Genomic DNA, 226,954 nt, shown 5'->3' on the forward strand with positions numbered 1-226,954 from the left:
AAACAATTTCCTGTTCTTGGCCCGCAAACTTCTCGGCCTCAAGACGACGACCGCGGGCGTCGGTGTTCGAAGTGCGCTCGGGCATGTGGATTTCGATTCTCGCGTCGTCAAGGTGGGCGCCTTTCCCATCTCCGTCGATTCTGCCGAACTCGAGCGCCAGTCGAAAAGCGATTCGGTCCTGCGTCGCGCGCGCGAATTGAAGGAAGAGCTGGGAAATCCCGAGAAAATCTTGCTGGGAGTCGACCGGCTGGACTACACCAAGGGTATCGACCTGCGGCTTCAAGCCTTGAAGGAACTCCTCGACGAGGATCGTCTGGATCCGGAGAAGTACACGATGGTGCAGCTCGCGACGCCCAGTCGTGAACGCGTGCAGCACTATATCGACCTGCGTAGCGTCATCGAAGAGCAGGTGGGCCGCATCAACGGTGACCACAGTCAGATCGGCCGCCCCGTCGTTCACTACCTGTATCAGCCGGTCGACCGTGAAGAACTGATCGCACTGTTCGTCGCTGCCGACGTCATGCTCGTGACGCCGATGCGCGACGGGATGAATCTGGTGGCCAAGGAGTACGTGGCCTGTCGTGGCGACCTCGGAGGTGCTCTCGTTCTCAGCGAGTTCACCGGTGCCGCAATGGAATTACGACAGTCATACCTGGTCAACCCGCACGATTTGGACGGCGTGAAGAATACGATCCTGACCGCGGTTCATCAGGATCCGAAGGAAGGCCGTCGACGTATGGCTGCGCTGCATCGACAGGTCATGACACACGATGTGCATCAGTGGGCCGAGTCGTTCCTGACTGCGCTTGCCCCAGCTGGACCGCTTCCGGACGATCAGTTCCTCACGGAGCGTGAGTCGAACTTTGCGCGCAACAACTGACCCTCACGGGCTTGCGTCAGTGCGCTCGGAGACTCGAGCTAGGATTGGTTTCAGTTCATCGTCAAGCAGCGGCTGCGAACTGATCTCCTCGACATAGCCGTGCAATGCTGCATCGGCCCAGAAAGACAGGCCGACCATGCCCCTCACGATGAAGTACTCCGAAACCTACAACGACGCTCTCATTGCGCTCGCTGCCGCTACTCATCGGCCGGCCAACGTGGTGAACCTGTTCGGCGAGTACGCCATTCGTGTTGACCTCGAATACAACCGGTTCCTTCTGGCGACCAATACCGCGGCTGGACTCTCCGATCGACCCGACAACGGAGAATCATGGCTGGTGCGGTTCTTCCAATCCGAGAACACCGACACTCCGGATCGCCTCCTCGCGGAGGCGTCGCATCAATGGTTGGTCGATGCTTTGGACGCCGCGCTCGAACAGATCGCAGCGGCAGGGAACAAAATCTCCGCCGACGCGGACTTCGGCGACCCTACCCGCACCGAAACTCCATCCTGAACGGCATCGTCTCGAGCAGCACCACTAGTCCCCCTCGGCGGTCAACTGGCTGATTCGAGCCGCTAAGACTGCATTCTCGGCCTCGAGGGACAGAATCAGACGAATACCGACGAGATTGACTCCGTCGTCGATCAGCGCGGTGATTCGTCCGAGCGTCTCCAGGTCGGCCTCGCTGTACCGGCGCGTACCGCCATCGGTACGGGTTGGTGTGAGCAAGCCCCTTCGCTCGTAAAGGCGCAGCGTCTGAGGTCCTACCCCGGACAGTTCAGACATCACTGAGATCCCGTACACGCCGCGCAGCGCCCGGGTCTGGGATTCCGACGTCACTGGAACCTCCTAGTTCGGTGTCGGCTGTCTCAATCGGCGTCACCCGACCTTAGCACCATCACGCAGTGAATCTGACGCCCAGGACATAGATTCAAGCGTGTCCAGGACCACTGACAACAAGAATCGTCGAGCAGAAAGGGCGTGAAATGGCAGATCAAAGCCGATTTCGACAAGATTGAACAATGCGCTTTCCTTCGCCCGCGAATCGAAGTAGCCTTGCCAATTATCTACATCGGCTGATATAGATTTTGTAGCACCCGAAAGCGCCATAACTGGAGCTCGAAGGCGCAGAACACCCAGACGTCGGAGTCGGTGGTTCAGCCGACTCCCTCACGGCACACTCTTCACCGGGAGCAAGATGACGACGATCGACATCCCGCCCACACAGGGCGAGAGCACCACCGGCATCGGAATCACTGTCGCAAGTGCGACTTTGACAACCGAAGAGGTCAAGCGCCGAATCGCGATGATGTACGGCGACCCGGTGACAGAGGAGCCAGTAGCACTCGCGCACTGAACCTGACCGACACGCGATCCGATTGACGATGGCGCGAGACCGCCCCACTGGAGGGCGATCCCCATCAAGACGAGAGGAAAACATATGTCCGAGTTCACCGTACCGGGACTGAGCAGCGCAGACGGTTCGTCCGTCGCCGATATTCTGCAGGAACGCCTCAGCGCCTACAACGATCTTCACCTCACGCTCAAGCACGTTCACTGGAACGTCGTGGGCCCCAACTTCATCGGCGTGCACGAGATGATCGACCCCCAGGTGGAGTTGGTTCGCGGCTACGCCGACGATGTGGCCGAACGTATCGCGGCACTGGGTAACTCGCCCAAGGGCACCGCGGGAGCAATCGAGCGCGATCGAACGTGGGACGACTACTCCGTCGGCCGCGACGACGCTCGTGCGCACCTCGCTGCGCTCGACCTCGTCTACACCGGGATCATCACCGACAGTCGCACCGCAATCGACAGCGTCGGCAAGATCGATCCGATCACCGAGGACATGTTGATCGGCCAGACGGCGCAGTTGGAAAAGTTCCAGTGGTTCGTTCGTGCTCACCTCGAGAACTCGGGTGGCAGCCTCGTACACGAAGGCGCGTCCACCGAGCAGGATGCCGCAAATGAGGCGCGTCAGAACTGACGCACCGTCCGCGGTTTCGGCCGATCGGGGGTCGGCCGAAATCGCACTCCCCACAACAGGAAAGGGCAAGAGCATGTCTGCGGACTCGCGCGGCACGTCGACACAAACACGTCGCGAGTATCAGATGTTCGTGTTGCAGCAGCGTTTGTTGTTCGGATCGATCGTGGCAGGCACCGCCCTCGGAGTTCTCGCGATCACCTACTTCTGAAATATCAGGGGCCGCAACCGTCGAAGACAGGACAGAAACGACACAATCATGAGTTCGAGCACTCTCCGCTCGATCGTTCGTAGCGATCGATTTGCGGCAAGCAGTTCTTCTCTTCTGCTCGTGGACAGCGATTTTCGTATCCAGGGCGCAAACGACGAATACCTTGCCGTATCCGGTCGCAGCCTCGATCAATTGCACCGAGTGGAAGTGTTCGAAGCCTTCCCCGACAATCCCGACGACTCGTTTGCCGATGGAATCTTCTCGTTGACAGCGTCATTCGAGCGCACGATGCGGTCCCGAACTCGGGACACACTGCCGACTCAGCGTTACGACGTGCGCGACGAGCGCGGGAGCGGGATGTTTGTCACCCGATATTGGAATACGGTGAATTCCGCCGTCACCGATGATGACGGCAGGGTCATCGGTGTGCTTCATCGTGTATACGAGGTTCAACGACCGCTGGCTCAGCAGTCCAGTTCGGCGTCAGACGTCCTCACCCGCCTTCGCGCGGAAAATGACGAACTGAGAAGAGCTTTGGATTCTCGGCCCTTGATCGAGCAGGCCAAGGGATTACTGATGGCCGAGCGTGAGTGCTCGGCCGACCAAGCCTTCGACTTTCTGGTCCAGATGTCGCAGGAATGGAACGTCAAGGTGCGCGACATCGCCGGTGGTCTTGTCGCCGCAGCAGAACGACGTGCCGTGGATCAAAAGAATTCCTGACGACCGGGATTCAAAAGTTGTACGGCTGGGTAATGACCGACCAGAGGTACCCCCGAAATCTTCCCCCTCGAGGGAGGAGCCTCGAAGGTCCCGCCGGTTCAGGCCGGCGGGACCGAGCTTTGCCTTAACACCCGACCTGGATCCGCGATCCGAGTCGAGTTCGTCACGCAGCGAAGGGAACGTCCATGTTCATGCGCTCCTACACATCTCCCAGGCCCCTTGCCGACGAGTGGGATTGGCAACTGTCCGGCACCTGCCGCGACACCGACCCCGCTCTGTTCTACGACGACACGAACGAGCGCGGCTCCAGGCGAGCGAAGCGCGAGAGTTCGGCGAAGCTGGTGTGCGCCAGATGCCCTGTCGTGCAGAGATGCCTGGTGCACGCCATCCAGACCGGGGAACCCCACGGTATCTGGGGCGGCATGACGGCGACCGAGCGAGAATCGTTGCGCAAAGCTCGAACTGAACCACTGATCAGTGCCGCGACGAGCTCACGAGAGTAGACAGGAACCTCAGGGCCTGGCCTCGTGGTGCCGCAAACCGTGCGTGCGGCGTCGCTCCTTCATCTCGGCTTCGAAGAGGTGCGGCACTCCGCCTGCCAGCTTGTCGCGCACCACTTTCTCGCATTCACGAAAAAACGACCAGTAGTTCTCGTCGAACTCTTCGACCAACTGGAAAGTCCAGCGCCCCTCGACCACGTTCCGGCCCATCAACTCGCCCTCGACCTGATCGGCCAGGTCGTCGTTGCCGCTGGATCGCAGTAGCTCGACGACCTCGTCGAGCATCAGATCGGCATGCCCTATCAGCTGATGGAAGTCGTACAGAGCACCGCGTGCCCGTTCCACCGTTTCAAGGGCGTTCGACAGCACTCCTGCCGCCTTCACCTCGTCATCAGTGACACCTTCCGGTCGTATGTGTACGGGGATCTGTCTTTCCGAATGGGTGTCCATGAAGCGGCTGTACCCGAACGACGCGAAAATGAAAGATGAGGATTCGGTACGTCCGCACCACAGGTGATGTGTCTCACAATTCATCCTCTAGTTCGGGTAAAGAGGGTTAGTTCGCCGGGCGAAGGGTAATCCAAGGCCATGAATACTTCCGGGGTAGAGATGGCTGGCACGCACGGCCGGTACCGGTCCTTGCCTCGGTCCGCCGGAATTACGCCACATCTACCTACAGGAAGCCCCTTGATCCCTCTGTCGAGTCCGACCGAAACCGAACTAACTCACGACTCCATCGCCTCGCTCCGCGTCCGCGCGTCGTACTCTCAACTTCCCACTCTGCGCGGAATCACCCGAACGGTTGCCAACAACACCGGACTCGATGTCGACGGAACAGCCGACCTTGCTCTGGCGATGGACGAAGTCGCGAGCATCCTCATCGGCCACGCGATACCGTCCAGCGACTTGACCTGCCGATTCGACACCGTCGGCCGCACACTTCGGACCGTCGTGTCCGTGATCGCGCACTCCGAGATACCCGACAAGTCGCACAGCTTCGGATGGTTCGTTCTCGAAGCGCTGGTCGATTCCGTCCGCTTGGAACAGTCGGAAATCGACGCGGACGGTCACATCACCCTGACGATGACGCTTGAAAAGGGCTTGCCCCAGGAGCGTGCGTGACCGCTGTCCCACCGGACAAGAAGGACCAGTACGAAACAGCTGTCGAACTGTTCGTCTCGATGGCCTCGCTTCCGCCGAATGATCCCAGCCGAGAAAAGATCACCACCTCGATCATCGAACTGTGCCTACCCCTGGCCACACACGTCGCTCGCCGGTACCAGGGGCGTGGCCAGCCTTTCGAGGACTTGGAGCAAGTTGCTCGCGTCGGGCTCATACAGGCCGTGCAGCGATTCGACGTCGACAAAGGATCGGATTTCCTCTCGTTCGCCGTCCCGACCGTCATGGGTGAGGTTCGCAAGCATTTTCGCGATCACGGCTGGTCCGTGCGAGTGCCTCGTAGCCTTCAGGAACGGCACCTTGCCCTCAACCGGGCGCTCACGACTTTGTCCCAGACGCTCGGCCGTGCACCGACAGTCGCGGAACTCGCCAAGGAACTCGACATCGAACCGGACGAGGTCGAACAAGGTTTGACCGCCGGTAATTCGTACCGAACCACACCGCTCGACACCGCTTCCGCCGGCGACGGGAGTGGTCTGACTCTGATAGACACTTTGGGACAGTACGACGAAGCGATCAGTCGGATCGACAATCACGAAACCCTGCGGCCCGCGCTCCTGGCACTACCGGAGCGCGAGCGCACGATCGTCGTTCTCAGATTCTTCGGCCATCTCACCCAATCCCAGATTGCCGAAAAGGTCGGCATCTCTCAGATGCATGTATCCAGAATCCTCACTCAGTCACTGAAGCAGCTACGCACCGAGATGGGTGAAATCTTCTGAAGGTACGTCTCGAGGATCAGATGTATTCCTGTGCAAGACGTTCCAGCTCGTCTCGATCGATGAGGCCGGGCTGGCCGATGTCCAGGGCCTCGAGATACTTGTTGGCGAGGCGGTAATCGTGCCCCCACCGGCCGTGCTCGCCATCCTGCTCGGTGCGCTGCACACTGGAACCGGGCGGAACCTCGTCCCGCAAACCGTTGGTCTCCGCGCCGATCAGTGTGTCGAGCTTGGTCGAGATGGCCGTGAGTGCATCGCGGTCGTTCATCTGATTCCCTTCGTCCGGTGACGCTGATCTTCCACCATACCGAAGCGTCGAGCCAAAAACATTGCACCGCTTAATATTCGACCTCTCACCTGGACCGATTCACGCCCTCGAGCTACACTGAACGGTACCGAGGTTGAGAATACAGCCGGGGTTGAAGCCACTGGCGCTCGGTTCGCATCAAGGCTCTGGATCAGGTGAGCATTTCCTGCGCACATCTGTACTGTTCATTTCCATTGAGCTCTAAAGCTTTCCACGCCTGGACGCATTAACTTTCCGCGCCGCCAGATCGGTCGTCAGCCTTTCGATGAAAGCACACAGACCGGATCTGCCATGAATCTGAATGAACTCGACCACACACCGATCGATTCCATCGATCCCTCAACACAATTGGGGCCGATCGTGGAAACGCATGGTTTCGCGGCCTGGCGGATAGCGCCCTCGACAGTCCTGATCCAGGTCGAGGTCGACCTCGACAAACTCTCCGCCCCAGCACTACGAGAACTTCTCAACTCGTACGCTGCGGAGTGGTCTCGCGTCATTCTGGACTTGTCCAACTCATTGTTCGTCGGTGCGGTCTGCCTCGAACTGTTCGCCGAGCTGAACTCCCGTTCGCGAGCCCACGACTTCCAGTGGGCCGCGATCGGGTCACACCCGCTTCGACGCTTGCTTCGCGCGGCGCGGGCAGAAGAGGAATTCCCGGTCACCAACTCTGTCGAGGGAGCAATGCGCGCGCTCGACGAAGCAGAGAAGTCACTCGAAGCCTCCTGACACGACGGCTGCACCGGCGTCGAGCGCCGGGCGCTCGCAGCGACTAAGGTTCGTCGGGCTGTCCGACGAGCTGAGAGAGACCGAGAATGACAATCGCCAAGCGCCTCGATGCCTTGCAACAGAAGCATCCGGCCCTGGGGTTCCCGATAGCGGTCCTCTACAAGTTCCTCGACGATCAAGGTGTTTATCTAGCCGCGCTGATCGCTTACTACGGCTTCGTCTCGCTCTTTCCTCTTCTTCTGTTGCTCTCGACCATTCTCGGCTTCGTGCTGTCGGGCAACCCTGAGCTTCAGCAACAGATCTTGGACTCCGCGCTGCATCAGTTTCCGGTGATCGGTGACGACCTGGGCAATGCGCAACAGATCGGCGGCGGTGTCACGGGTCTGGTGATCGGAATCGTCGGTGGTCTCTACGGTGGCCTCGGTGTCGCTCTGGCTTGCCAGAACGCGATGAACACGGTGTGGTCGGTGCCCCGAAACATGCGACCGGATCCCATCCGCGGGCGTCTCCAAGGGCTACTACTCCTCGGCACGATCGGTCTCGCGATCTTGGGGACCACCGCTGTCTCCAACATCGGCGGTGCGCTTCATCTGGGCGGTTCGTTCAGCTTCCTACTGACCCTTGCGGTAGTCGTCTTGAATGCGGGCATCTTCATCGTCGCTTTCCGGCTCACCTGCGCCCGCCCGCTCTCGGTAGCCGATGTGGCACCTGGAGCGATCGCCGCTGCTGTTCTCTGGCAAGCACTTCAGTCCTTCGGTGCCCTCTATGTGACCTCTGTGGTGCGGGGTGCCTCCACCACCAATGGCGTCTTTGCCATCGTTCTGGGTTTGTTGGCCTTCTTGTTCCTCGCTGCAGCCTCGATCGTCATGTGTGCGGAAATCAACGTCGTGCGAGTCGACAAACTCCATCCGCGGGCGTTGTTGGCTCCGTTCACCGACAACACCGAACTCATCGAAGGCGATCGGCGCACCTTCGCCGATCAAGCAAAAGCACAACGCGCGGTTCCCCACGAGAACATCCATGTGACGTTCGACGGGCACACCAAACCCGACGATTCGGACTGATCTCGACCCCGATCGAGTTGGGTATTTGGTCCCCTCCTCGGTATCGGGGTGGCATTCTGCGCCGCGAATCCAGATTTAACACAGGTGTTGTCATTTCGCGCTGCATCGAAGGGACGAATACATCACAGCAGGTAAACGCGCATAGTTGAACAATCACCTGCTTCCGACGTGGTCCCGGAACGGGACAAAGCCGTCAAATACTGCAACTCGCCATGCATGTAATTGGAGACAGAAAAAGAAGAGCATGGCAGGATCAGGTGTGAGACCGGACTCTCGATGGGAGGGCTCGGCTCGATGGATCCAGGAGAATTTGGTTATGGCTCAGGGCAGTGTCAAGTGGTTCAACGGTGAAAAGGGCTTCGGATTCATCGAGCAGGAAGGTGGCGGACCGGATGTGTTCGTTCACTACTCGGAGATCCAGGGCAGCGGCTACAAGTCCCTCGACGAGGGCCAGAAGGTCGAGTTCGAGATCGGACAGGGCCAGAAGGGCCCCCAGGCTCAGAACGTTCGCGCCATCTGAGTTCGATCCCAGTCTGACTTCAGACTGAAAAGGCTGGACGCTGCACCGCATGGTGCCGGCATCCAGCCTTTTCTTGGTTTCCGGGTCGTCTTGGTTCACGGGTCGGGCTTGTTCCCAATTGGCACCGGTTACGTCGCTCGCGCCCGCTTCTTCTTGTGGGAGCTGTCGCAGAACGGCGCGATGCCGGTCCGCCCACATCGACACAATGCAACCGTAGAGCGCTTGTTCTCTATCGGAGTGCCGTCTTCACTGAGCAACTCGAAGTCACCACGCACCAGCAGCGGGCCGTCCGTGCAGGCGGTTATGGTGGTGTTGTTACCGGGAACACTCGGTGTTTCGGCAGATGACGATTCGGGAAACGCGGTCATATGTCCTCTTCAGTTCTCGATTCGGCCACTGGTGTGCCCACTTCCATGCCTGTTCCACAGGCCCGCGGCCCATTGAGCGCCACTCTCGTTTCCATTCTGCGCTCCTCGGCCGATCCGAGGGAGATTACGGCTGCCGCTGACGCGTACGAGGATGCACAGTCCACCGACCTCACCTACGACATTCTTCGTGACGACGACGCTCAGCTGACCCTGACGGTCCTCTACGAGCTTCATTTGCAGGGAATCGAGAACGTCTCGGACAAATGGGAGTGGAATCCGGACCTGCTCGCGGTGCGGTCTCGGCTCGAAGAGCGTTTCGAGTCCGCCATCGCGCAACTCGTGGGGACAGTGGAGTCGTCTGGCGACGTCGTGGCCGACCTCTGGTCGATGACCGCCCCCAGTGCAGGCCCAGGTCTTGCGTCCTTCATGGCGAAAGATGCAACGATCGATCAGTTCTCGGAGGTGCTGATTCACCGTTCGCTCAATCAGCTCCGCGAGGCGGATGTGCACACCCTCGGAATTTCGCGCCTCTCCGGTGCCGTCAAGGCCGCCCTCGTCGAAGTGCAGAGCGACGAGTACGGAGGCGGCCGCGCAGAGCGAATGCATTCGCGTCTTTTTGCCGACACCATGCGGGCTGTGGGTCTTTCGGACCGCTACGGCCACTACATCGATTCTGTTCCCGCGGTAACGTTGGCGTCGTTGAATGCTCTCTCGCTCTTCGGTTTTCATCGCCGCCATCTCGGAACGCTGGTCGGGCACCTGTGCGCTGTCGAGACCACGTCTGCGCTGCCGAGCAAACGATACAGCGCAGGACTGCGCCGACTCGGATTCAGTTCGGGCGCGACACTGTTCTACGACGAGCACGTGGAAGCGGATTCCGTTCACGAACAGATCGCCGTTCGGGACCTTGCCGGCGGTCTCGCTTCTTCGCAGCCGCACCGCACTGATGACATCTTGTTCGGCGCCGCAGCGTGCCTGGCGTTCGACGATCTTCTCGGCGATCACCTCACATCGAGTTGGGAGAAGGGCAAGACTTCGTTGCGCGAATGATCACGAGTTGTTCGATTTCCTGACCGGTGGTGATCAACCCTCGTGCCTCGAGCATGGTGCGCCTCTCGCGCATCACGGGCCCGAAGGGAACGTACTTCCGGGCTGAAATCTCTACGGCCATACCGTGTTCTTCGAGTATCGCCTCGGTCTTGTCGACCCCACACAGCACCGATTGCAGGAGAAGCAGTGTGCCGCCCGGGACGAGCACCTCGTGCACGGTGGCTGCGATCCTGTCGATGAGGGCGCGTCCGTCCTTTCCTGCGTCCCAAGCACGTTCGATTCCAGCGGTAGGGAGATCATCTGCAAGAGCAGGGACGTACGGCGGGTTGGAGATCACCAGATCGAAGAGTTCGCCGTGCACCGCCTCGGTGAGGTCGCCACGACGGGAGTCGATCGAGGTTCCGTTGAGGATCCCGTTGAGACGAGCATTGGCACACGCGCGGCGAGATATGTCGACCGCGACGACGTGGCCTGCGCCTGCCGCGGATGCCGCGACAGCGAGGGCGCCGGTCCCCGTGCACAGATCCAGCACCCGACTGCGAGCGGTGAGGCGCTCGAACAGCAGCGCATCCGCCAGTAACGACGTGTCGTGTTGCGGTGGATACACACCAGGTAAACGCAGGATCATCATCGGCTCCTCTTTTTCAGGCGACATCGCACATCGCTGCGTGCGGCTACCCAGGAACCTCGGATTTCATGCAACATCGAAGCAAAGACCGCCTGGAACGGTTACATCGCCGCACTTTGCGGAGTAGACCTGAATCATGACAGGCAATGCGGACACCCCACAGGGAGCCGCGGCGTTTGCTTCCGCAGCAGATTCGCTCGACACCCTCGCCGAAGCGATTGCCGGACTCCGGTCCACTCTGAACACGGACGCGCATCTCGACTCCATGCTCCAACGTCTGGCCGAGACGGCGGTCAAAGCGCTGCCGGATGCCGATGCTGTCAGCGTGACGGTGCTGTCCGCCGATGGCCCACGAACTGCTGCATCTACCGCGGACTACCTTTCCGCGATAGACGATGCCCAGCATTCCGCCGATCGTGGTCCGTGCGTTGACGCCGCGCGCACCATGTCGTCGGTTCGGTCGAAGGTGGGTGATCACGACGACAAATGGCCGGAATTCACCGCCGAGGCCCGGAAACAAGGTGTCCGGTCCTACTTGTCCGTGCCGCTCACCATGGGCGAAGGAAGCACCGAACTTCTCGGCGCGTTCAACGTCTACGGATTCGCCTCGACAGAGTTCAAGCCCTTCGACGAAGAGTTGATGAAATTGTTCACCGCCGGTGCGGGCGCGGCGATCGCAGATTCACGACGCTGGCGTCAGGCACACGAGCACATCGAACAGTTGCACTGCGCCATGGAATCTCGTGCCGAGATCGAACAAGCCAAGGGCGTGCTGATCGCCATCCACGGCATCGACGCCGACGAAGCATTCAGCCGACTCGTTCAGCAATCGCAGCACACCAACGTGAAACTGCACGAGGTGGCCCGGATGCTCGTCGATTCGGTGCGCCACCGCCGGTTCTGAAGATTCTTCGGTGCAAAACCCCGTTTTGCACCCGAAAGCACAGTCGCAAAACCCCGTCTTGTACCCCGCCGGCACATCTCTCAAACGTATCCAGAGATGTTTCACCGAAACAGTTTTCGACCTGCACGGCTGCTGGCGGTCGCGCGGCGGCACCCGTCCGAAATGTGGTTATCTGTTGAGAACCGGGACGAAAGAAGACCCGACCGTACCAGGGTGAGGAAAGGATCGTCACTGTGCCAATCGACCAGGTTCTTGTCGTAGTTCCCGCCCACAACGAAGCCGAAGACCTCCCCAATTGCCTTCGTGCACTCGCAACAGCGGCGTCGGCTTGCGTTGTCCCCGTCCGAGTGGTTGCCGTCCTCGACAACTGTTCGGACGGAACCGCGGGGGTCATCCCCGACGGGGTGGAAGTACTCCGCGTCGAGCATCAGAACGTCGGCCGTTCGCGAGCGACGGGTTTCTCTGCGTTCGGCTCGGATTTGGGGGCCTCAGCGTGGTTCGCCACGACCGATGCCGATTCGGTGGTCGGCCCCACCTGGATTGCGCGCCAATTGGAGTATGCGCGTACTGCGGACGTCGTCGCGGGCACCGTTCGCATCGCAGACTGGGAAGGCCATCCGCACTCCGTTCGCGAACGGTACGAACGTATGTACCACGCACATCCCTATGGTCGACACGGTCACGTCCACGGTGCCAACCTCGGTGTCCGCGCCGATATGTACTGGGACGTCGGAGGATTCTGCGATCTCGAAGAAGACGAGGATGTCGATCTCGTCCGGCGGTTGAGCGAGGCCGGTGCCTGTATCGCGTGGGCAGAGGACATTGCGGTCACCACGTCTGCGCGTCTCGACGGCCGAACTCCGGGCGGCTTTGCCGGACATATCCGTAACCTGGGTGGTACGACCGCCGATAACGAAGAAGCGGAGCTGGCACGATGAAACGACTACACACACTCCTGGACGCAGGTGGACTGTACTTGCCGCTGCCCGGCGGCGGCGCGACGGCCGCACGGTGGACCTCCCTGGCAGAGCTCACACGGGAGAATGTGGTTCTCGGCCGGATGGCTGAGGCTCACACCGATGCCGTCGCGATACTCACCGAACTCGACGGACCGGATCCCGAACCCGGGCAGCTGTGGGGAGTGTGGGCGGCCGAGCCACCCCAACCTGTGGTGAATGCGTCTGAGCACGTGGGGATCTGGACGCTCACCGGTCGCAAGTTGTGGTGTTCCGGCGCCAACACCTGCACGCATGCACTGATCACCGCCTTGGTCGACGGTGTCCCCTCCCTCTTCGCGGTCGAGCTCGGACTACCTGGGGTGCATCCCGTTCCCGATTCGTGGAAGGCCGTCGGTATGGCCGAAAGCGACTCCAGCGCGGTCGACTTCGACATGGTTCCGGCCATACCGGTCGGGACGGCAGGCGACTATCTGAGCCGCCCGGGGTTCTGGCACGGCGCGATCGGCGTGGCTGCATGCTGGTACGGCGGCGCCTGCGGCGTCGCTGATCCGTTGTACGACAAGGCTGCAAGCAGCGAAGACCCCTACGTACTCGCACACCTCGGTGCGGTCGATGCAGCGCTCGCCGCAGCGCGCAACGCGCTCGCAGTCGCGGCGGCCGAGATCGATGCGGATCCCTTCGACGAAAATGCCGAGGCCATGCAGCGGGCACTCCGTGTGCGCGCAATTGTCGAGCGCGCCGCTACCGAGACCCTGGATCGGGTGGGACGCGCTCTCGGCGCCGCACCGCTCTGCATGGACGCCGCGCACGCCGCACGGGTAGCCGATCTCACCGTCTACTTGCGGCAGAGTCACGCCGAGAAGGATCTCGCCGAGCTGGGCCGGATTGCAGCCAAGGGGAAACGGCCGTGGTGAACTCGAAACTGTTCGCGCAGAAACCTGTCGACGACGGCGGCACTCCCGAATCGACATGGCGGGAGTGGGGAAGAAGTTTTCCGGAACTGGATCTCACCGGATGCTCACGATTGATCATCGTCGCTCCCCATCCCGACGACGAAATACTCGGTCTGGGCGGAACCGCTCTTCTGGCAATACTTTCCGGCATCAGTATTCAGGTCGTATCTGTCACCGACGGCGGAGCTTCGCATCCCGATTCACCGACCGTGACTCAGCCCGAGATGGAACGCCGTCGACGGTCCGAGTCGGATCGGGCAGCGCGTGTCCTCGGAATTCCCACACCGGTTAGATTGAGCATCCCGGACGGAAAGATCGGCGAGAACCGACAGGAGTTGACCGACCGCCTCAGCTCGATTCTCGGTGATTCCTCGGCGGATACCTGGTGCGCCTCCACGTGGCGCGGGGACGGCCACCCGGACCACGAAGCCACCGGAGACGCGGCGGCGAGGGCGTGCGCGGACACTGGATCGCGATTGATCGAGTATCCCATCTGGGCGTGGCATTGGGCCGCGCCGGATCATGCGGCAGTCCCGTGGGAAAGAGCACGAAAGGTGACCTTGCCCTCCGACGTTCAGGCTGCGAAATCTGCTGCCACCAATGAGTTCACTTCACAGATCGCTCCGCTTTCCGATCATCCCGCGGATGCACCCATCCTCCCCCGCCACGCGATGGAACGATTACTGAGGCCGTACGAGACGGTGTTCGTATGAGCGATCGTGAACTCCCCGCGGATTACTTCGCCAAGATGTATGCCGCACAGTCCGACCCATGGGATTTCGAATCCCGCTGGTACGAGCAGCGGAAGTACGCACTCAGTGTCGCTATGCTCCCGAAACCTCGATACCGTCGCGCATTCGAACCGGGGTGCTCGATCGGGGTTCTCACCGAGAAGTTGTCCGAGCGCTGCGACAGCGTTCTCGCCACCGACATCGTCCCGACCGCACTCGAGAGCGCTCGTGCGAGGCTTACCGGACATGACGCCGAATTTCGGCTCTGGGCCTTGGGTGACGACTGGTCCGAAGAAACCTTCGACCTCGTCGTCATCAGCGAAGTCGGCTACTACCTGACCTTCGAAAAGCTCATCGAGGCAATGCTGCAGGTCGTCGAGCATCTCGAGCCTGGCGGAACGCTGCTGTGCGCCCATTGGCGTCACGTCGTGCCGGAGTATCCGCAAAACGGTGACGCCGTTCATTCGGCTGTGCGCCAGACCCCGGGGTTGGCGCAGTTCGCGTCGTACCAGGACGAGGACGTGCTGATCGATGTCTTCGTGAAGGGTCCGCCGTCACCACCGTCGGTAGCTCGTTCCGAAGGTCTGATCTAGTAGACCTGTGCGCGGTTGAGGAGTGTGGGGACTCCTCAACCGCGCACGGGGGTCAGTCTCGCTGCTCCAACGCGAGGTCCGTATCCGACTGCAGTTCACCGACTTCGGACTTCAGGATCCGCATCGACCTGCCGAGGCCCCGGGCCGCGTCGGGCAGCTTCTTCGAACCGAACAGCACCACGAGCACTACTGCGACGATCGCCCAGTGAGTCGGGCTGAGCGCGCCCATCAGGCGGGTTCCTTGCCGTCGGGGTACACCGCATCGACCTCTACCTCGACGAGCCAACCGGCAACGGGCAGTCCGGCAACCTCGAGGGCGAATCGGGTGGGCCGGGCGCTGTTTCGCTCGATCGGAGCGATCGGCTCGGCCGTGCCCATCGGCACCAACTCGGTGTCACCCGTGTCGAGATTGGTGTTGGCGAAGAACTGCCGGTACGCGCGATTCCATCCTGTGTAGTCGGCCTTGTCCGATCCCGGCGCGTTGTCGAGGAAGACGCGCATCGTCACGACGTCTTCGAGACTCAATCCCTGAGCTTCGAGGTTGTCGCGGATCTTCTTGAGTACATTGATGCCCTGCGCCTCGGTGACGGTGACACCGGTCGGCAGAACACCGCCGGAGAACTGACCGTCGATGTACGACTCCGGCGAACCTTCCGGCGCCGCCTTGTTTCCTGCCGACGGACCGATGCCGCTGGTCTTGTAGATTGCGGTGTCGCCGCCGATCGCGACGCCCTGAGCGATCATCGGGTTTGCCTGCCCCGCTTCGAGAATCGATTTCGAGACGAACGAACTCGATGTGGTCTCGGCGTCCGCCTCGTCAGACGAGCAGGCAGTGGCGAAGCCCAGTAGCGTGGTGGCGGCGAATGCCGCTGCAAGGACCTTGGTGCTGCGAGATTTCATGATTAGACCTCCAGAAAAAGTGATGGGAAACGAAGCACGTCAGGCAGTTTGCGCAACACGCTGATGCAGGTGGGTCACGACGTCCTGCGCGGACGTGAAGGCCCCGTGCTGCCAGGCGATGGCGTTGGAGAGGTGATCGCCGGCGAAGTAGATCCGGTCGACGGGTTCGAGCAGCTTGGTGTACTCGGGAGTTGCCATGCCGCCGTGGGAATCTCCCGCGCCGGCCCATGATGCCCAGGCGGATTCCGAATACTTGGTGCGACGCCAGCTTCCGGAGAAGGACGACGAGATGTCGCGAGTGTATTTGTCGCCGTGGATTTCTGCGCCTTCGGCGATGGCCTTTGCCAGCCGCTGACGGTGGGTGAGCGATTCGAAAGCCTGTTGACGCTTACCCGAGCTGTAGTACGCGACGACGACGCCGCGGTCGGAGTTGTAGCGATCGTAGGGGAACATGATCTGGGAGATGTCGCGGTCGGTGTTGGACGCGCCACCGTAGATGCGGTCCTCGGTCTCCCACCACCGACGCGAGTATTCGATACCGAGCTTGCCCGACGACGACGGCTTGGCTGCATCCAACGCGAGCAGGATGTCGGAGGGCAGATTGTTGTTCAGCCGCTTGATCAAGTGCGGCGGGATCGTGCAGATTGCGTAGTCGGCGGTGATCGACTTGGATTTGCCGTCGACGACGTAGTCGACGGTGACGCCTTCCGGCACGTTCTTCATGCCGCTGACCTCGGCGCCGAACTCGATGTTGTCCATCCCGATCGCGTCCTGGAACTTGTAGTAGATCCGGTCCATGCCACCGACGGGGGTCATCATCGTCATGGCCTGGTCGTAACCGAACTCGAAGGAGAATGCACGCCCGATGCCGCCCTGGATGACATCGCTCATCCCGAATGGTTCGATCTCGGTTCCGAAGTTGAGGCCGGCGCCCGGCTCCGCGGAGTGCCCTCGACGCGAGGATCCGACATAGCGGCCGTCGCTGGAGAGATCGCCGAAGTCGGTGAGGAAGGACGAGAGTGCTTCTTTGTCTTCCTTGCTCAAGACCTGGTCGAGAGCGCCCTGATTGGTGGCCTTCTGCAGCAGCTCGGACATGTATCCGTAGGTGTCGGCTTTGGCTGCTCGGTAGGTGATCGACTGATTCGCCAGCGGCTTGTTGCCGGTGTAGTTGACGAAGGTGTTCGCATTCTGGTTTCCGAACATCTGCAGTTCGACGCCCAGTTCGCGGCAGTAGTCGATGGTGTTGTGATTTTGCGGAATACGCGTCGCACCGAGGTTGTAGAAGTGCCCCTCGGAGAACGAACAGGTCTGTGTCTCACCGTTCAGGTCGGTTTCTTCGGTGCCGTTGCGGATCGACCACACCCGACCACCCGGGCGGTTGCGTGCTTCGAGGACGGTGACCTTGTATCCGGCCTTCTGCAGTTCGTAGGCAGAGCACAGCCCGGACGGTCCGCCGCCGAGGATCACGACGGAGTGATTTCCCTTGACCTTTCCGATCAGGTCACCCGCAGCAGGTGCCTGAAATCGCCTCGGCGTCGACGCCACTGCCGGCGCCAGGCCGATGGACGACATAGCACCGAGTGCCAGGCCGGCGCCGCCGGTGATTCCCAGGCTGCGCATGAAAGATCTACGTGTGTATGGCATTCGAGCTCCCCAGTGTGCTCCCGGTGACCCGGGTGGTTGGTGTTGAACACAGACTTCAGGAGCGTTGGGTCCGGAACTTGACGCGCAGGAAACAGTCGGTGGGGACCGAGTGAGAAACGTGCGAGCGTTCGCATCTTGCTCTCTCACCCGAGTGCGATCAGCGGAAGCATGCCCGCAATATCGGCGTTACAGAACCGGACTAGCGTGACGCGACATGTCCGCTCTCACCGAAGCCATCGCGCGGTCCTTCACCACGCGCGAGAAGCAGCCCCCGGCGCGATCACCGCTGCGGGCGTTGGGCCGTCGGCAACTCTCGGGCGCCGAAGTGCTGGCCCAGTCGGTGGCAACCACTGCCCCTGCTGTGTCGATGGTCGTTCTGCCCGTCACCATGCTGACACACGGCCGATTGTTGAGCGGGATGATCACCATCATCGCGGCCACCGTGCTGGTGACGCTCATAGCCTTCTGCGTTTCGCAGTTCACTCGCCGAATGGCTGCGTCGGGCGGATTGCACAGCTTCGTCTTTCGTGGCCTGGGCACCCGGGCAGCATTGACCACCGGCATCGCCATGCTGGTCAAGTACGTCGGCAGCGCGGTGATGACGCTCTATCACGGCGGACAGGCCGCAATCGCATTGCTCGGCTTCGCGGGTGTGCACGTGGACAAGACTTTTCACGTCATCGCGCTCTATCTGGGGATAGCCTTGCTGATTCTCGGCGCTCTCGTGCGAAGTGTCAGATTTGCCGCGCTCGCGATCCTCGTCGTCGAAAGCTGTTCACTTCTGTTCATCGTCGGGCTCATGATCCTGGGCGGTTCCGGAAGTCAACAAGCACAGATCGTTCCACCCACCTCCGGCCACGGGTTGTTACTCACCGCCCTGGCTGCCGTATTCGCTCTCGCCGGATTCGAGAGCGCGGCCTTCTTCGGCCCCGAGGCCCGTCGTCCGCTGGTAACCGTCACCCGCACAGTCCTTCTCACTCCGATCATCTGTGGATCGCTCTTCATCTTCGCGGGCTGGGCCGCTTGGTCCGGGCGCAGTGACACCCTCGTCAACGCCTATCTCCACGGAACGGCGACGGGCGTGAGCCCCGGTGTCGTGATCGCGCTCAACGTCGGTCTGGGGTGCTCGTGGCTGGCGTCATCGATGGCGTCGTCCAATGCTGCGTCACGCCTGGTCTATTCGTTCGGTGTCGAGCGCCTACTCCCCCGCCGGTTCGCCTCGGTTCACAGTGCCTTCCGTACGCCCTACTTCGCATTGACTACCGTGGTCTGCACCGTCCTGCTGGGCGGCGGAACCTTTGCCGTTCTCGGGCGCGGAGAAATCTTCGACGACGTTCGACTGACTGTTCGCGGCGCCGTCATCGTGGCCTATGCACTGACGGCTATCGCATCCGTTGTCTTCCTGACACGGATCGGCGAGCACACTCCCGGCGTTCTCGCGGCCGCGTCGTGTGGCAGTGGTGCCGGAGCGATAGTCCTCGGTTACCTGGTTTATGCCAACACGATCGACCACGCGTACGTTGCACCGATCGCCGTGCTCGTGATCCTGACTTCGGGCACACTCTGGCAGTTCTACCTGCGACGCCGAAGCCCCAAAAGTCTGCTGCACGTCGGAGCTTTCGACAGTCCCGAAACCGAGGACGTACTACCAGGAGCTGGGGTGTTCGCCACCGACGCAGCCGGAAACATCGTGCTGGTGGGCGAGCCGACTGCCGGCGCCCGCTGATGGTGGGCCGACCACGCGACCTCGGTGGGCACGAACCCCGAGCGGTTCAGCGCGCCCTTGCCCTCCTCGAGTCGGCGGCCAGGCTCGGATCGGGAGCCACCGCCAAGGACATTGCCGCCCTGGCCGACATCCCACCTGCCACTGCGTATCGGTTACTCAACATCCTTGTCGCCGACGGTTACCTGGTTCGGATCGCCGACCTCTCCGGCTTCGCACTAGGCCGACGCACCCGTGAATTAGCCGGGGCTGCCGCCGAACCCACACCCATCGACAATTCGGTGCTCCTCGAAGAACTCCGCGAACAGCTACGGTTCGGCGTCTACCTCGCGTCGTTTGCAGAAAACAGAATTCGGCTCGTCGATCGCGATCCCGACCACGAACTCAGTGGTGAACGGACACTGGTCACAGCCGTTCACGCGTCGGCTATCGGGAAGCTGCTCCTCGCCAACCGACCCGAATTGGCCGAGGCCCCACTGCGAAAGGTCACCGCACACACCATCACTGACGGCGACGCGTTGGAACTCGAGCTCTCGCGGATCCGGCGCGGTGAGGCCGCCCGTGAGGTCGACGAGATTCGTGTCGGACGCTCCGCCGTCGCCGTCCCGATCCACGACGCGGAAAGGTGTGTCGTCGGCGCCTTGGCTGCGATAGGTCCGACCGGCAGACTTTCCGTCGACGACGCAGACCTGGTGGCACTGCTGCGGGAGTACGCGGAACGCATCGTTGCACCGTCGATGTCGAAGGCAAGCTGAAAGTCAGAGGCCGAACACACGTTTGGCAAAGCCGAGATGCTCGTCGGCCCAGCCGATGACGCCGAGCGTGGAATCGAGATTCTGCGGCGGAGTGCGCACCAAGGTGTCGCGTCGGACGAGTCGGTCGAAATCGATCTGAGCGCGGTCGAACTGGACCCCTGCCGTGACCATGATGTTCGCCAGTTCTTGCGCCATCACCCCGTACGCGACTGTCGTGGGATGAACGCCGTCGAGCGAGAAGAGGCCGCCCGAAGCGCGGCCGCCGCGACCGTCGGCGGAGAGGAACAGCGAGTCCGGCACGGGTTGCAAGTCGGTCAGCGCCTTGGGAAGGGGGTACGGCGTCCACCATGACGGCCGCGCATTGACGTCGGTGACGTAGCGCCGTGAGGCCACGCGCTCGAGCAACCCGGCAATATCGCAGAGGTACCAGTCCTTCCCCACCCGACGGGCATTCGCGACGGCTTGCTCGATTCCGTCGTTGTACACGTCGATTGCGGTATCGACGGCCCACGCCTGCGCGCCGGTGATGTGTTGATCGCGCTGTGGGTCGAAGTCTGTGTCGCGCACCCACGGTCGCGCGTAGTACGGGAAATAGCGGGATCCGATTTCGATCTTGCCGCCGAGCCCGTGGGCGATCGGTGCGATGGTCACGTGTGGGACGGTGCAGAGGATGACGTGCTGGGCGTTGATCTTGCGGATCGCGGCGAGCACCTCGGCATACTCCGACGCGAAGTGCTCAGGCCGCCACACCGTGTAGTCGCGCTTGCCGCCCGGATCACGGAAGTTGTTGCCGCTCCACTCGACTCGGAGTTCGGTGACGGTGCGGAGCGCGTTGTTGGCACCGAGGAAGACGATCAGAGTTTCGATGCCTTCCTTGCCCAACTCCGCTGCTGCGTCGAACGCGGTCATACGCTTCTCGGCGTCGGAGCCTCGCGGCAGAACTCGCAGTGCGGCGCGCTCGCCGTTGTTCTCGACGATCTGGCTGATCAAATCGTCGTGCGGTTGGTGAAGAGCATCCTCGCAGCCCTGCGCCGTCTTGGTCAGAGCGTCACGAAGATCCCACCCGTACACCGAGAGGTTGTGGTTGATTGTCGAGAATGTCGGCGCTTCGCTGCCCGGTCCGCGTTCCCAATAGTCCTCTACCTGATCCATGAACGCGCGCGCAGCAAAGAGTGCGAGCGGCACCTCCCAGAGGTCGAGCCGTGGGCCGAAGCGCTCCTCGAGGGTGCGGAGCAACAGTTCGATGTTGAGCGGAAGCCCGCCCGGGCCGCCGTAACGGGGAAAGCGGAACTGGTCGAGCCGGCCCAGCTGGTGAGCAATGATCGCCGGATACGACAGATCGGTATTGAAGATCGCCCCGCTCTGGAATCCCTGAGACAGCGAATCGCCGATGACCACCAACCGGTGGGGAGCATCTCCCCCTGGCGGAACTACCGGAATCCCCACTGTGGGATCGAACTGCGGAACCCTTGGTCCGCCGGCGGCCGCGGCCACGACGTCGTCGGGAGTATCGGATGGAAGTTCCATGCCCACTCACCTCCAGAAAAGTCCAGCTGGTCAGCTTATCAGTGGTGGCTTACGCCGATCGGCATTGTCCTGCTCCGATTGCTTCTCGATCGACCTGACAACCTCGTCGGCCCACTGTTGATTTCGCCCGTCGAATTCCGCGCGGTCCCGACGCGCGATACCCCGCCCCACCAGGATGGCAATCGGAATGGAACACACGACCCATACGAGTAGTACGCCTCCGACAATCCACCACATAACCAGTAATTGTGCCCGATTCGACGACTGTTGTGCTCCAGGTCGAAACATCTGTCCGAATCGTGGCGGTCAATCCAGGTGAGCGCGCAGGTCAGAAACGATCTGCGTCGACGGTTTCACGGGCTTTGCGAACCTGATTCCAACCACGAGCGGCGATGCCGAAGGCAACAAGCGACATCAGATCCGAGACCGTCAGACCGTGTTCTCTGTTCAACGACCACAAGACCTGACCTTCCAGCGGTCCATTGAAGAACAGCCACGCCACCCCTGCACAGACGGTCACAACAACACTGGCTTTGGACGGCTTCATCAAACACACGGTGCTGGTCACGAACAACAAGTTCATGAAAACCAGACCGTAGAAAATTCCGATCATGCGACTCCCCCCGAAGTTCGTTCGTTCAGCCGCGGTTGAAGTTCAGGTACGCCTTCGACGGTGTCGGGCCGCGCTGGCCCTGGTATTTGGATCCGGCCTCGGAGCTTCCGTAGGGGAACTCTGCAGCGCTCGAGAGCTTGAGCAGGCAGAGCTGTCCGATCTTCATTCCCGGCCAGAGCGTGATCGGCAGGTTTGCGACATTGGACAGCTCCAGTGTGATGTGGCCGCTGAAACCCGGGTCGATGAAACCGGCGGTGGAGTGCGTCAAAAGGCCCAGGCGCCCGAGGCTCGACTTACCTTCGAGACGGCCCGCGAGGTCGTTCGGCAGTGAGCACACTTCGAGAGTCGAACCGAGAACGAACTCGCCGGGATGAAGCACAAACGGCTCGCCCTCTGCCGGTTCGACCAGGCTGGTCAACTCGTCCTGGCGAAGTGCCGGGTCGATGTGCGTGTACCGCGTGTTGTTGAAAACCCGAAACAGACCGTCGAGGCGCACGTCGACGCTCGACGGTTGCACCATAGAGTCGTCAAAAGGGTCGATACCCAGACGTCCAACGGAGATTTCGGCACGGATGTCACGATCGGAGAGCAGCACAGGTAGAGGTTACCGGTTCTGCGGGCAGTGCCGACCCATCGCCGGGGCGATCACACTGTGGTTACCGAACACGATGCGCGGGTTCTGGACTCCCACGGGAGAGCCCAGCCCCACCTGTCTCAAGTTCTCCACCCCGAAAGGCGTTCCTGCGCACAACTTTTGGACAAATCATCTACCGAAGGCGCCGACTTCGACACGCCTGTGTTGATCAATGGCGGCCGGGGACACCGCCGCTTGAAAGCTCGTCTGATAATGTTCGGAAAGCACGTTGATCGGCGGTGAAAACACGTCCGGTCGGCTGCGACGCCGATGTAGTTCAATGGTAGAACATCAGCTTCCCAAGCTGAATACGCGGGTTCGATTCCCGTCATCGGCTCCACAGATTCTCCGCAGTTCAGAGCCCTTTTTGGGGCAGTCGGACTTCGCTTGTTTGGGACCCAATCCTGTGACAGGTAGACGGCAGGTACACAACCCCCTCCATTCAGTGATCAGTCAATGTGAATCCACCGAAAATGGGGGTGCTAGAGGACCGCGTCTCGGAATTCTGCAGTTCATCGATGCCGTCCGACTGGTCGTGCCCCGGCCTGAATCGGTGTCCATTGCGCGCACTGTCAGGAGAGTGCTGTCGACCTCGAAGCCGATGGTCGCCGGTACCTCGGTTCGTTTGCCGTCCATCAGTGATTCGAGCGCGACTACCAACAAATGGGGTTGGAAACTGCCTCCGCTCGGACTCCGCCCGCTTATCAGTTGAATATTGCAAAAACGATCTGCCGTAGCGCACCCATACGCCGAGGACCACAACTCACGCAAGAATGCAGATCTTCTCACAATCACAACTGTGAAAATACCCAAGTCCGTCAAAAATCACCTTCGAAAAGCATCAAGTACGTATTCTTCCTCAGTACCGGGCAGCCCTAACCGTAAGTCCCAATGCACGACCATCGCTCTGCACGGATCCGGAGAGCCGGATAAAGCTCGAAGAAATACCCCAGTTTCGAGGACTGTCACATTAGCGTCGTGCTACCTTCCCGACGATCTTTAGAAACCGGCAGATTGGCCCCAATTCGATAGAAGGCCGTAAGTGTCCAGAGTCGAAACCTTATTCCCCGCAAGCATCGCAGCGCCTTCCCTGGTTATGACGTTCGGAGCTACGGCTTCTCACGCAACTCCCAAACCGGGCAACTTTGGCGCAGGTGCTTCTGGTGGACCTTGGTTGGTGGACTACAACTCCTCGAATCGCCTCGGATATATCAGGACAGTCACCTCATTCGGTCCAGGCTCGCCCGCTTACATTGCAGGTCCCAATTTCGATAGCAGGACATCTGCCCTGTATGCAGTAGCGAATCTTGCCGGGCCCTAGACGGAGCGAGGAGGTGAATTCAAATGGATAACGTCCTCTTTGCTATCGTCAACGTGATCGTGGCGATGGCGAACGGTTCCACGATCCCCTTCTCATTAGAAGGCGCAGGGCCACTAACCGCTCCCGACTTGTAGAGAAGATCGGCCGACCGCATGTGGATAACATTTTCAGCTCTGCCTGAAACCTGCATATCAGAAGATGCGTGGATCGTGCGGTGGTCACAAACACAAGCTCCCCTACCTGGCCAGGAAGGGGAGCTTATGTTTGACAGGTCCCAAATAGTCGGTCGAGGCCGCCCCGAATAGGATCTGCAACCGAATGTCACAGCGCCGACTGGTTTGATCACGCGAGTGTGCACCGTGAGCAGAATTCACACAGAGGTCGATTAATGTGCATCTGCTGAATCAGCCTTCTCAGCTCCGTTTGATCGAATACGTCTGCTGGCTCGAGTGCCCTTGCCACGTTGAGGCAAGCCACCAATCTCGGACGCGGGCGGGAACTGTCTCTTGATCTTGACCACGGTGGACCTGTACCTAGTTGGCACAGACCACTTTAGGACGTCGACCAGGTAGCCGGTGGAAGCGCTTCGGTCTTCGGCCCGATCACGGGCGGCCGCACTATTTGGTGAGAATCGGTCGGTCGCCTCTTGAAATGTAGTCGGCGAATCGTTCAATTCCTGCTTGTGAGAAGCTCCCTCGGCCTGCGCGTTTCAGTGCGGCTTCGACGAATGGGAGCGGTTTCCTGCGGTATGTGCGGTAGATGCTGTCGAGTACTGGTTGCAGTGCCCGGCGTGCGAGGTCTGCTGTTTCCGGGTCTGAACCCCCGAACTTCACTGTCACATTCGGCATTGATACCCCTGTTGGTCGAGTGTCCGATTCCCTGGCCGGAAGCGTACGTATCGGGATCGCGAATCAGTACAGAAACACCAAAACGAGGCGCTAAGTCCCTACTTGCGGTGGATGCAATTCCGTCTTTGGGTTGACGAAAAACAGCCCGACCGCGGCGTGCGGTCCGGCTTCTGTTCTACGACTCCGGGTTACGCCCCGAAGCCGAGGCCGCGGGTTTCGTCTGTTCACGTTGGGTGGCGAATTGCCGATGCTGACGGGTGTTTCGGTCAACGCGTACGTGAACTCTCCATCGACAACGTCCATGCAGAATGACCCCCGCGACATAGTTGCCGTCTTCGATGAGGTGGCCGAATTCATTGAGGCGATAACTACCGGCCACCCGAAGGTGCCCCGTCCCGTGGTCAACCACCTAGATCGGCGGTTCCACGGTTCCGCAGAAGCTCAATGCCTGTGCGCAACGCCCCGGGATCTGGAAGTCGTAGCCGGTCTGCATCCAAGCTGTTCCATCAGCCTCTGCGATGAATGCCCCGATGGGTAGCGCTCGGAGACCCACGTCATCGGTGCCAGATTCCGCGATCTCATTGCCAACATGCTCCACGACGTTCTATGGTTCATTACATGAGTAATGAACCAGTGAACACCGGGCGTCGATCATCGTGATCGACGACGGACGACCACTGTTCCAGCAGATCGCCGAGCAGATCGAAGGCTCGATCATCGACGGCTCCCTGCCGGAAGACGGGCAGGTGCCCTCAACCAACGAACTGGCGGCGTTCCACCGAATCAATCCGGCGACGGCAGCCAAGGGCCTCAATCAGCTCGTAGGCGAGGGGATCCTCTACAAGAAACGGGGAATCGGAATGTTCGTCACGGTCGGCGCCCGCGACGCACTCAGGTTCAGACGCCGAGAAGCGTTCGCGCGCCAATACATCGAGCCGCTGGTCGCGGAGGCCGACCGGCTCCAGATTTCCCTCGGCGAACTCAAATCCATGCTGGACGACAGGAAGGCGGACCGATGAACGCAAGCACGACAACGACCGAGCCCCGAGTCAGGCGTTTCGACGAAACTGAACTTGTCGCCTCGATGCGCTCCGTGGACAGAAAGTACGGGGATGTCGACGCGCTCGCGGACGTCTCGTTCGAGATCAGCCGCAACAAGATCTACGGTCTGCTCGGCCGTAACGGCGCAGGCAAGACGACGATCATGCAGATACTGACCGGGCAGGACCTGCACACCCGCGGCGACGTCGAGGTATTCGGCGCTGCCCCTTTCGAAAATGCCGACGTCCTGGCAAACGTGTGCTTCGTCAAGGAAAGCCAGACGTACCCCGAAGACCTCAAGGTCAAGCACGTACTCGTCGCCGCCGGCCATCTACTCCCGAATTGGGACCACGCGTTCGCCGAGACACTGCTCGACGACTTCCAACTTCCCCTGTGCCGCAAGGTGAAGAAGCTCTCGCGCGGCATGCGGTCAGCGTTGGGAGTGATCATCGGACTTGCCTCCCGTGCACCGCTCACGCTATTCGACGAGCCGTATCTCGGTCTCGATGCCGTTGCACGCCAACTGTTCTACGATCGCCTGCTTGCGGACTACGCCGAACATCCTCGCACTGTGGTGCTTTCGACTCACCTGATCGACGAGGTAGCCAATCTACTCGAGCACGTGATTGTCGTCGACGGCGGCCGGATTGTCGTCGACGCAGACGCGGATGCACTGCGTAGCCGCGCCGTGGTGGTATCCGGTCCCATTGATGCGGTGGATGCCGTTGCTGCGTCCGGCAGGGTCCTGCGCCGGGAGACACTGGGCGCCCACAGCCGAATCATGTTGCAGGCCGATGTGACAGAGACCGAGCGAAACCGACTGCGGGAGGCTGGAGTCCAAGTGGAACCGGCATCTTTGCAGGAACTTGTCATCGCGACTTCGACGCAGCGCAAGGAGATCACCGTATGAGTATCGCAACGACAGAGCCACGGACGGTCCCGAAGACGCCCGCTCGGTCCAGGATCGGTGCCGTCCTACAACTGCACACGGTCGCGTGGCCGTTGCTGATCGCCTGGCCGGTGGGCATCCTGTTGATCTCGTTCCTGATCAGCTTCACTATCTACGCGATCGTCGGGAACGAGGAGGGTGAAGGATTCACCGGCAGTGTGTTCTCGGTCTACGGTTTCGTGCTGGCGTTCTACCTCCAGTCGATGACGCAGACGTTCCCATTCGCGCTCGGACTGAGCGTGACCCGCCGCGAGTTCTTCACTGCCACCACGGTTATGGCGCTGGCACAGTCCGCAGTCTTCGCAATCGCGCTGCAACTGCTGTCCGTGCTGGAGTCCGCCACCAACGGCTGGGGTGTGCACATGCGCATGTTCGGCATCGCACGCTATTTCACCGACAACACCGCCGTACAGTTGCTCGCACTGTTCGCGACGCTGCTGCTGACCAGTTCGATCGCAATGCTGGCAGGTGCTATCTACCAGCGGTGGAGGATCACCGGTCTACTCGCCTCCCTCACCGGGCTTTTCGGCTTGCTCGGCCTGTCAGCGATCGCGATCACCTGGGCTGGGTGGTGGCCGGCGATCGGTTCGTGGTTTGTCGATACTCCCCGACTGGTACCGATGGCGCTACTCCCTCTGGCCCTTGCCATCGCGTGCATCGCCGGAGCCTGGGCGACGTTGCGTCGAGCAACGCCGTGACCGCGCAATCATGTGCGACGCCACATGTCGCGTCGTCTCGAAGTGCTCGTCGGATCAAACCCGTCTAGACAGCTCGTCCCCCTCCCTGAGTCAGGAAAGGGGGACGAACGTCGCAACAGGGTGCTATCTCGTCCCCGATTTGGTCCGCTCTACTGCCGAGCCACCCGCTCGACAAAACTCGAAGCCCGCAGCACCAGTTCATCTTTCCGGTTCTGGCGCGCAGCGGCGGCATCGTAGCCGGCATACGGGAGCGGGGGGTCGTTACGAACATTGGACGAGCACTGGAAGTCTCGGCAGATCAGTGTTCCGACCGTGCTGCCACGTCGACCGGCGGGCCCGGCCAACTTGGCGCCGTAGAAGACGACCTCGTTGGGGAGTCGCGTGTCGCGGCACCAGGAGCACTGGGCGCGCGATCGCGGAGTGGCCTCGGCTTGAACGAGCAAGACTCCGATGGTCTCCCCGTCGAGTGTCGGGACGATCGCGTAGGCGCGTCGGCCCATTTTCGGATCTCGCCAGCCCAGGTAGTCGAGAGCGTCGAAGTCGATGGTGCCGAAGCCGTCCGGCAGGGTGAGATCGGACTTCTCCTTACGACTCGCGTTGACGAGGCTGGAACGAATAGATGTATCGGTCAAAATGATCATGGGTGTATACCAATCGTGGCTCGGTGAAGGTGGGTACAGCTCATGGCCCGATCAGCACCAAGTGCTGTCGGGTCCGAAATGCGCTATCTGTCGCCGGCGAAGACGACGCCGACAACCCCCTCACGCCCATGGGGCGTCACCGTGTACGTATCCACACCGCGATGGTAGCTACAGGCCTGCGTTACAGGCCACTCGATTTATCAGTCACGCCATACCGCCGTGAACTCGTACCAAGGTCCGCCGAGGTGAGTTGCGGAGAAATCATCGAACCCCGATGGTGGGCCGCTGGGCGAGTACACCCACCCACTCGAGGTGATGAACATGCTGTCGTTGTCGATGAAGTAGACCTCATCCGGCCGCACGACATGGGCACTACTGATATCGAACTGGCCGATCTCGAGCTCTTCCACGGTCGATTCAGGCTGCTCCAAAAGACCAATCGCGATGGTCTCGAACTCTCCGCTCTTGTCGAGGAAAGTTGCCGGCGGCATCAACAACACCAGAGCTACTGCAGCGATGACGGCGATCGGGGAGGACAGAATCCACCACGACCACCGCCGGTCCTGGCCAAGGGCATAGAGGGTGCGGATCGCCCACACCAGACCGACCACGATCAAGATGAGCAGAGCCGCGGCGCTGACGAGGAAGGGATCCAACCATCTGTACTCCCCGAACGGCGAAGGCCACCAACCGTAATGCCGGCAGACCAACGCAATGAGCGGAACAACGGTGAATGCCAAAAGAATCGGCCCCGGTGGCTTGGACGACTCCGGAGGGTCAGCTACCAACCATTCACCCAGCGACTTCGGCCTTCTCATCACCCCACCGTATCTGCAGGTCACGGCAAAACTCAGCTACACGGCGAATACCTTTGCAGTACACGCACTCTCGTTCCACTCACAACAACCAACGCAGCGATCGGCACTCTCGCCGCAACCGACACAGATGGACAAACCTCACAATTCGCAGATTCAACGTGCCGATCATGCGACAATCGGACGGTGAACGAGACCGCGAGTGGAGTTTCGCACCCGCACCGACCGCGACTGCCGAGCGTCGGCGTCCTACTCTCCGCCGCCCTCCTGTGGTCCACTCCCCTCGCCGCTGCCGCGCCCACCGAACCTGGGCCGGCCAGTTGCATATCATTCGGAACCGCCCAACTGCCACCAGGTGCGCCCTCCGGTGGAGGTCGAGTCGGGTTGGCAAACCTACCGACATTCACCGGTTCAACCGCCCCCAGCTCGGTCCAGATCCGCACGCCAACTACGCAATTCAATCGTTTCTGGGACTTCGCGCTAGTCGACCACGACTTACTCGCTCGGCCGCGAGAGCCAGGCGCATCAACGGCTCAACCGTGGCGTTTCGTGCCGATGCCCGAGTGCCTGCGTGGACGACTGGTCGGGATATCACTGGACGACGACGAACTCGTCGCGGTCGACGACAACGGCTGGATCTACACGATGGACAACGCATCCCAGGATCCGCTGGTGTGGAATTGGACCTCGGCATGGGGCGCACCGCTGTGGAGCGGTCCCGGCCGACAACTCCCCGGAGACCACCCGAACGGGTGGGCACTGAGCGTCTCGTCGCCTTGGGACAACCAAACTTTCACCGACGTCGCAGGACGGATTCACTTCGTCGGACTCGCCAAGATGACGATGATCCCCACGTTGACCGGGGACGGCAGCCGGATAACCTACGCGGACCCGTGGCTGCCCAACGACGACAGCTACGAGATCGGCGGCCCGCTCGGCGGGCGATTCCAGGCGGACTCGCTGTCGGCGGCCGGATCAACCACTTTCGTGATGAACAAGTACGGCGACATATACACCCGCACATTTGATTTCGATTCTTCGGGATCGGACTCGATCTTCTTCCGCTACAGCTGGGAAGATCAGTCGGACAAGCCGTCGGCACCCAACCTCGTGGCCGAAACACTCGACCGCAGCACCGCCGCGATCCGACTTCCGGCCCCAGACTGGGTGCACCAGCCCAAAATTCCCGGTGAAGTCACATCCGCGATCAGTGTGCACTCACTCGGTCCCGGCCCGAACCGGCGGGAGTTGCGCGTCGAGGGTCTCCGCGGCGCCGAATCCGGCTTCTGGCACAAGGATCTCGTCGGGGATGCCTGGGAGTTCACGCCGACCGGCGCGTCCCTCCTCGGCACACTGATCGAAAACGCGCCGACAGACCGGTCGACGGATACCCTGTCCCCCGCTGCCCCCTGGCACTTGTCCACGACCCTGCCCGCCCGCGACGGTGCCATCGACGGTCAGGCTCTGATCGACATCGGGTTTCCGTACTCTGTGGTGGATCCGCGTCTGCTCGACGCGATCGGCCAGCACGCACAACCGTCCGGATACCGACTGGACGTGGACCATTTCGACCCGGTCGCCACCACGCGGACCGCGACCGTGACTGCACCGGATGGCACGGTTCTTCCGGTCGTCCTGCACACCGCCGACGGACTACGGATGGCTCCCCGCGCATCCGGCCTCGATGCCGATCCGCGCCACCTCGTCGGGGCAATCGAGATCCCGTCGGACGCGTACGCGGATCGGGCATCGAACCCCGCTCTGGACGCGTTCGTGCAGGACTGGATGCGCGGAAACCCCATTGCCGCGATCACGCTCAGCGCCACCGACCACGACTTGGTGATCCGCTAGCCGAAACCATCGCCGTCCACCGTGTCGCCTCGATTAGGCTCAGCAGATGGTCGACACCACACCCGACGTGCCGATATCACCCGTCGACGCTGCGAGCTTCCAGCTCGGTGTGCACGTCCAGCCCTACCTGGTCACTATTGCCGGACTGCTCGCTCCTGGTGGCTTCGTCGATCGAGACGGTCGACCTGATCTAATGCGACTTCACCGCACCCTCGCCGCTCACATCGCGCAGGAGCCGTTACTGCGGCAGCGACCGATCATGCGGAACGGGTCATGGTGGTGGACGGAAAACGACATCGACTTCGACCTCCATCTCTCGCTTGACGAACGCGGGCCTACAGAACCCGACTTCGAATCCGTCTGTGGTCGACTCGTGATGCAACCCCTCGACACCACCCGACCGTTGTGGCACATCGCCTTCGTTCCTGCAGCTCGACCGGGTCTGTGCGGCATTGTGATCCGAGTGCATCACGCGGTTCTCGACGGCGCCAGAGCCAGCGACCTTTTCGAGCGCTTGTTCGCCTCACCTGATTCGAAAAGTACCGACCCGGGCGCTCCCGTGGCGAACATCCCTCCGAAGGCCGCCGGTTCCCTCGACCTCCTCCGATTTCGAATCGGTACTTTCCTGCACCGGCCAATCCGATCACGGGTGTTGCTGGGCGCCATTGGTCCCACGAGATCGATCTCGTCCGTCAACGTCCGCACCTCTCTGATCGAGCATGCCGCGCAGCAAGCGGGAGGCACTTTGAACGATGCCTATCTCGTTGCGGTGGGCGGCGGACTGCGATTCATCCTCCAAGAATGCGGCGAGCCCATCCCCAAGTCGATTGCGGTATCGGTACCCGTCGCAGTCACAGCGATCGGTAGCGCACGCAATGCCGTCGGGTTCATGATCATCGACCTTCCACTTCGTGAAACCGACCCACAACGCACAGTCGCGATCGTCGCGAAGCAAACCGCTGCGGCCAAACCTTTCGCACGCGCTGCGGGAACAACCTTTCGGTCACCGCGTATCGCCGGCGTTTTCGACAAGCTCGCAAAGCGGCAGCACATGATCGGTGCAGTCGTGTCCAACGTCCATGGACCGCGCGGCCCGCTCACGCTCGACGGGGCAGCGCTAGTCGAACTCTGGCCTCTGGGCCCGTTGGCGGGCAATGTCCGCGTCGGCTTCACCGCAGCGTCCTACAACGACACATTCTGGATCGGAATCCAGGCCGATGCCGAGCATCTCCCACCTGCAAGCAAGATCGCCCGAGCCGTCGAACGGACTCTCGACGAAATAGCCGGCACTGCACACTGACTGGATCTACTGCCACTATCCGATGCACCTCGCCGCTTGGGCAACGGATACTGTCGAGACGTCTCGACAACATCTCCACTGATTCGAGCCTGCAAGCCGGTGTCGTCACGACACGATCGTCACGAGGAAGGCGAAAGATGTTCACACCTGCAGAATTCGGCAAGGTCTCGGTACTGGTTCCTGAGAACGGTGGTGCCGTCCCCTACGGGAACACCGTGGTAGTGCACGGATCTGAAAGCACGCTCGTGATCGACCCTTCGCTCTCCCTCGACCGCGATCCCGTCGGCGCAGACCTCGTATTCGTCAGCCACGGGCACGAGGACCACATCGCCGGACTACGCCATTTCGACACCCCGGCCTATGCGCACCATCTCGACGCACCCGCAGTCGCATCCCTCGACACGATGCTCACCAATTACGGCCTTCCTCCGAACGAACGAGTCGAGGTCCAGCAGTCGATCGCTACGCAATACGGCATACCCCCGACCCACGAGAACGTGTCGGGGATCGCGGGCGGCCACGTCTTCGACCTCGGCGACCGCACTGCGACAGTCATTCATTTGCCAGGGCACACCCGCGGACACTGCGGGGTCCTCGTCGAACCCGACGGCTTCTTCTACGTCGCCGACATCGACCTCACCTCCTTCGGCCCGATGTACGGCGACCTGGGTAGCAGCGTCAACGACTTCCTCGACTCCATCGACCACGTCGCAACGATCGACGCACGCTGGTACGGAACATTCCATCAGAAGGGCGTGGTCGAGGGCAGCGACGAGTTCCGTCGCCGGTTGTCCGCATACCGCGACAAATTACTGAGCCGCGAAGACCGTCTCATCCAATTCCTCGGCGAACCAAAACTCTTGGAAGACATAGTCGCTCATCGACTCGTCTACCGCCCCCACGTATCGGCCCCGTACGTCGACGCCGTCGAACGACGGACAGCTCAGCTACACCTCGAACGACTCATCGCATCCGGTGCCGTCACAGTCGACGAAGACAAGGTGTTTCGCCGGACCCTCTGACATCCCTGGCGAACTGATCGCGCCATTTCGGATACTTCCGAAAATCGGACCGAAGTTCACCGAAAAAATCTGGCACTCGAGGTTGCAGAGTGCCAGTTTGGCTGGTTATCATGTTCTCGCACAGTAAGTTCGGTCGCCGTCGAGGTGACGGTGACCTTTCTTAGACGATACGGGAGGTGTGTTGCTGTGCTTCGTTTCGATCCTTTCACCGACATCGACGCGATCACCAAGTCCCTGCTTGCCACCGGAACCGGCAGCAGCCGAAGTCCACGCTTCATGCCGATGGACCTCTACAAGATCGATGACCACTACGTCCTTCACGCCGATCTTCCCGGCGTCGACCCAGGATCAGTGGACGTACAGGTAGACGGCTCGACCCTCACCCTGACCGCGCACCGCAGCGCCATTTCCGAAGAGGGAGTGACGTGGCTGGCCGGTGAGCGTTTCACAGGAACATACAGAAGGCAGCTGTCCATCAGCGAGGACATCGATTCCGAACGGATCGTCGCCTCATACGACAACGGCGTGTTGACCGTGACCTTGCCGATCGCAGAGAAGGCGAAACCGCGGCGGATCGAAATCTCGTCGGGGCCGCCGTCCCGCACCGCAAACTCCGAGGTGAAAACCCAAGGACAGATCGAAGCCTGACCTGAACGGCTTGGCACGAAATCGACTGTACGAGAGCCTTTCATCCAGGAGGTCCACTATGCCCGCGCCAATCATGGCCCCCGCCGCAGCTCTGGCTGAACCGGTCGTCTGGAACGAAGACCCGCAGCGGCAAGGCTGGTGGAAGCGCATCCTCGCGGCCACCCCGCCCGAGAACCCCACCAACGAAGAATTTCAACCCTGACAAAACCAGACCGTGTTCGCCGAATACGGTCACCCACAAATGAATTGATGCCTTCCGTCCGTCCACCGAGGCGGACGGAAGGCATTTACAGGCGCTCTACACACGTTCAGCTCGATGAAGCATTCCGGCCGAACCGAAGAGCCATCACCTGCAGCAGGTCAGGAACCGCCCGAAATGGGCGAAGCAGGACGAAACACTCACACAACAAGGACGAAGCTCGCCGCCACCCTGCCAACCGTGACTCGTACGGTTGAAATGTAGACGTCAGTGACTGCGCTGACGCTTACCGACCTCGTCGGTCCCCTGAATTGTGTGGCCGTCGAGGTCGTCTCATGTCTATACCCAAACTGAAAGTGGTCAGCCCTCAACCCTCGTCGGAGGAGATGCCGTCGCCAGACCCTCCAGAAGGATTGCCAGACCGCGCTCGAGTTCGTCCTGCCCGTCGTAGTGAGCCATGATCGTAGCCATCGACCGCAGTCTCGGAAACTCGGCAAGCGCAAGCCGATGCAGACCGAGCCGCAAGAGGTCGTCCGTCTCCTCGGGATTTTCGACTATTTCCTGAAGCTCGTTGAGAATGTGCCCGTTGAGGAAGCCGAACACTGCTCGGTAGATGTGTAATGCGTCTTCAGGAGTGAAACCGGCCCGTATCAGCAGTTCGAGAATCGCTTCGACGTAGCGCAACGTCCCGGGAGGACGCAATCCGAGCGGGGTGGACAGCGGCCGAGTGACCAGCAAAGGAACCACGTTGGGGTGCGCGAGCGCGAGGCGGCGATACCCGTACGCAACTGCGTGCAGCTGCCCCCTCCAGTCGCGATCGGACGGGTCGACGACCAGTTGTTCGAGCACGGTCTCGACGACCCCGTCCAGCAGGGCCGCCTTGTTGGCCGCGTACCTGTAGAGAGTCATCGGATTTCTGTCGAGCGCTTTGCCCAGTCGGCGCATGGAGAGGCCGTCGGCACCTTCCTCGTCGATGATCGCCAACGCCGTCGAGAGTACGAGCGCCCTGGTGAGGGGCTCCTCGCGGTCCGCGGCGGGAATCAAACCCTTAGTGCGATCTGGCGAGTGTCCGGTCATCCACAAAACATACATCGTATGCCTACGCGTTGACAGAACAGTACGGCTGGTTTACTATTCGGATACGCCCTATGCATACAACGTATACACACATCGTATACCCGGAATGTCCGGATTTACGTGGGCGCTCATCGATACGTCCCGGCGCCGGAGTCGGCGCGGACGTACGGACTCACTTTCGTCGCATGAGTCCCTTCTTCAAAGGATCGAAGATGAACAGAACATGACAGCACCCACCGCAACACGACGCTCGCGGTTCTTTCAATTCTCGGGTATTGCAACGATTTCCGTTTTCTCCGTCGGCATTCTCGTCTTGCCGGCCGGCACTGCCGGCGCGGAAGCGACTGCTGTCGGACTCGGCACCGCTGAGCCCTTTGCAGTCCTTGCCGGAGCAGGAATCACCAACACCGGACCGACAACCCTCGGCGGCGATATCGGCACGTATCCGACTCCAACCATCACCGGTGTATCGGACCTGACGATTACCGGCACCAATCATGGTGGCGACGCGGTATCGCAGGGAGCGAAACCCGACGTGTTGACTGCCTACAACACTCTTGCCGGTCAGGGACCCACACAACCGACGGGAGCCGACTTGACCGGTCGGACACTGGTTTCGGGTGTCTACAACTCCGGTTCGTCGATCGCATTGTCGGGAACCGTCACCCTCGACGCGCAAGGTGACCCCGATGCAGTCTTCGTCTTCCAAGCGGGATCAACGCTGATCACATCGTCGTCCAGCACCGTTGCACTGATCAACGGAACGCAGGCGTGCAATGTTTTCTGGCAGGTTGGAAGTTCCGCCACCCTGGGTACAAACTCCGTCTTCCGAGGAAACCTGTTGGCGCTGACAGACATTACTGCAACAACCGAGGCAACCGTCGAGGGTCGACTGTTGGCGATCAATGGCGCGGTCACTCTCGATACGAACACCGTTACGATCCCGACCTGTGCGCCTCCTGTCACGACCACGACTCCGACCACTACGACGACTACGGTCCCGCCTGACACCGCGACGACTACCACCACGACTGTGGTCCCGCCGGTGGTGACTACAACCACGACGGTCGTCCCGCCGGAGGTGACTACAACCACGACGGTCGTCCCGCCGGAGGTGACTACAACCACGACTGGTACACCGGTGGAAGCGACGACCACCACACCAGGGCCGAACGGCACGACTACAACCACTGTGGACGTACCGCCGATCATCACGACCAGCCGAAACATTCCGTCCATACCCGAGATTCCCGGTCTCCCACCACTGCCGGGAATACCTCCCACCGTTCCGGGGACGGTAACCGTCCCGTCTCGGGTGCCGACGACGTCAGCTTCTCGAACGGGTGCCCCGACCACTCAACCGGTAGGCCCGGGATCCCCGAATGTTCGAGCCCCTCAGGTGCAGCAGGTACCACGAGGGTCGGTCGACACCGGTGACGGAAGCACACAATCCCAACGCGGCGGACAGTCCAGTGGAGGGTGGATCGCCCTGCTCGTCGGCTTCTTCAGCGTCGTGGCTATGTCGGCCCTCGTCATCCGTCGGACGAGTCGATAGATGAAAGACGAAAACTCCGTGATGGCTCCGCGAACTCGCCGAGCCATCACGGCTCTCGCCCTTACTGTTTCAGTACTCGTAACGGTGGTCGGATGCGCCGGTGGACAATCCGACAGCGGAAATTCACAACCAATCTCGTCGCCTCGACAAGACACCACATCCGCGCCGCGCGCCACTGACTCTGCACTGCCCGAAAGGGCGCCGGTAACTGCTGACCACCGCCCCGCGCGCCTCGAAATCCCGTCCATCGGCGTCGACACCGACATCATCGATCTCGGACTCGATACCGATGGAGCGCTCGAGGTCCCACCGGATGGGAAGGACGCAGGGTGGTACACCGGCGCTCCCGCCCCCGGTGAGGTCGGACCGGCAATCATCGCCGGCCACGTCGACTGGCAAGGCACCGACGGGGTCTTCTTCGATCTGCGGAATCTCGAAACAGGAGCCGACATCATCGTCACCCGCGAAGACGGAAGTCGCGCAGTGTTCACCGCTACCAGTGTCGAACACTTCCCCAAAGAGGACTTTCCCACCGACGTCGTATATGGCGACATCGACCACCCCGGACTCCGGATCATCACGTGCGGTGGATCCTTCGACGAAACCGCACGCAGTTACAACGACAACATCATCGCATTCGCAGACCTGGCCTAACCGCCTGAGACGCCGCAGCACACCACTTCGAAAGTCCGCACGAACCGTTGGAGAGCAATGACCGTATTCCACTTTCCCGTGCTCGAGAAGTTTCGATGACAGACACCGACGACATTCGAGCGAGCGCCGAAGCAGGTGTCGACGCTCCTGCATGGCGGGATCGGAAGCGTTACTGGTGGCCGTTGGGATTGCTGATCCCGCTGAGTCCCTTCCTGTCCTGGCTGCTGGTCGAATATTTGCACCTCGGCCTGTTCTGGGCGACCGGTGCCTGGATCCTGATTCTCGTCATCCCGATCGTCGACGTCGCAGTCGGCGCAGATGGCCGCAGCCCACCGGACAACGTGATCGCGGCATTGCAGGACGACCGCTACTACCGATGGTGTACCTACCTGTTCGTGCCACTTCAATACGCTGGCCTCGTCTTCGCCGCATGGTGTTGGGCGCACGCCCCGATGGCAACCGGAGAGAAGATCGCACTGGCGATGACCGTCGGCGTCGTTGCAGGCGTCGGTATCAATGCCGCACACGAACTAGGCCACAAGAGCAGCCGCCTCGAGCGGCGGTTGGCGAAAATTGTGCTCGCTCAATCGTTCTACGGGCACTTCTACATCGAGCACAATCACGGTCACCACGTCAACGTTGCGACGCCGCGCGATCCCGCCAGTGCTCGTTTCGGGGAATCGTTCTGGATATTCTTGCCCCGCAGCATATTCGGAGGTCTGAAATCGGGCTGGCGGATCGAATCAGCACGCCTGCGCCGGCAGGGTTCACCCGCACTGTCGCCTCGAAACAACATCGTGCAGGCATGGTCGCTGAGCGCCGCACTGTTCGGGACGTTGATCACCTTATTCGGTTGGCAGATACTGCCCTGGCTGCTCCTGCAAGCCTTGGCCGGGATCACGTTCCTCGAGGCCGCAAACTACCTCGAACACTACGGATTGCTCCGTGCGCGAAGACAAGACGGCAGCTTTGTCAAAGCCCGGCCCGAAGACAGTTGGAACAGTGATCATCTCCTGTCCAATTTGTTCCTGTACCAATTACAACGACACAGTGACCATCACGCGAATCCGCGTCTGCGCTACCAATCTCTGCGCAGCGCTCCAACCGCTCCGCAACTCCCTGCCGGATACGCGGTGATGATCGTCTGCGCTGCCGTACCACCACTGTGGCGGCGGATGATGGATCACCGTGTCCTCGGCTACTACAACGGCAACGTCGAGCTCATTCACACCAAGGCGACGATATGAATGACAATGCCCGAGACGACGACCACAGCGACGGGCACTACACGGCCACCGGGCCGACCAAACACGCCAGAGCTGCGTACCAGCCGGCGCGCACCCGGCTCAGACGAGCCGCACCGAGCCTAGACGTCGTCGCTGCCGCGGAGTACCTGTTGACCCAGCCCGACGCATACCTCTATCGCCGCCGATACCTCGACCTGATCACTCAAACCCCCGGGCCCGACGGAACATCGATCACCGACTACGCCGCAGCTGAACGCTACCTACTTGTCACCGCTACCGCGCACCGCAGAACTCATAGTGAGGTTCGTCCATTGCCGGCACCCGGCGATTTCTGTGAAGTGGTCACCGCAGTGTTTGATGCCAGAGAGTGACAACAGCCTGACGAATTCGGGAGCGCAGCATTTGTCATTTGCCATCACAGCTTTGATTCGCGCTCGCCAATGTCATCGAGGATCAAGAACTCGATCTTCGCTCGCTCCCCGTCCGCATCGAAGTCGTTGTCGCGGTCTGAGACACGCGTGATCAGTTCCGTCAGTGCCGCATGGATCGTCGTGTACAGAAATGCACGCGGGTCGGGCACCCCCATCACGTCGTCAGTGTTCATCTGTACCTGCGCCGTAGCGGTACGCCTGCCCAGAAATACACGCGGAAGCCGGATCCCGGTCGGATCGGTCACCACGGAGATGTCGCCACCAACGACAACAAACAGATCGAAGTCGTACTGCATCGCGATACCCCTCAGCCGGTGTCTGAGCCGAGTCAACTCCTCGATGAAGTCAAGCGGCACCGACGGTCCACCGAATACTGTCCTGAACGTGACCCCGCGAGTCATCGATCTGCCCCCTTTACGAATCATCCATTTCAGGATCGAGGGCCATACCCTCTGTGTCCCCCACGCCAAGTGCTCGGGCATATCGACCGGCATACCGCTCCAGTGCGACTGCTGAATCGGCCTCACCTTCCCATTGATCCGGAATCGCGGTGCCGTCACACGTTGTTCGCGACACTTGCGCCTCGGAGAACTCGACAGCGGTCCGGGTGAAGGAACACCGCACAAAACTCGTGGCCGCCGAGAATCGTGCGCCGCCGAAAGTGCACTCCACGAATGAGGTATCGGCGAACTGCGCACCAGTCAGGTCTGTGTCGTCGAATGCGCATCGTTCGAACACAGTATTGGGCACGGAGCGGAGCCCGCGTGCTTTGGCTCCAGTGAAATCGCAATCGACGACCCTCGGTCCGAGCGCCAGACGAGAGAGCGTCGCACCCCGGAAACTGCACCGTTCGAATCGGCGATTGAAACGGGGCTGTCCGGTCAGTGCCACGAAATCGAAACGGCAGTCGAATAATTCGGATTCGAAGACGGAGATCGGACCCCGAGCGAAACTCAGATCAATCCGTTCCAACGTGAGATACCGGATGTCCAATCCAGCGCTACCCGCTGTCAGGCCACGCACATCGATCAGCCCGTCATCGGTCTCCGCCCATGGGGAGACGAGAGTGTGGGGCGGCTTGACGATCCGCGACTGATCGAGCAGCTGCGCCCGTAAATTATCGACGCCCTCATCTGACCAACGTCGACGTAGGGAGGTGATCGCGGACCGGTTCACGGGCTCAATAGTATCGGCAAGATCCCCATTGATTGGCCGTGGCTGCCCGAGAAGCGAACCACCACACATCAGTACTTCGGTAGGAATCACTTCTCGGAGCGCGCAAAACAGCCGGACCGTGAAATGCACGGCCCGGCTGCAGCGCTCACGCGCACGAAGTGGAACTCGGAGTCAACTGGGGTACTGAAACCGGTCGTGTACGAGCCGTTGACTCATCCCCGGATCAGTATCGAATTATCAACTCTCACAAGTTGATCACGTCGCCCACAAGGATCTGATCGGGATTGACGATCTGCGGATTCATGTCCCACACCTGCTGCCAGGTGAGACCTCGTTCTGTCGCGAGGTCGAACAATGTATCACCGGCTGCAACGACTACCTCTGAGCCGGGCGCTGGAGTCTCCGACTCCGGAATGCTTTCTACCGGTGCAGATTCGGATGTCTCAGAGTAGACAACGGGAGCAGGCGCCGGTTCCGGTGCAAATTCGGGTGCTACGTCCTGTGCCGGCGCGGGCGCGGGAGCAATACTCGACCCGGTATCGCACGCCCCGATCGAACTCAGGAAGGACATGGGATCGACGGCGCCTCCACTGTGAATGCGGAGATGCAGATGTGGGCCGGTGGAGCTACCGGTGTTACCCGTTGCCCCGATCTCGTCGCCTACCTCGACGTGTTGCCCCACACCGACCCATGTTTCGGAGAGGTGGCCCATCTGAATCTGCTCGCCACTGTCCGCTTCCAACTGGATGTACGTTCCATATCCACCCGGATCATTGGGTCCGGCAACAGAAATCGTGCCCGATGTGGGCGCGTGGAGCGCGGTGCCGACGTTGACAGCGAAGTCGACTCCGTCATGTCCCGCGTGGTAACCCTGCGAAAGTGATCCGCTTACCGGCCACTCCCAATTGCAACTCGCCGACCAGCCCTGCGCACCGGCGGTACCTGCATTGGCTACTGCTCCGGCCCCCACAAGGGCGCCCAGTCCCGCAGTTACGGCGATGAATCGTTTTGTGCTGGAAGGCTTGTGTTTTCTGTGCTTACTCATGTTTTCCTTGACTGATGTGCTCGGAGCAGGTGCAGGCTCTACCCGCAGACAGCACTCAATACGTGCTGAGCTACTCGGTGTATCGCACCAAGACTCCGTTGGAGTGAGATGTTCGGATCGCGCCATGGAGAGAGGTACGGTGACCGCTCTCGAACGCGAGCGCGCGCATAGACCCGCAGGTCTGCATCTCCTGGTGACAGCACAGGAGATACGGGTTCTACATCGAGGCAGTGCCTGAATCGATCGTTGATCGAGGACTACGAATGCCGGAACAAACCGAAGGCTTCTCATTCGAAGATCGACAGGGTGGGTGTCTACCCGGATGGTCGGAAAGGGGGTGGAACATGGAGATCCTTGCGTTGCGGATGAGGAATCACCTCATACGCTGTCGCTTCACGACGCTCCACACCACGGTTGAATTACCTGGGTACATACCTGTTTTTGCGCATTCGACCCGACCGGTCGATATCAGGCGCGCCTTCGGTAGATGGCATCTGTTCGAACAATCGCCAGTGCCCCATGTCACTTCTGGAGACGATACCGCGTCTTGGTCACCTGGCGCGTCAGCGTTACCGAGATGGGACATACAGGTGGCATCGCTCCTACAAGCCGAACGGGAGACCAGTGCACGTTCCCGGCATCGGAAACGCGTGCTGATCTCCCGTTCGGCGATCTGTTGCCTAGTGGATCTACTGCTGAGTCGAAGCTACTTTCTCGGCTGCGTGGTGAGCGGCAATGTATCCGTAAACCAGCCCCTGGCCGATCGTTGCACCGGCGCCCGGGTAGGTGTGACCGAATGCGTTGGCCGCAGTATTGCCGATCGCATACAGGCCGTCGATCACGCTGCCGTCCTCACGAAGCACGCGTGCATGCTCGTCCGCCTGCACACCGCCGCAGGTGCCGAGGTCGCTGAGCGTCATCTTCACCGCGTAGAGGGCACTCGTGTCGAGCTTCCTCAAGTTCGGGTTCGGGGACACTGTCGGGTCGCCGTAGTACCGATCGTATGCACTTCCGCCGCGACCAAATTCCGCATCGCTACCGGCAGCAGCGGCCTCGTTGAACTTCTCGAAGGACTCGGCAAAAGCCTCCTCGGGAAGACCGACCTTGCGGGCAAGTTCGACCGGACTGCTCGCCTTGTGCGCGATGCCGGAGTCGAAGAATGCCTGCGGAAGCGGCTGACGAGGGAAGATACCGCCTGCGAACACGTAGCTGTTGCGGTACTCCTGGTCGAAAACAAACCACATCGACTCGGCCGGATCTCCGGCCTTTTCCCGTTCGAGCACGCGCTGGCCGAACGACATGTAGTCCGTCGCCTCGTTCACGAATCGACGACCGGTCTGGTCGACGATGAACGAGCCTGGCAGCGCACGCTCTGCGAGCATCACCATCGGCGGGCGGCCCTTGATGCTTGCCACCGCCGGGAACCACCACGACTGATCCATCGATCCGATACCTGCGCCGAGCTCTTGTGCTGCCTCGATCGCTTCGCCGGTGTTGCCCTCTGCGCCCAGGCTCTCGTGCTCACCGAGGCTCTCCGACTGGTACTTGTGGCGCCACTCCATGTTGTGGTCGAACCCGCCGGCTGCCAGAACGACACCACGCCGAGCCGTCACCGTCACTTCACGTCCGTCTTGCACTACAACTGCACCCGTTACGCGGCCATCTTCGGTGATGAGCCGAACCAACGACGTTTCCGTCCACACCGGGATACCGGCCTGGACCACACCTGCGAACAGGCCGGCGGCGAGCGCCTGACCGCCTGCGATGTATTCACGCTTGAGTACGTACTTGCCGTAAACGCCCTGCGCCAGGCGGCGGATGATGCGAGGGAAAGCCTTGCTCGGCTTCTTCACCATCAGGTTCATCCACTTGTAGTCCGCACCTGTCACCGGCATCGGCAGTCCGGCTTCCATCAAACCGGGCCGCAGGCGACCGCGTTCCGCGCCGAGTACCGACGCGTCGAACGGCAGGCACTCGCAGGTACGTCCGGCGGCGCTACCTCCCGGCAGTTCGGGGTGGTAATCGGAGTATTCCTTGGCCCAGAAGAACTTCATGGGCGTCGTGCGGTAAAGCATGTCGACGGTGGCCGCACCGTTGTCGACGAATGCCTCCCCACGTTGGGCAGGGGCAGTATCACCGACCACCGAACGCACGTATGTCTTCGCGCGCTCGACGGTGTCGCCCGCACCGGCTTTCGCCAAGATCGGGTTGGCAGGCATCCAGAACGCTCCACCGGACCGCGCCGTCGAACCGCCAACGTACTGCGTCTTCTCCACGATCAGCGTGGACAAGCCGAGCTCGTTCGCGGTGAGGGCGGCAGCCATGCCGGTACCGGACCCGATCACCAGTAGATCGACAACGATGTCCTTGGCTTGTGTCGCGGGGGGTGCCTGATTCTTCGCCATTGAACAAATCCCTTCACGTGGTTATCGACGTAGAACGCTAAGGCAGTCGCGGCGCAGAAGGTTCCGGATGCCCAGTCAGCGGGACATTGCGAGTGGATTGGCGAAGAACGGCTCCTGCCACGGGTCGGGCGTTGTGCCCGCCCCAGCAGAATCGCGGCTTGCCTTCTTCGATGTCTACGCTGCTCACGTGAGGACAAATCCCAGCTTCGGCATCGTCGACGAAACGCTCGGCGCCCTTGTACGCGGCATGCTTCCCCGCCTACGCCACGTCTTCGAGCAGCACCAGGCTCTTCACCGTCTGGCCGTCGAAGCGATTGTCAACGTCTGACAGACTCGTGCGGTTTGCATTTCATGGACGGGTACTGGCCGGCAGTTCGCTTCAACGGCGACGATGGCGTCGTCGAGGTGACTGTCGAATCCTGACCGCGATCCTCGTCTCGGGCTGTCGGCTGATGTTCCTCGGCACTGATGAAGAATAATCATCTACATGAAATGGAACACCCCTACAGAGACCGGCTGGTTCGTCAACCTCGCCGAAGGTGGTTCGGCCGTATCGATATTCGATCCGTCGGGGAACGTTCAAGGCGAACTGATTCCCGCATCCGACGACGGATCTGAGAGCGTTGCCGGCGGGCGGAAGAGGAAATCGTCAACAGCCGAGCAGGATCGATCCAGGCTCACATTCCGTAAAGGCCGACCTGCATCACTTCGATTGTCCGACGGAACGATCGGGACCCTGATCGACCAGAAGCCCAAGGCCATGCGCCGCAAGAACAAGCTGTGCGAAGTCGATATCGCGGGCAGAACATACCTCTTCGTTCATTCATCGGGCCGAAAGGCAACAGCCCGGCGTGACGGAATCGCATTGGCACACATGGAACGTGGCCGATGGTCCGCTAGAAGCACCGTCGCCAGAAGAACCCTCACGGCAACGGACGCCCTTGACGAATGTGTCCTGACACTGTTTCAGAAGGTAGTGACACCTGGACGTACCGGCGCCTTCGATCAGGTACTGACCGACCTCAGCAACATATGACGTACGCCATATTCGGTGGATCTCAACCGCACTCGAGATACTGACTTTCAACTCTCAGGTCCACGGACATGCCTTGGACACAATGAGTTTCACATCTCGGAGCGGAAGGCTGAAACCAGATCATGGTCAATGTCGACGCTTTGAACACGCTCGCCCAGCGATTGTCGCCAGGTGCGATGATCACAGATCCAGATCTACTCCAGTCCTATCGGCAGGACTGGAGTTTCGATCCCGCAGCCGGAACACCGGTTGCCGTAGTACGTGCTTCGACGACGGCAGAGGCGGTTCGACGGACGGCATCTGAGGCCGCCACATGTAGCGAATAGCGACGAGTACCTGAATTCTCCTGTGCAACCGGATATGGTGAGGCTGTCGTCTTCAATGCGGCGATGCAAGAAGGGAAGCTACGACCAAAACGTTACGTCGGGGAAGACAAGCAAATCACCTGGACATGGCTGGAGGCCTCCGTGATGAATCTCGTTCGCCGACTGAGCGTCTGCACATCCGTCGTAATCGCTTCTACTCTGACGTCGGTAGCGCTCGCATCCGCCGCGGTGACCATTCCATTCCAGATCAACCCTGCGCCGTACGGCAACCCGAACGGCAGCTTCGACGCGCCGGCCGTCCGCTGCGTAGCTGTCGTCGGTGAACAACCCGGCACGGTGACGATCACCGGAGGCAAGGAAGGCCGGTGGGGATGCCTGCTCTCGTCCGAAGTGCGCTGGCTGAACCTTTCGACCGGGGCCTCCGGCTTGGCTCGGCTCTCGGACGGTCTCAACGGAGTCCCAGCAGAGGCGATCGTGCAGACCGGGACCGGTCAAGTCGCTATTGCCGTGCTGTCTGTGGCCGGATCCATCATCACCCCAGGTGTCACATCGTTCTACGTGCCGTAGCACCAGACTCCGCATCACCGGCACCGTGGGACCTAAGGTCCTGTTTACCGACCCGTCATCCCGGTTAGCCTGAAAAAGACGCTACCGAGAGGACACTCATGACCTCGTCAGTGCACGAAACGATCGCCGTGGATCTGGATTTGATCGACCTGTACAAGGACCTCCACAGCCATCCGGAACTGGGGTTTCACGAGCAACGAACATCCAGTCTGGTGGAAAGACATTTAACAGCACTTGGATTCGACACCACCACCGGTGTCGGGACTACCGGAGTCGTCGGAGTCCTGAAGAACGGAGCGGGCCCCACAGCGCTGCTGCGTGCGGATATGGACGCCCTCCCGGTTCGGGAAGAAACCGGATTGGACTACGCCAGTACCGTGACAACGACCGACGATCAGGGAAAGACCGTCTCGGTCAGCCACGCGTGCGGGCATGACCTGCATACGACCTGCTTACTCGGTGCGGCCCGGATCCTCTCTCAGGATACGACGACCTGGTCTGGCACTCTTGTCCTCGTCTTCCAACCGGCTGAGGAACTTGGCGCGGGTGCGCAAGCCATGGTCGACGACGGACTGTTCGAGCGATTCCCGAGGCCCGACATCGTTCTCGGACAACATGTATCGCCGCTACCGGCAGGCACGATCGCCGGGCACGCCGGCCCCTCGTATGCGGGATCGGACTCACTTCGTGTGAGACTGGTCGGAAAGGGCGCCCACGGATCTATGCCGGAGAACTCGGTCGATCCCGTGGTCATGGCAGCCGAAACCGTGTTGCGTTTGCAAACTGTCATCTCACGCGAGGTCCCGAGTACTGCCACAGCTGTCCTCACCGTCGGCTCCATCCATGCTGGAGATGCCGCCAACGTCATTCCCGGCGAAGCAGAACTGCAACTCAACATCCGCAGCTACGACGCAGGTGTGCGTCAGCGCATCCTGGACAGCGTCGACCGCATCGTCCGGGGCGAAGCGGCCACCGCCGGTGCACCCACCCCACCGACCATCACCGAGACGGAGCACTTTCCGATCGTCGTCAATGATCCGGCAGCGCTGGACAAGACACTCGATGCGTTTGCCGAATGGTTGGGGACGAACAAGATTCTCGATCCCGGTGCGGGAGCAGGTAGTGAAGACGTCGGCATTCTCGCGACCAGTGCCGTTGCGCCACTGTCGTACTGGCTGTTGGGCGGTACCGACCCTTCACTGTTCACGACAGGTGACATGACTGATCCGGCTTTGCGAACCGTGCCGTCGAACCACTCTCCGCACTACGCTCCCGTGATCGAGCCGACCCTGACCATCGGTGTGAACGCCTTGGTCGTCGCGGCCAGGACGTGGCTCCCAACTCCCTAGAGTGTTGCGGGTCCGCAATCGATCGATCGTCCATGCGATCAAGGCTGCAAACGCGTAGGCGCCGCCGAGAATACTTGCAGCGCCCCACCCTGCCGCGTCGAAAACCATAGTGGTGGAAACCGCCCCAGCCGCGCTGCCCAACGAATAGAACACCATGTAACTACCGATGATCTGCCCCGACGATTCCGGTGTGTTCGCGACGATCAGATTCTGGCTCGTGACATGAACAGCCTGCACGGCGAAGTCCAACGCAACAACACCGACAACGAGTAACACCAGCGAGTGCGTCGCCTGCGCGTTGAATACCCACGACAGCAAGAGAACGACCAACGACGCCCCGGTGACGCGTTGCGCTTTGCCTTGATCGGCCCACCGACCGGCACCGACCGCGCCCAATGCTCCGACCAATCCTGCGATTCCGAAGAGCCCGATCTGTGTGGTCGACAACCGCCATGGTTCCTCACTCAACGGCAGGGCCATTCCGCTCCACAAAGCACCAAAGGACGCGAAAAGGAACAAGGCGATCAGGGCCCGGGTGCGAAACAGTCGGTTCGTAAGCGTCAACGTCACGACAGACCCCATTGCACGCACGTACGAACGCCTATCGGGTTGCAAACGAGGATCTTTCGGCAGCATCGTCAGCGCGACGGCCGCGACCAGTACCGAAATGAAAGTGGATCCCGCGTAGACCGCCCGCCAGCCTGCCAGATCCGCAACTGCGCCGGCGACAGTCCGAGCGAGGATGATGCCGACGACAACGCCGCTGGTGATGACACCGATGTTTGCGCCCCGCTCGTCCGGGTCACTGATTGCCGCACCATAGGCAACTATGACTTGAACAACTACCGAGAACGTGCCTGCGACCGCCATCCCGATCAACAGCTGCAGATTCGTGGTGGCCAGAGCAACAAGCATCGTTCCCGTTGCAGCAGCGACGATCTGGATTGCGATCAATTTCTTTCGATTCACGAGATCGCTCAATGGCACCAACACGATCAACCCCACCACATAACCGAGTTGGGCGAGTGCGACTACGAAACCGAGGCCGGCCGGAGGAATGGAAAGATCCGAGCCTATTTGCCCGAGGAGCGGCTGTGCGTAGTAGATGTTGGCTACCGAGACCCCGCAGAGCACTGCGAGCAATAGGCGAAGTCCGCGAGACATTTTCAACTTGCCCCGCGCGTTCTCGACAGCATGACGTGCAGTCACTTCCACCTCAACTTGGTTGCGTTTTGATACCATTTGGAGGTTACGTCAATACAGTTTCAAAACGCAACCAATGAGGAACTCGATGCCGGATCGCGCACAATGGACGGACCCGCACTGCCCGACGGCCCGAGCGGCCGACATCATCGGCGACAGATGGTCGCTGCTGATCGTGCGTGACGCCTTCGACGGGTCATCGAGATTCAGTCAGTTTCAACGAAACCTGGGCATCGCAAAGAACATTCTCACGGACAGGCTCAAAGTCCTTGTCGAGCAGGGAATCTTCGAAGTCCAACCGAACGCGCAAGGTACCCGCAACGAGTACATCCTGACCGAACGCGGTATGGATCTGTTCATCGTGATCATTAGCCTGCGACAGTGGGGAGAGCGCCACGCCTTCGATGACGGTGAGCCACACTCGATCTTGATCGACGACACCACGGGCGATCCGGTTCCCAGGCTTCGACTGATCAACACACGGAATATCGACCTGGACCCTACAAGTACACATGTGGAGAAGGTCGAGGAAGGTTGACCCGCAACTCGCCAGATTGACAGATGGGCGCACATGATTCGAAGTACGCGCATACTCCGACCATGACTGTCGATCTCGAGTTCTCCTGGCCGCAGTTTCTCTGGATTGCATTCATCTTCGTCGGCGTGCCCGCAACTATCGGCGCGAGCATCATCTGGACAATCTGGCGTTCGGAACGAACTGGCGTGGAGCACTCCACGACCGCCCTCGACGCCGGGCGCACGGGATCGGGCCCACTCGGACTGTGGCGTACCGGCCTGTTGGCCTTTGCGCTGGGCCTTCTGTCTTGTGTGGGCTGGCTCAGCTGGTCAGCCGACTACAAAGGCGGATTCCGCGGCCCCGGCCTGCCTGCCCCGACGCAGTTTCCTCCCTGGCAGGTGTTTGCCTGCGGATTAACGGTGATCCTCGCGTGTTTCGTTTCCGCACATCGGTCGCGATGGATGAAGGCAGGCGGCCTGACTGCAGCTGCCGGCACGGCTGCGGGATTCACCACAGCATTCAGTATCGACGCCAGTACTGATGTCACCGGACAGGCAGGCGTGGGCGTCGCACTGTCCACGATCGGATGGGGCCTCACCCTTACCGCACTGATGTTTCTGCGCGGCAAGTGGTCGCGACGAGGATGAATCATTACCGGATCATCCATACTCCGAGTAAAGAATTCGATAAGCGGACCTAACACGTTTTGAAATTCATTAAGAAGAAAATCGATTCCAGATACAGGATCGCCTGATTGCCGAACCTCCACGAGATCCTCGAAAAATATGAGACAGAAGCCTTATCGCTTCCGTGCCAACCCTTTGACGCATGCGGATCATAATATTCTTCGAACATCACGCGGAAGTGCACACAAGTCTGTGACTCACGGCATTATCCGATTTATCACGGGAAATCGTGATAAATCATCACCGTCTCTGAACTGCAACAACGCCTTAAGTTACAGATTCAACTAGTTCCAAACCATAGGGTTTCTTCCTTTTTCTCGGCGTCTCGATTCCGTAATGCTTGACATCGAATTGTCTTTCGTTCTCAATGAGCGATGTCAACTGACGATGATGCATCTCAGTGCATCAACGCAGTAATTCCGCTATCGAATCCAGTGAAGGGACCAGCCGCGAAATGACGGTTGCCGAGAGCTTGAAAGATAGGAATCTGTACTCCAACCTCAGGCGTGCTGCTGATTTGAGCAACCCATTCTGGGATCGCGCAGTCAGTGAGGGTCTGGCCGATATCACCGCCGATCGCGTCGCAGGTTTCGAACACCGGACGATCCAAGGATACGAATTCGAGAACTTCTCCACGTACTCGTATCTGGGGCTCGACACCGACGACCGAATTCGTTCGGGTGCGATCGCCGCTCTCGAGCGCGAACGAACGTTGAACAGTTCCATCTCGCGGATGAGAGTCCACTCCAGCCTTCTCGACGACACAGAGGCCGCGTTGAGCGAACTGCTTGACGCACATGTGCTCACCCTCGGATCCGCTGCAAACGCTGCGTGGAGCTTGCTCCCCCTCGTCGCGTCCGGGTTGCTCACCGGCGGTGAACCTCCCCTCATGGTGTTCGACAAGAACGCACACTTCTGCCTCAATGCCATGAAGGCGAGCGTCGCCGACGAAACGACGATCGTGACCATTCGGCACGACGACGTCGATGAACTCGAAAGTCTTTGCCGAACAAATTCTCAGGTGGCATACGTGGCGGACACCGTCTACAGCACAGGCGGGAAGGCGCCCCTGAACGAACTGTTTGCATTACAGGCCAAATACGGACTGATTCTCGTTCTCGACGAGGCGCACAGCACCTCGGTCATCGGACACAACGGGCGTGGCGCGGTCCTGGATCTCATCGGCAGCCTCAATGATCGAACATTCTTGCTGACATCACTGAACAAGGGATTCGGTGCTTCCGGCGGTGCGATCGCACTCGGCCGGAACGGGGGCAGTCGAAATCGTGATCTCGCACTTCGCTACGGCGGCCCGTTGACGTGGTCGCAGCGTGTGAACGTAGCCGGGCTGGGTGCTATTGCGGCGTCCGTGGAGCTCCACCGCAGCGGAGAGGTCGACAAGCGGCAGCGGCAACTCCGCACGGTTGTCGAACTGTTCGATTCGCTCGTCGACACGCCGGCATCGGGCGATGGACTCCCGATCCGCTTCGTCACGCTCCACGAGGAAGAACAAACCATCACCGCAGCACAGAAACTGCTGGCTAGCGGTTTCTACACATCGGCGGTCTTCTTCCCTGTCATCGGCCGGGGCAAAGCCGGGCTGAGACTGATGCTTCGGGCGGACCTTCCACATGCAACGATCGAGCGCTTCGCCGACGTCCTACGAAGTGTCACGGAATGAGCGACGACCGCACTGTCGCAGTGACACCGCTGGCTTGTGCCGTCGTGTTGACAGCACAAATGGCCACGACCATCTACCTCCCTTCACTGCCGAAGATCGCGACGGATCTGGGCATCGAAGATTCCGTGGTGAAGTGGTCGGTGACACTCTTCGTGATCAGTGCCGCACTTCCGGTGGTCGTGTGGGGGCGGTTGGCAGATCGACTCGGACGCAGGACGGCACTGTTGTCCAGCTTGGTATTGTTCGTGATCGCCTGCATTGCATTGGCTTTGGTCCAGAGCGCCGCCGTACTACTGATCGGCCGGATCGTTCAAGGCATCGGAGCAGGAGGTGCGGCCATCATCGTGCGAATGATGGTGAAGGACAAGTTCACCGGTTCGGAGTTGGCTAGCCGCTTGTCGCTGTTGTCGATGGCATTTGTGGTGGCACTGGGCGGTGGCCAACTGATCGGCGGCGCTCTTGCGTCGTTCACCTCGTGGCGAACCGGCTTCGGCGTGCTCGGAGTACTCGGAGCAGCACTCGCTGCGGTGGCACTGAGGACCGAGAACACCACAGTCCGCGACAACAACGAACGCATTGTTCGGTGGAATGCCATAGTCCTGACACCCCAGTTCTACAAACCAGCCATTGCGGGGGGCCTGGGTTTCGGCGCGATAGTCCTTGTGCAGCAATCGAGCCCCTTCCTGTTCAGCGATCGATTCGACTTGCAACCGTGGGCATTCGGAGCCTTCGGAATCCTCTACGGAACCGCCTACTTCAGCGGCGCGCTTTACGTCAATCGAAGGGCCACAACCGTCGGTTCAGAGAAGTTGATGCGTCGAGGTGCGCTGTGCATGCTGCTTGCCGGCCTCGTCCTCATGCTCTGCTGGTATCCCCCACTCGGTTCCACGCCGTTGCTCGCGGTCTTCCTGCTCGGATACATCGCACTGACATTTGGGCAATCGCTTCTCTTCCCGAACTCGGCAGCATCAGCAGTGACGCATTTTGCTGAAGGCGGAGCCATCGCCGTCGCGTACTGCGGACTCGTACAGCAGGGAATTGCCGGCATCGCCTCTGTAGTCGGACCTCTCGCATCCGATGAACGCGTGTGGTCGGCAATCGTCGCACTGATCACTGCAGCAGCGACTGCGCTCGTATTCTCCCTCCGCACAGCTTCCTCCGAACCGACAGTAGGTACGTCCCATGCCCGTCATTGAACGCACCGCACAACTCGACCCCGGTACCCGCGAGCAAAACTTACTGGCATACAAGGAAATTCGCGAGCGAGTTGCGGACGCGCAACACTTGTCCGTTCACGGGGCACCCGAGCGGTCGGTCGCCAAGCACCGGGCTCGCGGCAAATTGCCCGCTCGCGAACGCATCGATGCTCTTCTCGACGTGCAGTCCCCGTTCTTCGAGATCGGACAACTGGCCGGATTCGAGGTGTACGACGAGCAACTCCCGTCGGCTGGTCTGGTCACGGGCGTAGGGCTCATCCGCGGCTCACTCTGCGCCATCTTCGCGAACGACGCCACCGTCAAGGGCGGCACCTACTACCCGCTGACCGTCAAGAAGCAACTGCGATTGCAATCCGTCGCTCGTCGGCTGAGGCTGCCGTGTGTCTATCTCGTCGATTCCGGAGGTGTTTTCCTTCCGATGCAGGACGAGATCTTCCCCGACGAGCACCATTTCGGCGAGATGTTCAAGAACATCGCCGAAATGTCGGCAGACGGCATCGTTCAGATCGCAGCAGTCATGGGTTCCTGCACGGCTGGAGGTGCATACATCCCAGCGATGTGCGACGAGACCGTCATCGTCCGCGGTACCGGCACCGTCTATCTGGGCGGCCCTCAGTTGGTCAAGGCTGCAACCGGTGTCGACGTCGAACCGCAAGAGCTCGGCGGCGCCGACGTGCACGGGGTGATCAGCGGCGTCGTCGATCACATCGCCAACGACGACATCGAGGCTCTGAGCATGATCGCCGACATCGTCGCCCGCGGTGATCGACGGGAGGTACGGGCGCCGTCACGATCTCCGCGACCACCTCTTCACTCCCCCGAGCAGCTCGACACGGTGATCCCGGCTTCCTCGAAAACCCCGATCGTCGCGCGCGACGTTCTGGCCCACCTGCTCGATGCCAGCGAATTAGTCGAGTACCGAGCGAATTACGGCCGAACCATCGTCTGCGGGACCGGCCACATCGAGGGGTACACCGTCGGGGTCATCATGAACGACGGTGTGCTCTTTTCGGAGGACTCCCTGAAGGCCGCGAACTTCGTCGAACTGTGCTCACAACGAGACATCCCATTGTTGTTCCTGCACAACGTCAACGGATTCATGGTCGGGAAGCAGTACGAGGCGGAAGGTATCGCCAAACACGGCGCGAAACTGGTCAATGCCGTTGCCTGCGCCAGGGTTCCCAAGCTCAGCATCGTCATCGGCGGAAGCTACGGGGCGGGAAACCTCGCGATGTGCGGACGCTCGATAGGTCCTGACTTCATGGCCGTGTGGCCGAACGCGAAGACCACCGTGGTCCGTTCCGAGCAAGCAGCGTCGGTGATGGCATTGATGAAGATCGAATCTGCGCGCACACGCGGAACTCCGCTCACGGAAGAGGAAATCGAGGAAATCAAACGGCCGATACGCGAAGGTTACGACCGGCAGGGCGAGTCGGTGTACGTCGCATCCAGGCTATGGGTTGACGCGATCGTCGACCCGGTCGACACGCGATCCTGGGTTTCACTCGCGCTGTCCATGCTTCCCCGCAATCACGGAACAACGCGCTTCGGCGTCTTCAGGATGTGAGAACATGACTCGACTTCTCATCGCCAATCGGGGTGAAATCGTCACGCGCATCGCGCGCACGGCCCGTCGTCTCGGCATGTCGGTAGTGACGATCTCCTCCCCCGTCGATTCACACGCACAGTGGCATCGCCTCGCCGATCACACCGTGCTTCTGGACGGAGACATCCCCTCGGAGTCCTACACCGATTCGGATCAAATCATTGCGGCCGCGCTGGCCGCGGATTGCGATGCCGTGCACCCGGGTTACGGATTCCTCTCCGAAGACTCCGATTTCGCTGAAGCCGTCGTCGCTGCAGGTCTGACATTCGTCGGTCCGGCCGCTGAATCCATCGCTCTACTCGGAGACAAGGCAAGAGCGAAGAAGGCCGCCACTGACGCCGGCATCCCGACTCTCACCGCGTGGGGCGAGGCAAGCGCCGATCCCGATACCGTCCTCGGTCACGTTCGATCTCTCGACGTGCCGGTGCTGCTGAAACCGGTGTTCGGGGGCGGCGGCAAGGGGATGGTTCGACTACATCCGGGTGATGACGCACGAGAGGTCATCACCTCTGCAATCGGTTTGAACGAAAGGAACTTCGGCCGCGGCGACCTGATGATCGAAACGCTGGTGGAGCGTCCGCGTCACATCGAAGTTCAGGTCCTCTTCGATTCCTTCGGTACAGGAGTTCACTTCTTCACCCGTGAATGCTCCCTACAGCGTCGGAACCAGAAGATCATCGAGCAGGCACCGGCAAGTTCTGTCCCCGAATCGGTCCTGGGAGCCATGCAGCACGACGCTCTGCGACTACTCGGAGGCGTCGGCTACGTGAATGCGGCAACCGTCGAATTTCTGGTTGACGCCGAAAACCGCTACTACTTTCTCGAAGTCAACACGCGCCTACAAGTCGAACACACGGTCACCGAGGAAGTGACCGGCGTCGATCTCGTCGAACTGCAACTCGACATCGCCCTCGGCGCCCGTTTGCCGTTACAGCAGCGCCATATCGCGCTGCGGGGTTTCGCGGTGCAAGCCAGAATCTACGCCGAGGATCCGTCGAACGGGTTTCGGCCCGCACCTTCACATTCCGTGGACATAGCCTGGCCGTCGGGGGTTCGCATCGACAGTGCTTTCGAGGGTGCCGGCAGCATTCCGCCGTTCTACGATCCGATGATCGCAAAGGTCATAGCAAGCGGTCCGACGCGGTCAACCGCACTGGAATCATTGGACCGAGCTTTGGCCGACTCGAGTTACTTCGGTGGAACCTCGAATATCGGTTTCCTCCGACTTCTCTTGGCGAAACCGGCTGTGCGCGCGGATGACATTCACACTTCCTTCGTCGACGAGCACCTCACTCGGTTGATCCCGGATTCTGCAGAGCTCCAGGCCACCGCCGCTGCTGTTGCGATGGTGTGGACTTCCGTCGAGGAACAATCGCCGGTCACCGGGTCGTCGTGGACCGGCCCCCACGGACTACATCGAGAGACATTGCGCAAGTTGGGATCCGACCCGATCGGACGCGAACTCATTGCCGACGGCCGCGTCGTGCCGACAACCGTCATCTCACAACGAAGCAACCACTGGATTGTCGCCGCCGACGGCCGGAACATTTCGGTGGTCGTCAGGGGTGGAACCGACGAGGTGACACTCAGTCTGGTCGCCGATGGTTTGACAACCACCGCTGGGCGCCTCGGAGTCGGCACCGGTACATGGGTGTGTGTTGGTGGCTGGACCGTGAAGGTGGACGAGAAAGTCTATACAGCAAAGGATTCCGATCTCAGCGACGGAGAGATCACATCGAAGATGCCGGGAACCGTGCTGGCAGTGCTGCAGACTGGAACGCGGGTGTCGGAAGGTGATGTCGTCGCGGTCGTAGAAGCAATGAAGATGGAGACTGCCCTTCGTGCTTCCTCACCCGGAATCGTCTCGGCGGTGACAGTAACGGTGGGAGATGTCATCGATGCCGGACAAGTGCTGGCAGCCGTGGCGCCATGAGTAAAGATTGCCACGATCTTATCTCTTTCTTGACTGAAGCAATTGTTACACAATATCTTTCATGTCAGAAGCAGGGGGAATCGAGCGTCGCGCAGTCATTGTTTCCGCAACCGAACTCCGCGAACTCATTCGTTCCGATCGGACGCTCGTCGTCGTCAACGTGGTGCGAGACAACAGCGAGGGCGGAGCCGGAATCATTACTGCGCCGCAGTCCATCACATTGTCGATCAACAACTTTCAAAGCAGTGGAGGCGGGACTGACGGGAATCGACCGCTGCCAGACCTCGCCGCATTCGGAAGAACACTGAACGATCTGAAAGTATCCGCCGATGCTCACATCGTGGTCTACAGTTCGGACAGCCCCCTGCTTGCGGCCCGCGCGTGGTTCACGCTTCGCTGGGCAGGACGTTCAGTGCGGTACTTGGACGGCGGATCGTCCGGATGGGTTACAGCCCGGAAACGCACATCGACAAACGATTCGATTCCCGTACCACCTTCCACCACTAGCACGACACTCGCCGACGCAGAAGACGCCCTGCGCGCGGCATCGGCCGGCAGATTGCTCGACGCCCGAGGATCGAGCAGTTTCCGCGCCGGCCACATCCCCGGATCTATCTCAGCGCCGGCAACTGACCTACTCGACGACAACGGATTCCTACTTCCCGACCGCGAGTTACGAGAATACTTCCACCAGTTCGGAATAGAGCGTGGTGCCACCGTCGTGTCCTATTGCGGCGGCGGAGTTGCCGCGTCGCACAACGCACTGGCGCTTGCAGCGGTCGGCATCAGCTCCGCGGTCTACGTCGCGTCGTGGTCGGGGTGGAGCGCCGACCCCGAACGACCCGTCTCCACTGACATCCATCACACACCAAGGAATCCGGACCAGCGATGACACGACAGATGATCCTCGGCGCCTACATGGTCTTTCCGAGTATGCACAGTGCCGGAATGTGGCGGCATTCGTACTCGGAGAATGCCTTCGAGGACAGAGCGCTCTACGAGCGATACGCGCAAGCAGCGGAACGAGCAAAATTCGACCTGATACTGATACCTGAGCGTGTGCACTACGTCGACGGCCACACCAAATACGGTCTGCTGACCGGCTTTCAACATGATCCGACGCAGTTGGCTGCAGTGGTGGCCGGCGCAACAAATCGTATCGGTCTCGGCGTAACCCTTTCGGCAAGCTTCAACAGCCCGTACAACCTGGCGAGAACTCTGGGCAGCCTCGACATACTCAGCGGTGGGCGCGCGGCCTGGAACATCGTGATGACGGCACCCGGTCCGGCTAACGACAACTTTCCCGAAGTCGATCGGCTTCCGAGAGAAGAACTGTACGAGCGCGGCGACGAAGTTCTCGAAGCAACCACCGCACTCTGGTCGTCGTGGGACGGCGACGCCGTATCTGCCGATCGCGACAGCGGAATCTACGCAGACACAAGCAAGATTCACGCGGCCGACTACAAGGGCAAATACTTGTCGGTGCAGGGTCCACTCACCTTGCCACAATCACCTCAGGGCCGCCCGGTCTTCATCCAGGCAGGTGAATCTGTGAGAGGGCGCGAATTCGGTGGGCGGTGGGCAGATCTGGTCTTTGCGATCGACCCGTTGGAGGAAGATCTTCGAGCGAAGCGCAAGGCAATTCGCGGCTACGCGGAAGAGGCCGGACGCGACCCTGATTCGGTGCGCCTCGTCGCCGCTGTGCAACCGATAGTCGGCGAGACGACGAGCATCGCGAAGGAACGGCAGGAGTACCTGCGATCCTTGATCCATCCGGATGCGGCAATCGAGTGGGTCTCCCACTCCGCAGGACTAGACTTGTCGCAGTTCGATCCGTCCACTCCGATCGCCGAAGTTCTCAACCGCGGTAGTGGCCCCTCGCGTCGATTGGCACGCCTGATCGAATCCCGAAATCTCACCATCGCCGAAACCGCAGAGTTGTTCGCGCGCAATGATCTCACTCCCGAGATTGTCGGCTCGCCGCAAGAAGTGGCGGACGAGTTGACGCACCTCTTCGAATCGGGAGCAGCTGACGGTTTCATCCTGACCGCTACCCACTTCCCCAGGGGGCTCGACGACTTCGCGAGTTCCGTCGTGCCACTTCTGCAAGATCGGGGCGTGTTCCGGCGCGAATACACCGGAACGACCCTGCGGTCCCACATCTTCGACACCACTCGCACTTCCCCACGATGAACGGAACTCAGCCCATGACGACGTCGCGGCTTTCATCCATACCGATCCGAGTCGCCATCCTGGCGTCGACGCTTGCAGTTGCAGCCGGCTGCAGCACTGCAACGCCAGCTGCGAGCGCCGACTCCGAGCCCGTGTCAGGGGGCGATCTGACCTTTGCGATCAATACGTTTCCACCGTGCATCGACAAGACCCTGAACGGTCAAACTGCTACGGCATTCCATCCACTCTACGACAAACTCGTCGACCAGAACCTCGAGACCGGGGAGATAGTGCCTTGGTTGGCGACGTCCTGGGAGGTCCGGAACGACGGTCGACGATTCGTCTTCGCGCTGCGGGACGGCGTGACCTTCAGCAACGGCGAGCGTCTGGATGCGCAGGTTGTCGCGGACAACTTCGAAAGCCAGAAGAGACTGGGAGACAGTGGCTTCGCGACCACTGCGAAGTCACATCTCGCAAACTTCACTGGAGCGGAGGTACTCGACGCTTCCACTGTCGCACTCAATTTCTCGGAACCGTCAGCGGGCTTCCTTCAAGCCGCCCGCTCCGACACGCTCGCCATCATCGCACCGGAATCGTTGAAGAAGACGCCCGAAGAACGCTGCGCCCAGGGCGTTATCGCTTCCGGCCCGTTCGTACAGAAAGAACTGGAGACCAACGCGAAGGTCGTCCTCGCTCGTCGGGACGGGTACCACTGGGGATCCTCACTCAACAAGAACAAGGGAGAGGCCTATCTGGATTCGATCACCTTTTTGGTGGTCCCCGAATCCTCGGTGCGAATCGGCGGTTTGACGTCAGGACAACTGGACGCCGCGATCGACATTCCGAGCACAGACGTCGACCGGGCAGAAGGCGCCGGACTCACTGTCATCCCGTCCCTTGCTGCCGGCATCAACGACTCGCTCTTGCTCAACCCCACGTTCGCGCCGGTACTTGCGGACCTGAACGTGCGGCGTGCTTTGGTGAAGGGCATCGATACCCAGCAGATCATCGACACCACCTACACACCGAGTGACGAGAAAGCGCGAAGCATCTTGTCGGTGAAAGCGCCCGGCTACACCGATCTGTCGTCCGAGTACACCTATGACCCGTCGGGTGCGAAGTCACTGCTGGACGCCAGTGGATGGACAGTCGGCGGTGACGGATTCCGAACCAAGGACGGTGAGAAACTGACCGTCGAATTGGCCTACCGCAACCACCTCCCCCAATCGCAGTTCGAACTGATCCAATCTCAGCTGCGCGACATCGGAGTTGCAGTGAACTTGCAACCTCGCTCGACTGCCGAGGACAACGCCGCGAGAACCGACGGCACATGGGAATCGATCTACTTCCAGAGCTTGCGCGCCGACGGTGACGTACTGCTGGTGTTCAGTCCCACTCTCGGCTCGACCAAAGGCATCGCCTCGACTCCGGAGCTGAATGCATTGCTGGTCAAACAATCTCAGACCGTAGACGTCGATGCGAGAAACGTGGTGTTGAAGGAGATTCAGGAACTGATTGCCGATCAGGCACTGGCGATCCCGTTGCACGCCTCTTCGCTGATCTACGCGACGACTCCCGCGGTTCACGACCTGCGCATCCAAGCCGATCTCTACTCGGTGGACTTCGTGGATGCGTGGAAGAGCTAGCCCACACTTCGTGATCTCGACAACCTGCTTCGACAAACCCTCTTCCCGGAAGGAACCCGATGTTCACCCGTCCTCGCACCGCAACGCTTCTGATCTCTACCCTGGCCACAGTTACTCTCCTGGGTACCGCTTGCGGAAGCCCAGATGAAGAATCGACCGGGCAACACTCCGGTGCAACAACATCCAGTATCAACTTGTCGGCCGAGCAGAACCGCATCAGCACCGACAAGGTTGATTCGATCGCAGCGAAGGTCCCTCAGGAGTTCCGCGACCGGGGCACGATCCGAATCACCGGCAACGCTGGAACCGCTCCACCGTTGCGCTTCTATGCCGACGACGACAAGACTGTCATCGGTTCCGAGACCGACTTCGCGTATTTGATTGCAGAGGTGCTCGGGCTGAAAATCGACCTTCAGGTCGCGGATTGGGCGCAGAATTCGGTGCGGATCGATTCGGGAGACGCAGATGCGTTCATCTCCAACGTGACGGTCACCGAAGACGCGCAAAGAGAAATACGACTTCGCGACGTACCGCCTCGACACTCTCGCGTTCGAGGTCAGAAAGGACAGGAATCTCTCACTCGAGAAGCCGGAAGACATCGCCGGACTGAAGATCGGAGTCGGCGCTGCCACCAATCAGGAGGCGTTGCTGGTGAAGTGGAATGAGGACAACCTCGCAGCTGGGCGTGCTCCCGCTGAAATCACCGTGTACCAGAAGACCACTGACTACTACCTGCCGCTGTCTTCCGGTCGAATCGACGCTTACTTCGGCCCCAACCCGTCATCGCAGTTTCACGCTGCACAGACTGGCGAGAACGAAGTGATCGGTCAGTTCTCCGGAGCCGGTGAGGCCGCGTTGGGCCAGATCGGTGTACTGGTCAAGAAAGACAACGGCTTGGTACAACCGATCAGCGAGGCGATAGATCATCTCATCGAAAACGGCACATACGAGCAAGTTCTCGAGCGATGGAAGATCACCAACGAGGCAGTCGACAAGTCGCTGGTCAATCCCCCTGGCCTCCCGAAGACGAACAAATAGGAAAGGCGCACTCTAACTCGTCGCGGGGCGACTATTTCAGTCTGAACCGCGAGATCGACGGCGGACCATCGTATACCTCGCCCGCCCCGTCGACCCGAGACCGTGCGCAGCGTGCTCCACCGGCTGCATCGCTTCATCGAAGGACACGCAGCACCAGCTGTCTCCAAGATGATTCGAATGCTGAACTGGGAAGAACGCAGCAAGACAATGGAATCCGACCCAGGTTGTCAACCGAGTGCTAGCTTGGAGTTCCCGATTCAGGTCAGAGCAGGAGCTTCATCCATGAAACTGGCAGAGGCACTGGCGCTACGCAGTGACACCACTCGCAAGGTTGCGCACTTGCGCGAGCGGATCGTCGACAATGCACGCCACCAGGAGGGAGAAGTTCCCGCCGAAGACGCCGCCGTCCTTCTCGAAGAGCTGACGTCAACTCTGAGCGAACTCGAACGGTTGATGCGCGCGATCAATCGAACCAATGCGCAGGCGATCCTCGGAAACGGCACTGTCACAGATGCACTCGCCCATCGAGATGTGCTGCGTCTGAGACACTCTGCAGTCAATGCCGCTGCGGACGCCGCGTCCGGGCGCGAAGAGCGAGGTTACGGTCGTCAACTCCGATCAGAATTGGTCTATGTCGCGGCAGTCCCCGTCACCGAACTTCGGGCAATCGCGGACGACCTCGCCCGCGAGATTCGCGAGGTCGATACACAGATTCAACGAACGAATTGGGAGGTGGATCTGATCGAGTAAGCACGGCAGCGTTGGAGCAGGTAGTCGTTCGGCGAAGCGAGCACACACCGCGACCGGCGGTCTATCCGGTCACCTCTGAGCGCGGCGGGCAGCGCACATACACATTGCAGCCCTGCACGTCGTACAGGTAAAAGTGCACTACGCACACATCACCACCACGTGCTGATCGTCGATAGACGAGGGCGGGTTCGGGGCATCCAGCACTGTCGGCGACTACAGGTCGGTGCGTCTCCGATTGGGATGCAGGATGCACCTCAGTAGCGCGAATAGTGCTGCATCTCCTCGCGATCTGCAGCGCAGATGCACTTTCGATCGAGATCGCGGTCGGCAGTCACTGCGCAGAAGCGAACCCCGAGCGGATCGTGGGATTCCATACTGTGCTGACACGCCGGGCAGATCGACGGTGTTTTCTGATCCTCGTCAGTCGACTCGGATTGCCCTCGTGCATTCGACACATCGGACGGGTTCGACGCCATACAGGCGCTCCAGTTCTCGGCCGTTCGACCACAGACCGGGTTGGCGTCGAGGACGACATGGCTTGACCGCGCATATTCGAATGACCCTCGACGTACCCCACGCTACTCGCTTCGGCACACCGGTTTGTACCAATTTCTGCCCACGCGACAATCCCGGTCGAGCAGGATAGAACTACTGCACGCACCATTTCGGTGCAGGATTCGAATTCGTGCAGCATTCGTCGTGAAAGGGCTTCTCGTGAACACTTTCCAACGTGTATCCGCCGCCGTGAACGTAGTGGTCCAACCACTGATCGGCGCTCCGATCGTAGGCAAACTATTGGGCCGTTCCATGACCGTCATCACCTACGTCGGACGCAAGTCCGGTCGTACCTTCAGCGCGCCCGTGTCCTACAAACGAAAAGGCGACCATGTGACGATCGGCGTTGCCATGCCGGACAAGAAGAGTTGGTGGCGCAATTTCTACCCGGAACAAGGTCCGATCGTTCTCCAACTGGACGGTATCGATCGCCCCGGCGAGGCACTCGCACACCGAAAAGGCAAGGGTGTCTACGTCTCCGTCGAACTCGCTCCCGTCGACTGAGCGGATCGAACAGCCACCGGTGCAATCACATTCAGCTCACACCCACCGCCTCACGAGATCTGGGTGATTCAGATCTCGTGACGGTCGGGACCTTTGACTCTGTGCAATCGAGACTCGGTCTCGCACCCTTCGACGCGGGTTTTTTGTCGACCATCGGTCGGACAACCCGATCCTGTCGGGACATTACCGTCCGGTAACATCGACGGCAGGCGTGAGCTGGAAGAGGTGACCACCGTGACGATCGGCATCTATCTGGTCGACGACCACGAGATCGTCCGTCGTGGATTGGCAGACCTGTTGAATCAGGTATCGGGATTCAACGTTGTTGGCGAGGCGTCGTGTGTTCGCGAAGCCTCGGCCGGAATACCCGAATGCCGACCCGACGTGGTTGTCATGGACGTCAGACTTCCCGACGGTAACGGTGTGGAACTGTGCCGAGAACTGGCGTCGACCTACCCGAGCGCCGCCACTTTGATGCTCACGTCGTACTCCGACGACGACGCACTGCTCGACGCCCTGATCGCCGGCGCACGAGGATTCGTCCTCAAGAACATCCGCGGCCACGACCTGGTGTCGGCGATCCGCACGGTTGCTACCGGCAAGTCGCTGTTGAACACCCAGGCGGTGATCGGTTTGGTCCGGCGCATCCGGTCCGAACAGGAGTCGGGTACTGCGGCAGCCCTGTTGACCGATCAGGAGCTCTTGATCTTCGAGTTGATCGGCAAGGGACTGAGCAATCGAGAGATCAGCTCGCACGCAGAACTCTCGGAGAAAACAGTCAAGAACTACGTCTCACGCATCCTCGAGAAACTGGGTCTCGAACGTCGAACGCAGGCCGCAGTTCTGGCGACAAAGCTTCGTGCGGGCACTTCGCACCCGGATCCTTCCGGCCAGGCGACCACTCACCTGCTGACGCCGTCCGGCTCGCCCTTCTCCGCCACCACGGGCACGCACCATGCCAGGTAGCCGCGACGCGCTCATGCTCAGCCTTTTCGGCGACATCGCCGGAAGCGCGGAGCTGACTGCTCTCAACCCGACTGCAATTCCCAAACTGCTCAGTGCCGTGTTGACCGTCGGGTCCACACTCCAGCTCGACGAAACCCTGCAACAGATAGTCGACGTCGCGCGACATCTCCTCGAAGCGGACTACGGCGCGCTCGGCGTGAAATCCCCCGACGGACGCTTGTCCCGATTCATCCACTCCGGTTTGACTCAGGGGCAGGTTGCCAAAATCGGGCATCTTCCCGAAGGACACGGCCTGCTGGGCCTGGTCGTTCGAGAACCGTGCCCGGTTCGAACCGACCGAATCTCCTCGCATCCGTCCTCGGCAGGGTTTCCGACCAATCATCCGCCGATGGACACGTTTCTCGGTGTTCCGATCTTCGTCAGGGGCGAGGTGTTCGGCAGCATCTACCTCGCGGACAGCTCGGAACGGACTGCATTCGACGACCGCGACGAGGCTGTACTCCAGATTCTGGCAAATGCTGCGAGCATCGCCATCGACAATGCGCGTCTGTTCGAGGAATCCCGGACGCGAGAAGCCTGGCTCAAGGCCGTCGCCGCCGTCAATGCACGTCTGCTCAGCGGCGGATCCCGCGACGAGACGCTATCGGAACTGGTTCGGACGACGCGGCACCTCACGGATGGAAATCTTGTGTGCGTCGTTCGCTACGACCTCGGCAGAGAGCCGGTAGTCCACGTCGCCGATGCTGCTGATTCCCAGCCTGTCCCCGCGACCGGATCAGCCGTCGATCTGTCCGGGACCGTGATCGACGACGCTGCGCGGAGCCGGCGGCCGATCTCTGCACCACATGGCAGTTCCGTTCCGGCACTGAATGTTTCCGGCGACGAATCAGTGGTCGCACTCCCCCTCTCCGGGACCTCGTTCGGCGGCGGTGTTCTCTTCGCGTCACGCCGCAGCAACCGCCCGTGGGGAGTGGACGAGATCGAGCAACTGACGGCGATGGCAGACATCGCTTCTGTCACTGTCGAATTCGCAGAACAGCAACGGAAAGAAAGACTGGTCGACGTCCTCGAAGATCGCGACCGAATCGCGCGGGATCTCCATGACCACGTCATCCAACAGCTGTTCGCCACCGGGTTGAGTTTGCAGGGGGTGCTGCAACGTCCAGGCGACGAGGACACCGTTCGAACCGTATTGGACACCTCTGTCGATCAACTCGATCGAACAGTCCGTGAAATCCGCACCGCAGTCTTCGACCTCCATACGAGCGAGATGTCTACTCCCACAAGCCTGCGGCGGCGACTACTCGATGCCGTCAACGGTCTGTCCGGCCACTCGTCGATCACTCCCAGCGTCACTTTCGAGGGAACCATCGACAGTTCCGTCCCGTCTCGACTTGCCCCGCACGCCGAAGCCGTTGTGCGCGAGGGCTTGAGCAACGCTCTGCGGCATGCACATGCCGATGCCATCGACGTCACCATCCGGGCCACCGAGGAGCTTGTCATCAGCATCGTCGACGACGGTGTGGGAATCGACCAGGCAACCAGAATCCACGGTCTCGACAACCTGGCGACCCGCGCTCGTCAGTGCGGAGGCTCGAGCAACATCACCAGCGAGAACGGTGTCACCGAACTGGTGTGGCGTGTTCCGCTGAGCCCCAGGCGAAGTCCGTTGCCGATCCAGCATCGTTGAGCGTCAGAGCGGATCCAGTTGGGCCTTGAGCAGGCAGAACTCGTTACCTTCCGGATCGGCCAGGACATGCCATTGTTCGTGCCCTGTCTGGCCGATGTCGGCCGGCCGCGCACCAAGACTCAGCAGGCGTTCCAGTTCGGCCTCCTGATCGCGATCGGTGGCGTTGACGTCGATATGCAGGCGGGGCTTGCCCTTCTCCGGTTCGTCTCTGCGACTGAGGATGATCGTCGGCTGCGGACCGCCGAACCCTTCGCGTGGGCCGATCTCCAACGAACCGTCGTCCATTCGATCGAGCACGACGAAGTCCAGGACCTCGCACCAGAACCGGCCCAGCACCTCGGGTTCCCGGCAACCGAGCACCAGTTCACTGATACGACATGCCATGACCATCTCGCTTTCTTTCGGCTCGTGAAGACAACTCTCTCGACCGTACCGGACCACGTGATCTACGCCATGCCTCTGTTCCGATCCTAGGGACCTTTTCCCCTCGTCCGAGTTCTCGGTCGCCACGATCATTGCGTTATGTTCCACAGTCCCAGGCATTCTCGGTCTTTCGTCACGTCGATGTGCGTAGGCGGCCATCGTGGTTGATCTCGCGCCCCGGCCGGTCGGTGAGGTCGATTCCCCCGCCGATGCAATTCCCCGAACCGCTCCGAAGGGTTCGAAACTGGTCGAGATCCTCAGGACCACCGATCACAAGATGATCGGTCTGATGTACATCGTGACATCGTTTGCCTTCTTCTTGATCGGCGGACTGATGGCACTACTCATGCGCATGGAATTGACCGTTCCGGGAATGCAATTCCTGTCCAACGAGCAGTACAACCAGTTGTTCACCATGCACGGCACGATCATGCTCCTGCTGTACGCGACCCCGGTGTTCTTCGGATTCGCCAACTACCTCATGCCACTGCAGATCGGGTCGCCGGACGTGTGTTTCCCGCGACTCAACGCCTTCAGCTACTGGCTCTATCTCTTCGGCGGCCTGATCGCGTCCGCCGGATTCGTAACACCTGGTGGTGCGGCAGATTTCGGCTGGACCGCCTACGTACCGCTCACCAGCGAACTCCACTCCCCCGGCATGGGCGCCGACCTGTGGATTATCGGTCTCGCTCTCGGCGGCGTCGGCACCATCCTCGGCGCAGTCAACATCGTTTCGACGATCGTCTGCCTGCGCGCCCCGGGTATGACGATGTTCCGCATGCCGATCTTCACGTGGAATGCGCTGGTCGCCAGCATGCTGATCCTCCTCGTTTTTCCGCTGCTCGCTGCTGCCTTGATCGGACTGTGGGTGGACCGGCACCTGGGAGCGCACCTGTTCGACCCCGCCACCGGTGGAGTCATGTTGTGGCAGCACCTGTTCTGGTTCTTCGGCCATCCCGAGGTCTACATTCTGGCGCTGCCGTTCTTCGGCATAGTCTCGGAGATCTTCCCCGTCTTCAGCCGCAAGCCGATCTTCGGATACACCGGATTGGTCTACGCAACATTGGGAATTGCTGCACTGTCGATCGCTGTGTGGGCGCACCACATGTACGCAACCGGCGCCGTTCTCCTCCCCTACTTCTCGTTCATGACCTTCCTGATCGCAGTTCCCACCGGAGTCAAGTTCTTCAACTGGATCGGCACCATGTGGAAGGGGCAGTTGACTTTCGAATCGCCCATGCTGTTCTCCGTCGGCTTCCTGGTCACATTCCTGTTCGGCGGACTCTCCGGCGTCATCCTTGCCAGCCCGCCCTTGGACTTTCATGTCACCGACTCGTACTTTGTTGTCGCGCATTTCCATTACGTCCTCTTCGGAACAATCGCGTTCGCGACATACGCCGGAATCTACTTCTGGTTCCCGAAAATGACCGGCCGGATGTTGGACGAGAAGCTCGCCAAGATCCATTTCTGGTTGACCCTGATCGGCTTTCACGCGACATTTCTCGTCCAGCATTGGCTCGGCGCCCAGGGCATGCCTCGGCGGTACGCGGACTACCTCCCGTCGGACAATTTCACTCTTCTCAACACGATCTCGACCATCGGCGCGTTTGTGCTCGGAGCCTCGACGATTCCGTTCATCTGGAACGTTTTCAAGAGCTACCGGTACGGCCGAATTGTGACCGTCGACGATCCTTGGGGCTTCGGAAACTCGCTCGAATGGGCGACGTCCTGCCCACCACCGCGACACAACTTCACCGAACTCCCCCGAATCCGCAGTGAGCGGCCGGCATTCGAACTGCACTACCCCCACATGGTCGAAAGAATGCGCGACGAGGCGCATGTCGGACTGCTTGGTCACAAGTCGGTTTCCGACGTGAGAACTGAGGTGAAACAACATGAATGACGGCACGAAGCACCGAGCCTGGGCAGAAAAGCAGCACCACGAATGCCGAGCGAAACCCGGCCATCTCCTCGCCCCGTTGCTCGTGCTCATGTTCGCTGTCACGACGCTCGTGTGGTTGCCCCTGACGACTGCCGCGTGCTCGATAGTCGTCGCAGGATTGCTGTTCGGCACTGTCCTGCAAGCTAGTTCGCATTCAACAGACACAGCTCGAGGAGTTCACGATGAAGCCCGAACTATCGACTGATCTCATCACCTCGGAGTGGTCCGCGGACGGAGCGGTGGTCGTGTGCATCGACGGATCCCCGCTGCGCCCCGGCGAGATCACGTGGGCGGCTGAGTTCGCACATCGCCACGGTCTCTGGATGCGAATCGTTTTCGTAGCTCCGAGCGCCGATCTGAACACCTCGGCATCGCCGACCGGCCTGTTCATGGAGGCCATTCAGATCGCCGAGTCGGTGTCGCCAGATCTTCGGATCCGGACCGATCTGATCTCCGGGGAGAACACCGCAATTCTCACCGCGCTGACAGCTGAGGCCGCCTTGATCGTCGCAACACAGGACGATCCCGCCGCACCTGGACCGACATGTTCGTTCGCAAGAGTCGGAACACCGCGTGAAAGCAGCGCTGCGGCAGCCTTGCCGGTTGTCGTCGGTTTGGACGGAAGCGCCTACAGCGAAAGCGCTCTGGCCATCGCATTCAAGGAAGCAGAGGCAGCGAACACCGAACTGGTCGTCGTGCACGCAGCGCCGCCAGAGGCCGAGCTGCGTCGAGACGTCGCATCCGGGCACTCGCCCCAGCACTCGACGCCGCTGACGTGGCAACTGTCGGGTTGGGCCACGCTCTACCCTGGCGTCGCGATCCGTCAGATCGAGTTCGACGGCCCCTCGGTTGCCATTCTTGAACAACTCTCCACCGAGGCACGGCTTCTCGTCGTGGGCCGGCGCGGACGAGGTTCGTTCGACGACACCGCTCTCGGCACCACGAGCAGTGCGATGATTCGAAAAGCACACTGCCCGGTCATCGTTGCCAGCGAAGCCTGAATCGGACCTCACCCGGTCAGAAGCCGTAGCTGTGGATGGGTGCGAGCTGACCGGAGTGATGGGCTTCGATTACGAAACGCTCGTGGTCGACCAACTTCTCCGGGAGTTCGTCAACCGGCCACCACCGCAGATCTGCAGATTTCAACGGCTCCATCCGGCGTGGTTCACCCGACCACGTGCGGCATTCGTAGAAGAAGTCCACTCGATGATCCACCGGTTCGCTCCCGTCCGCGTGGCGGCGATGCAAGACGGTCAGCGGCTTCAGTTCCGAGAAAAGCAACTCGACACCAAGTTCTTCCGCAGCCTCCCGAACGGCAGCGTCGATCGCCGACTCCCCCAGTTCGACGTGGCCCGCAGCAGCGTGAGCCCAGTATCCGTCCATGAATCCCGTGCCCTCGCGCAATTGCAGCAGCACCTCGCGCCGTTGTACAGGGTTGCTTCGACAGAACATCACGTACACCGCTGGTACCAGCGCAAATTGATCGGCCACACGACCACGCTATCGTGCGCGTGAAATGACGGCGCCCCGCGAGAACAAGCTCGCGGGGCGTCGTCGACGATCTGCTGGATCAGTTCACGTCGAACCGGTCGAGGTCCATCACCTTGGTCCAGGCTGCGGCGAAGTCCTCGGCGAACTTCTGCTTGGCGTCTGCGCTGGCGTACACCTCGGCGAGTGCACGCAGTTGCGAATTCGATCCGAAAACGAGATCGACCGCAGTTGCCGTGTACTTCGGATCGCCCGTCACGCGATCAACGCCGTCGTAGACGTTTTCGTCCGTCTTCGACGGCTTCCACTCGGTACCCATGTCGAGAAGGTTGACGAAGAAATCGTTGGTCAACGTCTCGCGACGATCGGTGAACACCCCGTGACGGGTATTGCCGAAGTTCGCGTTCAGCGCGCGAAGTCCGCCGACCAGCACTGTCACCTCGGGCGGGGTCAGCGACAGCATGTACGCGCGGTCGACCAACAGAATCTCTGCCGGAATCTTCTCGCCTCCCTTGAGGTAGTTCCGGAATCCGTCGGCCCGGGGTTCGAGTACCTCGAACGAGTCGACGTCTGTCTGCTCCTGCGTTGCATCCGTTCGGCCCGGCGTGAACGAGACCGTGATGTCCTGTCCGGCGTTCTTCGCAGCCTGTTCGACGGCCGCTGTACCACCCAGAACGATCAGGTCGGCGAGAGAAACCTTGGCTCCTCCAGCCTGGTTGAAGTCCTGCTGAACCCGCTCGAGAGTCTGAAGCACCGCGGAGAGAGCTGCGGGCTCGTTGACTTCCCAATTCTTCTGCGGCTCCAGTCGGATTCGCGCACCGTTGGCGCCGCCGCGCATGTCCGTGCTGCGGAAGCTCGCGGCAGACGCCCACGCCGTCGATACCAACTGCGAAATGGACAGCCCGGAGTCGAGAAGTCGACTCTTGAGGATCGCGATGTCTGCGTCCCCGATCAGTTGATCATCGGCCGAGGGAACCGGGTCCTGCCACAGCTGCGGCTCGGGAACCCAAGGTCCCAGGTAGCGCGTGACCGGTCCCATGTCACGGTGAAGGAGCTTGTACCAAGCCTTGGCGAACTCTTCGGCGAATTCTTCCGGATGATCGAGCCAGCGCCGGGTGATCTTCTCGTACGTCGGATCCAGGCGTAGGGACAGGTCGGTCGTCAGCATCGTCGGGGTGCGTCCGGCCGACGAATCGAACGGATCCGGGATGGTGCCCGCCCCCGCGCCGTCCTTCGGAATCCACTGCCACGCACCCGCCGGACTCTTGGTCAGCTCCCAGTCGTAGCCGTACAGAATCTCCAAGAAGGTGTTGTCCCACTTCGTCGGAGTGGGAGTCCACACGACTTCGAGACCACTGGTGATCGCGTCCTTACCCACCCCCGTGCCGAAGGCACTCTTCCAGCCCAGTCCCTGCTGCTCGATGGGAGCACCTTCCGGTTCCGGTCCGACGAGGTCGGCCGGTCCGGCTCCGTGCGTCTTGCCGAAGGTGTGACCGCCGGCGATCAGCGCAGCTGTCTCCACGTCGTTCATCGCCATGCGGGCGAACGTTTCTCGGATGTCGCGGGCGGCCGCTACCGGATCCGGTTGCCCGTTGGGTCCTTCGGGATTGACGTAGATCAGGCCCATCTGCACGGCTCCGAGCGGTCCAGACAGCTCACGGTCTCCGCTGTAACGCTCGTCGCCGAGCCAGGTGTCCTCGGGACCCCAGTAGATCTCCTCGGGCTCCCAGATGTCTTCTCGGCCGAATCCGAAGCCGAAGGTCTTGAACCCCATCGACTCCAGGGCGCAGTTGCCCGCAAACACCAGCAGGTCGGCCCAGGAAACCTGCTTTCCGTACTTCTGCTTCACGGGCCAGAGCAGGCGCCGCGCCTTGTCGAGGCTGGCGTTGTCCGGCCAACTGTTGAGCGGGGCGAAACGCTGAGCACCTTGGCCGCCACCGCCGCGGCCGTCTGCAATGCGATAGGTGCCGGCAGCATGCCAGCTCATACGCACGAAGAGTCCGCCGTAGTGCCCGTAGTCGGCCGGCCACCAATCCTGCGACGCCGTCATCAACGCGATGACGTCGCGCTTTAGCGCCTCGACATCGAGCTTGGCGAATTCCTGGGCGTAATCGAAGTCGGCACCCATCGGATTCGACTTCGACGAATGTGACTGCAAGACAGAGAGATCCGGCTGATTCGGCCACCAGTCGCTGTTTGTTCTCGGACGATTCCCGGTAGGCGTCGGAGACGGGATTGCGGGGTTTTCACTTTCGCTGGTGCTCTCGGTGTTTCCGTCGTGAGCAACCGGGCAACTATCGGACACGGTAATCCCTCCATGAGCGAGTAGAACGGACTTCGATCACGTTTGTGATCGCAAACTCTGAGTTGTCGAGCAGTCGGGACACAGGCCCCAGTAAATGACCTCGGCTTCGTCGAGAACGAAACCGTTGTGCGCCGACGGCGTCAAACACGGTGCCTCTCCGACTGCGCAGTCGACATCTGCAACGACCCCACAGGACCGGCAGACGACGTGATGATGGTTGTCGCCGACGCGTGACTCGTACAGCGCCACCGATCCGGACGGTTGGATCCGCCGTATCAGCCCGGCGCCGGTGAGAGCGTGCAACACGTCGTAGACCGCCTGCCGCGACACCCCCGGCAGAACAGCCCGCACAGCATCGAAGACAGTCTCGGTGGCTGCGTGTGGGCGTGCATGCACAACCTCGAGCACCGTGACTCTGGGACGAGTCACGCGAAGCTCAGCGTTACGCAGTTGGGCTGCATAATCCGGCGTCGAAGGCACCTTTCCACTATTGCGCAATCTTCTGGACTGAACCCAGACTTTCGCGAAAATCATCGCTGACAGGGCCCTCCCGACCGATTCGTCCGTGCTGGAAGTGAGCCGGATTCCTCGCTGTTTCTCACGCCCCCAACAGCGCCTTCAGGTTTGTTGCGCGTCGACGCGTCCTGCTGTGTGGTTCCACAAACTCCGACAATCTCCCCTTCGTCCAACTACCGTGAAAGGGAGAATCCGCCGAGGTCAGGAGTGCTCGTGCCCAAACTGGAGATCAAGAGGAAGTCAGAACTCTCACGGCAGGAAGTCGCCGACCGACTCATCGCCCTCGGCCAAGCCCTCGCCAGTGGGTCGGAAGTGGAGCTGGGGTCGGGTGGGGACTCGATCGAAATCAGTGTTCCGGAACAGGTTCGGTGGGAACTCGAGATCGAAGTCGACGGCAACGAAGTCGAGATAGAAATCGAGATTCACTGGCGCGACGACCCTCAGGAAGAATCGGAAGAGAAGTCTCCGCCTCCCACCAAAGCAGTTCGTCGCAGCCGAGCACGCAAGAGCACTGCCACATAGGCCGAACTCGAACACGGTTGTCAGGCACTTACGGAGACGCCGACACCTCGAGAGACACGACGCGCAGCAGTGCTCGGAGATCACTTTCGATCCGTCGAAACAGTTGATACACAACGATGAATCCGGCGATCCCGCCCAAACACAACGCACGGACTGTTGCGTTGAGTTCCTCACCGGCACCCGAACCGACAAAACTGAGCCCCGCGATTCCCACCAGTGGAACCGACGCCGCGACTGCGAGGTAACGCGTGCTGCTCCGACCCAACGAGCGAATATCGCGTCCGTCGTCGCTTCGTAACTCGCCGTGTGACAACAAGATCGGATACAGACATCGAACCGAGTAGTACGTCAGGATGAAGAACGGATACGCGACTGCGACGGCGCCGCACACCGCCAGCGACGACATCAGGTGCACGTAGGCCCGCTGCGGAATTCCGCCGGCGGCAATCTGCAATGCGACCGGATATGCGATACCGGCCAGAACCCACAGACCGAATGCGATCACGACCGCGCGATGTCCGACGTTCAGCGTCGCAGTACGCGCTTTGTTCAAGACCTCCGCGCTGTACGTCTGACCGTTGCGCAGTCCGTGAGGCACGGTGAGTGCAAGCCGACACCAATACAGGATCGCTGCGGCACCGAGAGAGAACGCAGCCACCCCGATGACCAGATGAACCTGCTCGAGATGCTGCTGAGCCTGCGGCGAGAGACCCGAGATGATCAGCATCTTGTTGTAGTAGTAGTTGTAGCCCGCCGCAAGAAGATTCGGAATTCCGATCGCGGCAAGCACTATCGGCAGCGCCCACTTCCACAACGTCGAACGTGGACTCCCTTCCGGTGGGTCCACCAGATTGCGAGCAGACCGGTCCAGACACAGTGCGAACTGACGAGCCAACTTTCGGCCGCCAGACCACCTTCCGTCTCTCTCCGGCGAGAGAGACTTGACCAGAACTCGGCGCAGCGCCGGCGGACAGTCGTCCGGTAGCCGTGCCTCGGCTGCGGGATCCACCCCGCGCCGGCGGGCCTCGAGCGCCTTCTTGGGCGACGGTGGGCTCTCCCCCGTACCGTCGTCCGTGAAAGGCCTACTCCCGGTGAGGAGTTCCCACAACATCACGCCCAGTGCATAGATGTCGCTACGGGTGTCGAGTGTGCCAGGCGCCCCCACCGCACAGGCCTCCAATTGCTCCGGAGACATGTAGGCAAGCGAGCCTCCGACAAAACATGCAGCGTCCTCGGTCGAGACCTCCTCACTCGAGCTGACGTTGAAGTCGGCGAGCTTGGGGATGCCTTCGACGCTGAGCAGGACATTCGCCGGCTTGATGTCCCGATGTAATACGCCGTGCTCACGCGCATACTCGAGGGCATCGGCCAGTCGCATCCCCATCCAGGCCACGGTCTCCGGCCACGACATCGCAGCGATCTCGCTCCTCAGGCTCGTCTCGCTGGGCTTCATCTCTCCCTTCTTCGCCAGGGTCTTGTCGATGGCGTCGAGAAGTAGTTGTCCGGACCGCTGCGCCTGCGGTGTCACGCGGACAAGTTTGACCACGTCGAGCAGGGTCCCACCCGGCACGTATTCCATGAACAGGACTCGCAGTGCGCGTTCCCCGAGCAACCGTTGATCGAAGACCCGGACGATGTTGGGATGGTCGAGCTGGGCGAGAGTCTGAGGCTCGACTCCGACGTTGCGCGAGATTTTCAACGCAACCCACCGCTGCATCGAGAGTTGCCGAGCGAGGAACACTCGGGCGAATGCGCCGTGCCCGAGTTCCAACACCAGCTCGAAATCGTCCAGGTGCTGCCCGATTTCGAACTCGTCGAAACCCGACAGTCCCAACATCATCACGTCTTCGCGACCGGCCATCGAATCACGGTCGAACATCTGCTCGAAACTCTCTGCCTGCAAGGGAAACTCGCTGAGGTACTCGGCTGCTGCGACGTCCTCCCCACCCTGCTTCCGCAGCCGGAACTCCTCGTACAGGAGCTCGGCCGGTAATGGTTCTTCGAGTAATTCGGGATACTCGGCACAGTAATCCGTGAGCCGTTTCGGGCAATCATTTTTCAGCCAGCGGTACTCCATGTCGATTCCGACCAGTTCGATCAGCGCCGCCCGACGAATCTTGGCTGGATCAGGCAGATAGTCGCTCAGGTCGGACGGGGTTCGTCCCTCCTCCCAATCCGCCACAAGGCGGCCGAGGCCGTCTGCACCGTTCTGGCCGTCACGCATCACCGGCAGCGTTGAGGGGCGCAACTCGGTGACGGTGCCCCGTTCGGTCAGGGGCCCGCTCGCGATTGTCGCGTCACTGGCCTGCGCACCACGTTCATTCATGACACTTCTGTTCCGCACCTCGATCACAATGAATCGGAGTGACTCACTTCAGCGTAACCCCGGTGGTACTCCAGACCCCAGCGAATCTATTCGGCGTGAACTGCCGACTCCGTGCCGATGCGAACGAGTTCGTCGCGCTCTTTGATTTTGATCCGATCACGCCCATGCTTCACACCGAGGGCACGTTCGGCGGCATCGATGCGAAGCCATCCGTCCCAATCGACGGGCACCACTCTGCCGGCCCTGAGGACCTCCGCGATCCGGCCGTGGCCGGCTCGACGCTCGTATGCCGAATCCAACTGTCGCAGCAAGGTTTCGACGGTTTGGCGTGCATCAGGCCGAGCCGCACCGATCAGCCCGGCGGCACCTCGCTTCATCCAGCCCGTCACGAACAAACCTGCGATCGGCGAGCCGCTCTCGTCGACCGCTGCGCCGCCCTGGTGCGCAACATTGCCGCGTCCGTGATCGAAAGGCACCCCGGCAAGTGGCGTCCCGAGAAATCCGATTGCCCGGTACACAGCTTGAACCGGATAGTCGGTACAGATACCCGAAGCGGTGACGTGACCGTATCCGTCCGGGACTGTCCGCTCGACGCGGAGTGCCTCGACTTTCCCGTTGCCGAGAATCTCCACGGGCTGTCGGTAGAAGTGCAGGTGAACTCGACGCTGGGCAGTTCGGTCGGCAGGCGCAGTGTCCGCGAAACCACGGAGTGTCTCGACTGCCAGTCGGGTGTGCACCAACTGTTTGGTCATCCGCTCGACATGCCGGTCCGGTACGACATCGACAGAATCGACGACAACATCTACGCCGGGTAGTTCACCGAGAGCGCGCAACTCGTTCGGGGAGAAGCGAGCGTCGGCTGGTCCGCGCCGGACAAAGATGTGTACTTCGCGAACTCGACTGCCGGCGATCCCTTCCCGAACTTGGTCGGAGACGTCCGTGGCCTGCAGCGATTGCGCCTCGGCGAGGAGCATACGGGTGACGTCGAGTGCGACGTTGCCACCTCCGATCACTGCGACCGATTCCGCGTTCAGCGGCCACTGCGGCGAGCTGTCCGGGTGATCGTTGTACCAACCGACAAACTCGGCGCCACCGAAAGAACCTGGAAGCTCGACGCCGGGAATGTCGAGAGGTGCATCCCGCGGCGCACCGGTTGCAATGATCACGGCATCGTAGGACGAACGTAGGTCATCGACGGAAAGGTCCTTTCCGATCTCCACGTTGCAGAACAGCCGGAACTCACTCGCGACCAGCGTGGTGTGCAGAGAATGGGCGAACTTTTCGGACTCGGGGTGCCCTGGTGCGAGACCGTAGCGCACCAGTCCGTACGGCGTCGGTAGACGCTCGAACACGTCTGTCTTGGTGCCGGGCGCAAGTTCGGCGAGAGCGCCGGCGGCGTGGATTCCCGCCGGCCCCGCTCCGACGATCGCGACACTGAGCGGTGGTGAGAAGAATCGGGGCGCCGCAGGCGGGGATACCGCTGGACCTCTGGCGTTGATCATCCCCCGAGGCTAGGACCTCAACTGCGCTGGAGATCAAGTCCGCTTTCAGCAGCCCGCTTTTCAGTAACCTTGCTCTGCAGGCTTGTGCTCGGTTGTGTAGCGGTAGAAGTCCGCTAGTTGGAGTTCGCCGGCAGCTGCCTCGTCGACTATGACGGTCACGTGTGGATGCAGCTGCAGCACCGACGCCGGGCAGAATGCCGAGACCGGACCTTCGACCGCGGCCCGGACGGCGGGCGCTTTGCGGGCGCCGTCCGCGATCAGGACGAGATGCCTTGCATCACTGATGGTTCCGAGCCCTTGCGTGATCACATGATGCGGTACGTCGGCTGGGTCTGCGAAGAACCGTGCATTGTCGGCGCGGGTCCTCTCGGTCAAGGTCTTCACTCGGGTGCGCGATGCAAGCGAGGAGGAGGGCTCGTTGAAACCGATGTGTCCGTTCAGGCCGATGCCGAGGATCTGCACGTCGATGGGACCGTTTTCGGCGATGGCAGCGTCGTAACGCCGGGCCGCGTCACTGGGATCCGCGGCCCCGCCGTCGGGGCTGAACACTCGCGCATTGTCGATGTCGAGGTGATCCACGAGTTCCGTGCGGATGGTGTGCGCGTAGGACTGCGGCTGATCGGACGTGAGACCTACATACTCGTCGAGAAGATACGCGCTCATCGCCGCGAACGACACTCCCGATTCTCGATGCCTCTTGATCAGCTCTCGATACGTGTGCAGCGGTGACGATCCGGTCGCGAGGCCGAGCGTCCGCGCTCCGTTTTCGATTGCGCCGCACACGATATCGGCAGCGATTCGCCCGCCGTCCTCAGGACTGGGAACTATGACGATTTCCATTCAGACTTCCTCACTGCTCTTGCCGGCTCCGACGATGGCCTCACGTACCGAACCCGAAGCGCGGTCCAACAGTTCGGTTGCTTCGGCGAAGTCGCATTCGGCCAACAACATGACGACCGCTGCCTTCACATGACCATCGGCATCGTCGATGGTCTCCGCAGCGATCTCGGTATCGACTCCGGTGGCTGCCGCGACGATCCGGTTCGCACGATCGACAAGCTTGGCATTGGTCGGCCGAAGATCGACCATCAGATTGTGGAATGCCTTCCCGGAGCGAACCATACTCGCCGTGGAGAGCATGTTGCACACCATCTTCTGCGCAGTTCCGGCCTTGAGCCTCGTCGATCCGGTGAGGATCTCGGGGCCGGTCTCCACTTCGATGGCCACGCCGGCGTGAGAACTCATTGCCGCGTTCCGGTTGCACGAGACTGCCACTGTTGCAGCGCCGAGTTCGCGGGCGTGATCGAGTCCCCCGATGACGTAGGGGGTACGACCGCTGGCAGCCAGACCCACCACGACGTCGTTGGCGTTCAACGAGATTGCGTCGAGATCGACCCCAGCCGCTCGCGGATCGTCCTCTGCCCCCTCGACGGCGTTCAGAAACGCTCCTGGGCCACCGGCGATGATGCCGATCACCTCGCCCGGATCGGTCCCGAACGTCGGAGGGCATTCCACTGCGTCGAGAACTCCCAGACGCCCACTTGTCCCCGCTCCCAGGTAGATCAGTCGACCACCTTGTGCTCGGGCCGCGACGATCAAGTCGACTGCGGCTTCGATGGCGGGTAGTACCGCTGCCACCGCGCCGGCCACGATTGCGTCCTGTTGATTCATCACCGTCAGCAGACCCGACACCGACATGACATCGAGATCGCGGGTCAGAGGGTTGGGTCTCTCGGTGGAGAGCATTTCCAATTGCATTGTGGCGAGTCCTCCTCGATCGATATTCATTACGACGACTCCTCGTCAGTACTCACAGCGACGACTCCTCGTCAGTACTCACAGCGACGACTCCTCGTCAGTACTCACAGCGACGACTCCTCGTCAGTGCCGCTTCGAAGCAATGGCATCATGGCTTCGTTGCAGAGCAGAGAGTGCGCTGGGCAGCGAGTGCGCCACCATCGCAAAAATTGTGTCGACTACCAACAGCTGACCGGTGCGGCTTGCCATCGCAGCCGATCGGAAACCGAATTCTCTACCGGCAGTGAGCAGAACGTGATGTGACTGCACGGCGAGCGTCGATCGTACCCCTCCGGTGATCGCAGCCGTCGACGCCCCGGTTCGACGCGCAAGGGCAAGTGGTTCCACGACATCCGAAGTCTCACCCGAATGTGAGATCCCCACTGCGATGTCGTCCGGTCCGAGCAAGCTGGCGCTGACCATGGCCGCGTCTCGGTCGAGATGAACCCGGCAGTTGACGTCGATGCGAGAGAGCTTCAACGTGAGGTCTTGCGCGACGATGCCAGAGGCGCCGATGCCGTAGACCTCGACGCGGCGGGCGGATCGAATCCGGGACACAACTTCTTCGAGCGCAGCAGGATCTGTCAATTGCGCCGTGCCCTTGAGTTGTTCGGATTCGAACTCGGCGAGCTTTGCCATCACCTCACCGGCCGAGTCGGCAGCAACGATGTCCACACCGAGCGGAATCGTGTTCTCTGTACCGGACCCGCTGATCGCCGCCAGCGCGAGACGAAGCTGTGGATAACCCTCGAAACCGAGTCGTTTGGCTGTGCGGACCACTGTCGCCGTGCTTGTCGACGCTCGTTCGGCGAGGTCGTTGACCGTCAGGGTGGAGGCCAGACTGGGGTCGGCTTCGATGATTTCGGCGATCCGCAGCTCGGCAGGCGAGAGGCTACTCAGTGATGCACGAATACGAGCAAGCAGGTCGACGGACGCCGGAGCACTCCGGTCCAAAGTCATAACGCCTCGATTCGCATCGTTTTCGGAGCTGACGGCACCGATGTGATTCTAGGCAGCCCACGGCTTCCTGGCGTCAGAGATCCGAGCACACTGGCGTGACGCGCACCGGTGCACGAAGCGATGCTTCCAGGCAATCCGTGTGCGGTGAGATAGCCGAGAACCGCGAAAGCCAATGCTTCCTTGATGTCGGAAGTGACGCCGAGCTCGTCCGAAGAGACAAGCGCGATGTCGCCCAGTTCGTCACGGAGCATCGCCATCAACGTCGGGTTCTTGGTGCCACCGCCTGACACCACCACTTCGGTAGCCGCCAGCGCTTTGACGGAATCGGCGACGGTCCGGGCGGTCAGTGCAGTCAGTGTCGCGACGATGTCGGCCAGAGACAACGACTCGTAGCCCCGCAGTGCGGCGAGCAGGTAGTCCCGATGGAACAATTCCTTGCCTGTGCTCTTGGGAGCGGGCTGCGCGTAATACGGTTCGCTCAGTAGTTGTGCGAGCAGATCGACGTTCGGTGTGCCCGCTGCGCCCAGAGCACCTCCGAGATCGAACCACTGCTCCCCCGCGGTGAATTCGCTTACCGCAGCGTCGATCAGCGCATTTGCGGGGCCGGTGTCGAAGGCAATCGGTACTGCGGCACCATCTGCCGTCGATGTCGGGACGCCACCCGGAGCAGTGACGTTCGCGATGCCACCGAGATTGAGCGCGACGGAACCCGAAGTTCTTCCGTTGAGCCACAATACGTCGAATGCGCTGACAAGTGGTGCGCCCTGACCACCCGTCGCCACGTCGCGAGAGCGCAGGTCCGACACGACCGTGCATCCGGTCTTCTCGGCTATCCAGGCCGGCTGCCCGAGCTGGAGAGTGCCTTTTACTTGCGCTCCTTCGACCCAGTGGAACATCGTCTGACCATGTGAGGAGATCAATTCCGCACTGCCACCGCACAGTTCCTCGTTCGCCCGCGCAGCGACGGCCGCAAATGCCTGTCCGATCTCGGTGTCAAGTTGGCAGATCTGACCGACAGTGGTGGACGCCGGCGGGACCGCAGCCGCCACCGCAGCCCGCAACTCACCGGAATACGGTTCGCTGACCATGCCCAGTGGGGTGAGCACAAGAGTGTCCCCGTCGATCCGGATGTCTGCTGCGGCAGCATCGATAGCGTCGTACGAAGTACCGGACATCAGGCCGATGACTCTCATGAAATATCCCTTACTCGGATCGTTTCGGCATTCGGAAAAGCTGCGGTCAGTCGACGAGTGCCCGCTTGTGGGCATTTCCTCGCAAGGTACTCAAGGCGATCGCACTGACGGCGCACGTTGCCATCACGAAGTAGGCCGGAATATCGAGATTGGAAGTTTCCTTGATCAGCCACGTGATGATCAAACCGGCGCAGCCCGAAAAGACCGCGTTGGACAGGGAGTATGCGAGTCCCAATCCGGTGTACCGAACCGAGGTGGGGAACATCTCGGAGAGCATGGCGGGTCCGGGTCCGGCAACAAGTCCCACTGCGGCGCCGGCGGCAAACACTGCAAATCCCTTGGCTGTCAAAGACGTCTGCTCGTTCTGCAGGACGTTGAGCAGCGGCAGAGCCAAGACCAGAATTATCACGGTGCCGGTGAGCATGACCGCGCGTCGTCCGATGCGATCGCTGAGTCCACCCGCGATCGGAATGGTCACCGCGAAGCCCGCATTGGCGAGCACGGAAGCAACAAGTGCCTGATGAAAAGTCGCGTTGAGCGAACTCTGAAGATAAGTCGGCATCACGACGAGGAACGTGTAACCGGCAGCAGACCACCCCATCAACCGCCCGATTCCGAGCAGAATCGCCCTGGCCGTCTCTCCGACAGTCGGCTGCACTACCGGCGCCGGCGCATCAGCTGTCGGTTCGGACTGGACTGATCGAGCACGCTCGAACGACGGCGTTTCTTCGAGCCGGAGCCTGAGCCACAGGGCAACCAGCCCCATCGGCAGTGCAAGGAGGAACGGGATACGCCAGCCCCAGTCACCGAGCTGTGACGGGTCGAGGACAGTGGCGAGGAGTGCTGCGATACCCGCACCGGCGAGCAGTCCGAGTGCGACGGTGAACGACTGCCACGAGCCGTACAGCCCACGTCGTCCGGGCGGAGCGAACTCGGTCATCACCGACACCGCACCGCCGAACTCACCACCGGCCGACAATCCCTGCAGAATTCGAAGGACCGTCAAGAGAAGCGGTGCCAGAATTCCGACGCTCTCGTAGGTGGGGAGCACACCGATCAGGGTCGTCGCAGCCGACATCAGCAGAAGAACGATCACCAGGGTGGGACGTCGGCCGATGCGGTCACCGAGTCGACCGAACAGCGCGGCCCCCACTGGGCGGAAGAAAAACGCCAACGCAAACGACGCATACGTCTTGATCAGGCTTTCGAGGTCGCCGGAACCGTCGGCGCTGAAGAAGTTCGACGCGATGATTGTCGCGAAGAACCCGTACACACCGAACTCGTACCACTCGATGAAATTTCCGACGGAGCCGGCGACGAGCGCCCTGCGCCGTTTGAGCTGCGCACCATCGTTCCGTGTCTGCACTGTGATGCCCATGCCGTCCTCCGTTGACGAAACCCGAATATGCAACAAAGTTTCATCTGAACGGAGTAGAAATGTCAAGAAGTTTCACGATTGGATTTTTACTACGCCCCGAAGCCTTATGCTCCCGCGAACGTGAATGCCTCCGCCCGTTCGAACTGGTCAGTGGAGTCACCGGAATAGACGGTGCTCTCGTTCGGTCCGAGTCCGAGCCTTCGGACGGGTGTCCCTTCCGCGAGATCCATCGACGCCACGTCCACCCAGAAGGTATTGGGCGTCATCGCCGACTCGAAGAAATAGAGCGTGCGTTTGTGATCGACGACGGTGCGCCAACGGGTCGATGAAATGTTGGGCTCATCGGGAGTCGAAATACCCAGGGGCACCGACACATTCCGAATAACACTGAAGGTGGATGCCAACGCCGCCCGCGGATCGTCCGTCTGCGGTATCGCATCGACATAGAACGACGCCCGAGCGAATCTGTCAGCGGCACGGTTTGTTCCGGGCAGCATGACGGTCCCGTTGATCTGCTTCCAGTACTCGTTGACGGCGAGTTGCTGATCGAAGATCGGCGAATTGGTCATCACCTGGTACTCACGGCTGTGATGAATCGTCGGGCGTCCACCGACGTACTCGATGATCGCGCTGTCTCCCCCGGCGTCCGAGAGCGACATGTGCAGCGTTGCGAGGCGGTCTTCGCCGGGAACGGCAGCGGTCACTACCGTGAACGGTTCCGACGCGAGTACTTCGACCGCTTCCTGAACTGTCGCAAAGCGATCCAGGACGTATTGCGCCCACGCCGCGATCGACAATCCCGGGGTCGAACCGTCATACGTCGGGTACTCGGACTCGACCAACCACAAGAGATTGGCAGACAGCCCAGCCTCGTTGACCCCGTCGGTCGTGCACATGTCGTAGGCCGTCGCGACAACACTTCCGTATTTCGACGTCCACTGTATCGAGTTCGGACCTGCACAGCCCTCTCTGGTCATGCCGCGCGGGAATGCCCAGAGGTTTGTTCCGAGGTCGACCTTCCAATCCATCGATCGAGCAGTGATCACAGTGTCGTTGGGCCCCAAGTAGACCAAGCGTGTACACATCGAAAGCTATCCCTTCGTTACGGCGTGACGATATTGAAACTGGGATCGAAGGTATCGAGCAACCCTCCCAGCGTCTCGAGCGCTGATTCGTCTCCGTCGAGCGAAATCTGCCCGGCCTTGGCCAGTTCGGCGGCCGCGCCCGGTTGCAGAAGCGCTCCCACGAGCGCCGCCTTCGGGCCCGAGACCGTCAGTTGTGTGTTCGGTGACGCACCCTTACGTGCATTGAGGACACCGCGCTTGACCCACGCAGTCCATGCCTCGTCGCCGCGATCGGTGAACACGAAATCGATCCGCAGTTCCGCGTCGGTGGCCTTGTCGCCGATGAGATGTATTGCAACGAAGTCGAAGAGGATGTCGATGGGCATCGCGAGGACACTGTCCTGACTTGCCGTGACGTACGGGGCAGGCTGGGCGCCCTCGCGTAGTTCCAACGCGGCCGAGAGATAGATCCCACGCCACTGCGGCCCTTCGGCTTGATAGCCCATCTGCTCGTAGACGTCGGCTTGCAGGTTCCTCGCTTCGGCGTTCTCCGGTTGCGCGAACACCAACTTGTGCAGGATCTCTGCCGCCCATCGGTAGTCCGCGGCGTCGAATGCCCGCTTACCCTCGTCCAGGATCTTCTGCGCGCCAAGGAGATCGACGAACCTCTTCGCCGATTCGACCGGCGGATGAGGATGAAGCGACACCGGATCGCCGTCCCACATTCCCAGTTCCTTGGTGTACACGGCGCGAACGTCGTGGTGCAGAGTGCCGTGATATCCGCGGTTGTACCACTTGCGCCCGAGTTCGTCCGGTAGTTCGATCACCTCGGCAGCTTCGAGCGGCGTGTACCCCTTGTTCGCGAGACGGAGTGCCTGGTCGTGAATGTACTTGTAAGTGTCCCTTTGCGATTCGATGAACGGCACCAGGTTCTCGTTACCCCACACCGGCCACGTGTGCGGTCCGTAGTGAACAGCCGCGTCGTCTCCCCACCGTTCGAGAGTCTCGTCCAGATACCGCGCGAAGTTCCGAGCGTCGCGAGTGCGCGCACCTCTTAAGGTCTGGATGTTGTGGAGCGAATGATTGGCGTTCTCCGCACAGGTCAGCGCGGCGAGTTCTGGGATCCAGATGTGCATTTCCTCCGGGGCCTCGGTATCCGGCGCGTAGAGGAACTCGAATTCCAGACCGGCTATCTCACGCTTCGTTCCGGTCTCCGTGATGCTGTCAGTGGGGGAAATATACGAGACAAGTGGACCTTTCGTGCTGATCGTGCCGATGCCGCAGGTAACCATCCCTTTGGCATCGAGATCGAGCAATCCACCGAAGGCGTAGAAGGACCGTCTCGCCATGGCATTTCCGGCGACGACGTTTTCCCCGATCGCGAACTTGTCGAACGACGCGATCGTGCCCGGTGCGATGATCGGAACTCGCCCGGACGTCACGTCGTCCAGATCGACGATCCCTTTGACTCCGCCGTAGTGGTCGATGTGGGTGTGCGTGTAGATGATCGCCGAAACTGGCTTGTCGCTGACGTGCTCACGAATCATCTTCATACCCTGGCGCGCCGATTCGACCCCCGCCATACAGTCGATGACGATCAGTCCCTCGCCACCTTCGACAACCGTCAAATTTGCCAGGTCGTTGTTCCGTACCTGGTAAAGGCGATCCGTCACCTGATACAGACCACCTCGGCGCATCAGTTGTCCTTGACGCCACAGGCTCGGATTGACTGTCTCCGGCGCGGCAACATCGTCACCGAGGTATGCCATCGCATCAGGATCGAAGACCGTATGCCCGTCATCGGCGACAACCTTGCCCGGCAACGGAGCGATCAACCCTCGATCCGCGTCGGCAAAATCCTGCCGGTCGTCCATGGCATACCGTGCGACTGCCTCGCGATTCGCCGTGACTGTGGCCGGTGTTGCGTCCTTAGGTGTCTGGCACATGGCACTCCCCGCTCGGATACGACGATCTGATACCCCATCATCTGTATCGGTTGGGCACGCGCTTGGAATCACCCGCGCAGGGTGAAGCTCCCACGAACACGCGAGGTGATCAGCCGGGGAGTTCCTCGGAATTCCGGGATGCGAGTGCAATCACCAGGACCGCGATCCCACATCCGGCAACCAGGATCCATCCCAGCCTCGATGCCTGTGCGACGTCTACCGGTGCACTGCCGCCGATAATGCCACCGGCCAGCGCAACACCGAGAGCAGCACCGAATTGGCGTGCACTGGAGGTTATTCCACCAGCAAGCCCCGCCTGCGATCTCGGCAACCCGTTGACGGCGGTGTTGGTGATCGGGGCATTCGAGAACCCGAATCCGATACCGAGGAACAGGTAAGCGGCCAAGAGCATCGGAATCGCCGTGTTGTTGTCGAGCGAGACCAGGCACAGTCCACCGAGCGTCGTGAAACTACCGGCGATCAGCAGCGGTCGCCGCGGGCCGAAGCGTCCGACGAGTATTCCGGACAACGGCGCGCAGACCGTTGCCGCAACAGCCATCGGGAGGGTGATCGCGCCGGCCAGGGCCGGACTCATACCGCGGGAGTGCTGCAAGTAGAACGTGCCGAGCAGTAGCGTCGCGTTCAACGCCACGAACACCACGACAGCGCCGACCACAGCCGACGAGAACGGTCTGCGGCGGAAGAGTGCGAGATCCATCAGTGGCTCGCGCTTGCGTGATTCGACGCGGATGAATGCGGCCAACGCTGCAGCAACAACGACATACCCTGCCGTCGCCGCGGCAGAGAACCATCCGATTCGCGGACCCTCGATCAGAAGGGCAACCGCCCCGCCGACAAGAATCACCAGTAGCAACTGACCGGGAAGATCGAGTCGTCGCGACTGCTGCGCTCGGGACTCCGGAACAAACACAGCAGTCAAGACGAGCACGGCCAAGATCACCGGCACGTTGATCCAGAAAACCGATCGCCAGCCGAAACTTTCGATGAGCACGCCGCCGACGATCGGCCCTGCCGCCATACTCAGGCCGAAGACCGCGGCCCACACCCCGATTGCCTTGGCCCGCTCCTTCGGGTCGGTCATCACGTTGACGACGATCGCCAAGGCAACCGGACTGAGCATCGACCCGCCGACGCCTTGGACGATCCGCGCCGCGATCAACATCTCGACGGACGGAGCGAGCGCGCAGGCAATCGACGCCACCCCGAAGACGACGAGCCCGATCTGAAAGACTCGTCTCCTGCCGAAACGATCGGCCACTGCTCCGGACGAGATCAGCAAGCTCGCCAGGACGAGTGTGTATGCGTTGACGACCCATTCCAGACCACGGGTTCCGACGCGAAATCCCTCACCGATCGTCGGCAGGGCCACGTTGACGATGGTGGTGTCCAACCCGACGACGAACAGGCTCGTGCAGCAGATCGCCAGGATGCCCCATCGCCGCCCTGCATCGAGTCCGATCACTTGCGGTTCGATCCCGCTCGAAGGTTTCATGGTCGGACTCCATCTCTCGAAGTGCTCTGCCGTACTCGACTGTCGAAAGGATCGTTGCTCTCCAGCGTCCGAAGCCGGTAGAAATTTTGCGGAAACTGCAAAGATGGACGGCATGGATGCTGAATTCGAGCAGTTGATCACCGATATCGGACCGAGACTGCGCACGCTCCGACGCGATCGCGGATTGACCCTCGAGGGCCTGTCCGAAGCCACCGGCATCTCCGTCAGCGCACTCTCACGCCTCGAATCGGGTAAGCGTCGTCCCACCCTCGATCTGCTGTTGCCGCTTGCCCGAGCGCACCGGGTCGCGCTGGACCAACTCGTCGGCGCCCCCGCTACGGGCGATCCTCGGGTCCATCTCACCCCGAGCCGACGCAAGAACGGCAGTGCCGTCGTTCCGTTGACGCGCTATCCCGGCCGAGTGCAGGTCTTCAAGCAGGTGATCGGGCCGCGTCCACCGAAGCTCGTCACCCACGCCGGCTACGAATGGCTCTACGTCCTCGCCGGGGATCTGCGTCTCATCCTGGGGGCGAACGAGGTTGTCCTGCACCCCGGGGAAGTCGCGGAGTTCGACACTGCCGAGCCCCATTGGTTCGGGCCTGCCGATGAACAGGTGGTGGAGATCTTGCACCTGTTCGGCCCGCAAGGCGAGAAGGCACACGTGCGCACGAAGGTAAAGAACGCTCCTGCCTAAAGCGTGTTTATCGAAAGCTAGTTCACTGCATGTGTTTTCAGTCGGTTCGACAACGTATGAGCATACTCGAGGAGTAGCGTTCCCAACTCGGCATGACGCGCGGGCCGGAAGCGTGTTTCCACTCCGGTCAGGCTCAGCGCCCAGGCCGGGCGACCGTTGCGATCGAACACCGCGGCACCCATCCCCCAGCTTCCCTCGACGATGAGGGCTGGATTGACCGCGTACCCGGTGACACGCGTCGACTCGATTCGCTCACGGAGTGATGCCTCACTGTGGATCTCACCCCATTCCGATTCCAGATTCACTCGGGCGAAATAGTCGTCGACGTCCCGCGCCGGTAGATGGCTCAAGATGGCAAGCCCCGCCGACGCGACCCCCAACGGGAATCGCTTCCCCTCGTGCAGCACGTGAGATCGCAGTGGAAAACTGCCTTCCTGACTCAGGATGCAGACGGTCTCGTCACCTCGGCGTGCCGACAGGAAGGCGCTCTCCCCCGTGACCCGGGCAAGTTCGTCGACGACGTCGCGAGCCCGGTCGGTGATGTCGTACCGATTTCCGGCCGCCGCCCCCAGGAGGTACAACTCCGGGCCGAGAGACCACCGACCGGTTCGTGCGTCACGGTCGACCAGTCCTTCGGCAGCCAGGGACGTGAGCAGTCGGTGCGCAGTGGGCCGAGCGAGGCCGGTGACCTTGCCCAATTCCGTGGTGGAAGTGCCCGTTGGTTCGGACGCGCCGAGGGCTCGCAGAAGTGCAGCCACCCGCGCGACCACGGCCGGCGATTGCCCGTGAGTTGGCATGCAGCCATCCTAGCGTCCATTCAATGAACGAAATTCCTTCAGACGATCAGTAGTCGATCAGTTCTCGGTTGATGTTCGAGATTCCTTGAACCTGTGAACTGGAGATAGTTCACTGGATATCGAAGTGAGTGAGTGTCTACTCAATGAACGCTTGGCAGGGAGAGAACATGACAGCAAAGGTGTACGAGTCCGCAGCGGAGGCGGTCGCCGACATCGTCGACGGCGCAACGCTGGCCGTCGGCGGATTCGGCTTGTGCGGCATCCCCGACGTGTTGATCGACGCGATCGCAGCTACGAGTGCAACCCACCTCGAGGTGTTCTCCAACAACTGCGGCGTCGACGATCACGGTCTCGGAATCTTGCTGAGCGCCGGCCGTATCCGACGAGTGACCGCGTCGTACGTCGGCGAGAACAAGGAGTTCGCCCGGCAGTACCTGGCCGGCGAACTCGAAGTGGAACTGACGCCGCAGGGAACGCTCGCCGAGCGTCTGCGCGCCGGCGGAACCGGAATCCCCGCATTCTTCACACCGGCCGGAGTGGGTAGCCCCATCTCCGACGGCGGAATGCCATGGCGCTACGACGCCGACGGCTCGATCGCTATTGCATCGCCTCCGAAGGAGACTCGCGTCTTCGGAACCAAGCGTTACGTAATGGAAGAGGCGATCAACGCCGACTACGCACTCGTGCACGCTGTTCTCGGAGACACCGACGGCAACCTCGTGTTCGACAAGACCGCGATGAACTTCAACCCGCTCGCCGCGATGGCGGGACGGGTCACCATCGCGCAGGTGGAACGTCTGGTCGAGCCCGGTGAAATCGACCCGGCATCGGTGCATCTACCTGGGGTCTTCGTCCAGCGCGTAGTCCACACCGGCCCTCAGAACAAGCGAATCGAAAAGCGAACCGTCAGCGCTTCGGAAGGAACCTCACGATGACCGCACCAGTGACAGTGACGGGTTGGACGCGCCAGCAGATGGCAGCGCGGGCGGCTGCAGAGATGATCGACGGGGAGTACGTCAATCTCGGAATCGGCCTTCCCACACTGATTCCCGGATACCTGGGCTCGGACGTTCGTGTGGTCCTGCACTCGGAGAACGGAATTCTCGGCACCGGACCGTATCCCACCGAGGACAACGTCGATCCTGACCTCATCAACGCCGGCAAAGAGACCGTGACCGTCAACCCCGGTGCGGCATATTTTGATTCGGCCCTCTCGTTCGGGATGATCCGCGGCGGCCACATCGACACCGCAGTCCTCGGCGGTATGCAGGTGTCGAAGACGGGTGACCTCGCAAACTGGATGGTCCCCGGCAAGATGGTCAAGGGCATGGGCGGCGCAATGGACCTCGTCCACGGTGCCCGGCGTGTCATCGTCGTCATGGAGCACAACGACCGCGACGGCAACCCCAAGATCGTCGACGCGTGCACCCTGCCCCTGACCGGCCAGGGCGTGGTGAATCGGATCATCACCAACCTCGCCGTCATCGACGTGAGCGAAGAAGGTCCACTCGTCCTGCGTGAACTCGCCCCCGATGTCAGCGTCGAAGACGTAGTCGCCGCAACCGGCACCGAACTGAAAGTTGAACTGGCATGACCGACACGACCACTGTGATTGTTGCGGGAGCTCGTACCCCGATGGGTCGACTCCTCGGATCGTTGAAAGACCTCTCCGGGTCCGACCTCGGCGGCATCGCCATCAAAGGCGCCCTCGACAAGTCCTCAGTCGCACCCGAACAGGTCGACTACGTCATCATGGGACAGGTCCTCACCGCCGGCGCCGGCCAGATGCCCGCCCGCCAAGCCGCCGTCGCCGCAGGCATCCCCATGAACGTCCCCGCCCTGAGCATCAACAAAGTGTGCCTCTCCGGCATCGACGCCATCGCCCTCGCCGACCAACTCATCCGCGCCGGCGAATTCGACATCGTCGTCGCCGGCGGGCAGGAATCGATGTCCCGCGCACCCCACATGCTCGAAAAAAGCCGCGAAGGCTTCAAATACGGCGACGTCACCCTCCGCGACCACATGGCCTACGACGGCCTCCACGACATCTTCACCGACCAGGCCATGGGCCTGCTCACCGAACAGGTCAACCAACAAGAAACCGCCCACATCACCCGCGCCGAGCAGGACGCCTTCGCCGCCGCCTCACACCAGAACGCGGCCCGCGCCTGGAAAGACGGCCTCTTCGACAACGAAGTCGTCCCCGTCTCCATCCCCCAACGCAAGGGCGAGCCCATCGTCTTCGCCCAGGACGAAGGCATCCGCGCCGACACCACCACCGAATCCCTCGGCAAACTGCGTCCCGCGTTCAGCAAGGACGGCACCATCACCGCCGGCTCCGCCTCCCCGATCTCCGACGGCGCCGCCGCCGTCGTGGTGATGAGCAAAACCAAAGCCGAAGAACTCGGCCTGACCTGGATCGCGGAAATCGGCGCCCACGGCGTCGTCGCCGGACCCGACTCCACCCTCCAGTCCCAACCCGCCCGGGCCATCGCCAAAGCCTGCGCGAAGGAAGGCATCGACCCCACCGACCTCGACCTCGTCGAAATCAACGAAGCATTCGCCGCCGTCGGGATCGCCTCCACCCGCGAACTCGGCCTCGACCCCGCCAAGGTCAACGTCAACGGCGGCGCCATCGCCGTCGGCCACCCCCTCGGCATGTCCGGCGCCCGCATCGCCCTGCACCTCGCCCTCGAACTGCAACGCCGCGGCGGCGGCATCGGCGCAGCCGCACTCTGCGGCGGCGGCGGACAAGGCGACGCACTCATCATCCGCGTCCCCAAGGCCTGATTACTTCCTGCTGACCAGACAGGTCGCCGAGCCCTCATCATGCTCGGCGACCTGTCTGTTTCGTGCCGGAGGTTATTGGTGATCGAGCGTCGTCGAGCGGTTACGCAGCAACGTCTCGATCTCCGATCGCCGGTACCTCCGATGCCCGCCAAGCGTTCTCAGAGTGCCGACTTTGCCCTCCCTCGCCCATCTGGACACCGTGGTCCTGTCGACGTGGAACAGTGCTGCAACCTGTTTGGTCGTCAGCCACTCGTCGACAGGTGCTGTGTGCTCTTCTTCTCGGCTCATTGACAGTCATTCGTAGCTGCCGACTGAAGGGATGGGTCCGACGATGAATTGGCAACCCCTGGCGTGCTGTGAAAGACTCGCTGCAAAACTTTACTATTCCTTGGGGAAATAATGTCGAAGTCGGTAACTCTGATCCGTTCCACGTCACTCTCTTCGGTGGCTGAATATGCCTATGCAGCAACGGCTCCCGCCGAGGCCCGACTGATCTTCCTGGCCGGATCCTGCCCGTTGAACGAGGACGGCTCTACTGCCGCCATCGGTGACTACGCAGGACAGGCAGCCAAGGCCGTCGACAACCTGAGAACAGCTCTCTCGGACGCGGGCGCGTCCATCACCGACGTGATCAACACCCGCGTCCTGGTGGCGTCGAGCAATCAAGCCGACCTCGTTGCGGCGTGGGAGGTAGTCCGCGACGCGTTCGGTGATCACGACGCCCCGAGCACTCTGATGGGTGTGACCGTTCTCGGTTACGACGATCAACTGGTCGAGATCGAGGCAATCGCGGCCGTCGTCGACTGAACTCGAACCGAACCGGGCGTTCCTACCGAGGATCTTCGTGAGCAAGGGCCCGGTAGCCCTTTGCCCCCGCACGATCCACTGCGGCTCGCACAACAGCGAAGATGGCTCCCTGCAGGGCTGCGGCGATCAGGACTTCCTTGCTCGACCTGCTCAAGTCTTTGGGCTCGGGCGCATTCTTGTCGTCACCGATGCGCTTCCACACCTGCTGGAAGACAGCGCCGGCCAAGATGCCGCCCAGGACGCTGGTCGCCAGTGAGAGTGGCTTGTACATCGCTTTCGATACTGCGCTCATTGCGCGGATCCTCCGTGGTTCGATACGTACCGCCTGAGCGGCTGACCGACTCTCACTACCCAGCAGGCGAGGTGTCGAAACATTGCTCCGGCAAGGCACGAAGACGACTGTCGCACGTTGTGTTCCACGGGTTTGCCACTTCTCGAGCCGGGTAGGATCGTCTTAGCGAAAGAAGGTTGTGTAAGTCATGGAAAACTACAGAATCGAACTACCGGACGGTACAACGGTGATGGAAGATTTCGTCTCGGATCGCGCCGCAATCGCATACGCGGTCGATCTGAATCACGGTTGTAGCGAGAAAGTCTCGGTATTCCGTATCACCGCCGAGGGAGAAACCATCCCGACTCGGATGTGCCCCAAGCCGAATCCTGGTTCTCGGCGTCGCGCGCGAAGCGTCCGATAGAAGCCGGTCAAGAAGCGTCGAGGCGCGGAAAGAGCGTCTCCCTTGCAAGCAGCAGCAAGGCCGCAGCGACCGGAATCGCCAGCAACGCACCGACAATACCGAGCAACGCTCCACCCAACAGAACCGCGACAACGGTCACCAGTGCCAGGACCGCTACCGTCTTCCCGATGATCTTCGGAACGAGCAGGTAGTCCTCGAGCAGACGTAACGCAATGAAGAACGCAACTGTCGCCAATGCCGTTGGGACAGAGACTGTCAGGGAGACCAGGGCGACGACAACCCCTGCGATCGTGGAACCGACTATCGGAATCAGATCGAGCAGAGCGACCAGCAGCGCCAGGATCAACGGATACGGCACGTCGAAGATCAACAACCACGCGAAGGTGCACACTGCGGTGATCACGGAGATCAGAACATTGCCGAGGACGTACCCACCCACACCTGCCAGTATCTGATCACCGATGGCGATTGCTCGTGGCCGCCGCGAATGTGGCACCAGCCGATACAGATTCGTGCGGATTCGTGGGTAGTCGATCAAGAAGTACGTCGTCAGTACAGCAACGATTCCAGCGTCGGCGACTGCGCTGAACACCGCCCGCCCCGCTCCGAGCAAACCCGTCGCGAGCGCAGACCCCGAACCGTCCAGTTGGGTGGTGAGGTGCTCCTCGAGGTGATACTTCTCGTCGAGGTCGCTGACGATCGGATACCGGTCACGAATGTGTGTCAGAAGTTCGGGAGCGTGTGATGCGAACTGACGTCCCTGCTCGACCAGCGGGGTGATCGCAGCAACCAGAAACAGCGCCAACATCACTGCAATTCCGAGGAGTACCACGGTGACTGCGATCCAGCGTCGGAAATGTCTCCGCTCCAGCCAGACGATCATCGGTTCGATGCCCACCGCGAGAAACAGCGCGACCACGATCAGGATCAGCATGCCTCGCGCCGCCAGGAGCACTTCGATCACCGCGTACGTCACGGCAACACCGGCCGCCGCGCTCAGACCGATGAAGAACGGTGAACGACGATCGAACCTCGGCCCCGGTTCGCCCAGCGGCCGGACGGGCGTCGCCAATGCTGCGGCTTCACGTTCGGCTTCCGCCATCGGATCTGCCGCTTTGACTTCACTGTCGGAATCCGGTGAGGTGTCCGCGGAACTGGGATCCATTCAAGCCACCTCACGATCCGCGCGACTTCCCGGCACGGGAGTGAGTACCCGTGCCGTGGCCGGATCAACCTCGAGGCTTCTCCGCTCCGCTTCGGGTCAGCGCGAGACCGGTTCCTACCACTCCGATGATCGACACAGCGATGGCGATGCTGGGCCAACCGTCGCTCTGCCAGTAGACGTCGTCGAGAGTGATCAGTAACGCAGCCTCGTCGACGATGAGCCCGAGTGCGATGCCCAACGCGATGCCCATCCATGTTCTTGCGCGAGGGCTTCGGTCTACGAGTCCGAAGATCGCCACCCCGGCCAACAGCAGAATTCCCCATAAATAGTGATGCAGATGAGTGCCACCGGCGCTGATGTCGCCGACGTCCCTGGTGTCGATCTGGATCAACCACGTCACCAGACGTGCTCCGCCGAACGTCAACGTGAAGGCCACCCACGCCAACACCAAACCGCGGCGCGATTCGTCAACCTGATTCCATCTGCGAGGGAATCTGAATCGCTCGGCAGATTTCTCTTCGTCATGGTCTCGAGAAAGCATCCTTCATGTTTACCCGATGCCGCTCAGATCGATAATTTGGGGTAGAGAGACCGAAAACCAGTTGGAGCACAAAAGCGGTACCCGATCTCCGAAGAGATCGGGTACCGCCTTCTCAACTACTCGCGCAGTATTGATCAATACCAGACTTTTCGTCCGCCCACTGCGCGCCCGGTAGCACCGAGGATGGACAAAACTGCACCTACGACGACCAAGATGATGCCGACGGTGGTCAGAATGCTCAACCCCGTGAAAAAGCCGATCAACGCCAGAATAATGCCGAGAACAATCATGTGAGAACCTCATCCGGTATGCGTATCAAAATGATCTACTCAACTGACGCTACTACAGAAACTTCACAATCGATAAATCCGATAAATACATTCATAAATGCGAAACTCGTATTACTACCCAATAGCGCCTCCGTTAAAACATCAGCCTTTCTCTTATCTCTACCTCACAGTTCCACGTCCTCGATCTTCGCCTCGACCGCCGGCGTGATGTGGCTCAACACGCAGCGCCAACGACCGTCTCGCCGCGCGAACACGTCGGTGGTCCACTCGTCGGCGTCGTATTGTCTGCCGCCGTAGTGCGCGGTATTGACGATCAGCGTGGTGAACAGTGCGACGTCACCGAAGAAACGCACGCGAGCGCTCCCGACGCGGTCCATCGCCGCATGAGTCAGGTCGCCCGAGGCCACGAAGCCCAGGAACTCCGCTTTGGTCGACACTCCGGATTCCGAGACGATCACCCAGTCGTCTGCCATGAAATCGCCGATCCGTTCGGCGTCGTTCGAGCACATCGCGACGTTCCACTCGTCTGCGACAGCGACCAATGCCGCACTCTCCTGATCCGACATGTCTTCTCCCTCTACCGTCGTCACCCTCGGCGGGTGATGCCCCGACGGCAGGGTTCCCGCAGGGTGGACTTCGAACCGACGTGCACGACGAGAGGGCAGAGATGACAGACACCAGTCGCACCGAGCTTGCAGCTCAGGCGTATATCTACGGATTTCCCCTCGTTTTCAATCTCGACCAGGTCCATCGGTATGTTCACAACGGTGTCGGAGCGAACCCCGCCGCACCTTTCAACACCTTCAGCCACGCCCGCACACTGGCCGGGCCGGCAGACACTTTCGTCACGATCAACAACGACACCGTGTATTCCATGGCGCAGATCGATCTCTCTGTCGGCCCCGTTGCGCTGCACGTCCCCGATACCGATGGCCGTTACTACGTCCTCCAGTTCGTGGACGCCTGGACAAACAATTTCGCTTACGTCGGGCATCGGGCCACCGGCACGAAGAGCGGAGACTTCCTTCTCGTCCCACCCACCTGGACGGGAACCCCGGCGGACCAGACCACGGTGATCAGATTTCCCACGAACATTGCGTCGATCGTGGGCCGGTGGGCATGCGGTGGCGACGACGACCTCCCTGCGGTGCACGCCTTGCAGGACGCCACCACACTGACCGTCGTCGACTCCACCGGAAACTCGGCGGGTCTCCCAGTGCCCGAACCCGGGGTAAGCCAGGACCTCCTGTTCCTCGAGAAACTCCGCATCTGGTCACAGGCGTTTCCGCCGGCCCCACGCGATCGAGAACTCCAGGATTCCTTCTCCCCGATCGGAATCGACGAGCCCGGGGCCTCTCCCTATAGCTCACACTCTGCCGCTTCACTCTCTGCCGACGAGGCAGCCGCGTTGGCTGACGGATTGACGATCGGTGAGAAGAACCTGCTCGAGGCCCTCACGAAAGGCTCCAGCCCCGAAGTCAACGGATGGAAGCTCACATTCCACGCCTTCGACTACAACCTCGACTACTTCGAGGTCGGCACAATCGACGATCCACAATTCAAGATCGCCGATCCCAAGTTGCGCATCGTCGAACGCGCCGCGGCTGCCAAGGGCGGGCTGTGGGGCAACCACCCTTACGAAGCGGCGTACATCATGACCTACGTCGACGATCAGGGCGAGCAGTTGAACGGAAACCAGACCTACACAATAAGACTCGACCCCACTCCGCCGGTGAGCGCCTTCTGGTCGCTGACGATGTACTCGGTGCCGGACTTCTTCCTCGTGGCGAACCCCGTCGACCGATACTCGATCGGCGACCGCACTCCAGGAATCGTCCACGACGCCGACGGTGCGTTGACGATCACGATCAGCCACGAGGAGCCGAAAGATCCCACGGCGAAGGCAAACTGGCTGCCCGCACCGCGCGGGGATTTCCGACCGGTACTGAGAATGTACGAACCTTCGCCCGCCGTGCTCGATCAGTCCTACGTCGTCCCCGCCATCACTCGCTCGCAAGAATGACGGCTCGCGTCTGACGGCCTGCCTGTGCGGGCCGTCAGACGGACTCAGAATCAGGCGTGTGTGCCGCCGTCGACACGGATCTCCGTGCCCGTGATGAAGGCACCATCGTCGGATGCCAACATCGCGATAACTCCCGCAACACTTTCCGGCCCGGCCATGGGGGCACCACCGGACTCCAGATCAGTGCTCAGAATCGGTGACAACTTGCCGAAGAGCGACCAGTCGGTGTCTTCCGGCAAGTACGACGCCGTAGTGTCGGTGATCCCGCTCTTCACACTGCCTGGAGCCACCGCGACGGCACGCAGACCCTGCTTGCCGTATTCGAGAGCCAGTGCGTGAGTGAAGGACTGGATTCCTCCCTTACTTGCGGCGTACGCGGCCATGTACGGGTGCGCGAAGGCCGCGGAGGTGGAACTGAAATTCACCACGACTGCGTTGGCGGTGGCGAGGAGAGCCGGCAGTGCCTGGCGGGTGACGAGGAAAGTGCCCGTCAAATTCACGGAGAGCACCTGATTCCACAGGTCCAGCGAGGTCTCGTGGGTGTGCCCACCACGCAGTATCCCGGCGGCGTTGACCAGTACGTCCAATCCCCCGAGAGTCGAAATCGCCTGACCCACAACCTTGATGACGGAACTCTCGTCACCGATATCGACGACGACGGTGTCGAGGCGATCCTCCGTCGAAGCATGTTCTGCCGATTTCCGGGTGTTCGCCAAACCCTGCTCGGAGATGTCTGCAGCGACCACGCGGCCACCTTCGGCGAGCAACCGCAGCGCGGTGGCCTGCCCGATTCCAGATCCTGCGCCGGTGACGAGAATACGACGACCTTCGAAACGATTCATTGCTGTGTACCTTTCACGAAAACGAGTTGGCTGGCATTCCAGGCTCGGTGGCGCCGACACTCACAACTCACCCGCGAGAAACTTCAGGTACGGGAAATGCGCAGCACTGCAACAGGTGTGGCACTGCGAAATCTCGGCGAGGCAATGCTCGCCGAAGTGGCGAATGTCAGACGGATCCGGCCGGTGCGGCCAAGGCTCTTTCGATCCAGACAAGACCGGACGGGCGGCGGTCGATCGCCTTACGCCCACGTCGGAAAGTCGCTACGCCGAATCGGGCCGTGCGCAGTGCACGGCCGGAAGCGAGAGAACAGCGGCGTATGGACATCACAGGCACGGTAGCAGCGCCGGCACCACTCGCTCAACCGCGTCGTTTCGAGACCCGAATCATTCAGGTAATCAGATGTCACTTCTGGACAACTCGCTCGACTTAGGCAGCACTAACCTGGCGGCATCCCGAAAACCCGATCCAGGAGCACAGTCGATGACACATGCAGACGCCTCGCGCACAACAACTCCCCCGACGACCGTCCTAAGGACCGCTGACCACAATCGCGGACTCAACGACGTTCTCGCGATCGTCGAAGCGATGGAGCGACCGAGCGATCACCTGCTGCGGATCACGGCTCGTTTGACGGAGTCGACCGACGATCCGACCTGGTCACGCCCGAATGTGACCGTACGCATGAATCTCGGGCCGGCCTTCGACGACGCTTCGCGCGTGTACACGGTGCGTTCCTACGATTCAGCGAGCGGATCGATCGTCGTCGATGTGGTCCTGCACGGACAGACCAGTCCGATGATGAGGTGGGCAGCAACGTTGGCCGTCGGTGACACCTTCGGCCTCACCGGTCCGCGGCCACACTTCTTGATCCCTGATGTTCCTGGTCGACGTATCGCACTTTTTCTGGACGGCACCGCAATACCCGCATTGCACTCGATCATCGAGCAGTTACCTACCGACGTCGTCGGAATCGGCTGGGTCACAACAGATGACGAGGTCGCCTTCGCCGAACTGCCCGCCCTCCCCGGCCTGGAGCTTCACCGCGTGAGCGCAGATCCGGCCGAGCCCGACGGCCCACTGGCGGTACGAGCACGCGAGCTCGCCAATCCCGCGAGCTACGTCGTGTGGGGCGCCGGTGAACGCAACGAGATGCGCGCAATCCGGAAGCACTTTCGATCGACCGTCGGACTCGACAAAAACGACGTCGCGATATTCGGATATTGGAAGGAGGGCGTCAGCAACACCGAAATCGACCTCCGTCGACGCGAGAACTACGAGCGCATCCTCGCCGACGGCGGAACCCTCACCGACATCGACGACCTGGCCATCGAGATCTGATTGCCTCACACCAGCCGACCTGACCGGCGGTGCACTGCGGTGATAAGTTCCTCTGTGCCAGCGGACCTCCACACAGGGGGTCAGGGAATCCGGTGTGAATCCGGAACTGACGCGCAGCGGTGAGGGTGACCGCCCGGGCTTACGCCACTGGATGAGAATCTGGGAAGGCGCTCGGGTGGGGCGATCTCGAGTCCGAATACCGGCTGGCAGCAGGGGTCAACAGGCGCCTGTTCACACGGTAACGGGCTCCGCGAACGAGCCCCTGCGAGAACGAGATTCCATGCGTCTGTCCAGACTTCGCCTACCCGCCGCCGCCGTCGCTGCCCTGTTGAGCGCGTCGTTGGTTGCCTGCTCCTCCGACGACAGCGCTGCCCGACAATCCAACTCTTCCGAACAATCGCGCGTGACAGTCCAGAACTGTGGCCGAGACGTCACGGTGGAGCGACCGATCGAACGGGCAATCGCGGTAAATCAACCTGCAGCAGAGATGCTGTTCGCACTGGGAGTGCAGGACCGGATGGCCGGGTACGCCATGAGCGATGACGATGTCCTCCCAGAACTGCGCGAGGCGCGTGGTCAGGTCCAGGCGTTCGACACCGAGTTCCCGTCATTCGAAAGTGTCCTCGAACGCGAACCGGACATGGTCTACACGACGTTCAACTACACGTTCACCTCGGAGGGCATCGCCGACCGGATCAAGTTCACCGACCTCGGTGTCGCGACATATCAGTCACCCAGCGAGTGCACCGGTCAGGATGCCGAGCAGAGCAAGGCCCTCACGCTCGACGACTTGTACGACGAAATCGACGACGTGGCAACACTGTTCGATGCCAAGGACAAAGGTGTCGAGCTCACCGAGAGTTTGAAGGATCGCGCGGCCACCGCCACGGCGGCACTGGGAGCTGAGAACGTGACGCTGGCGTGGTGGTACGCAGCCACGAAGACTCCGTACTTCGCCGGGTGCTGCGGTGCACCGGGAATCATGACCGACGCGGTGGGTGCGAAGAACGCCTTCGACGACAACAAGCAGTATTGGCCCGAAATCGGTTGGGAGAGTGTCCTCGATCGAGACCCGAACGTGCTGGTGCTCGCAGATCTCGACCGCGGTGGAGACGGCGATAGTGCCGCAGACAAGATCGCGTTCCTCGAATCGGACCCGGTCGCCAGCAAGCTCACCGCAGTGAAGAACAAGCGTTACATCATCCTCGAAGGAACGACGATGGATCCCTCGATCCGCAATGTCGGTGGCATCGAACAGCTCTCCGACGGGCTGCGCCAGTTGGGTGTGGTCTAGATGTCCGCGGAGATCTGTGAACTGGTGCGTCGGTGGGACGACCAGCAGGCGGCATACATCGCCGACCGTGAGAAGCGCTTCGACGTGATTCTCGACGTTCTCGAATTGCAGCACGCGCACACCCCGTTCACGGTTGTCGACCTGGCCTGCGGGCCGGGTTCACTGAGCGCCCGAATTCTCGAGAAGTTCGAGCATGCGAGCGTTGTGGGGATCGACTACGACCCGATGCTGCTGGAGCTCGCCCGCCAGTCGTCGACGCGTTTCGGTGACCGACTGCAGCTGATCGACGCAGATCTGGCGGGAGCCGATTGGCCGAATTCGGTGGCTGCGCCGGTTCAGGCGATAGTGTCGACAACCGCGCTGCACTGGTTGCAACCGCAGCAGCTCGTCGAGGTGTACCGGCAGTGCCGCGAACTGCTGAGTCCGGACGGAGTCCTGCTCAACGGTGATCACTTTCGTTTCGACAGCCGCTTCCCTGTCATCGGGCGATGGGCGAAGGCTCACGACGAGCAGACGCAACGCTCCGCCTTTGCTGCGGGCGCTCCCGAGTGGGACAGCTGGTGGGACGAGCTGCGGGCCACTCACGGCATCGGGGCACTGACCGACGAGCGTGAGCGCAGATTCGCCGGACGTGACGCCACCGCGCCCACAGCCGTCGACTTCCAGTTGGCGGCGCTCGCGCAAGCAGGTTTTCGGGAGTCGGGGACGGTCTGGCAACTGTTCGACGACTACGTGGTCTACGGCGTGAGATGACGACAAGAGTTCGGCTGCGTGACAACCCGACGACCGTCACCCTGCTGTGGATGATCGGTGTTGTCACGCTGGCCGGATCAGCCGCCGTTGCCATCACGTTGGGGCCCGCCGGTCTGTCGGTCGGTGAGGTGGCTTCGATCGTCGTCGGCCATCTCGGCGGTACCGCGGCGGACGTCACCCCTATCCGTGACGGCATCGTCTGGGACCTCCGTCTGCCGCGTACCCTGCTCGCCGCGCTCTGCGGTGCCGGTCTCGGGTTGTGCGGTGCGATCATGCAGTCGCTGCTTCGCAATCCACTGGCCGATCCGTTTGTCCTCGGTATCTCGTCCGGCGCCTCGACCGGTGCCGTACTGATCGTGATCCTCGGAGTCGGGTCGGGAGTGATCGGCTTGTCGAGCGGCGCCTTCATCGGCGCGGTGATCTCCTTCGCCCTTGTGTTGCTGCTCGCCCATGCGGCCGGCGGCACGCCGGATCGGGTGATCCTGGCCGGTGTCGCCGCGACCCAACTGTTCTCCGCGCTCACCTCGTTCATCGTCATCACCTCGGCCGATCCCGAGCAGACCCGCGGCGTGATGTTCTGGCTCCTGGGTTCACTCGGCGGCGCCGACTGGCTCGACGTCGCACTCTGCGCTGCGGTGGTCGCAGTCGGCCTCGTGGTCTGTCTGACTCACTCCCGCGCACTCGACGCCTTTGCCTTCGGCGAGGACGCGGCGTCGTCGCTGGGGGTGAACGTGTGGCGGGTGCGTGTGACCCTGTTGTTGGCAACAGCCTTGATGACCGCGGTGATCGTGAGCGTCGCAGGCGCCATCGGCTTCGTGGGCCTGGTCCTCCCGCACGCGGCGCGGGCTCTCGTCGGTTCGAACCACCGCCGACTCCTGCCTGCGTCCGCACTGATCGGCTCCATCTTCCTTGTCTGGGTCGACGCAGTAGCACGCACAGCCATTGCGCCGCAGGAACTCCCGGCCGGTGTGGTGACCGCGCTGGTCGGTGTGCCTGCGTTTGCCGTCATCCTCTGGAGACGGAAGGCCAGGCCATGACACTCGAAGCTGCCGGCGTCAGTTGGCGGGTCGGCGGGGCGCTCATAGTCGACGACCTCGACGTCTCGCCTACAACCGGAAGTACGGTGGGGCTTCTCGGCCCCAACGGTTCGGGGAAATCGACGCTGCTGAAACTGCTTGCCGGGCACAATCGTCCGACGTCCGGTGTCGTGACCCTGGACCGAACCCCGTTGTCCGACTGGAAACGCCGCGACGTCGCGCGTCGGATCGCGACCGTTGATCAGCACAGCAACACCGAGATCGATCTGACGGTCGCGGAGGTAGTCGAACTCGGACGCACACCGCACCGCGGACTGTGGGGTGGGCAATCGGATTCCGATCGCGACGCCGTTCGGGCAGCGATCGAACACACCGACCTCGCCGGCATGCTGGACCGGTCGTGGCACACCCTGTCCGGCGGGGAGCGCCAACGCGTCCAGATCGCGCGCGCCCTCGCTCAGGAACCGCACGAGTTGCTACTCGACGAGCCGACCAATCACCTGGACATCAACCATCAACTCGAATTGCTCGCGCTCGTGCGACGCCTCCCCACCACCACGATCATGGCATTGCACGATCTGAATCTGGCCGCCATGTTCTGCGATTCGATAGTGATGCTGAACCGGGGATCCATCGTTGCCCACGGAAGCCCGACCGAGGTCCTCACCGCTGACCTGATAGCCGAGGTCTACCAGGTCGACGCCGAGGTTCGCCTGGACGGTCCCGGCGGAGTACCTACCGTGCGATACCTTCCGCCCGGCTCGAACTAGACGCACTCGGAACTGTCATTCACGCGAGAGCATCGCCACTGCTTCGCGTTCGAGGTCGACGTACGGTTCACCACTGACGTCGATGGCCACCCGGTTGAGCGTTCCACCCGTGAACGCCCATGGCGACGTACCCGGGTAGTCGTCGGTTACGGGCTCCCCGCTGTCACGGCCTGCATTGAGCCCTTCGCCGCCGCCGATGCTGAACTTGCCTGGCTGAGTGCGGATTCTGCCCTCACCGACTTTCCGATCGCCGTAGTAGAGGCCGAGCACCCCGTGCGCAGTGCCCGGCGGATCCTCGCCTTCCTTCTCGAAAGTTGCTGCCAAGATTATATTTTCGCCGATCGGAAGGTCTTCGGTGGCATCGATCTTCTGCTGTTCACTGCCGAGGAAGTTGTACACGTAATGCAGGCGGTTGTCCTTGACGTACAGCGAATGCCCACCGAACCTGCCACCATGCGAGAAGAGCACACCGGTCGCACCTGGTTCGGCCAAATCGACAACTGCCCCGATCGAGAATGAACGATTACGAAGGTTGACGGCGACGGCTTCCGGTACCTCGGCTCCGCCCGGGCGGTAGACATACCGGTTTCGGGGCGGGGCCAACTGGGGGCGAGGCGTGGTGAGGAGTTCGACACCGGACCGATCGTCCAGTGGCAGAGCTTGATTGGCACCGGCCTCGTGGAACCACAACCCCACCAGCTCTGCCAGCCTGCCGGGTTCTTCATCCGCAAGGTTCCGGAGCTCGGCTCGGTCCAACTCTGTGTGGTAGAGCTCCCAGGTGTCTTCCGAGAAATGGCCCCACCCGCTCAGAGTCGGGTGCGTGGTGACGGCCTTCCAGCCGTCATGCCAAATTCCTCGTCCTCCGAGCATCGAATAGAACTGGGTGTGCTTGGCGGTGGGGATGTTGCCGGCATCGAAGCTGTACCGCATGCTCACGCCTTGAATCGGGTGCTGGGTGTACCCCTTCACCGTGTCAGGCAAGTCGACGCCGACGCAGTCGAGCAGAGTCGGGACGACGTCGATGGCGTGATGGTACTGATCTCGAATCTCGCCACGGGCATCGATGCCCTCCGGCCACGAGATGATGCATGGGTCGCAGGTTCCACCGTTGAACGAGTAACGCTTCCACATCTTGAAGGGCGTGTTGAACGCCATCGCCCACCCGTTGGGATAGTGGTTGTACGTCTCGGTGCTGCCCAACTCGTCCAGCTTCGCCAGGTTCTCGGCTAGGTCGTCGGGTACACCGTTCGCAATCTTGTTCTCGTTGACAGATCCGTCGGGTCCGCCCTCACCGCTGGCACCGTTGTCGGAGACCACCACGATGATCGTGTTGTCGAGCTGCTCGATTTCTTCGAGGTATCCGAGCAGGCGTCCGATCTGATCGTCACAGTGCGAGAGGAAGCCCGCGTACACCTCCGCCATCCGTGAGAACAGTCGCTGCTCGTCAGCGGAGAGAGTGTCCCAGGGGCGGGTGAAATCCAGCGGCGGGAACGGTTCGCCGTCGGGCCCGGTGCGGGTCTCAGGAGTGCCTATCGGGTTGAGTGAGGGCAGGGTCGTGTCTTTCGGGACAAGTCCCATTTCCTTCTGTCTGGCCAGAATCTCGTCCCGCATGGCTTCGTACCCTGCGTCGAACCTGCCTGCGTAGCGATCGGCCCATTCGCGGGGCGCGTGATGCGGAGCGTGTGCGCACCCGGGTGCGTAGTAGAGAAATACAGGCCGGTCCGGAGCTATCGACTTCACGTCGCCGATGTATTCGAGCGCTCTGTCGGTGATATCGACGCTGAAGTGATACCCCTCTTCGGGCGTCGACGGCTGTTCGACGGGGTGGTTGTCGTGGACGAGATCGGGATACCACTGATTGGTCTCGGCGCCGAGAAAGCCGTAGAACCGCTCGAATCCGCGGCCGACCGGCCAATTCCGTTTCGTGGAAGCAAGATTCATCTCGTCTTCTGCGCACAGGTGCCATTTGCCGACCATCGCGGTGCTGAATCCCTGCTCGACCAGAACCTCGGCGAGCGTGGCACATTCGGGAGGGATGTGACCGTTTCCGCCGGGAAAACCGACCGCGCACTCGCTGATGCAGGCCATGCCGTTGGTCGTGTGGTTTCGCCCGGTGAGCAGACACGATCGCGTCGGGGAGCACAGCGCTGTGGTGTGCCACTGCCCGTACCGCAATCCGTTGCCCGCGATGCGGTCGATGTTCGGCGTCTCGATCGGTCCCCCGTAACAACCCATGGCGCCGTATCCAACGTCGTCGAGAACGATGTAAAGAATATTCGGTGTGCCGGCGGCGGCCTTCGGCTGCTCGTACGGGCTCCAGTCGGGAATCGAATCGCGAATATCGAGGTTGACGACGCCTTTGAATGCGTTGGCCATGATCTGGCTCCTTGTAGGTCCTCTGATTTCCAGCCTCTACGGCCGCATGGTGAATCGCATACCCCGATTGTGGTCACCGAACCGCTGTCGCCCGAAATGGGCGATGCCATTTTCGGCAGGAGATCCGAGTATGAGAGTGCCGGATTTGTCATCGACTCACTGGAAGCCAGGGACCACATGAGCAGTCAATTCGTTGAAGCCTCCACCTCGGACACCTGCGACCCGCTACCGAGCTGGCAAGACGGCCCGCCGAAGCAGGCCGTCCGGCGATTCGTCGAACGCGCGACGACTGAGGGAAGTCCGGACGAAATCGCACCGGAAGACAGGATCGCAGTCTTCGACAACGACGGAACCCTGTGGTGTGAGAAGCCGATGCCGATCCAACTCGACTTCATCTTGCGCCGCCTCGTCGAGATGACCGCCCAGGATCCGTCTCTGCGCAACCGTCACCCGTGGCAGGCTGCGTTCGAAAAGGACTACGCCTGGTTGAACGAAGTGATCTCGAAGCACTATCGCGGCGACGACAGCGCACTGAAGGTGCTCGCGGCCGGTGTCCTGGCGGCATTCGCCGAAGTCACAGTCGACGAATTCGAAGCCCACGCCGATACCTACCTGCGCACTGCTTCGCACCCCACTCTCGGTCGCGAGTATCTGCACTGCAGCTATGCACCCATGGTGGAGTTGCTCGATTACCTTGCAGCCAAGGGATTCTCGAACTACATAGTCTCTGGAGGCGGACGTGACTTCATGCGTCCGATCAGCCAGGAGGTCTACGGCATCCCCCGAGATCGCGTCATCGGCAGCGGCGTGGCCTTGACGTGGAAGGACGACGGGCACAGCGGCACAATTCTCCGTCAGCCCCAAACCGATGTCGTCGACGACGGGCCGGCCAAGCCCGTACAGATCTGGAACCGAATCGGCCGACGACCTGTCATCGCGGCCGGAAACAGCAACGGTGACCTACCTATGTTGAAGTTCGCCGAACACCCGAACGTTCCGGCACTTCGCCTTCTGGTGCTCCATGACGATCCGGAACGCGAGTTCGACTACGTGGACGGGGCCGAGCACGCACTCGACGTCTCGCGCGCAAACGGGTGGACGGTGGTGAGCATCAAGAACGACTGGAAGACAGTCTTCGAACGATTCGCCGAATGACAGTATTGATACGTGACCCTCGATGATGTCGCCGACGAACTCTACGGCCTCGACCCCGGCGAGTTCGTAGAGGCGCGTACAAAGCATGTGAAGGCTGCCCGGGACGACAACAACCGCACACTGGCCGCAGAGATCGGAAAACTTCGGAAGCCGACCACCGTGGGGTGGTTGGTCAATCTCATCTCGCGCGATGCACCAGAGGATCTGGATGCACTTCTCGCGCTTGGCGAATCGCTACGCGACGCTCAACGCCATCTCTCGGGCCCGGACTTGCGACGGCTGACGACACAGAGGCAGCAGGTGGTGCGGAGTCTCGCCCACAAATCCGGTGAGATCGCCGCTTCACGGGGAAAAAGCGTCGGCGAGGATTCGTTGCGCGATGTCGCGCAGACTCTCAATGCCGCCCTGGCCGATGAGGAGACTGCCGCGCAGGTTCGACTCGGACGGGTCGTGACCGCTGCGAGTTACAGCGGTTTCGGGCCGGCGGGACTTGCTGTAGTGGAGGAGGATTCTGCACAAGACGCCCCTGCGATCCACACCGAAGAACACGCTCCGGCCAAGTCCACTGCTCCGGATCGCAAGGCCGAACAAGCCAAGGCGAAAGCAGAATTGAAGGAAGCCAGGGCAGGCGTCGAGAAGATCCGACGACGGGTCAAGGCCGAGACCGCCCAGTTCGAGGATGCCAGGTCAAAGCTGTCCGACCTCGACCGTCGCATCGAAGAACTCCGCGCCGATCTCGAACACGCAGAACAAGAACGACAGTTCGCCAAGAACACCGAGAAGGCTGCCCGCGTCGCAGTTCGAGAGTCCGAGGAGAAACTTCGCGAGGCCGAGTGGCGGGTCGACGAAGCAGAAGAGGCCCTCGACGAGATGGAATGAGTTGTACGTTCGGAGTTCTTGACCTCTACAGCAGTTCAGGTTCTAGCGTGATTTCATGACATTCACCCGAATCGAACTCGACTACCTGGCCACACAGACTCTCGGTCGCCTCGCGACGGTTCAACGGAACGGAACGCTGCAAGTCAGTCCGGTCGGGTTCCACTACAACCCGGATACAGCCACGATCGACATCAGCGGTTACAACATGACGGGCAGCCGTAAGTTTCACAATGTCGCAGACAACGGTCGGGTCGCGTTCGTCGTGGACGACATCGCATCCGTAGATCCATGGCGGGTCAGGTGCGTCGAAATCCGTGGACGGGCAGAGGCTTTGGATGCTACAGGTGCTGCTGCGCATGGTCTCGACGCGCCGATCATCCGTATCCACCCCGAACGCATCATCAGCTTCGGCCTCGACGACAAGGAGCTGGACGTCCACCAGTTGGTCGTGAACGGACGTGACGTCGGAAGGCGCGAGTCGAATTGATCAGCCTGCGGCGGCTTCGAGCTCACTCAAGGATTCCTCGAGATGGCCGAGGAGCCGCTGCAAGTGCGGAACATTGCGGCGGCAGCCGACGAGCCCGAACTGCATGGTGTCCGCGTAGCCGATGACGGTGATGTTCATCGCCTGCCCGTCCAACGGAATCGATGCCGGGTAACAGCTCTCGAGTTTCGCGCCATTCCAATAGCGCGTCGTTGTCGGGCCGGGGACGTTGGAAATCACTAGATTGAAGACTGGACGCCCAGTGATCAGTCGGGATGAACCAGGGATCAGCGGCAGCCCGAGACCCGCGACGTTCAATGCACTGAGCGCCGTGATCTGCAGGGGCGTCAGGCCCGACATCAGGGACTTGGCGCTACTCATCGAGTCGTGAACTCTCTGAAGTCGGGCCGCCGGATCTGCCAATTCGGTTGCCAGATCACACAACACCGCACCTACGGCATTGCCGGAAGCCTCACCCTCTTCGCCTTTGCGAAGGGATACCGGCACCATCGCGATCAACGGTTTGTCCGGCAACTCGTCCAGTTCGATCAGGTATCGCCGTAGCGCACCCGCGCACATTGCCAACACCGCATCGTTGAGCGTCACGTCTGCAACGCAGCTGACCTTGCGCAGGCGCTCGATCGGCCACGACTGCGCGGCGACACGCCTCGCTCCGGTGATCGGGACGTTGAAGATCGATTTCGGAGCAGCAAACGGCAACGGTGCGACGTGGTCCTTCACTGCCGAGGCAGCAGCGTTCACTATCGCAGGGCCGACCCCGACCACATCTTGCACAGTCTCGATCACGGAGCCCACCCGCCTCTGCAGGTCCAGCCCGCGACCGGCACGAACCCGCCCCGAAGAAGGTCGTTGCGCCCATGGAGGCATCGAATGTCGATCGTGCGGATCCGACGAGAGGCTGCGGTACCACGCCTGAACAGCAGACACACCATCCATGAGCGCGTGGTGCGTCTTCATGTACACGGCAACTCGGCCGTCGGCGAGACCTTCGATCACGTACGCCTCCCACAGCGGCCGATGCCGATCGAGCAGCGTGCCGTGGAGCATGGAGGTCAGCTCGAGCAACTCGCGGACTCGACCCGGCTTGGGCAGCGCGAGCAACCGGACGTGATACTCGAGATCGACGTCTGCGTCCTCCGTCCAACGCACCGGCGCGAAGTTCGACAAGAACTGCACCGGCTTGCGACGGAAGAGGGGCCGAATCGAGTCGACGTCGGTGAGCGAACGGTAGAGCGACCTGGCGAATTCGCCGTCGTCCCCTTCCGGCGGAACGAAAAGCGACAGGCCACCGACGTGCATGGGATGCTCCCGTGACTCCATCAGAAGGAACATCGAGTCGAGCGGCAGCATCAGCGTCATGGCGATCCGTTCTCTCGGGCAGCTGCCCGGAGTACCGATCAGCCGCTGTTCGACAAAGTTACTCGCCCTGACTTCCCTCATTGGCGACTCCGACAAAACATTGCCCCCTCGATTTCGACAGGAGTCCGATATTCCCGTCGACGAACGCCTTTTCGGGTCGAAGCACCTCACAGCGATTCGTGGGTGAATGACGAGACACAGAGCACTGCAACAAATTTCAATCCTCACAGCCACAAGTAGTAGCGGAGGCGATCGCAGTAATACTTTTGTCGGAATTGTTTCAAATTGTCTGTACATCCAAGTCACACGTGACTACCGTCACTCATCATATCAATCCCGACTGGTCGGTTGTACCCAAAGGAGAAATACATGTCCCGACGTTCGACGTCGCGTGGGCTTTTCGGCGCACTCGCCACCGCAACTGTGTTCGCCACCGCCGCTGCGGTGGGAAGCTTGTCAGCAAGCATTGCAGGAGCCGCCCCGGCAGCGGAGATCCCCTTCGGCGGTTGGGATTCATGTCCGATCGACAATCCCGAGACCAGCACCTGTATGGACGTCACGGTCACCGGCGGAAACATGAAGATCGGCAAGCTTTCCGTCAGCATTCCCGCCGGGGCGATGCGCATCGCGGGCGGAGTTGCATACCGGGAGAATCCAGAGGCTGAATTCGGATTCGACCAAGTATTCATCCCGCCGAACGACAACAGTCGGGGGATCTACGCCAAACCCATCGACATCCCCGGGGGCGCACTCGGAATCGACCTGCCATTCAACAATCTCTTCGGACTGAACAAGGCTTCGGCCACCGTAGAGTCGACGTCTGCACTCCCCACCGTGGATGCATTTCAGCTTGGTGTGAAGCTACCCGTCAAATTGAAGATCGCGAACCCTCTCCTCGGCGGCAAATGCTACCTGGGCTCGGACAACAACCCCGTCCAACTCAACTTGGATGTGACCGAATACGGTGTCCTCGAAGAGGTTCCAGGTTTCCCGGATACTGCCGTCGTTCGAAACACCGGGCACACCGGACAGCCCTTCGCGGTCCCGACAGCTTCCGGGTGTGGCCCGTTCGGCGTTCTGAATCCAATCGTCAACTGGCGCGCCGGGCTTCCCTCGTCCACCACGTCCAACTCCCTCGCCACGACGAGTGACGTCTACAACATCGGTGCCGACAGCCTCAGGCCCCAGCCGGCCGGCTCACCCGAACCCGCTGCCGTCGTTGCCGAACGTAGTGCCAACTAGCAATCCAACCCACTGCCACAGAACCGTCATCGACGACAGATTGCCACCTCGAAACGGAGTTCACTTGTCCATGCGCACAATACGATTCAGAGCCGCGCTCGCCGTCGTCGCAGCGGGAGTCCTCACTCTCGGGGCGGTGTCAACCGCGACGGCGGCCCCGCTGCCCAATGCGCCGTTCGGGGGCTGGGGAAAATGCCCGATAGCCAATCCGGAGACAAGCACCTGTGTCGATGTCGTCGTCAAAGGCGGCGAAATGAACATCAACGGGCTCAAAGTACCGATTCCTTCCGGCTCGTTGAATATCGCCGGCGGTGTCGCCTATCGCGAGAACCCCGACGCTGAATTCGGGTTCGACCAGATCTTCATTCCTCCCACTGACGGCACCAAAGGCGTCTATTCCAGCCCCATCGAGGTACCAGGAGGAATCTTCGGGCTCGGTATACCGTTCCCCGGCGGCTTGACCACCATCAAGGCAACAGTCGAACCGGTCGCGTTGCCGACAGTCGACGCATTCCAACTCGGTGTCACACTTCCGGCAAGATTGAAGATCTCCAACCCCTTGCTGGGCGGCAACTGCTATCTGGGTTCTGCGAGCAACCCGATCATGTTCAAACTCGGAGTTTCCGAAAATGGTGTCCTGGAGGAAGTTCCAGGATTTCCGGATACCGCCGCCGTCAGAAACGTGACGCACGCCGACCAGACGTTCGCGGTACCGGGCGCATCTGGATGTGGACTGTTCGGCGCATTGAATTGGGCCGTCAATCTTCGCGCCAACGTTCCGTCTTCGAGTGGTCACAACTCGTTGACCACCACAAGCGATGTGTTCAACATCGGCGCCGACAGCCTGCGGACGCAGTAGAGCAAGCACCGGCGACTCACGAAGTATCACCGACAACAAGGAGATATCGATGTCCCATGCAGTTCGCCGCACCACCTTCGTCACAGCTGCCGCAGTAGCCGCGATCGCGGTCGCAGCCGGCGCCGCTTCGGCTTCCACCGTCGTCACTCCAGCGGGTCAAGCCGTGACTGCCTCGAGCAGCAATCTCAGTATCAAGACTGGCACGATCACGCTTACCTGCTCCAGCACGACGGGATCCGGAACCATCCCAGCGGCGCCGGGTAACTCCACCACCGGCACGGGCGGGATCAACGTAAACATCGGCACCCCCAGCCTGACCGGGTGCAAGGCTAACGGCCTACCCGCTGTGGTCACGACCTCCGGCTCGTGGCTATTGAACGTCTCGGCAGACACCGGATCGGCTCAGGGATCCCTGGTCATTCCTGCAGGAGGCGCAGTCGTCACGATGCCCGGATCCACGTGCACAGTCACCGTCGGGGCCAGCACTATCGGACCGCTGCCATTCGATATTCCCAACCAGCGCGTCGTGGCAAGCAACACCGGCACTGTGAACTACACGCGTACCGGCACCGGGCCCGTCTGCCCCGCCGCGGCCACTGGCACGGCAACAATGTCGGGCACACTGCAGTTCGCGTCGGCCTCGCCGATCAACGTGACGCCGTGACGATCGACAGGTCGACAGCAAATCTCGTTGGGGGATCGACGCTTCCGTCGGTCCCCCAACGAACGTCCTGTGGACCGGGTCCGCACACGATCGCCTTCGGTTGCGCCACGAAGCGGACCGGCGCATTATCCATCTCCTGCTTCGGTGGCGTCGAGTAACGCGTCAAGGGCGCGGTGGAGCTCGGCGAGTTCCCGCCCTCCGGTTTTCGTCAGCACTTCTGTATTCTTTGCATCCAATTGGCGGACAATGTCTTTAGCGAGCTCTATGACTCGTTTGCCCTCGTCACTGAGATCGAGGCGAACGGCTCGCGCATCGCGTCTATCGCGTTCACTGACAACAAACCCGCTCTTCTCCAACGCTCGCACGAGCTTGGATATGTAGATTCGCTGCAATCCTGTGTGCGCTGAGAGTTCTCGCTGACTCGGCCTCTCCCCCGCACTCACCAGACCATGCAGAGACGCGAGCACTGAATACTGGGCGTGAGTCAACCCCAGGTGCGCGATCGCTCGGTCAACCCCCGCCCGCCAGCGCAAGCCAAGGTGCCACACCAGCGACCCTGTCGTCCATGTTTCTCGATCTTGCATACAAATAGAATACATGGCTACTATCTCAATTAGAGTATATGGAAACTATTTGAGGAGTCGCAATGCCCACAATTCCCGTGCTCGACTCGACCATGGCCTACCGCTCGCGCGGTGAAGGAACACCCTTCGTACTCATCCACGGAAACCCCACATCCTCGCACTTGTGGCGAAACATCCTGCCGCAGATAGGAAATCTAGGCCGCGCACTTGCCCCTGACCTCATCGGAATGGGGCGGTCAGGCAAACCGCCAATCAACTACGGCTTCCTCGACACCGCCCGCTACCTCGACGCCTGGTTCGACCAGATGGAACTCGACGACGTCGTACTCGTCGGACACGACTGGGGCGGGGCACTTGCACTGGACTGGGCTGCCCGCCACCCCGATCGCGTCCGAGGTGTGGCCTTCTTCGAAACGATCCTTCGTCCGATGACCTGGGACGAACACTTCCCGGGAGAGGCACGGGCACGGGTGGAAGCTCTGAGGGACTCCGACACAGGAGAGACGAAGGTACTCGACGAGAACTTCTTTCTCGAAATAGCGCTTCACAGAACGGTTCTCGGTAAAATGACCGAAACCGATGCCGAGGCCTATCGCTCCCCTTATCCGTCACGAGAGAGTCGCCGACCCCTTCTCGAGTGGCCACGATCCTTCCCCATCGAAGGAACTCCCGGTGACGTGAATGCACGTGTGGCGGCGTACAGCGATTGGCTCGCAGAAAGCACCGACGTACCCAAACTTCTTCTCACCTTCAGCGGCCCCGCAGAACTTCTCATGATCGGACCTGACGAAGTCACGTGGAGCCGATCGAATATCGCAAATCTCGAGATTGAACAGTGCGGTCCCGCAGGACATCTCGCCCCCGAGGATCAGCCTGCGGCCATCGCGGCGGCGATCACCGAATGGACAGAGCGGCAACACTGTTTCAACCGCGAGTGACGTGGGACCGTCGCCAAGTACTCTGAGCGCCGGTTTCCCCGACCCATGCGGTAGCGATCCAGACGATGCTCCGAAATATGGGACGGACACCACCTCCGCCGGATTTGTCCGATATAACTAACTGGCGAGTACGCCGGTTGGGACGAGGTCGAGAACGAGGGGGCGTGTGTGGTGAATGAGGACGGGTTGGGGCGAACGTCAGGATCGGGGGCTCCACACCGGGTGGGCGGCTTTCTCTATCACCGCAACGGCGACCGGTGGGAGTGGTCGGACGAAGTTGCACGGATTCACGGATACGAACCCGACCAAGTAGCTCCGACGACGGAATTGATGCTCTCGCACAAGCATCCCGACGACCGAAGACACGTTGCCCAGACACTGCACGCCATCCGCACTTCAGGCGGACCGTTCAGCAGCCGCCACCGCATCATCGACACTGCAGGGGACACTCACTCGGTAATCGTCGTCGGCGACAGCGTCGTGGACGAGTCGGGTGCCGTGGTCGGCAGCTCAGGCTTCTACATCGACGTCACCGAAACCCTCGACAGCACGGTGAAAGCGTCTGTCGACGTGCTGGTCAACGAAATCACCGCTTCTCGCGGAGTAATCGAGCAAGCCAAAGGCATGCTCATGGTGATCTACGGCATTTCGGCCGATCGCGCCTTCGACATACTCGTGTGGCGTTCTCAAGAGACCAACGTGAAACTCCGGGACGTTGCCGAACAGTTGATAATTCGAACGCTTGACGACTTCCGGGTCCCGACACTACTGCGGACCCGATTCGATCACGTGCTGTTACAGGGTTGAATGACAACAGGGTTGAGGGATCTGCTCAAGGCGGTTCCCGTGGCTGGCTGCTCAACCTCGAGGAACCTCGCCCGCATTGATTCCGGGACGGTCCGATGCGGCCTATCCCCGTTGTTACCCAACGCGGAGTAAAAGGAAACTACTCGTCGTCAGACTTCTCGCCGGAGGTCTCCTCGACCAGTTCAGGCGCCTGTTCTCGCGTTGCCATTCCCCCGTCGCCGCCCTTGTCCACGGGTCCTGGGTGCCCACCCTTGGGCGACTGGTCGTTGTCGTCTTTGTCGGTCATGCGATCGTCCTCATCATCTCGTCGTCTCAGTCCTGGAGCCGGTGCAAAGAGACCGGGACCCAGCTCCATCTCAATCTAACGCGCTCAGGACTTCTCGCAACCCTCACCGATTTTGTTTGCATTTCAGTGCTTTCGGGCAGGTGACTGCGAACAGCATTTCCACGATGAGAGGTCGATCCCAGTGCGCGCAGTGACTTGGCAAGGCAAACGGAAAGTAAGCGTCGATACGGTTCCGGACCCGAAGATCGTCGAACCCACCGACGCGATCATCAAGGTCACCACGACGAATATCTGCGGATCCGATCTGCACCTGTACGAGACTCTGGGTGCGTTCATGAATGCAGGCGACATTCTCGGCCATGAACCGATGGGAATCGTCGAAGAAGTCGGTTCGGAAGTCACGAATCTCGAGATAGGTGACCGCGTCGTGATTCCGTTCCAGATCTCGTGTGGCAACTGTTTCATGTGCGATTCGAGCCTCTACACACAGTGCGAGACGACGCAGGTCCGCGATCAGGGAACGGGCGCAGCATTGTTCGGCTTCTCCGAGCTCTACGGCTCGGTGCCCGGCGGGCAGGCTGAGTACCTCCGAGTACCGCAAGCACATTTCACACACATCAAAGTTCCCGAAGGTCCCGCGGATTCGCGATTCGTCTACCTCTCCGACGTGCTCCCCACCGCTTGGCAGTCGGTCGAATACGCCGACATTCCGCCGGGTGGGTCCGTGACAATCCTCGGCCTCGGACCGATCGGTGACATGGCGGCTCGTATCGCCCACCACAAGGGGTTTCGAGTAATCGGTGTGGACCGTGTACCCGAACGCCTTGCGCGCCTTGCCGAACGCGGCATCGAGACCCTCAACCTGGACGACTACGGCAGCAAGATCGGCGATGCCATCAGAGACGCGACAAACGGCCGCGGAACCGATTCGGTGATCGACGCTGTCGGTATGGAAGCGCACGGGTCTCCGATCGGAAAGCTCGCGCAGCAGTTCGTCGGACTCCTTCCCGATGCTCTTGCCGCGCCTGCGATGCGTAACGCAGGAATCGATCGCCTTGGCGCTGTCTATTCGGCCATCGACATCGTTCGGCGCGGCGGAACCATTTCTTTGATCGGTGTCTACGGCGGAATGGTTGATCCGCTGCCGCTGATGACCATGTTCGACAAGCAGATTCAGCTCAGGATGGGCCAGGCGAACGTCAAGAAGTGGGTAGAGGACATCATGCCCCTGCTCACTGACGACGACCCACTCGGTGTCGACACCTTTTCCACCCATCAGCTGCCGCTCGATCAGGCGCCACACGCCTACGAGATCTTCCAGAAGAAGCAGGAAGGCGCGGTCAAGATCCAACTGAAACCGCACCTGTAGTTCAACGCCGATCAGGTCGACGGTTCATCCGCCACGTCCGCATCTTGTTCGCGAAACCACCGATCGTCATACTCACCTCACACACGCTCGACAGAAAGAACCTGAAACCGAAATGGCTCGCGAACTTACCGTCTCCGACAGCATCGTCGTCAGCTCCGACGCGCTTTCCCTCTACGAGGTCATCAGCGATCCCACTCGTATGGGTGCCTGGAGTCCCGAAAACATAGGCGCAACCTTGCGGGGAGACCGCGAAAGCGCTTTTCCTGGGCATGGAGTTCGACGGGCACAACAAGCGTGGGCGCGCGCAGTGGACCACGCGATGCACAGTCACCGCTGCCGAGGCCGGGAAGCTCTTCGAATTCCGTGTTCACAAGATCGGCCTCGGTACTCCCCGGATCCCCGCCTCTATCGCAACCTGGCAGTACCGATTCTCGCCGGTGCCCGACGGAACCCGAGTTACCGAAACGTGGACCGACGACAGGCGCGGCTGGCCGGACTTCGCCGCCGACATGTTTGACAAAATTGCCACCGGAGGAAAAACCTTCGCCGACTTTCAGCGCGGCAACATCCGCAAGACGCTCCTGAACCTCAAGAACGCAGTTGAGCAGGAGGTTTCCGGAATCGAAGGTAACGTCGGCTGACCGGCCGACACCATTTGTGGCAGTTTCTGCCACTTTTGGTACAGTGCGGATATGGCAACAGCCCGCCGCACTGCACTACTTCTCCGCGTCTCGCAGAGTTGTGCTGCCGCTTTCGTCGAACGCGGCGACACTTCGACGACCATCGCGGAGCTCGCCGAGCGGGCAGAAATCTCCGAGCGAACGTTCTACCGTTGCTTCGCCACCAAAGAGGAGAGCATCTGGCCGATGCTCGACGAGGGAAACCGCAGTCTGGCCACCGCACTCAGCGCGCAAGCCCGCGAATTCGGGCTCGCAGCGGCTGTGAAGAATGCCTTTATCGCATCGGTCGGCGAGTCCTTCGAGCCGATGACCCGGTCACTGATGCCCATCATCTTCGGTGATGCGGCACTCCGGAGAGTTTGGGAATCAGCAACTTTCGAGACGATGGAACTGATTCGCCCAGAAGTCGCACGCCTGATCGACCGTCCGGAAACCTCGCTCGACACCACAGCGGCTTCGGGCCAGGCAACACTTGCGGTAGTCGCCGCACTGCGTGAGATGGCAGACCTCCGGACGCCCGCACCCGAGGCCATCACCCGCGCGCTCGGGGCGTTCTCGAAGCCATATCTCGCAACACCAACAGGTAAGGAACAATCATGACTCAGGATCTCTCCGGAAAAGTCGTTCTCGTCACCGGCGGCGCACGCGGCCTGGGCGAGGCGTTTGCCCGCGGCATCGTCGCGGGCAACGGCCGCGTCGTCATCGGCGACCTACTCGACGACGACGGTCGAGCAGTGGCCGAATCTCTCGGCGACGCAGTGCGTTACGTTCACCTCGACGTCACCGATCCAGCGTCTTGGAAGTCCGCCGCCGAGTACGCGGTATCCGAGTTCGGCGCGATCAACGGTTTGGTCAACAACGCCGGAATCTCGGCGTCCGGCCAGACAGTCGCCGAGGAACCACTCGAGACGTTCCAGCGCATCATCCAGATCAACCTGGTGTCCGTGCACACCGGTATCCACACGGTGGTGCCGTTCATGAAGGCAGCCGGCGGCGGATCCATCGTGAACATCTCCTCGGCCGCCGGCCTGATGGGCATGGCTCTGACCAGCGGTTACGGCGCAGCCAAGTGGGGCGTGCGTGGGCTGAGCAAGATCGCCGCCGTCGAACTCGGCCGCGACAAGATCCGGGTCAACTCGGTTCACCCCGGCATGGTCCTGACGCCCATGACTGCACCGACGGGCATCAGCCTCGAAGAGGGCGCATTCCCCAACAATCCGTATCGCCGTGTCGGTCGCCCGGAGGAGTTGGTCGGAGCGGTCACCTACCTGCTTTCCGACGATGCCTCGTACACAACGGGTTCCGAGATCGCCGTCGACGGCGGTTGGACTGCCGGCCCGTCGATCGAATACATCGCCGGCCAGTAAGGGAGGGATCCGTTCCCGCCCGAATCTGCGCATTCCGAACGCCCTCAGGTGAATACCAAGCTCTCCCTGATTGCATTCGGAGAAGACAACTTTCGCAATCGCCGCAGCGCCCGATGCAGGTCGAGTGACACCTCGTCTGTCGTACGGGCAAGCGACGTTGCGGTCGCCTTTGTATCGAGCCCGACGATCAGCCGCAACACCAGGACATCGCGTTCGACAATCGGGAGCGTTGTCGGAGGCGGGAGCGATCCACCGCTGAACCCGTCGGATGCCGCCCGAGCAATCGCGATGCTTGTACTCGCGTACAGCACGCGTAGAAAAGGCTGATACGTCTCCGATCCGTCGCACACTGCCGTGAGAACGGCGACGCACGCGGCATCCGCGGCGGAATCGGAAACGGCCTGATCAAGCTCGGCGCGGCACCGCAGCACAACCATCGGACGAAACGCCGCATACAAACTGGCCATGGACTCACGGCTACCGCTCCGCGCCGCGGCGGCCAATACATCCAGCGAGCCTTCCTGCAACATGGGCTCACATCTCTCTTTCTCGACGGGACATTCGTTGTGCGGTCCGAGAGATCAACTGGAACCGAACGGTCCCACGAAGTGGTTCCGGCGGATGGTCATGCCACGATCAATCCCCTGCCCGAAGGATTCTCGAGGCTCTCTCTCAGCCCTGAGGCACACCCCAGTGAAGTCCTGCATCCTTGCCGCTCACTGGCACTGACCTGGCAAATTCCTGGCAGGATGCTGATTCAAACCGAACGCCCTGCACTGCAGAATTTTTCGATCCGGTCAGCGTGTATTTGCTGCTCCAAGTCCGACCGTTCCGTTCCAGGCGACGAGGGGTCACACGGGCGTAGGGTCGAGAGAGTTCGGCTCAGTCGTCAAGAGCGGAAGGACACCCAGACAATGCGGAGCGATGGAGATACGTGGGACATCGTCAGTAGCGTCGGACTTACCGCGCTGGCAGTGGCAACGTTCCGTGCACTGGAGAGCACCCGTCCGGACGCGATCATCGAAGACAAGTTCGCATCGTGGTTCGTAGAAGCTGCAGCCGAGCCGCATTTCACAGCTCTTCTGAAAGATCCCACACTCCTCGAGGACACCCCCTTCGGCGGTTTCATGGGGTTGCGAACCAGGTTCTTCGACGAATTCTTCTCGTCGTCAACCGAATCCGGAGTAAGGCAGGCGGTAATCGTTGCAGCAGGGTTGGATTCGCGTGCGTACCGGCTGGATTGGAGCTCAGGATCGACGGTATTCGAAGTGGATCAGCCAAAGGTGCTGGAGTTCAAAGCCGAAGTGCTCGCGGCGCACGACGCCCAGCCGAAGACCGATAGACGCACTGTGCCTACTGATCTGCGAAACGACTGGCCGGCCGCACTCGAGGAGGCTGGTTTCGACCCGAACGAACCCACGGCCTGGTCGGCGGAAGGCCTGCTCGCCTATCTCCCCGGCCCGGCCCACGACGCCCTGTTCGAGCGGATCGACAAACTCTCGGCCACCGGTAGTCGCTTGGCGGTGAACGACTTTCCGGCCGGAACCGACCCGAGCAAGCTTGCGGCCATCAGATCCAAGTACTTCGCCAAGGACCCGTTCGGAGACCTGGACATTTCGCAACTGTTCTACAGCGACAAGCGATCCGATCCGGGCCAGTGGTTGGCTGAACACAATTGGACTGTCCGACGCTTCAGCTCGGTCGAGTTGGCAGAACTGTACGATCGTCGGATCCCCGAACTCCCCGAAGAAATCGCAGCGCTGTCAACGCAACCGTCCTTTTTGGCCGCGACCAAGAACTAGCTCTCGCAGTCATCACGAAAGTTCTTCGAGTGCAGCCTTTCTCCCCATTTGTCCAGCGGCAAGGCGCGTGTCACCACTACAAGTGGTTGACGGTACTCCAGGATGAAGCGATTCAGTACCTCAGGCTGAGTATGTCTACACCTCAGACGGACGCGCGCAGAAGAAGATGCTGATGAAATAAGTCCATGAATCTCGAACACACACGCAGGAAAGGCCGCCCGCTCGCGCTGGTAGCACTTGCCTCCGCAGCGGTATTCGCCCTCGCCGCATGTACTTCCGGGACTGATTCCGCACAAACCTCTGAAAACAGCACAAAGACCTCCCCCACCGCGGCACCCGCTACGGTCACGATCCCTGACAGCTCCGTCGGCAAGCAGATCACCTGGCTTCTCAGTGCGTTCAACACGAGCACGCCGTTGACCCAGGAAGAAATCGCCGAACACTTCGGGCCCACTGCACCCGTAATCCTGACACCTCCGGACTTCGACTCCATCCGAGCCGGACAGCCTTGGACAACAGTGAATTACAAGGGAGGCGACTCCGACGGCACAGTTTCCATCACCAGCACCACCGGCGGTGCGTTCGACGTCAACGTCGTCGTCGACGGCAACGGGCTGATCCTCGGAATGGCGATCACACCGACCAAGGACGTTCATGTGCCGGCCGCATCTTGGCAAGAACTCGAGGCAGCTGTCAAAGCGCTTCCCGCGCCGACCAATCTGACCGTCACCGAGGTCACCGAAGGAAAGAACGCCGAAGTCTTCAGTGTCGGCGACACCTCACCACAGCCCACAGGGTCAACGATCAAGCTGTACGTTCTCGGCGCGGTCGCGACGGCCGTCCAGAACGGGACACTCTCCTGGGATCAGAAGCTCACCATCACCGACGACCTCAAATCGATGCCCGGCGGGACCATGCAGGACCTGCCATCGGGAACTGAAGTCACGGTCCGAGATACCGCCGGCAAGATGATCTCGATCAGCGACAACACCGCCACCGACATGCTGATCGCTGCTGTCGGGCGCGAGCAGGTAGAAGCCGAATTCGCCCCGATGGGCATGGCAAATCCTTCGCTCAACATCCCGCTCAAGCCGACTCGCGCACTGTTCCAACTCGGCTGGGGTGGCCAAGGCGCACAACGTATCGCTTGGCGCGACGGAACTCCGGACGAGCGTCGAGCGATACTCGCGGCACTACCTGGCGGCCTGGTGGACATCCCGGCGTCAACATTCACCACCCCCGCATGGCCTTTCGACATCGATTGGTTCGCCTCGCCTGCCGACCTGCGTGCCGCGTTGGTCACGTTGCAAGAGAAGGCGAAGACCGAGAGCGGCGCACCGGTTCGAGACATTCTCGCCGAGGATCCGGCGCTCAGTGACGAGTCCGCGAAATGGTTCACTTACGGCGGATTCAAGGGCGGCAGTTCCATCGGGGTCCTCGCGGGTGCCTATTACGTGGAACACGACGATCGTGCCTGGGTTGTCACCATGCAAACTCATGGTGACGACGCTGCACTGGTTGCCGACCCGGCTCTGTACTTCGATCCGGTCGACGACGCGATGCTCTTGATCCAGACGGATGCAACCAGTTAGTGCCCAGTGGCGGGCCGAAACCATGCACCCCGATTCATTGCCTTCGCCGATGAAGGCGCCGGACACAGAGAAGCCGCTGCACATCCAGTGTCATCCGGATGCACAGCGGCTTCGCTAAGTCTTAGCCCGTGGGGGGCTCGGTCTCGTCCGACGAGAATCCGTCGAAGAATGCGATGACCTTCTGAAGAAGTGCCGCGATGTCGAAATCTTCCAAGCTACCCATTGCGTTCGTCCTTTCGTTTAACACTGAGGATGAAACGTGCATCTTGCAATTTCCAATGTAAAGCATGAAAAGCATTATTTCTCGACCGCGCGACACTTCGGTTGCAAATACGTCACTCAGCAAGATATGGGCAAATCACCGGAAATAACAGCTCCCACCCGCAATATTTCGGTCTTCCGCAACCCGCTTATTTCCCCAACTCGCAAGTGGGTAAATCTTGAGAAAAATTTCCGGGCGCGTCGATCACGAACGATATTCCTGGTGGAACTCTCAATCCAAGAGCACCAGGCAGAGGGAGCGCCGACACAGCTGACACGCAGTTTTGCCCGCATTCAAGAGTCGCCATCCACGCACATAGTGGACATTCGTCTGCAATAACGAACCGGTAGCAACACAATCCCAGGCACTTTCTCCCATCTTCTGACTTTTACACATGACCACTGAAGATGTTCGCTGGTGAAACGCAATACCAGTTCGAAAGTTCCATAACTTCTCCGGATGCTGTGCACGCGATTAACTGATCAAATATCTGCTGACTCACCGACCCCCCACACTCCGCCAGAACGTCACATCCGAATGCTGGACGTTAGTTTAGATGGGTTCGTAATTCTCGGAATCTGCTCGATAACGGCGGCCCCACGGATAAAACCGAGACTGCACCACCGCAGGCCGCCAGGTCATGATCCGCGACTCGGCGAAGGGTGTGCGGACAAGTCCACACGAGGGTGAAATAGGGGGTGAGACATGCCTTGGGGTCTCGTTTTACCGAGTCCGACACAGTACGTTTTCCCAGGCACGCCAGTCCCCAGATTCATACGGTGTGCAAGGACTCGTTGACGCTTCCGAGATGTTGGCAAGGCCGACCACAGGCCCCGTTCTCCCGACGAGAACGGGGCTTCCTCGGGTCGGTTTCCGCCTTCGACCGACCGGGTAGACGCGAGCATGGGCGCCACCTGCTCGACCGAATCCACCGCTGGCCGCCACGAATCGACGACCCCGACCGTCGGCGTCGAAGAAGAATTCATCCTCGTCGACCCGACCTCCTGGTTGCCGTCCACCGACAATGCTGCGGTTGCGGAAACCGCGTCGACACTGGGTTTGGATCTTCAGCTCGAGTTGTCCCGCTGCCAAGTCGAGACCAACTCTCCCGTGTGCCATGGCATCGACGAACTCCGAACCCACTTGACCGACATGCGTCGGCTCGCGGCAAAAGCTGCCGAGTTGAACGGCTGCAGGCTGTTGGCCGTCGGCGCACCTCTTTCGGGGCCTTCGCGTTTCGAGATCAGCGACTCGCCTCGTTACCGCCGGATGGGCGAACGCTTCGGCGCCCTCGCTGCCGAACAAAGCATCTGCGGTTGCCACATCCATGTGGGCGTCGCTGATCAAGTACAGGCCGTGCAGGTCTGCAATCACGTGCGCATCTGGTTGCCCGCCTTGTTGGCACTGAGCGCCAATTCCCGTGTCCACCAAGGAGTCGACACCGACTTCGCGAGTTGGCGGGCGATCCAATGGTCCAGGTGGCCAGTCGCCGGGCCGCCGCCGTACTTCGAGACCACCGGGGACTTCGACACCGCGGTTGCGAAGATGGTGGATTGCGGCGTGATGCTCGACAAGCGGATGGCCTACTGGGATATCCGACCTTCCTGCCACCTACCGACCGTCGAGATCCGAGTCTGCGACGTTCAGCCGACAGCAGAGGATGCAGCGTTACTTGCAACCCTTGGACGGGCTCTGGTGGCAACTGCGTTACGCGCGATAGACCGGGGCATCGAGGCTCCGAACATTTCCCTCGAGAGCCTCCGCCTCGCAACCTGGGTGTCCGCGAAGGAAGGCGTCCTGGGAGCGTCGATCGATCCGATTACCTCACAAAGAATTTCAGCCACGGAACTGTTGCACCGGCTCCTGATCCATGTCCGTGACTCCCTCGACGAGGGAGGCGAGTACTCGAGCGTGGAGTCGGCGCTGCAGCTCAAGTCAGTCACAGGCAACGGCAGCGACTGGCAACAGCGAACGCTGCGCCAGGTCTGCCTTCGGGAACTGATTGCGCGTGCCGTTCAGCGCACCGTACCGACCGCGCCGACTGGCACGGATACGCACGACGAGCCGACAACGGATCAGTAGTAATGCCGCCGACCACCGATGGCGTGCCCGGCCGCGCCCAGCGCGTACAGGATGATTCCGATCACCAGCAAGACGACACCAATCGTCCACAGGATCGGAATGTTCACCACGAAACCGATTATCAGCAGGATCACGCCGAGGATGATCATCACAAGCTCCTTCAGTGCGTTCACTCGGGCGGATACGCCCGCCTCGAGCCGCATACACCGCGGATACCCGTCGGCAGAGCGTTTCATACCCACTCTGACCGGGTATTTCGCTGGGCACCATAATATTTGAAGAATCGAGCCCGCCATGATGAGAATTGTGACTCTGATCGTTCTGATCTGGCTGATAGTCGGGGCCGTCGCGGCCGGCCAACGCGGCTACTACAGCAGTTCGCCGACCAACTGCGCCGGCGTCGGGACCATCGCGCTCACGGTCATCGCGGGTCCGCTGAACTACTTCGGCGTCAACCCCAAAGTCACCGATTGCACGCTCCCCCAGCCCACCGAGTGAGCTGCCGGAAATCCACGCTAAACCGACTAGTCGTTACCCTGGAGGTGAGTCGACACACATCGAAGTGAGGGGCCACCATGACCACTGCACCAGATCGCACCCGAATCGAGTTCCCGGACATCAGCTCGCGTGCGTGGGAACACCCAGCCGATCGGGCTGCATTGGTGACGCTCCGGACGCTTCGGGGGTTCGACACTGTCCTGCGGACGCTGTCCGGACTGCTCCAAGAACGTCAGCACCGCCTCATGTACCTCGCCACGTCGGTGCGAGTCGACGAACGGCAGTTCAGCGACCTGAACGACCTGCGCCGTGACTGCGTCGACATCCTGCAGGCCGACGAGACACCCGAGCTGTTCGTACTCCAGACCCCGATGGTCAACGCCTTCACCATCGGCATGGACAAGCCGTTCATGGTGGTCACTACCGGCCTATTGGACGTGATGAACTACGAGGAACAGCGGTTCATCATCGGCCACGAACTTGGCCACGCGCTGTCCGGTCATGCTGTGTATCGGACCATCCTGATGCATTTGATTGACTGGCCGGAACCATCGGATGGCTGCCCGTCGGCGGGTGGGCATTGCGCGCGATCATCGCCGCCCTCATGGAATGGCAGCGCAAGTCAGAACTGTCCGGTGATCGTGCCGGACTGTTGTGCGGGCAGGACGTACACACCGCGATTCGCGTCCAGATGAAATTGGCGGGCGGATCCCGAGTCAGTGAAATCGACATCGACGCGTTTCTTGCCCAGGCCGCCGAGTACGACGCCAGCGGCGACCTCCGCGACGGTGTACTCAAGCTCCTCAACATCGAACTGCTCTCTCACCCGTTCTCGGTGCTTCGCGCCGCCGAGCTCAAGAAGTGGGTGGACAGCGGAGACTACGCCGCGATTCTGCGCGGAAACTACCCCCGTCGCGGCGATGACGACGGAGCGAAGATCAGCGACGAGTTCAAGAATGCAGCCAAGACCTACAAGCAGAACTTCGACGAGTCGGAGGACCCTTTGATCCGCATGGTGCGCGACATCGGTAGCGGATTGGGCGGTGCGGTGGGCGCCGTGGGGAATGGCGTCGGCGATGTAGCGTCGGACATCAAGGAACGATTCACCCACTGGCGCAAGAGTTCCGACAGGTCGAAGGGCACTGACGACGCCGAGTAAGCAGAATCGGGACCTGCCGCCGAAGGCAGTCGGCGGCAGGTCCCGGGCTCTTGGCGTGAAGGTGATGCAGGCTTCCCTCTGCACCACCCTCACGTTCACAGACAGTACCAGCAGTCGAACAAACGTGCGAACTGAAAGCGGTCGTGTCGAATCACCGGTTGTCGGGTACGCGGCATAGGACCACTACAGAAGGGAGCCGACATGCATGCTGGGCGACTGAAGAAGGTCGGTTCGAGTGACGGCCCGTTTGCCTCCGTGTACTTCGAAGACGTCCGTAACCGGGAAGATGCGCGCGAGCGCTTCGAACTCGAATGGCGCTCGATGCGCAATCAACTCACGAAACAGGGAGCATCGGAATCGCTGATCGCACGACTGGACGAGGTGAAGGACAACCATCACGGCATCTCAGGTCGCGCCGGACGCGCGATCGTCGCCACTTCCGAGGCAGTGCTGATCGACGATATTCTGCTCGAACCTGCCGGCTCCACTATCGCGACCTTGGGCGAACTGCCCTACCTGATTCCACTGATCGCACACGGATACGACACCGAACCGTTCCTCATCGCCAAGGTCGACCACACTGGCGCGGACCTGTGCGTGCGCGATGCTCGCGGGCGTGACGTGTACGGCGAAACGGTAGACGGAGACGGCTTCCCGGTCCACAAGGCACACGTGGGCGGTCAGGAGCGATACACCGACAGCCAAAGCCTCGTGGAGGAGAATATCCGGAAGAACCTGACTCAGGCTGTGGAGCGCGCGGCGGCACTCGCCCGTGAACACAAGGTCGCGCTGGTGGTTGTCATCGGAGAAGTACAATCCCGCAAAGCTTTTGCACAGCTTTTGCCGTCGACGCTACGGGTGGTGGACGTCGAAAAGGGTTCGCGTTCAGTCGGTTCGACACCCGCCGAGGTGTCCAAGTCGATTCGTGAACTGATCGACACGCAGCGACTGCGCAGAATGGATGTGGAAACCGAACGCTACGTCGCAGAGCAGGGCCGGGACTCCGGCCTCTCCATCGACGGGACCGCACGCGTCCTCGACGCCCTCGAACAGGGCAAGGTCGAGACGCTGCTGCTCACCGATCCTGACGACAAGGAAGTCACCAGTGGAGAGTTGATCGGGCCCGCCGATCGCGTACTCCCCTACATCGCAATCGGGACCGGCACCGAGTTGGTACAGATCGACGAACGCCTCGTTCTCGCCGACGGATACGGCGCGATACTTCGGCACCCTTGAACGCTGGAGCCTGCTGATCAGATTCGGTGGCGAGCACGTTCTATCGAGAAGCGTGCTTGCCCACCGAGTCCGGGAACCCATCGGCAATTGCTGCGACGAGTTCCAGATATGCCCGTGCCGTGCGCTTGTTCAACAACTTCAAGTCGATCGGACCGCCTTCGCCCAGGTGATCGTCGTAGGGCAACGTCTTGACCGCTCGCACTCCACGCTGAGCGAAAACGTCCTCGAGTTGATCGAGGTCGAGCGAAGACGAACCCGGCCGCGTCGAATTGATCGCCACGACCGACCTGCTCACCAGTTCTGCGTATCCGTGCTTGGTCAGCCAACTGAGCGTTGCTGCAGCACTACGGGCACCATCCTGAGCTGTCGGGCTGACGACAACCAAGGCATCTGCTTCGTCGAGAATTCCGTACATGGCCGAGTGCATGATTCCGGTGCCACAGTCGGTGATGACGATGTTGTAGTGCACCTCGAGAATTCGGAGAGTATCGAGGTAGTCCTGCTCGTTGAACGACTCCGAAGTTTCCGGATCTGCCTCACTCGCAAGGATTTCGAGTCGGCTGTCGCCTTGCGAGGTGTAGTAGCGAACATCGCTGTACGTACGAATGTCACCGTCGGCCAACAGATCACGAACGGTCAGGTGATGTTCACGTCGTTCGCGATCAGCCAGAGTCCCCAGGTCGGGATTGGCGTCGATGGCTACGATTCGATCCCCACGGATCGATGCGAACGTCGATCCGACAGTTTTGGCCGCCGTGGTTTTCCCCACTCCACCCTTGAGTGAGATGAAAGCAATCTTGTACACGCCGCGCACCGTTCGGTTGGCACGGCGCACGAGAGCCTGGTGTTCGAGTTCGGCAGCCGACTGCCCAGTGTTGATCCGGCCCCCGGTGAGTTTGAACAACACACTGCCCAAACCGCGTTCGGGTGGACGCTTCGCCCGCTTGATGATGTCCAGGTCGTCGACGGAGGTCATAGGCCTGGGCGTCGAGGTCCGGAAATCGGTCGGCTCTTCACGACGTTGCTGGCGCATCCGCTGACTGGGCAACGGTTTTGCTGCAGGCTCGTCGAATTGTGGTATGAAGGTGACGGTTCGAATCGACGTTGCATAGCCGTCGTCGGACGCGTCGAAATGGCCGTCGCCCTGAGTCGTTCCGGAGTTGTTCCCCAGGACTCCGTTATTCGAACCGTTGTTATCGCTGCGCACCGTTTTCCTAGGTCGAGTTCGGAATCATTTCGGACATAGCCTCTCGGACGCTATCACTCTGGCGGGCTTGCCGTTCTCTGCTCAATACCGTCGTGGCACAACAGACCGTTACACCCGCACTTCGATGACTTTGGTCCCCAAGCTTGTGCCGATCTCAGCAAATACGAACGTCGTAACGATATGCGGCACATATATCTTCATCTGCCGCTAGAAACAGCCTTCCGCAATGTCAGGGCAAATCCCTTGGTAACAAACGAGAAAAGGGAGGGCGATCGCCTCGGCGATCGCCCTCCCTTCATGGACAAGTGTTCAGCTGCTGCAGAATTCCGAACTACCGAGACTTCCGAAAATCGTCGACAGATCCACACTTCCGAACGAACTGCCCGTATCGCAGCCGTCGGCAGTGAGCGCGAAGTCGACACCGGTGACGTCATTCGTGCTCAGATTCACCGGAATTACTGCTGGATCGGCACCGCATCCGCTGCCGGGAACCACTTCTACGGAATAGCCGTCCTTGGCCGGCTTGTACTGAAAGAAGTAGTCACCGGAATCATCCGTCGTTGTCGTCGCGATTTGCGTGCCGGCATCGAGGAGATTCAACGTCACGTCAGACGCCCCGACCCCGTCGGCACCCGGACACCCAGTGACAGTTCCGACGATGCTGAACACCTTCACCAACTCGAAGTCGATCCCGGTCGCGTCGGACGTCGTCAGATCTACCGCCGTCCTGTCGGGTACGGATCCGCATCCAGCCGGCGAGTATGGACTGACCGTGTAATTGCCCGGAGGAACGTTCGTGATCGTGTATGCGCCACCCACCCCGACAGTGGCCGAGGATATCTGCGTCGAGCCATCCCATACGACCATCCATATCCCGACCGGATCGCCAGTATCGCTACACGAGTTGACAAGGGTGCCCGACACGGAGCGTGTGACCGGGTCCGCCGAGGCCACCGAAGACAGGAAGAGACCGAACGCACCCATCAGGGCGAATATCGCAAAGAATCGACGCCTCATGAAACTCTCCTATGTGTTTGCCCTGCCGTCGACCCGTTGCCGGCGACCAGAGCCAAGTCTGGCACCGGAAAATGACCGTCACGTTTGTTTCACCCGGTCCTCGGCAAAGTTTGGCGAATCGGACAAATCCCCCACCTAACGCGTTCGTCGGTCGGCCACCGAAACGATCCCGACCGATCACCTACTAAGCCCGGTAGTAGGCGCCTGTATCCTTTCGCGTATGACGCCGGGTCCGAAAGATGTCGCGCAGCTGCGCGGTGCTTTCGTGGGCGGCACCTCCGGCGCGGTTTCCGTCGCAGCCCACGCGCTCGGTGGTGGCGGCATGGCCCCGTCCGAAAGCGCTGTCGTGTTGCTGATCCTCGCCTGCGCGAGCGTCGGCGCGGTGGTCACGTCCATCGACACCCGTCGCTCCCCCGCGCTCTTGCTCGCCCTCATGCTCGTTGCGGGTCAGGCCATCGGTCACGCGACGTTGACCATCGCTTCGGATCATCAACACGGCCTGCTCCTGTCCCTTCCGATGCTCGCAGCACACATCGCTGCCGTCGGAGTGTGCGCAGTGCTGATCCGCGGCGCAGAACGCGGATACGTCGTGGCCGCATCGACGGTAGCGGCAATCGTCGCCGTTCTATTGCGCCCGTGGGCAGCTGAACCGTCACCGTTCGCTGCACGTACTCGATACCGCGCCAAAGTTGTTCTGCGTCAACTTCTCACCTCTGGCCTGGGCACTCGCGGCCCACCGGCATTCGTGTAACTCACCTCCCCTTTCCTTTCACGCACGTGATTACGTGCGCCACTTTGCTGTGCGCCTTTATTAACCGCCCGCGGTTAATAAAGGCGCACGGCGGGATCGAGTACACGCATGTCCGCACCCGAATTGGAGCGCGCACAGACGCGCGCGTCCAACGACAGTTCTCCCCCGAAGAAGCAGGTTGGCGGCGCCAGACCACTGATCCTGCGTCTGCACTTCTACGCCGGCGTCCTGATCGGACCGTTCATCCTCATCGCCGCTTTGAGCGGTGGCCTCTACGCGATGGCACCCACCATCGAGAAGTTCGTTTACAGCGACTACCTCCAGACCGACACCACCGGACAGATCGCGTCACTGAACGACCAGATCCGTTCCGCTCAGCAGTACCGCCCCGACTTGACCGTCTCGGCAGTACGTCCGTCCCCTGCTGCCGGCGAAACCACCCGAGTCCTGTTCACCGATCCGTCACTGGGCGAATCGGAGAGGCTCGCCGTCTTCGTCGATCCGGTACTCGCACAGCCGGTCGGCGAGCTGGCGGTCTACGGAAGCAGTGGTTCGCTGCCGCTGCGAACCTGGATCTCCCAACTGCATCGCCACCTTCATCTCGGCGAACCCGGCCGCCTCTACAGCGAATTGGCCGCGTCGTGGATGTGGGTGGTCGCACTCGGCGGTGTCTACCTCTGGTTCCGTCGTTACCGCACCGCCCGGAACGCTCGACTGCTCACGATCGACCGAGCATCCACCGGACGAAGCCGGACCCTGAACTGGCACGGTGTCGTCGGCATCTGGATAGCAGTTGCATTGGTCTTCCTCTCGGCGACCGGCCTCACGTGGTCGACCTACGCCGGAGAGAACGTCAGCAATCTGAGAACCGCGTTGAGTTGGACGACGCCCTCAGTTGTGAAAACTCTCGGCGACGCTCCCCCTCCGGCGACAGGCGGGCACGAGGGTCACGACATGGCCCCCGCCGCCACCGGCACGCTGACGGACACCAACGTCGGACGCGTCGACACCGTCCTCGGTATCGCCAGGTACAACGGGATCACCGGTCCTGTCGAAGTATCGATACCCGCGAACGCCGAGACGGCGTTCACCGTCGCCCAGACACGTCAGCCCTGGGTGTACAGCAACAACACCATCGCAATCGACGGAGCGACGCAAAAGGTCACCGACGAGTTGTGGTTCTCGGATTGGCCACTCGCAGCCAAACTTTCGGCCTGGGGAATCCAACTCCACATGGGCCTGCTGTTCGGTCTTGCCAACCAGATCGCACTCGCCGCACTGGCACTCGCACTGGTCAGCGTGGTCATTCGGGGCTACATCATGTGGTGGCGCCGACGCCCCACTCGTGGCCCCGACTGGGCAGTCGGCCGGGTTCCTGCCCGCGGCGGAATCCGCAACCTCTCCCCGGTCGGCCTCGTTGCTCTCGTCGCGATCACGGCGTTGGTCGGCTGGTTCGTTCCGCTACTCGGCATCAGCCTTCTCGCATTCCTGCTGATCGACCTGTGCATTGCGGCGTTCAAACGCCGTGCCACCACCTGACACTTCACGAATTACGGAGACACACATGACTGTTCGCACAAAGATATTCGCAGCTGTTGCACTGTCCGCAGCTCTCGCCCTGACCGGCTGTTCTTCCAACTCCGACAAGGAAACCGAAGCTGCACAATCCATCACAGTTCAGGATCAATGGGTCAAGGCCGCGCCGGAAGGAATGAGCGCGGCGTTCGCCGAACTCGTCAACTCCAGTGACAAGGACGTACGCGTGGTCTCGGCCACCAGCCCCGCGTCGTCTCGACTCGAACTGCACGAAGTCGTGACCGGCGACGGCGGAACGATGACGATGCGTCCCAAGGACGGCGGTTTCCTGGTCCCTGCCAACGGGTCCGCCTCCCTCACCCCGGGCGGTGACCACCTCATGTTCATGGACCTGTCCGCGCCGCTGCTCCCAGGCGCAGAAACCGACCTCACCTTGATCTACGACGACGGTTCCAGCACCACGTTCACAGCCCAGATTCGCGACTTCTCCGGTAATCAGGAGAACTACGACCCGAATCACGGTGGCTGAGAACACGAACCCGCCCAGCCGAGCACTCAGCCGGCGGCGCCTTCTCGGAGGAGGCGCCGCCGCGCTCGGCGTCGCGGGAATAACTTGGGGCGCAACCACAGTGGTGGAGCGCAGCGAACACGAGCAGCAAGCAGTCAAGCTGGTGGAACCGTTCTACGGCGTCCACCAAGCTGGGATCGCCACCACTCCGCAAGCGCACGGCACGTTCATCGGGTTCGACCTCTTGCCTGGAACCGATCGAGCAGTCGTCGTCGGAATCATGAAGATGTGGTCCGAGGATGCGTCACGGCTCACCGCGGGCAACCCGGCGTTGGCGGACACCGAACGGGAACTGGCTGTGGATCCGGCACGCTTGACAGTGACCGTCGGCTACGGCCCTGGCCTGTTCACCAAGCTGGGATTGCAAGCACGTCAACCGGACTGGTTCGAGCCGTTGCCGAGCTACGCGATCGACCGACTTGACGATCGATGGGGCGGATCGGACCTGTTGCTGCAGATTTGTGGCGACGATCCGGTGACCATTGCTCATGCTGTGCGAGTTCTGACCAAGAACGTCCGATCACTGACAACCATCCGGTGGACGCAAAAGGGATTCCGCAACGCTCGCGGCACCACGCCTGAGGGAACCACGATGCGCAATCTCATGGGCCAAGTGGACGGGACCGTCAATCCTGCTCCGGGAACAGTGGATTTCGATTCACTGATCTGGCACGACGGCGCGGGTCAGTCGTGGCTGGCGGGCGGAACCTCGTTGGTACTGCGACGCATTCGCATGGAAATGGATACCTGGGACGAACTCGACCGTTCGGGGCGCGAACTCACGATGGGGCGCACGTTGTCCAATGGCGCTCCGCTCAACGGAACCAACGAATTCGACGAAGCGGATTTCACACTCACGGACAAGTTCGGCATTCCGGTGATCCCGCCAGGATCACACATCGCGCGAGCCCACCAGACGCATGAGAAGGAGCAGTTCTTCCGCAGGGCATACAACTACGACGACGCACCCGAGAGCGGGCAGACCTCGAATTCGGGATTGATCTTCGCAGCATTCCAACGGGACATCGCCGAGCAATATCTACCGGTCCAACAGCGATTGAGTGACTTCGACGCACTCAACGAGTGGACGACGCCGATCGGTTCTGCGGTGTATCTCATTCCGCCGGGATGCACCGAGAACGACTATCTGGGAAGCGGATTGCTCGGCTGACAACCCCGGGCAACGATATTGTGGGGGCGGGATCCGAACGGATCCCGCCCCCACAGTGCCTTCTACCTGAAGTTGTTGCGTTACTTGGACTTACGAGGTCCCGGCATGACCGCACCTGGACGGGCGGTAGTCAACCTCGTGACCCAACCGCTGACGGGCCACTTCTTCAGGCCGACGTTGTGCGGGGTGACCTCGGTTCCGACGTACTTGGCAGCAAGCTCGTCGTCGACGGTTCCGTTGAACCGCCACAGTTGGCTTCCGTCGGCATTGCGGGTGGACACCTCCCATGACTGAGCACGGAAGGCACCACGAATGATGCTGTCGGCAAACACCAGAACGGGGATTCCGATCTCGGCACGAACGGCCGCACCGGCAGACCACTCGGCGCGCGCGAGTTCGTAGATCTCTTCCGGCGTTGCTCCCGGACGGGCGGAGGCCGGTACGCGGAGGACGATGCTCGGCGTCGGGAGTTCCGGCGCGGGATCAGCCGAGTAGCGCAATGCGAGTTCCTCGACGCGGGTCGCTCGGGCGTCCTTGTCCGAGGTATCGCCTGCGAGATTGGTCAGACCCTCTCCCGCGTCGGTGATCCGCAAGGCTTCCACGATGCCTCGGACGACCTCGTCGGTAGTGGCGGCCGAATCCGTGGCGCCAGAGACCGAGCGGAGGAGTACGAAGTGCTCCACCGCCGAACCTGCGTCGTAGATCTCGCGGATCCGAGCGATCTTGGCTGCCGTCACAGCAGCATTCGACTCGGCCGGAGCGTCCGCTCCTTCGAGGTTCGCGAGTTCACCGAGCGCTTCGAATACCGGCGCGAATACTTGATTTCCCGTGCCGTGCCCGACATGGAACACCTGGTCGTTACGCGGGTCACGCAAAGCAAAGACATACTGCCCCAGCCTCTTCCCGACCTTCTCGGAGAACGGCTGCGGAGCCGGCTTCCTGACGACGACCTCGGTGGACAGAGTGCGCATCACGGCCAGACGTAGTGCGTCTGGCACGCTGGTGGAACCGGCAGCACCGGAAAAGATTGCCGCCGAAGCAGCGCTGATCGAGGTGAACGTGCGGCCGACTTGCTTCTCGAGAGATGCAGAGACCGTACCGACCGCAGTCAGTTTTGCATCGAGGGTGCCGTCACCCTCGACAAGGAACTCCTTGATCAACGGAGCAACGAGCAAAGTGGAGCCGATAGCGCGAGGAACTGTCCAGACAATAGCCATGCCACGAGCCTAGGCGATCACCTCGAGACGCGAGGCGAACGCGACTCAGCCCGCCGCTGCCGGCCCGGCCAGTCCCTGCACAAGTAGGTTCCAGGCCGAGTGCGCGACTTCTTTTCGCGAGCTCTCGGCAGTCCGTTCCATGATCGCGGCGAACATGGCGATCGCCAGGATCACGTCCTCAGCAGTCACGGACTCGCGTATCTTCCCAGCTCGACGCGCCTCCTCGAGGCGTCCTTCGAGGAGATCGGTCAGGCGGGTGCCTGCCGAATTCAGTCGTGAGTCGCCGAAGGAGACGGGCTTGATGACCTCCACGAACACGATGGAGGTGGTGATCTGGTCTACCAACAATCGAAAAAGATCGTCGAGAGTCGAATCCGGATCGGCAGCCATATCTTGCAGCTCGACGATGTTCTCGTCGAACACCGCGAGTGCGAGGCTTTCGCGAGTGGGAAAGTGCCGGTAGAGGCTGCCCTGACCGACGCCGGCCGTGCGGGCGATCAGGCTGAGCGGAGCAGCAAAACCCTGAGTGGCGAACACCTCACGAGCTGCTGAGACGAGTGCCGCACGATTGCGCGCCGCATCTCTCGGCCCTCTGTTGAGAGATCCGCTATTGACGCGGCCAGACGATGTCACGCACACTACGATACCAACCGGACAGCATTGTCCGGTTGGTTGCGGCCCGACACCGGTTCACACCCCGACCCGATCGTCGTGAGCGCTCGAACACGCGCCTGCCCTCCGTGCTGCCTGTCCGTGAGATACGTCTGCCCGTGAGATACGAAAGGCAATCCCGCACCGGGAGTTGGACTCGATGAAATCGTTCACGACCATCAGAACCAGATCTGCCATCGCACTCGTCGCCTTGATCACCGTCCTTCCCGTGTGCGTCGCGTCGGCTGAGCCCGCCACTGCCCCGGGCTCGATCCACGAGAATCCGGGTGTCGCTTCCACCGCCGCAAGCCGCGCCGAATGCGGCCCGGGATCGATGCCCGAGACCGGGTTGCAGGGTGATGTTCCGGCCGAGGACCGAAACAGCGGACGCAGCCGAGACGGCTACAGCTGCAACATGTCTCAGATCGGCGGCTACTCGGGTCGCGGCGGCGGGATCACGTCCACCAACTTCGAACACTGCTCGTACGTCGGCAGTTTCTTCCCCGGGAACCTCCTGGGCCCCGCACAGGGCGTCCAAGTTCTCGACGTATCGGATCCTGCCAATCCCGCTCTCACCGCCACGCTGACCGAACCCGCGATGCTGGCCGGAACGTGGGAGAGCCTCAAGGTCAACACCGCGCGAAAGCTGCTGGTGGGCACGGGCGTTCCGCTCTTGACCGGCGTCGGCCTGATGTCGGTCTACGACATCTCCGATTGCGCGCACCCGAAACTACTCAACCCCGGACCAGGAACCGATCTGGGGATGCTGCTGCCCATCACCAATCACGAGGGAGGATTTTCACCGGACGGGAACACCTACTGGTCTTCCGGCACCGCTCCCGGCGTGGTGAGCGCCGTCGATCTCACCGATCCCGCCAACCCACGCGTCGTCTGGCAGGACCTCATCGGGTTGTCGACGCACGGCTTCGGAATCAGTCCCGACGGAAATCGCATGTACTTGTCGAACAATCTCGGCGGAATACATGTCCTCGACATCAGTGAGGTTCAGCGCCGCGTCCCGAATCCTCGGGTGCGCCAACTGTCCCAGCTCTCGTGGACCGACGGGTGGGCCACCCAACACAGCATTCCGGTCACCTACGACGGTTCGCCGTACCTGTTCACCGTCGACGAAGGTGGTTCCGGCGGAGTCAAATTGATCGACGTCTCCGATGACGACGAACCGTCGGTCGTCAATTCGGTGAAGCTCGAAATCAATCTGCCGGAGAATCAAGACGCTGCGCTGGCGTCTGCTGCCGGCGGATCGCTGTTCGCGTACGAATCTCACTACTGTTCGGCAGATCGCCCGGTCGACCCGACGGCGCTGGCATGTGGATGGATCTCGAGCGGGATTCGGGTCTTCGATGTTCGAGATCCCTTCGACGTCCACGAAATTGCGTACTTCAACCCACCTGCTCGGACCGGCGGCAATCTCGAACTCGCCAACTCGCCACACGCTCTCGCGTCGCTCATCGGGGTACCCGTTCTCAGCACCCCGGCAATCGCGCAGTCGATCGCGCAGGGCCAGTTCGACCCCGGCCGAGCACTGAGTTCGCGGTCGGGCATGGTCGCTCTCGGCGACATCTCGACCGATTGGTGCTTCTCCCCGCCCGAATGGCGCGGGACCACGTTGTGGGCGACGTGCGCCGACAACGGCTTTGTTGCCATGCAACTCGAAAACGGTGTCTACACACCACCGGCTGACCAGAAGACGACCGTGGGATCATGACGGCGCCGCGAGCGGTCAAAGCCGTCGCACTCGTGGCTGCAGCACTGATGCTGCTCGTACTCGGCGCAGCACTACGTCCGCTGTTCGCACCCGAGAACCACACGCAGAGAGCTGTTCTGAGCGAAACCGAAATCGGATTCGTGCACGACATGGCGGCCCACCATCAACAGGCCCTCTTCATTCTCGCGCGTCTGAGTCCCGATGTGGACCCGGCGGTGACGAGACTGGCCCAGCAGATCGACGATGTTCAACGAACGGAAATCGGTGTCATGCTCGGTTGGCTGAGGTTGGCCGGTGTCCCGCCGAACAGTAGAACGCCGATGGCGTGGATGGAGGCGTCGCCGAGCGGCGCGGGCGACTCTCGTCATCACCCGGCAACGCTGGACACCGAGACCGACTCCATGCCTGGTATGGCTACGACCGAAGAACTCGAGAAACTGAGCAGCGCTCGCGGGCTCGACGCCGAGGTCCTTTTCCTTCAACTGATGGAACGCCACCACCGTGGCGGGATCGCCATGGCGCAGGCCGCCGACGCCCTACTCGAGAGCGGGCCGGTGAAACAGTCCGCCCGCGACATGATCAACACCCAGAGTCAGGAATCCGGGCTGATGACGCTGATGCTCGAACAACGTGGGGCACAACCACTGCACTGACCCGCATGTGCAGTGACTACCATAGGTGTCGACCTGCGAACTACAGAAGGAATCGACACTTCATCATGACCCTGCTTGTTCGCGGAATCGATTGGTCGAACCCGACAGCACCGCGGATCCGATGCGTCGACGACACCACTTCCGCTACGACCTTCTTCACTCACGACTCGGTGCTGCGATTCTCCGTCGACGAGACGAAGGGCCGCCGCTGCCTCGGCTGGCGAGATCTCACCGCCGAAGGTCCAGGACACTCGCCGTGCGACCGCGGGGCGACGGTCACCGCAGGACGCCAATGCGACCGATGCCGAAATCGTGAGGGGTTCACCACGGTTCATCAGGCACACGTCAGCGGCGCGCACATTCATCCGAATGTGCGTACCTACCTCGCACAACCACAATGGCTCTACGTCGACGTATTCGCCGGCGGCCAGATGAAGGTGGGGACGGCGTCCGAGTTCCGCAAGCATCCGCGAGTCGCCGAACAAGGGGCAGTCTGCGCATTGTTCGTAGCGCGGTCGACGGACGGTTACAGCATTCGCGCCCTCGAAGCCCGAGTTTCGGAGCACTTCCACTTGAGCCAGGCAATACGTACGTCTCGGAAGATCGAAGCGTTGACAGGTCCCTTGGATCGAGAGAAACTACGAAAGTCGTTGCACCACTTCGTATCGTCGATCAAAGACGAGCTGAATGACATCGGATCGGACATCGACGGAATCGAGATCCTGGAGGCTCCCGAAGAATGGACGGCGCCGGCGTGCGCTGACGTGGTCTTCGATGCGGCACCGTTGATCGCGTATCCGCACACTTTCGAGTCCGGGGAACATTCCTTGTATCTGGAGGGCCTTGCCGGTTCGATCGCCTCGCTGCGGATCGACCCCGATCCTGAATCGCCACGCTTCGTCGCGGATGTGTCCGGACTGGTCGGTCGAACCATCACCGTCGGCGAGTTCGAGTCCCCTGGCGTGGCGATTCAGGAATCGTTGTTCTGAAAGTAGGTCAGCAACTTCCCGCGGTCGCTGCCGCGAATCCGCGAGTGACCTCGGCCTGCTCGTCGGCAGACAGGCTCGACCATTCGGGATAAGCCTGGATGGAGGTCAGCATGTCGTTTGCCAATGATTCACGCGTCATGCCCATTTCCTCTCCGGACTCGTCGATGGCCGGCTGGTATGCGTCGAGGTACCGGAGAACGTCGGAGCACGCCTGCGCGTAGGTCCGTGGCAGCGCCGAACTCACATTCGGGTCGGACGGGACCTCAGCCGGAGCACTCGAGTCGACCGAAGGGGTCTCGGTAGGTATTTCCGACGACGTCGCCGGAGCCTCGGATGACGTCGTCGACGTCGCCGTGGTGGTCGCCGAAGCAGAGGAAGTGAGTGTTCCGACCTCGGTCGGCTTGTCTCCGTCAGAACCGCAGGCAACCAGCGCCACCAGCGAGCAGGCACCGATGAACCCGGTGATCGTTTTCTTCATCCCTCAAGGATGCCAGAGGGCCACTGGCGCTCGAACGGACCGGCGTCGCCCGTCAGCGCCAATTGCCCGAGCATCCGGCCGAATCCGAGCGCCTCGCCCTCCCGACTGCGGGATTGGACTGTATGCCCCGTTCGCGAACCCATGCTACGGTGACTTAACTGCAAAATAACTACGGGTGGGATTGTCCGGTCTGCCGCGTTCATCCGGAACGCTCCGATCGGAAATAGTTCGTCTATAAGGGGCTGGAACGAGTGGGACTTTTTCGTCGACGAGGTTCCCGCGAGGAAGACGACGATCGCGGGCAAAACCTCGATCGCAGCGACCCCGGGTACGCCGCCTGGTTCGCGAACGTCGCCGACGCGGGTGGTCAGCCGATTCCGTACAAGCGACCGCTGACCGCACCGGTGTATCCGCAACTCCAGCCGCCGGCCCCGGACTACGAGACGGATACGAGACGGCCACTCAACCCACCCGCCGGAGACGGCTGGCTACCCGCAGACCGCATCGACGAATTCGAGTCGTCGAATGGCCGCCCATCTGCACCGAACGGAACGAGCCCACAAATCTCACAAACTGAAAAGTTGCCGCCCGACCCACTCCCGACGCCGCAACCAACGATTCCACCTCGAAATGTACCGATGACTTCACCACCGAAGCATCACCTGGAGTCGCCCCGCGCGACTCGGCCCTACCAAGGAGAAGCAATGAGCAACATCGACAAGATCCTCGGCGAATTGATGCGCATCGACGGTGCCAGCGGTGCAGCCGTCGTCGACGCCGACAGCGGAATGGTTCTCGGCATGAGCGGCAACCCGTCATTCAGCCTCGAGTACGCCGGCGCCGGCAACTCCGAGGTTGTGCGAGCAAAGCTCCGCACGATGAGTAACTTGGGGATTACCGACACCCTGGAAGACATCCTGATCACCCTGAGCAACCAGTACCACCTCATTCGCGTCCTCGAGACGCCCGGACTGTCGACGCTGTTCGTGTACCTCGTTTTGGACCGTGCGCGTGCGAACCTGGCGCTGGCCCGCCACAAGCTGGGCGAACAGACCCCCAAGATCGAGATCTGACGCTTCCACTCCCTTCCCGACAATGCCCGGTCCTCGCCAACGGCGAGGGCCGGGCATTGTTCGTTCCGAACACTCGATTGGTGAACCTCGCGCCGGCGGCGATACTGGGACCGTGACTATCGCGGATGCTCCTTGCGTGTGGTTGACCACCCTCCGAAGCGACGGCTCGCCGCACACGACTCCGGTCTGGTTCTTACTGCATCAGAACACATTCTGGATACCGAGCGCTGAGCAGAATCGTAAGGTTCGGAACCTGCTGGACGATCCTCGGGTCTCGTTGGCAGTCGACGGATCCGCTGGCGACCCGTGGGTCGCACAGGGCCTCGCGACAATTCATCACGATGTCGGCGAATTCGTCGACCTCCTGAGACTTTTCGGCGAGAAGTACGACGGCTGGGATGCCGCAGACGAAACTCGTGACGGTCCGCGGGTCCTCGTCTCGGTCCCGGTGACTCGATGGTTCCTTCGACCAGACTGACAGACAGTGCCGGTTAGGCCCGAATTGTCGTGAATGACATACTTGTAGTTCATCTCTCGCAGAAATGGACTCTCACACATGGCACGCACGGCACATCACAGGCGCGGCATCACCGGCGTCACCATCGGCATTGCTGCCGTGATCGTGCTGGGAGGTTGCGCCAATTCCAACGCCGACGCGCCCGAAACATCTTCTCTCGGTTCGGGAATCGGATCCGGTGTCACCACGACGGTCGTGACCGAAGCCTCGGCTCCTTCGTCCGCCGCAATTGAACTGCTGGCACAGATCCCCGTCAAGGGACGCGCACCCAAGACCGGATACGACCGCGCGCTGTTCGGTACCGCCTGGACCGACGACGTCACCGTCGAATTCGGCCACAACGGCTGCGATACTCGCAACGACATCCTGCGGCGTGACCTCACCGACCTGACATTCAAGGACGGCTCCAAAAGCTGCTCGGTCCAAACCGGTACGCTCCGTGACCCGTACACGAACAAGACCATCGCGTTCACCCGCGGCCAGGACACGTCTTCTGCAGTCCAGATCGATCATGTAGTCGCACTCTCGGACGCCTGGCAGAAGGGCGCACAACAGCTCGATACACAGACGCGAACCAATCTGGCCAACGACCCTCGAAACCTGCGCGCTGTCGACGGGCCCACGAACCAGAAGAAGTCGGATTCCGACGCGGCGACCTGGCTGCCACCCAACAAGGCCTACCGCTGCCAGTACGTGACTGCTCAAGTGGAAGTCAAAGCGGCATACGGTTTGTGGGTCACCCAAGCCGAACACGACACCATCGCAGACATTCTCGCGACCTGCTGAACTCTTGCGGTGATCAGCGGCCCTTGATCAGATACCGCACAATCGCCATTCCGAGCGCGAGGCCCACTACGGTGGCGAGCGCTGCAACCAGACCGTGACCGGTCAGTGCGACGAACACACCGGTGATGACTGCGACGACGGCAATGATCCCCGCGTCCACTCTGCTTTGACCACGTTCAGGCATGGCACTCTCTCGTGCTGTCAGGTCCGTCCGCTCCCCTCGTAGCGGACGGACCCAGCGGCAATCTGTCGAAATGCGCGAACTCCGGTGGCCTCACCGGGCTGACTTTGCGGGCGGTCCTGCGAGGCCGGCACGTCCCCCGGAGCCAACTCACATCGGTTCACGAAGTCCGTACCTTCGCAGAATATACCGATTGGTAGGTAATTACCGAGGGCTAAAGTCCCTGGTCATGGACTCATGCGACGAGTGGTCGGAAACTCGAGACGAACGAGCACATCCGCGAGGCGAGCGTTAGCCGAGATAGCAGAGGTCCGTGGCCACGGCCAGAGGCCCATCTGGAATCAGAGCGGCGACGTCTATGACCCGAAAAGTGATCCGAGATCCAACGATCCGACTGACGACACTCGCTTCCAATCAGAGCAATATGCGGTGGTGAAGCGAGAATCCGTCAAGAGAATCGTGACTGTCGCCGGTTCGAGGGTGCTTTCGAACTCGAGTACATTCAATTCACCATCGCCGTCGACTTTTGCTCGGCCGTATATGCACGGCATGTCAGCTGATACGGGCCCAGACGTCGTGTAGGTTCCCGGCAACACCTCCCACGGCACGTCGAACAGCCCGTGACCGGGAATCGTTCCCGGCGCTGCTGAGGCCGCAGACGTCCCGATCATTGCCACACCGACAGCTACTGCTGCAGCGGACGCGAGCAAACTAACCTTGCGCATTTTCCCTACCTTGTTCATACCTGAACCGCAGCGGCGAGTTCGAAGGCTTGTTGATGTAAGAACCCGCGGTTCGCGCAGTTCTTCAACTAACGGTAGTAAAAGGGCACGAGTTTTGGTGAGCTACCTTTTTGTGGTTCTGGCCCGATTTCCGTGACGGAGACTCCCATTGAGAAGATCAGAGAACGCCGGCGTTGCGGCTCTCGGCATGATTCGAACCTGTCATTCCAGTATTCGATCACACACCCGCATTCGAGCCGAAACGTCGACGCTCCCCTGCCGTTTGGGTGACTCAGCCTCCGAGTGAGCCCGTCGGCAGCTTCGAGAAGATGTCCCCGAGGCTTCCGGTTCCACCAGGAGTTTCCGGTTCCGTCGGATCCACCGGCTCGACGACGATGACACCAGGCACGGTGACGGTCACGGTCTTGTCCGCAGATTCCGAAGAACTGAACTTCTTGGTACCCAAGAACTTTGCGGTGATGCGATGCTCGCCCTGGTCGCGGAACGGCCAGACCAGTTCTGCATGGCCATTGGAATCGACTGTGGCGCTGCCGATCTTCGTATCGCCGTCGAAGAACTCGACCGTTCCCTCACCCGGGTTCGGGTCGATACTCGCCGCAATCTTGACGTCTTCGCCCGTCAGTGCCTCCAGCGCGACAGCGACCGTCGTCTCGGTCTGGTTGGTCGTGAATACCTCGGTAGTCGAGAGGGCGCTGCGTCCCTCGCCCGAAGCAACACAATACCCAGCGGCATTGACCCACCGGGACTCACCGAAACTCATGCTCGTGTCTTTGATCTTGATACTCGGGCTCGTCGCCCCGGCGCGCAGGTGCGTCGTCGCGTTTCCCTCGTCGGACCGAGCTTCAAGTTTCAATTCGACTGCCGGCAAACGAAAGTCCGTGTTGGCCTTGACTTGCAGCCCTTCCTTGGGGTTGTTGTCGCTGGCGCTCGGACCGTCGTTGACTGTCTTGTTGCCGGTACCGGTAATTCGCAGGTACTCACCCGCCGGGTTCGCGTTTCCGTCTGCGCCCACCCGGAGCAGCACCGCAGTCTCGCCGGTCAAGTTGGACGACGAATCACCGACGAGGGAGTACGAAACCAGGGTTGCCCCTTGCGGTAGTGCGATGTCGTACTTGATACGACCGGTGTCCGAATCCGAACTACGCATGGTGCCTGGATGCAATTTCACTGTGAACTGTTCGCCGGGACGCACGGACGTGGGCGCGGTTACCTCCATGTTGTCGGAGAACGACGAATCCCAATCGGTGGCGCCGTCGACCCGGCACTTGTGTTCGAATGAAACTGTCCGCGTCACGGTATCGGAAGCCGCTGCCACCGGCGCGAACACAGCGAGGAGTCCGGCCGCGAGTGCTGGTACGACAGCGCAAACTGCCAGAGTGCGGGGGTTCATGTGTTGCCTTTCAGAAGAACTCGGCCATTGAAAGTTCAGTGAGGTAGGACCGTGATCACTTGCCACCGAGCGAACCCGTCGGCAGCTGCGGCAGAACGGACTCGAGGCTGCCGAGACCGCCCGGAGTGCCCGGATCGGTCGGGTCGGGATCGACCGGACCTGTGGTGTCACCGGTCACCGTGAGTACGTGTGCCGCCGACGTGTACTTCGCCTCGTCTCCGGTAGCGGTGAATACTGCAGTCACGGACTTGGTACCCGCCTTACCGAAGGTGAGATCCAGGCGCGCAATACCGCGAACCACCGGCCGCGGGTCACCGACGGGTTTGCCGTCGACCATGAACTGTACTGTTCCCGTTGTGTTTTCCGGATCGACGTGAGAAGCAAAAGACACCTTGGTACCGGTCGCGGCGGTAGCCGGTCCTTCGAGCTTAGTCACGATGTCCGCGCCTGGCTCAGGATCAACGGGCCCCAGGTCCCCGTCGATCTTCGTGGATGCCAGGGCGCCGGCACCGGCATTGAGGGGGCCGGTCTCAGCGTCGCGCGGCGAGCAGGATGTGGGCGCCCAGATGGTTCCCGCGAGCCAGTGACTGACCTGAGGGAGGAAGGTCAAAAATGACTCGGGCCCACCGAAAGTACCTGCAGCACCCGAAGTCCGCACATTGGTTTCGACTGCGCCGGACGGCCCGGCCTTTACGGTGATTCTGATCTTCGGAAAGACGATGTTGGTCTCGGCTCCGGACTGAGCATTGATCGCAAGCCCGCCGTGCGCACCCGACGACGATGACGGACTGTTGCCGATCGCTTCGTTTGCGCCGGACAACCGGAGTATCGGACCGTCCGCTGCGGGAGTGCCGTCTTCGTTGACACGAATCACCGAAGCAGGTTTCCCGGCAATAACATTGCCCGGATCGGTGACCGTCGCCGAAACGAACTCCGCGTTGGTCGGAATCGGCAGATCAATCTTCAGACGCGAGATCTTCTTGACGCTTGCGCCGCTCACATCGTTCGGGATCTGGACGCTACCCGGATCCACGTCGATGTCGAAGACCTGACCTGGCGCGACTACCGTCGGAGCCGAAACCCGCACCGTAGCAGGCTTTCCGTCTGACGAAGGACCGGAGAACGCACTCGGAACTGCGCGGCACGTGACATGGAACGTTGTCGACGTGGTTTCTGCAACGGGCGCCGCGGTTGCCGGAATCACGGCCACAGCGGTTCCACCGGCAAGGAGGCCGGTAAGGAGCGCAGCATTCAGTAGGCGTTTTGACATGATGTCCTCTCGGAACAACCTGATTGACGTTTGCCGCCGAACTGTAACGGAGCCAGCGCCCGAGTTGACCCTTTTTCAATAAACAAAAACCACACAGTAGGTAAATACTTGGTAAGGGTTACTGGTCGTCACATCTGACCGCCGCCGCAGGCCTTTCCCCTCTCGATCAATCTCGCGATTCGAGATTCACTGCGGGGAAACACAATTCGACAGAAGTTCGCACCGTAGCGAGATCTCCGGTCATACTCTACCCTTACAGGAGGGTAGAGTATGAGAACCTCGTCAGGACGGAATCTCATGGCAGTAACCATCGCTTCATCCACCAACGACAATTCGGTTCGGGCCGCGCTCCGGTCACCTCACCGTCTCAAAACGGAGGTTTTGGCCGGACTGGTCGTGGCGTTGGCACTGATTCCCGAGGCGATCTCGTTCTCGATCATCGCCGGCGTCGATCCGCGGGTAGGACTGTTCGCGTCGTTCACGATGGCAGTGACCATCGCCGTCGTCGGCGGACGACCCGCAATGATCTCCGCAGCGACCGGCGCCGTCGCACTGGTCGTCGCTCCACTGACGCGCGAGTACGGAATCGACTACCTGATTGCGACAGTCCTTCTGGCCGGCCTTCTCCAGATCGTGCTGAGCCTCCTGGGCGTCGCAAAGTTGATGCGCTTCATTCCGCGCAGCGTCATGGTGGGATTCGTCAACGCACTCGCCATCTTGATCTTCATCGCCCAACTCCCCCACCTGATCGATGTTCCGTGGCTCGTCTACCCACTCCTTGCAGTCGCACTTCTGCTACTCGTATTCCTGCCGAAACTGACGAACGCCGTCCCGGCTCCACTGGTGGCAATCGTGCTACTGACAACCGCCACAGTCGTTTTCGCGTTCGATGTCCCCAACGTCGGCGACGAGGGCGAGCTTCCGTCGAGCCTACCGACGCTACTGTTCCCCGATGTCCCCCTGGACATGCACACACTGTCGATCATTGCGCCGTACGCATTGGCCATGGCGCTCGTCGGACTCCTCGAATCGTTGATGACGGCCAAGCTCGTCGACGACGTCACGGATACTCACTCGAACAAGACCCGAGAAGGGTGGGGCCAAGGCGTCGCGAACATCGTCACCGGCTTCTTCGGGGGCATGGGAGGGTGCGCGATGATCGGCCAGACCATGATCAACGTCAAGGTCTCCGGCGCTCGCACTCGAATCTCGACTTTCCTGGCGGGCGTGTTCTTGCTGATACTCGTCGTCGGCCTCGGCGATGTGGTGGCGTTGATTCCCATGGCCGCATTGGTGGCCGTCATGATCATGGTCTCGGTCGGCACTTTCGATTGGCACAGCATCAATCCGAAGACCCTGCGCCGCATGCCGATCGGCGAGACAGTGGTCATGTTGGTCACCGTGGTAGTCACCGTCGCGACCCACAATCTTGCCTACGGCGTGATCGTCGGAGTGATCACCGCGATGGTCATCTTCGCTCGCCGCGTCGCGCATCTCACCGAAGTGATCGACGTCGCGCATCCGGACGAGGACACCCGTGTCTATGCGGTTCGAGGCGAACTGTTCTTCGCATCCAGCAACGATCTGATCTACCAGTTCGACTACGCCGGCGACCCGAAGAACATTGTCATCGATCTGTCCGAGTCTCATGTCTGGGACGCGTCGACCGTCGCGACACTGGACGCCATCACCACCAAGTACGCGGCCAGAGGCAAGAATGTCGAGATCGTGGGGCTCGACGACGCATCGGCCGAGCGCCACCTGCGCCTGTCCGGTCGCCTGGGTGACGGTCACTGAGAGTATGGAAGCCCAGCGCGAGGAAAGTGGGAGTGATGTCTGAGCCGGAACATGCGGGCCAAGGGCCGAACATGCAGATCGGACAGGTTGCCGAACGCACCGAACTGTCGATCAAGACGATTCGTCATTACGACGAGGTCGGTCTGGTTACTCCGTCCGAGCGGAGCGCCGGAGGATTCCGCCTCTATACCGAGGCCGATGTCCAACGGCTACTGGTAATCCGACGAATGAAGCCGCTCGGATTCAGTCTCGAAGAAATGAAACAACTTCTCGATTCTCTGGCAGTGCTCGGCGACGAAGCTTCGGACGCGCCAACGCGCACCGCTGCAACCGAATTCGTCACCGACTGCCACACCCGGGCGGAAGAAAGCTGCACACACTTACGTAAGCAACTCGCCTACGCCGAAGAGCTGACGGGTTTGCTCGCCGACCACAGTCTCAACGGTGAACGGCATTCGTGATCTGCAAGCTGAACTAAGCTGAGTTGATGGCCCGATACTTCGACGTTCACCCGGAAAACCCGCAGCCGCGCGCGATCAGCCAGATCGTCGAAATGCTGCGCAACGACGCGGTCATCGCCTACCCCACCGACTCCTGCTACGCCCTGGGCGCCCGAATGGACAATCACTCGGGCACCGATCGGATCCGCGAGATCCGTCATCTGCGTTCGGACCATCACTTCACGCTGGTCTGTGCCGATTTCGCACAGCTCGGGCACTTCGTCCACGTCACCAACTCGGCGTTCCGCGCGGTGAAAGCGGCTACGCCTGGGCAGTACACGTTCATCCTTCCCGCCACGAAGGAAGTTCCGCGTCGGCTGGCACACGCCAAGAAGAAGACCGTCGGAGTGCGTATCCCCAGCCACCCGGTAGTGCGGGCACTCTTGCAAGAGTTGGGTGAACCCATCCTCTCCAGCACCCTTCTCCTGCCCGGCGCCGAGGAGCCGATGACGGACGGCTGGCAGATCAAGGAAGACCTCGACCACCAACTCGACGCCGTCATCGACTCGGGTGACTGCGGAACCGAACCCACCACAGTCGTCGACTATTCGTCCGGTGTTCCCGAAATCGTGCGGGTCGGCGCGGGAGATCCTTCTCGTTTCGAATGATCCCCCGCCCGGGCCACATCATGGAGTCGACCAGTCACGGCGTGACGATATCGAACCACAGATCGAAGTCCTCCAGCAGCGAGATGAACGTCTCCAGTTCGGACTGATCTCCCACAGCTTTTGCCGTTCCGGCCTTGATGGATTCGGTGAGCGAGGTCGTTCCCAGATACACCTCGTTGAACACGGCACGGGTCAAGGTCAGAGTCAGGGCGGCCGAAGCATCTGCCTTGTCCATGTCGTAGTTCAGCACGCCGTTGCGCACTGTGACCAGGACGTTGTCCGCGGTGTCCGACAACACGAATCGCAACGACAGGTCTACATCGGCTGCTTTGGGACCGTCGAGGCGAACTGCCCAGAAGTCCAGCATCTGCTCGAGCGGCATCACTGCGACCACGGCCGGGCCAGTGGGGTTGTTGGACGGCATCGGCGCCAGCGGATGCCGCAATTCCATCGCTCCGACCAGGTAGAAGTTGCGCCACGTACCGTTCTCGGCTTGGTAGCCGAGTTGTTCGTACGTGTTCGCCAACAACTCTCGCGCTTTCTGATTGCTCGGATCGGCGAACACCAGATGGTTCACCAGCTCGGCCGCCCAGCGGTAGTCGCCGTCGTCGAACGCCTGCTTGCCCTTGGTCAAAAGTGCGTCCGGTCCGCCGACGGCTTCGACGTAGCGCTTGCCGTTCTCCACCGGCGGATGGGGATTGAGGTGAGCGGGAACGCCGTCGAACCAACCGAGATAGAAGGTGTAGATCGCTTTGACGTTGTGACTGAGCGAGCCGTAGTACCCACGGTTGTACCACTGCTTTCCGATCGCGTCGGGTACCTCGATCTGGTCGGCAATCTCTACCGGTGTCAGTCCCTTGTTGGCAAGGCGCAACGTCTGATCGTGCAGATACTTGTACAGATCTGCCTGATCCGACATCAGCTTCAAGATCTTGTCGTTGCCCCACGTGGGCCAATGATGCTGCGCAAAGATGATTTCGACGTCGGGGAACAGTTCCATTGCCAGACGCACGTAGTGCGACCACGCTTTGGCGTCGCGAGTCTTGGCGCCGCGCAACGTGTATAGATTGTGCATCGTGTGCGTGACGTCCTCAGCTGACCCGAGCGCCTTGAAATCTGGTAAATAGAAGAGCATTTCGGATGGCGCTTCGGTTCCCGGCGCGAGCATGAACGTCACGCGCACACCGTCGATGACCTCTTCGTGCACCGGTTCGGTGATGACGTCGGTAGGCACGGCGAACGTCGAGGTGCCGTGCGAAGTGGACAGGCCGAGACCACCGGATACCTGCCCTTGTGGCCCCGGACGCAGGAACGATCCATACATGTACATTCCGCGACGTGTCATCGCCGTGCCGGCAAGTACGTTCTCGGAAATCGCTTCCTCCGTGAAACTGTCTGGTGCGTAGACCTTTACGGCACCGGACTCGATCTCTTCGTCGGTGACAAATCCTTTGACACCGCCGAAGTGATCGCCGTGGGAGTGCGTGAAGATGATTGCCTTGACCGGAACCTTCGGGCGGTGCTGGTAGTACAACTCCAGCGCGAGAGCGGCTGTTTCCGCGGACATCAGAGTGTCACCGATGATCAACCCGGTGTCGCCCTCGATGATCGTCGTGTTCGACAAGTCCTGGCCGATCACCTGGTACAGACGATCAGCCAGCTTGAACAGTCCACCGCCCTTTCCCATCAAAGTGGCTTGGCGCCACAGACTCGGGTTGACGGTATCCGGTGCATCGCCGTCGGCGAACCCGTAGGCGTCGTACGAGAAGATGAACTGCCCTTTGTCACCTTTGACCAGTCCGCCATCGATGAGCGGTGCCACGAGACCGCGAGAAATCAGTTCGAAGTCGAAGGTGTCGTCGAAAGGAAGGTCACGGAGAACCTGGGCATTTGCCAGGCGAGTCGCTTCGGTGGCGGGCTTGGGGTCGAGTTCGGACGGTGTAGTCATCTTCTCTTACGCTCCTCGGGAACTCGCGGTGACCTGTGTCGGGATATCGGTTCATCCTCGATCCCCACGCAGCCCTCGCGCATCACCCGGAAGGGATGATCAGGTGGCCCGTCCAGCAATCAACAGCGCAACGACGAACTCACGCACCAACGTCCGCTCGTCGTTCTCGTCCGCCCCCGGCACCATGAGCAGCGAGAGAATCACTCGCACGATCCAGCGCGCCCGCGACGCTGTGCCTGCTCCGAGTTCACCGAGCATCGCGACACCAAGTCCGTTGATGACGTCGGATGAATTGGCAAGTTCACCGGCAAGACTCGCATCACCCGGGGTGAACCATGCAGCCAACGTCGGAGTGCTACGCACCGCGGACACTGCAGTGAGTATGGCCGTCTCCAGACGCTCACTCGGATCGTCGATGGTCGCCACCGATTCCGCGATCGCAGTTCCCAGCCTGCGAGCTTCGCGGTGAACGAACGCAATGTGAAGAGCCTGCCGATTCTCGAAGTACCGATACAAGGTGGCCCGGGAACATCCTGCAGCAGAGGCTATCTCCGCCATACCGACCGCGTTGACGCCTTTCGCGACGAATAATTGTGCCGCGCTGTCGAGGATTTTCTCGGCTGCCGCCAAGGCGCGCCCCTCGCCGAGCCAGTCGTTGCTCATGGCCGAGTCACCGACATCGGAGCCGAGAGCGGACGACGCACGTAGTTGCCCGGCGCGTATTGCATCGCGTCGATGTCGACATGGAAGTCGGGAATCCGGGAAAGCAACTCTTCCAAAGCAACTCGCGCCTGCATTCGAGCTGCCGATGCGCCCAGACAATGGTGGGCGCCATGGCTGAAGGTGAGGATCTTCTGCGGTCGACGCAAGACGTCCAACTCCGCCGCGTCGGGTCCGTACTTCTCGGGATCACGATTGGCCGCACCGTACATCAGCAGAACCTTACGTCCTGCCGGAATCACTTTGCCACCCAAGGCCACATCTCGCGTCGTGGTGCGTGCCAGTCCTTGGACCGGCGAGGTGAGTCGAAGCAACTCGTCGACCGCGTCGGTGATCAATGCGGGATCGTCCAGCAGGATCTGACGCTGGTCGAGGCGTTCGGTCAGCATCGCCACCGAACCACCCAGCATTCCTGTCGTGGTGTCGTTTCCCCCGGCCACCATGGTGAAGGCGAAGCCCAGAATCGACAGCAGGCCGGACATGTCGCCGTCTTCACCGAGTCCAGCGGCGAGTAGGTGCGAAATCGTGTCGTCATCCGGTTCGACCTTGCGGCGTTCGATCAGCGAAGCGAAGTACATCATCAGCTCACCGGTGGCGGCCTGCGCCGTCGTCGCTGCCGCGGCCACACCACCTGCCGAATTGGCAGCGACAATGGCTTCGGTCCAGCCGTCGAACTGGTCACGGTCCGATTCCGGCACACCCAGATAGTGTGCGACAACCATAGACGGCAACGGTTTGAAGAGCTCGACGACGATATCGCCGCTGCCACGCGCTTTCAGCGCCTCGATACGTTCAACGACAAATTCGCGAACCATCGGCTCGACCGCCGATACCTGACGCGGAGTGAAACCCTTCGACACCATGCGCCGGAACTCCGACTGCACTGGCGGATCCTGCATCACGAACGGCGGATTGTCCTGCATCCCGATCTGTTCGAGTTCACCGTAGACAGTGGTCAATCCCTTTGCCGACGAATACGTCTCGTAGTCGCGAGCGGCGTTGTAGACGTCTTCGTGACGGGTGAGCACCCAGTAGTCGTCCTGCGGCGCAGCTTCCGGCACAACGTTGTGCACCGGGTCGTTCTCGCGCAATGCGTCGTACATGGCCCAGGGCGAACGCCAGGACTCCCCGGTGGAAGGTACAAACCGTGGCGAATGTGACACAGAAGTTGTCATGACTCGACTATGAGACAAATTGCCAAATGTGTCAACGTTCTACGATCAACCGTTCCCACGAGCAGCATTGAGTAACTCGCATCCACGCAGAGCACTATCGTGTGTCGGGTGATCACGGATCCGAAGAATCATCCGAACAGCTCTGACGCCGGGCGCCGCGCCGTGGTTGCGGTCCTGCTCCCCCGCGAACATCTCCCCTTCATCAGGGACTGGTGCCTGCACCACATCGAGCAAGGCTGGGAGGTTGTTCTCTACGACAACACCGGTTCCGTCGGGTCCACCCGCAAGACAAGCGCATTCAGTCTCAACCGTTGGCACGGCCGCAGCGAGGACAAGAGAGGCAACTCTTACGGCGCCTTCACCCGATCGATGTCGGACAGTGAAGTTCAGGTCGCATTCCGCAAAGAACTGCACGACCTTCCGGTGACGATCGTCGACTGGCAACCGCGCGACGCGGACGGTCGGATCGTGCACGGACAGGTAGAGGCGTACGTCGATTACGTGAGCCGGTACCGCGACACCGTCGCATGGGCAGCATTCATCGACGCCGACGAATACCTCCAACACGCACCAGGATTGGACTGGGAGGTTCTACTTGCCGGCGTTACTCAAGCGGGTTCGCACCGCGTCGTTCTCGATGCTCTGGTCTACGAATCCAGGTGGACGCGCGACGGGCAATTGCGAGACGTCGAGGAATTGAAATGCCTTGGGCTACAGAGCCATGGTTGCAAGAACATACTGGAGCTGTCGGAGATTTTGCGAGCAGACGTCCACTGGGGATGGAAGACGAGCGAACCGGACAGCCTGGTGCGGCCGGACAGATCGCTCTACTACTTCCGCCACTACCGCGGTTCGGAAGCGATGCTCGACTACACTCCGTTGCCGAACTTCGGACCCCAGGTCTACGAAGAAGGTGTGGATGTTCCGGCAGCAATGGACGTATCACAGAATTGAATGTGCCTGCAAGACACAGATATTCAGGTGCAGACAAACCTCCGGCCCGCGTCCACGAAGGCAATGCCTTCAGGCCACGGGCCGGAGGATCAGCTCAGCGAAAAATCAGCTGAAGGACTGCAGGGCAACGCCCAGTCCGACGATTGCGCCGATGCCCGAGATCAGGCCAGCAACACCCGTGATAACCGGCTGAATCTGCTTGATCAATGCCAGGTCTGCGTCCGAAGAACCCATGTCTAACTCCTCATCATGGAATGTGTGTACGCGTTCCGCGCGTCCGGTGTGTAACGGCGCTCACAATATACGTAAGACGGCCGAAATTTGAAGCGGCACCGCTGAGTGGGACGTAACTCACATCTCATCCAGCGGGAACCCACGAGTAACAATGCGCGATTCGGACAACGCTTCGGGAACCGTTGAATGACGAGCAGGAGAACAGCAGTGGGCAAGTTGGATGGAAAAGTGGCCCTGATCACTGGCGCAGGGCAAGGCGTCGGCCAGGGAGTTGCGTTTGCGCTCGCCAAGGAGGGCGCTTCCGTCGCGGTCGCGGGCCGCACTGAGTCGAAACTCGTCGTCACATGTAACGAGATCGCAGAACGCGGAGGCCGTGCCGAACCGGTGCTCATGGATATCGCCGACGCGGATTCCATCACCGGAGCCGTGGCGCGAACGGTGAAACTGTTCGGCGGCGTCGACATTCTGATCAACAACGCCAGCCTCAACCCGCTCGGCAACGTCCTCGACCTCACTCCGGAGCGCCTTGCCGACGGATTGACGTCCGGCCCCGTCGCGACTCTGCGAACCATGCAAGCCTGTTACCCGTTCATGAAGGAGCGCGGCGGCGGGGCAATCATCAACATGGTCAGCTCCGTGGCCGTCCGCTGGGACGCTGCCGGCTACGGCGGCTACGCGGCCGTGAAGGAATCCGTCCGAGCCCTCAGTCGCGCGGCAGCATGCGAATGGGGCGTCGACGGGATCCGGGTCAACGCGGTTGCTCCCCACGCGTCGTCGCCGGGGCTGCAGCGGTGGGCAGATGCACGCCCGGAAGAGGCTGCCGCTTTTGTTGCCGGTATTCCGCTCCGCAGGATCGGAGACTGCGAGACGGACATCGGCACCGCGGTGGCTTTCCTGGTCGGCCCGGATGCCGCGTATCTGACTGGAGCAACAATTCCGCTCGACGGTGGTCAGTCGCGCTGGGGCTGAGAGCTGGCGTCGTCGAAGGCAAGCACCGCCGACTTGGCTTCGGCGATCGGGCGGCGGAAAACGAAACCGACCAGAACGGATGCCAAAACCAGCGCGGCCAGCACTATGAGCCCGACCATCCACCACATGGTTTTCAGTATGCCCGAACCGACCTCCGCCGGACGCGCGCCACGGCCGTCGGAAAGCGGCGACAGCCTCGAAAAGTGCTGAACACCAGTCAAATTCCGTTTTGCCCGTTTCCTGAGCTTCTTGAGAATCCGTGATCGATGACACATATTCGGATCCCGAACCGGAACGCGTGCGTGACTACGACGACACCTCGGTGCATCCTGGCAGGTATGGAATCCGCTGTTTCGGCCCAACTCACCGACGGAAGCACCCTCACACACCCGTGGGGCGGGACAAGCAACATCACCGATCTCGGCGGTGACGTTCACTGGATCGACTTCGGCGGTCCCAGCGGAGCGCCGCCCATCGTGCTCGTTCACGGTCTGGGCGGCTCGCACCTGAACTGGGTGCGGGTGGCACCGGCGCTGGCGGCGCGCACGCGCGTGTACGCACTTGACCTCGCCGGATTCGGACTCACCTCTGCCCGTGGGCGACACACCGGCGTCGACGCCAACGCAGTACTTCTGAATCGCTTTCTCGACACAGTGGTGGGTGAGCCCGCCGTCCTGTTCGGCAATTCCATGGGCGGAATGGTCTCGGCAATGTCGACCCATGCCAGTCCCGAATCAGTCGCCGGCCTGGTGCTGGTGGATCCGGCGCTCCCCCTGCCCGTCCAACTTCCCGATCTGACCGTCGCCGCCCAATTCGCGCTCTACTCGATGCCGTACGTCGGTGAGCAGGTTCTCGGCTTCGGACGCCGAAAGATGTCAGACCGGCAGTTGGCCGCTCAGATGACCAGATTGTGTTTTGCCGATCCGACGCGAGCCGACCCCGCGGTCCTCGACGCGGGCGCTGCCTTGACGGCGATTCGCCGCAACGAACCTACCCAGGATGCCGAATTCCTTCAGGCAGCACGGTCACTGCTGATGACCCTCGCCCGTCCTGCCTCCTATCGAAAGACATTGCGAGAGATCACGACTCCGACGCTCCTGATGCACGGCGATCGCGATCGGCTTGTCCCGGTCGAGGCCGCACGGGCAGCCGCTGCTGCACATCCACACTGGACCACCATCATTCTCGGCGACACCGGCCACACCCCACAATTGGAGATTCCGGACGAGTTCACCCGTCATGCGCTCGCGTGGCTCGATCGCACGGGGCTGATCAGGAGCTGACACGTACCGGCACTACACCCGCGGAACGGCCTCGCCGATCGAGCAAGTGCCCCATCAACTTCGGAGTATCAAGAACGATTCGGCGGTCGTCTGCGTTGGCAGGTCCGGCCCACCGGGGAACGCGAAACGGTCACATACCCCAAAGCTCTCGAACCCTGGGAATGTGTCGGGGTACGCGCGTAGCGTGAGATTCAGGCCTTCCTCGGCCAAACATTTCCGCGTCCCCTGCTTGTGTATCCGTTTCGGTTAAGGAGAGTTTTCAGATGCCCGCACGCACAGCGCTCGACGGAACACCCTGTTGGATCGACCTCACCAGCTCCGACACCGAGGTTGCCAAATCCTTCTACACCAACGTGTTCGGCTGGCAGGCTGACACAAACGACGACCCGCAGTACGGCGGCTACGCGATCTTCAGCAAAGACGGGCAGCCCATCGCCGGGCTCGGACCCCAGCAGGAGGGAAACCCCTACGGCAACGTGTGGACCACCTACATCTCCTCGACTGATGCGGCAGCGTCGGCGTCCAAGGCCCAAGCCGCGGGCGGAACGATCATGATGCCGTCGATGCAGGTCGGTCCTCAGGGCAGCATGGCGATCGTGGGCGATCCGGCCGGTGCCGTCGTCGGCATCTGGCAGGCAGATCAGCATCACGGCTTCGGTTTGGTCGGCGAGGCCGGAGCGCCGGTCTGGCACGAGACCTTGTCCAAGAACTACGCCGCGGTCCTGCCGTTCTACACCGACGTGTTCGGCTGGACTTACGAGTCGATCGGTGACAGCGACGAGTTCCGGTACTCACAGGCCAAGCAGGGCGACACCGTCGTCGCCGGTTTGATGGATGCCAGCTCGTTCCTCCCGGCAGAGGCGCCGTCGTTCTGGCAGGTGTACTTCGGGGCGGACGACACCGATGCGGCCGTCGCCAAGGTCGTCGAATTCGGCGGCAGCGTCTTGCGCGATCCCGAGGACACGCCCTTCGGTCGTCTCGCGTCGGTGGCCGATCCACTAGGTGCCAAGTTCCAGATCTCCACGATCATGGAATGAATCTCCGCGCGGAGGCCGCACCGGTCCGCGGTCTCTGCGCGCTGATCATCTGGAAAGTCCGGATTTGACCGCACAGATTTGAACACTCGCCCAGAAGGTATGCAGTTTTCTGCGTCCAACGCCTAATCTCATGGGATGCCCGCCCCCGCCCCTCTCCTCGATGTGTACTCGCAGCCGACTCTGTCGACGCTTGCGCCGTCGGTACTCGCTTCTCTCGGAGTGAGCGGCGAAGCGAACCGTCTCGATCTACAGCCCAGCAAGAAGACCGTAATTCTGCTGGTAGACGGGATGGGCGCGAATTTGCTCGCCCGCAACGGCGAACATGCACCATTCCTGAATTCACTGATCGGAACGCCCATCCGGGCAGGCTTCCCCACGACGACGGCCACCAGCATCGTCTCACTGGGGACCGGTCTGCCTTCGGGAGCGCACGGCATCACCGGCTACCAGTCCTACGTCGAAGAAGCCGATTCGGTGTTCAACTGGCTGGGTTGGCACAGCGCGGGCAAGAAGGAATCTCAGACCGACTCCATCGTCCCGGAAACCCTGCAGCCGCAGGCCACGACGTTCGATCGCGCCGCCGCGGCCGGCATCACCGTTACAACCGTCGTACCGTCGAAGTTCGACGGCAGCGGCCTCACCCGTGCCGGGATGCGCGGTGCCCAGTTCGCCGGAATCCAGGCATACGGAGACCTCCTCGCTCGCACCGTGGCGGCGTCGAAATCTGCCGACCGCACGTTCACGTACTGCTACATCAGCGAGATCGATGCACTCGGCCACGTCTACGGACCCGAGTCCGAGCCGTGGATCTTCCAACTGATGCTGGTCGATCGACTGGTCGAGCAACTCGCCGCTGCACTCGGCCCGGACGTGAGATTGCTGGTGACGGCAGACCACGGAATGGTCGACGTGTCGGACGAGAACAAGATCGACTTCGACAACACTCCAATTCTGTCCAAAGATGTACTCGCTCTTGCCGGTGAACCTAGATGTCGTCACATCCACACCCGAGAAGGCGCTGCACAAGATGTTGCGGACCGCTGGCGCGCCGAACTGGGTGACCGCATGTGGATCGGGACGAGGTCCGAGGGCATAGTCGCAGGATTGTTCGGGCCTGCAGTGCATTCCGAGTATCACGGCCGGATCGGGGATGTCATCGCCATTGCGTCCGGGGACGTGGCCGTCGTACGTCGATCTGTCGAATCGGGACTGTCCGGCCTCCGTGGACAGCACGGCGCCCTCACTCCGGACGAACTGCTGGTACCGCTCTTGTCCTCAGGACAGCAGTAGGGCTCGCGCCCGGCGAATCTCGGGAACACCGACGACCTTGCATGCGCCCAACAGGACGACGGCACCGACGGCCGCACCCGCCGACAATGAAATAACAGCAGCAAGCCTGGGCTCGGGAACTCGGTTCTGAACCGCCACCACCAAAGCGAGCGCACAACCACCTGCCAGAATTGCCGCCGCCGAAATCCTTCCGACGGTGGCCTGCACGCGACGGAATCCCAACAGCCCGTATCGCTTTCGAAGAAGGATATGGCCGAGTACCGCTCCACACACGTAGGAGAACGAGCCGGCGGCACAGACGGCCAGGACCAGCCTTTCGTCACTCGCCGACAGTGACGCAAGAAGGACGAGCGCAGTCTTGGCGACCACCATCACCAGGGCGATCACCGCGGGAGTTCGGGTGTTGTTGTCGGCGTAGAACACTCGCAGCTGAAGCATGACCATCGCAAAGGGCACCAGCCCGAATGCACTGACCGCAACGGCCGTCCCGATCAACCGGGCACTGCTGCCGTCGACCCGGCCGAAGAAGATCAAGGTGGTCAACGAGGGACCGAACACCATGAGCGCCACAGTCACCGGGATCAGCGCCACCACAGAATACCGGGCTCCCCGGCCGAGATCGGATACGACGCCGACGTCGTCACCCGCAGCAACCGACCTGGCGATCCGCGGCATCAGCACCGTCAACAACGACACACCGAGAATGCCGTACGCCACTTGAAACAGCAGATCCGCGTGCGTGTACATCGAGTAGACGTGACGGGAGAGAGTGACCTTCATCGTCACCCACACACCGATCTGGCCGGCAACGACGTACACAAGTACCCAGCCGAGCAACGGCGCCCCGACGCGCACCGGTCGCCAGGTGTGCGGTACGACGCGCACGCGAAGGCACCACCGAAACCCGTTGCGGTGCAGCGCTCGAGCAACGACGGCGGTTTGCGCCACGATCCCGAGCAGAGTGCCGATACCGATCACCAGAACCTGCGCGGTGGTCATCGACTCGGGAGTCAGAGCCACCGGTCCCGGGATACACAGGAAGACCGCGACCGTCACCAGAAGGACGACGTTGTTGATCACCGGTGCCCAGGCCGGCGCGCCGAACACCGATCGAACGCTGAGCACAGCCGTCATCATCGCCGTGACGCCGTAGAAGAAGATCTCCGGAAGAAGCAAGTACGCGAAGAGCGTCGTGAGCTCTCGTTGAGCCGGATCATCGATCACGGCCGAGACCAGAGGCGGCGCGCACACCACGGCCACTACCGTCACGAGCGCAAGAGCCAGCGCTCCGACGGTGAGAACGCGCTGCGTCTGCTCTCGTTCGAGCGTCCGCCCACGGCTCCGTTGCCGCGTCAGATACGGAAGCAGGACGCTGGCGAGAATCCCGCCGAGGAGGAGCTGATAGACCATGTTCGGGAAGCTGTTGGCCGCGTTGTACGCATCACTGACCAGGGCGATGCCCAGGACCGCGGCAAGGGCAAGGGTGCGGACGAAGCCGGTGATGCGACTGACCGTGCTGGCGAGCGCCACTTGCCCGCCCATCTTTGCCAAGCTGCCGCCCGTCACACCATTACGTTCGGACTCCCGTTCGGACTCCCCCACGTTCTCGACCATCTCGCCAGAGTGCCACATCGCAGACGTTCGACGATCCGGACGGAAACGGAAGGGCGCCCCGAACCGTGGGTTCGAGGCGCCCTTGCGAAAGGAACAATCAGGCGGATTCTGCTCCAGCCAACGGCGGCATGACGACAACCTGACCGGCGAAGGACAGGCCCGCACCGAAGGCGAGAAGCAATGCCTTGTCGCCCGGCTTGCACTGGCCGTCGCGCAGCATCTGCTCCATGGCGAGCGGGATCGAGGCCGCGGACGTGTTGCCCGTCTCGGCGATGTCGTTGGAGACGGGGAAGCCCTCGGGCAGCTTCATGCTGCGAGCGATGACCTCGTTGATGCGCTGGTTTGCCTGGTGCGGCACAAAAGCGTCGATGTCCTCGATACCCAGCCCCGACTTCTCCAGGGTGCGAGTGGCGACCTTGCCCATCTCGAAGGCAGCCCAGCGGAACACCGCGGTACCGGCCATCTTGATCCACGGACGAGGTCCGGTCGGGTTCTTGGTGTAGTCGAGCCAGCTGGGCTCCTGAACGATGGCGTCGGACTGGCTGCCGTCCGAACCCCACTCGACCGGGCCGATTCCGACGGTGTCACTCGGGCCGACGACAACTGCGCCTGCGCCGTCACCGAAGATGAAGCGCACGCTGCGATCGGTGGGCTCGGTGGCCTCGCTCATCAACTCGACGCCGACGACGAGTACGTGATCAACCGTGCCGCCGCGAACCAGGTCGCTGGCCACCGCAAGGGCGGTACAGAAACCGGCGCAGCCTGCCGCGACGTCGAATGCAGCCGGACCCTTGATGCCGAGCTCGTGGGCGACGATGGACGCAGCCTGAGGAGTCTGCAGGTCCCACGTCGACGTCGCGATGATCACGGCGCCGATCTGCTCAGGGGCAATGCCGCTGACGTCCAGTGCTTTACGCGCCGCGCTGATCGACATCGCGAGGATGCCTTCACCTTCGCCGGAGAACCGGCGCGACTTGATACCCGATCGCGTCTGGATCCACTCGTCGGTGGAATCGATCAGCTCGCAGATCTCGTCGTTGGTCACGACTCGCTCCGGGCGGTGAACGCCGAGCCCGAGAAGGACGGACTGCCGACCTCCGGCCACACTGGCAATCGGCTTACCCATTGATCGATCTCCTCGTTGGTTTCTGGTGATGACGCGCATTCGACATCACACGTTACGTACAGGACATAAGCCCCTGCCTCTCAGGTCACCGTTCGATCACGGCAACAACATGAGGCTGGCTCACATTACGCTTCGGTCAGGTATGTAGTCCAGATCCACGATCAGGCGCGCAAATGAGCTAGAACTGCCAAAACACGACGATGCCCGCTTTCGGAAGCCGACAGGCCGAGTTTTGCGAAGATATTTCCTATGTGCTTGCTCACAGCGGTGTCGCTGACGACCAGTTTCCTGGCGATTTCCTGATTTCCCAACCCCTCCGCCATCAGTCCGAGAACCTCGGACTCGCGTGGCGTCAGCGATCTGATCGGATCGTCGGCGCGTCGACGGCTCATCAGTTGGGATACGACCTCGGGATCCATCACGGTTCCGCCGTCGACGACCCGGTTCAATGCGTCGACGAACTCGGCTACCTTGCCGACCCGTTCCTTGAGCAGGTACCCGACCCCGCCGGCGCCTCCTGCCAACAATTCACCGGCGTAGCGATCCTCGACGTACGCGGAAAGGACCAGGACGGGAAAGCCCGGGCGAAGCTTGCGCACCTCGATCGCCGCTCGAAGTCCCTCGTTGGTGAAAGTAGGAGGCATCCGGACGTCGAGCACCGCGGCGTCGGGGGCGGTCTCCTCGAACACCGTGAGGAACTGTGCGGCGTCGGAGACGGCAGACACCTCGAAGCCCTCTCCGCGGAGCAGCAGTGCCAGCCCCTCTCGCAGGAGAGCGTCGTCCTCGGCAATCAGAATCCGCACGGTAGTTCCACCCTCATCGTTGTCGGTCCACCCTCCGGGCTCTCCAATACTGCGGTTCCTTCGAAAGCCTCGACCCGGCGTCGAATACCCGCCACGCCGCCGCCCGGGCGTTCGTTCGCGCCGCCGTGACCGTCGTCGATCACGTCGATGAGCATCGTCTCACCCGACGAGTCGTCCGACGTCTCCGTCCGTGCCGTGACGGTGACACTGCGCGCTCCGCTGTGTTTTGCGACGTTGGTCAAGGCCTCGGCGACGACGAAGTACGCAGCAGCCTCGACGGCAGCCGGGGCACGGCGGAGCTCGTCGATCTCGAGTACGCAGGGCACGGCGGAGCGCCCGGCGAGCGCCGAGATCGCGCCCTCCAGACCCAACTCGTCGAGGATCGGCGGGTAGATGTCGTGCACCAACGTCCGGAGTTCGCTCAACGCCTCGGTGGCCGCATCTTGGGCCCGATGCAGTTGTGGCAGAGCCTGGTCCGGATTGTTCTGCAACGACCGCTCGGCCATCCCCAACATCATCACCACCGCGACCAGACGGTTCTGCGCTCCGTCGTGCAGATCCCGCTCGATGCGCTTGAGTTCGGCCGAATGCGCGTCGAGCGCCGCAGCGCGGCTGGCCGTCAGGGCGGTGACGCGCTTCGAGAGGTCCGAACGCGTATCCGGCGCAAGCAAAGTCGTGGTCGACCAGCTGATCCATTTCGCCATCGCGGGGATCAACCACCACGCGATCAGAAAGTACAGGATGCCGATCAACGGCATTCCGGCAGCGCCCAGCCACGACGTCACGGGGTACGGGTTGTTGACGGGTTCGCCCGCGGGCATCTGCTGCCAGTACAGCGGGACGGCAATCGCATTGAGCGCACCGAGTGGCAGAGCAATGGTCAGCATCGCCGCGACGAAAGCACCCAGACCATGAATCGACAACCAGGCCGCGTCGCGCCTCGTCGACTGATCGGTGAGGAACCGGCTCCAGTCCCCGAATGTCGGATTGCTGGGCATCGGTGGGTATCGCTGCAGAACAGGGCGTCCGGTGTACGCAGCGGTGCGTTTGCGAGCCAGGCCGGCCCACCACCGGAGCACTCGCACGTACGACGGCAACAGCAACCAGCCGACGATCAGAATCGAGAGCGACAACAGAATGAGACCGACCATCAGCAAGAACAGGGAAACCACAGCTGCCGCGCCCTCGACGAGCACGTACACCGCAGCCCTGGTTCTCTTCTTCACTGCCCCAGCATGCCGCACCACACCGCACGATCCACTACAGCTGGCTACACCATTGATTCGGGACTCTGCTGGATGTCGACGAATGGCGAATCTCCATAGCGTTCTTCCCATGAAGAATCGACACTCGGTCCTCGCCCCGCCGGCTCCTGGTGCCACGGGAGCTCGAACATCTGCCGTGCGACTCGAAGGGGTCAGCAAGGTCTACGGCAACGGCCGCGGCGCCGTGACCGCCCTCGACAACGTCAGCCTCACTCTGCCGCGCAGCACCTTCACCGCAGTGATGGGCCCGTCCGGATCAGGTAAGAGCACTTTCCTGCACTGCGCCGCGGGCCTCGACCGACCGAGCAGCGGATCGGTGTGGCTGGGCGACACCGAAATTTCACAACTGAAGCCGAAGGCCCGCAGCATCTTCCGTCGCGATCACATCGGTTTCGTCTTCCAGGCCTACAACCTGCTCGGCGCTCTCGACGTCGAGCAGAACGTCACGCTCCCCCTACTCCTCGCCGGGCGACGAGCCGACAAGCAGTACCTGACCTTCGTCCTCGAATCCGTCGGACTCGGATCGCACCGCAAGCGCAAACCCTCCGAGTTGTCCGGCGGTCAGCAGCAACGCGTCGCCATCGCACGCGCCCTCGTCACCCACCCCGACGCACTCTTTGCCGACGAACCGACCGGCGCCCTCGACTCCCGTAGCGCCAAGCAGGTTCTGGAGTTGTTGCGCCGGACAGCCGCCGAGTTCGACCAGACCATCGTCATGGTCACGCACGACCCGGTGGCCGCGTCGTACGCCGATCGTGTGCTGTTCCTCGCCGACGGGAAACTTGTCGGGCACATCGACCGCCCGACCCCGCAGCAGATCGCCGAGCGCATGACACACCTCGGGGACTGGTGATGATGAAAGCGCACACCTTTGCGCACCTGAAAGCGCATCGCTCCGGTTTCGTCGCCGTGTTCGTCTCCGTATTCTGCGCAGCGCTCCTCACCTGCGGTCTGGGTGTGCTGCTGGAATCGGGAGTGCGAGGCGGTGTCTCACCACATCTCTACGCCGGTGCCGACGCCGTCGTGAGTGCGCCACAGGCGCTCGAGGTCAAGGAAGACGCCGATCAGCCCTTTGCCGAGCGAGTTCTCCTCGCCGGCGATACGGTCCGCAAGCTCGACGCACTCGATGTCACCGTGGTTCCCGACATCTCCGTCCCCGTCAGCACCGCCGAGGGCGTCGTACTCGATGCACATCCTTGGAACACAGCACAATTGGCGCCGTACTCGCTCACCGAGGGGCGCGCTCCGCAGAGCCGCGACGAGGTGGTCTCGACCACGGGCGCCGCGCTCGGCGAGCGAATCACGCTGGCTCACGGCGCGGTAACGGACGAGTACACCGTCGTCGGCACAGCTGATTCGGCTTCGGTGCCGTCACCCGACCGTCCGGCACTCGTCTTCCTCGACGACGCAGAGGCCGAACGGTTGTGGCCGCACCAGAACGCTGTCACCGCAGTCGGATTGATCGCTCCCGAAGGCGTCAACGCTGCCGCTCTCGCCCGCGATGCACTCGCCGGAACCGGTGCGGAGGTCTCGACCGGCACTGCACGCGGAGGCATCGAATTCCTCGACGCCGGTGCTGCGCGGACGCAGTTGATCGTGCTCTGCGCGTCGTTTGCCGGTCTCGCGTTGATGGTCAGTATGTTCGTCGTTTCCAGCACGCTGTCGCTCTCGATCAACGCCAGGCGCCGAGAGTTCGCTCTGTTGCGGGCAATCGGGGCCACCACGCGGCAAGTGCACGTCATGATCGGACGTGAAGTGCTGCTCGTTGCTGCTGCGGCGGCAGCTCTCGGCGCGGTGCCCGGATACCTGCTCGCCCGAGTGCTGGGCGCACAGTTCGCCGACGCCGGGGTCATGCCCACCGATTTCGCGCTGGCCTACAGCCCGCTTCCGGCGATCGCAGCTTTCCTGATCTGCGTACTCACTGCCCGCGCGGCAGCGGCGATCGCGGCACGACGACCGGCGAAGCTCGACCCCGTCGAAGCGCTTCGCGAATCCGAAAGCGGCCCGGCGAAACTGAGCCGCGGACGCATCGTCACCGGGCTGATCTTCGGCGCCGCCGGCCTCAGCGCCTGCGTCCTCCCTGCTTTCCTGCCCGGCAGCGTGGCGGCCGCTGGAGCCGGTTCGAGCGCACTGTTGTTGATCTTCTCGGTCGCGCTGCTCGGCCCCTTGTTGGTGCGCGGCATCATCAAGGTGATCGGCGGTCCGCTGCGCCGCAGTGGGTCGGCGTCCAAAGTTCTCGCTGCCGCCAACGCCGAATCCAATTCGAGACGGCTCTCGTCGGCGGTTGTTCCGTTGGCTCTCGCAATCGCGCTCGGCTCGGTGCAGTTCTTCAGCCAGAGCACCGTCGCCGCCGAGGCGACCAACCAGTCGATCAAGGGCGTCACCGCCGACCTGATCGTCGGCGCACCAGCCGGTATCGCTCCCTCGCTCCTCGAGTCGATCGCATCGGTGCCCGGAGTGAGTGCGGCAAACCCGGTGGTCCGCAGTCAAGTCCTCCCGGTACCCAGCGGTGAGGAAGGCGGCTCAGCCGACAGCGCGATCGCGGCCCAGGGCATCGACGCCGCCAGCGCCGACGCGACCCTCGATCTCGCGGTGACCGAGGGCGACCTCAGCGCTCTGACCGGCGATACCGTTGCCGTGAGCGAAGACGGCGCCTTCACCCTCGGAGCCAAGGTAGGCCAGCGCGTCGACCTCTATCTGGGTGACGGAACACTGGTACATCCCATGGTCGTCGCAAAATATGGTCGCGGCCTCGGATTCGGGGACGTGACCATGCCGATCGAGACTTTGCGTCAGCACTCCACCGACGCTCTGATCGACACCGTTCTGGTTGCTGCCGAACCCGGACGGTCGGCCGAAGTCCAGCAGTCGTTGCGCTCGTTCCCCTCGATCGCCGCGATGAACCAGGACCAGTTCGGGGCCGCGGGCGAAGATCAGCGTCGTATGCAGTCGTGGGTCAGCATCCTCGCCGTCCTCGTCCTGCTCGGCTATCTCGCAGTCGCAGTCGTGAACACCCTGGTCGCCGCCACTGCCGAGCGTTCCCGCGAGTTCGCGCTCCTTCAACTGGTGGGCTCGCGGACGAGGCAGGTCCGAGCAATGATGCGCATCGAGTCGTTGATGGTGGTGGGAATCGCCATCGTGGTCGGATCACTGATCGCCCTGCCGCCTCTGATGGGCATTGCCGTAGCGGTGTCCGGGCAGCCGATCCCGGCGATTTCACCGGCGATCTACGGTTCCATCGTCGCGGTGACCGCTGTTCTGGGATTTGTCTCCATCGCGATCCCGACGCGCGCCGCTCTACGCAAGAACCCGATGGACGGAGTGCGTAACCACTGAGTGGCACTACCGTCGTCATCTATGGATGCGGCGGCCTGGGACAAGAAGTACGAAGAAACCGAGCTCGTCTGGGGCGCTCCTCCCAACGAACTGCTGGTGGAATACGCGACGGCCCTCCCCCACGGCCAGGCACTGGACCTGGCGTGCGGCGAGGGCCGTAACGCGTTGTGGCTCGCGACCCGCGGTTGGGAGGTCACCGGGATCGACTACTCGGCCGTCGCGATCGAGAAAGCCCGCACGATCGCGGCCCGCTCGCCCCGATCGGTTCTCGACCGGCTCGACTACCGATGCGGCGACGTCACCGTCGCGGATTACGCCTCGAGGAACGGGCAGGGATACGACTTGGCCCTGCTTCTTTACCTTCATCTGCCCGCACCACAACGCACCCTGGTTGTGAACCGTGCCATAAATTCTCTGAAACCTGACGGAATCCTCATGATTTTGGGTCACGACCGAAGCAACATCGACTACGGCGTCGGCGGGCCGCAAGATCCCGAAATCCTTTACACACCAGAAGAATTGATGCAGGAGTTCCACGGAAAGCTCGAGTTCGAGATCGCCGGAAATCCCCACAGGCACACCGAAACGGGAATCGCGGTCGACGCGCTTGTCATCGGACGCAAATCCGGTGTTGGCAATGCAAAGAACGGCTAGTAACATGTATTAAGTTACCGACGAGTAATAAACTTCGGGCGGTACTAGGAGTGCTGGACCGCACCACCTCACTGGGAGAAGCAGAAGACATGGGCCATTACAAGAGCAACGTTCGGGACCTGGAGTTCAACCTCTTCGAGGTTCTCGGACTGGAGAAGCCACTGAGCGAAGGCGCTTGGGGCGACCTGGATGCCGACACTGTCCGCAACATGCTGGCAGAGGTCGCACGCCTGGCCGAGGGACCGCTTGGCGAATCTTTCGCCGATGCGGACCGCAACCCCCCTGTCTTCGATCCCGAGACGCACACCGTTGCACTTCCGGAATCCTTCAAGAAGTCGTTCAAGGCTCTGTGGGATGCCGAGTGGTACCGCATGGGATTGAGCGAAGAGGTCGGCGGCGTGCCGGTTCCCCGCTCCGTCGTGTGGGCCATCGGTGAGCTGATCCTGGGCGCACAGCCTGCAGCGCACATGTACCAGGCCGGACCCGCCTTCGCGGACGTGCTGTTCAACAACGGCACCGAAGAGCAGAAGAAGTGGGCAGCCACCATCGTCGAACGCGGATGGGGCGCCACGATGGTCCTCACCGAGCCCGACGCCGGCTCCGACGTCGGTGCCGGACGCACCAAGGCGATCAAGCAGGACGACGGCTCCTGGCACATCGAGGGCGTCAAGCGCTTCATCACCTCGGCCGACTCGGACGACCTGTTCGAGAACATCTTCCACCTCGTTCTCGCTCGCCCCGAAGGTGCCGGACCGGGCACCAAGGGCCTGAGCCTGTTCTTCGTCCCGAAGACGCACTTCAACTTCGAGACCGAAGAGTTCGGCGAGCGTAACGGTGTCTTCGTCACCAACGTCGAGCACAAGATGGGCCTGAAGGTCTCCGCCACATGTGAGGTCACCTTCGGCGGCCACGGCATCCCCGCACAGGGCTGGCTGGTCGGCGAGGTCCACAACGGCATCGCCCAGATGTTCGACGTCATCGAGCACGCTCGAATGATGGTCGGCACCAAGGCAATCGCCACCCTCTCCACCGGTTACCTCAACGCTCTCGATTACGCCAAGCAGCGCGTGCAGGGCGCAGACCTGACCCAGATGACCAACAAGGCAGCACCGCGCGTGACCATCACGCACCACCCCGACGTGCGTCGTAGCCTGGCAATGCAGAAGGCATACGCCGAAGGCCTGCGCGCGGTGTACCTCTACACCGCAGCTCACCAGGACGAGGTTGTCGCCCAGCTCGTCTCGGGCGCAGACAAGGACACCGCGTTCCGCGTCAACGACCTGCTGCTCCCGATCGTCAAGGGCGTCGGCTCCGAGCGTGCGTACCAGTACCTGACGGACAGCCTGCAGACCCTCGGTGGCTCCGGCTTCCTGCAGGACTACCCGATCGAGCAGTACATCCGCGACTCCAAGATCGACTCGCTGTACGAAGGCACGACGGCCATCCAGGCTCAGGACTTCTTCTTCCGCAAGATCGCTCGTGACCGCGGCGTCGCGCTCGCTCACGTTGCCGGACAGATCAAGACCTTCATCGACAGCGAAGCCGGCAACGGTCGTCTGAAGGCGGAGCGCGCACTGCTCGCCACCGCACTCGAAGACGTCCAGGCCATGGCCGCCACGCTCACCGGCTTCCTCATGGGAGCTCAGGAGCAGCCCACCGAGCTGTACAAGGTCGGCCTCGGCTCCGTCCGCTTCCTGATGTCCGTCGGCGACCTGCTCATCGGCTGGCAGCTGCTCCGCCAGTCCGAGATCGCTCTCGCAGCACTCGACAACGGCGCTTCCGACAAGGACAAGGGCTTCTACGAGGGCAAGGTCGCCATCGCTTCCTTCTTCGCCAAGAACGTCCTGCCCGAGCTCACCGCTTCACGCGAGATCATCGCGAACACCGAGAACGACATCATGGAGATCGACGAAGCCGCATTCTGATTCGTTCCTGATTCATGAAAAGTGCCGGTCCCGAGAACGTTTCGGGGCCGGCATTTTCATGCTCAGCAGTCCATGGAATCCGAGGTCATCTGCGCTCGACGGTCGGACAACTGATCTGTGCGGACAGTACGGACGTCGTCGGTTGTTCGCCGGGCCGTGCCGCCCTTCCCACCAGGGAAAGCGCCACGCGCCTGCGGTCCGGAGAACTGACGATTTCGATGGACTTGTCGTCACCGCCCCCGAAGGACACGAACTGTCCGCTCTGATCCGAGAACTTCATGATCGCCGACCCGTGCTGACCTGGTTCCGGTTTTTCGTTCACGTAGACCTGCAACTGGAAATCACGTCCCGGATACTCGCCGCCGCCGTCGTACTCGTAAAAGGAACTGGTGTGCACCTCGTAGGCCCACTGGCGGTGACCGGCGGGCAGCGAATCCGCCCAGTTGTGCTCGAAACACGTGACGGATCCGGGCAGCGAGACATTGGCTGCGCCGCTCCACCCACCGGACAGGGTGATGGCTCCGTACGGCGCTGCTTCGGACTCGTGCCGATCGGAAGGCAAGGGCGGAACGGTCACGGGTCCGACATTGCGACCGGTGAACTCGAAAAGCCTCTCGCTCGACACGAACGGGGGCGACTCGCGCTCACCGGCACAGGAGACAACCGACAGGGTGGCCATGACCAGTAACGCACACATACCGCGTCTACGAACCGGCACCTCGACTCCCCCGTTCCGTTTCCAACAGAATACATACCGTTCGGTCTTCAAGTTGTCGAACGTGTCCGACACATCCCATTCATGGGACCGCTCGCCCGCTACCGATGTGATTGGGTGAGCACGAACGTCCACTGAACCAGCACTCGGTTCTTTCGCAGGCCGAGTAGATCAACAGACAGGTGATCATCGTGGTCGCACCAGAGCACGCACAACCCGATTACGCCCCTGACCTGGCATTGACCGCCACGGACTTGGCGCTCGACGGCCCATGGGGGCCGGTGTTCGGACCCGTCAATCTCGAGATTCGTGCGGGCGGTGTGACCATCCTCGAAGGCTCGGCCGGTTCAGGACGTACGTCCTTACTTCTGACACTCAGCGGACGAATGAAAGCCAGTTCCGGCTCACTGTCCGTCTTCGGTCGAACGCGTCCCCGCGAGATCTTCGAGATCGCCGGGGTCGCCGGGTTCGAGGACATCGACGAGCTTGCCGAATCCGTCACCGTCCGCGATCTGATCACCGAACAAATTCGCTGGGATGCGCCCTGGTACAAGCTCATCGGACGCGCCGGAGACCGCGAACTCGAAGCGGTGTGCGCTCCCGTCTTCGGCGATCATCCGTTACCTGCGCTCGGCCGGTACGTCAGCGATCTCGGGGAACTCGAGGCGATCCTGCTGCGTATCGCCGTCGCGAACACGAAAAAGCCGGCCCTGCTTGTCGTCGACGATCTCGAACAAGTGCGGCGCGACTCCGAACGTGCGTACCTCGTCGAGCGACTCGTCGAGATGGGGAGCTACCAGACCATCATCGCGTCGACCGTCAACCCGCTGCCAGACGGATCACCCATCGATGCCGTCACCCTGCTCCAAGAAGTCACCAATCCCGACCAAGAAGGGGCGAGGTAACCGCGATGCTCGCTGGAATGTCTCTCGGAACCGAACTCAAGCGGTTCTCCCGCGGCGCGATGCCCAGGATCGCACTCGTCACCATCATCTTGATGCCACTGCTGTACGGCGCGATGTACCTGTGGGCGTTCTGGAATCCGTTCGGTGAGGTCAACAAGGTCCCCGTCGCGCTGGTCAACACCGACCGCGGCGCGATGGTGCAGGGTCAGGAGCTCAACGCGGGCGACGAGGTAAGCCAAGCGCTGCTCGATTCCGGTGAGCTCGATCTCCACCTGGTCTCGCAGCAGGAAGCCGCTCAGGGAGTCTCGGACGGCACGTACTACTTCTCTCTCACATTGCCTGAGAATTTCAGCGAGGCCGTCGCCTCCCCGACGACCAAGGACCCCCACAAAGCTCAGTTGCAGTTCACCTTCAACGACGTCAACAACTACCTCGGCACCATCATCGGCCAAAACGCCGCCCAGCAGGTCCTCAGTCAGGTCAGCGACAAGATCGGCGCGCAGTCCGTCGAGACAGTTCTGGTCGGATTGACCGATGCGGGTGCTGGTTTGAAGCAGGCCGCCGACGGAGCGCTCCAGCTCTCGGCCGGAGTGAACACTGCCAACGCCGGAGCCGGCGAATTGGCGTCGGGCTCGAAAACTCTGGCCGACAACATGGTTACCGCACGTGACGGTGCAGCCACTCTTGCCGGCGGTACAGCGCAACTCTCGACTGGCATCAACACCGCCACGGACGGCGTCCTCGCACTGACCGACGGTCTGGGGCAGCTCGATCTCGGAGCCGTCCAACTTGGCGACGGCGCAAGCCAACTCAGTGGTGGCGTCACCCAGGTCGTCGACCAACTGAGTGTCCTCGGGAACACACAAGCAGACGTCGCACAGCTGGTCGGGCAGGCAGTGGCCAGCCTTCGACTTAACCCGGATCCCGTCAGCCAACAGATCGCCAATGCCCTCGCGCCTGCCCAGGACATACTGCGCACTCAGGGTTTCGGTGAAGCGACCATGGGCCAACTGGGCGAACTCAAGAGCGGTGCACAACAACTCGCCTACCAACTCGACGATCCGTCGAGCACCTTCCGAGCCGGGCTCAGCGCCGCGGCCAACGGCGGTGGTGAACTCCGCAACGGCCTGGTACAGCTGCGTGACGGCGGTCAGCAAGTCAACGACGGCGCTCAAACCCTCAGTAGTGGACTGGTTCAACTCACCGACGGAAGCGTTCAACTCTCCGATGGTGCAGCCAAACTCGCAGACGGCACCGAGCAACTCCGTGCCGGGTCTGCCGAACTCGCGACCAAACTCACCGAGGGCGCCGGTCAGGTCCCCAGTTGGAGCGATCAGCAGCGAACCGCAACCGCTCAAACCCTCTCCAGCCCGGTCGAACTACAGGAGACGTACGAGAACCGGGCAAGCACGTTCGGTACCGGTTTTGCTCCGTTCTTCCTGCCCCTCGCGCTGTTCGTGGGCGGCATCATCACCTGGATGCTGCTCAAGCCGCTCCAGAACCGGCCCATCGCAAACGGACTCGGCGCGCTGCGAGTGGTCCTCGCCTCGTACTGGCCGGCATTGCTCATCGGCATCTGCCAGGTGATCGTGATGTACCTGGTCGTGCACTTCGCCGTCGGTCTGCACCCCACGCATGCCCTCGGTACCGTCGGGTTCCTGATGCTCATCACCGCCACCTACATGGCGTTGATCCAGGCATTCAACGCCATCTTCGGAGTCTCCGTCGGACGCGTCATCACCCTGGCGTTCCTGATGCTGCAACTGGTTTCGGCCGGCGGCATCTATCCCGTCGAAACCACCGCGAAACCGTTCCAGATCATCCACCCGTTCGACCCGATGACCTACGCGGTGAACGGGCTACGACAACTCACCGTCGGCGGTATCGACTCGAGACTGTGGGTCTCGATCGCCGTCCTCGGCGGCCTTCTCGTCGCCTCACTCGGCGCCAGTTCACTTGCTGCACGCCGAAATCGGCAATGGACCATGGACAGGTTGCATCCGCCGATCGAGGTCTAGGTTTAGGTCTCAGGCCAAGGCTCCACGGTCAGTGCAGGCCATTCCCTGCGCCACCGTGCCGCCTTGGCCTCGTAAACCTCTCGCGGCGCCAGCACCGGGTTGGGGCGGACGATCATGTCGAAAAGATCGTCGTATCCATGCGGGGCATACACGTCCAAGGTCCCATCCGATCCCTTGGTGATCCCGAAACAGCAAGTTGTGGAAGCGAAGTGGTCGACAGCGTCGCGGCAACTGGTGAACGGAACGCCGGGAATCCCGAAATGCTGCTCGTACCACAGGTGCACGCGGGCTTCGTTGCGTACTTCGACATCGGCATCCACATCGGCGAACAGTTCTGCCGCCGAACGAATCACACGGTCCTCCGCGTCGTAGCTCAGATCGCCGGCGTCGAAGTAGAACAGGTCGTAGTCCTTGATTCCGGCGCCGAGATCACGGCCGTCGATGTGATTCCAGACGGTTTGGAAGAGCCCACCCGCCGTCAGGTACCACTCCGGCAATCCCAGCTTCGGCGCACGATCCACGATCGTTGCGACCACCGGATTGGCCAAGGCGATCTCGAGAAATCGTTCACGCATGCTCTTCAGCCTCTCATATGACAAGCAAACTTGACATCTAGTGACAAGTATTCTTTACTTTTTGCATGACTGGAAAGGCCGGCGACAACAACGTGCGGGAGCACCGACGCCTCGCCGGCCTCACCCAGGCGCAACTGGCCACGGCAGGTCAGGTGAGCAGACAGAGCATCGTCTCCGTCGAACGCGGTGACTATGCACCGAGTGTCTACCTGGCACTTCGCCTGGCCCTGGCGCTGGGGACCACCGTCGAAGCGCTCTTCCCCTTACCCGAATCGGAACTCACCACAGAAATTCCAGAGGAGACGGCATGAGCACCATGATGAAGGCAATGCGGTTCGTCGGAGATCTGGACGACGACTTCTACAAGGACGAGCGTCAGCGCGACGTCTGGAACGAAGCCTCGGCGGTGGGACTCCAGAGTGTCTTCTGGGCAATATTCGTCAGCTCGGCGATTCTGCCCTGGGTCGCCGGCCGAACAGGGGCGTGGATCTCGCTCGCCCTGCTGATCGTTGCGTTGTTCGGCTCGTTGATCACGATCATCTATGCACTTCGGTGCGACGTCGATGTCTACGTATTGTCCAACTACAACCGCCCCCGGGTCGTGATCGGCATCGCGCTGTACCTCGTCGCCGCAGTCGGCATCATGGCGCGTCTCAAATTCGATTCCTACGAAGAATCGTCTACCTGGGTCGGCGCTCTCGTCGGCGGAATTGTCGGTGGCGGCATCGCAATCGCGGCAGTCAAGCTTCACCAGCAGCGCGCCAAGCGACGCGACGCGGCCGAAGAACTTCTCTGACTTCCGGAAGTCTGCCCAGCACAACGGAATCCATAGAGTTGGTAAAATCGTGCCAGGTCAACCGATCGCGAGTAACGTCGAAACGGTGAGCACTCGCCTCGGATACCAGATGCCCAACTTCAGCTACGGCGGTCCGGTCAAGGACCTCTTCCCCACCGTCATAGCGCAGGCCCGCGAAGCCGAAGCCGCAGGCTTCGACACTGCATTCGTGATGGATCACTTCTACCAACTCCCCGGAATCGGAGCGCCGGACGCCCCGATGCTCGAGGCCTACTCGGCGCTCTCCGCGCTGGCGACGGCCACCGAGACCATCCAGTTGTCTGCACTGGTCACGGGAAACACCTACCGCAATCCGCCCATGCTCGCCAAGACCGTCACCACCCTCGACGTGGTGAGCGGCGGTCGGGCCATCCTGGGCATCGGCGCCGGTTGGTTCGAACTCGAACACAATTCGTTCGGATACGAGTTCGGAACGTTCACCGAGCGCTTCCAGAAACTCGACGAAGCACTGCAGATCATCGCGCCGATGCTCCGCGGTGATCGCCCCACCTTCGACGGCAAGTGGTACCACGTCAAGGACGCCATCAACGAGCCTCGCGTCCGCGACGACCTGCCGATCCTGCTCGGCGGTGGCGGTGAGAAAAAGACGTTCGGCCTCGCCGCTCGCTTCGCGGATCACCTCAACATCATCTGCGACCCGTCGGAACTGCCGCGCAAGATGGAAGCACTTGCGGCACGCTGCGACGAAGCCGGTCGCGATCCCGCAACCCTCGAGACCAGCTTCCTCACGTTCATGATGATCGACGAGGACGGCGACAAGGCTCGCGCCCATCAGCGAACGTTTCTCGCGGAGCGTGGCCTCGACATCACCACGGCGCCGGAAGACGTGGTCGCCAAGGCCACCGAACGCCATTTCGTCGGCAGCCCGGACGACGTCGCCGAGCAGGTTCAGACGCGCATCCTCGACCACGGCATCGACGGCGTCGTGATCAACCTGATCACCAACGGCGAAGAGCCAGGCATCGTCGACCTCGCGGGCCGCACCCTCGGCCCACTCGTCGGCAAGTAGTTCCCTACTCGCACTTCACGATCGGCACCGGGTCGTACTTGACGGTTCGGGTGTTCGAGGAAATCTCGGCGCCACTCGCGTGGTCGGTGATCACGCGAGTGTCGCTGACCGTGAACCCGGGCGCACCGCTCGAAGCCACACAGCCAGGCCCCTCCGGCAAGGTCACGGTGTTCGGCGACGTCGGCGACGTCCGCGGGCCGGTCGTCGACGTGACATCGACAGTTTTGGTTCCCCAGATCCGAACGGTGATGTTCGACGACGTCGCAATCGTCTCGATCATCACGCCGGTCTTCGCCGGATTACGGAACTGCAGGTCGATCGCACCATCGAAGATGGTCGCCTCACGAGCCTCGGGGTACCGCGAGATGTAGTAACTGTGCTCGGTGTGCGCGACGTCCTCCATACCTGCGAAATACGTCGCGTTGTAGAGCGTCGTCGCGAGCTGGCTGATACCGCCGCCGACAGCCTTGTCCGGGCGACCGTTGTTGATGATCCCCGACTCGATGTATCCCTGCGCCGCACCGCGCGGGCCCGTGTACTCGTTGAGCGAGAACGTGTCACCGGGCTTGATCACGGCCCCGTCGATCTCCGACGCGGCCAGGCCGATGTTCACACCAGACGCGTATTCGAAACCACCGGTAGTGAATTCGCCGATCACCTCGTTGATGCCGAGTGCCTCCGCGGCTTCGGTGGTCAATGCCGGCGGGACCGGTCCGTACACGGCGGGCGTTGCCCGAGAAGCCGTGCTGCCCAACAGAACCGGAAGTTCCTTGACCGTGTCCGGCCAGTTGATCAGATCACCGACGACACCGGGCACAACCGACGGTTTGCCACCGGCGAAGGTGAACGACGCGTCCTTGGGTTGTACTTCCGTCGACGCCAACTGCGGAGTCAGAATCTTGATCGCAGCATCCGTGTTGTACTGCGGAGTCAGCCCACCCGAGCCGTCGGGCGTGAAGGTCAGAACCTCGCCGATCTGATCGACGCCGAGTGTCGCGACCTTGCCGTCACGGCCGTTGACCACGACGTCACCCGAGACAGCTGGAATAGCGATCTCCTGCAGCGCACGATCGACACCGGCCTGAGTGACCGTCACCGGAACCTCGTCGACCGGAAGATCGACGACGCCACCATCGGACCATTCAGCGGCGAAGGTCGAACCCGCCTGCTGCGTTTCGAGCGCCTGACCGGCAGCGGGCGAAACACCAGTCGCCTTCCCGTTCTCGAACACGACTGCACCTTCGACGGGCGCACGATCGCTGTTCGCCGCGAGCTGCGCCATCGACGCATCCAACGCACCCTGGTCGATTGCCGACACCACGGGCACCTCGCGGGAGCCGAAGAACGACGTGATGCGGGTGATCGGGTTGATGGGCTGAGCGTTCACGCCCGACAGCGTCGCCGACCAGTCGACGTCCACACCCGCAGACGAGGGAACGATCTCGGAGTCGACGCCGCCTGCATGTACCGCTACCGGTTCGACGAGCCTCGGGCCGAGTTGGGCGCGCAGCGTGGCCTCCGCGTCGGCGGGCGTGAGATCACCGATGTCCACCCCGGCGACCTGAGTGCCGCGTGGTGTCTTCCCGGACGAGGTGAAGATGTCCACTCCGTAGGCAATCGCTGCGACGGCAAAGATGGCGCCGACTGCTATCGCCGGTTTGACCCACTTGCGGGAAGACTGCGAAGCGGGCGCCACCGGTTGTTGCGGCGCCGGGGGTGCAACTACCTCTGGTTCTCGGACAACAGGCTCGTACTGCTGCTGGATGGGTTCGAGTTGCTGGGTGTCGTACTGCTGCACGAACTCGGGACGCGGCGGCTTCGGGGGAACCACCACTGCCGGGGGCTCGAACTGCTCTGTCTGCTCGTCGATGGCTTCTGTCGCCGGAGCCGAGTCGACCACTTCCGTCGGCGGTGCGTCCTCCGCTGGGACGACAGGGATGACGGTGGTGACCTCGTTTGCCGATTCGTCGACTGTCGCTTCCGTGGAATCGCTTGCTTCTTCGTCGACAGGCCTTGGTGCTTCGGCTGGTTCAGGTTCTACTGATTCAGCCTCGACAACGGCCTCGGTGTCCTCAGTGGCCTTGGGTTCCTCGACCGACTGGGTTTCCTCGACCGACTCGGTCTCTTCGACCGCCTGAGGTTCCTCGACCGACTCGAGTTCCTGTTCCGGGAGGGACGAGTCCTCGCTGTTCGTCTTCTCGACGGACGGACCCTCTTCGTCACTCACCTGTTGGCTCCTCGCTGCATCAACCGTCGCTGCGGCGCTCACCGACAACTCAATACAGGATATCCGGACATACGAGAGCCCCGCGCTGCTGCCAGGTCGGGGGTCAGGCAGCAACACGGGGCTGTCATGAATATCGGTAGCTATTCTGCAGCGTTACACGCCTGCGCGAAAAAGTTTGCAAAGAGTTCGGGGATCCGGCCACCCCTCGTGGCCGGATCCCCGATTACGCATCCCCTCGCGACGATCACTGCAGGTGAGCGCAGTTTTCAGTCGCATGGGGAGATTGTGGAGCGGTTACCGCTCGATGATCGCCGTGACACCCTGGCCACCGGCCGCACAGATCGAGATCAGGCCGCGGCCCGAACCCTTCTCCGCGAGCATCTTTGCGAGGGAAGCCACAATACGTCCGCCGGTTGCCGCGAACGGGTGACCTGCAGCCAAGGACGATCCGTTGACATTGAGCTTGCTTCGGTCGATCGATCCCAATGCGCCGTCGAGGCCGAGGCGTTCCTTGCAGTACTCGTCCGACTCGAAGGCCTGCAGGGTTGCCAGAACCACCGAAGCGAAGGCTTCGTGGATCTCGTAGTAATCGAAGTCCTGCAAGGTCAGACCGTTGCGGGCCAGCAAACGCGGGATCGCGTACGTAGGAGCCATGAGCAACCCGTCTTTGCCGTGGACGTAGTCGACGGCAGCGGTTTCGGAATCGACGAGGTGCGCCAGAACCGGAAGATTGCGCTCGGCTGCCCACTCGTCGGTGGAGAGGAGCACTGCAGAAGCGCCGTCGGTGAGCGGCGTCGAGTTGCCTGCCGTCATCGTCGCGTCGCCGAGCTTGGTACCGAAGACGGGCTTGAGCGTCGACAGCTTCTCGACGGTCGAACCGGGACGGAGGTTGTCGTCGCGGGTCAGGCCGAGGAACGGGGTGACGAGGTCGTCGAAGAAACCGCGGTCGTAGGCAGCTGCCATGTTCTTGTGGCTGGCAGCGGCAAGTTCGTCCTGGTCCTCACGCTTGATGCCGAATTCCTTGGCGGTGATCGCAGCGTGGTCACCCATCGACTTGCCGGTGCGAGGCTCGCCGTTGCGCGGAATTTCCAGGCCGAGCATGCCCGCACGGACGTTGCCGAGCAGCTTGATGCGGTCGCCCGTGGACTTCGCGCGATTGAGGGAGAGCAGGAACTCGCGCGCCTGATCGTTGACGCCGATCGGGGCGTCGGACGTGGTGTCCGTGCCGCCGCCGATGCCCGAATCGATGCGGCCGGCCGAAATGGCGTCGCCGACGGCGATGATCGACTGCAGTCCCGTGCCACACGCCTGCTGAAGGTCGTACGCCGACGTGTACGGGCTCAGCGCGCTGCCGAGAACGGACTCGCGAATGAGATTGAAATCACGGCTGTGCTTGAGCACCGCACCGCCGACGACCATGCCGAGCTTCTCGCCCTGCAGATTGAATCGGCTCACCAGACCGTCGAGCGTCGCAGTGAACATGTCCTGGTTGGACGCCTGTGCGTACGCCTTGTCCGAGCGTGCGAACGGAATGCGATTTCCGCCGACGATCGCAACCGGACGGCGCTGACCTGCAGAATTTGCAGCGGCTGCGGCCGGTGCAGTGCGCGGTGCGGCGGGCTTTGCATTTGAACGGGCTTTGCTTGTCACTTGCGTCTCCAAGGATGGTGCGATTACCTGTTGAAGACTATTCTTACTCAGTAGTAAGTTACTTGTCTATCGCCGCATTCTTTCGATTGCCCGGTGAGAGACAACCCGAAACACAACAGAAGGTAGGACCGTGGCAGCCAGCAAGGGAGCTCCCGACCTCTATTCACAGTTCCTCTCGTCCGCCCCCGGCGCATTCATCGCGTCGAAGGCCGGCCTGCCCAGGCCCGAGAACCTGCGTCGCTACAAAGCAGGGGAACCCGCACTCGCCGGACCTGTCCTCATCGGCGGCAAGGGTCGACTCGCAGAACCACTTCGCGTACTGCTCTCCGACTACCCGGCGGCTCAGGCACACGACAGCAGCTTCGGTGGACTCGTGTTCGACGCCACCGGAATCACTCAGGTCAGCGAGCTCGAGCAGCTGTTCGAGTTCTTCCAGCCCGTAATCCGCAACCTCGCACCGTCGGCTCGCGTCGTCGTTCTCGGCACGACGCCGGAAGAAACGTCGAGCGTCGACGAGCATGTCGCGCAGCGCGCTCTGGAAGGCTTCACCCGCAGCGTCGGCAAGGAGATCAAGCGCGGCTCCACCGCTCAGCTGGTCTACGTCTCCCCCAAGGCATCCACCGGACTCTCCGGCGTGGAATCGACTCTGCGCTTTCTCCTTTCGGCAAAGTCCGCCTTCGTCGACGGCCAGGTCATCGTCGTCGGCGCTGAAGATTCCGTCGCGCCCGCAAGCTGGGACAAGCCGCTCGAAGGCAAGGTTGCCGTCGTCACCGGCGCAGCCCGCGGTATCGGCGCCACCATCGCCGAGGTCCTGGCCCGCGACGGTGCGCACGTCGTCTGCGCTGACATCCCGGCCGCCGGCGAAGCGCTGTCCGAGACCGCGAACAAGGTCGGCGGCACGTCCCTCGCCCTCGACGTCACGGCAGCCGACGCAGCCGAGGTCCTCGCAGCTCACCTCCTCGAGCGTCACGGCGGAGCGGACATCATCGTCCACAACGCCGGCATCACCCGCGACAAGACCCTCGCCAACATGGACGAGGGCCGTTGGAACATGGTCATGAACGTCAATCTTCTTGCACCGCAGAAGATCACCGAGCACCTCGTCGAGAAGGGCGCCCTCAAGGAAGGCGGCCGCGTCGTCGACGTCTCCTCCATCGCCGGTATCGCGGGCAACCGCGGCCAGACCAACTACGGCACCTCCAAGGCCGGCGTCATCGGTCTCGTACACGCCGAAGCTCCCGTCCTGGCGAAGAAGAACATCACCATCAACGCCGTCGCACCGGGCTTCATCGAGACCGCCATGACCGCAGCCATCCCCTTCGCCACCCGCGAAGCCGGCCGCCGCATGAGCTCGCTCCTGCAGGGCGGCGAGACCGTCGACGTCGCCGAGACCGTCGCATACTTCGCCAGCCCGGCCTCCAATGCCGTTACGGGACAGGTCGTTCGCGTCTGCGGCCAGAGCCTCCTGGGCGCATGATGGCAACAAAGACCGTCGCGCTCACCGAGCAGCCGAAGACCCTCGACATCTACTCCCGCGCGGTACTGGGATTGTTGCCGTGGAACAAGTCCAACTCGCGCTCGGTGCCACAGCAGACCTTCACCCTCACCGGACTGAAGGTCGACACCGACAATCTGGCGGCGTACTGCCGCGTGACCGGACTGCGGTTCGGCGACACTCTGCCGATCACGTACCCCTTCACCTTGGCCTTCCCGACCGTGATGAAGCTGATGGTGTCGAAGGACTTCCCCTTCGCCGCCGTCGGCTCCGTTCACGCCGAGAACGTCATCGAATCACTGCGGCCCATCTCCGTCAGCGAACCGCTTGACCTCTCGGTGCATGCCGAGAACCTGCGTGAGCACCGCAAGGGCCTGCTGATCGACGTGATCACCGAAATTCGGGTGGGACGGGAACTGGTCTGGCGACAGACCTCGAGCTTCCTGAACCAGCAGAAGACCTCCCTGTCCGGCCAGCCCGGTCCGGAGCCCAAGGCTGACGAGGTCCCGCCGATGCCGATGAGCACCATCCGCGTCGACCAGACCACGATCAGCAAGTACGCCGCTGTCTCCGGCGACCGCAATCCGATTCACGTCTCGTCTCTGGGCGCGAAGGCTTTCGGTTTCCCGAAGACCATTGCTCACGGAATGTGGAGTGCCGCGGCAGTTCTGCGGACTGTCGAGGGGTCCGTCGCGGACAAGGTCACCTACAGCGTGCGTTTCGGCAAGCCGATTCTGCTACCGGCGACGCTGAATGCCTACGCTGATCGCACCGACGACGGCTGGGATCTGTCACTGCGCCACCCGAAGAAGGGTTACCCGCACGTCACTGCGACGCTGCGCTGACCTGAGTTTTGTCGGGTTCCCACCCGCCCCAATTGAGCGAACGTACCTTTCGGCGCCTTGGATGCGCTGAAAGGTACGTTCGCTCAGATTGGTTTGAGAGCTATTCGGACTTCTTCTTGCCCGACAGACCGCGCCACGCGAGGGATTCGAGTAGATCCGCTGCGGCATCCACTTCGATTTCCCCACCCGCGACCCGGTCGGCTACCGCCTCACCGGCGCCGACGAGCGCGATGGCAATGATCCCGTAATCGTGCGCGGCATCAGGATCCTTGGTGCTGGACTCGAGCAGATGCGCGGTCAACTCGATCAACCGATCGCGGCTGGACTGCACGGTTCCCGCAAAAGCCTGCTGCCCGACGGCCTGACGGTAGAGCACCATCCACGACTTGCGGTTTGCGCCCACGAACCCGAGGAAGCCCTCGAGAGCGGCGCGCAATTGTTCACGCGGAGTCAGGTTCGGCGCGCCGGCCGGGGCGAGTGCTTCGAGGAAGCGGAGCCCTTCGCGATGGATGCACGCGGCAAACAACTCTTCCTTCGAGCCGTAGTACAGATACAGCATCGGCTTCGAGATCTCGGCCTTGGCCGCGATGGTGTCCATCGAAGTTTCGTGAAATCCCCTGTCGGAGAACACGTCCACAGCCGCGTCGAGCATCTGCTGCTCACGCACTGCGCGTGGCAGTCGCTTGGTACCGCCGGCCATGCTTCCTCCAACCACAGGGTAAATGTCGATCTTACTCTACGGTAAGATTGCGCGTCGAATCCTGACTTCGACTCAGCAGGTCACGGCACCTTTGGCAGCGGCAACTGTGACCACAGCCTGATCGACCCGCGTCTGCGGAAGCTCACCCGACGCGACGGCCTGCTCGAGATGATCGAGAACCCGCGGAACGTCGTCGGTGGTCAGCCACAATGCCTGATCGACTCCAGCCACCAGCGCAGCCTGAACCGCGTCGGCAATATCGTATCGGTCGGTGATCGCCTGCATGCCGCTGAGGTCGTCGGTGAACACCGGGCCGGTGAACGGCGCTGCGCCGTAACCCACTCCGTCGCGAAGCAACGCAACGGCTGCGGGGCTGATGCTGGCAGGGGTACCGGGCTCGGTCAGACCGGGAACCTCGAGGTGCCCCATCATGACGCCGACTCCGGTTCCCGACAGCTCGCGGAAGGGAATCAGGTCCGACGCGATCAGATCCTGTAGCGGCGGCGTTGTCACCTCACCCCGGTGCGAGTCACCCGACGCGCTGCCATGCCCGGGAAAGTGCTTGATCACCGGGAAGATTCCGGCGTCGCGCATCCCCTGCGCGTACGCACCGGCGTAGGCAACCACGGTCTGGGGGTCGTCGGAGTACGAGCGGTCCCCGATCACGGAGTCGTCGGGTTGGCTGCTGACGTCGACGTCGGGTGCGTAGTTGACGGTGATCCCGAGATCCTTCAAACCGCGTCCACGCTCGAGTGCCATCTGGTACGTCTGTTCCACTGTCATGGTCTGCGCCGTTTCCCTGGCCGACGGATCGGGCCCGAGGATGTCCGCGACGCGCGAAACCCGTCCACCTTCTTCGTCGATCGTCACCATCAACGGCAACTTCGACGCCGAAGCAACCTGCGGCACTTCGCGATTGGTGAGCATCGACTGATCGGTCCAACTTCCGACGAAGATGCCGCCGATCTCCTCGTTCTGCACTATCGACAACGCGTCGTCGGTCCCGGTGACGCCGACGTTCAGCAGCTGGGCAAGTTTCTGACGCAGGGACAGCGAAGCTAGAAGGTCACTACCGCACGATGCGGCGACGGGTGCGGAGCTCGATGCCGCAGGCGTCGACGTGATCTCGGTGCTGGTGCTGGTCGGGGCGCTCGAAACCGGATCGGCGGTCCCGTTTTCGCCCGAGCATCCCGCAACCAACCCTCCGCACAAAGCAATGGTCGTCGCAGCCTTCAGAAACTTGATCCGCATACCTCGACCGTAACGGACCCGGTACCCATACACTCCCTCACGGGCACATCGGGACGGTAGCCTGGAAGAGAACCGATTCCCCGCTGACGAGGAGGTCGTGATGCCACAAGGTCTGATGCTCATCGCGTACGACGGTTCCGACAACGCCAAGCGTGCAGTCGACTATGCGGGGCGTTTCCTCTCCGCCAATCGTGCTGTTCTCGTCACTGCCTGGGAGCCCATGGTTCGCCAGGCCGCTCGCATGTCCGGCCTGTCCGGGGTGATGCAACCGGAGTGGGTTCCCGACGACGACGTCGAGGACATCGCGTACACCGACGCCAAAGTCACCCTCGCCGAGGGCGTCGCACTGGCCGAGGCCGCAGGCCTGACCGTCGAAGGCAGAAGCGCCGAGTGCCGATCCGCGATCTGGTCTGCAATCTGCGAAACCGCAGACGAATTGGACGTCGACATCATCGTGACCGGCACCCGCGGCACCACGGGTTTGCGGTCGCTACTGCAGAGCAGCGTCGCGGATCATGTTCTGCGTCACAGTCATCGGCCGGTGTTGATCGTCCCTCCGGGGAAGTGACCTTCGCGCATTCCTGATCCGTGGCCGACTAGTGTCGAAAGCACCATGGACGGTTTTGTTCTCTCGCGCCCCGATCACAGCGTGGTCACCCGCGGCGTACGACGCAGCTTCGACAGCTCCGACGCGGCCACCCACGCTCTGTCGGCAGGTACGACAAAGCTGATCGTCGGAGCGCTCCCCTTCGACCCGGCTGCCGCAACGGCGTTGTACGAACCCGCCGAGGCGACGATCGCGTCGCGGCCGTGGCAACCGCGCGATCCCCAGGCCCTGCCCACGACCCGGGTTGACCGGGAGATCCCGTCGTCGTCGGAGCATCTTCGTCGAGTGGAAAAGTTGATCGGACGCCTCCGCAGTGGAGAGATCGACAAGGTTGTCGCGGCTCGCACTGTGGAACTTCGCACGCAGACCCCGATCTCCCCAACCGCGCTCGCCGCACGCATGGCGGCGCTCAATCCCGTCGCCAACACCTTTGCCGTCGACCTCTCTGCTGCGGGAGCCGAATTCGAGGGCCACAGCCTGGTCGGCGCGACGCCCGAAGTATTGGTCAGTCGACGCGGGCGCGTCGTGACGTGTCGCCCGTTGGCCGGGACCACCAAGCGATCCGCCGACGCCGATCAAGACCGCGAGGCAGGCGAAAGCCTTCTGCATTCGACGAAGAATCTGGCCGAGCACGCCTTCGTGACGTCGTGGATCCGCGAGGTCCTGCAACCGATGTGCAGTGATCTGTCGGTGCCGGCAACTCCCGAACTGACCAATACTCACGAGGTCTGGCACTTAGCCAGCCCGATCCGCGGCACGCTGCGAAACGACACTACTGCGCTCGACCTCGCCATCGCGCTGCATCCGACGCCCGCGCTGTGCGGAACACCCACTGACGCGGCACTGAAGGTCATCCGCGAGACCGAGGAACCTCGGCGTTTCTACGGCGGCGCCGTGGGATGGTGCGACGAGGCCGGTGACGGCGATTGGGTAGTTGCCATCCGCTGCGCCGAGATCAGTGCAGACGGCCGCAACGCCTGGGCCAGCGCGGGTGGTGGAATTGTCGCCGAATCGGATCCGCAGGACGAACTCGACGAGACATCTACGAAACTGCGCACTCTGTTGACCGCGCTTGGCGCCGAAACCCTCGACTGACCAGCACGTCACGAGGGTAATCGTCCGGATTCTCGAGTGCGGGTGATACCTTGACCCGAGCAGTTCGTACGGGCCGGTAAGTCCGTCCGACCGCGAACGACCGACTAACGACCAATTGGGAGATCCGCGATGACGAAGTTCCTTGTCCCCGGTGTGGCCAGCGCTGTCATCGGTGCCGTTCTGGGTGCCGGCGTCATCTTCGGTGTCACGGCCGCCGCGTCGGACAACACTCGTCCCGAGATCGACCGCAGCGGAAACGCAGATTCTTCCGTGCTGAACCAGGTTGAGTACGGCAGCCGCTGAGAGCGCAGGCCTCGCGAGTTCCCGTTCTTCCGCCGACGCAGCGGTGTCTTCGGTAGACACCGCCCCGTCGGCAGAGCCCCTGTCGAAGCGGTGGCTGTTCGGCGCCTCCGTCGTAGCGTTTCTTCTCACTTTTCTGCAATCGCCGGGTCTGATCACCGCTGACACCAAGTACGACCTGACGCAGAATCCGTTCGGTTTTCTCGAACGCGCGTCGCATCAGTGGAGTAGTCAGGCCCCGCTCGGCCAGGTTCAAAACCAGGCCTACGGATATTTCTTTCCGCACGGGCCGTTCTTCGCGCTCGGCGAGTTGGCGAACGTTCCGCCGTGGGTCACCCAGCGCATCTGGTGGGCGCTGCTTCTGATCGCGGGTTTCTGGGGCATCATCCGCGTTGGCGAGGCTCTCGGAATCGGCAGCCGTAGTTCGCGCGTCATCGCAGCGGTTGCCTTTGTTCTCTCTCCCCGCGTGCTGACCACTCTCGGTTCGATTTCCTCGGAAACCCTGCCGATGATGTTGGCGCCGTGGGTGTTGTTGCCGGTGGTTTTGGCCTTCGGCCCTGTGCGTGGAAAAGGGGTCCCTGGACTCCCTGACCACTCACGGGGGTTGAGGCGGTTGGCCGCACAATCCGCACTTGCCGTCGCACTCATGGGTTCGATCAACGCCGTCGCCACCGCCGCGGCCTGCCTGGTCGCGATCATCTGGTGGCTCTCGCACAAACCCAACCGAACATGGCTGACGTTCACCGCGTGGTGGGCGCTGTTCGTCGCTCTCGGCACCCTCTGGTGGATCGTGCCGCTACTTCTGCTCGGCAAGATCAGCCCACCGTTTCTCGACTACATCGAGTCCGCCGGTGTCACCACTCAGTGGGCATCGCTCGCCGAGATACTTCGCGGCACGGACAGTTGGACCCCGTTCGTCTCCCCCGAACGCATTGCCGGCGCCGTCCTGGTCACCCAACCCGCAGCAGTCGTCGCCACCGGCCTGGTTGCCGCCGCCGGCCTCGCCGGGCTCTGCATGCGGTCCATGCCTGCTCGCGGCCGGCTGACGCTCATCCTGTTCGTCGGTATCACCGGCCTGGCCGCGGGTTACGTGGGTGAACTCAGCTCGCCGGTGTCGGAGTCGGTGCGCCTGTTCCTCGACTCGGCAGGCGCGCCGCTGCGCAACGTCCACAAGCTCGAGCCGTTGGTCCGTCTGCCGCTGGTGCTCGGACTCGCACACCTGCTGGCCAAAGTGCCACTGCCGGGATCGGTTCCACTCGCCCGATGGCGCCGCGCGTTCGCCCATCCCGAGCGCGAACCGATGGTCGCACTGACCAGCCTGATCCTCGTTGCCCTCACCCTCTCGACCGCCTTGGCCTGGACGGGAAAGCTCGCTCCCCGCGGTGCGTATCCGGACGTCCCCTCGTACTGGAACGAGGCGGCGCAGTGGCTCGAGGACAACACCTCCCCCGGATCGGAAGCCGAACGTGCCCTGGTCGTCCCGGGAGCGCCCTTCGGCAGCCAGGTGTGGGGTCTGACGCGTGACGAACCGCTTCAGGCGTTGGCGAGTACGCCGTGGGCAGTACGTGACTCGGTCCCGCTGACCCCTCCCGGCGCCATCCGAGCGCTCGATTCGGTGCAACGTCTCATCGCCGACGGACGTCCGTCGGACGGCCTCGCACAGACCTTGCTGGGGCAGGGCATCCACCACCTGGTGATGCGCAACGACCTCGACGGCGAAACGTCGCGCTCGGCCAGGCCGATTCTCGTGCACCAGGCGGTCGAAGGCTCTCCTGGAATCGAACGAGTCGCGCACTTCGGTGAGGACAACAGCCCCGAACCGATCGAAGGGCTGGTCGCGGACAGCGATCTGCGCCCCGGTTACCCGGCCATCGAGATCTTCGAGGTCACCCCGCCCGACGGCACCGCGGCGGTCAGCGGACCGTACTCCGTCGACCTGAACCAGGTTCCGCGCATACAAGGTGGGCCGGAATCGTCTGTGCGACTTCACGAAAGTGGGCTGGTTCCGGGGACCGGGCCGATGATTCTTGCCGCCGACGCCGAAGCTGCGGGACTGCCCGTCGATTCTGTCACCGTCACCGACACACCGCGCGATCGGGAAACCGATTTCGGTCAGGTCGACAACCACAGTTCCGCCCTGCGCACCCCTGACGACGCTCGTCGTACCTACAATCTGGTGCCCGACTACCCGGTTGCGAACACGCCTCTCGTGGAAGGCCGTTGGATCGGAGCTTCGATCACCGTCTCCAGCGCCGCCTCGGATGCCACCCAGCTGGGCGGCACTTCACCGTCGAGCAGTCCCGCGTCGACGGTCGACGGCGATCCCGCCACCGGCTGGTTCAGCAACGGCATCGAGCGCGCACTGGGCCAGTGGTTGCAGATCGACTTCGACACACCGATTTCCAGTGGGTTGCTTCATCTGACCACCAGTGCCGCGGCAATCGGAGCTCCCGTCAAATGGCTCGAGGTCTCGACACCGAACGGCAGCACAGCGGTGAAGGTGGAGCGTCCCGGTGAGCCCATCACCGTCTCGATCCCGGGCGGCACCACTCCGTGGGTACGCATCACAGCGACTCACACCGAAAACGGATCGTCTGGAACACAGTTCGGCATCAGCGAACTCTCCGTCGAAGACTTCTCCGATCGCAGCGCACCGAAGACCGTACCGATCCGTTTCGACACGGTCCTGCCGAATACGCCGACGGGCGCATCCGTGAACGCCTGGAATCTGAGCCAGGAGTTCCCCGGTCGCAACGCGTGCGCGGACTCGACCGACCGCGTGCGGTGCAGCAATGCATTCATGGCGATACCGGAAGAGCCGAGCCGCTTCCAGCGCACGCTCACGGTGCCCGAAAACACAGTCGTTACACCGACACTGACTGTCCGAGCGCGTCAGGGCAACGCCCTCGAAGATCTGCTTGCCGTCCCAGGCCGAATCACGGCTTCGGGTTCGAGCGACATCGGTGACACACGCGGATCTGCCTTCGCTGCCACCGACGGCGACGCACGCACCACGTGGTCGGCGCCGCAGAGCACCACAGAACCGGGCGGCCCGAAACCGACGCTGACTCTCAATCTTCCCGAGCCCACCCTGGTCACCGGCCTGGACATCACCCGGGGACTCGGCACCCTGCCGTCGCTGCCGACCAGCGTCGCGGTGAATCTCGGCAACGGGCCGCAGGTGCGAGAGCTGCCCGAACCCTCGGACGACACGCCTCGAACCAGTCGAATTACCCTCTCCCCCTTCGTCACCGACAAGATCGTCCTGAGCATCACCGATTGGGAACCGGTCCTCGATCAGACGGCGCTCGGCTTCGCCCAGGCGCAGCCCACCGGCCTCGCCGAGGTCGGCGTCATCGGTGCCGACGGAACCCCGATCGCCGGTTCGGGAGTGCAGGGCTCGGACTCATTCGACAACCGCACCGTCACCGTCACCTGTGGCGACGGCCCGACCATTTCGGTTGCCGGACAGCAATTCCCCACCTCGATCACGGCGACGGCGACGCAACTTCGGACCGGCGCACCCGTCGAGGCACGTGTGTGCGGTCTGGACGCTTCGGCGACTTTGCCGGCGGGACAGCCTGAAGTGGTCGTCGAACCAGGCCCCGCATTCTCGGTCGACAATCTCGACCTGGCGGCGGTCGGTCCTTCAGCCGCGCAGCGGAATACACCGCTCGAATCGACCGCGTGGACGGCGAATCACCGCGAACTCACCGTCACGAACTCGTCCGCCGATCAGCTGATCGTCAATCCCGAGAGCACCAGCATCGGTTGGATCGCCACGGCGCCGGACGGTTCCGAGCTGACGCCGGTGGTCGTGAACGGTTGGCAGCAGGGCTGGATCGTGCCGGCAGGCACCGCGGGAACCGTCACCATCGACTTCCCCAGCGACCGTTGGTACCGCCTCGGCATATTCGGCGGGCTCGTGTTGCTGATCCCGCTGCTGTTCGCGGCTCTTGTCCCCACTCGCCGAGAGCCCAAGCCCCTCACACCACCCCGACCGTGGCGCAGCGTCGCAGCAGGATGGGTGGGCGTGCTCGCGGCGGCCACCGTCATCGGCGGCGGAGTGGGAGCGGCGATCGCAGTTGTGTGTTCGATCCTCGGACTTGCCGCGCTGCGAATCTTCGGCCCGGCTCGGACCGCACGCATTCTCGTCGGCACCGCCGGCGTGGCCGCGATGATCGGCATCACGCTGCTCTCGACCGGACCGTGGCGAGCACCGGGCGGCTATGTGGGCGACTCGTTCGCGATTCAGTTCTCGATGTTGGTGGCCTTGGTCGTGACCGGGTTGGCCGCGTTGCCCTTTGCCGGTTCACCGATATGGCGGCGCTTCTCCCAGCGCGTCACCGCGACGCGCGCCGGTTCCTCCACCAAGGCGTAACTGGCCGAGGCCACAGCGACGCTCAGGACGACCGTCAACGCCAGGACGTAGAAGAAGCTGCCCGAGAACGGAACTATGCCGAACACGGGGAACACAGCGTTCAGTACGGCCAGGTGCCAGATGAACAGGCCGTAGGACCAGCGTCCGATTGCCAGCGCCAGCGGGCTCGCCAGGAATCGATGCTGCGATTGATCGCGCAACACCAATGGCGCGATCAACGAAAAACTGATGATCGCGCCGAGTGCAATCTTGATCGCGTACTGCCACGGCTCCGGCCGCACCAGACCTTCGGGCCCGGCCAGATCGGTGCACGAGAGAACGAAGGCCACAAACGCAACAAAAGTCAGGAGCACCCGCCGGTGCGCGAGGCGATGCATCCACGTCGACGGGCCCACGGCCAGCTCGGCCAGCACCATGCCGGCGCCGAACCACGGCAGGTAGCCCGGCAGCCAGTTGTCGTGGTGAATGGCGTCCGGAGTCGGGATCGGAATGAAAGCCCACGTCAGCGCCAACACCGACACCCCGAGCAGAAGCGGTAGCCGGAACCGAGCCGAGTTTCCGCGTAGTCGCACCATCAGATACGCGAACAGCGGCAGTAGTACATAGAACGCAACCTCGACCGACAGGCTCCACATCTGCGTGAGGCCCTCGGTGAGTGTCAACGGCACGAACACCTGCGCCAACCCGAGATTCGCCAGCCATACCTGGTAGCCCCCGCCGGCTCCGGGCAGGAACAGCAGGATCAGCACCACCGCCACCCAGTACGCCGGCAGGATTCGCGTTGCACGCGAGATCCCATATCGGACCGTCGGCTGCGGTTGCCCGATTCCGCGGGCCTTTGCCGCGTGGGGGCGCCACAGGAGAAATCCGGACAAGGCAAAGAACACCGCTACGGCGAGATCGAGTCGACCGAACGCGCGCCCGATCGCGCCGGACTGCGCTTCACCGGTTTGGAACGCGACATGGGTGACGAGGACACCGAGCGCCGCCAATCCACGCATACCGTCCAAAGCCGGAACGAAGCCCCGAGCCTGTGGCGGGACCGTCTGAGGGGAATTCGTGGAACTGATCATCACGGATAAGTGTGCACCCCAGGCCGATTGAGGGAAACCACCAGGGACTCACAACAAAATGCCTGGCCAATTCATGCCCTCATGCGACAAACCGGGCCGGTGGACTGTTAGTGTTCTGCCACACATGGTGTCCATCGGGGGCCCCATGCGATCTGCGCAGCTCATATTGTGCCGGTTGGGGAACCTCGAAAGACTTAACGGGTTAGGAGTCACAGCATGGCGGAACGCTCAGGGCCGAGCCGGATACTTCCTTGCATTCTGGTGGGCCTCGGTGCCTTCCTTTTGGCCATCGCCATCCTCATTCCTACCTACACGGTAGGCAAGCTGGAGAAGACGCCACTCGACCTCGAGGTGACCACTGTCGCCACAGGCACCGGTAGCGTCCTCAACTCGGCGGCCCTCCTCGGCGGAAAGGCACAGGTCGACACCAACGTGCCGATCGTCGCTCAGCGCTACGTCACCACGCAGGACCCGTCCGACGCCGACATCATCACCGTCGAAGCCGGCCAGACCGTCCGTCGTACCGACAAGCAGGGTGACACCGGACTGCTGACCGCAACCCTGGACCGCGTCACGCTCGATCGCGTCAGCTCGATGCCGACCAACGATCCGGTCGGAACCGTCCAGACGTCCAGCGACCAGCCCGCCGAAGAAGTTTCCCGCGACGGTCTGCAGTACAAGTTCCCGTTCAACACGGAACAGAAGAGCTACCCCTACTTCGACCTGAACGCTCGCGCCACGAAGGACATCGACTTCGTCGAAGAGACCGAGATCAACGGGCTGAAGGTGTACCACTTCCAGCAGACGATCGATCCCGTCGACCTGTCGAAGGTCGTCAACTCCCCCACCAACAAGCTGAGCCTGCCCGCCGACACCTGGGGCGTTCCCGGTGGCGCTACTCCGATCACGATGACGCGTTGGTACACCAACGTCCGTGACCTGTGGGTCGAGCCCAAGACCGGCGTCGTCGTCAAGGGCCAGGAGCAGTTGCACCAGTACTACGGACGCAACAAGGACTCGGTCGACGTCGAGGTTCTCAAGGTCACGCTGCCCTTCGACGAAGCAACCATCGAGTACCAGGTCCAGCAGGCACGTGACGGCATGGACAAGCTCTCGCTGTTCGGCCGCACAGTCCCGATCGTGGCAGGTGTGCTCGGCGTCATCGCGCTGATCGCCGGTATCTTCCTCGGCATTCGCGGCGGCAAGGGCGGAACTCCGGCCCGCGCTGCACACGGCGGAACGAACCAGAATCCCAGCGGCCAGGGCTCGCCCGAGCCGGCTCCGGGTGAGCACGACTGGACCTCGGACGACACTCAGGTGATTCCGCGTCCGGATCTGCGCAAGGACTGATTCAGACAGTAAGCAGAGCGCCCCTTCCACACGGAAGGGGCGCTCTGCTGCGTTTCGGGGCTTTGTTGCCGGATCGGCGTACGGATTGGCGCAACGGGTCGTTCCCTCCGCGTGGTTGCGGGCTTAGCGTTTTCTGGAAGTCCAGACCACCCCGAACACGAGGAGCCACATGCCCGCATCAACAGTTCTGGGTTCGCACATCTGTGTCAGCGATCTGACGCGACGGAGGTTTGTTGTCGGCACGGCTGCATTCTCCGGGCTGTTCGCCGCCGGTTGCGCGACGTCCGCCGGTACCGAGGGCGATTCGGCCGGGATGCGCACGGTCACGACCTCGCTCGGAACCTACGACATTCCGGTCACCCCGAAGCGCGTCGTCGCCATCGACTCCAGACTCGACCTCGAACCAGCCGTTGCGATGGGCCTGCCGGTCATCGCGTACAGCTTCGACGCCGCCGAGCCGTGGGTTCCGGCCGATCCCACGGCACAGGTGTTCGAGGCACCGGTCAACGTCGAGGCAATTCTCGCGCTGGAACCGGACCTGATCATCTGCACCGACATCGGTGAGGCCTCCGACATGTGGCCGCTACAGCAGTTGAGCCAGACAGCGCCTGTGCTTCCGATGGACTTCACGCGCCCGTGGCGCGAGAACATCGATCAGCTGGCGAGTTGGCTGAATCGCACCGAGAACCCCGACGTCCGTCAGGTCATCGGAGCGTACGAGGACAAGGCAGCCGGATTGAAGGAACGCCACGCCCCGAGCTTGGCGAGCAAGCAGATCGTGCTGCTGAACTACGTGAATCAGAAGGTCAACGGCGTCAACCGCAAGGGCATCTCCACACAGGTGGCCGAAGACCTCGGCGTCCAGCTCCAGTGGCCGGTCGAGGGACAGAAGGAGATCTCTACCGAAAACCTCGTGACTGCCCTCGACTCGGCCGACGGAATGATCGTCACCACCGCGCCCGGCGTGGATCCCGTCACCGACGACCGCGCGATGTGGAACCGTATCCGCGCAGTACAAGGCGACAACGTCGTCTACACGGGCGGGAACATCAACTACGGATCCGTCTACACCGCGATGCGTACGCTCGACTACTTCGACGATCTGTTCACGCGTCTGGAGAACTGACGCCGGTGTGAGGTGCCGGCCGGGCGCGGTCGGCACTTCGCACTGCGGCGACGGACACCGCCAACGCCGTCGTCGACGCAACCACCACGGCGACGCCGATCAACTCTCCCGGCGTCTTCGCCCACACCAGCATGACCGTCGCCTCCACAACCAGTCCTGCCCACGCCAGAAGGGCCACTCGCGTGCGTTCTGACGCGATTGCGGACAGCAAAGCACCCTGAAGTACCGCCAGCGCTGCACCGTGCAGAGCGAAGGCCCACAGCATCGGAGCCACGGCGGCGTACGCGTCGCCCACGAGCATCGGCACCAGCGGGCCGGCAACCGCCGCCCCCAGAACCAACACGGCGCCGATACCGACGAGCACCGCCAACGCCGAGCGAACCGCCTGCGCCGAGTGCGCCGGATTCGCCATCTTCGGGTACAGCACGACGCCCACTGCCTGTGGCAGCCAGAACGCCACCTTCGTCGCGACGGCGCCGAGTGCGTAGACACCGGCGTCGTACTCACTGAGGACGACGCGGACGATCAGCAGGTCCAGCGAAGACAACGCGATCAGCGCGAGCTGAACCTGAGACGCCGCGAGCACGGAGACGACGCCGATACGCACCGGCCGGTCCTCGCTCACCGAGACGGTTCGGTCGACCACTCGAACTATCGCCACCAGCAACGCAGTTCCGGCCGCGCCCGCGACCAATGCCGCGCCTGCCCCGCCGCCGAAAGCCAGAACGATCACTGCCGGAAGGACTTTCATCACCCCGGCCCCGGCCAGTACGGCGCTGAGAGTGCCGAATCGACCGTGTCCTTGCAACAACCCCTGCTCCGTTGCCAGCAGAACCAACATGGGCGCAGTCACCAATGCCGAGAACGACGCCACGATTCCGGTGTCGAGCAGCCACGCCATCGCCGGAGTGAGCGCCACCGCGAGGACGGCGACGATCGCGGTGCATCGATACCCCAACGACCGCAACGCATCTGTGCTCTTGCCACGCACCGCCTCGCGGGCGACCACCGTCTGCAACGCCAAAGCCGGAACCGCAAGTACCAACTGGGCGGCAAGCAGACTCGCGAACTCTCCGTAGCCGACCGGACCCAACCATCGGCTGGCCAACCATGCCAACAGGTACGACGCGACATTGGCCGTCATCGATCCCACCAAAACCATGCCGACCCCGGCCGCGGCGGCGCGATCGAGTGGTTGGCGAGGCATGGCAGTAATGATGCACCACGTATCGTGCGCGTCATGACAGTGCAAGCCGGATACCGCCGTTACCTGCCTGCGGCGTACAGCCTGGCGCTGGCACTGTTGATCCTCGGACCGCTGCTCGGCCCCGGCTACCTCCTGCTGCGCGACGCCGTCAGCACGCCGCGCTCGTACCTGACCGACTCCGCCCTCGGACTCACCGACGCCGCAGCCCGCGCCGTTCCCCAAGACGCACTGATCGCAGCGTTGAGCACCGTGATCGACGGCGGACTGGTGGTCAAGTTCAACCTGCTCGTGGCGCTCTGGCTCGCCGGTTGGGGTGCGGCGCGCATGGTCGCCGTCCTGCTGCCGACGGCCGGTCTCGGTCCACAACTGGTCGCGTCGACGGTGATGCTCTGGAACCCCTACGTGGCCGAGCGCCTGTTACAAGGACATTGGAGCCTGCTGACCGGTTATGCCGCACTGCCGTGGATCGTGTGTGCCGGAATCGGAGTTCGCCGAGCCACGCCCGGGTCCTGGTGGGCGTTGGCCGCGTCACTGGCATTCGCGGGTCTGACACCTACCGGCGCTCTGCTCGCTCTGACGGCCGCGCTGGTGGTGGTAGCCACCCCAGGAGGCCGAACCTCGGCCATGCGGCGTGTCTGCGGCACTATCGGGCTGTTCCTCGTCGCCGCCTCGCCGTGGTTGGTCGCCACCTTCGTATCCGGAGCAGCAGGCGACGGTTCCGATCCGGCGGGAGTCGCCGCCTTTGCCGCCCGAGCAGAACCGGGACTCGCGACGCTGGGCAGCCTCGCCGGTCTCGGCGGTATCTGGAACTCGGCAGCGGTACCGTCCACGCGCACAACACTCTTCGCATTGGTGGGAACAGTTCTTCTGCTTGTCGTGGTGTTCGCCGGTATGCCCGCTCTGTGGCGCCGACGCCGGAATCCTGTTGTCAGTGGACTCGGACTGCTGGCCCTGTTCGCGGTGCTGGCTCCGACCATGAGCGCTACCCCGTGGGGTCTCGACGCCGGCCGATGGTCGGTCGAGGTGTTCACCGGCGCCGGTCTACTGCGTGACGCGCAGAAGTGGGTCGCGCTGGCCGTCCCGTTCTACGCACTTGCTGCGGCCGCCGCGGTGATGTGGGCAGGCAATCGGTTCTCCCTCCCCCGCCCGGCATTCTCGGTTGCCGCCGTCGTGGTGACGATCGTGGCACTGCCGGATCTGGTGTGGGGTGTCGGCGGCGCGTTGAAGCCCGTGCACTACCCCGGGTCCTGGACCGTGGTGACCGAGCAACTGCGAGACGAAACCGGTGACGTTGCAGTGCTTCCCGCCGGAATGTTGCGCGCGTTCCCCTACAGCGGTGATGCGCCGGTACTCGACCCTGCACCACGCTTCCTGCCCCTCGACGTTCTGCAGACCGGCCAACTGGTGGTTGCCGGTGGTGCTGTCGGCGGCGAGGGGACTCGGGCAACTCGGGTCGAGGACCTACTGCTGGCCGGCGGAAGTCCTACGCAGTTAGCCGATCTCGGAGTCGGATGGGTACTGATCGAGCGCGGGACACCAGGTCAACTCGGCAACTCGGCAACCACGCTCGACGGCTTGGAACAGGTCTTCGCCGACGACGATCTCGCGCTATTCCGAGTACCGGGAGACATTGCCGCGCAGGAAGCCTCGACCGGTGCCCGAACTGCCGTCATCGCTGCGCATCTCGCGTGGATACTGATGGGTGCGATCGCGCTGATCTCAGTCGGACTGAACCAGAACCGAATTCGACTCGCGAGGCGCGGCCAGTCCTGAGACCCACCGACCGTCCTTGTGCGCGGTCAGCACCTCGAGCACTCCGGTGCCGGTCTGCTCCCAGGAGAACTCGCCCGACCACACCCGAGCTTTCTCACCGAGCACCATGCGAAGTTCGTGGTCGCGGAGCAGAGTGCCGGCAGCCTGCGTCAGATCGGCGATGTCGCCGTCGCCGGCGTTCTCTCCCCCGACCAGAAGGCCCGTCACTCCGTCGACGATCGAGTCGGTCAGACCCTTCGAACTGCGGTAACCGATCGTCGGAACACCGTGCTGCGCAGCCTCGATGACCGCCAGGCCCCACCCTTCCTTCCGCGAAGGCATGAGGTGGATCCACGACTGCGCCAGCAGTTCGTGTTTGCGAGCCTCGTCGACGTGGCCGTAGAACGAGACGGCGTCACCGATCCCCAACTCGGCGGCGCGATCGCGCAGGTTCTGCTCCCACCAACCACCACCGATGACGTCGAGATGGATGTCCGGAAGCGTCGGCCGCAGGGCTGCGACCGCTTCGAGTGCGTCCTCGATCTGCTTGTGCGGCACCAGCCGTGAGAGAACCGAGATGGTGGGACGCTCGGCCCTGGTGATCGATCCGCCCGCGTCGACGCCGACGGGGAGCCGATCGGCACCGTTACGCACCACGGCAATTCGTTCGCGCTCGACACCGAGGTCCACCAATTCTTCCGCTGAGGGAAGCGACACCGTCAGATACTGACTACGTCGATGGGTGCGCGGTGACAATCGCGATTCGACCCACCAGCCGATCCGGCCGACGAGCTTGCCTGCCACCGGCCACTGTTCGCGATGGCAGTGATGGACCAGAACCGTGACCGGTGCACCCGCCACGGCCTTCGAGAAGAAGGGGATGCCGTTCTGGGTGTCGATCACCGCGTCGGGGCGGATGCCCTTGAGCGATCCGAAACCCAGACGTCCGGCGGCAATGGCGGCCAGAGCGCGGGGGTACACGCTGAAACGTCCACCGGCCCGGCTGATCGTGATGCCGTCTCGAACCTCCGACGCGGGCGCCCCGGGATACGACGCCGTCCGCAGCGTCACCTTGATACCGCGCTCGGCCAACTGGGATCCGACCTGCTCGAGGTAACGCTCGCTTCCACCGCCCTGGGGATGCCCGGTATCGCGCCAGCAGAGCAACAGAACCTCGCGCACGTGCGTTACTCCCTGAGTTGGTCGGTGGCCACCCCGGTTCGGGCGATCCTGCGGGATGCCCCGCCTGACCGGCCGGTAACCCTGCCGAACACCCTAACTGTTCGAGCGTCCGTATTGCCGCGATCCTGACGGTGTTCGTGGACCGGGCGACCCAGTGGCTAAAGTTGCTACCCGTGACCAAGCCCGCAGTGACCCGCATTTTCGGCCGACGGGCAACCCTGAAACGCTCGTTCGGCCTGCTCAGCGACTTCCGCCACGAGCAGTCCGCGCCCGACATCTTCTACGGCGCGCTTGCGCGCGACTCCGTCGAATTGATCTCGGACCTGCACGAAGGTCACACCGGACGATCCCTCGACGGTCTCACTGTCCTCGACGTCGGCGGCGGTCCGGGCTATTTCGCGGAGGTCTTTCAAGCCGCAGGTGCCCGCTACATTCCCGTCGAACCCGATCCGTCGGAGATGCATGCTGCGGGTCTGACCGTGGGCGGCGCGGTGCGTGGATCCGGTTTGGCACTGCCGTTCCTGGACTCGTCCGTGGACATCTGCTTCTCCTCCAACGTGGCCGAACACGTCAGCGAGCCCTGGCTGATGGCCGAGGAAATGCTGCGCGTGACCAAGCCCGGCGGCTTGATGGTTCTCTCGTACACCCTGTGGTGGGGTCCGTTCGGCGGCCACGAAACCGGACCGTGGCACGCGCTGGGTGGCGAGTACGCAGCCAAGCGGTACCTACGCAAGACCGGACGCGAACCGAAGAACAGATTCGGGGTGTCGTTGTTCAAAGTCGGCGCCACGGACGGCTTACGCTGGGCCCGTGGAACCAGCCAGGGCACATTGCTCGCCGCGATCCCGCGCTACCACCCGTCGTGGGCGTGGTGGATGGTCCGAGTCCCCGGTCTGCGGGAGTTCCTGGTGAGCAACCTCGTCGTGGTTCTCGAAAAGCGATAGCGACATGCGCCTCGCAGTCGACATCGGTGGTACCAAGATGGCTGCCGGGGTCGTGTCCGAGGACGGCCGCGTTCCCGTATTCGACAGCGTTCCGACGCCGCAGACCGACCCGTGGGGATCCTGTGCGGCGCTGCTCGAACGAGTCGCAGACGGCCGAGAGGTCGACGGTGTCGGCATCGCGTGCGCCGGGCCGGTGGACACCGTCGCCGGCGTCGTCGCTCCCATCAACATCACCGAGTGGGCACAAGGATTCGAGCTCGTAGCGGGCGTCCGCAGCCTCTTTCCCGACGCCGGAACCGCCCTCGCAATGGACGGAGCCGCAGCGGCATTGGCGGAGTTCCACCACGGCGCCGGACGCGGCACCCCGAACCTCCTGAGCCTGGTCGTCTCGACGGGAATCGGCGGAGGAATCGTTCTCGGCGGTGAGATTGCTCGGGGTCGCACGGGGAACGCCGGTCACATCGGCCACATCGTCGTTCCAGGATCTGCCGAACCGTGCAGCTGCGGGGGCGTCGGCTGCCTCGAGACGGTGGCAAGTGGACCGTCCGCGGTGCGATGGGCTCGTAGCCAGGGCTGGTCGGGGAACACCGGCCGTGAACTAGCCGAGGGTGCACGCAGCGGCGACGCGATCGCCGTGGACGCGCTTCACCGTGCAGGCACGGCGCTCGGTGGTGCCATCGCCTCGGCGGCTGCCCTCCTGGACGTGGACCTCGCGGTGATCGGCGGCGGTTTCGCCCAGTCGGGTACACCGCTGTGGGAACCGATGCTCGACGCGGCTGCCCGACATGCCCGTTTGTCGTTCATCGCCGGGCTCCGGATCGTTCCCGCCGAGCTGGGTGGCGCCGGAACTCTGACCGGTGCGGGCTTGCTCGCGCTCACCGCCGTTATCTGACACGCGTTCTTCCCCGATAAATCCGCAGGGAGTCCCACTAAACGGGTGCCACCTGTTCCCAATTTCTGTAACGTGTTTTAGTGTTCTGACTCACACCGTTACGGGCATTGCACGTGACGCCTACGGGAAGGAGGTGACCGTGAGCCCAGACGCTTCCTCATCTGACGTTGCCTCGACTGCTTCTTCGACCGATGAAACCGAGCATCACGCCCAGGTCGCCCGACCAAGCGATTCCCTCCGCGACACCGAAGACCTCCGTGAGCGCCTGGAACGGTGGATGGCCGGCAAGGTGCCGAGTGGATCCACTGTGACCGTCGCCGACGTCACCTTGCCCGCAGCCAACGGCATGTCCAGCGAAACCATCCTCTTCGACGCCACCTGGGACGGCGAACATCATCCCTTGGTCGCTCGGGTGGCGCCGACGGAATCGACCATGCCGGTCTTTCCTGCCTACGACCTCGAATCCCAGTTCCGCACCATGGCTCAGGTGCGCGAGCACTCGGCAGTGCCCGTACCCGCGGTGTACTGGTCGGAATCCGACCCGGACGCGTTGGGTGCGCCGTTCTTCGTGATGGAACGCATCTCCGGCGACGTGCCACCGGACGTCATGCCGTACAACTTCGGATCGTGGGTCACCGAAGCGTCACCCGAGCAGCGAAAGACCCTGCAGCGCAGCTCGGTCGACGTCCTGGCTCAGTTGCATGCCATCGACAAACCTGGTGAGCGTTTCGACTTCCTCCGACTCCCGAATTCGGGAACGACTGCACGAGAAGCATTCACGGCGCACATCGCCGAGCAGCGCGCGTACTACGAGTGGGTGGTCTCCGACGGGATCAGATCACCGCTCATCGAACGTGCCCTCGACTGGATCGAGGAGAACAATCCCGCGGACGATTCGCCGGCAGTGCTCTGTTGGGGCGACTCGCGCATCGGCAACGTCATGTACCAGGACTTCGCGCCGGTAGCCGTACTGGACTGGGAAATGGCAACTCTCGGCCCGCGGGAGATGGATCTGGGCTGGATGGCATTCCTGCACAGGTTCTTCGAGGACATCGCCGGACTGGCGAACCTACCCGGTCTTCCCGACTTCCTTCGACTGCCGGATCTCGCGCAGACCTACGCCGAGATCACCGGCCACACCCCACACGATCTGGAGTTCTACGTTACCTATGCCGCACTGCGTCAGGCGGTCATCATGTGGCGAATCCAGGCTCGCGCCATAGCTTTCGGCCAGTCACAGCGACCCGAAGACCCCGACGACATGATCATGCACCGCGCTTCGCTCGCCGCGATGCTCGACGGTACCTACTGGGAGAGGTTGGCCTGACATGCTCTCACCGATGGACGACTATCCCGTTCACCAGATCGCCGAACCGATCCGTCACGTAGCCACCTCGGATCGAAACTTCTACGACCGCTACTACTTCAACTGCTACCCCACCGAATCCCCCGACGTGTTCCTCATCGTCGGACTCGGCCAGTACCCCAACCTCGGCGTCATGGACGCCTTCGCGGTACTGCGCCGCGGTGACGACCACATCGTTGCTCGTATGTCGAAGGCTCTGGGCGCCGACCGCACCGACACCACCGTCGGGCCTTTGCGCATCGAAGTGCTCGAAGGGCTGCAGAAGCTCCGCGTCGTCCTCGAACCGGGCAGCGAATACGATCTCTCCTTCGACATCACCTTCGATGCCACCATCCCCGCGGCGCTCGAGCCCAAGCACTTTCGCCGTCAACTCGAACGAGTCACGTTCGACACCTCACGCTTCCTGCAGACCGGCACGTGGACCGGATCGCTCACCGTCGACGGGGAGGACTTCGCGATCGACCCGAAGACGTGGCGAGGTAACCGCGACCGCTCGTGGGGTGTGCGTCCGGTCGGTGAAGCCGAACCGCAAGGCAGACGCGCCGTCGACGGAATCCAGAACTTCTTCTGGATCTACGCGGTCATGCAGTTCGACGAGTTCACGATCTCGGTGATCATGCAGGAAGACGAGCAAGGCAGGCGCATCGTCGAAGAAGCCATGCGAGTGTGGCCGGACGAAGCCAGGGACAACGAATGGCTCGGCCGACCCGAACACGAACTGACGTTCTGCCCCGACACCCGCGACGTCACCGGAGCGACCATCACCTTCCACCGGCCAGGCGGTGAAGTCCTCACCGTCGCCTGCGAACTGCTGCTGGCCAACTACATCGGAATCGGCACCGGCTACGGGCTCGAACAGGACTGGCGTCACGGAATGTGGCAGGGCGAACTCGTCGTACAAGGGCTCCGCCACAAGGTCCACGAGATCGAACCGTTCCAACGCATGTTCTCCCCCGTCGACAACCTCGCGTCCTTCACGCTCACCGAAGGCACGAACACCAACACCGGCACCGGTCTTTTCGAGGTAGCCGCCATCGGACCGCACGAGAAATACGGATTCACCAGTTTCACCGACACCGCACAGGCAGACGACGCGTATGCCCTCGCGGCGACCGACAACACCGAGGAATGAATTGATGACTGACTACGACAAGCTCTACATCGGTGGAGCATGGGTGGCCCCGGCCACCGACCAGGTACTCGAAGTGTTCTCTCCCGCAACGGAGGAGCGCGTCGGCAGCTGTCCCATCGCAGCACCGGCAGACATCGACGCGGCCGTGTCCGCAGCCCGCGCGGCGTTCGAGGGACCGTGGTCACGCACCACCCCCGCCGAGCGCGGCGCGATCCTCGCCAAGGCCGCCAAGCTGATCGAAGAGCGCAGCGCGGAGATCAACCAGCTCATCTCCAACGAGATGGGCCAGCCGCCCGCCATGGTCGGCATGATGCAGCAGACCCCGTCGATGGCGACGCTGGGCTACTACGCCGAGCTGGCCGACAAGTTCGGGTGGGAAGAGAAGCGCACCGGCGCATTCGGGCAGACCAAGGTGACCCGTGAGCCCGTCGGCGTCGTCGCCGCCGTGCTGGCCTGGAACGTCCCGCTGTTCCTGGCGATCAACAAGCTGGCCCCCGCACTGCTCGCCGGCTGCACCGTACTGCTCAAGCCCGCACCCGAATCCCCTCTCTCCGTCCACGTGATCGCCGAGATCTTCACCGAGGCAGGTGTTCCCGAAGGCGTCATCTCCGTGCTCCCCGGCGGAGCCGAGACCGGCGAATATCTGGTCTCTCATGCGGGCATCGACAAGATCACGTTCACCGGATCCAGTGCCGTCGGCCGCAAGATCGGTGCCATCGCCGCACAGAACCTCAAGCGCTGCTCCCTCGAACTGGGTGGCAAGTCCGCCGCGATCATCCTCGAGGACGCCGACATCGCCGCCGGAATGCCGATGCTCGTCATGTCCGGCCTGATGAACACCGGTCAGGCCTGTGTCGCTCAGACCCGAATCCTCGCTCCCCGTTCGCGTTACGACGAGGTCATCGAGGGAATGAAGACCGCCGCAGGCTTCATGACCGTCGGCGATCCGTCCGATCCCGCAGCACAACTCGGCCCGCTGATCTCCGAGAAGCAGCGCGAGCGCGTCGAGGGTTACATCGCCAAGGGTAAGGAAGAAGGCGCGCGCGTCGTACTCGGTGGTGGACGCCCCGCCGGCCTGGACAAGGGCTGGTACGTCGAGCCGACCATCTTCGCCGACGTGGACAACTCGATGACCATCGCACGCGAGGAGATCTTCGGACCCGTTCTCTCGGTGATTCCGTACGACTCCGAGGACGAGGCCATCAAGATCGCCAACGATTCGGATTACGGCCTCGCCGGATCGGTGTGGACCACCGACATCGATCACGGACTCGAAGTTGCTGCGCAGATCCGCACGGGTACCTACGCGATCAACTGGTACGCCTTCGATCCCGGATCGCCGTTCGGTGGTTACAAGAACTCCGGTATCGGGCGCGAGAACGGACCTGAGGGCCTCGAAGCCTTCTGCGAGACCAAGTCCGTACTCATGCCGCCCGGCTACGTGGGCTGACCCACCCGGGAGTTGGCACCCTTTGCTGACAGTTGGCACCCGTTCCGACCTGCCGGAACGGGTGCCAGCCCCATGAAATGGGTGCCAACTCCCAGCGAATCCACAGATCCACCCGGTACCGTCGAAAACGAATCAGTCATCTCACAAAGGACATTCATATGCTCACCAACGCCATCAACGCTTTCCTCGCACTCTGGGGCAGCGCCTCCGTCGGCAGCAGTGGATACCAGATCCCGCCGGGAACCCTTCCCTTCGGTTCCTGAGACAGGACAACAGAACCCGCTGAGCGCACTTCGCGCTCAGCGGGTTCTCTGTTTCGCCGACCTATATCTACCGGTCCAGAACGTGATCCACCAATTGATTCTCCTGACCTGCGACCAAGGCCTCGGCATCACCGGCGTCCACATGACCGAACCAGGTACCGCCGGGGTTCGCGATCACCAACGGCCCCAGGTTGCACGGGCTCAGACAACCGGTTCCGGTCACCTTCGACGAGGTACCTTTGGCCGCCGCGCTCATCGCCCGGTGCAACGGTCCTGCTCCGTACGCCATACAGCGAGGGCCCTTGCACACCAACAGATGCCTATCGTGCTGCTCGATCACGGACCACGCCGGACTGCGATACGACGCCGGACTGGCAGTGATCGGCTTTCCGGCCGCGCCGAGTTCATCGATCACCTGCGCGGCCACGGCACCTTCGAGCGTTTCCGATTCGTGGAGCGTCACTTCCAGTTCGGCGTCGATTCGGGTTTCGCGCCAGTTCGCAACCGCCTTGCTTGTCCACGTGAGCAGGTACCGATCCCTCGGCACCGCAACTGGAATCAACACGACCTTGTCGACGTCATCGACATGGGCTCGATCGAGTTCCTCGTGAAGGCTCGGCGAAGCGACATCGAGGTACGCAACGCGAACGTCGGCGTCGGTGCCCGCCTGAACAGCGTCGAACATCCGTCGCGCGGCCGACTCGTCGAGGCCGCTGACGGTCGGCCGCAGTACGACAATCACCCGACGCGAGCACCGGTTGTTGCTCATGCCGACGGCGCGGTTGTCCAGTCGATCCCGCTCGACGGAGCGAGTCCGAACTCTTCGATCTTCGCGCGCAACTCTTCCGCGCCGTAGATATTGGGGAATCCACTGGTGAACATGGCGAGCGGGAGTATGACGAAGCGGTTCTGCTTGACGGCGTCGAGATCGCGTAGGCCTTCTCGGCTCTTGATCGCGTCGATCTTGCCCTGTACTTCGTCAGCGCTCTTCTTGTAGTCCATGATCACGATGACGTCGGGTTCTGACTTCGCGACGGTCTCCCAGCTCGCCTTGAACCAGGTGTTGTCGACGTCGGCGAACACGTTGGTTCCCCCGGCGACGTCGATGATTCCGTTGGGGGCTCCGTTGCCTCCGCTGGTGTACAGATCTTCTTCACCGCTGTCGTAGATCAAAACCTTCGGCTTGTCGGCGGCATCTGGCGCGGACTCCAGACGTGCCAAACGTGAATCCAATTCGGTCAATGCCTCGGCGGCGGTGTCCTCGGTTCCGAACAGCTTTCCGTAATTGGTCACGTCCGCACGAAGGGCATCCCACGGACCCATCGTGCCGAGCGCGGAATCCGCTGCGGCACTCTGCCGACAACTATCGGAGATCACATATGAGTCGATGTTGTTGCTCTGCAGCGATTCCGGCGTCACACCGGAGGCGCCCTTGAACAAGCCACTGTAGGAGCCGACCACCAGGTCCGCCTGCTTACCCAGAATCGTCTCCATCGTGATCGTTCCGTCCAGGTGTGGGACGTCCGCAATTCCAGGGCCGAACATCGACTCCATGACCGCGTCGTTGTTCGTGTTCAACACGACGGCCGCGAGACGATCCAAACCGCCGACTCGGAGAATGGTGCCGATATTGGCCGCATTGCTTGTCGCAACGACGTTCTCGATCGGAAGCTGGAAAGTGCTTTCGGTCCCGCAGTTCTCCAATGTCACCGAAGTCTTGTCTGCAGCTTCGTCCACCGGTGCAGTTGCCGAGCAGCCGGCAACTGTCAACAACGCTGTCGCGGCTACAACCGCACCGAACGACGCTCGAGTCTTGACCTGTATCAAAGTGCACTCTCCGAAAATGATTGTTGTAGTTGAGAATTTCGTGATTCGAATACGAGGTGTGAACGGCCTGTCGCGGGGTTCACGAGCTCGAAAGTCTCGACGCCGAAGACAGTTGCCACCACCGAGGTGGTGAGTACGTCGGATGGATGTCCGAACGCCCTGGCCACTCCATCCGCGAGCACGAGCACCCGATCGCACACTGCCGCAGCCAAATCGAGGTCGTGCAGTGCCATGATCACCGTCCGGTCCAACGACCGGACCAGATCGAGCAGTTCGAGTTGATGCCGGATGTCGAGATGATTGGTCGGCTCGTCGAGGATGAGCACACCGGCGTCCTGCGCGAGACCTCGGGCGAGAAACACCCGCCGACGCTCACCGCCGGAAAGCGTGTCCATCGAAGAGAACCGGTGCTCGATCATTCCGACCTCGCCCAGAGCACGATCGACGACGGCATTCTCGTGCTTTCCACCGACGCTCCAGGGCTTTGCATGTGGTGTGCGGCCCAGACTCACGTACTCGTGAACCAACAAATCGGCGGGACTCTGCTCTTCCTGCGCCACAAAGGAAATGGCTTTGGCCCTCGACCGCGCGGACATCGCGTGCACGGACTCGCCGCCGACACGAATGTCACCGCCGGCGATCGGCCCGAGACCGGCGAGAGCACGCAAGAACGTCGACTTGCCCGAGCCGTTCGGACCAACCACGCCGACCACTGCGCCGGCGTCGGCCGCGATGTCGACGCCTTTGACGATGGTTCGACGGTCGATGCGGACAACTACTCCGGACGCGGTCAGCGCCAGGGCTCGGGCGCTCACGAACTGCCACCGAATCGGTAGCGCCGACGGCCGAGAAGCAGGAGAAACAGCGGTGCACCGATCACCCCGGTCACCACGCTCAGCGGGATCTCGGTCGGCCGCAACGAGGTCCGCGCCACGACGTCGACCCACACCAGGAACGACGCGCCGATCAGTGCTGCCGCCGGCAACACCACTCGATGTCTGGCTCCGACAAGCATGCGTGTGACGTGCGGTATGACCAGGCCTACGAAGGCGATCGCGCCGGACACCGCAACCATCGTGCCGACCAACGCTGCCAGCACGCCGAACAGCACGTTTCGCAGGGTTCGGATGGGAATACCGAGCGAAGCCGCGACGTCCGGCCCGGCCGCCAGCGCGTCCAGCCAACCGTGCAGGGCGAACACCGCTGCCGTCAGCAGGAACACAACGATGACCGGCGCCCACAACTTGTCCCAGGATGCCCCGGCCAAACTTCCCAGGAGCCAGAACAATACGGACTGCGCGGCCTGGGAATCATTGGTACGCAGCACCAGAAAACTCGCGATCGCCGACAGGGCGGATGCGGTAACGGTGCCGGTCAGAACCAATCGCAGTGGAGTGATACCGCCTTGCAGCGTCGCGATGGTGAAGACGAGAATCGCAGCTCCCAACGCCCCGATCATCGCGCCGAAACTGAGCGCCCACACTCCCGCGCCGGCGAACAGTCCGGTGGTGATGACGGCGGTGGCACCGACACTCGCGCCGGACGACACTCCCAGCAGGTGGGGATCGGCAAGAGCGTTACGGACGAGGGTTTGCACCACCGCGCCGGCGACGGCAAGACCAGCGCCGACGGCCAGACCGAGCAGTACCCGAGGTGCTCTGATCCCCCACACGATCGCAAGTTCGGAACGCGTGACGGGTGGGCCTCCAAAGCGCGAGTGCACCACGTCCACCACAGTGGACACGGGGAGCATCTCGGATCCGAATGCCAACGCGCACACAGCAGAGAGCACGGCGACGACCAGCAGAGCGGGCAGCACGATACCCGGACTGAGCCGTCCTCGCGGCGCACCAGCCTTCGGCGAAAGCAGGTGGGTAGGTGGAGACAGAGCTCCGCCAACAGCATTCATGGTGTGACCGATCCATCCTCGTGGCATGACACAACGTCAACGAGGGTGGTATCTGGCTACGGTCGACGCAGGGACGACCTCACAGTGGCGGGACCGCGCCGGAATTGCACCGACTTCCCATTACCTCGATGATGACGTCAGAACCATAACGGACCGCGGTCACCATTCTCGACACCGGATCAAGATTGCGACCCGATCATCGATCTCGCGTGCCGTACGACGGCTTCCGTTCGCACTCGAAGTTCTTCGGGTGAATCCGATTCCAGCACAACCCGATGCACCTGGCTGTCCACGGCAGTCACAGTCAGCCGCGACGTCAGCAACGCATCGTCCGCACTGAAACCGCGGCTCTGCAAGTACTCCGAAAAACCCAGTACCAGTTGCCGATTCATTTTTTCGACCTGCTCGATGAGCTCGCGCGTACGCGGAACCTGATCGTAGAGCAGGTGAAAGAACTCTCGTGGCTTACTGTTCACTTCGACCGCGCACTCCACCAACATCCGGACGGCCTCGTCCGGGGTGAGCTCACGCTCGACGATGTCGGCATGGCAGAGCGCAAAACTCTCCCGCGCAGCACTCACGTGACGGTTCGCCAACTCCGAGAGGATCTCGTACTTGTCGCCGAAATACTGGTAGAGCGAGCCCACCGACACCCCTGCTTCGTCAGCGATCCGGTTGGTGGTCGCTGCCATGGCTTCCGAAGCGAAAACGCGAGTAGCTGCCTCCAGGATCGCGTCGTAGGTAGCCCTCGAGCGCTGCTGGGAGGGCCTTTTCCGCCGAGTCGACACGGTCCTCCGATGCGAGTTGTCAGCCGCGACGCCGATACCGAGAATTGTGTAGGTGACCAGCGCCGATTACTCGAAGTTTATGCCCGACCGGTACACCGACCACATGCCGGCGCCGACCCCGACGTGGTGGGAGTGGAACGGCAACACCGTCCACGTCGCACGGGCCGTGGTTCCAGACGCGCCGGTTCGTGTTCTCGGCATCCACGGCGCCGGCGGCTACTCGGGCGCGTTGTGGCCGTTCGCCGGGATCGGCGTGAAACTCGGAGCCGAAGTCCTCTTCCCTGACCTTCCGCTGTACGGCGACACCGTCGTAGCCGATCCCGCCGGCGTCCGGTACGAGCAGTGGGTCGATCTCCTCTGCGATCTCGTCCGGGCCGAGAAGGCAGCCGACGATCGGCCGCTGGTGTTGTTGGGAGCCAGCATCGGCGGTCTGCTGGCCTACGAGGTAGCCGCGCGGACCGGTCTGGCCGACGCCGTCGTCGCTACCTGCCTGCTCGATCCCTCGGATCCATCGGCCAGAGCTGCCGCGGCGCGGTTCGGCCCGATGGGTGTCTACAGCGCTCCCCTGATGCGGCGCACCGAACGACTGGTGGGCCGTATCCGCGTGCCCATCCGTTGGGTCGCCGACGTGGCGAACATGAGCAGCAATCGGGAGCTCGCAACGCTGTGCGCAACCGATCCGCGCGGTGGCGGTGTTCGGGTGCCACTCGGATTCCTCAGCAGCTACTTCTCGTTCGAGCACACCGCACCCGAAGCATTTCGGACGACGCCCGTTCTGCTCACCCACCCGGCCGACGACCGATGGACGCCACCCGAACTGAGCCTGCAGTTCCTCCGCCGCATCAACGCACCCACCGAATTCGTGATGCTGGACGGGTGCGGGCACTTTCCCGTCGAAGAGCCGGGCCTGACGCAGTTCCACGACGCCGTCGCCACACTGCTGCACTCCGTCGCCGAGCGTCACCGCACGAAACCGTCGTCACCCGCCTAGCCTGAGAATCGTGAGCACCGAAACGGAAGCATCGGCCGACGAGAGCACCACGACAGTCGTACTGGCGTTTGCGGCGAACGCGCTGATCGCCGGTGCCAAGACGGCGGCCGCCATCGTCACCGGATCTGCATCGATGGTCGCAGAGGCCACCCACTCCTGGGCCGATACCGGCAACGAAGTGCTGCTGCTGATCGCGAACCGCCGCTCGAAAAGGGTTCCCGACCGAGACCAGCCACTCGGCTACGGCCGGGAGGCATACATCTGGTCGATGTTCGCCGCTCTCGGACTGTTTGCACTCGGCGCGGGTGTCTCGATCACTCATGGCATCCAGGAACTGTTCCATTCCGAACCGGCGTCCGACTTCGGTGTCGCCTACGCCGTCCTCGGCGTCTCGTTCATCCTCGAAGGCATCTCGTTCCGGCAGGCGTACAAACAACTCCGAAACGAAGCGTCCGCCGTGAACCGCGACGTCATGACCCAGGCACTCAACACATCCGACCCGACGACTCGGGCCGTGTTCGCCGAAGATGCTGCGGCACTTATCGGTTTGGTCATCGCGTTCGTCGGTGTTCTGTTGCACCAGGTCACCGGTTCGCCGATCCCCGACGCCCTCGGCTCCATCTTCGTCGGCATTCTCCTCGGGGTCATCGCAATCATTCTGATAGATCGGAACCGCCGCTTCCTGGTCGGCGAAGAGGCCTCACCGACGCTGCGGGCAGCAGCCGTCGAAGCTCTCACTCAACTACCCGAAATCAACCGAATCACGTTCCTACGCATGGAATACCTCGGGCCGCGGCAGGTCTACCTGGTGGCCAGCGTCGACCTGGTCGGTGACTACGCGGAATCCCGTGTGGCCCACACGTTGCGCGAACTCGAGCGCTCACTCGAGCAGAGCCCACGTGTCGTGCGGGCGATCCTGACCCTCTCGACCCCCGAAGAACCGTCGATCACAGTCTGAACTTCCTGCCGGGCGATAGGCTCGGGCGATGCGCGCACTGATCGTGATTCTGGCGGTTCTGGGATTTGTCGTCGGGGGAATTCCCCTGGTGGGCAGTCTGATCGACGTGATGACCAGTCCTGACGAGACCATCGTCTATCAGGGTTCCTACGTACCACTGCGCGGCGTACAGATGGCTCGGGACTACGAGTCGTCGTTGAACATCGCTTTCGACGCCCGATCGGACAATCCACGCTGGCTCGTCCTGGCCTGCTATCCCCTGATCGGAGCAGCACTGGGCGCTCTGACTGCCGTCGTACTGGGACGTCGCGGGTGGCACCTGACGCGAGCCTGAACAGACGCCGATGGCCACCCGCCGTCTACACGAGGGTGGCCATCGAAGAAGGAGTGCTTCAGATGTACATCGCCGGATCGATGTAGCTGTTCGGGTCCACCAGTTTTTCCTTGGTGGTCCGTGGCCGCGCCACCGCCGGGATACCCGTCGCGATGGATTCGGCCGGAACATCTCTGGTGACAACGGCATTGGCGCCGATAGCGCTACCTTCACCGATGACGACAGGTCCGAGGATCTTGGCACCAGCGCCGACGGTTACCCGATCACCCAGCGTCGGGTGACGTTTGACCTGTTCGAGCGAGCGACCACCGAGAGTGACGCCGTGATAGAGCATCACGTCGTTACCGACCTCGGCCGTCTCCCCGATCACGACGCCCATGCCGTGGTCGATGAAGAACCGTCGACCGATGGTGGCACCGGGATGAATCTCGATGCCGGTGACGAAGCGTGTCAGCTGCGAGAGCACTCGCGCCGGGCCGCGTAGCGCAGGGACGGCCCACATGCGATGTGCAACCCGATGCGCCCAAATAGCATGCAGCCCTGAATAAACGAGCGCGTTCTCCACATTGCTGCGCGCGGCAGGATCCTGACCGCGCGCAGCCTGCAGGTCCTCGCGAATTGTCCCGAGGATACTCACAAGTCTCAGTCCCGGATGTGTTCGAACAGCGGGGTGGAGATGTAACGCTCGCCGAAGTCACACACGACAGCCACGATCAGCTTGCCGGCGTTTTCCGGACGCTTCGCCAACTCGAGTGCTGCCCAGACGATGGCGCCGGACGAGATGCCGCCCAGGATGCCTTCTTTGGTGCCGAGTGCGCGAGCGACCTCGATGGAATCGGGGAACGAGACGTCGATGATCTCGTCGTAGATCTCGCGATCGAGGACGTCGGGCACGAAGTTCGCGCCGATTCCCTGGATCTTGTGGGGGCCGGGCTGGCCACCGTTGAGGATCGGCGAGTCGATGGGCTCGACGCCCACGATCTTGACCTCGGGCTTGTACTTGCGAAGGGTGCGTCCGACGCCGGTGATAGTGCCGCCGGTGCCGATGCCGGACACGAAGATGTCGACGGCGCCGTCGGTGTCGGCCCAGACCTCTTCGCCCGTCGTTGCCTCGTGGATGGCCGGGTTGGCCGGGTTCGCGAACTGGCTGGCCGAGACAGCGTTCTCGGTCTGCTCGACGATTTCCTTGGCCTTGGCGACCGCACCGGCCATGCCCTCGGATCCCGGGGTCAGCACGATCTCGGCGCCGTAAGCACGCAGCATCACGCGACGCTCGGTGGACATGGTCTCGGGCATGGTCAGGATGACCTTGTAGCCGCGAGCAGCACCGACCATGGCGAGTGCGATACCCGTGTTACCGCTGGTTCCCTCGACGATGGTGCCACCGGGCTTGAGTGCACCGGACTTCTCGGCGGCGTCGATGATCGCCACGCCGATCCGGTCCTTGACGCTGTTGGCCGGGTTGTAGAACTCGAGCTTGACGGCGACCTGTGCGTCCAGGCCCTCGGTCAGACGGTTGAGCCGCACGATCGGGGTGCGCCCGACCAATTCGGTCACGTTGTTGTAGATCCCGCTCATATCTGGTCCTCCTGAGGATCGAGTGTGTCGACCCGCTCGCTGATCACTGCTTTACGGCTGAACTGCATAACGGCTGAACTGCTTAACGGCTACAGGCAAGGGCATACAGACGACCGATGCCGCATCGGTTCATCAAATTGAACCAATGCGGCATCAGGCCACTACATACGGGGGCGGTTTATCAGGCCAACCGCTGCTTCAGAGCTTCGAACTCGTCGCGAATGCCGGTCGGCAGCTTCTCGCCGACGAAGTCGAACCACTCTTCGATGAGCGGGATCTCGGCCTTCCACTCGTCGATGTTGACCGCGAGAGCCTCGGTGATGTCGGCGTCCGACACGTCCAGGCCTTCGATGTCGAGTGCCGATCCGGTGGGAACGACGCCGATCGGGGTGTCGATACCGGCAGCCTTGTGCTCGATACGCTCGACGATCCACTTCAGGACGCGAGAGTTCTCGCCGAAGCCTGGCCACAGGAAGCGTCCGTCGTCGCCGCGGCGGAACCAGTTGACGTAGAAGACCTTGGGGAGCTTGGACGCGTCGGCCGACTTGCCGAGGTCGATCCAGTGCTGGAAGTAGTCACCGACGTTGTAGCCGAGGAACGGCAGCATTGCCATCGGATCGCGGCGAACCGTACCGACCTGGCCTTCGGCTGCTGCGGTCTGCTCGGAGCCGACCGTTGCACCCATGAAGACGCCGTGCTGCCAGTCGCGAGCCTCGGTGACCAGCGGAACCGTCGTCTTGCGGCGTCCGCCGAACAGGATTGCCGAGATCGGCACGCCCTTCGGGTCGTCCCACTCGGGAGCCATGATCGGGCACTGCGACATCGGGGTGCAGTAACGCGAGTTGGGATGAGCCGCATGGGTGCCCGACTCGGGCGTCCACTCGTTGCCCTTCCAGTCGATCAGGTGCTGCGGGTCGCCTTCGAGGCCTTCCCACCAGACGTCACCGTCGTCAGTCAGAGCGACGTTGGTGAAGACCGTGTTGCCCTGGTCGATGGTGCGCATGGCGTTGGGGTTCGAGGACCAGTTGGTGCCGGGAGCCACGCCGAAGAAACCGAATTCCGGGTTGACGGCGTACAGCTGTCCGTCCTCACCGAAACGCATCCAGGCGATGTCGTCGCCGAGGGTCTCGGCGCGCCACCCGGGGATGGTCGGCTGGATCATCGCGAGGTTGGTCTTGCCACAAGCGGAGGGGAATGCCGCCGCGATGTAGTAGGCCTTGTCCTCGGGCGAGATGAGCTTGAGGATGAGCATGTGCTCGGCCAGCCAGCCCTCGTCGTGCGCCATTGCCGAGGCGATACGCAGCGAGTAGCACTTCTTGCCCAGGAGAGCGTTTCCGCCGTAGCCGGAACCGAAGCTCCAGATCTCACGATCCTCGGGGAAGTGGGTGATGTACTTGGTGTCGTTGCACGGCCACGCGACGTCTTCCTGGCCTTCGGCCAGCGGAGCGCCCAGCGAGTGCAGCGCCTTGACGAAGAATCCGTCGGTGCCGAGCTTGTCGAGAACCTTGCTGCCCATGCGGGTCATGACGCGCATGGATACGACGACGTACTCGGAATCGGTGAGCTCGACGCCCAGCTTCGGGTCCTCGGCGTCGAGGGGGCCCATGCAGAACGGCACGACGTACATGGTGCGTCCACGCATGCAACCGCGGTACAGGTCACCCATGAGGGTGCGCATCTCCGCCGGGTCCATCCAGTTGTTGGTGGGACCTGCGTCGATTTCTTCCTTCGAGCAGATGTACGTACGCGATTCGACTCGCGCGACATCGGACGGATCGGAGTTGCCGAGGAAAGAGTTCGGCTTCTTCTCGTCGTTGAGGCGGGTGAAGGTTCCTGCCTCGACCAACTTCGTTGTCAGTCGGTCCCATTCTTCGTCCGAGCCGTCTGCGAAGACGACGCGATCAGGCTGGGTGAGTTCGGCAACCTCTTGCACCCATGCAAGCAGTTCCTTGTGCTGCGCGGGGGGCGTGCCGTCAGTTCCATTGAGACCGGGAATGGTCGCTGAGGTCATCAAACTCTCCTGGGGTGAGCCGGAACCGGGTTCTCGTGACACCGGATGCGAACTGCAGCGCCCCGATACCAGTCGATCCCGGTGTCCCCCTCTCGACGGGGTCCAGCCGCGTCATCCACTCACGTGGATTTCACGGACGCCGGGTGTCCTATGTATTGAGGTTAACGCTGGCTGTTCACCTGCAGGTAATCGGGTGCGGTCAGAAATGTCACAGAAACGATTCAGTTGGTGTGTTCAGGTGCCTACCCGGCGCTCAGAGCACATAAACGGAAGCTTTTCAGAGCGCTCCGGCATCGATTTTCTGCCACACGAGGGCGCCTTCGTCGTCTCGACTGCATTCCCAGGCCGAGTAGTCGCCGTCCGACTCGATCATCGTGAGGCGATCGGCGCTACCGTCGCGATCGAAATCGGACACGATCACGACGGCGTCGTCGGAGTGGACGACACGGCTGTCGACCGTTCCGTCACCGTCCAAGTCGAGGGCGTCGAAGTTCAGGTCGCCGGCATCGACCGGTCCCGACGCGGGCCCGAAGGTCTCGGGCTCGATACGCCCAGGATCGAGCGCTTCGGCTTCGTGCCCGTCGATGTGTCCGGCCGTGATCAGAAATGCGTCCATTACTCCCCCTACTGGATGGTGACCTACTGCTTCGGCAACCCCTACCGAAACCGTCCGCTCAGTATTACCAGACCCCGACGATCAGTCGTGGCCGAAATTGCCGCACTGTGGAGAACTCTGCACTCGCGGAATGATCAGTAGGCGGTGTTCAAAACGGCGAGGTCGCGCTCGCACGACGCGAGCTGACCCGATCTGGCCGCGGCGAGCTCACGAAGTTCACCGTCGATCTCCACGATTCGAGCCTGCGCCGACGCCAACTGCTCGCGACTCTCCGCCATGATCGCCGCTCCCAGATCCGCCTCGGCCTCGAGCAGCACGCTCTGCACTCGCTGCTCCCACTGAGCGCGAACCGCCGACATCGATTCGACGATCCACGACCTGGAGTGGGCACGATCGGCCGTCAGCCCGCGAGTTCGCGCCAACCACCACGCCGCGGCGCCACCCAGAATCAACGTCACGGGGATACTTGCGAACTCCAAGGCCGGAATCATTTCCAGCGGAGTCACTGCGATACGGCCGAGGCCGAGACCCGCGGACGCGCCGACAAGAATTGTCACCCGGTCCTCGTTTCCGCGCTGACGGCCCGGCAGGCCCTCCGGAATCTGCGGGGAAGGCATGTATCCGTTCGTCCCCGCAGATTCCACCGCTGCCGCCATCGCGGCGTCGAACACCCGGGTGTGATGGTCGACCTCGTGCTGCAGTCGCGTCGGCACGCTGCCCAATTCGGCTCGCGAGGCCGCATCGACCCAGGCACGTGCCCCGGCGACCGTCGCCCGGGTTGCTTCGGCGATTTGTTGTGACAGATCCCCGCGCGCTCGTTGCAGTCGGCTTCGCACCTGCACCAGGCGTTCGCCTCGCCGGCCGTCACGGTCTGCGAGCAGCTGCGATCGCTCGGCCCGCAGTTCGGCACCAGGAACACTGTCACGTAGATTCCGGATCTCCATCTCGATCATCCGGCGCGTCTGTGCGATGACTCCGGAATCCGAACCACCTGCTTCCCTCTCCCGTGCCGCCCGGCTCACGACCGCAACGAGTGACTGCTCCTGACCAGGCGCAATCGGGACCACCGGAGCCTGAGCAAAAGCGGTGCAGTGCGAAGCGAGAATCTCGGCATCACGCCAGCGCACCGCCTGCCAGTCTCGATAGACGTCGACGCGGGTCAGCGCCACCACCACCGGGGTTCCGCTCGCCGCAGCGTCGCCGAGGAGAAGGAGATCCTCGCGTCCGATCACACTGGCGGCGTCGACGACCAGAAGTACGACGTCGGCGTCCACCTCGCGTGTCACTGTCGAACAGTCATCCGAAGCATCGAACATCTGCGCGACGTCTTCCCGTCCACACCTTGGTGGACCGACAACGTAAATGCGAGTGTCACTGGATGTTTCGGCGGCGACCCGGCGACCCGGATCGGATGCCGGATTCCATCGCTGCACCACGCGCAGCACCGAATCCGGAAGTACCGAAACGCTATTCATCGGTCACCGCCGGGGCAGAGCGATCGCCTCCGAGCTGCGCCCACCGACGCACATACCCGCGTCGAATCAGTGAGACCCTTTGTTGCGGACACTGTTCCGACTCGTCCACGAGCTCGCCCCACCACCGGCTGCACGTGCCCGCGTCGTCAGCGGTACGAGGATCGGGAGGCTCGCCTTGAAGCAGGGCTCGAATTTCGGGGCTCATCATCGCCGCCGCAGCGCCGAACAACACCGCGGAGTCCGAACTCAGATACAACTCGATCTCGTCCCTGCCCGCAATGCTGCGCGAGGCAGATCGCCTCAGCGCCGGGCCGATCTGCTCGACCCGGCCCCACCACTGCGCCTCCAGAACAGGTCCGAGAGCCGCGAACAACTCTTCGACGCCGCGCCCGGTCAGTGTCTCCACCGGAACCGTGTGCACGCCGACGTTCTCGGAGATTTCCGCGGCCCGTCCCAGCGCCTCGTCCCAGCGCGGACCGAACAAGTCAGCCTTGTTCGCAGCGACGACCACACGATCGGAAACTCGGGCAATGGCTCGGCCGTCGACGTCGCGGACCGCGTCGACCACCACGTAGACAACGCAACGACGACCCAGATCGGGGTTCGACGTTCCAGGGACATCGAATGCCCTCGACTCGGTCACCACAACCGGTGCGCCGACAACTCTGCGCGAGAACCGGTCGTCGCGCCTCAGGATTCGCGCCAACGACGACCGCCCCACCCCGGCCCGTCCGGCGACCACCAGCTCGAGCGGCGCAGTCAGCGATCCGAGCACGGAGTGAACCACCTCTGCGGCTCCCGAATCGATCGACGTCAGCCGATATGCCAGAGCGCGCAACTGATCGATCGGCTCCGAGCAGGCGTCGTCGATCGATTCTGCGGGCAACATTCGTGACCAATTACTGCATGCAAATCCTGTGTTCATCCCCACCCCACGCCCCCATCGTGTCGGTGAGATTCTGTCAGGTTCTCGGCAAGGACGGCAGGTGACACCACCCTTTCGCCGACAGTCCGAAGTCGACGGTTTCAGGACTTTCCGTGGAAAGTCTCAACTCAAACTTCAGACCCGTCTGCGCTAAACGGGGGTCATGCGTGACAATGGGTTCGTGAACGAAGCCGATCAGCATGCACCGCAGACCCCTGACACGGGGCAGACGGACCACACCAAGGGGCCCCGTCTCCATCCGAGAGTGACCAGCTTTCGCTCTCGCCGGGGTGCGCTGACCGACGCACAGCAGCAGGCTTGGGACCGTCAGTGGCCGCTCATCGGCGCCGACGTCTCGGACACACCGCTCGACGCGAACGCCTGGTTCGGACGTGAAGCACCCCTGATCATCGAGATCGGTTCGGGTACCGGCACCGCGACGGCCGCAATGGCCAAGGCGGAACCGCACGTGAACCTGATCGCGATCGAGGTGTACCGCCCCGGGCTCGCGCAGCTTCTCCAGCAGGTCGAACGCGAAGAAATTCCCAACGTCCGCGTACTGCGCGGTGACGCGATGGACGTACTCGAGAACATGGTCGCCCCCGAATCGCTGACGGGCGTCCGGGTGTTCTTCCCGGATCCGTGGCCCAAGGCCCGACATCACAAGCGTCGCCTCCTGCAGGGGCCGACGTTCGCGCTGATCGCCAACCGTCTCAAGCCTGGCGGAGTGCTGCACGTGGCAACCGATCACGCCGAGTACGCCGAATGGATCGAAGAAGCCGGCAATGCCGAGCCGCTGCTGACCGCACTCGACTGGGAGTCTCCGATGACCCACGAGCGTCCGGTCACCAAGTTCGAGGACAAAGCCCATAAGGTCGGAAGTGCAATCACCGAGCTTATATGGGGGAAGATCAGAGCATGAGCGTCAGCGAACAGCTATCCGACGACGTGACGTCGTCGGAATCTCCTCTCGACTTCGGTCGTGACTCCCGCCACCCCAAGCGGGTGCTTCTGGTCTGGGACGCCCCTAACCTCGACATGGGCCTCGGCGCCATCCTCGGTGGCCGGCCTACCGCCGCCTACCGGCCACGATTCGACGCTTTGGGTCGTTGGCTGCTCTCTCGCACCGCCGAACTGTCCGCACAGAACAGCGGCACGCTCGAGCCTGAAGCGACCGTCTTCACCAACATCGCGTCCGGCAGCGCCGACGTCGTTCGTCCTTGGGTCGAAGCCTTGCGTAACGTGGGTTTCGCGGTGTTCGCCAAGCCGAAGGTCGATGAAGACAGCGATGTCGATTCGGACATGCTCGAGCACATCGCGCTCCGGTACGGCGAGGGCCTCGCCGGAATCATGGTCGCGTCCGCCGACGGCCAAGCGTTCCGCGAACCTCTTGAGGACATCGCAGCAACCGGCATCCCGGTCCAGGTTCTCGGGTTCCGTGAACACGCCAGCTGGGCTGTGTCGTCCGATATCTTGGACTTCGTCGATCTCGAGGACATCCCAGGTGTCTTCCGTGAGCCTCTGCCACGGGTAAGCCTGGACACCCTGCCCGACGAGGGCGCCTGGTTGCAGCCGTTCCGACCGCTTTCTGCCCTGCTCATCGGGCGAAAAAGTGTTGCCGAGTAGGAGTTGATCAGTGTTCGCCAGCTGGGGAAGCATCGTCTATCGAGCCCGCTTCACCGTCATCGCTGTCATGGTGGCGGGGCTCCTCGGGCTCGCTGCGTACGGCCTGAGCCTGCAGGATCATCTCAGCCAGAGCGGCTGGGACGATCCGGGGTCGGAATCGGTAGAGGCTGCCAAACTCGCTGACGGCACGTTCGGACGCAGCACGACGGGTGACGTTCTGGCGCTGTACACGGCGCCGGAGGGCAAGACCGTCGACGACCCCGAGTTCCAAGCGAAGGTCATCGACAATCTGCAGCGACTCGTCGCCGACAACCCCGACCAGATCATGAAGATCAACGGCTCGTACTTCAAGGTCGACAACGGTCTCTCGGTGGCGGCCCTGGCGGACAAGACCAAGCAACACGCGGTCACCAGCATCGCGATCGCCGGAGACAACGACACCGCGGTGTCCAACAACTTCCGCGACGTCGAGTCGCAGTTCTACATCGACGGCGTCGACGTGCAACTCGCCGGCCTGCAACCTGTCGCGAATTCGCTCAACGACACGATGGCCAACGACATCAAGCGCATGGAAATGCTCGCGATTCCTGCTGTCGGTGTCCTGCTGTTCTTCGTCTTCGGTGGCGTCGTCGCTGCTGCCCTCCCGTTGATCGTCGGCGGTCTGACCGTCATCGGCGCCAACGGCATCATTCGACTGATCACCAACTTCACCGAGGTCAACGCGTTTGTTGCGCCCGTGGTCTCTCTGGTCGGCCTGGGTCTCGCGATCGACTACGGACTGTTCATCGTCAGCCGTTTCCGAGAAGAGATAGCCGAGGGGTACGACACCCCGACCGCTGTACGCCGAACGGTCATGACGGCGGGTAGAACGGTCATGTTCTCGGCGACCATGGTTGCCGTCAGCCTCGGCGGTCTGCTGTTGTTCCCGCAGGGCTTCCTCAAATCGGTGGCTTACGGCGCCATTGCTGCCGTCATGCTTGCCGCGATCTCGTCCATCACGATTCTTCCCGCGATTCTCGGCATTCTCGGCAAGCGGATCGACGCGCTGACCTTCAAGAAGCTGCGCCAGACCAAGACCAACGAGGAAATCGAGAACGGTTTCTGGGGCAAGCTCACCCGCTGGGTCATGCAGCATCCGCTCAAGGTCGCGGTCCCGATCGTCGCGGCTCTACTGCTGATGATCATTCCGCTGACGGGCATCAAGTTCGGCGGTATCAACGAGACGTACCTGCCCCCGGACAGCCCCACGCGTGTCGCGCAGGCGCAGTTCGACGAACTCTTCCCCGGCAATCGCACCGAGCCCGTTCGACTCGTCATCGAGGGAGCCGACAACACCACCCTCGGTCAGATTTCCAAGACCGCAAATGCTGCGCCGGGTCTGGTCGAGAAGTTCACCCCGGAGGTTGCGACGAAGGACGGTGTCAACGTCCTCAAGGCCGGTCTGACGGAGCGGAACGAGGCACGTCCCACCATCGACTATCTGCGGTCCGCGGACTGGCCCGAGGGCACAACTGTGCTGGTCGGCGGTACTCCGGCCATCGAGCAGGACAGCGTCGACGCATTGCTCGATCGTCTGCCGCTGATGGTCGTATCCGTCATCCTGCTGACGACCTTGCTGATGTTCTTGACGTTCGGCTCGCTCGTCCTGCCCATCAAGGCCGCATTGATGAGCGCGCTCGGACTGGGTTCGACGCTCGGAATCCTGACCTGGATCTTCATCGACGGGCACGGTTCCGGTCTCTTGAACTTCACGCCGGGACCGATCATGTCTCCCGTCCTGGTGTTGATCATCGCGATCGTCTACGGCTTGTCGACCGACTACGAAGTGTTCCTGCTCTCCCGCATGGTCGAAGCGCGCGCGCAGGGCGCGAGTACTACCGAATCCATCCGTATCGGCACGGCACATACCGGCCGGATCATCACCGCTGCCGCACTGATTCTGATCGTGGTCACCGGCGCATTCGGCCTGTCCGATCTGGTGATGATGAAATACATCTCCTACGGCATGATCTCCGCGCTGATCATCGACGCGACTCTCATCCGAATGTTCCTGGTCCCCGCGACCATGAAACTGCTCGGCGACGACTGCTGGTGGGCTCCGGCCTGGATGAAGCGGATCCAGCAGAAGATCGGGCTGGGCGAGCCGATCCTCGACAACGAGCTGGTACTCGCGAACGTCCCGCAGATCGCGCCTGTCGGTGCGATCGCCGGACCGGGGCAGCCGCGCAAGATCGAAGCGGCCTCGCGGGTCATGCCGCCGCCTGCCCCGGCTGCACAGCCGGAAAGCGGACCTCGCGTTCCCGATCCTCTCACCGAGCCCATTCCGCTCAGCGAAATGGCGATCAAGGCACCCAACACGGAGGCTCCCGCCGCGGAGAAGCCGGCACCGCGACGTCGTCTCGATATCGGGAGTGCAGCCAGCGCCCCCCAGAACCTGATCGAGGCACCGGTACCCAATCCCTCGTACCGGCCGCAACCGAATGCCAGCGACAAGCGCAGAAACCCCACGCCCGCTGCGCCGGCCGAGCGTCCCATCGAGAGTTGGTTGTCGGACCTGCGGGCCCGGGAACAGACTCCCCCGGCCTCACGTCCACTGCCGGTGGTCCGGACGCCTTCGCGGACAAACGGTTCGGCGACCAACGGTGCTGCCAGCAGCAGTTCAGGCTCCAACGGCGCGAGCCGGAACGGCTCCGCAAACGGTGCTACCAACGGCTCTGCAACAAACGGTTCAGCCCCGACCTCGGTGGAGGCGACCCCCCAGTCGCCGCCTCCACCGACCGCTCCGGAGCGTCGTAACGGGGTTTTCACGGATTCGCCTTCGCCTACCAACGAGCCCCGAGTCTCGGACGCCACCCCTGACGGCGACGACAACGCCACCGGCAGGCACCGGCCTGACGACGCAGGCGCCATCAGCGTGAGCGAGCTCATCGCTCGCCAGAAGCGAAGCTGACCTGCTCCTGCTCCTGCTTGGCGAAGGCTCGTGCATAACGTGTCCCGACCAGCAGGAGCAGCAAGCCGACCACCAGGAAGGCAACGCTGCGCACCAGCCCACTGAGTGTGGCCAGGTCGAAGAGGAACAGCTTTGCCACGGCCGCACAGGTGAGAGCAAGCCCGGCTCCGAGCAAGACGCGAGCGTGCTGGCGGTTGTTCAATCCGAGCACCAGCGCTGACGTGGCGGCAAGCATCCAGACGATGGTTGCAACGCTGTGCCCGGCAACGAAACCGGTTGCACTGTCGAAAATTTCGACGCCGGATGAGACGAGCGCGCACGTCACCGCGTAGAGGGCACCGAACCCTGCGCCCGCCCATAGAACCGCCGCGTTGGAATCGGCAATCAACTTCAGTCGGTGAATCGCCCAGACCAGCATCACCAGCGCGCCTATCGCCGTCAGGCTCGAGAGCGCCGTCATCGCACCGAGTTGCCTGGACGCGGCGCGAGCGGTCGTCAACGCTTCCGGCGGAACCGTCGTGAGGTATCCGATCGATCCGATTGCCGCAAAGACGGTTCCGAGGGCGAAGACGAAGCGCGAACCCGCATACAGCGAGACTCCGAGGAAGATCATTCCGACCGTGAGGATCAGCGGTACGACCAGAGATTCAGTCGCCCCGGAGAAGCAGCAGAGCAACAATGCGAGGGCGCCGGTTGCGCCCAGTCCGAATCGCAGTTGCGTCGGCAAAGGCTTGGCCGCCGCTGCAGCCGAAAGAAGTAGTGCCGCAGCAATTCCGTACAGCACTGCGGATTCGGTGCGCCCGAGCACGGCTCCGACGCACATCAGCGGAAGGGACGAGACGACAAAGGTAGCGGTGGACCACGCCCCTGCAATGCCGTCACGCGAGGGCGAACCCGTCCACTGCATAACCATCGCGCAGCCGGCCCCCACGATTGCAACCACGCCGGCACTGATCACCAATTGCACTGCACTGTTACCGGATTCGCCGAAGATGGACTCCGACGCTATCGCTGCGAGCAGTGCGAGAACCACCGGTGCGGTGCGCGCCATGCCCAGGTATTTCCAGTCACGACCGAGCTGGGCGGAGAATGTCGCCGATTGGATCGCGAAGAGGAAACCGATGAGGGTCAACGATATTCCCGACGTCAACACGGGAGCCAGCAGCGCTGCTCCCAGAACGATCATGAGCGCCAGCGATTCGGAATCCCACTTCACGGCGAGGGCAACGCCGGCGGCGGCGATTCCGAAGGCAATCACCACCGCGAGCGGTGTCGTCACCCAACCGTAGAGAACGGAGGCTGCGACGACATCGAGATACATCCCTGCAAAACCGGTGGCAGCCAGGGCAATTGCCCCCACTTTGCCCCCTGGTCGTCCGTGGACCCGCACCCCGGCAAACACCAAGGCGCCGGAAAGGAGCGCACCGCCGAGCACCCGCAGCGGAGGTCCGAAGAATCCGGCCTGCGCTGCAAGTACCAGCAGCATCACGACGCCGATCAGTGTGACGGCAACACCGGCCGCGGCCAGGAGTCGACTGATGACACCGTCGCGTTGCCACCAGGGCTGGCGAGGTGCGGCAACCGGATACGTCGGCGGCTGCCACGCGGGCACGCTCTGCTGAGAACGCATTGGCGGCATCTGCGGCACCTGTGGCACCGGAGCTGCGGGTGCCGGGACTACCGCCATGGGCGGGGTCGCAGTAGCCGAGGCCAGCTGAGTCTGCAGGATCGACAGGTTCTGGCCCATGTGACGCAACTGCCGGCCGATGCTGTCGCACTCGGCCGAGAGGGCGGTCACCAGTCGCGGATCGACGGCGGAAGAGCTCGGTGTGGTCATGGCTTCGAGCTTGCTGCGTGGCCGAACCGATCAGATGAGTAGTACTACTCGATCAGCCTGAGGACTTCTCGTACTCAACTGAGGACACCTTCGACTGACTGCATCATCGACTGACAGGGCACTAACGCCGAGGTGCCGCGTTCCGCAATCGTTCGGACAGAAGCCGACCCGAAGTGTGAAGCGGAGCGGGATCCTGACGCGCCCGAGCAAGGACCAGCGCGCCCTCGAGTGCGGACAGAGCGAGAATTGCCTCGGACTCGGCGTCTTCGCGGGACCAACCGTCTGCCTCGAGGCGCTGAGCCAGCAGTGCGAGCCACGAGTTGTACCCGTCCGCACAAGCACCGCGGATGACCTCGGATTCGGTTGCGGCATCCAGTGTTGCCGTAGCCAGGGCGCATCCACGTTCGTAGTCCGAATCCGACAAACGCGCAGCCAATGCGGCGGCGAATGCCGAGATCGCGGTGGCTGCATCGGGTGAGCTCTCCAGCAGGTGCCGGATGAAATCGGCCATTGCCTCGCCACGTCGTCTCAGAGCCTCGCCTGCGAGTTCTTCCTTGCCTCCGGGAAAGTGAAAGTACAAGGAACCTTTGGTAGTCGCACTAGCCGAGAGAACTTCCGACACCCCCGTTCCGGCGTAACCCTTCCGCTGCAACAGATCGGCAGCGGCATCGACCAACAAATCCCTCGTAGACATACGTTCAATATACCGATCAGTACACATATCGACAACACTTGAAGTGCATAAATTGTCAAAACCTTGCATCACTAGACCGATTGGTACATGATTCGGGAATCAACAAACCGGAGCGCGGCCAACGACGCTCACGACGACGAAGGACTGAATCGATGTCACCGAATTCCCCGAACAACACCACCACGACCGTCCTCGGACCGGACGAAGACCTCGCCGGGACCCTCGCGGCCACCGGCGTCCGGATGATGGTTCGTAACAATCAAACCGAGGGCGGTTTCTCTCTTGTACAACACCGCATCGCTCCGCATTCGATGACCTCACCGGTCCATCGCCACAGCCGGGAAGACGAGTACACGGTGGTTCAAAGTGGCCGCGTCGCAGCGCTGGTCGGAGACGAGGTCGTCTACGCGGAGACCGGCGCCATGATCTTCAAACCGCGTGGCCAGTGGCACGCCGTGTGGAATCCCGACGACGCTCCAGCGCGGATTCTCGAAATCATCACGCCCGGAGGAATGGAAGACCTGTTCGAACTGATGCCGAAACTACTGGCCGAAGCAGGTTCCGCCGCGGAATCGGTTGCAGCGCGGGTAGAAGCAGACTTCGGGATCGAATTCGATCTCGTTGCCACCGCCGAGATCGCACAGACACACGGTGTGGGATTCGGCATCGAAAGTCACTGACCGACTGTCAGCACCTACCGATCGAAGGAAAATTCATGCTTGTACTCACCGGAGCAGAAGACCTCAGCGCCAACCTGAACCAAGAGTTGGGCGTCAGCGACTGGCACGATGTCACCCAGGAGTCCATCGACGAGTTCGCCCGGGTCACCGGCGACGATCAGTGGATTCACGTCGATGTGGATCGCGCGAAGGAGTCACCGTTCGGCGGAACCATCGCGCACGGCAACTACACGCTCTCACTCGGCCCCAAGTTCTCGTACGCAATGTTCTCGCTCGAAGGTTTTGCGTTTGCTCTCAACTGCGGATTCGACAAGGTCAGGTTGCCTGCTCCGCTTCCGGTCGGCTCTCGTGTCCGCATGCGCGCGACGTTGAGCAAAGTCGAACCGATCAACGGCGGTGTCCAGATCACGGTGACGCAGACGTTCGAACGAGAACACGGTGACAAGCCCGTGTGCGTCGCCGAAATGTTGACCCGCGCGTATCACTGAAAGGTCAGGAGCCGAACATCTTTCGAATCGTGGTACCGAAGGGATGCTTCGCGGTGACACTGCCGAATCGCACCTTGCCGTGCACCACCAGATGCAGCGGGCCCATCTGTGGGCCGGACCGAACCTTGTTCGACGCGCTTCCGCCGACTGCCTCGACACCGTTCATGTCCACCGTCGCCTCTTCGGGAACGATCAGTGAAATCGAGCTGGCGTAGTCGTCGATCGAGATGTTCACGACCTGCGTCTGCATCACCGCGCGCGTGAAATCGATAGTCACACTGGACATTCTGGTGTCGACCACGACAGCTGGTGGAACGATCCAGGCACCGTTCCGCGTCACCGTCGCCATTCGTCCACGGATCACGGCAGCATTTGCCGCTCCGTAAGTACCTACAACCGGAGCCCCGACGGGAGCGCGGTAAGGCGGGCTCGGGTGAACCGGCGGCGGTTGGGGTTGGTACGTCGGCGCCGGGTAGGGCTGGCCTTGGTACATCGGCTGACCCGCATTGGGATACGCGGGTGGGTCGTAGTCGGAGATCAGTGTGATGCCCGGAAGATCGGCGAGAACCGAGTTGAGCTCACCTCGTGTCTTTGCGGCCAAGGCAGTGTCCATGCGCTCGGTGAACTCACCGAGCGAGAGCATCCCTTGACCGACAGCTTTCTGCAGCAGCTCGCCGACATGCTCTCGTTCGGCATCGGATACGCGTAGATTCCTGGCCTCCATGATTTCCAGGATAAACGTTATTCGAGACCTTGTTCTATCGCGTATCGCGTGAGCTCGACGCGATTGGCCAACTGAAGCTTCCGAAGCGTTGCCTGCACATGGTTTTCGACGGTCCGGTGGCTGAGCGAGAGCCTCGTGGCGATCTGTTTTGCGCTCAGCCCCTTGGCGACAAGACGGAGCACTTCGGTCTCACGGTCGGTGAGCCGAGGCAGCTCGGGTGCGCGATCGTCGGCCGGTGCCGTCGACATCCGGCGGTACTCACCGAGCACCAATCCGGCGAGGCCGGGGGTGAAGACGGCTTGTCCGTCGAAAGTCGCTCGCACGGCCTCGAGCAGTTCCGCCACCGAAGCACTCTTGACCAGGTAACCCGACGCTCCGGCTTTGACCGCGTCGAGGACGTCGTCACGTTCGGCAGAGGCCGAAAGCACCAGTACCTTGCTCTTCGGCGAAACCTCGAGAACTGCGGTGGTGGCGTCGGCACCGTTTCCGTCCGGCAGGTTCATGTCCATCAGAACCACCGCCGGTTGCACGGCGGCGGCCCGGCGGCGCGCACTCTCGACACCCTCCGCCGTGGCGCTCACGGTGAAGCCGGCAGCTTCGAGGTCCCGGGAGACACCGTCGCGCCACATCGGGTGATCGTCGACGACCATCACCGTCACCGGATTCTCGCCATGTTCGTCAGCCACGCTCACTTTTCCCCTTCGGAACGTTGATCTCCCATTCGGTGCCCTCCCCCGGCCCGGTTTGCAGGACTGCAGTGCCGCCGAGCACCTGCACTCGACCGAGAATGGACTTCGATACTCCCATGCGGCCTTCGGCTTCGGCCTGCGCCAAGCGACCCTCGGGGATTCCGACGCCGTCGTCGCGGATGCTGACGATCACCTCGTCCGGCAAATCTTCGAGCAATACGTATGCCTTCGCCGCGGGCCCGGCGTGCAGCCCGACATTGGACAGAGCATTGTCGACGATGGCTGCCAGTTCGATGGCTCGATCACGCTCGATCACGACGGGGTGCGCGGGCGTCGACACCGACACCGACGTGCTTGCCTGCGTGGTCAGCAGCGGACACAGATCCACTGTCTGTCCGCCGACGTCTGCCGCGGCGCCCGAAACCTGCTCGGAGATCAGCATTCTCAAGGCGACCTCCTGCTCACCGGCCAGAGCAGCCAGTTCAGCTGCCTCGCCGCCGAGTGCCGCACCTCGCCTGCGCACCATCGCCAGCACCTGCAGAACGCCGTCGTGTACTTCGCGTGCCAAACGCTCGCGCTCTTCGGTGGCCGCCGCCAGACGGACGGCTTGCTCGAGTTGTCGATGCGAGCGCCGAGCGGTGGTGGTGGCCAAGCCCAACGCCAGGCCGACCGATACGAGCACGGGAGCCGTCGCATCGCGCCAGAGGTCCAGGTTGACCTGGTCGCGGATGATCGCGCTGGCCGCCGAGATGACAACTCCGGACGCCATACCGAGCCACGGCCCGCCGAGAATTGCCGCGGAGATGACCGCGTTGGTGGCCCACAGCGTGGTGGGCAGCGTCTGGTGATTCTGATACCACTCGTGGTCGGAGACCAGCCTCGTCGACGCCATCAGCAAGATGACGACCACCTGATCGGCGATCACCACCTGATACCGCGGCAGCTTCTTCCCGAACAAAGCACCGGATGTCCCGAGCAACAGTGCCGACACCCCGGTCCACACGGCCATCAGAGCGACGAAGAACCAGCTGAGCCGAGAGTTGGTGTAGTCGGAGGCCGAGGCGAACTGGTAGCTGATCGCGTACACCAGCGTGACGAGCCGAAATGCCTGCGCCGCCCGCCACAGCGGGGCATCAGGGTCGGTGTCGACGCCCGACGCCTCGCGAACGGTCGGCTGATAGTGCAGCCGACGACGGCGGGTGGGCTCAGTCATCGGGAGGAGTGGGGTTCACGATGCGAGGCTCGGCGCGCGGCTCGTCGGGTTCGGCGGGGAACAGTGGGGTTTCCGGATCTTCGACGTGCAGTTCGGCGTACGCGATGTCCGGGTCGTCGGCGAGGAGGGAACGAATAGCGGTATTCAGGACCGCGACGATCGGAACAGCCAAGAGCCCGCCGACGATTCCAGCGAGAACGATGCCCGTTGTAATGGCGAGAACGACTGCCAGCGGATGCAGGCGAACAGCGCGACCCAACAACAGCGGTTGCATCACGTGCGCTTCGAGCTGCATGACGCCGATGATGATGCCGAGGACAATCAGCGCCGTCAGGAAACCCTTCGTGACCAGAGCGACAAGCACCGCGAGAAAACCGGTCAGAAATGCACCGACGATCGGAATGAACGCGCCGATGAACACCAACGACGCCAGCGGCAGGGCGAGCGGCACCCCGAGGATCGCCAGGCCGGCACCGATACCGATCGCGTCGGCGGCGGCAACCGCGACCGTGGCGCGCACGTAGCCGATCAGCGACCCGAACCCTGCAGAACCGGCGATCCGTACGCGACGACGCGCGTCGGTGGGAACTATCCGGGTGACGAACTGCCAGATCTGATCGCCGCCGTAGAGGAAGAAGATGAGAGTGAACAGCGTCAGCAATGCCCCGGTGAAGATCTCGCCGATGACTGTCGCCGTGGTCAAAGCGCCGCTGGTCAGGGACTCACGATTGGATTGCACCGACTTGACGACCGAATCACCTGCCTGGCGGATCTGATCCTCGCTGAAGTGCAGCGGACCGCTGGTGAGCCAGTTCTGAATTTGCGTGACGCTGGCCGTGAACTGGTCGGTGAGCTGGGGCAACCCGTCGATGAACTGCTCGACGACAAACGTCATGATTCCCGCGACCAGTCCGATCGAGGCAAGCAGAACAACGATGACGGCTGCCGAGCGGGGAACACCCCACACCTGTAGCCGATCGACAATCGGGATCAGCAGAGCTGATGCCAGCAGAGCCAGCCCCACCGGGATGAGCACGGTTTCGAGGCGGAGTACGACGTACCCGAGAACCAACAGTCCGGCGAAGATCACAATGGGGCGCCACGACCATTCCGCAGCGATGCGCACGCCGGGATGCACCGCCCGAGCGTCGGCGGAGATGGGTTTGTTCATCCTCGATGCTCGCTCCGCACGCCCCCTGTTTGCGTTCACATCGCGAGCCTAACCGGCCCGGCCGACACAGGTGAGCGGACGAATAATCGGACGCGCGTACCAACACTTCGACCTCTGCCAGCTAAATTGAACCCTGTGCGGGCCTCATACAGAGCAATAGCGGTGACCATCCGCAGCCGGTGGCCCCTCTATATGCTCTCCATGCTCGCAGCCAATCTGATCGGCGCGGTACTGGTCTTTGCCTTCGTCCGGTACGGCGTGCCGATCCAGGAGTCCGACGCGATAGTTGCCGACCGGGTCCGCAACTTCGCGATCTTCGGCGTGTACCTGGCATTCGCCGGCGCCGTCAGCCTCACGGCGGCGGCGAT

At 62.0% G+C, this 226,954-nt stretch carries 224 protein-coding genes, 1 tRNA gene, 5 pseudogenes and 2 riboswitches (2 of these 232 running past the window's edge); of the genes and pseudogenes, 136 read left to right on the plus strand and 94 right to left on the minus strand.

All coding sequences use genetic code 11. The features are described 5' to 3' along the window. A protein-coding gene (locus tag ABIE52_RS15320; RefSeq protein WP_054187565.1) for an alpha,alpha-trehalose-phosphate synthase (UDP-forming) crosses the window boundary here: on the plus strand, positions 1–880 show its 3' portion. 608 nt of this gene lie to the left of the window's left edge; the window shows 880 of its 1,488 coding nt (coding positions 609–1,488); its start codon lies beyond the left edge, outside the window; the stop codon is at positions 878–880. 136 nt (positions 881–1,016) lie between these two features. Then, a complete protein-coding gene (locus tag ABIE52_RS15325) occupies positions 1,017–1,394 on the plus strand; it encodes a hypothetical protein (RefSeq protein WP_007726560.1) in 378 nt (125 codons plus the stop codon). Positions 1,395–1,418: 24 nt separating this feature from the next. Here ABIE52_RS15325 and ABIE52_RS15330 read toward each other — a convergent pair whose 3' ends face one another. Then, complete coding sequence (locus ABIE52_RS15330; protein WP_058227578.1) at positions 1,419–1,721, minus strand: MerR family transcriptional regulator; 303 nt, start codon at positions 1,719–1,721, stop codon at positions 1,419–1,421. Between the two features lie 358 nt (positions 1,722–2,079). Between ABIE52_RS15330 and ABIE52_RS15335 the strand changes: the two genes are divergently transcribed. The 5 genes from ABIE52_RS15335 (at position 2,080) to ABIE52_RS15355 (ending at position 4,299) form a co-directional block, all read left to right on the plus strand. Beyond that, positions 2,080–2,238, plus strand: a complete 159-nt coding sequence (locus ABIE52_RS15335; protein WP_003943664.1) for a hypothetical protein — start codon at positions 2,080–2,082, stop codon at positions 2,236–2,238. Positions 2,239–2,322: 84 nt separating this feature from the next. Continuing rightward, positions 2,323–2,868 carry a Dps family protein gene (locus ABIE52_RS15340; RefSeq protein WP_003943731.1) on the plus strand — a complete coding sequence of 182 codons (546 nt, stop codon included), beginning with the start codon at positions 2,323–2,325 and terminating at the stop codon, positions 2,866–2,868. A 73-nt stretch (positions 2,869–2,941) separates the two neighbouring features. Next, entirely contained in the window at positions 2,942–3,076 is a 135-nt protein-coding gene (locus tag ABIE52_RS15345) for a hypothetical protein (protein ID WP_256082897.1), read from the plus strand. Positions 3,077–3,124: 48 nt separating this feature from the next. Next, complete coding sequence (locus ABIE52_RS15350) at positions 3,125–3,796, plus strand: ANTAR domain-containing protein (protein ID WP_007726556.1); 672 nt, start codon at positions 3,125–3,127, stop codon at positions 3,794–3,796. 185 nt (positions 3,797–3,981) lie between these two features. Continuing rightward, positions 3,982–4,299 (plus strand): WhiB family transcriptional regulator, encoded by a 318-nt coding sequence (locus ABIE52_RS15355; protein ID WP_003943622.1) that lies wholly within the window; start codon positions 3,982–3,984, stop codon positions 4,297–4,299. A 9-nt stretch (positions 4,300–4,308) separates the two neighbouring features. Here ABIE52_RS15355 and ABIE52_RS15360 read toward each other — a convergent pair whose 3' ends face one another. Continuing rightward, positions 4,309–4,746, minus strand: coding sequence for a hypothetical protein (locus ABIE52_RS15360; RefSeq protein ID WP_192712044.1), 438 nt, complete (start codon positions 4,744–4,746; stop codon positions 4,309–4,311). A 237-nt stretch (positions 4,747–4,983) separates the two neighbouring features. On the opposite strand from ABIE52_RS15360, the gene ABIE52_RS15365 reads away from it, so the two are divergent. Both ABIE52_RS15365 and ABIE52_RS15370 read left to right on the plus strand, forming a co-directional pair. Then, the gene (locus tag ABIE52_RS15365; RefSeq protein ID WP_003943620.1) at positions 4,984–5,418 is read left to right on the plus strand and encodes an ATP-binding protein; all 435 of its coding nucleotides are present in this window, start codon (positions 4,984–4,986) and stop codon (positions 5,416–5,418) included. Beyond that, positions 5,415–6,197: a SigB/SigF/SigG family RNA polymerase sigma factor gene (locus ABIE52_RS15370; RefSeq protein ID WP_003943639.1), complete on the plus strand. Its 783-nt coding sequence runs from the start codon at positions 5,415–5,417 to the stop codon at positions 6,195–6,197. Before ABIE52_RS15365 ends, ABIE52_RS15370 begins: the two co-directional genes overlap by 4 nt. 16 nt (positions 6,198–6,213) lie before the next feature. Here ABIE52_RS15370 and ABIE52_RS15375 read toward each other — a convergent pair whose 3' ends face one another. After that, complete coding sequence (locus ABIE52_RS15375; RefSeq protein ID WP_003943680.1) at positions 6,214–6,462, minus strand: hypothetical protein; 249 nt, start codon at positions 6,460–6,462, stop codon at positions 6,214–6,216. A 330-nt stretch (positions 6,463–6,792) separates the two neighbouring features. Between ABIE52_RS15375 and ABIE52_RS15380 the strand changes: the two genes are divergently transcribed. The 3 genes from ABIE52_RS15380 (at position 6,793) to ABIE52_RS15390 (ending at position 8,814) form a co-directional block, all read left to right on the plus strand. Further along, a complete protein-coding gene (locus ABIE52_RS15380; RefSeq protein WP_192712043.1) occupies positions 6,793–7,230 on the plus strand; it encodes an STAS domain-containing protein in 438 nt (145 codons plus the stop codon). 86 nt (positions 7,231–7,316) lie between these two features. Continuing rightward, positions 7,317–8,294 carry a YihY/virulence factor BrkB family protein gene (locus tag ABIE52_RS15385; RefSeq protein ID WP_003943713.1) on the plus strand — a complete coding sequence of 326 codons (978 nt, stop codon included), beginning with the start codon at positions 7,317–7,319 and terminating at the stop codon, positions 8,292–8,294. Between the two features lie 316 nt (positions 8,295–8,610). Next, complete coding sequence (locus tag ABIE52_RS15390) at positions 8,611–8,814, plus strand: cold-shock protein (protein ID WP_003943666.1); 204 nt, start codon at positions 8,611–8,613, stop codon at positions 8,812–8,814. Between the two features lie 128 nt (positions 8,815–8,942). Here ABIE52_RS15390 and ABIE52_RS15395 read toward each other — a convergent pair whose 3' ends face one another. Then, complete coding sequence (locus ABIE52_RS15395) at positions 8,943–9,182, minus strand: CDGSH iron-sulfur domain-containing protein (protein WP_192712042.1); 240 nt, start codon at positions 9,180–9,182, stop codon at positions 8,943–8,945. On the opposite strand from ABIE52_RS15395, the gene ABIE52_RS15400 reads away from it, so the two are divergent. Beyond that, a complete protein-coding gene (locus ABIE52_RS15400; RefSeq protein ID WP_192712041.1) occupies positions 9,183–10,232 on the plus strand; it encodes an iron-containing redox enzyme family protein in 1,050 nt (349 codons plus the stop codon). Here the strand turns inward: ABIE52_RS15400 and ABIE52_RS15405 are convergent. Beyond that, positions 10,189–10,887, minus strand: a complete 699-nt coding sequence (locus ABIE52_RS15405; protein WP_037131016.1) for a HemK2/MTQ2 family protein methyltransferase — start codon at positions 10,885–10,887, stop codon at positions 10,189–10,191. The two genes, ABIE52_RS15400 and ABIE52_RS15405, sit on opposite strands and share 44 nt — an antisense overlap. 109 nt (positions 10,888–10,996) lie before the next feature. On the opposite strand from ABIE52_RS15405, the gene ABIE52_RS15410 reads away from it, so the two are divergent. From ABIE52_RS15410 to ABIE52_RS15430, 5 genes are all read left to right on the plus strand, one after another. Next, positions 10,997–11,764: a GAF and ANTAR domain-containing protein gene (locus ABIE52_RS15410; protein ID WP_003943624.1), complete on the plus strand. Its 768-nt coding sequence runs from the start codon at positions 10,997–10,999 to the stop codon at positions 11,762–11,764. A 233-nt stretch (positions 11,765–11,997) separates the two neighbouring features. Next, a complete protein-coding gene (locus tag ABIE52_RS15415) occupies positions 11,998–12,702 on the plus strand; it encodes a glycosyltransferase family 2 protein (protein WP_042452319.1) in 705 nt (234 codons plus the stop codon). Further along, positions 12,699–13,637 carry an acyl-CoA dehydrogenase family protein gene (locus tag ABIE52_RS15420; protein WP_007726542.1) on the plus strand — a complete coding sequence of 313 codons (939 nt, stop codon included), beginning with the start codon at positions 12,699–12,701 and terminating at the stop codon, positions 13,635–13,637. The genes ABIE52_RS15415 and ABIE52_RS15420 overlap by 4 nt, the downstream gene beginning before the upstream one ends. Beyond that, positions 13,631–14,389: a PIG-L deacetylase family protein gene (locus ABIE52_RS15425; protein WP_192712040.1), complete on the plus strand. Its 759-nt coding sequence runs from the start codon at positions 13,631–13,633 to the stop codon at positions 14,387–14,389. Before ABIE52_RS15420 ends, ABIE52_RS15425 begins: the two co-directional genes overlap by 7 nt. Further along, complete coding sequence (locus ABIE52_RS15430; RefSeq protein ID WP_007726541.1) at positions 14,386–15,000, plus strand: class I SAM-dependent DNA methyltransferase; 615 nt, start codon at positions 14,386–14,388, stop codon at positions 14,998–15,000. The genes ABIE52_RS15425 and ABIE52_RS15430 overlap by 4 nt, the downstream gene beginning before the upstream one ends. Before the next feature lie 52 nt (positions 15,001–15,052). On the opposite strand, the gene tatA is transcribed toward ABIE52_RS15430, so the two are convergent. From tatA to ABIE52_RS15445, 3 genes are read right to left on the minus strand one after another with little or no spacing between them, the layout of a single operon-like run. Further along, complete coding sequence (gene tatA, locus ABIE52_RS15435) at positions 15,053–15,229, minus strand: Sec-independent protein translocase subunit TatA (protein WP_003943732.1); 177 nt, start codon at positions 15,227–15,229, stop codon at positions 15,053–15,055. Further along, positions 15,229–15,900 carry a Rid family hydrolase gene (locus tag ABIE52_RS15440; protein ID WP_007726540.1) on the minus strand — a complete coding sequence of 224 codons (672 nt, stop codon included), beginning with the start codon at positions 15,898–15,900 and terminating at the stop codon, positions 15,229–15,231. Before ABIE52_RS15440 ends, tatA begins: the two co-directional genes overlap by 1 nt. Before the next feature lie 39 nt (positions 15,901–15,939). Next, positions 15,940–17,520, minus strand: coding sequence for a flavin monoamine oxidase family protein (locus tag ABIE52_RS15445; RefSeq protein WP_192712145.1), 1,581 nt, complete (start codon positions 17,518–17,520; stop codon positions 15,940–15,942). Positions 17,521–17,758: 238 nt separating this feature from the next. On the opposite strand from ABIE52_RS15445, the gene ABIE52_RS15450 reads away from it, so the two are divergent. Next, entirely contained in the window at positions 17,759–19,270 is a 1,512-nt protein-coding gene (locus ABIE52_RS15450; protein WP_042452324.1) for an APC family permease, read from the plus strand. Then, positions 19,270–20,022 (plus strand): IclR family transcriptional regulator, encoded by a 753-nt coding sequence (locus ABIE52_RS15455; RefSeq protein WP_075832447.1) that lies wholly within the window; start codon positions 19,270–19,272, stop codon positions 20,020–20,022. The genes ABIE52_RS15450 and ABIE52_RS15455 overlap by 1 nt, the downstream gene beginning before the upstream one ends. A gap of 3 nt (positions 20,023–20,025) precedes the next feature. Here the strand turns inward: ABIE52_RS15455 and ABIE52_RS15460 are convergent, their stop codons facing one another. The 3 genes from ABIE52_RS15460 to dcd all read right to left on the minus strand — a co-directional run bounded on the left by ABIE52_RS15460 (position 20,026) and on the right by dcd (position 22,757). Beyond that, the gene (locus ABIE52_RS15460) at positions 20,026–21,549 is read right to left on the minus strand and encodes a hypothetical protein (RefSeq protein WP_192712039.1); all 1,524 of its coding nucleotides are present in this window, start codon (positions 21,547–21,549) and stop codon (positions 20,026–20,028) included. A gap of 328 nt (positions 21,550–21,877) precedes the next feature. Then, positions 21,878–22,162, minus strand: a complete 285-nt coding sequence (locus tag ABIE52_RS15465; protein ID WP_042452329.1) for a hypothetical protein — start codon at positions 22,160–22,162, stop codon at positions 21,878–21,880. 25 nt (positions 22,163–22,187) lie between these two features. Then, the gene (dcd, locus tag ABIE52_RS15470) at positions 22,188–22,757 is read right to left on the minus strand and encodes a dCTP deaminase (RefSeq protein WP_003943702.1); all 570 of its coding nucleotides are present in this window, start codon (positions 22,755–22,757) and stop codon (positions 22,188–22,190) included. A gap of 305 nt (positions 22,758–23,062) precedes the next feature. On the opposite strand from dcd, the gene ABIE52_RS15475 reads away from it, so the two are divergent. Beyond that, positions 23,063–23,136 (plus strand) — tRNA-Gly (locus tag ABIE52_RS15475). A 2,238-nt stretch (positions 23,137–25,374) separates the two neighbouring features. On the opposite strand, the gene ABIE52_RS15480 is transcribed toward ABIE52_RS15475, so the two are convergent. Then, positions 25,375–25,563, minus strand: coding sequence for a hypothetical protein (locus tag ABIE52_RS15480; protein WP_192712038.1), 189 nt, complete (start codon positions 25,561–25,563; stop codon positions 25,375–25,377). Between the two features lie 58 nt (positions 25,564–25,621). Between ABIE52_RS15480 and ABIE52_RS15485 the strand changes: the two genes are divergently transcribed. The 3 genes from ABIE52_RS15485 to ABIE52_RS15495 are packed head-to-tail and all read left to right on the plus strand — an operon-like array spanning position 25,622 to position 27,653. Then, positions 25,622–25,984 (plus strand): GntR family transcriptional regulator, encoded by a 363-nt coding sequence (locus ABIE52_RS15485; protein WP_007726518.1) that lies wholly within the window; start codon positions 25,622–25,624, stop codon positions 25,982–25,984. After that, positions 25,981–26,916, plus strand: a complete 936-nt coding sequence (locus ABIE52_RS15490) for an ABC transporter ATP-binding protein (protein WP_042452339.1) — start codon at positions 25,981–25,983, stop codon at positions 26,914–26,916. Before ABIE52_RS15485 ends, ABIE52_RS15490 begins: the two co-directional genes overlap by 4 nt. Continuing rightward, complete coding sequence (locus tag ABIE52_RS15495; RefSeq protein ID WP_192712037.1) at positions 26,913–27,653, plus strand: ABC transporter permease; 741 nt, start codon at positions 26,913–26,915, stop codon at positions 27,651–27,653. Before ABIE52_RS15490 ends, ABIE52_RS15495 begins: the two co-directional genes overlap by 4 nt. Before the next feature lie 149 nt (positions 27,654–27,802). Here ABIE52_RS15495 and ABIE52_RS15500 read toward each other — a convergent pair whose 3' ends face one another. Then, positions 27,803–28,294, minus strand: a complete 492-nt coding sequence (locus ABIE52_RS15500; RefSeq protein WP_007726512.1) for an FBP domain-containing protein — start codon at positions 28,292–28,294, stop codon at positions 27,803–27,805. A 200-nt stretch (positions 28,295–28,494) separates the two neighbouring features. After that, the gene (locus ABIE52_RS15505; RefSeq protein WP_007726510.1) at positions 28,495–29,112 is read right to left on the minus strand and encodes a hypothetical protein; all 618 of its coding nucleotides are present in this window, start codon (positions 29,110–29,112) and stop codon (positions 28,495–28,497) included. 552 nt (positions 29,113–29,664) lie between these two features. Between ABIE52_RS15505 and ABIE52_RS15510 the strand changes: the two genes are divergently transcribed. From ABIE52_RS15510 to ABIE52_RS15530, 5 genes are all read left to right on the plus strand, one after another. Continuing rightward, entirely contained in the window at positions 29,665–30,960 is a 1,296-nt protein-coding gene (locus ABIE52_RS15510) for a hypothetical protein (protein ID WP_176741986.1), read from the plus strand. Between the two features lie 46 nt (positions 30,961–31,006). Continuing rightward, positions 31,007–32,260: a wax ester/triacylglycerol synthase domain-containing protein gene (locus ABIE52_RS15515; RefSeq protein WP_192712036.1), complete on the plus strand. Its 1,254-nt coding sequence runs from the start codon at positions 31,007–31,009 to the stop codon at positions 32,258–32,260. Positions 32,261–32,397: 137 nt separating this feature from the next. After that, complete coding sequence (locus ABIE52_RS15520; protein WP_042452347.1) at positions 32,398–33,282, plus strand: MBL fold metallo-hydrolase; 885 nt, start codon at positions 32,398–32,400, stop codon at positions 33,280–33,282. 186 nt (positions 33,283–33,468) lie between these two features. Continuing rightward, complete coding sequence (locus ABIE52_RS15525) at positions 33,469–33,930, plus strand: Hsp20/alpha crystallin family protein (RefSeq protein ID WP_007726499.1); 462 nt, start codon at positions 33,469–33,471, stop codon at positions 33,928–33,930. Between the two features lie 58 nt (positions 33,931–33,988). Further along, positions 33,989–34,132, plus strand: a complete 144-nt coding sequence (locus tag ABIE52_RS15530; RefSeq protein ID WP_165639161.1) for a hypothetical protein — start codon at positions 33,989–33,991, stop codon at positions 34,130–34,132. A 357-nt stretch (positions 34,133–34,489) separates the two neighbouring features. Here ABIE52_RS15530 and ABIE52_RS15535 read toward each other — a convergent pair whose 3' ends face one another. Continuing rightward, entirely contained in the window at positions 34,490–35,206 is a 717-nt protein-coding gene (locus ABIE52_RS15535) for a TetR/AcrR family transcriptional regulator C-terminal domain-containing protein (protein WP_042452349.1), read from the minus strand. Between the two features lie 223 nt (positions 35,207–35,429). Here ABIE52_RS15535 and ABIE52_RS15540 point away from each other — a divergent pair, with 223 nt between their 5' ends. The 4 genes from ABIE52_RS15540 (at position 35,430) to ABIE52_RS15555 (ending at position 39,033) form a co-directional block, all read left to right on the plus strand. Continuing rightward, positions 35,430–36,761, plus strand: coding sequence for an ice-binding family protein (locus ABIE52_RS15540; protein WP_192712035.1), 1,332 nt, complete (start codon positions 35,430–35,432; stop codon positions 36,759–36,761). Continuing rightward, complete coding sequence (locus ABIE52_RS15545) at positions 36,762–37,415, plus strand: class F sortase (RefSeq protein WP_007726493.1); 654 nt, start codon at positions 36,762–36,764, stop codon at positions 37,413–37,415. Between the two features lie 95 nt (positions 37,416–37,510). After that, positions 37,511–38,662 carry an alkane 1-monooxygenase gene (locus tag ABIE52_RS15550; protein ID WP_063315140.1) on the plus strand — a complete coding sequence of 384 codons (1,152 nt, stop codon included), beginning with the start codon at positions 37,511–37,513 and terminating at the stop codon, positions 38,660–38,662. Next, positions 38,659–39,033, plus strand: coding sequence for a hypothetical protein (locus ABIE52_RS15555; protein ID WP_065352038.1), 375 nt, complete (start codon positions 38,659–38,661; stop codon positions 39,031–39,033). Before ABIE52_RS15550 ends, ABIE52_RS15555 begins: the two co-directional genes overlap by 4 nt. Before the next feature lie 44 nt (positions 39,034–39,077). Here ABIE52_RS15555 and ABIE52_RS15560 read toward each other — a convergent pair whose 3' ends face one another. The 4 genes from ABIE52_RS15560 to ABIE52_RS15575 all read right to left on the minus strand — a co-directional run bounded on the left by ABIE52_RS15560 (position 39,078) and on the right by ABIE52_RS15575 (position 43,719). Next, positions 39,078–39,389 (minus strand): hypothetical protein, encoded by a 312-nt coding sequence (locus ABIE52_RS15560; RefSeq protein ID WP_242692652.1) that lies wholly within the window; start codon positions 39,387–39,389, stop codon positions 39,078–39,080. A gap of 118 nt (positions 39,390–39,507) precedes the next feature. Next, on the minus strand, positions 39,508–40,269 hold the full coding sequence (locus ABIE52_RS15565) for a pentapeptide repeat-containing protein (protein ID WP_064443221.1): 762 nt from the start codon (positions 40,267–40,269) through the stop codon (positions 39,508–39,510). 244 nt (positions 40,270–40,513) lie between these two features. Beyond that, on the minus strand, positions 40,514–41,314 hold the full coding sequence (locus tag ABIE52_RS15570) for a M23 family metallopeptidase (protein WP_238704690.1): 801 nt from the start codon (positions 41,312–41,314) through the stop codon (positions 40,514–40,516). A gap of 689 nt (positions 41,315–42,003) precedes the next feature. Further along, positions 42,004–43,719, minus strand: coding sequence for a 3-ketosteroid-delta-1-dehydrogenase (locus ABIE52_RS15575; RefSeq protein ID WP_003943733.1), 1,716 nt, complete (start codon positions 43,717–43,719; stop codon positions 42,004–42,006). Positions 43,720–43,906: 187 nt separating this feature from the next. On the opposite strand from ABIE52_RS15575, the gene ABIE52_RS15580 reads away from it, so the two are divergent. The 4 genes from ABIE52_RS15580 (at position 43,907) to ABIE52_RS15595 (ending at position 46,997) form a co-directional block, all read left to right on the plus strand. Beyond that, positions 43,907–44,047 carry a hypothetical protein gene (locus ABIE52_RS15580; protein ID WP_181991937.1) on the plus strand — a complete coding sequence of 47 codons (141 nt, stop codon included), beginning with the start codon at positions 43,907–43,909 and terminating at the stop codon, positions 44,045–44,047. A 159-nt stretch (positions 44,048–44,206) separates the two neighbouring features. Next, complete coding sequence (locus ABIE52_RS15585) at positions 44,207–44,755, plus strand: hypothetical protein (protein WP_064443219.1); 549 nt, start codon at positions 44,207–44,209, stop codon at positions 44,753–44,755. A gap of 470 nt (positions 44,756–45,225) precedes the next feature. Beyond that, on the plus strand, positions 45,226–45,648 hold the full coding sequence (locus ABIE52_RS15590) for a hypothetical protein (RefSeq protein WP_118602969.1): 423 nt from the start codon (positions 45,226–45,228) through the stop codon (positions 45,646–45,648). A gap of 98 nt (positions 45,649–45,746) precedes the next feature. Next, positions 45,747–46,997 (plus strand): amidohydrolase, encoded by a 1,251-nt coding sequence (locus tag ABIE52_RS15595; protein ID WP_118602938.1) that lies wholly within the window; start codon positions 45,747–45,749, stop codon positions 46,995–46,997. A 66-nt stretch (positions 46,998–47,063) separates the two neighbouring features. Here ABIE52_RS15595 and ABIE52_RS15600 read toward each other — a convergent pair. Then, a pseudogene (locus tag ABIE52_RS15600) lies at positions 47,064–48,239 on the minus strand (MFS transporter); the annotation flags it as partial. A gap of 49 nt (positions 48,240–48,288) precedes the next feature. On the opposite strand from ABIE52_RS15600, the gene ABIE52_RS15605 reads away from it, so the two are divergent. The 11 genes and pseudogenes from ABIE52_RS15605 to ABIE52_RS15655 all read left to right on the plus strand — a co-directional run bounded on the left by ABIE52_RS15605 (position 48,289) and on the right by ABIE52_RS15655 (position 61,446). Next, entirely contained in the window at positions 48,289–48,738 is a 450-nt protein-coding gene (locus ABIE52_RS15605) for a winged helix-turn-helix transcriptional regulator (protein ID WP_007726458.1), read from the plus strand. A gap of 23 nt (positions 48,739–48,761) precedes the next feature. Next, positions 48,762–49,364: a hypothetical protein gene (locus tag ABIE52_RS15610; RefSeq protein ID WP_192712034.1), complete on the plus strand. Its 603-nt coding sequence runs from the start codon at positions 48,762–48,764 to the stop codon at positions 49,362–49,364. A 493-nt stretch (positions 49,365–49,857) separates the two neighbouring features. Further along, positions 49,858–51,084 carry an aminotransferase class I/II-fold pyridoxal phosphate-dependent enzyme gene (locus ABIE52_RS15615; protein WP_007726454.1) on the plus strand — a complete coding sequence of 409 codons (1,227 nt, stop codon included), beginning with the start codon at positions 49,858–49,860 and terminating at the stop codon, positions 51,082–51,084. Continuing rightward, positions 51,081–52,280: an MFS transporter gene (locus ABIE52_RS15620; protein ID WP_192712033.1), complete on the plus strand. Its 1,200-nt coding sequence runs from the start codon at positions 51,081–51,083 to the stop codon at positions 52,278–52,280. The genes ABIE52_RS15615 and ABIE52_RS15620 overlap by 4 nt, the downstream gene beginning before the upstream one ends. Next, positions 52,267–53,868 carry a carboxyl transferase domain-containing protein gene (locus ABIE52_RS15625; protein ID WP_192712032.1) on the plus strand — a complete coding sequence of 534 codons (1,602 nt, stop codon included), beginning with the start codon at positions 52,267–52,269 and terminating at the stop codon, positions 53,866–53,868. Before ABIE52_RS15620 ends, ABIE52_RS15625 begins: the two co-directional genes overlap by 14 nt. Before the next feature lie 4 nt (positions 53,869–53,872). Further along, the gene (locus ABIE52_RS15630) at positions 53,873–55,840 is read left to right on the plus strand and encodes an acetyl/propionyl/methylcrotonyl-CoA carboxylase subunit alpha (RefSeq protein WP_192712031.1); all 1,968 of its coding nucleotides are present in this window, start codon (positions 53,873–53,875) and stop codon (positions 55,838–55,840) included. Positions 55,841–55,901: 61 nt separating this feature from the next. Further along, on the plus strand, positions 55,902–56,732 hold the full coding sequence (locus ABIE52_RS15635) for a sulfurtransferase (protein WP_073513445.1): 831 nt from the start codon (positions 55,902–55,904) through the stop codon (positions 56,730–56,732). Next, the gene (locus tag ABIE52_RS15640; RefSeq protein ID WP_007726446.1) at positions 56,729–58,033 is read left to right on the plus strand and encodes an NtaA/DmoA family FMN-dependent monooxygenase; all 1,305 of its coding nucleotides are present in this window, start codon (positions 56,729–56,731) and stop codon (positions 58,031–58,033) included. Before ABIE52_RS15635 ends, ABIE52_RS15640 begins: the two co-directional genes overlap by 4 nt. A 14-nt stretch (positions 58,034–58,047) precedes the next feature. Continuing rightward, a complete protein-coding gene (locus tag ABIE52_RS15645) occupies positions 58,048–59,658 on the plus strand; it encodes an ABC transporter substrate-binding protein (protein ID WP_192712030.1) in 1,611 nt (536 codons plus the stop codon). Between the two features lie 59 nt (positions 59,659–59,717). Next, positions 59,718–60,696 (plus strand): annotated as a pseudogene (locus ABIE52_RS15650) (ABC transporter substrate-binding protein). Positions 60,697–60,978: 282 nt separating this feature from the next. Continuing rightward, positions 60,979–61,446 carry a DIP1984 family protein gene (locus ABIE52_RS15655; protein WP_037129592.1) on the plus strand — a complete coding sequence of 156 codons (468 nt, stop codon included), beginning with the start codon at positions 60,979–60,981 and terminating at the stop codon, positions 61,444–61,446. A gap of 254 nt (positions 61,447–61,700) precedes the next feature. Here ABIE52_RS15655 and ABIE52_RS15660 read toward each other — a convergent pair whose 3' ends face one another. After that, entirely contained in the window at positions 61,701–61,922 is a 222-nt protein-coding gene (locus ABIE52_RS15660) for an RGCVC family protein (RefSeq protein WP_116057132.1), read from the minus strand. A gap of 238 nt (positions 61,923–62,160) precedes the next feature. Between ABIE52_RS15660 and ABIE52_RS15665 the strand changes: the two genes are divergently transcribed. From ABIE52_RS15665 to ABIE52_RS15675, 3 genes are all read left to right on the plus strand, one after another. Further along, complete coding sequence (locus ABIE52_RS15665) at positions 62,161–62,505, plus strand: PNPOx family protein (protein WP_037129595.1); 345 nt, start codon at positions 62,161–62,163, stop codon at positions 62,503–62,505. A 234-nt stretch (positions 62,506–62,739) separates the two neighbouring features. Continuing rightward, entirely contained in the window at positions 62,740–63,471 is a 732-nt protein-coding gene (locus tag ABIE52_RS15670; RefSeq protein ID WP_039972719.1) for a response regulator transcription factor, read from the plus strand. Then, the gene (locus ABIE52_RS15675; protein WP_064114281.1) at positions 63,461–65,161 is read left to right on the plus strand and encodes a sensor histidine kinase; all 1,701 of its coding nucleotides are present in this window, start codon (positions 63,461–63,463) and stop codon (positions 65,159–65,161) included. The genes ABIE52_RS15670 and ABIE52_RS15675 overlap by 11 nt, the downstream gene beginning before the upstream one ends. Before the next feature lie 3 nt (positions 65,162–65,164). Here the strand turns inward: ABIE52_RS15675 and ABIE52_RS15680 are convergent, their stop codons facing one another. After that, positions 65,165–65,545, minus strand: coding sequence for a VOC family protein (locus ABIE52_RS15680; RefSeq protein ID WP_007726436.1), 381 nt, complete (start codon positions 65,543–65,545; stop codon positions 65,165–65,167). Between the two features lie 199 nt (positions 65,546–65,744). Here ABIE52_RS15680 and ctaD point away from each other — a divergent pair, with 199 nt between their 5' ends. Genes ctaD through ABIE52_RS15695 form a run of 3 tightly spaced genes read left to right on the plus strand, consistent with a single transcriptional unit; the run spans position 65,745 to position 68,527 of the window. Beyond that, positions 65,745–67,487: an aa3-type cytochrome oxidase subunit I gene (gene ctaD, locus ABIE52_RS15685; protein ID WP_007726434.1), complete on the plus strand. Its 1,743-nt coding sequence runs from the start codon at positions 65,745–65,747 to the stop codon at positions 67,485–67,487. Continuing rightward, on the plus strand, positions 67,480–67,731 hold the full coding sequence (locus ABIE52_RS15690; RefSeq protein ID WP_192712029.1) for a hypothetical protein: 252 nt from the start codon (positions 67,480–67,482) through the stop codon (positions 67,729–67,731). The genes ctaD and ABIE52_RS15690 overlap by 8 nt, the downstream gene beginning before the upstream one ends. Then, complete coding sequence (locus ABIE52_RS15695; protein ID WP_007726432.1) at positions 67,709–68,527, plus strand: universal stress protein; 819 nt, start codon at positions 67,709–67,711, stop codon at positions 68,525–68,527. The genes ABIE52_RS15690 and ABIE52_RS15695 overlap by 23 nt, the downstream gene beginning before the upstream one ends. A gap of 16 nt (positions 68,528–68,543) precedes the next feature. On the opposite strand, the gene ABIE52_RS15700 is transcribed toward ABIE52_RS15695, so the two are convergent. From ABIE52_RS15700 to ABIE52_RS15710, 3 genes are all read right to left on the minus strand, one after another. Beyond that, positions 68,544–69,017, minus strand: a complete 474-nt coding sequence (locus ABIE52_RS15700) for an NUDIX domain-containing protein (RefSeq protein ID WP_054187589.1) — start codon at positions 69,015–69,017, stop codon at positions 68,544–68,546. Positions 69,018–69,096: 79 nt separating this feature from the next. Next, positions 69,097–71,319, minus strand: a complete 2,223-nt coding sequence (katG, locus tag ABIE52_RS15705; RefSeq protein ID WP_192712028.1) for a catalase/peroxidase HPI — start codon at positions 71,317–71,319, stop codon at positions 69,097–69,099. A gap of 36 nt (positions 71,320–71,355) precedes the next feature. After that, the gene (locus ABIE52_RS15710; protein WP_192712027.1) at positions 71,356–71,799 is read right to left on the minus strand and encodes a Fur family transcriptional regulator; all 444 of its coding nucleotides are present in this window, start codon (positions 71,797–71,799) and stop codon (positions 71,356–71,358) included. Positions 71,800–72,048: 249 nt separating this feature from the next. Between ABIE52_RS15710 and ABIE52_RS15715 the strand changes: the two genes are divergently transcribed. Continuing rightward, entirely contained in the window at positions 72,049–72,357 is a 309-nt protein-coding gene (locus tag ABIE52_RS15715; RefSeq protein ID WP_192712026.1) for an amphi-Trp domain-containing protein, read from the plus strand. Between the two features lie 28 nt (positions 72,358–72,385). Here the strand turns inward: ABIE52_RS15715 and ABIE52_RS15720 are convergent, their stop codons facing one another. From ABIE52_RS15720 to ABIE52_RS15765, 10 genes are all read right to left on the minus strand, one after another. Beyond that, complete coding sequence (locus tag ABIE52_RS15720; RefSeq protein WP_192712025.1) at positions 72,386–74,683, minus strand: serine/threonine-protein kinase; 2,298 nt, start codon at positions 74,681–74,683, stop codon at positions 72,386–72,388. Positions 74,684–74,769: 86 nt separating this feature from the next. Beyond that, a complete protein-coding gene (locus ABIE52_RS15725; RefSeq protein WP_081557466.1) occupies positions 74,770–76,185 on the minus strand; it encodes an FAD-dependent oxidoreductase in 1,416 nt (471 codons plus the stop codon). 60 nt (positions 76,186–76,245) lie between these two features. Next, on the minus strand, positions 76,246–77,025 hold the full coding sequence (gene nagB / locus ABIE52_RS15730) for a glucosamine-6-phosphate deaminase (RefSeq protein ID WP_003941456.1): 780 nt from the start codon (positions 77,023–77,025) through the stop codon (positions 76,246–76,248). Beyond that, positions 77,026–77,943, minus strand: a complete 918-nt coding sequence (gene murQ / locus ABIE52_RS15735) for an N-acetylmuramic acid 6-phosphate etherase (RefSeq protein WP_047269010.1) — start codon at positions 77,941–77,943, stop codon at positions 77,026–77,028. A gap of 123 nt (positions 77,944–78,066) precedes the next feature. After that, positions 78,067–78,942 (minus strand): MurR/RpiR family transcriptional regulator, encoded by an 876-nt coding sequence (locus ABIE52_RS15740; RefSeq protein WP_047269009.1) that lies wholly within the window; start codon positions 78,940–78,942, stop codon positions 78,067–78,069. After that, on the minus strand, positions 78,939–80,135 hold the full coding sequence (locus ABIE52_RS15745; protein ID WP_007726417.1) for an anhydro-N-acetylmuramic acid kinase: 1,197 nt from the start codon (positions 80,133–80,135) through the stop codon (positions 78,939–78,941). Before ABIE52_RS15745 ends, ABIE52_RS15740 begins: the two co-directional genes overlap by 4 nt. Before the next feature lie 46 nt (positions 80,136–80,181). Continuing rightward, positions 80,182–81,513: an MFS transporter gene (locus tag ABIE52_RS15750; RefSeq protein ID WP_042452397.1), complete on the minus strand. Its 1,332-nt coding sequence runs from the start codon at positions 81,511–81,513 to the stop codon at positions 80,182–80,184. 104 nt (positions 81,514–81,617) lie between these two features. Beyond that, a complete protein-coding gene (locus ABIE52_RS15755; protein WP_042452399.1) occupies positions 81,618–82,598 on the minus strand; it encodes a linear amide C-N hydrolase in 981 nt (326 codons plus the stop codon). Positions 82,599–82,615: 17 nt separating this feature from the next. After that, on the minus strand, positions 82,616–84,523 hold the full coding sequence (locus ABIE52_RS15760; protein ID WP_042452401.1) for an alkyl/aryl-sulfatase: 1,908 nt from the start codon (positions 84,521–84,523) through the stop codon (positions 82,616–82,618). Between the two features lie 109 nt (positions 84,524–84,632). Then, a complete protein-coding gene (locus ABIE52_RS15765) occupies positions 84,633–86,036 on the minus strand; it encodes an MFS transporter (RefSeq protein ID WP_042452402.1) in 1,404 nt (467 codons plus the stop codon). 112 nt (positions 86,037–86,148) lie between these two features. On the opposite strand from ABIE52_RS15765, the gene ABIE52_RS15770 reads away from it, so the two are divergent. After that, positions 86,149–86,730, plus strand: a complete 582-nt coding sequence (locus ABIE52_RS15770) for a helix-turn-helix domain-containing protein (RefSeq protein WP_042453490.1) — start codon at positions 86,149–86,151, stop codon at positions 86,728–86,730. Between the two features lie 17 nt (positions 86,731–86,747). Here the strand turns inward: ABIE52_RS15770 and ABIE52_RS15775 are convergent, their stop codons facing one another. Continuing rightward, positions 86,748–87,527: an IclR family transcriptional regulator gene (locus tag ABIE52_RS15775; protein WP_192712024.1), complete on the minus strand. Its 780-nt coding sequence runs from the start codon at positions 87,525–87,527 to the stop codon at positions 86,748–86,750. Positions 87,528–87,694: 167 nt separating this feature from the next. Here ABIE52_RS15775 and ABIE52_RS15780 point away from each other — a divergent pair, with 167 nt between their 5' ends. The 3 genes from ABIE52_RS15780 to ABIE52_RS15790 are packed head-to-tail and all read left to right on the plus strand — an operon-like array spanning position 87,695 to position 90,317. Then, positions 87,695–88,462: a CoA transferase subunit A gene (locus tag ABIE52_RS15780; RefSeq protein ID WP_179090791.1), complete on the plus strand. Its 768-nt coding sequence runs from the start codon at positions 87,695–87,697 to the stop codon at positions 88,460–88,462. Continuing rightward, complete coding sequence (locus ABIE52_RS15785) at positions 88,459–89,121, plus strand: 3-oxoacid CoA-transferase subunit B (protein WP_007726396.1); 663 nt, start codon at positions 88,459–88,461, stop codon at positions 89,119–89,121. Before ABIE52_RS15780 ends, ABIE52_RS15785 begins: the two co-directional genes overlap by 4 nt. Further along, positions 89,118–90,317 (plus strand): acetyl-CoA C-acetyltransferase, encoded by a 1,200-nt coding sequence (locus ABIE52_RS15790; RefSeq protein WP_192712023.1) that lies wholly within the window; start codon positions 89,118–89,120, stop codon positions 90,315–90,317. The genes ABIE52_RS15785 and ABIE52_RS15790 overlap by 4 nt, the downstream gene beginning before the upstream one ends. Positions 90,318–90,389: 72 nt before the next feature. On the opposite strand, the gene ABIE52_RS15795 is transcribed toward ABIE52_RS15790, so the two are convergent. After that, positions 90,390–90,605: a BldC family transcriptional regulator gene (locus ABIE52_RS15795; RefSeq protein ID WP_003945782.1), complete on the minus strand. Its 216-nt coding sequence runs from the start codon at positions 90,603–90,605 to the stop codon at positions 90,390–90,392. Between the two features lie 111 nt (positions 90,606–90,716). Between ABIE52_RS15795 and ABIE52_RS15800 the strand changes: the two genes are divergently transcribed. Beyond that, a complete protein-coding gene (locus ABIE52_RS15800) occupies positions 90,717–91,124 on the plus strand; it encodes a RidA family protein (protein ID WP_019747226.1) in 408 nt (135 codons plus the stop codon). 22 nt (positions 91,125–91,146) lie between these two features. Here the strand turns inward: ABIE52_RS15800 and ABIE52_RS15805 are convergent, their stop codons facing one another. Then, positions 91,147–91,416 (minus strand): DUF4235 domain-containing protein, encoded by a 270-nt coding sequence (locus ABIE52_RS15805; RefSeq protein WP_003945929.1) that lies wholly within the window; start codon positions 91,414–91,416, stop codon positions 91,147–91,149. Positions 91,417–91,603: 187 nt separating this feature from the next. On the opposite strand from ABIE52_RS15805, the gene ABIE52_RS15810 reads away from it, so the two are divergent. Then, a complete protein-coding gene (locus ABIE52_RS15810) occupies positions 91,604–91,819 on the plus strand; it encodes a hypothetical protein (protein ID WP_003945874.1) in 216 nt (71 codons plus the stop codon). A gap of 7 nt (positions 91,820–91,826) precedes the next feature. Here the strand turns inward: ABIE52_RS15810 and ABIE52_RS15815 are convergent, their stop codons facing one another. The 4 genes from ABIE52_RS15815 to ABIE52_RS15830 form a co-directional block, all read right to left on the minus strand. Further along, positions 91,827–92,984: an AI-2E family transporter gene (locus ABIE52_RS15815; protein WP_192712022.1), complete on the minus strand. Its 1,158-nt coding sequence runs from the start codon at positions 92,982–92,984 to the stop codon at positions 91,827–91,829. 64 nt (positions 92,985–93,048) lie between these two features. Next, a complete protein-coding gene (locus tag ABIE52_RS15820) occupies positions 93,049–93,525 on the minus strand; it encodes a hypothetical protein (RefSeq protein WP_003945539.1) in 477 nt (158 codons plus the stop codon). A gap of 134 nt (positions 93,526–93,659) precedes the next feature. After that, a complete protein-coding gene (locus ABIE52_RS15825) occupies positions 93,660–93,815 on the minus strand; it encodes a DUF6131 family protein (protein WP_003945564.1) in 156 nt (51 codons plus the stop codon). Positions 93,816–93,979: 164 nt separating this feature from the next. Next, positions 93,980–94,381 carry a nuclear transport factor 2 family protein gene (locus ABIE52_RS15830; RefSeq protein ID WP_192712021.1) on the minus strand — a complete coding sequence of 134 codons (402 nt, stop codon included), beginning with the start codon at positions 94,379–94,381 and terminating at the stop codon, positions 93,980–93,982. 101 nt (positions 94,382–94,482) lie between these two features. Between ABIE52_RS15830 and ABIE52_RS15835 the strand changes: the two genes are divergently transcribed. Then, positions 94,483–95,838: a DUF1254 domain-containing protein gene (locus ABIE52_RS15835; protein ID WP_054187941.1), complete on the plus strand. Its 1,356-nt coding sequence runs from the start codon at positions 94,483–94,485 to the stop codon at positions 95,836–95,838. Between the two features lie 50 nt (positions 95,839–95,888). Here ABIE52_RS15835 and ABIE52_RS15840 read toward each other — a convergent pair whose 3' ends face one another. Both ABIE52_RS15840 and ABIE52_RS15845 read right to left on the minus strand, forming a co-directional pair. Then, the gene (locus ABIE52_RS15840; RefSeq protein WP_054187942.1) at positions 95,889–96,680 is read right to left on the minus strand and encodes an SDR family NAD(P)-dependent oxidoreductase; all 792 of its coding nucleotides are present in this window, start codon (positions 96,678–96,680) and stop codon (positions 95,889–95,891) included. 166 nt (positions 96,681–96,846) lie between these two features. Beyond that, entirely contained in the window at positions 96,847–97,005 is a 159-nt protein-coding gene (locus ABIE52_RS15845) for a hypothetical protein (protein ID WP_155419158.1), read from the minus strand. A 156-nt stretch (positions 97,006–97,161) separates the two neighbouring features. Between ABIE52_RS15845 and ABIE52_RS15850 the strand changes: the two genes are divergently transcribed. From ABIE52_RS15850 to ABIE52_RS15870, 5 genes are all read left to right on the plus strand, one after another. Next, the gene (locus ABIE52_RS15850; RefSeq protein ID WP_054827324.1) at positions 97,162–98,019 is read left to right on the plus strand and encodes a siderophore-interacting protein; all 858 of its coding nucleotides are present in this window, start codon (positions 97,162–97,164) and stop codon (positions 98,017–98,019) included. A 41-nt stretch (positions 98,020–98,060) separates the two neighbouring features. Next, positions 98,061–98,241, plus strand: a riboswitch (cobalamin riboswitch). Between the two features lie 58 nt (positions 98,242–98,299). After that, positions 98,300–99,313, plus strand: a complete 1,014-nt coding sequence (locus ABIE52_RS15855) for an ABC transporter substrate-binding protein (protein ID WP_192712020.1) — start codon at positions 98,300–98,302, stop codon at positions 99,311–99,313. Further along, positions 99,314–100,066, plus strand: a complete 753-nt coding sequence (locus tag ABIE52_RS15860) for a class I SAM-dependent methyltransferase (protein WP_042452433.1) — start codon at positions 99,314–99,316, stop codon at positions 100,064–100,066. Beyond that, entirely contained in the window at positions 100,063–101,103 is a 1,041-nt protein-coding gene (locus tag ABIE52_RS15865) for a FecCD family ABC transporter permease (protein ID WP_042452436.1), read from the plus strand. The genes ABIE52_RS15860 and ABIE52_RS15865 overlap by 4 nt, the downstream gene beginning before the upstream one ends. Next, positions 101,100–101,873, plus strand: a complete 774-nt coding sequence (locus tag ABIE52_RS15870; protein ID WP_007734693.1) for an ABC transporter ATP-binding protein — start codon at positions 101,100–101,102, stop codon at positions 101,871–101,873. The genes ABIE52_RS15865 and ABIE52_RS15870 overlap by 4 nt, the downstream gene beginning before the upstream one ends. Before the next feature lie 15 nt (positions 101,874–101,888). On the opposite strand, the gene ABIE52_RS15875 is transcribed toward ABIE52_RS15870, so the two are convergent. Next, a complete protein-coding gene (locus ABIE52_RS15875; RefSeq protein ID WP_118605155.1) occupies positions 101,889–104,249 on the minus strand; it encodes an arylsulfatase in 2,361 nt (786 codons plus the stop codon). A 177-nt stretch (positions 104,250–104,426) separates the two neighbouring features. Between ABIE52_RS15875 and ABIE52_RS15880 the strand changes: the two genes are divergently transcribed. Genes ABIE52_RS15880 through ABIE52_RS15890 form a run of 3 tightly spaced genes read left to right on the plus strand, consistent with a single transcriptional unit; the run spans position 104,427 to position 106,770 of the window. Then, the gene (locus ABIE52_RS15880) at positions 104,427–105,404 is read left to right on the plus strand and encodes an HAD family hydrolase (protein WP_192712019.1); all 978 of its coding nucleotides are present in this window, start codon (positions 104,427–104,429) and stop codon (positions 105,402–105,404) included. Positions 105,405–105,416: 12 nt separating this feature from the next. Further along, positions 105,417–106,283 (plus strand): hypothetical protein, encoded by an 867-nt coding sequence (locus ABIE52_RS15885; protein ID WP_192712018.1) that lies wholly within the window; start codon positions 105,417–105,419, stop codon positions 106,281–106,283. A 55-nt stretch (positions 106,284–106,338) separates the two neighbouring features. Beyond that, positions 106,339–106,770 carry a PPOX class F420-dependent oxidoreductase gene (locus ABIE52_RS15890; RefSeq protein WP_003945536.1) on the plus strand — a complete coding sequence of 144 codons (432 nt, stop codon included), beginning with the start codon at positions 106,339–106,341 and terminating at the stop codon, positions 106,768–106,770. Here ABIE52_RS15890 and ABIE52_RS15895 read toward each other — a convergent pair whose 3' ends face one another. Beyond that, positions 106,771–108,147: a WS/DGAT/MGAT family O-acyltransferase gene (locus tag ABIE52_RS15895; protein ID WP_003945789.1), complete on the minus strand. Its 1,377-nt coding sequence runs from the start codon at positions 108,145–108,147 to the stop codon at positions 106,771–106,773. A gap of 369 nt (positions 108,148–108,516) precedes the next feature. On the opposite strand from ABIE52_RS15895, the gene ABIE52_RS15900 reads away from it, so the two are divergent. The 3 genes from ABIE52_RS15900 to ABIE52_RS15910 all read left to right on the plus strand — a co-directional run bounded on the left by ABIE52_RS15900 (position 108,517) and on the right by ABIE52_RS15910 (position 110,912). Beyond that, positions 108,517–109,389, plus strand: coding sequence for a hypothetical protein (locus tag ABIE52_RS15900; protein WP_007734676.1), 873 nt, complete (start codon positions 108,517–108,519; stop codon positions 109,387–109,389). A gap of 70 nt (positions 109,390–109,459) precedes the next feature. Beyond that, positions 109,460–110,248 (plus strand): hypothetical protein, encoded by a 789-nt coding sequence (locus tag ABIE52_RS15905; RefSeq protein ID WP_021333197.1) that lies wholly within the window; start codon positions 109,460–109,462, stop codon positions 110,246–110,248. A gap of 49 nt (positions 110,249–110,297) precedes the next feature. Beyond that, positions 110,298–110,912 (plus strand): hypothetical protein, encoded by a 615-nt coding sequence (locus ABIE52_RS15910; RefSeq protein WP_042452460.1) that lies wholly within the window; start codon positions 110,298–110,300, stop codon positions 110,910–110,912. Between the two features lie 125 nt (positions 110,913–111,037). Here the strand turns inward: ABIE52_RS15910 and ABIE52_RS15915 are convergent, their stop codons facing one another. Next, positions 111,038–111,511, minus strand: coding sequence for a MarR family winged helix-turn-helix transcriptional regulator (locus ABIE52_RS15915; protein ID WP_354541496.1), 474 nt, complete (start codon positions 111,509–111,511; stop codon positions 111,038–111,040). A gap of 47 nt (positions 111,512–111,558) precedes the next feature. On the opposite strand from ABIE52_RS15915, the gene ABIE52_RS15920 reads away from it, so the two are divergent. Together ABIE52_RS15920 and ABIE52_RS15925 are read left to right on the plus strand one after the other, a co-directional pair. Continuing rightward, positions 111,559–112,434, plus strand: a complete 876-nt coding sequence (locus ABIE52_RS15920; protein WP_192712016.1) for a haloalkane dehalogenase — start codon at positions 111,559–111,561, stop codon at positions 112,432–112,434. A gap of 168 nt (positions 112,435–112,602) precedes the next feature. Further along, positions 112,603–113,241, plus strand: a complete 639-nt coding sequence (locus ABIE52_RS15925) for a PAS and ANTAR domain-containing protein (protein WP_075832399.1) — start codon at positions 112,603–112,605, stop codon at positions 113,239–113,241. A 139-nt stretch (positions 113,242–113,380) separates the two neighbouring features. Here ABIE52_RS15925 and ABIE52_RS15930 read toward each other — a convergent pair whose 3' ends face one another. After that, on the minus strand, positions 113,381–113,527 hold the full coding sequence (locus tag ABIE52_RS15930; RefSeq protein ID WP_164490549.1) for a hypothetical protein: 147 nt from the start codon (positions 113,525–113,527) through the stop codon (positions 113,381–113,383). Between the two features lie 181 nt (positions 113,528–113,708). Here ABIE52_RS15930 and ABIE52_RS15935 point away from each other — a divergent pair, with 181 nt between their 5' ends. The 4 genes from ABIE52_RS15935 (at position 113,709) to ABIE52_RS15950 (ending at position 116,943) form a co-directional block, all read left to right on the plus strand. Beyond that, entirely contained in the window at positions 113,709–114,896 is a 1,188-nt protein-coding gene (locus ABIE52_RS15935; protein ID WP_042452468.1) for a zinc-dependent alcohol dehydrogenase, read from the plus strand. A 269-nt stretch (positions 114,897–115,165) separates the two neighbouring features. Then, on the plus strand, positions 115,166–115,537 hold the full coding sequence (locus ABIE52_RS15940) for an SRPBCC family protein (RefSeq protein WP_354541497.1): 372 nt from the start codon (positions 115,166–115,168) through the stop codon (positions 115,535–115,537). A 51-nt stretch (positions 115,538–115,588) separates the two neighbouring features. Beyond that, positions 115,589–116,176: a TetR/AcrR family transcriptional regulator gene (locus ABIE52_RS15945; RefSeq protein ID WP_007734655.1), complete on the plus strand. Its 588-nt coding sequence runs from the start codon at positions 115,589–115,591 to the stop codon at positions 116,174–116,176. Then, entirely contained in the window at positions 116,173–116,943 is a 771-nt protein-coding gene (locus tag ABIE52_RS15950) for an SDR family oxidoreductase (RefSeq protein ID WP_192712015.1), read from the plus strand. The genes ABIE52_RS15945 and ABIE52_RS15950 overlap by 4 nt, the downstream gene beginning before the upstream one ends. Positions 116,944–116,987: 44 nt before the next feature. On the opposite strand, the gene ABIE52_RS15955 is transcribed toward ABIE52_RS15950, so the two are convergent. Beyond that, complete coding sequence (locus tag ABIE52_RS15955; RefSeq protein WP_064074095.1) at positions 116,988–117,473, minus strand: hypothetical protein; 486 nt, start codon at positions 117,471–117,473, stop codon at positions 116,988–116,990. Positions 117,474–117,857: 384 nt separating this feature from the next. Here ABIE52_RS15955 and ABIE52_RS15960 point away from each other — a divergent pair, with 384 nt between their 5' ends. The 4 genes from ABIE52_RS15960 to ABIE52_RS15975 all read left to right on the plus strand — a co-directional run bounded on the left by ABIE52_RS15960 (position 117,858) and on the right by ABIE52_RS15975 (position 122,681). After that, positions 117,858–118,745, plus strand: coding sequence for a class I SAM-dependent methyltransferase (locus tag ABIE52_RS15960; RefSeq protein WP_161120320.1), 888 nt, complete (start codon positions 117,858–117,860; stop codon positions 118,743–118,745). Between the two features lie 185 nt (positions 118,746–118,930). Continuing rightward, positions 118,931–120,337, plus strand: coding sequence for a serine hydrolase (locus ABIE52_RS15965; protein ID WP_192712014.1), 1,407 nt, complete (start codon positions 118,931–118,933; stop codon positions 120,335–120,337). Positions 120,338–120,596: 259 nt separating this feature from the next. Further along, positions 120,597–120,938, plus strand: a complete 342-nt coding sequence (locus ABIE52_RS15970) for a hypothetical protein (protein WP_156525020.1) — start codon at positions 120,597–120,599, stop codon at positions 120,936–120,938. A gap of 564 nt (positions 120,939–121,502) precedes the next feature. Further along, complete coding sequence (locus ABIE52_RS15975) at positions 121,503–122,681, plus strand: carboxylate-amine ligase (protein WP_064074098.1); 1,179 nt, start codon at positions 121,503–121,505, stop codon at positions 122,679–122,681. Here the strand turns inward: ABIE52_RS15975 and ABIE52_RS15980 are convergent. Then, on the minus strand, positions 122,675–122,830 hold the full coding sequence (locus ABIE52_RS15980) for a DUF6131 family protein (RefSeq protein WP_003945912.1): 156 nt from the start codon (positions 122,828–122,830) through the stop codon (positions 122,675–122,677). The genes ABIE52_RS15975 and ABIE52_RS15980 overlap by 7 nt on opposite strands. A 145-nt stretch (positions 122,831–122,975) precedes the next feature. Between ABIE52_RS15980 and ABIE52_RS15985 the strand changes: the two genes are divergently transcribed. The 3 genes and pseudogenes from ABIE52_RS15985 (at position 122,976) to ABIE52_RS15995 (ending at position 125,574) form a co-directional block, all read left to right on the plus strand. Then, on the plus strand, positions 122,976–123,179 hold the full coding sequence (locus ABIE52_RS15985; protein ID WP_003945456.1) for a hypothetical protein: 204 nt from the start codon (positions 122,976–122,978) through the stop codon (positions 123,177–123,179). 77 nt (positions 123,180–123,256) lie between these two features. After that, a pseudogene (locus ABIE52_RS15990) lies at positions 123,257–124,338 on the plus strand (M48 family metallopeptidase). A gap of 201 nt (positions 124,339–124,539) precedes the next feature. Further along, positions 124,540–125,574: a baeRF2 domain-containing protein gene (locus tag ABIE52_RS15995; RefSeq protein WP_007734628.1), complete on the plus strand. Its 1,035-nt coding sequence runs from the start codon at positions 124,540–124,542 to the stop codon at positions 125,572–125,574. Between the two features lie 40 nt (positions 125,575–125,614). Here ABIE52_RS15995 and ABIE52_RS16000 read toward each other — a convergent pair whose 3' ends face one another. Together ABIE52_RS16000 and ABIE52_RS16005 are read right to left on the minus strand one after the other, a co-directional pair. Further along, on the minus strand, positions 125,615–126,781 hold the full coding sequence (locus ABIE52_RS16000) for a MinD/ParA family ATP-binding protein (protein WP_192712013.1): 1,167 nt from the start codon (positions 126,779–126,781) through the stop codon (positions 125,615–125,617). Between the two features lie 309 nt (positions 126,782–127,090). Then, entirely contained in the window at positions 127,091–127,798 is a 708-nt protein-coding gene (locus tag ABIE52_RS16005; RefSeq protein WP_003945876.1) for a hypothetical protein, read from the minus strand. Positions 127,799–128,018: 220 nt separating this feature from the next. Between ABIE52_RS16005 and ABIE52_RS16010 the strand changes: the two genes are divergently transcribed. The 4 genes from ABIE52_RS16010 (at position 128,019) to ABIE52_RS16025 (ending at position 131,824) form a co-directional block, all read left to right on the plus strand. Then, on the plus strand, positions 128,019–128,549 hold the full coding sequence (locus ABIE52_RS16010; RefSeq protein WP_037132363.1) for a hypothetical protein: 531 nt from the start codon (positions 128,019–128,021) through the stop codon (positions 128,547–128,549). Positions 128,550–128,657: 108 nt separating this feature from the next. Continuing rightward, entirely contained in the window at positions 128,658–130,088 is a 1,431-nt protein-coding gene (locus ABIE52_RS16015; protein ID WP_192712012.1) for a PepSY-associated TM helix domain-containing protein, read from the plus strand. Between the two features lie 25 nt (positions 130,089–130,113). Further along, positions 130,114–130,614 (plus strand): copper chaperone PCu(A)C, encoded by a 501-nt coding sequence (locus tag ABIE52_RS16020; protein WP_003945769.1) that lies wholly within the window; start codon positions 130,114–130,116, stop codon positions 130,612–130,614. Continuing rightward, positions 130,607–131,824 (plus strand): Dyp-type peroxidase, encoded by a 1,218-nt coding sequence (locus tag ABIE52_RS16025; protein ID WP_192712011.1) that lies wholly within the window; start codon positions 130,607–130,609, stop codon positions 131,822–131,824. The genes ABIE52_RS16020 and ABIE52_RS16025 overlap by 8 nt, the downstream gene beginning before the upstream one ends. Positions 131,825–131,904: 80 nt before the next feature. On the opposite strand, the gene ABIE52_RS16030 is transcribed toward ABIE52_RS16025, so the two are convergent. Both ABIE52_RS16030 and ABIE52_RS16035 read right to left on the minus strand, forming a co-directional pair. After that, a complete protein-coding gene (locus tag ABIE52_RS16030) occupies positions 131,905–133,041 on the minus strand; it encodes a GIY-YIG nuclease family protein (protein WP_192712010.1) in 1,137 nt (378 codons plus the stop codon). A 45-nt stretch (positions 133,042–133,086) separates the two neighbouring features. Next, positions 133,087–133,674, minus strand: coding sequence for a TetR family transcriptional regulator (locus tag ABIE52_RS16035; protein WP_223304676.1), 588 nt, complete (start codon positions 133,672–133,674; stop codon positions 133,087–133,089). A 178-nt stretch (positions 133,675–133,852) separates the two neighbouring features. Here ABIE52_RS16035 and ABIE52_RS16040 point away from each other — a divergent pair, with 178 nt between their 5' ends. The 3 genes from ABIE52_RS16040 to ABIE52_RS16050 all read left to right on the plus strand — a co-directional run bounded on the left by ABIE52_RS16040 (position 133,853) and on the right by ABIE52_RS16050 (position 137,060). Next, positions 133,853–135,418, plus strand: a complete 1,566-nt coding sequence (locus ABIE52_RS16040; RefSeq protein ID WP_192712009.1) for an LVIVD repeat-containing protein — start codon at positions 133,853–133,855, stop codon at positions 135,416–135,418. Continuing rightward, positions 135,415–136,071: a DUF305 domain-containing protein gene (locus tag ABIE52_RS16045; RefSeq protein ID WP_007734614.1), complete on the plus strand. Its 657-nt coding sequence runs from the start codon at positions 135,415–135,417 to the stop codon at positions 136,069–136,071. Before ABIE52_RS16040 ends, ABIE52_RS16045 begins: the two co-directional genes overlap by 4 nt. A 65-nt stretch (positions 136,072–136,136) precedes the next feature. Then, a complete protein-coding gene (locus tag ABIE52_RS16050; protein ID WP_003945794.1) occupies positions 136,137–137,060 on the plus strand; it encodes a DUF2797 domain-containing protein in 924 nt (307 codons plus the stop codon). A 7-nt stretch (positions 137,061–137,067) separates the two neighbouring features. Here ABIE52_RS16050 and ABIE52_RS16055 read toward each other — a convergent pair whose 3' ends face one another. Further along, positions 137,068–137,538 carry a hypothetical protein gene (locus tag ABIE52_RS16055; RefSeq protein ID WP_003945723.1) on the minus strand — a complete coding sequence of 157 codons (471 nt, stop codon included), beginning with the start codon at positions 137,536–137,538 and terminating at the stop codon, positions 137,068–137,070. 704 nt (positions 137,539–138,242) lie between these two features. On the opposite strand from ABIE52_RS16055, the gene ABIE52_RS16060 reads away from it, so the two are divergent. From ABIE52_RS16060 to ABIE52_RS16070, 3 genes and pseudogenes are all read left to right on the plus strand, one after another. After that, complete coding sequence (locus ABIE52_RS16060) at positions 138,243–138,611, plus strand: roadblock/LC7 domain-containing protein (RefSeq protein ID WP_020906454.1); 369 nt, start codon at positions 138,243–138,245, stop codon at positions 138,609–138,611. Positions 138,612–138,723: 112 nt separating this feature from the next. Continuing rightward, on the plus strand, positions 138,724–139,089 hold the full coding sequence (locus ABIE52_RS16065; RefSeq protein ID WP_047269305.1) for a pyridoxamine 5'-phosphate oxidase family protein: 366 nt from the start codon (positions 138,724–138,726) through the stop codon (positions 139,087–139,089). A gap of 78 nt (positions 139,090–139,167) precedes the next feature. Beyond that, a pseudogene (locus ABIE52_RS16070) lies at positions 139,168–139,911 on the plus strand (HNH endonuclease family protein); the annotation flags it as partial. Between the two features lie 16 nt (positions 139,912–139,927). Here the strand turns inward: ABIE52_RS16070 and ABIE52_RS16075 are convergent. From ABIE52_RS16075 to ABIE52_RS16090, 4 genes are all read right to left on the minus strand, one after another. Next, the gene (locus ABIE52_RS16075; protein WP_007734610.1) at positions 139,928–140,098 is read right to left on the minus strand and encodes a hypothetical protein; all 171 of its coding nucleotides are present in this window, start codon (positions 140,096–140,098) and stop codon (positions 139,928–139,930) included. A gap of 353 nt (positions 140,099–140,451) precedes the next feature. Then, the gene (locus ABIE52_RS16080; protein WP_003945774.1) at positions 140,452–140,820 is read right to left on the minus strand and encodes an Rv1352/Rv1906c domain-containing protein; all 369 of its coding nucleotides are present in this window, start codon (positions 140,818–140,820) and stop codon (positions 140,452–140,454) included. A gap of 289 nt (positions 140,821–141,109) precedes the next feature. Further along, entirely contained in the window at positions 141,110–142,228 is a 1,119-nt protein-coding gene (locus tag ABIE52_RS16085) for an Ig-like domain-containing protein (RefSeq protein WP_047269543.1), read from the minus strand. Positions 142,229–142,283: 55 nt separating this feature from the next. Continuing rightward, the gene (locus ABIE52_RS16090) at positions 142,284–143,498 is read right to left on the minus strand and encodes an Ig-like domain-containing protein (RefSeq protein WP_192712008.1); all 1,215 of its coding nucleotides are present in this window, start codon (positions 143,496–143,498) and stop codon (positions 142,284–142,286) included. A 297-nt stretch (positions 143,499–143,795) separates the two neighbouring features. Between ABIE52_RS16090 and ABIE52_RS16095 the strand changes: the two genes are divergently transcribed. The 3 genes from ABIE52_RS16095 to ABIE52_RS16105 are packed head-to-tail and all read left to right on the plus strand — an operon-like array spanning position 143,796 to position 146,403. After that, positions 143,796–145,295 (plus strand): SulP family inorganic anion transporter, encoded by a 1,500-nt coding sequence (locus tag ABIE52_RS16095; protein WP_233405659.1) that lies wholly within the window; start codon positions 143,796–143,798, stop codon positions 145,293–145,295. 35 nt (positions 145,296–145,330) lie between these two features. After that, the gene (locus ABIE52_RS16100; RefSeq protein ID WP_047269546.1) at positions 145,331–145,756 is read left to right on the plus strand and encodes a MerR family transcriptional regulator; all 426 of its coding nucleotides are present in this window, start codon (positions 145,331–145,333) and stop codon (positions 145,754–145,756) included. A 26-nt stretch (positions 145,757–145,782) separates the two neighbouring features. After that, positions 145,783–146,403: an L-threonylcarbamoyladenylate synthase gene (locus ABIE52_RS16105; RefSeq protein ID WP_192712007.1), complete on the plus strand. Its 621-nt coding sequence runs from the start codon at positions 145,783–145,785 to the stop codon at positions 146,401–146,403. Positions 146,404–146,437: 34 nt separating this feature from the next. Here the strand turns inward: ABIE52_RS16105 and ABIE52_RS16110 are convergent, their stop codons facing one another. The 3 genes from ABIE52_RS16110 to ABIE52_RS16120 all read right to left on the minus strand — a co-directional run bounded on the left by ABIE52_RS16110 (position 146,438) and on the right by ABIE52_RS16120 (position 150,246). After that, on the minus strand, positions 146,438–148,351 hold the full coding sequence (locus ABIE52_RS16110) for an alkyl/aryl-sulfatase (protein WP_065456075.1): 1,914 nt from the start codon (positions 148,349–148,351) through the stop codon (positions 146,438–146,440). Positions 148,352–148,450: 99 nt separating this feature from the next. Beyond that, positions 148,451–149,014 carry a TetR/AcrR family transcriptional regulator gene (locus tag ABIE52_RS16115; protein WP_054826166.1) on the minus strand — a complete coding sequence of 188 codons (564 nt, stop codon included), beginning with the start codon at positions 149,012–149,014 and terminating at the stop codon, positions 148,451–148,453. Continuing rightward, entirely contained in the window at positions 149,011–150,246 is a 1,236-nt protein-coding gene (locus ABIE52_RS16120; protein ID WP_075832365.1) for a cytochrome P450, read from the minus strand. The genes ABIE52_RS16115 and ABIE52_RS16120 overlap by 4 nt, the downstream gene beginning before the upstream one ends. Positions 150,247–150,354: 108 nt before the next feature. Between ABIE52_RS16120 and ABIE52_RS16125 the strand changes: the two genes are divergently transcribed. Then, positions 150,355–151,200, plus strand: coding sequence for a hypothetical protein (locus tag ABIE52_RS16125; protein WP_192712006.1), 846 nt, complete (start codon positions 150,355–150,357; stop codon positions 151,198–151,200). Between the two features lie 105 nt (positions 151,201–151,305). Here ABIE52_RS16125 and ABIE52_RS16130 read toward each other — a convergent pair whose 3' ends face one another. Then, on the minus strand, positions 151,306–151,434 hold the full coding sequence (locus ABIE52_RS16130; protein ID WP_007734598.1) for a hypothetical protein: 129 nt from the start codon (positions 151,432–151,434) through the stop codon (positions 151,306–151,308). 207 nt (positions 151,435–151,641) lie between these two features. Between ABIE52_RS16130 and ABIE52_RS16135 the strand changes: the two genes are divergently transcribed. Next, positions 151,642–152,403, plus strand: a complete 762-nt coding sequence (locus ABIE52_RS16135; protein ID WP_007734596.1) for an SDR family NAD(P)-dependent oxidoreductase — start codon at positions 151,642–151,644, stop codon at positions 152,401–152,403. Here the strand turns inward: ABIE52_RS16135 and ABIE52_RS16140 are convergent. Continuing rightward, positions 152,385–152,522, minus strand: a complete 138-nt coding sequence (locus ABIE52_RS16140; RefSeq protein ID WP_003945592.1) for a hypothetical protein — start codon at positions 152,520–152,522, stop codon at positions 152,385–152,387. The genes ABIE52_RS16135 and ABIE52_RS16140 overlap by 19 nt on opposite strands. Before the next feature lie 219 nt (positions 152,523–152,741). Between ABIE52_RS16140 and ABIE52_RS16145 the strand changes: the two genes are divergently transcribed. The 3 genes from ABIE52_RS16145 to ABIE52_RS16155 all read left to right on the plus strand — a co-directional run bounded on the left by ABIE52_RS16145 (position 152,742) and on the right by ABIE52_RS16155 (position 156,013). Then, complete coding sequence (locus tag ABIE52_RS16145) at positions 152,742–153,686, plus strand: alpha/beta fold hydrolase (protein WP_042452549.1); 945 nt, start codon at positions 152,742–152,744, stop codon at positions 153,684–153,686. A gap of 263 nt (positions 153,687–153,949) precedes the next feature. Further along, positions 153,950–154,723 carry a VOC family protein gene (locus ABIE52_RS16150; RefSeq protein WP_042452552.1) on the plus strand — a complete coding sequence of 258 codons (774 nt, stop codon included), beginning with the start codon at positions 153,950–153,952 and terminating at the stop codon, positions 154,721–154,723. A gap of 135 nt (positions 154,724–154,858) precedes the next feature. Continuing rightward, complete coding sequence (locus ABIE52_RS16155; RefSeq protein ID WP_192712005.1) at positions 154,859–156,013, plus strand: alkaline phosphatase family protein; 1,155 nt, start codon at positions 154,859–154,861, stop codon at positions 156,011–156,013. Here ABIE52_RS16155 and murJ read toward each other — a convergent pair. The 4 genes from murJ to ABIE52_RS16175 form a co-directional block, all read right to left on the minus strand. Beyond that, complete coding sequence (gene murJ, locus ABIE52_RS16160) at positions 155,999–157,627, minus strand: murein biosynthesis integral membrane protein MurJ (protein WP_354541498.1); 1,629 nt, start codon at positions 157,625–157,627, stop codon at positions 155,999–156,001. The genes ABIE52_RS16155 and murJ overlap by 15 nt on opposite strands. A 97-nt stretch (positions 157,628–157,724) precedes the next feature. Further along, positions 157,725–158,753 carry a beta-ketoacyl-ACP synthase III gene (locus tag ABIE52_RS16165; RefSeq protein ID WP_003945837.1) on the minus strand — a complete coding sequence of 343 codons (1,029 nt, stop codon included), beginning with the start codon at positions 158,751–158,753 and terminating at the stop codon, positions 157,725–157,727. A gap of 161 nt (positions 158,754–158,914) precedes the next feature. After that, positions 158,915–159,556 (minus strand): response regulator transcription factor, encoded by a 642-nt coding sequence (locus ABIE52_RS16170; RefSeq protein WP_003945784.1) that lies wholly within the window; start codon positions 159,554–159,556, stop codon positions 158,915–158,917. Continuing rightward, positions 159,544–160,782, minus strand: coding sequence for a sensor histidine kinase (locus ABIE52_RS16175; protein WP_354541499.1), 1,239 nt, complete (start codon positions 160,780–160,782; stop codon positions 159,544–159,546). The genes ABIE52_RS16170 and ABIE52_RS16175 overlap by 13 nt, the downstream gene beginning before the upstream one ends. Before the next feature lie 109 nt (positions 160,783–160,891). On the opposite strand from ABIE52_RS16175, the gene ABIE52_RS16180 reads away from it, so the two are divergent. From ABIE52_RS16180 to ABIE52_RS16195, 4 genes are all read left to right on the plus strand, one after another. Continuing rightward, positions 160,892–161,674 carry an ABC transporter ATP-binding protein gene (locus ABIE52_RS16180; protein WP_051649487.1) on the plus strand — a complete coding sequence of 261 codons (783 nt, stop codon included), beginning with the start codon at positions 160,892–160,894 and terminating at the stop codon, positions 161,672–161,674. Then, on the plus strand, positions 161,674–164,157 hold the full coding sequence (locus tag ABIE52_RS16185; RefSeq protein ID WP_192712003.1) for an FtsX-like permease family protein: 2,484 nt from the start codon (positions 161,674–161,676) through the stop codon (positions 164,155–164,157). Before ABIE52_RS16180 ends, ABIE52_RS16185 begins: the two co-directional genes overlap by 1 nt. 21 nt (positions 164,158–164,178) lie before the next feature. After that, positions 164,179–164,811, plus strand: coding sequence for a class I SAM-dependent methyltransferase (locus ABIE52_RS16190; protein ID WP_064443187.1), 633 nt, complete (start codon positions 164,179–164,181; stop codon positions 164,809–164,811). Positions 164,812–164,900: 89 nt separating this feature from the next. Continuing rightward, positions 164,901–166,736, plus strand: a complete 1,836-nt coding sequence (locus tag ABIE52_RS16195) for an acyl-CoA dehydrogenase (protein ID WP_007734578.1) — start codon at positions 164,901–164,903, stop codon at positions 166,734–166,736. Between the two features lie 85 nt (positions 166,737–166,821). On the opposite strand, the gene ABIE52_RS16200 is transcribed toward ABIE52_RS16195, so the two are convergent. Then, the gene (locus tag ABIE52_RS16200) at positions 166,822–167,454 is read right to left on the minus strand and encodes a hypothetical protein (RefSeq protein ID WP_230359540.1); all 633 of its coding nucleotides are present in this window, start codon (positions 167,452–167,454) and stop codon (positions 166,822–166,824) included. A gap of 179 nt (positions 167,455–167,633) precedes the next feature. Here ABIE52_RS16200 and ABIE52_RS16205 point away from each other — a divergent pair, with 179 nt between their 5' ends. Next, complete coding sequence (locus ABIE52_RS16205) at positions 167,634–168,356, plus strand: ATP-binding cassette domain-containing protein (protein ID WP_007734574.1); 723 nt, start codon at positions 167,634–167,636, stop codon at positions 168,354–168,356. A gap of 5 nt (positions 168,357–168,361) precedes the next feature. Next, complete coding sequence (locus tag ABIE52_RS16210; RefSeq protein ID WP_047269555.1) at positions 168,362–170,374, plus strand: YhgE/Pip domain-containing protein; 2,013 nt, start codon at positions 168,362–168,364, stop codon at positions 170,372–170,374. Between the two features lie 2 nt (positions 170,375–170,376). On the opposite strand, the gene ABIE52_RS16215 is transcribed toward ABIE52_RS16210, so the two are convergent. After that, on the minus strand, positions 170,377–170,949 hold the full coding sequence (locus tag ABIE52_RS16215; RefSeq protein WP_042452576.1) for a nucleotidyltransferase family protein: 573 nt from the start codon (positions 170,947–170,949) through the stop codon (positions 170,377–170,379). A 65-nt stretch (positions 170,950–171,014) separates the two neighbouring features. Between ABIE52_RS16215 and ABIE52_RS16220 the strand changes: the two genes are divergently transcribed. The 3 genes from ABIE52_RS16220 (at position 171,015) to ABIE52_RS16230 (ending at position 172,814) form a co-directional block, all read left to right on the plus strand. Then, entirely contained in the window at positions 171,015–171,260 is a 246-nt protein-coding gene (locus ABIE52_RS16220) for a helix-turn-helix transcriptional regulator (RefSeq protein WP_007734566.1), read from the plus strand. Beyond that, the gene (locus tag ABIE52_RS16225) at positions 171,257–171,745 is read left to right on the plus strand and encodes a hypothetical protein (RefSeq protein ID WP_192712002.1); all 489 of its coding nucleotides are present in this window, start codon (positions 171,257–171,259) and stop codon (positions 171,743–171,745) included. The genes ABIE52_RS16220 and ABIE52_RS16225 overlap by 4 nt, the downstream gene beginning before the upstream one ends. 85 nt (positions 171,746–171,830) lie before the next feature. Further along, positions 171,831–172,814, plus strand: coding sequence for an LLM class F420-dependent oxidoreductase (locus tag ABIE52_RS16230; RefSeq protein ID WP_007734562.1), 984 nt, complete (start codon positions 171,831–171,833; stop codon positions 172,812–172,814). Between the two features lie 4 nt (positions 172,815–172,818). Here ABIE52_RS16230 and ABIE52_RS16235 read toward each other — a convergent pair whose 3' ends face one another. Both ABIE52_RS16235 and ABIE52_RS16240 read right to left on the minus strand, forming a co-directional pair. Then, positions 172,819–175,041, minus strand: coding sequence for a VanW family protein (locus ABIE52_RS16235; protein WP_192712001.1), 2,223 nt, complete (start codon positions 175,039–175,041; stop codon positions 172,819–172,821). A 294-nt stretch (positions 175,042–175,335) separates the two neighbouring features. Beyond that, positions 175,336–176,691: an acetyl-CoA C-acetyltransferase gene (locus tag ABIE52_RS16240; RefSeq protein WP_003945465.1), complete on the minus strand. Its 1,356-nt coding sequence runs from the start codon at positions 176,689–176,691 to the stop codon at positions 175,336–175,338. A 130-nt stretch (positions 176,692–176,821) separates the two neighbouring features. On the opposite strand from ABIE52_RS16240, the gene ABIE52_RS16245 reads away from it, so the two are divergent. Continuing rightward, positions 176,822–178,168, plus strand: a complete 1,347-nt coding sequence (locus ABIE52_RS16245; protein WP_003945596.1) for a 3-oxoacyl-ACP reductase — start codon at positions 176,822–176,824, stop codon at positions 178,166–178,168. Further along, positions 178,168–179,031 (plus strand): MaoC/PaaZ C-terminal domain-containing protein, encoded by an 864-nt coding sequence (locus tag ABIE52_RS16250; RefSeq protein WP_007734551.1) that lies wholly within the window; start codon positions 178,168–178,170, stop codon positions 179,029–179,031. The genes ABIE52_RS16245 and ABIE52_RS16250 overlap by 1 nt, the downstream gene beginning before the upstream one ends. 100 nt (positions 179,032–179,131) lie before the next feature. Here the strand turns inward: ABIE52_RS16250 and ABIE52_RS16255 are convergent, their stop codons facing one another. Then, on the minus strand, positions 179,132–179,731 hold the full coding sequence (locus ABIE52_RS16255; RefSeq protein WP_003945885.1) for a TetR/AcrR family transcriptional regulator: 600 nt from the start codon (positions 179,729–179,731) through the stop codon (positions 179,132–179,134). A gap of 72 nt (positions 179,732–179,803) precedes the next feature. Further along, entirely contained in the window at positions 179,804–180,982 is a 1,179-nt protein-coding gene (locus ABIE52_RS16260) for a glycoside hydrolase family 3 N-terminal domain-containing protein (protein ID WP_058039141.1), read from the minus strand. 100 nt (positions 180,983–181,082) lie between these two features. Here ABIE52_RS16260 and ABIE52_RS16265 point away from each other — a divergent pair, with 100 nt between their 5' ends. The 4 genes from ABIE52_RS16265 (at position 181,083) to ABIE52_RS16280 (ending at position 187,365) form a co-directional block, all read left to right on the plus strand. After that, on the plus strand, positions 181,083–181,550 hold the full coding sequence (locus ABIE52_RS16265; RefSeq protein WP_003945900.1) for a universal stress protein: 468 nt from the start codon (positions 181,083–181,085) through the stop codon (positions 181,548–181,550). A 45-nt stretch (positions 181,551–181,595) separates the two neighbouring features. Further along, on the plus strand, positions 181,596–182,684 hold the full coding sequence (locus ABIE52_RS16270) for an isochorismate synthase (protein WP_042920246.1): 1,089 nt from the start codon (positions 181,596–181,598) through the stop codon (positions 182,682–182,684). Between the two features lie 129 nt (positions 182,685–182,813). After that, the gene (locus ABIE52_RS16275) at positions 182,814–182,987 is read left to right on the plus strand and encodes a DUF2613 domain-containing protein (protein WP_003945488.1); all 174 of its coding nucleotides are present in this window, start codon (positions 182,814–182,816) and stop codon (positions 182,985–182,987) included. A gap of 43 nt (positions 182,988–183,030) precedes the next feature. After that, entirely contained in the window at positions 183,031–187,365 is a 4,335-nt protein-coding gene (locus tag ABIE52_RS16280; RefSeq protein ID WP_192712143.1) for an alpha-(1->3)-arabinofuranosyltransferase, read from the plus strand. Positions 187,366–187,388: 23 nt separating this feature from the next. On the opposite strand, the pseudogene ABIE52_RS16285 reads toward ABIE52_RS16280, so the two are convergent. After that, positions 187,389–188,438: pseudogene (locus ABIE52_RS16285) on the minus strand (acyltransferase family protein); the annotation flags it as partial. A 216-nt stretch (positions 188,439–188,654) separates the two neighbouring features. On the opposite strand from ABIE52_RS16285, the gene pgfA reads away from it, so the two are divergent. Then, positions 188,655–189,788: a cell envelope lipid trafficking protein PgfA gene (gene pgfA, locus ABIE52_RS16290; RefSeq protein ID WP_007734539.1), complete on the plus strand. Its 1,134-nt coding sequence runs from the start codon at positions 188,655–188,657 to the stop codon at positions 189,786–189,788. A gap of 169 nt (positions 189,789–189,957) precedes the next feature. Continuing rightward, the gene (locus ABIE52_RS16295; protein WP_192712000.1) at positions 189,958–190,914 is read left to right on the plus strand and encodes an ABC transporter substrate-binding protein; all 957 of its coding nucleotides are present in this window, start codon (positions 189,958–189,960) and stop codon (positions 190,912–190,914) included. On the opposite strand, the gene ABIE52_RS16300 is transcribed toward ABIE52_RS16295, so the two are convergent. Further along, on the minus strand, positions 190,895–192,121 hold the full coding sequence (locus ABIE52_RS16300; protein WP_192711999.1) for a lipopolysaccharide biosynthesis protein: 1,227 nt from the start codon (positions 192,119–192,121) through the stop codon (positions 190,895–190,897). The genes ABIE52_RS16295 and ABIE52_RS16300 overlap by 20 nt on opposite strands. 33 nt (positions 192,122–192,154) lie before the next feature. On the opposite strand from ABIE52_RS16300, the gene ABIE52_RS16305 reads away from it, so the two are divergent. Continuing rightward, a complete protein-coding gene (locus ABIE52_RS16305; protein ID WP_192711998.1) occupies positions 192,155–193,894 on the plus strand; it encodes an MmpA family trehalose lipid delivery protein in 1,740 nt (579 codons plus the stop codon). On the opposite strand, the gene ABIE52_RS16310 is transcribed toward ABIE52_RS16305, so the two are convergent. After that, positions 193,841–195,055 (minus strand): glycosyltransferase family 4 protein, encoded by a 1,215-nt coding sequence (locus ABIE52_RS16310; protein ID WP_192711997.1) that lies wholly within the window; start codon positions 195,053–195,055, stop codon positions 193,841–193,843. The genes ABIE52_RS16305 and ABIE52_RS16310 overlap by 54 nt on opposite strands. 173 nt (positions 195,056–195,228) lie before the next feature. On the opposite strand from ABIE52_RS16310, the gene ABIE52_RS16315 reads away from it, so the two are divergent. The 5 genes from ABIE52_RS16315 to ABIE52_RS16335 all read left to right on the plus strand — a co-directional run bounded on the left by ABIE52_RS16315 (position 195,229) and on the right by ABIE52_RS16335 (position 200,839). Continuing rightward, positions 195,229–195,999: a class I SAM-dependent methyltransferase gene (locus ABIE52_RS16315; protein ID WP_003945692.1), complete on the plus strand. Its 771-nt coding sequence runs from the start codon at positions 195,229–195,231 to the stop codon at positions 195,997–195,999. 4 nt (positions 196,000–196,003) lie between these two features. After that, complete coding sequence (locus ABIE52_RS16320; RefSeq protein ID WP_042920254.1) at positions 196,004–196,891, plus strand: ROK family protein; 888 nt, start codon at positions 196,004–196,006, stop codon at positions 196,889–196,891. Between the two features lie 139 nt (positions 196,892–197,030). Continuing rightward, the gene (locus ABIE52_RS16325; protein ID WP_007734522.1) at positions 197,031–198,218 is read left to right on the plus strand and encodes a phosphotransferase family protein; all 1,188 of its coding nucleotides are present in this window, start codon (positions 197,031–197,033) and stop codon (positions 198,216–198,218) included. Between the two features lies 1 nt (position 198,219). Next, entirely contained in the window at positions 198,220–199,389 is a 1,170-nt protein-coding gene (locus tag ABIE52_RS16330) for an Rv3169 family protein (RefSeq protein ID WP_042452600.1), read from the plus strand. A 4-nt stretch (positions 199,390–199,393) separates the two neighbouring features. Beyond that, entirely contained in the window at positions 199,394–200,839 is a 1,446-nt protein-coding gene (locus tag ABIE52_RS16335; RefSeq protein WP_192711996.1) for an aldehyde dehydrogenase, read from the plus strand. A gap of 330 nt (positions 200,840–201,169) precedes the next feature. Here the strand turns inward: ABIE52_RS16335 and ABIE52_RS16340 are convergent, their stop codons facing one another. The 5 genes from ABIE52_RS16340 to ABIE52_RS16360 form a co-directional block, all read right to left on the minus strand. Then, a complete protein-coding gene (locus tag ABIE52_RS16340) occupies positions 201,170–201,871 on the minus strand; it encodes a (2Fe-2S) ferredoxin domain-containing protein (RefSeq protein ID WP_192711995.1) in 702 nt (233 codons plus the stop codon). Further along, entirely contained in the window at positions 201,868–202,929 is a 1,062-nt protein-coding gene (locus ABIE52_RS16345) for an ABC transporter substrate-binding protein (RefSeq protein WP_192711994.1), read from the minus strand. The genes ABIE52_RS16340 and ABIE52_RS16345 overlap by 4 nt, the downstream gene beginning before the upstream one ends. Beyond that, positions 202,926–203,744, minus strand: a complete 819-nt coding sequence (locus ABIE52_RS16350) for an ABC transporter ATP-binding protein (protein WP_058039151.1) — start codon at positions 203,742–203,744, stop codon at positions 202,926–202,928. The genes ABIE52_RS16345 and ABIE52_RS16350 overlap by 4 nt, the downstream gene beginning before the upstream one ends. Then, positions 203,741–204,748 carry a FecCD family ABC transporter permease gene (locus ABIE52_RS16355; protein WP_007734507.1) on the minus strand — a complete coding sequence of 336 codons (1,008 nt, stop codon included), beginning with the start codon at positions 204,746–204,748 and terminating at the stop codon, positions 203,741–203,743. The genes ABIE52_RS16350 and ABIE52_RS16355 overlap by 4 nt, the downstream gene beginning before the upstream one ends. A gap of 117 nt (positions 204,749–204,865) precedes the next feature. After that, a riboswitch (cobalamin riboswitch) is annotated at positions 204,866–205,001 on the minus strand. A 16-nt stretch (positions 205,002–205,017) separates the two neighbouring features. Further along, the gene (locus ABIE52_RS16360; protein WP_073511967.1) at positions 205,018–205,626 is read right to left on the minus strand and encodes a TetR/AcrR family transcriptional regulator; all 609 of its coding nucleotides are present in this window, start codon (positions 205,624–205,626) and stop codon (positions 205,018–205,020) included. Between the two features lie 52 nt (positions 205,627–205,678). Between ABIE52_RS16360 and ABIE52_RS16365 the strand changes: the two genes are divergently transcribed. Genes ABIE52_RS16365 through ABIE52_RS16375 form a run of 3 tightly spaced genes read left to right on the plus strand, consistent with a single transcriptional unit; the run spans position 205,679 to position 207,909 of the window. Then, complete coding sequence (locus tag ABIE52_RS16365) at positions 205,679–206,617, plus strand: alpha/beta hydrolase (protein ID WP_192711993.1); 939 nt, start codon at positions 205,679–205,681, stop codon at positions 206,615–206,617. 10 nt (positions 206,618–206,627) lie between these two features. Beyond that, entirely contained in the window at positions 206,628–207,575 is a 948-nt protein-coding gene (locus tag ABIE52_RS16370) for a cation diffusion facilitator family transporter (RefSeq protein ID WP_042452614.1), read from the plus strand. A 28-nt stretch (positions 207,576–207,603) separates the two neighbouring features. Next, the gene (locus ABIE52_RS16375) at positions 207,604–207,909 is read left to right on the plus strand and encodes a hypothetical protein (RefSeq protein WP_042452616.1); all 306 of its coding nucleotides are present in this window, start codon (positions 207,604–207,606) and stop codon (positions 207,907–207,909) included. A 58-nt stretch (positions 207,910–207,967) separates the two neighbouring features. Here the strand turns inward: ABIE52_RS16375 and epsC are convergent, their stop codons facing one another. The 6 genes from epsC to ABIE52_RS16405 all read right to left on the minus strand — a co-directional run bounded on the left by epsC (position 207,968) and on the right by ABIE52_RS16405 (position 214,478). Beyond that, a complete protein-coding gene (epsC, locus tag ABIE52_RS16380; RefSeq protein ID WP_003945907.1) occupies positions 207,968–208,546 on the minus strand; it encodes a serine O-acetyltransferase EpsC in 579 nt (192 codons plus the stop codon). A 5-nt stretch (positions 208,547–208,551) separates the two neighbouring features. Continuing rightward, complete coding sequence (gene cysK, locus ABIE52_RS16385) at positions 208,552–209,487, minus strand: cysteine synthase A (protein WP_003945916.1); 936 nt, start codon at positions 209,485–209,487, stop codon at positions 208,552–208,554. 181 nt (positions 209,488–209,668) lie between these two features. After that, the gene (locus ABIE52_RS16390) at positions 209,669–211,498 is read right to left on the minus strand and encodes a phosphoenolpyruvate carboxykinase (GTP) (protein ID WP_192711992.1); all 1,830 of its coding nucleotides are present in this window, start codon (positions 211,496–211,498) and stop codon (positions 209,669–209,671) included. 277 nt (positions 211,499–211,775) lie between these two features. After that, complete coding sequence (locus ABIE52_RS16395) at positions 211,776–212,114, minus strand: DUF6802 family protein (protein ID WP_052959802.1); 339 nt, start codon at positions 212,112–212,114, stop codon at positions 211,776–211,778. 134 nt (positions 212,115–212,248) lie between these two features. Continuing rightward, positions 212,249–213,589, minus strand: a complete 1,341-nt coding sequence (locus ABIE52_RS16400) for a hypothetical protein (RefSeq protein WP_233272349.1) — start codon at positions 213,587–213,589, stop codon at positions 212,249–212,251. Continuing rightward, complete coding sequence (locus tag ABIE52_RS16405; RefSeq protein WP_192711991.1) at positions 213,582–214,478, minus strand: GTPase domain-containing protein; 897 nt, start codon at positions 214,476–214,478, stop codon at positions 213,582–213,584. Before ABIE52_RS16405 ends, ABIE52_RS16400 begins: the two co-directional genes overlap by 8 nt. Before the next feature lie 199 nt (positions 214,479–214,677). On the opposite strand from ABIE52_RS16405, the gene trmB reads away from it, so the two are divergent. From trmB to ABIE52_RS16420, 3 genes are read left to right on the plus strand one after another with little or no spacing between them, the layout of a single operon-like run. Beyond that, positions 214,678–215,436, plus strand: coding sequence for a tRNA (guanosine(46)-N7)-methyltransferase TrmB (trmB, locus tag ABIE52_RS16410; RefSeq protein WP_192711990.1), 759 nt, complete (start codon positions 214,678–214,680; stop codon positions 215,434–215,436). Further along, the gene (locus ABIE52_RS16415; protein WP_003945733.1) at positions 215,433–216,140 is read left to right on the plus strand and encodes an NYN domain-containing protein; all 708 of its coding nucleotides are present in this window, start codon (positions 215,433–215,435) and stop codon (positions 216,138–216,140) included. The genes trmB and ABIE52_RS16415 overlap by 4 nt, the downstream gene beginning before the upstream one ends. A 10-nt stretch (positions 216,141–216,150) precedes the next feature. Next, positions 216,151–219,090: an MMPL family transporter gene (locus ABIE52_RS16420; protein WP_007734492.1), complete on the plus strand. Its 2,940-nt coding sequence runs from the start codon at positions 216,151–216,153 to the stop codon at positions 219,088–219,090. On the opposite strand, the gene ABIE52_RS16425 is transcribed toward ABIE52_RS16420, so the two are convergent. Both ABIE52_RS16425 and ABIE52_RS16430 read right to left on the minus strand, forming a co-directional pair. Continuing rightward, positions 219,065–220,927, minus strand: coding sequence for a DUF2339 domain-containing protein (locus ABIE52_RS16425; RefSeq protein ID WP_192711989.1), 1,863 nt, complete (start codon positions 220,925–220,927; stop codon positions 219,065–219,067). The genes ABIE52_RS16420 and ABIE52_RS16425 overlap by 26 nt on opposite strands. Before the next feature lie 121 nt (positions 220,928–221,048). Further along, positions 221,049–221,621 (minus strand): TetR/AcrR family transcriptional regulator, encoded by a 573-nt coding sequence (locus ABIE52_RS16430; protein WP_042920278.1) that lies wholly within the window; start codon positions 221,619–221,621, stop codon positions 221,049–221,051. A gap of 152 nt (positions 221,622–221,773) precedes the next feature. Here ABIE52_RS16430 and ABIE52_RS16435 point away from each other — a divergent pair, with 152 nt between their 5' ends. Continuing rightward, positions 221,774–222,301: a cupin domain-containing protein gene (locus tag ABIE52_RS16435; RefSeq protein WP_042920280.1), complete on the plus strand. Its 528-nt coding sequence runs from the start codon at positions 221,774–221,776 to the stop codon at positions 222,299–222,301. Between the two features lie 35 nt (positions 222,302–222,336). Then, a complete protein-coding gene (locus ABIE52_RS16440; RefSeq protein ID WP_003945664.1) occupies positions 222,337–222,789 on the plus strand; it encodes a MaoC family dehydratase in 453 nt (150 codons plus the stop codon). A gap of 4 nt (positions 222,790–222,793) precedes the next feature. On the opposite strand, the gene ABIE52_RS16445 is transcribed toward ABIE52_RS16440, so the two are convergent. From ABIE52_RS16445 to ABIE52_RS16460, 4 genes are read right to left on the minus strand one after another with little or no spacing between them, the layout of a single operon-like run. Continuing rightward, positions 222,794–223,513: a DUF1707 SHOCT-like domain-containing protein gene (locus ABIE52_RS16445; RefSeq protein ID WP_007734485.1), complete on the minus strand. Its 720-nt coding sequence runs from the start codon at positions 223,511–223,513 to the stop codon at positions 222,794–222,796. 17 nt (positions 223,514–223,530) lie between these two features. Then, the gene (locus ABIE52_RS16450; protein WP_047269712.1) at positions 223,531–224,163 is read right to left on the minus strand and encodes a response regulator; all 633 of its coding nucleotides are present in this window, start codon (positions 224,161–224,163) and stop codon (positions 223,531–223,533) included. A gap of 28 nt (positions 224,164–224,191) precedes the next feature. Beyond that, a complete protein-coding gene (gene macS, locus ABIE52_RS16455) occupies positions 224,192–225,415 on the minus strand; it encodes a MacS family sensor histidine kinase (protein ID WP_007734482.1) in 1,224 nt (407 codons plus the stop codon). After that, positions 225,408–226,586: an AI-2E family transporter gene (locus tag ABIE52_RS16460; protein WP_192711988.1), complete on the minus strand. Its 1,179-nt coding sequence runs from the start codon at positions 226,584–226,586 to the stop codon at positions 225,408–225,410. The genes macS and ABIE52_RS16460 overlap by 8 nt, the downstream gene beginning before the upstream one ends. A gap of 192 nt (positions 226,587–226,778) precedes the next feature. Between ABIE52_RS16460 and ABIE52_RS16465 the strand changes: the two genes are divergently transcribed. Further along, positions 226,779–226,954: the start of an adenylate/guanylate cyclase domain-containing protein gene (locus ABIE52_RS16465; protein ID WP_003945952.1), read on the plus strand. Its footprint extends 1,303 nt past the window's final position; only the first 176 of its 1,479 coding nucleotides appear in the window; the start codon lies at positions 226,779–226,781; its stop codon lies beyond the right edge, outside the window.

This window comes from Rhodococcus sp. OAS809, assembly GCF_040546695.1.
Lineage (GTDB): Bacteria > Actinomycetota > Actinomycetes > Mycobacteriales > Mycobacteriaceae > Rhodococcus_F > Rhodococcus_F qingshengii.

Excerpts from the sequence above, each read along its gene's own strand:
- ABIE52_RS15325 (WP_007726560.1), top strand. The coding sequence starts at position 1,017 with ATGCCCCTCACGATGAAGTACTCCGAAACCTACAACGACGCTCTCATT.
- ABIE52_RS15335 (WP_003943664.1), top strand. The coding sequence starts at position 2,080 with ATGACGACGATCGACATCCCGCCCACACAGGGCGAGAGCACCACCGGC.
- ABIE52_RS15340 (WP_003943731.1), top strand. The coding sequence starts at position 2,323 with ATGTCCGAGTTCACCGTACCGGGACTGAGCAGCGCAGACGGTTCGTCC.
- ABIE52_RS15345 (WP_256082897.1), top strand. The coding sequence starts at position 2,942 with ATGTCTGCGGACTCGCGCGGCACGTCGACACAAACACGTCGCGAGTAT.
- ABIE52_RS15350 (WP_007726556.1), top strand. The coding sequence starts at position 3,125 with ATGAGTTCGAGCACTCTCCGCTCGATCGTTCGTAGCGATCGATTTGCG.
- ABIE52_RS15355 (WP_003943622.1), top strand. The coding sequence starts at position 3,982 with ATGTTCATGCGCTCCTACACATCTCCCAGGCCCCTTGCCGACGAGTGG.
- ABIE52_RS15360 (WP_192712044.1), bottom strand. The coding sequence starts at position 4,746 with ATGGACACCCATTCGGAAAGACAGATCCCCGTACACATACGACCGGAA.
- ABIE52_RS15375 (WP_003943680.1), bottom strand. The coding sequence starts at position 6,462 with ATGAACGACCGCGATGCACTCACGGCCATCTCGACCAAGCTCGACACA.
- ABIE52_RS15380 (WP_192712043.1), top strand. The coding sequence starts at position 6,793 with ATGAATCTGAATGAACTCGACCACACACCGATCGATTCCATCGATCCC.
- ABIE52_RS15385 (WP_003943713.1), top strand. The coding sequence starts at position 7,317 with ATGACAATCGCCAAGCGCCTCGATGCCTTGCAACAGAAGCATCCGGCC.
- ABIE52_RS15390 (WP_003943666.1), top strand. The coding sequence starts at position 8,611 with ATGGCTCAGGGCAGTGTCAAGTGGTTCAACGGTGAAAAGGGCTTCGGA.
- ABIE52_RS15395 (WP_192712042.1), bottom strand. The coding sequence starts at position 9,182 with ATGACCGCGTTTCCCGAATCGTCATCTGCCGAAACACCGAGTGTTCCC.
- ABIE52_RS15400 (WP_192712041.1), top strand. The coding sequence starts at position 9,183 with ATGTCCTCTTCAGTTCTCGATTCGGCCACTGGTGTGCCCACTTCCATG.
- ABIE52_RS15405 (WP_037131016.1), bottom strand. The coding sequence starts at position 10,887 with ATGTCGCCTGAAAAAGAGGAGCCGATGATGATCCTGCGTTTACCTGGT.
- ABIE52_RS15410 (WP_003943624.1), top strand. The coding sequence starts at position 10,997 with ATGACAGGCAATGCGGACACCCCACAGGGAGCCGCGGCGTTTGCTTCC.
- ABIE52_RS15420 (WP_007726542.1), top strand. The coding sequence starts at position 12,699 with ATGAAACGACTACACACACTCCTGGACGCAGGTGGACTGTACTTGCCG.
- ABIE52_RS15430 (WP_007726541.1), top strand. The coding sequence starts at position 14,386 with ATGAGCGATCGTGAACTCCCCGCGGATTACTTCGCCAAGATGTATGCC.
- tatA (WP_003943732.1), bottom strand. The coding sequence starts at position 15,229 with ATGGGCGCGCTCAGCCCGACTCACTGGGCGATCGTCGCAGTAGTGCTC.
- ABIE52_RS15440 (WP_007726540.1), bottom strand. The coding sequence starts at position 15,900 with ATGAAATCTCGCAGCACCAAGGTCCTTGCAGCGGCATTCGCCGCCACC.
- ABIE52_RS15445 (WP_192712145.1), bottom strand. The coding sequence starts at position 17,520 with ATGCGCAGCCTGGGAATCACCGGCGGCGCCGGCCTGGCACTCGGTGCT.
- ABIE52_RS15450 (WP_042452324.1), top strand. The coding sequence starts at position 17,759 with ATGTCCGCTCTCACCGAAGCCATCGCGCGGTCCTTCACCACGCGCGAG.
- ABIE52_RS15455 (WP_075832447.1), top strand. The coding sequence starts at position 19,270 with ATGGTGGGCCGACCACGCGACCTCGGTGGGCACGAACCCCGAGCGGTT.
- ABIE52_RS15460 (WP_192712039.1), bottom strand. The coding sequence starts at position 21,549 with ATGGAACTTCCATCCGATACTCCCGACGACGTCGTGGCCGCGGCCGCC.
- ABIE52_RS15465 (WP_042452329.1), bottom strand. The coding sequence starts at position 22,162 with ATGATCGGAATTTTCTACGGTCTGGTTTTCATGAACTTGTTGTTCGTG.
- ABIE52_RS15490 (WP_042452339.1), top strand. The coding sequence starts at position 25,981 with ATGAACGCAAGCACGACAACGACCGAGCCCCGAGTCAGGCGTTTCGAC.
- ABIE52_RS15495 (WP_192712037.1), top strand. The coding sequence starts at position 26,913 with ATGAGTATCGCAACGACAGAGCCACGGACGGTCCCGAAGACGCCCGCT.
- ABIE52_RS15500 (WP_007726512.1), bottom strand. The coding sequence starts at position 28,294 with ATGATCATTTTGACCGATACATCTATTCGTTCCAGCCTCGTCAACGCG.
- ABIE52_RS15505 (WP_007726510.1), bottom strand. The coding sequence starts at position 29,112 with ATGAGAAGGCCGAAGTCGCTGGGTGAATGGTTGGTAGCTGACCCTCCG.
- ABIE52_RS15510 (WP_176741986.1), top strand. The coding sequence starts at position 29,665 with ATGCCCGAGTGCCTGCGTGGACGACTGGTCGGGATATCACTGGACGAC.
- ABIE52_RS15515 (WP_192712036.1), top strand. The coding sequence starts at position 31,007 with ATGGTCGACACCACACCCGACGTGCCGATATCACCCGTCGACGCTGCG.
- ABIE52_RS15520 (WP_042452347.1), top strand. The coding sequence starts at position 32,398 with ATGTTCACACCTGCAGAATTCGGCAAGGTCTCGGTACTGGTTCCTGAG.
- ABIE52_RS15530 (WP_165639161.1), top strand. The coding sequence starts at position 33,989 with ATGCCCGCGCCAATCATGGCCCCCGCCGCAGCTCTGGCTGAACCGGTC.
- ABIE52_RS15535 (WP_042452349.1), bottom strand. The coding sequence starts at position 35,206 with ATGACCGGACACTCGCCAGATCGCACTAAGGGTTTGATTCCCGCCGCG.
- ABIE52_RS15540 (WP_192712035.1), top strand. The coding sequence starts at position 35,430 with ATGACAGCACCCACCGCAACACGACGCTCGCGGTTCTTTCAATTCTCG.
- ABIE52_RS15545 (WP_007726493.1), top strand. The coding sequence starts at position 36,762 with ATGAAAGACGAAAACTCCGTGATGGCTCCGCGAACTCGCCGAGCCATC.
- ABIE52_RS15550 (WP_063315140.1), top strand. The coding sequence starts at position 37,511 with ATGACAGACACCGACGACATTCGAGCGAGCGCCGAAGCAGGTGTCGAC.
- ABIE52_RS15555 (WP_065352038.1), top strand. The coding sequence starts at position 38,659 with ATGAATGACAATGCCCGAGACGACGACCACAGCGACGGGCACTACACG.
- ABIE52_RS15560 (WP_242692652.1), bottom strand. The coding sequence starts at position 39,389 with ATGCAGTACGACTTCGATCTGTTTGTTGTCGTTGGTGGCGACATCTCC.
- ABIE52_RS15570 (WP_238704690.1), bottom strand. The coding sequence starts at position 41,314 with ATGAGTAAGCACAGAAAACACAAGCCTTCCAGCACAAAACGATTCATC.
- ABIE52_RS15575 (WP_003943733.1), bottom strand. The coding sequence starts at position 43,719 with ATGGCGAAGAATCAGGCACCCCCCGCGACACAAGCCAAGGACATCGTT.
- ABIE52_RS15585 (WP_064443219.1), top strand. The coding sequence starts at position 44,207 with ATGAAATGGAACACCCCTACAGAGACCGGCTGGTTCGTCAACCTCGCC.
- ABIE52_RS15590 (WP_118602969.1), top strand. The coding sequence starts at position 45,226 with ATGAATCTCGTTCGCCGACTGAGCGTCTGCACATCCGTCGTAATCGCT.
- ABIE52_RS15595 (WP_118602938.1), top strand. The coding sequence starts at position 45,747 with ATGACCTCGTCAGTGCACGAAACGATCGCCGTGGATCTGGATTTGATC.
- ABIE52_RS15605 (WP_007726458.1), top strand. The coding sequence starts at position 48,289 with ATGCCGGATCGCGCACAATGGACGGACCCGCACTGCCCGACGGCCCGA.
- ABIE52_RS15610 (WP_192712034.1), top strand. The coding sequence starts at position 48,762 with ATGGGCGCACATGATTCGAAGTACGCGCATACTCCGACCATGACTGTC.
- ABIE52_RS15615 (WP_007726454.1), top strand. The coding sequence starts at position 49,858 with ATGACGGTTGCCGAGAGCTTGAAAGATAGGAATCTGTACTCCAACCTC.
- ABIE52_RS15620 (WP_192712033.1), top strand. The coding sequence starts at position 51,081 with ATGAGCGACGACCGCACTGTCGCAGTGACACCGCTGGCTTGTGCCGTC.
- ABIE52_RS15625 (WP_192712032.1), top strand. The coding sequence starts at position 52,267 with ATGCCCGTCATTGAACGCACCGCACAACTCGACCCCGGTACCCGCGAG.
- ABIE52_RS15630 (WP_192712031.1), top strand. The coding sequence starts at position 53,873 with ATGACTCGACTTCTCATCGCCAATCGGGGTGAAATCGTCACGCGCATC.
- ABIE52_RS15635 (WP_073513445.1), top strand. The coding sequence starts at position 55,902 with ATGTCAGAAGCAGGGGGAATCGAGCGTCGCGCAGTCATTGTTTCCGCA.
- ABIE52_RS15640 (WP_007726446.1), top strand. The coding sequence starts at position 56,729 with ATGACACGACAGATGATCCTCGGCGCCTACATGGTCTTTCCGAGTATG.
- ABIE52_RS15645 (WP_192712030.1), top strand. The coding sequence starts at position 58,048 with ATGACGACGTCGCGGCTTTCATCCATACCGATCCGAGTCGCCATCCTG.
- ABIE52_RS15655 (WP_037129592.1), top strand. The coding sequence starts at position 60,979 with ATGAAACTGGCAGAGGCACTGGCGCTACGCAGTGACACCACTCGCAAG.
- ABIE52_RS15660 (WP_116057132.1), bottom strand. The coding sequence starts at position 61,922 with ATGGCGTCGAACCCGTCCGATGTGTCGAATGCACGAGGGCAATCCGAG.
- ABIE52_RS15675 (WP_064114281.1), top strand. The coding sequence starts at position 63,461 with ATGCCAGGTAGCCGCGACGCGCTCATGCTCAGCCTTTTCGGCGACATC.
- ABIE52_RS15680 (WP_007726436.1), bottom strand. The coding sequence starts at position 65,545 with ATGGCATGTCGTATCAGTGAACTGGTGCTCGGTTGCCGGGAACCCGAG.
- ABIE52_RS15690 (WP_192712029.1), top strand. The coding sequence starts at position 67,480 with ATGAATGACGGCACGAAGCACCGAGCCTGGGCAGAAAAGCAGCACCAC.
- ABIE52_RS15695 (WP_007726432.1), top strand. The coding sequence starts at position 67,709 with ATGAAGCCCGAACTATCGACTGATCTCATCACCTCGGAGTGGTCCGCG.
- ABIE52_RS15720 (WP_192712025.1), bottom strand. The coding sequence starts at position 74,683 with ATGAATGAACGTGGTGCGCAGGCCAGTGACGCGACAATCGCGAGCGGG.
- ABIE52_RS15725 (WP_081557466.1), bottom strand. The coding sequence starts at position 76,185 with ATGATCAACGCCAGAGGTCCAGCGGTATCCCCGCCTGCGGCGCCCCGA.
- nagB (WP_003941456.1), bottom strand. The coding sequence starts at position 77,025 with ATGGAAATCGTCATAGTTCCCAGTCCTGAGGACGGCGGGCGAATCGCT.
- murQ (WP_047269010.1), bottom strand. The coding sequence starts at position 77,943 with ATGCAATTGGAAATGCTCTCCACCGAGAGACCCAACCCTCTGACCCGC.
- ABIE52_RS15740 (WP_047269009.1), bottom strand. The coding sequence starts at position 78,942 with ATGACTTTGGACCGGAGTGCTCCGGCGTCCGTCGACCTGCTTGCTCGT.
- ABIE52_RS15745 (WP_007726417.1), bottom strand. The coding sequence starts at position 80,135 with ATGAGAGTCATCGGCCTGATGTCCGGTACTTCGTACGACGCTATCGAT.
- ABIE52_RS15750 (WP_042452397.1), bottom strand. The coding sequence starts at position 81,513 with ATGGGCATCACAGTGCAGACACGGAACGATGGTGCGCAGCTCAAACGG.
- ABIE52_RS15755 (WP_042452399.1), bottom strand. The coding sequence starts at position 82,598 with ATGTGTACACGCTTGGTCTACTTGGGGCCCAACGACACTGTGATCACT.
- ABIE52_RS15760 (WP_042452401.1), bottom strand. The coding sequence starts at position 84,523 with ATGTGCCAGACACCTAAGGACGCAACACCGGCCACAGTCACGGCGAAT.
- ABIE52_RS15765 (WP_042452402.1), bottom strand. The coding sequence starts at position 86,036 with ATGAAACCTTCGAGCGGGATCGAACCGCAAGTGATCGGACTCGATGCA.
- ABIE52_RS15770 (WP_042453490.1), top strand. The coding sequence starts at position 86,149 with ATGGATGCTGAATTCGAGCAGTTGATCACCGATATCGGACCGAGACTG.
- ABIE52_RS15775 (WP_192712024.1), bottom strand. The coding sequence starts at position 87,527 with ATGCCAACTCACGGGCAATCGCCGGCCGTGGTCGCGCGGGTGGCTGCA.
- ABIE52_RS15780 (WP_179090791.1), top strand. The coding sequence starts at position 87,695 with ATGACAGCAAAGGTGTACGAGTCCGCAGCGGAGGCGGTCGCCGACATC.
- ABIE52_RS15785 (WP_007726396.1), top strand. The coding sequence starts at position 88,459 with ATGACCGCACCAGTGACAGTGACGGGTTGGACGCGCCAGCAGATGGCA.
- ABIE52_RS15790 (WP_192712023.1), top strand. The coding sequence starts at position 89,118 with ATGACCGACACGACCACTGTGATTGTTGCGGGAGCTCGTACCCCGATG.
- ABIE52_RS15795 (WP_003945782.1), bottom strand. The coding sequence starts at position 90,605 with ATGAGCCGAGAAGAAGAGCACACAGCACCTGTCGACGAGTGGCTGACG.
- ABIE52_RS15800 (WP_019747226.1), top strand. The coding sequence starts at position 90,717 with ATGTCGAAGTCGGTAACTCTGATCCGTTCCACGTCACTCTCTTCGGTG.
- ABIE52_RS15805 (WP_003945929.1), bottom strand. The coding sequence starts at position 91,416 with ATGAGCGCAGTATCGAAAGCGATGTACAAGCCACTCTCACTGGCGACC.
- ABIE52_RS15810 (WP_003945874.1), top strand. The coding sequence starts at position 91,604 with ATGGAAAACTACAGAATCGAACTACCGGACGGTACAACGGTGATGGAA.
- ABIE52_RS15815 (WP_192712022.1), bottom strand. The coding sequence starts at position 92,984 with ATGGATCCCAGTTCCGCGGACACCTCACCGGATTCCGACAGTGAAGTC.
- ABIE52_RS15820 (WP_003945539.1), bottom strand. The coding sequence starts at position 93,525 with ATGCTTTCTCGAGACCATGACGAAGAGAAATCTGCCGAGCGATTCAGA.
- ABIE52_RS15825 (WP_003945564.1), bottom strand. The coding sequence starts at position 93,815 with ATGATTGTTCTCGGCATTATTCTGGCGTTGATCGGCTTTTTCACGGGG.
- ABIE52_RS15830 (WP_192712021.1), bottom strand. The coding sequence starts at position 94,381 with ATGTCGGATCAGGAGAGTGCGGCATTGGTCGCTGTCGCAGACGAGTGG.
- ABIE52_RS15835 (WP_054187941.1), top strand. The coding sequence starts at position 94,483 with ATGACAGACACCAGTCGCACCGAGCTTGCAGCTCAGGCGTATATCTAC.
- ABIE52_RS15840 (WP_054187942.1), bottom strand. The coding sequence starts at position 96,680 with ATGAATCGTTTCGAAGGTCGTCGTATTCTCGTCACCGGCGCAGGATCT.
- ABIE52_RS15845 (WP_155419158.1), bottom strand. The coding sequence starts at position 97,005 with ATGTCCATACGCCGCTGTTCTCTCGCTTCCGGCCGTGCACTGCGCACG.
- ABIE52_RS15850 (WP_054827324.1), top strand. The coding sequence starts at position 97,162 with ATGACACATGCAGACGCCTCGCGCACAACAACTCCCCCGACGACCGTC.
- ABIE52_RS15855 (WP_192712020.1), top strand. The coding sequence starts at position 98,300 with ATGCGTCTGTCCAGACTTCGCCTACCCGCCGCCGCCGTCGCTGCCCTG.
- ABIE52_RS15860 (WP_042452433.1), top strand. The coding sequence starts at position 99,314 with ATGTCCGCGGAGATCTGTGAACTGGTGCGTCGGTGGGACGACCAGCAG.
- ABIE52_RS15865 (WP_042452436.1), top strand. The coding sequence starts at position 100,063 with ATGACGACAAGAGTTCGGCTGCGTGACAACCCGACGACCGTCACCCTG.
- ABIE52_RS15870 (WP_007734693.1), top strand. The coding sequence starts at position 101,100 with ATGACACTCGAAGCTGCCGGCGTCAGTTGGCGGGTCGGCGGGGCGCTC.
- ABIE52_RS15875 (WP_118605155.1), bottom strand. The coding sequence starts at position 104,249 with ATGGCCAACGCATTCAAAGGCGTCGTCAACCTCGATATTCGCGATTCG.
- ABIE52_RS15880 (WP_192712019.1), top strand. The coding sequence starts at position 104,427 with ATGAGCAGTCAATTCGTTGAAGCCTCCACCTCGGACACCTGCGACCCG.
- ABIE52_RS15890 (WP_003945536.1), top strand. The coding sequence starts at position 106,339 with ATGACATTCACCCGAATCGAACTCGACTACCTGGCCACACAGACTCTC.
- ABIE52_RS15895 (WP_003945789.1), bottom strand. The coding sequence starts at position 108,147 with ATGACGCTGATGCTGCCGCTCGACTCGATGTTCCTTCTGATGGAGTCA.
- ABIE52_RS15900 (WP_007734676.1), top strand. The coding sequence starts at position 108,517 with ATGTCCCGACGTTCGACGTCGCGTGGGCTTTTCGGCGCACTCGCCACC.
- ABIE52_RS15905 (WP_021333197.1), top strand. The coding sequence starts at position 109,460 with ATGCGCACAATACGATTCAGAGCCGCGCTCGCCGTCGTCGCAGCGGGA.
- ABIE52_RS15910 (WP_042452460.1), top strand. The coding sequence starts at position 110,298 with ATGTCCCATGCAGTTCGCCGCACCACCTTCGTCACAGCTGCCGCAGTA.
- ABIE52_RS15915 (WP_354541496.1), bottom strand. The coding sequence starts at position 111,511 with ATGTATTCTATTTGTATGCAAGATCGAGAAACATGGACGACAGGGTCG.
- ABIE52_RS15920 (WP_192712016.1), top strand. The coding sequence starts at position 111,559 with ATGCCCACAATTCCCGTGCTCGACTCGACCATGGCCTACCGCTCGCGC.
- ABIE52_RS15930 (WP_164490549.1), bottom strand. The coding sequence starts at position 113,527 with ATGACCGACAAAGACGACAACGACCAGTCGCCCAAGGGTGGGCACCCA.
- ABIE52_RS15940 (WP_354541497.1), top strand. The coding sequence starts at position 115,166 with ATGGAGTTCGACGGGCACAACAAGCGTGGGCGCGCGCAGTGGACCACG.
- ABIE52_RS15945 (WP_007734655.1), top strand. The coding sequence starts at position 115,589 with ATGGCAACAGCCCGCCGCACTGCACTACTTCTCCGCGTCTCGCAGAGT.
- ABIE52_RS15950 (WP_192712015.1), top strand. The coding sequence starts at position 116,173 with ATGACTCAGGATCTCTCCGGAAAAGTCGTTCTCGTCACCGGCGGCGCA.
- ABIE52_RS15955 (WP_064074095.1), bottom strand. The coding sequence starts at position 117,473 with ATGTTGCAGGAAGGCTCGCTGGATGTATTGGCCGCCGCGGCGCGGAGC.
- ABIE52_RS15960 (WP_161120320.1), top strand. The coding sequence starts at position 117,858 with ATGCGGAGCGATGGAGATACGTGGGACATCGTCAGTAGCGTCGGACTT.
- ABIE52_RS15965 (WP_192712014.1), top strand. The coding sequence starts at position 118,931 with ATGAATCTCGAACACACACGCAGGAAAGGCCGCCCGCTCGCGCTGGTA.
- ABIE52_RS15975 (WP_064074098.1), top strand. The coding sequence starts at position 121,503 with ATGGGCGCCACCTGCTCGACCGAATCCACCGCTGGCCGCCACGAATCG.
- ABIE52_RS15980 (WP_003945912.1), bottom strand. The coding sequence starts at position 122,830 with ATGATCATCCTCGGCGTGATCCTGCTGATAATCGGTTTCGTGGTGAAC.
- ABIE52_RS15985 (WP_003945456.1), top strand. The coding sequence starts at position 122,976 with ATGATGAGAATTGTGACTCTGATCGTTCTGATCTGGCTGATAGTCGGG.
- ABIE52_RS15995 (WP_007734628.1), top strand. The coding sequence starts at position 124,540 with ATGCATGCTGGGCGACTGAAGAAGGTCGGTTCGAGTGACGGCCCGTTT.
- ABIE52_RS16005 (WP_003945876.1), bottom strand. The coding sequence starts at position 127,798 with ATGAGGCGTCGATTCTTTGCGATATTCGCCCTGATGGGTGCGTTCGGT.
- ABIE52_RS16010 (WP_037132363.1), top strand. The coding sequence starts at position 128,019 with ATGACGCCGGGTCCGAAAGATGTCGCGCAGCTGCGCGGTGCTTTCGTG.
- ABIE52_RS16015 (WP_192712012.1), top strand. The coding sequence starts at position 128,658 with ATGTCCGCACCCGAATTGGAGCGCGCACAGACGCGCGCGTCCAACGAC.
- ABIE52_RS16020 (WP_003945769.1), top strand. The coding sequence starts at position 130,114 with ATGACTGTTCGCACAAAGATATTCGCAGCTGTTGCACTGTCCGCAGCT.
- ABIE52_RS16030 (WP_192712010.1), bottom strand. The coding sequence starts at position 133,041 with ATGGCTATTGTCTGGACAGTTCCTCGCGCTATCGGCTCCACTTTGCTC.
- ABIE52_RS16040 (WP_192712009.1), top strand. The coding sequence starts at position 133,853 with ATGAAATCGTTCACGACCATCAGAACCAGATCTGCCATCGCACTCGTC.
- ABIE52_RS16045 (WP_007734614.1), top strand. The coding sequence starts at position 135,415 with ATGACGGCGCCGCGAGCGGTCAAAGCCGTCGCACTCGTGGCTGCAGCA.
- ABIE52_RS16050 (WP_003945794.1), top strand. The coding sequence starts at position 136,137 with ATGACCCTGCTTGTTCGCGGAATCGATTGGTCGAACCCGACAGCACCG.
- ABIE52_RS16055 (WP_003945723.1), bottom strand. The coding sequence starts at position 137,538 with ATGAAGAAAACGATCACCGGGTTCATCGGTGCCTGCTCGCTGGTGGCG.
- ABIE52_RS16060 (WP_020906454.1), top strand. The coding sequence starts at position 138,243 with ATGAGCAACATCGACAAGATCCTCGGCGAATTGATGCGCATCGACGGT.
- ABIE52_RS16075 (WP_007734610.1), bottom strand. The coding sequence starts at position 140,098 with ATGCCTGAACGTGGTCAAAGCAGAGTGGACGCGGGGATCATTGCCGTC.
- ABIE52_RS16080 (WP_003945774.1), bottom strand. The coding sequence starts at position 140,820 with ATGCGCAAGGTTAGTTTGCTCGCGTCCGCTGCAGCAGTAGCTGTCGGT.
- ABIE52_RS16085 (WP_047269543.1), bottom strand. The coding sequence starts at position 142,228 with ATGAACCCCCGCACTCTGGCAGTTTGCGCTGTCGTACCAGCACTCGCG.
- ABIE52_RS16090 (WP_192712008.1), bottom strand. The coding sequence starts at position 143,498 with ATGTCAAAACGCCTACTGAATGCTGCGCTCCTTACCGGCCTCCTTGCC.
- ABIE52_RS16095 (WP_233405659.1), top strand. The coding sequence starts at position 143,796 with ATGGCAGTAACCATCGCTTCATCCACCAACGACAATTCGGTTCGGGCC.
- ABIE52_RS16100 (WP_047269546.1), top strand. The coding sequence starts at position 145,331 with ATGTCTGAGCCGGAACATGCGGGCCAAGGGCCGAACATGCAGATCGGA.
- ABIE52_RS16105 (WP_192712007.1), top strand. The coding sequence starts at position 145,783 with ATGGCCCGATACTTCGACGTTCACCCGGAAAACCCGCAGCCGCGCGCG.
- ABIE52_RS16110 (WP_065456075.1), bottom strand. The coding sequence starts at position 148,351 with ATGACTACACCGTCCGAACTCGACCCCAAGCCCGCCACCGAAGCGACT.
- ABIE52_RS16115 (WP_054826166.1), bottom strand. The coding sequence starts at position 149,014 with ATGAGCAACGACTGGCTCGGCGAGGGGCGCGCCTTGGCGGCAGCCGAG.
- ABIE52_RS16120 (WP_075832365.1), bottom strand. The coding sequence starts at position 150,246 with ATGACAACTTCTGTGTCACATTCGCCACGGTTTGTACCTTCCACCGGG.
- ABIE52_RS16130 (WP_007734598.1), bottom strand. The coding sequence starts at position 151,434 with ATGGGTTCTTCGGACGCAGACCTGGCATTGATCAAGCAGATTCAGCCG.
- ABIE52_RS16140 (WP_003945592.1), bottom strand. The coding sequence starts at position 152,522 with ATGGTCGGGCTCATAGTGCTGGCCGCGCTGGTTTTGGCATCCGTTCTG.
- ABIE52_RS16145 (WP_042452549.1), top strand. The coding sequence starts at position 152,742 with ATGGAATCCGCTGTTTCGGCCCAACTCACCGACGGAAGCACCCTCACA.
- ABIE52_RS16150 (WP_042452552.1), top strand. The coding sequence starts at position 153,950 with ATGCCCGCACGCACAGCGCTCGACGGAACACCCTGTTGGATCGACCTC.
- ABIE52_RS16155 (WP_192712005.1), top strand. The coding sequence starts at position 154,859 with ATGCCCGCCCCCGCCCCTCTCCTCGATGTGTACTCGCAGCCGACTCTG.
- murJ (WP_354541498.1), bottom strand. The coding sequence starts at position 157,627 with ATGGTCGAGAACGTGGGGGAGTCCGAACGGGAGTCCGAACGTAATGGT.
- ABIE52_RS16165 (WP_003945837.1), bottom strand. The coding sequence starts at position 158,753 with ATGGGTAAGCCGATTGCCAGTGTGGCCGGAGGTCGGCAGTCCGTCCTT.
- ABIE52_RS16180 (WP_051649487.1), top strand. The coding sequence starts at position 160,892 with ATGAAGAATCGACACTCGGTCCTCGCCCCGCCGGCTCCTGGTGCCACG.
- ABIE52_RS16185 (WP_192712003.1), top strand. The coding sequence starts at position 161,674 with ATGATGAAAGCGCACACCTTTGCGCACCTGAAAGCGCATCGCTCCGGT.
- ABIE52_RS16190 (WP_064443187.1), top strand. The coding sequence starts at position 164,179 with ATGGATGCGGCGGCCTGGGACAAGAAGTACGAAGAAACCGAGCTCGTC.
- ABIE52_RS16195 (WP_007734578.1), top strand. The coding sequence starts at position 164,901 with ATGGGCCATTACAAGAGCAACGTTCGGGACCTGGAGTTCAACCTCTTC.
- ABIE52_RS16210 (WP_047269555.1), top strand. The coding sequence starts at position 168,362 with ATGCTCGCTGGAATGTCTCTCGGAACCGAACTCAAGCGGTTCTCCCGC.
- ABIE52_RS16215 (WP_042452576.1), bottom strand. The coding sequence starts at position 170,949 with ATGCGTGAACGATTTCTCGAGATCGCCTTGGCCAATCCGGTGGTCGCA.
- ABIE52_RS16220 (WP_007734566.1), top strand. The coding sequence starts at position 171,015 with ATGACTGGAAAGGCCGGCGACAACAACGTGCGGGAGCACCGACGCCTC.
- ABIE52_RS16225 (WP_192712002.1), top strand. The coding sequence starts at position 171,257 with ATGAGCACCATGATGAAGGCAATGCGGTTCGTCGGAGATCTGGACGAC.
- ABIE52_RS16250 (WP_007734551.1), top strand. The coding sequence starts at position 178,168 with ATGGCAACAAAGACCGTCGCGCTCACCGAGCAGCCGAAGACCCTCGAC.
- ABIE52_RS16255 (WP_003945885.1), bottom strand. The coding sequence starts at position 179,731 with ATGGCCGGCGGTACCAAGCGACTGCCACGCGCAGTGCGTGAGCAGCAG.
- ABIE52_RS16260 (WP_058039141.1), bottom strand. The coding sequence starts at position 180,982 with ATGCGGATCAAGTTTCTGAAGGCTGCGACGACCATTGCTTTGTGCGGA.
- ABIE52_RS16265 (WP_003945900.1), top strand. The coding sequence starts at position 181,083 with ATGCCACAAGGTCTGATGCTCATCGCGTACGACGGTTCCGACAACGCC.
- ABIE52_RS16270 (WP_042920246.1), top strand. The coding sequence starts at position 181,596 with ATGGACGGTTTTGTTCTCTCGCGCCCCGATCACAGCGTGGTCACCCGC.
- ABIE52_RS16275 (WP_003945488.1), top strand. The coding sequence starts at position 182,814 with ATGACGAAGTTCCTTGTCCCCGGTGTGGCCAGCGCTGTCATCGGTGCC.
- pgfA (WP_007734539.1), top strand. The coding sequence starts at position 188,655 with ATGGCGGAACGCTCAGGGCCGAGCCGGATACTTCCTTGCATTCTGGTG.
- ABIE52_RS16295 (WP_192712000.1), top strand. The coding sequence starts at position 189,958 with ATGCCCGCATCAACAGTTCTGGGTTCGCACATCTGTGTCAGCGATCTG.
- ABIE52_RS16300 (WP_192711999.1), bottom strand. The coding sequence starts at position 192,121 with ATGCCTCGCCAACCACTCGATCGCGCCGCCGCGGCCGGGGTCGGCATG.
- ABIE52_RS16305 (WP_192711998.1), top strand. The coding sequence starts at position 192,155 with ATGACAGTGCAAGCCGGATACCGCCGTTACCTGCCTGCGGCGTACAGC.
- ABIE52_RS16320 (WP_042920254.1), top strand. The coding sequence starts at position 196,004 with ATGCGCCTCGCAGTCGACATCGGTGGTACCAAGATGGCTGCCGGGGTC.
- ABIE52_RS16330 (WP_042452600.1), top strand. The coding sequence starts at position 198,220 with ATGCTCTCACCGATGGACGACTATCCCGTTCACCAGATCGCCGAACCG.
- ABIE52_RS16335 (WP_192711996.1), top strand. The coding sequence starts at position 199,394 with ATGACTGACTACGACAAGCTCTACATCGGTGGAGCATGGGTGGCCCCG.
- ABIE52_RS16340 (WP_192711995.1), bottom strand. The coding sequence starts at position 201,871 with ATGAGCAACAACCGGTGCTCGCGTCGGGTGATTGTCGTACTGCGGCCG.
- ABIE52_RS16375 (WP_042452616.1), top strand. The coding sequence starts at position 207,604 with ATGCGCGCACTGATCGTGATTCTGGCGGTTCTGGGATTTGTCGTCGGG.
- cysK (WP_003945916.1), bottom strand. The coding sequence starts at position 209,487 with ATGAGCGGGATCTACAACAACGTGACCGAATTGGTCGGGCGCACCCCG.
- ABIE52_RS16390 (WP_192711992.1), bottom strand. The coding sequence starts at position 211,498 with ATGACCTCAGCGACCATTCCCGGTCTCAATGGAACTGACGGCACGCCC.
- ABIE52_RS16395 (WP_052959802.1), bottom strand. The coding sequence starts at position 212,114 with ATGGACGCATTTCTGATCACGGCCGGACACATCGACGGGCACGAAGCC.
- ABIE52_RS16400 (WP_233272349.1), bottom strand. The coding sequence starts at position 213,589 with ATGAATAGCGTTTCGGTACTTCCGGATTCGGTGCTGCGCGTGGTGCAG.
- ABIE52_RS16405 (WP_192711991.1), bottom strand. The coding sequence starts at position 214,478 with ATGTTGCCCGCAGAATCGATCGACGACGCCTGCTCGGAGCCGATCGAT.
- trmB (WP_192711990.1), top strand. The coding sequence starts at position 214,678 with ATGCGTGACAATGGGTTCGTGAACGAAGCCGATCAGCATGCACCGCAG.
- ABIE52_RS16415 (WP_003945733.1), top strand. The coding sequence starts at position 215,433 with ATGAGCGTCAGCGAACAGCTATCCGACGACGTGACGTCGTCGGAATCT.
- ABIE52_RS16425 (WP_192711989.1), bottom strand. The coding sequence starts at position 220,927 with ATGACCACACCGAGCTCTTCCGCCGTCGATCCGCGACTGGTGACCGCC.
- ABIE52_RS16430 (WP_042920278.1), bottom strand. The coding sequence starts at position 221,621 with ATGTCTACGAGGGATTTGTTGGTCGATGCCGCTGCCGATCTGTTGCAG.
- ABIE52_RS16435 (WP_042920280.1), top strand. The coding sequence starts at position 221,774 with ATGTCACCGAATTCCCCGAACAACACCACCACGACCGTCCTCGGACCG.
- ABIE52_RS16440 (WP_003945664.1), top strand. The coding sequence starts at position 222,337 with ATGCTTGTACTCACCGGAGCAGAAGACCTCAGCGCCAACCTGAACCAA.
- ABIE52_RS16445 (WP_007734485.1), bottom strand. The coding sequence starts at position 223,513 with ATGGAGGCCAGGAATCTACGCGTATCCGATGCCGAACGAGAGCATGTC.
- ABIE52_RS16450 (WP_047269712.1), bottom strand. The coding sequence starts at position 224,163 with ATGGTCGTCGACGATCACCCGATGTGGCGCGACGGTGTCTCCCGGGAC.
- macS (WP_007734482.1), bottom strand. The coding sequence starts at position 225,415 with ATGACTGAGCCCACCCGCCGTCGTCGGCTGCACTATCAGCCGACCGTT.
- ABIE52_RS16460 (WP_192711988.1), bottom strand. The coding sequence starts at position 226,586 with ATGAACAAACCCATCTCCGCCGACGCTCGGGCGGTGCATCCCGGCGTG.